Origin of the sequence: Streptococcus sp. VT 162 (assembly GCA_000688775.2) — a bacterium.
Taxonomy (GTDB): domain Bacteria; phylum Bacillota; class Bacilli; order Lactobacillales; family Streptococcaceae; genus Streptococcus.
On record CP007628.2, the window covers coordinates 1,038,089 to 1,268,774 of the forward strand.

The window sequence follows — 230,686 nt, forward strand, 5'->3', positions numbered from 1 at the left end:
GGCCACCTTCTGTCTTGGCAAGTTTGATACCAAGTTTGTCGGTTTCGGCCTTCATGTCTTCAAAGTTTGAAGCAACTTGAGGAGCAAGGATAACCAGATCAAACTCAGGCAACATTTCACGGTGAGCACCATAGCCACCAGCTGCTGCTTTAACAGGAACTTGGTACTCTGCAGCTGCCTTATTTAGAGCATTTGCAAGAAGACCACTTGTACCTCCTCCTGCACAGAGAACGAGAACATTAGTTTCTTCTGTGATTGTGTTTTGCGCTGTTTCTACACCAGCTTTTTCAAGAATAGCATCTGCTTTGGCAGTATTGAAGTTTGCTGCTACTTTTTCTTTCAATTCATCATTGGCTTTACCTGAACGCTCTTCTTCAAGAATTTGTTCATCATAAACCTTGAGGAATGGATAGTAAATGGCTACGTCTACAAGAATTAACAAAGCAGCAAGTACAAATGACAAGAATTGGAAGTTTGTACCGAGAACAATACCGAGAGGACCTGGTGTTGTCCAAGGAAGGTTGGCAGTAAATGAGTTCATGCCAAGCGTTTCAATAAAGAATTTAAAGATCCATACGTTAGCAATTGGCGCAAAGATAAATGGAATAAAGAAAATCGGGTTCAATACAAGCGGTGCACCAAACAAGATTGGTTCATTTACACCAAAGAAAGTTGGCACTACTGAAGCACGTCCGATTGCACGATTTCGTTTTGATTTAGTTAACCACATGAACATGAATGGAACAACCAGTGTTGCACCTGTACCACCCATGGTAACAATAAACATTTGTGTACCTGAAGTAAGGATCTTGTCTGCATGCATCCCTTGTTGGAGAAGGTTCAAGTTGACTTCGGCATTTGCATAGGTAATAGCTGCGATTGCTGGTTCAACGATAGATGGACCATGGATACCAACAAACCAGAAGAAGGCAAAGGCACCAAAGATAATCGTAATACCTAGATAACCATCAGCAGCAGAGAATAACGGTGCAAAGAATTTACCGATTGATTCAGCTACGCTTGCACCAACAAAATGACGAGCTAGTAAATCGAGAGCATAAAGAGAAACCACTGATAGAGTGAATGGAATCACATCTTTAAAGACTTGTGAGATATTTGGTGGAACTTCGTCAGGCATACGAATAGTGACGTTGTTCTTAACACAAACCTTATAGATGGTTACAGTAACAAAGGCAGCAAGGAATGCTGAAAGCAAACCTTTTGTTCCAAGGAAACCTGTCGCAAAGCCACCTTCAATCGGATCAGCTGCTAACATCAACAAACCAACAATCGCAGCTAAAAGTGTTGACATATAGTTGATTTGGTTCGTTTTCTCCATGCTACGGTTTACTGAGTCGGTCAATGACTTAGCTGTTGTACCAGCTACCAAGAGAGCTAGAATCCCCATTGAATAGCTATAAGGTTTCATAAGGAGATTTACAACATCATCAGACCATTTAAAGCCCCATGAGTTTGGTACAAAAGCAATCAAGATAAAGATACTTGAGAAGAGAATAACTGGCATACCAGCAATGAAACCATCACGAATAGCGCGAAGGTAGATATTACGAGACAGTTTTTCAAAGAAAGGCTTTCCTTTCTCGATAAAAGAAATTAGTTTGTTCATTACTTAACTCCTCTCTTGTAGAGTTCGATTAAATGGTGCATCAAATCTTTTAACAAAATGGTAGTCATCAAGTGATCCTGACCGTGCATCATGGTTACACTATAAGCCAAATCTTCACCAGCTGCCTCCTTAGTCAAAAGGCTTGTTTGCGCGTGGTGTGCCTCCGCGATGCAACCACCAGCTTCCTCTACGAGAGTATCAGCTTTCGCAAAATCGCCAGCTTCAGCAGCCTTTAAAGCTTCCAATAGTTTTGATCGAGCATCGCCAGCATAGGCAACAATTTCAAAACCTAACAATGTTACTTCTTCTCTATTCATGATAGAATTCTCCTTATGTATTTTTAATTAAATTTTTATGACAATAAACGTTGGATATGTAGAACTAGATAAACTCGTTCACTTTTATACAAATCAAGACCCGTATGTTGCGTAATCACATCATAGATTTTGGAACCGATCTCAAATGCTTTTGGATAGGATTGTTTAATATGATCTTCCATATCCAGAAGTGATTGGTTATCATCTCTAGATCTGTCTAAATAATCCAAGAAATAATTCAAATGAATCATAAAGCGATCATAGAAATGATTATTCTCTTTGGTTCGTTGAATTGCATAACCCTTTAGCACTTCTTCAACATTCCTGAGAATTTCTTTCCTCTTATCAATCGACTCCACAAGTTCCACTTCATTTTCACCTTCGGCATTAATGAAATGATAAGCGATCCGAATAATTTCATCCTCAGGGAAATGATCTGTCAACTTCTGACGATAGATTTCAAAGGCTTCCTTTGCGATTTGAAAAGCGACAGGATACTTAGTGGAAATATCTGGCAGATTACTATCCTTGTACCTTCCTTGTGCTAGAGCTTGGTAAGAGCAGTAAATATGATCTGTCAAGGTTACGTAGAGATACTCTTGAATCGGATAATGATATTTCTTTGATAGCTTATCAATGATTTCATAAGTCACTGTGATAAAATCAAGCGGAACATCTTTGAGGAGAGCCATAAAGTTTTCTCTTGACTCTTCGGTCTTCATCCGAAAGATTTTCTCAACCTTATTTTCAGCAATCAAATCCCCCTTCTTCTTTCCGAATGCAATCCCCTTACCAATTACAATCACCTCTTCTCCTTTGTCATTTCTGACAAGTGAAACATTGTGATTCATTGGATTTAGAATTCGATACATGTCAACCTCCTTTTATCTCTTAAAGGTATATGAGTACAAAAAATGACCACAAATGAACTAGAAAATCTATTGATTTCTAATCCACCTGTGATCATGCCTAATATTACTTAGTAACACTCACCTTGTATTAACTTGTGATTTAAGTATAGCACAAGTAAGTTTTTTTGTAAACCTTTACATTCAACTTTTTTTAAAATTTTTATTTAGATCAATGTTCCTAAGATTAGGGGGGAAAACTTATACACGTTCAGTCCATGAAGTCGCTGTGGTTTGGAGAACTTTGTTGAGTTCATCAATGTTCTCAAATCCAGTTGTGCGTAGCCATTCACGAGCTGCTACTTCACCGTCTTTGATGTAGGCTTCAACTGATCCAGCCCAAGTTGCACGGCCGCAAAGAACACCGTTGAAGTTTGCGCCTGATTCGTGAGCAAAGACAAGGGTTTCTTGGAAGAGTTTAGCTGATACACCTGCACTTAAGTAGATGTAAGGAAGATTTGTTGCTTCGTCTTGCGCTTTGAAGAAAGCTGCTGCTTCTTCTCGTGTATGCACGATTTCACCATCACCAAAGCCTTCAACGTATTTCACATTGACTGGAACTTCCACTTTCAAGACGTCGATGTTGAAGCGTGGGTCTGAGAAGACCTTCATGGCACCGATAACCTTCTGTGGTTTCACTTTTGCGTATTCTGCAGAACCTGCATCAGCGATTTTTTCATCGTAAGCGAGGATTTCAAGGAAGAATGGAATGTCTTCTGCCACGCATTCAGAACCAATGCGTTCGATGTAGGCTTGTTTTTGTTGATTGAGTTCGTCAGAGCTGTCTACATCATAGTAAAGCAAGAATTTGACAGCATCTGCACCTTGTTCTTTGATGCGTTTGGCAGACCAAACATCCAAGCAGTCTGGCAAGCGTTTGGTGCTTGTTGTGTCGTATCCTGTTTTTTCATAAGCAAGGAGAAGACCAGCATTTGGAGCAAGCGCTTTTGTAGCTGGGAGACCATACTCAGGGTCGAGAAGCATAGAGGATGCGTATTTTGTCAATTCATCTGCAACCAAAACCTTGAGTTCTTCCATTTGAGTCACTGTTGGTTCTTCTGTTTGGTATTGAGCCATAAGACGTTTCAAAGCACCACGTTGGTCAAAGGCAAGAGCTGAGATAATGCCATTTTCATCTGAAAGTTTTTCTAAGCGTGCACGTTTTTGTTCTGTTAAAGCCATTTTATACCTCTTTTACTATTAATTGATCATATAGGGCTTGATAGTTGGCCATATTGACATGACCTGTCATTTTTTCTTGAGCGTTGAGCATACCAAGGACATTTGCCTTGATGAGGAGTTCTTGATCCGATTCCTTATGAAGAAGTCCTGATGAAATCCCTGCCACAGTAGAATCACCAGATCCAACAGGGTTCACTACCTGAATTCTTGGAATATCTACCTTGTAGAAAGTGTCACCATGTTTTGCAAAAGCACCATTTGCACCAAGTGAAACAATTATCCACTCAATCCCTGCAAATAGAGGCTCTTGAAGTACTTCTTTTAATTCATCCAAATCCTCAGAAACTTCTCTTCCAAGAAGCTGAGACAATTCCTCATTATTTGGTTTGATGACTGTTGGTTTGTGTGGTGATTCAAGGACAGCCTGAAGAGCTGCACCTGAGCAGTCCAAAACTACAGGTTTACCAGCTTGATTAGCAAGTTCTACTAAGCTCGCATAGTAATCAACTGGAAGCCCGGCTGGCAGACTACCAGAGATAGCAACTACTTCCACAGTGTCAAGGAGATGCTCGAAATGAGCCAAGAAATCTTGCCCTTCTTGTTCAAGAACTTCGGGACCTTTTTCAAGGATTTCTGTTTGGTTTTCACCGTGTAGAATAGCGATACAGTTACGAGTCTCTCCTTGAATGGAGAAGAAACGTTTCGTTACTTTATCATCGATATGCTCTACTAAAAACTCACCAAGTTTACCACCGACCAAACCGGTAGCAACAACAGAATCACCAAATTCTGAAAGCACTCGTGTAACATTGAGCCCTTTACCACCAGCTGTCTTGGTCACGTCCACCACACGGTTGACAGTGTCAATTTTTAATTCATCCAAAGGATAAGAAATATCAATGGATGGATTCATTGTGACTGTTAAAATCATGCGTCACCTCTTAGTCGTGGTATTCACCGCGATCCCATTTTTCAAGGAATTCTGTAAAGAAGTTTGCATCTGCTTGATGAGCATTGTGAGTTTCAACGTGCTCAATTTTCGCAATCAATTTTTTGTTTTCTTCTGATGGTTTGTATTCAGCATTGATGAAAGCTTCAATGATGTCGCACATGAGCAATTCACCAGTGATTTTACCACCAAAACCAATAACATTGGCGTTCAATTGTTCTTTTGCATAAAGTGCTGTTGTCATATCACGAACCAAGGCAGAACGAACTCCTGGAACTTTATTTACAGCGTTGTTGATACCAACACCAGTACCACAGATACATACCCCAAGATCAGCTTGACCACTTGTAACGGCTTCACCAACTTTTTTACCAAAGATTGGGTAGTGAGTACGTGTGTGGTCATAGGTACCAAAGTCAATGACTTCATATCCTTTTGATTTCAAAAATTCTGAAACCGCCATTTTTTCATCTGTTACGATGTGGTCACATCCAATTGCAATTCTCATTAGTTATTCCCTCCGATTAATTATATAAATCTAATATCATTTATCCTTACTCAATAAAAATCAAGATTAGCTTAGGAAGCGAGCTGCAAGCATAACTGAGGTTAGCTAAAGTGAGCTGACAACAGATTATCTTGATTTTTGAAGAGTATTAGCACATTTTGTTCAACATATCGACCCTAATTTGGTGACGTCCACCGTCGTATTTACCGTTAACAAAACCTTTAGCAATATTTTTAGCCAATTCATCACCAACAAGTTGTGCACCCATAGTGATCATACGTGAGTTGTTGTGGCCACGAGTCATATAAGCTGAACGTTCGTCAGATACTTCTGCGGCAACCATTCCTTTGATCTTTGTTGCAACCATAAATGGACCAGCACCATAAGCATCAATCACGATACCAAGATTTTGTTCTTCTTTGTTTACTTCTGCAGCAACAGCAAGAGTCACATCAACAAAATCTTGACCTTCAGCTGTAACATCCACAACGTGGAAGTTTTCTTTTTCCAAGAAGTCTTTCACAACTTCTTTCAATCTCAAACCTGCAGCATCTGCACCGATAACAATAGACATATTGTATACTCCTTTTTATTTTTCTAGGCTAGTAAAGACTTTTATAGTTAGCAGTTTACCTACAAAAGATTTTCTAGCAGTTTATTGACAAATTTGATTGAATGAGATGAATATCACCTTATCCAAGTCCAGGAAATCAAGTTCCTAGAAACAAACTTTCTCCTCGAAAGAGAATATAACAAGTGATTGTTTGTTTGTTACAAACATCATTTGTTGCTTACAAACATAATATACTCCTATTTTTATAAAAAGTCAACAGTAAATGTTTGTTTTTGTGGTTTTTTATCTAAAATATTTCAATATCAAAGTCAATCTGATCTACTTGACCAGCTTCCAAGAGACGAACATTCTTCTTATCTTCTAAATGATCTCCTTCTTCAAGTGAAGTTGATAAGCCTGACCAGGGTTCAAAAGCGATGAAAGGTCCCTTATTCAAAGTTGACCAAATGATGAGATTTGAGAACTCCTGGAAGTGTACTTTTAATCCCTTCTCATGCTTACGAGAACGAAGGGCAATTGTTCTGGATTGTAACTCATCCAAAGTCACTGCATCTGTGCTAAACAAATCATAGCTAAGGTCTAATTCTTTTTGCCCATCCAACCATGGACTTCTATCTTGGAAGTCTAACATTCCTGTTTCTGGGAAAGGTCGTGGAACAGAGCAAGTCTCTTCTTTCTCAAACTCTAAATAGTAATCTTCATAAGTTTCGCCATCTAGTAGAGGACAATTAAATCCTGGATGTCCTCCTATAAAGAATGGCATTACTTTATTCGTTTCTTTATTATAGATTTTGTATTGAGTACGAACAATCTTGCTGGTCACTAGATAAGTGATTTCAAGGCGGAAGTGATAAGGATAGTTTTGATAAGTATTCTCATCATCTTCGATAGCAAAGGTTACGCTGTTTTCTGTTTGATCAACTAAGTCAAATTCTTTTTTACGGACCAAACCGTGACGAGGAATGTTTCCTTTCGTCTCCGTTCCATCTTCGTGACTGTAGAAGGCTGTATCTTCTCTTAAAGAGCCACAGATTGGAAAAAGAACTGGCGCTTGTCCACTCCAGTAAGTGGCATCTCCTTGCCACAAATACTCAATGCCTTCTCGATCCTTGATCGACGACAAGGCGCCACCTAAGGTTTTAAACTGGACCGTTAACTGGTCTGATTTTACTTCAATTACCATTGTATTCTCCAACTATTTTTAGATTTTTATATAAAAAACTAGGTTGCCACTCCCAATGTAGGAAATTAACAACCTAGTTTTCACAATTTACATTTTATAGGAGCGAATTATTTAGCATTTGCTGCGTATTCTTCGTTACGTTTGATCATTTGTTTTCTATACCAAGCAAAGATACCTACATAGAATACAAGGAAGACTGCTGCACCAAGGATTGCTTTGATATCACCTGTTGTAGCATTACCGATTGCCCAACCAAATAGTTTTTCAATTGGTCCTTCAAGAGTTGAGTGAGTAATCAATTGAGATTGGTTCACACCTTCTGGGAAGGCACCTACACCTTTAGCAAGTTCTGTTGCGAATGGTGCGATAAGAGTACCTGAAAGAAGGAAGAGAGGCAACAAGAGTGTTCCGAAGATAATCATACGGAGCAATTTACCACGTGTAACAACCAAGAGAGCTGGAGTCACACCCATAGCGATGATACCTGCAAGTGGCAAGATACCATTTCCGACATTAGAAAGAAGTACAGCTTCAATCAACATGATTGGTGCAAGTACGTTGGCACAAGCCCAGATTTCAGCACGACCAGCGATGAAAGGCCAGTCAAGACCGATGTTGAATTTACGTCCTTGAAGACGTTTAGTAGCAACGTTTGTAATACCTTGTGAAAGTGGTTCTACGGCTGCGATGAACCAAGATCCGATAAGTGAGAAGAGCTCCAAGCAGACACCAGCTGTCAAACCAAGGCTCAACCAACCTTTAATAACAAGTTCCCATGAAGATGCATCTTCTACTCCAGCAACTGGATGTGGAGTTCCCATCAAACCAATAACGATACCAAGAATGAAACCGATGAAGAATTTAGATCCCCAGAAACCGATTTTCTTGTTCAATTTTGCAGCGTCAAAGTCATATTTATCAAGACCTGGCAAAACTTTATCAAAGATCTTATCCAAGACCATGATAACTGGGTTCATCATATAGTTCATGTGTGTTGAAGTCATTGGTGATGAACTTGGTGCGTTAAGAAGGTCGTCGAAAGTTGGTTTCATCAAGTCAGAGTTAATGATCTTCAAAATACCTACAAGTACTACTGCTGCTGTCGCGATGAAGAGTGAAACCCCTTGGCTTACACCGTTGTTGTCTGCATACCATTTGATCAAAAGACCAGTAATTGACAAGTGCCAGATATCGAAGATATCGACGTCAAGTGTATCTGTTTTCTTCATTGCAAGCATCACAACGTTGACAATCAACATTACAAGCAAGAAGTAAAGTGTCCATGCAGATCCCCAAGTGATCGTAGCAAGCGGTGCCCAACCAACGTCAGTGATGTTCAATTGGATACCAGTATTTTCAACAAACTTCGCAAGGGATGCTGAGAAAGCTCCGTTGAGCATACCGATGATAGCACCGATACCAGTAAGAGCAATGGCAAGCTTGATACCACCTTCAAGCGCTTTGGAGAATTTCACTCCAAAAAGTAGGGCCAATACTGTCAAAATGATCAGCATGATGATAGGACCACCCATAGCCAAGATAGGTTTGAAGATATCGTTGGCCAGATTGATAATGACATCCATAATGGTTCCTCCCGTTTTTTTTAGTTATATGAATGTTAACAAGATAAAGAATAAATTAGCTTAGTCCGTGTTCTTTGATAGCTGCTTCAATATTGTCAAATACTGGAGCGCTCATCGCTGGAATACGGAACAAGATTGGTCCAGCTTCAATTACTGGAATACCAGGTTCAAAACCAAGGTCAGTTGCAGCGATTGGTGTAAAGATATCGTAGCCCTTGATAAGGTCTTCGTTTACATCTTTAACCATAACTGCATCACAGTGAACATCATAACCACGGTTTGAAAGTTCTTCTTCTAGAGCACTTTTAATTTGGTGACTTGAGTTAACACCTGCACCGCAGGCAGCAAGAATTTTAATCATTTGGATTTCCTCCGATTTTATATTTTAATAGACAAGATTAAGCGGTTGCTTCAGCAATGTAAGCATAAAGTTTTTCTGGTTCGGAAATTTTTGATAAATCTTCCAGATGTCCATTTCCTGTGAAAAAGTCCATCAACTGAGCCAGAATATTTGTTTGACTTGAACTTGAGTTGTTAATGATAAAGAAGAGTAGGGATACTTCTACTTCCTTATCAGGAGCTATCATATTGTGAAAAGTTACTGGTTTTTCTAATCGAACAACCACTACTTTCTCAGCTAGATTATGAACAATATCTGTATGAGGAATCGCTACATTTGGCAAGTCCTTACCTAGAAATTCCATATCTAAACCAGTTGGAAATGACTTTTCACGCGTGATCAAGGCTTCACGATAAGTTGGAGTGACAATTCCTCGTTCTTCCAACAAGCTTGCTACCTGATCAAAGAGTTGTTCTTGATTATCCGCTTCTAAGCAAAACACCAGGTTTTTGTCAAAGAAATGATCTAATCCCATAACATTTTCCCTTCTTTCAATTATCTTTTATGCTATAAGTATAACACTATATGAAATCGTTGTCAATAATTTTTGTTTTATTTTGTTCATTTTTTTGTAATTTTTGTTTCATTTAAAGAATACAATCAATATCAAACATTCTTGTTATAAAATCCACAAAAAAAGAAGGCCCAAGCCTTCTTCTCTTTCCTTACTTAATAGTAGATAAAATCTCTTCTAACTTATGGTAATCTTTTACACTATCAATTTCATAGATGCTATTTCCTTCTAATTCTTCGACATAGACATCCAATTCTTTGATATTATCCTTAACCATGTTGTCCCAGTAGAGATCAACAAATTCACCACTTTCGTAAGCTTTGTCAATAAAGCCAACAATCTTCTCAGCAGTTGGTGCATCCCAGAATGAAACTCCGCTCAGAATGCGACCAGCCTTGCTGTCAACAATAATGTCTTGAACCTTGTAGTCATCACCGTAAACCAAGAACCACTCGTTGGTACAGTCTTCGCGATAAACACTGAAATAGGTAGAACGTTTAAGATCGTTTCGAAACATATTTTTAAAAAGATAGTTATCTGCATCGATGACATAGCTGTTAGCTAAGTCTTCTTTTACTAGATAAAGTGAGTAAAAGTTATTGTAATCAGCATACTTGTCGTTAAAGACTAAACGAACACCATATTTTTCTTTTAGGTAGTCAAATTGTTCTTTGAGGTAACCGACAACGATGATAATCTCATCAATTCCTCGCTCTTTCAAAAACTCAATTTGGTATTCTATCAAGGGTTTTTGATTAACCTTAACCAAAGCTTTTGGGGTATTTTCAGTCATAGGACGTAGACGAGTTCCTAAGCCCGCTGCTAAAATAATCGCTTTCACACGAATCTCCTTTATTCTTTAATAATAATATAAACACCAGCCATAACAATAAGTGAAGTGATGATTGTCAGCATATCTAGCGGTGCACCCAAGAAAATAACTGCAAATAAGACAGTCCAGACTACATAGCTCACATTCAAACCTGTTGCTTTCGCAGGTTGCAAACGATTAATGGCGATATAATAAGCTAAGTAGGAAATCATATTAAAGGCCGCAAAGACAATCAAGAGGCCGAATAATTGCCCATCTGCCACTTCTGCAAATGAATGGTGAGAAAAGAGCACAATCACAAGATAGGACAAGAATGAGGTTACTTGTCGAATTAGCAAGGCCTCAATTTCACTTAAATCACTTTCCATAGCATAGGAGCTGAGAACACTTTCACTCCCCCAGGCAATGGCACAGATAAGGGCACAAAGAATCCCAATGTAAAACGAGTTTACTTGTTCAACCTTGTAGGTTTGAGCAATGATAGCTGCAATAATCAAGAAAACACCGAATACTGTATTCTTTGAAACCTTGTGTTTCAAAATGAAGAAGGCTAGTAAAACTGAAACTGCTGGGTAAATAGCCGATACAGATGAAGCTAGAGAACTACCAATATATTTAACCGCATAAAGATTGGCCTGCATACCAATAGGTCCTGCTAGTAAAGCTCCGATAATTACACTTACATTTCGAATATTTAAGAAAATCGAGAGACGAACTTTTCTTTCTTTTACCAAAAGAAAAGCTAACAAGATAAAGATACTCAAGAAATCATGAGCGGCAGCCACAACAAAAGGCGAAAGATTTGTAAAAATTGAAAAGATATAAGCACTAATCGTTAGACCTAATCCCCAGAAAATTCCAGAGAGCAGACCAAAGGAAACACCATTTTTATTCTTCATCCTAACCTCCATAATAAGTCAAACCTTCGACAGCTCTTTGGTAACGATTGACACCGTAATCTCCAAAATCAGCCCCTTGAGCTTCTTTGTACACTGTCCACAAACTCCATATAGTATCTTGCAAGATTTTATAGATACGAATCTTCTCACGTGATACAGGCGTTTTGTCACTTTCATAGTAGGAAAGGAAATCATCTTCCTCTTGCTTTGTAAATTCAGACTCTAAGAAAAGAGCTGCCAAATCCCACATTGGGTCATTCATAGAAGAGTATTCCCAGTCAATCAAATACAAACGACCTTGTGGTGACTCGATAAAGTTTTCTGGTACCAAATCGATGTGACAGGACTTTCTATCAACACCCAAATCAGCCAATCTCTTTTCTAGTGAAAATACATCTTTTCTTACAGCTTCATAGTTTTCATAAGGGATAGGTCCCTCAATCAAGGATTCATATTTGCTGATTTCCTCAAAAGGAGCAAATTCTCCTCTTAATTCTTTCCCTGAAGCATGGATGGTTTGTAAAATTGGTGCAATCTTTTCAAACTTGGACTTGATTGATGTTGAATCAAGAGTTACTGCTGATTCGATGTATTCATTTACTTTGATCCCTGACTCAATATCAAAGAGATAATTTTTAACATCTAAATCTAAATCCTCTAAAAGTTCAAGATTATACTTTTCATTTTGACGATTGATGAGTTTTTCAGTCCCTTTACCAAAAAATTTCACAATATACTGTTTGTTGGTTGTTTTAACCAAATAGTTCTGATTGGTCATGCCTCCCAGTTGTTCAACACTGAGTACTTCCTCTTCATCAGATAGTAAAGAAGAAATTTTTTCTTTGATGAGTTTCTCCACAATTAACCTCCATCTTCTACACTTCCCACTTAAATACTGTTTTGAAAGCAGTATTTAGGTCTGTAGCAAAGACACGGTGAATGTCCTTGATTTCTCTCACTGGTTCTTCAACATAAAGGATATTCTTCAGACGATTTGCAAACTTTTTAACTTCCATCATTTGAATGGCCTTCTCAAAATCGACGCGTCCTGAGCGAGATGATCCTACTAATAACAATCCTTTTTCCAAAGCATCTCGTGTATTGATATTAACCTTGTATTCACTCACTCCCATCATGAGAATCGTTCCCTGTGGACGAATATAGCGAATCAAGTCATTGATAGCTGGGCCTGTACCATCGCCACCGCAACACTCAAACCCATGATCAAAGGTCAAATCCTCTGGGATATTATCAGTAATATAGCACTCTTTTGCAAAAGAGAAGAGCTCTAGTTTTTCCCAATGGCGACCAAAGACGATAATCTCTGCTTCTGGCAAGGTATAATTGATAATATTTGCAACAACAAAGGCCAAACTACCATCTCCGATAACAGCAATGCGCTCTCGCTTACTATGACCAAGATGCAAGAAACGATCCATGGCATGCATACCAACACTCACAAACTCAGTAATGGCTGCAACTGTGTCCTCAATGTCATTATAAGACACAACACGATCTTTTGGAAGAGAGACAAATTCTCTCATAAAGCCATCATAACCACTTGATAGGAAGTAGGTTCCGGTCATGTAGTTCTCGTAGAACTCCTTGTCACTCTGCATAGGCGGTTGATTGGGAATCATAACTACCTTTTGACCGACTTCATAAGTCCCAGTCGGATCTGAAATAACAGTTCCACAAGACTCATGAATCATGGCCATAGGAAGTTTATTAGCCAATATCTTTGGATCACGCTTCCCTTGATAGTAACGTTGATCCGCATGACAAACCGCCATATAATTTGGACGAATCAGGATATGATTCTCCTGATCAATATCCTCTTCTTGATATTTTACATTGATAAACTTTGGTTTGGTCAGTTGATAAATTTGATTAATCATAGCCTTAGTCTTTCTCAATCATGCTTTTCGCGATTTTCAAGTCTGTCACCGTTGTGATTTTAAGGTTTGAATATTCCCCTTTAGCTAGAGCAACATCCTTTCCTTTGATAACAAAAATTTTACATGCATCCGTCAGGATTTCCTTTTCTTGATCAGATAGGGAACCATACAAATCCATGAAATCCTTGCAACGGAATGTCTGAGGTGTTTGACCTTGATAGAGGTGAGCACGATTTGGAATATCCGTGATAAACTGACCATTTGTACTTTCAACAATGGTATCAACCGCTTCTACTACTGTGTCAACCGCATCATGATCTTGAGCAAATTTGATATTGTCCTGAATCATGCGAAGTGTGATAAAAGGACGAACAGAGTCGTGGGTAACCACGATATCTTCTGGAGTGATTGGACGATAGGCATTAATGGCTTCTATAATCTTCTCGATACTGGTATTGCGATCAGCCCCACCTTTGGTAATGATGATGCGATCCTTGTGGAGAGAAAGATACTTGTCAACTAGGTCCTCAGCGTGTGACACCCAGTCTCCATGAACTCCAACTACAATTTTTTCAATACTTGGTTCTAAGACGAATTTTTCAATTGTGTGGATCAAAATAGGTCGATCACCCAACTCCAAGAATTGTTTTGGTAAATTACTGATTCCCATGCGTGTGCCAGTTCCCCCGGCTAGGATTCCTGCATAGATCATTTATATTCTCCTTTAGTTTATTCTAAAAAACTCATTACCATCTATTATATCACAATCTGTCTCCATCATGAAAAAAAGACAGAGCGTCATTTAGTCTAATCAACACACCATTAAAGGTAAAAAGTGAACAATGTGTTACTAAATCTGGAAAGACTATAACAAATTAAGAAATAAAATTAGGTTATCCTCTATATTTTCTGCTTAACGTTCGGTTAACATAGAGTTCTCTAGAATATAATAGAATCCTTAAAGAAAACTTAAATGAAATTTATTTGTTTCGCAAAGAATACCAGGTGTGCATAGTAAATTTCTTAAAAGTTGTTTAAGGGACTCATTATAAAAGTTCATATATCTAATGAATTAAACAAATAATAGACTTTTGCACCTAAAATTGATAAAATAAAAAGGAAAATAATAGAAAAAGGAAACTGTAAACCGCCATGATGAACATGCAAAACATGATGCGCCAAGCACAAAAACTTCAAAAACAAATGGAACAGAGCCAAGCAGAACTCGCTGCCATGGAATTTGTTGGAAAATCAGCTCAGGACCTTGTCCAAGCAACCCTAACTGGAGACAAAAAAGTTGTCAGCATTGACTTCAACCCAGCAGTTGTAGATCCAGAAGATCTCGAAACCCTTTCTGACATGACTGCGCAAGCAATTAACGCAGCACTTGAACAAATTGATGAAACGACTAAGAAGAAACTAGGAGCTTTCGCTGGAAAATTGCCTTTCTAATCCACAAAAAAAGAGAAACATCTGTTTCTCTTTTTTTATTAGAAATCAAAGAATTCCATTGCTTTCTTTAAGAGTAATTCCGTATATTCCGGATCGTCTTGAGCCGTTGTGACTTGTGACTGGACCATTTCAAGATCATCAGTAATCATGCCATCTGCGCCGAGACGAACTGCTTTATCAAATGCCTCCGAACCATTTACGGTCCAAACATAGAGTCTCTGATCAGTTGCCCAGAGTTTATTGACAAAGTATTCATCCAAAGTCGAGTACTCCATAGTGTAACCCGTTGCCTTGGTTCTTGGGAAGATACTGTTATAGGGGAGAATAAAGTAAACTGGAATTTCAGAATCATAAGTCAACACTTTATCAATCACATGATAGTCTAGTGATTGCATCTGATGCCCATATTTCTTGATAGTCGCTCCATACTTTTCGAGGAAATGGTCCATCATTTGCGGACTATCTTTTTTACTGGTTTTAATCTCAATCAGCAATTTTTGGTTTAAAGCATTTGCACGCTCTAAATAGGCATCAAAGCTTGAAATCTTTGTTTGATAACCATTCTCGTAAATATCTGTATTTGTTAATTCATCCAGAGTCAAATCTTGCGGCGTAGCATTAATACCTGTTAAATTTTTTAGGTTAGCATCGTGCATCATCACGAACTGACCGTCTTTCGTTTCCTGCACATCCATTTCGATAAGATCTGGTTTTAGTTGAGCTGTTTTTTCTAAAGACTGCACAGTATTTTGAACACCGTTTTTATTACTTACTCCTCTGTGCGAAATCACTAAAGGTGTATTGGTATCCGGAGATTCCAGATAAACGTAGCCTTCTATGGCAAAGATGATGCTTGCACACCCCATGACACCCCATCTCATCAGATGATCTTTCTTTCGCCTTGGCATGATCTCCAACTCCTCTCCTGTCAGGAAGGAAACAAACTTCACTAAGAAGTAAGTCAGGGTCATGTAATGGAAATTTTTAATCAAGACAAAATTAATCACACCGAGAATCAAGGATTCTTTTTGAGTGAGATTATCCATCACTGCTTGCGCAAAAAGCAAAGGAATTAATAAACCAAAGAAGAAAAGATAGGTTTTAATGATAATGAGTAAGAGATGCCAAGAGTAGAAAAGGACATTTTTCTTTGTCTTTTTGAGACTATATTTCACACTTTCTCTTACCGTCTTTCTTTCAAAGAGAATCTTAGGAAGGGCAAACATAAATCGGACAGAGATGTAGAGAAAGATCCAAGCGGATGCTATGATCATCAGACCTACCAGCCAATGCTTACCTTCCCAATAATTCACAATAAAATCAGGAATAATAATCTTGTTGAGGTAATAGATTTTTAAAATCTTACGGATGAACGGGAAAAGCATAGCAATGTAAAAAAAGACAAAGGCCATCTTACAAAAGCTCAATCGCTTAACAAATAAAAAGCTCTGGTGAAATACTTTTCTACTGTACTCAATTAAGGTTCTCTTTTCATGATAGAGAAGGTGACGAGCCCCGATAAACAAAAGACAAATCTGGAAATAGGCAACCAGGAGATTGATTGCAATTAAGATGAGAAAGGCTAAACTGATAAAAGGCGAGCCTTGTATAATCGCCCAAAAGTTATTGTAGGAGATAAACAAATAACCGGTTTGTCTCAGAAGGATGCCAGCAATCCATGAATTTAATGGTAGCCAGACAAACTCAACCATCATAAATATCAAGAAAAATAGAAATAAAATCTTATCTAGGTTATAGTATATCTTCCTAAAACCTAGCTTCTTAGGTTTTTCAGGTTTCATAGGCACTCCTAGTCTAAAAATTGGGATAAATCTAAGCCACCGAAAGGATTATTCATCGAAAAACTACTCTGGTCTTCTATTAATAGCTTTCCTTCATCCGATTCCAAAAAGGCTTCGTAAACACGCGCCGTCATGCGGGCATCCTCTAAACTGTTATGAGACTTCCCATGAAAGCCTAAAAAATTTGCAACAGTTTGTAATTTAAGATTGGCTATGCCGTGTAGGTCAGAACTACGGCGTTCAAAAGCCTCATCATATAGGTCGACCTTATACTGGTCACGATAATCAATACCATGCTCCAAAAGAATAGGCAAATCACTCTTAGCTGCATTGTATCCAACAATAGGTAAGTCGCCAACGAATGCTTGAAAGTCCTTTAAAACTTGTTCTACTTTTGGCGCACCTTTCAAGGTTTCAGCTGTAATTCCAGTCAAACCATTGATAAAACTCTTCAATGGTGCTGTAGTATGAACATAAGAATCAAAAGCAGCACTTTCTTGTCCATCTTGAAAGCGGACTGCCGATACTTGAATTAAATGAATAACCCCCTCGTGTTGATTGAATTCCAAATCAAAGGAGATATAATCTCTTAATTTTTCCATTATTTACCTCAATTACTACCCAAAATAAACTATAAATAATAAAAGAAGCCATTAGGTTAGTGAGTAACCCAAACAGCTTCTTTATTTTCCTCCAAAAAGGCGAGCAAAAAAGCCTTTTTTGGTTGCTTGGACTTCTTCTTTTGCTTGGTCCAACTCGAGTTTCAAGGTTTCTTGATCCTTCATCGCTTGAAGAGTTAACTGTTGCTGTTGGTCCAACTGTTTGTCCTTTTCAGCAATCTGTCGGTCTTTGATACGCATCTGTTCATCTTTTTCTGCTAACTGCTGGTCCTTGGCCTTGAGTTGCTCGTACAATCGAAGAATTTCAGCATTCTTCTCGTCGACCAAGATTTCCATCAGTTCACGTTGTTTGACATCATCACTGACTGGTTCATCTTCAAAAATCGTTTTTTTATAGATTTCTTCTAGCTTAATCAAGCCACTTCGAGTAACTACAGTTACACCTTTGTCATTTTTTTTCGTGTCCTCTTCTGGAAGTTCTTTGACACGATTGTTGATTGCTTGACGAGATAGTCCTAAGACCTCTGCAATCTCACTGACGGTCATTTCAATACTCATAATATCCTCTGAAACGTTTTCTAGCTTTTCTTTATTTAAATCTTATCATAAGCTAGATAAACTGTCAAATTTCCGCTTAATCTAAGGCTTTTAAAAAGGCTAGTAAGACTTGGGCAGAACGACGTCCAGCTTCGATAATAAATTCATCAAAAGAGATAGAGGCTTCGTGATTGGCATTGTCACTCATGGCACGAATGACTAGGAAAGGTAAACCAAGAGCCTGAGCCGCTTGTGCAATAGCAGCCCCTTCCATTTCAACTGCTAAAACATCCAGAAAGTGGGATTTGATACTAGCAATCTTATCATCTCCAGCTATAAAACTGTCTCCTGTAGCAATCAAGCCTAGGTGCCATGTCTGCTCTAACTGAAATAAGTTTTCTTTAATCCTAGCGATAAACTTCTTATCAGATTCAAAGTAAAGAGGTTGACCAGCCATTTGGCCATAAGCATAACCAAAAGCAGTCACATCCACATCATGGTAAGCTAGTCTATCTGCAATCACGACATCACCAACAGCAATCCCTTCGGCAAGAGCACCTGCTGATCCTGTATTGATGATAGCTTCTACCTGAAAATGGTCAGCTAGAATAGCTACACTCATAGCCGACATGACCTTTCCAATCCCACTCTGAACTAGAACGACTTCAGTATTGCCAACAGAGCCTGTGTAGTATGTATTTCCTAAGACTTGGACTTCTTGAGGTTTATCCAAATTCTGAGTCAAATATACGAGTTCTTCTGGCATGGCAGCAATGATTCCAATTTTCATTTCAAGTCCTTTCAATTACAAGAGTTTCATCGCTAAAATTAACAAAATCAAAAGTAGGATGACTGCAAACAAGATACGATTGAGTTTCGAATTAAAAACATTTCTCTTGGTATTCTCAATGCGGCGACTCTTATGAATTGTTGGTTCTACTTCGATTGTAAGTGTATCTTGACCAAAACCGTGGTCTCTAGAGCGTGAATAACTAAAATGTTGTGAAGACGTTGGTAGGATCTTTGTTTCCTCATCATCTTGAAGAGGTGGTCCTGATATTTTCTCACCACGGTTGGCACGTTCAATCATTTCGTCTGTTAATAAAGGTTTTCCCATGGGTTTCTCCTCTATTTCTTTTGTAGTTCCCAGTACTGGATCGCCATAATGGTCTTGGCATCACAGATATGACCTGACTGGATCAGGTTCTTGGCTTCCTCTAGGCTTACTTCTAAAACTTCCAAAGTTTCATCATCATCTTGTGGGCGAGGATTTTCCACCTTGACCAAATCGCTAGCGAGGTAGAGTTTTAGTTTTTCATTACAAAATCCAATCGCAGAATAGAAATCGTACAACAGTTCTAACTTACCAGTGTAGGCAACTTCTTCTTCCAATTCACGAAGGGCCGCCGCCATTGGATCAGCATTTTCACCAAGTTCAAGTTTACCAGCAGGAATCTCATAAGAAACCGCCTCGATAGCCTTTCGGTATTGCTTAACGAGAACGATTTTGTCTTCGGCTGTCACAGCTAGTACACAAACAGCTCCATTGTGAAAAATCAAGTCACGTTGGGCAGTCCCCTTTCCTTCTGGTAGTTCCACCTGGTCTTGTACTAGTTTGAAAATAGGACCTTGATAGATTTCCTTCCGACTTATCGTTTTTTCTTCAAATTCCATGACAAACTCCTACTGGTTCTTTGGATGATGAGGGAGGCGTGTTGCGTACTCATCTTTATTAACTTGTCTTCCACGGCCGATAGCAATGGCATCAGCAGGAACATTCTTGGTAATAGTTGAACCCGCTCCAACCAGAGAATTATCCCCAAGTTCTACAGGAGCAATAATAGTTGAGTTTGATCCAACAAAGACATTATTGCCAATGACAGTTTTGTATTTATTTTTGCCATCATAGTTGACTGTAATAGTTCCCGCACCAAAATTAACGTTGCTACCCACTTCACAGTTTCCGATATAGGTCAAATGACCTGCCTTGGTATTTTCACCGATTGAAGAACCTTTAACTTCTACGAAATTTCCAATGTGAACTTGAGAAGCAAGACTTGAACCTGGACGGATATGGGCATAAGGACCGACTGTCACACTGTCCGCAACACTACTTTCCTCAATCATGGAATTCGTAATCACGGCTCCAGCTCCAACGGTACTATCTACGATATAAGTTCCATTTGTTAAAATAGTCTCCGCACCAATCTTCGTTTGACCTTTCAAGGTAACGTTGGCTTCGATTTGTACCTCCGGAGCAATCTCAACATCAATGTCGATGTATGTTGCTTCAGGATTGACAAAGCTAACACCATTAACCATGTGCTTTTGATTGATACGACGACGCATCACTGCTTCCGCAGTCGCAAGAGCCACACGGTCATTTACCCCAAGACTTTCATCAAAATCTTTGAGAGTATAGGCGCCAACCTTCTCACCCGCATTACGGAAAATACCAATCACGTCAGTAATATAGTACTCACCTTGGGCATTGTTGGTGTTGATGTTTTTAAGAGCTTCAAAAAGACGTTCATTGTCAAATACATAAGTTCCTGTATTGATTTCCTTGATTTGCTTTTCAAAGTCAGAGGCATCTTTTTGCTCAACAATACGAAGAACTTCTGCGTTATCGTTGCGGACAATTCGACCATATCCAAAAGGATCAGCTGCTTCAGCTGTTAAAATAGTTGCCACATTTTTGTGGTTGATATGGAAATCCAAGAGGTTTTTCAAACTTTCACCTGTGATCAGAGGAGTATCCCCAGCGATAACCAAGGTGTGGCCAGTACGATTTTGGAGAATAGGCTCCGCCATCATGACAGCATGCCCAGTTCCTAGTTGTTCTGATTGGGTAACAAAGTCTGTCTGACCAGCCAATACTTGCTCAACTAGCTCAGCCTTGTGACCAACTACAGTAACTGTTTTTTCAGGTTGAATAGCACCAACACTACGAAAAACATGTTCCAACATCGAAATTCCTGCTACTTTATGAAGTACCTTTGGAAGATCTGATTTCATGCGAGTACCTTTACCCGCTGCTAAAATAATGGCATAATTTGACATAATCTTCTCTTTTCTCTAGAAATTCCCTTATATTATACCATAATTTAGTTTCTTAGGAGTAAACAAACAGAGAAATAGGGAAAAGACGCCCATTTATTCACTTTTTTCGATGTTTTCTTTGATTTTTTTATCTATTTACGTTAAACTATTTAGATATGAGAAAAAAGATTCATCCAGCTATTATTTTTACTTTATTTACTATATTTATAGCTATTTTGATCCTCAATAGACCAACTTATGAAGACCATCCTATCAAGTCAAAACCCAATGCAGTCCAGGTTGAAAATCAGGCCTTGCATAATCTTGACAAACCTATCATTGATGTCTCTGGTTGGCAAAGACCTGAGGAGATCAACTACGATACCTTATCTCAAAATATTTCTGGTGTTATTGTTCGCGTCCACAATGGGGGTCAGCATACTGAAACAAATGATGCCGCCTATGCCAATGGTGTCGATAAAGCCTATATAAATCATATTTCAGAATTTCAAAAACGGAATGTTCCAGTTGCTGTTTATGCCTATCTAGCAGGTACTAGTAAGGAAAAAATGGAAAAAGCTGCTGAGGCTTTCTACAACGCTGCTTCTCCATATAACCCTAGTTACTACTGGCTTGATGTTGAAGAAAAAACAATGTCTGATATGAACGAAGGTGTTGAAGCTTTTAGAGCTAAACTAGAAGCACTTGGCGCCAAAAATATCGGAATCTACATCGGTGTTTATTTCATGCAGGAGCATAGTATCAATACAGAGAAGTTCTCTGCTGTCTGGATTCCATCTTATGGAACGAATTCAGGTTACTTTGAAACCACGCCTAATACTGATTTAGACTATGACCTCCATCAATATACTTCAAAAGGAAGAATTGCTGGATTTGAACATCATTTAGATATTAATCTCATTTCTACCTTGAAGGAAAAAGAAGAAACCTTCAGAAAACTATTTTTAAGACCATAAAACAAGTGAAAATTGCTCTCTTTTTCACTTGTTTTTTCATTTTCTTCTCGTCTGTGTTATAATTGATAGAATAGAGAAAGAATTTTATGAAATTGAGGATTTTATGATGTTTTCATGGATTGCAAGAGTTATTAAGGGAATAGTCATCGCCTTAGGATTTATCCTACCTGGAATTTCAGGTGGTGTTTTAGCAGCTATTTTGGGGATCTACGAGCGAATGATTAGCTTTCTGGCTCATCCCTTTAAGGATTTTAAAGAGAATGTCCTATACTTTATCCCAGTAGCAATCGGGATGTTGCTAGGCATTGGTTTGTTTTCTTATCCAATCGAGTATCTGCTAGAAAATTACCAGGTCTATGTTTTATGGAGTTTTGCTGGAGCTATCATCGGTACGGTTCCTAGCCTCCTTAAAGAATCTACTCGAGAATCTGATCGTGATAAGATCGACCTAGTCTGGTTCTGGGCCACCTTTATCCTTTCGGGTGTCGGGCTATACGCACTAAATTTTATTGTTGGGTCTCTTAGTGCCAGTTTCGCTAGTTTCATCTTAGCGGGTGCTCTTTTAGCTCTAGGTGTCTTGGTGCCTGGTTTAAGTCCGTCAAATCTACTCTTGATTTTAGGACTGTACGCTCCAATGCTAACTGGTTTTAAGACCTTTGATTTATTCGGAACCTTCCTTCCTATCGGAATTGGTGCAGGAGCAACCCTCATCGTTTTTTCAAAATTAATGGACCACGCCTTGAACAACTACCACTCGCGTGTGTATCACTTTATCATTGGGATTGTACTATCAAGTACTCTCTTGATTTTGATTCCAAATGCTGGAAATGCTGAAAGTATCCAATACACTGGACTTTCTATTGTGAGTTATGTTCTCATCGCCTTCTTCTTTGCGCTTGGAATTTGGCTTGGTATCTGGATGAGTCAATTGGAGGATAAGTATAAATAATGGCAAAGAAAGTTAAGATAAAAAAAACCTTGGTCGAACAAATCTTGACCAAGGCAGGTATTGAGCATACAGGTATTCAAATCAATGCGCTTGAAGGAGAACTTCCTCCTGAATACGACAGAAGCCAAATCTTTAAAACATTGGCACTATTAGGGGACAAAACAGTTCCAATCATCGGAATCGTTCCCATAACAGAACACCTCGCTGAGAAAAAATTAGCAAAGGTTTCTGGCAATAAAAAAGTGAGCATGATTCCACAAAAAGACTTAGAAAAAACGACAGGTTATATTCACGGCGCTAATAACCCCGTCGGCATTCGCCAAAAACACAACTATCCTATTTTTATTGATCAAAAAGCCTTGGATTTGGAGCAAATGATTGTCTCTGCTGGGGAAGTCGGACATAGCATCATCATACGCCCTCAAGACTTGGCCAGCTTTGTAAAAGCGGATTTTGCTGATATCTTGGAGGAAAGTAAGTCATGAAACTCTATTTTGTTCGCCATGGGCGCACCCTCTGGAATCTTGAAGGACGTTTTCAAGGCGCTGGTGGTGACTCGCCCCTTCTTCCGGAATCCATTGACATCCTAAAACAACTGGGGCAGTATCTTAAGGAAATTCCTTTTGATACGATTTATTCTAGTGATTTACCCAGAGCAGTTAAGTCTGCTGAAATTATCCAAAGTCAACTCCAGGTCCCTTGTCCTCTAAAAAGCATTCCTGACCTACGTGAATGGCATCTTGGAAAACTTGAAGGTTTAAAAATCGCAACGCTCAATGCTATCTACCCGCAACAAATCAAGGCCTTTCGCTCTAATCTGGCCCAGTTTGATACGAGGATGTTTGAAGCAGAATCCCTTTACAGTACTACCAAGCGCACCATTCAGTTTATCAAATCTCTGAAAGAAAGTCCGGCTGAAAGAATTTTGATTGTCGGGCATGGGGCAAATCTCACTGCTAGCCTGCGTACACTCTTAGGCTATAAAGAGGCTCACCTTCGCAAAGATGGAGGCTTGGCCAATGCTAGTCTGACAATTTTAGAAACTGATGATTTTGAATCCTTCACTCTGGAAAGATGGAATGACACTTCCTATCAAGAAAAATAATGGAACTTGATCTTAATAGTCAAGTTCTTTTTAGTTTTCAAAGAATATCCGTGAATTTCTCTGCTATTTATGATAAAATGGGAGTATCGCAAAAAATGACTCATCGTATCAAATTTTGAGTAAAATTAGGAGGAACCCATGTCTACAGAACATATGGAAGAACTAAATGACCAGCAGATCGTTCGCCGTGAAAAAATGGCTGCGCTCCGTGAACAAGGAATCGATCCCTTCGGAAAACGTTTTGAACGTACTGCTAACTCTCAAGAACTAAAAGACAAATTTGCAGAACTTGATAAAGAACAATTACATGAACTAAATGAAACTGCTACTATCGCTGGACGCTTAGTAACTAAACGTGGTAAAGGGAAAGTTGGCTTTGCCCATCTCCAAGACCGTGAAGGTCAAATCCAAATCTACGTTCGTAAAGATGAAGTCGGTGAAGAAAACTACGAAATCTTCAAAAAGGCTGACCTCGGTGACTTCCTCGGTGTCGAAGGTGAAGTCATGCGTACGGATATGGGTGAACTCTCTATCAAGGCAACTCATATCACTCACTTGTCTAAAGCACTTCGCCCACTTCCTGAGAAATTCCACGGTTTGACAGACGTTGAAACCATCTATCGTAAACGTTACCTTGACTTGATTTCTAATCGTGAAAGCTTTGAACGTTTTGTCACTCGTTCAAAAATCATCTCTGAAATCCGTCGTTACCTTGACCAAAAAGGTTTCCTTGAAGTAGAAACACCTGTTCTCCACAACGAAGCTGGGGGCGCTGCTGCTCGTCCATTTATCACTCACCACAATGCACAAAATATCGATATGGTACTTCGTATCGCGACTGAGCTTCACTTAAAACGTCTTATCGTTGGTGGTATGGAACGTGTCTATGAAATTGGTCGTATCTTCCGTAACGAAGGAATGGACGCCACTCACAACCCTGAGTTCACTTCTATCGAAGTTTACCAAGCTTATGCGGACTTCCAAGATATCATGGACTTGACGGAAGGTATTATCCAACACGCTGCTAAGGCAGTTAAGGGTGATGGTCCAGTCAACTATCAAGGAACTGAAATCAAAATCAACGAACCATTTAAACGCGTTCACATGGTGGATGCCATCAAAGAAATTACTGGTGTAGATTTCTGGCAAGACATGACTTTCGAGGAAGCTAAAGCTATCGCTGCTGAGAAGAAAGTTCCAGTTGAGAAACACTACACTGAGGTTGGTCACATCATCAATGCCTTCTTTGAAGAGTTTGTTGAAGAAACCTTGATTCAACCAACCTTTGTCTATGGACATCCAGTAGCTGTATCTCCACTTGCTAAGAAAAATCCTGAAGACGAACGCTTTACTGACCGTTTCGAGCTCTTTATCATGACTAAGGAATACGGTAATGCCTTTACAGAGTTGAACGACCCAATCGATCAGCTTAGCCGTTTTGAAGCTCAAGCTAAAGCTAAAGAGCTTGGTGATGATGAAGCAACTGGTATTGACTACGACTACATTGAGGCTCTTGAATACGGTATGCCACCAACAGGTGGTTTGGGTATCGGTATCGACCGTCTCTGCATGCTCCTCACTGATACAACCACTATCCGTGATGTATTGCTCTTCCCAACAATGAAATAATACTCTTCGAAAATCTCTTCAAACCACGTCAGCGTTTCCTTGCCGTATGTATGGTTACTGACTTCGTCAGTTCTATCTACAACCTCAAAGCAGTGCTTTGAGCAACCTGCGGCTAGCTTCCTAGTTTGCTCTTTGATTTTCATTGAGTATAAGTTCATTTTAATACGAGGGAGGCAAAGCCTTATTCTAAGGCACTAGCCCCCGCTACGATTTCTGTAATTTCTTGTGTAATCGCCGCCTGTCTAGCACGGTTATACTGGATTGTCAAATCATTGATGACCTTTTTGGCATTATCGGTCGCCGTTTGCATGGCTGTCATACCTGCAGCATTTTCAGCTGTCTTGGCATCGATAATAGCCCCGTAAATCATACTTTCAGCATACTGTGGCAACAATTGCTCTAGAATCTCATCACGGCTCGTTTCCAACTCAAATGTCAAGCTATACTCTTCATCCGCTTCATTTGGATCCAAGTCAACAATCGGAAGCATTTGTTCCACACGCATTTGACTTGTGAGAGTATTGACATGATGGTTGTAGCAGACGTATAATTCATCAAAAAGTTCGTTTTGGTACATCTCAATCGTTTTTGAAATAATTTTACGAACTTCATCAAAACTAGGCTGATCTGCCAAGCCACGTAGTTCATAGATTGGCTGAATACCTCGAGCCTTAAAGAAATCAGCTCCCATACCACCGATACAGATTATCTCAAAATCTTTACCATCTGGATGGTATTCTTCTTTCAACTCCATAACGGCTTTAAGGATGGAAGCATTATAACCTCCAACCAAGCCACGGTCTGAAGTGATAACGATATAGCCTGTTTTCTTAACTGGGCGACTGATGAGCATCGGATTGGTTGAACCACCAGATCCGTTACCATGCAGAATATCCGTCAAAAGCTTACGGACCTTCTGAGCGTAAACTTGAAAGTTGCGCGCTGCTTCTTCAGAGCGACCTAACTTGGCAGCCGATACCATTTGCATGGCATTAGTGATTTGACTCGTATTTTTGGTTGAGGCGATTTTTGTTTTAATATCATTTAGAGATACTGCCATCTGACACCTCTATTCTTATTGGAAGCTGGATTGATTGAGAAACTCTGTAATCGCAGCATCCAAGACTGCTTCATCTGGCAAGTCTTTTGTTTCACGAATAGTTTCCAAAATCTCTGGATGTTGTGCATCAAAGAAAGTATGGAACTCTTCCTCAAAACGAACAATGTCATCTACTGGAATCGTATCCAAGAAACCATGTGTCAAAGCATAGAGAATGGTTACTTGTTTCTCAACAGGTAGTGGTTTATGAACAGGTTGTTTCAATACTTCCACAGTACGACGTCCACGGTTTAACTTAGCCTGTGTTGCTGCATCCAAGTCAGAACCAAACTTAGTGAAGGCTTCCAACTCACGGTATGAAGCAAGGTCGATACGAAGTGTACCAGCTACTTTCTTCATGGCTTTGATTTGTGCAGAACCACCTACACGGGATACAGATGAACCCGCATCGATGGCTGGACGAATACCCGCATTGAAGAGACCATCACCAAGGAAGATTTGTCCGTCAGTGATAGAAATCACGTTGGTTGCGATATAGGCAGAGATATCTCCCGCTTGTGTCTCGATAAATGGTAGGGCTGTAATAGATCCACCACCAAGTTCATCAGAAACTTTAGCTGAGCGCTCAAGCAAACGGCTGTGAAGATAGAAAACATCCCCTGGGAAGGCTTCACGACCTGGTGGACGACGAAGCAAGAGGGAAAGCTCACGATACGCGACCGCTTGTTTTGAAAGATCATCATATACGATCAAAACATGCTTGCCTTGGTACATAAACTCTTCTGCCATAGCAACCCCAGCATAAGGAGCTAGGAAGAGCAATGGAGATGGTTGTGAAGCAGAGGCAGTCACAACGATTGTGTAATCCAAGGCACCATACTGACGAAGTGTTTCTACTTGCGTACGAACTGTTGATTCTTTTTGTCCAATCGCTACATAGATACAGATCATATCTTGCCCTTTTTGGTTCAAGATTGTATCAATTGCAATGGTTGTTTTCCCTGTCTGACGGTCACCGATAATCAACTCACGTTGACCACGACCAATCGGTACAAGCGCGTCAATAGCTTTCAAACCTGTTTGCAATGGTTCTGATACAGACTTACGTTGCATAACGCCAGGAGCCGGCGCTTCTACTGGACGAGACTTATCAGTATGGATTTCTCCAAGACCGTCAACTGGACGACCAAGTGGATCCACAACACGTCCAATAAGGCTCTCACCAACAGGAACTTCCATGATTTTACCTGTACGGCGAATGGTATCGCCTTCACGAATATCTGTAAAGTCACCTAGGATGATAATCCCAACGTCTGTTGACTCCAAGTTCTGCGCCATCCCATAAGAGCCGTTTTCAAAAATCAACAGCTCCCCACTCATGGCATTTTCAAGGCCGTGAGCACGCGCAATTCCGTCCCCGATATAGGTTACAACACCTGTTTCAGATACATCAAAATTGGGTTTGAAATTTTCAATTTGTTGCTTAATTAAAGCGCTGATTTCTTGTGCGTTAATTGCCAAAAGAACACCACTTTCTATTTCAAATTTTCTTTAACAACTCGAAGTTGTTGTTTAATACTCACATCAATTGTCTTGTGATTAGCAAAAATGACAAAACCACCAATGAGTCCTTCATCAATTTGTTCTTTGACGCTCCGCACTTTCAGAGACATTTTTTTCTCTATCAATGGGAGCAGACGTTCCTTCTGTTCATCTGTTAAAGGATGAGCTGAAGAAATCGTGACTACAAAACGATTGGTCTCTTTTTCAAGGCGATTCAAACAATCTGCAATTACTTCATAAAAAAGATTTGCTCTGTGATTGTAAACCAGAACTTGAATAAAGTTTTGCATTAAAGGTGACACAGAGTCTTGAAAGAAACGAACTGTTTTTTCCTTATCTGACTCATCGACTGCCACCTGAGCTAAAAAAGAAGGTAAACCCGTTTCTTCTGCGACTTGCTTGATTTGATCCAAGTCTGAAAAAATCCGGTCCTCTTCTCCTTTTTCAATCACTAATTGGACAAAAGGCATGCTGTACTTTTCAATGACCTTTGCTGTTTTCTTGTCCATTAGGCTTCTCCTAGCTGATCGATATACTGATCAATGAGTTCCTTATGGGCATGACTGTCAAGGTTTTGTGAGATGATTTTCCCAGCTAGACTAACTGTCAAATCTGCCACCTCGCCCTTAACACTTTGTAAAGCTTCAGCTTTATTTTGCGCAATTTCTTGGTTGGCTTTTTCTTTTAAGCGCCCTGCTTCAAGTTTAGCTTCGGCTAAAATATCGGCTTTACTTTTCTCAGCAGTTCCCTTTGCATTCTCGATAATCGTTTTAGCTTCGGTACGGCTACCTGCTAACTCAGCTTCACGTTGGTTAGCTAGTTCCTCAGCCTTTTTACGGGCTTCCTCGGCACCATCAATATCTGAAGAAATCTTTTCAGCACGTTCATCCAAGATGCTGGAAATATTTCCCCAAGCATATTTTTTCACTAAAAAGATTAATAAAAGGAAGGAACCAGCGATAAGAATAAAGTCACCGATAATGGTACTAATAGTTAAATCCATCTTCTAATCCTCCTCTACTTACTCTTCCCCTTCATTTATTTTTTTACCAATGTACATAGATGACAACATGGTAAATACATAAGCCTGAATACATGAAATGAAAATTGAAAAGGCTGTCCATAACATGTTTGCGATAAAGGCAAAAGGATACCAATACAAAGCATTTTGTGACAAGGCTAATAGCAATCCAGCTAAGACCTCACCGGCAAAAATATTTCCGTAGATCCGAATCGCCAAGGAAGCAAAATTGGTGAACTCTTCTAAAATGTTCATCGGAGTCATAAAGCCAGGTGTAACAAATGCTCTCAAATATTCTTTAACGCCTCTACGACGAACTCCTTCTACATGGGCGATCAAAGTGATCAAGAATGATAGGGATAAATCGTATCCAAGGTTGGCTGTTGGAGAAGTCCACAAGTTATAACCGTTTGTTGTTTGTACTTTTGCCATTAAGCCGATATTATTGGCAACCAAGATAAACAGAAATAGAGAAAACAGAAATAAGGAATAATCCTTGATGTATGATTCTCCAATGTTTGGTTTGGTAAAACCAATCACAAAGTCGTAAATCATCTCAAGAGCATTTTGTTTGCCCTTTGGACGGATGGTCATTTTACGACTTGCCCAGTAGACAAAGGCAAAAACCATCAAAACAGTTACAAGAGACATGGCAAGCAGGGTCAAATCAAAGGATATTGGTCCAATATTAACGGTTGGATTCAAACTTTCTTCCATGGTTTGACACCTCCATTTCTAAATAGAGTTGTCTATTTAATGACAAATGACATCGCCAAGGTTACAAAGAATGTTCCTTCGATAAAGGCAATCCCCATGATCATCAAACTACGCAATTGTGGGATGATATCTGGTTGGCGTGCTGCAGACTTGAACAAACCGTTCATCAAAAATCCTTCTGCAAGGGATACACCCATACAGGCAAGACATAGACCGAAAAATGTTAAATTCATGATGAATTCTCCTTTTATTTAAAATTTACTTACTTAGTTTAGTCCTAAAATTTGTTTTTGTCAACTTTTTACTTACGTTGGAAGCGTTTCAGATGATTTATTTTTATTTTTGCTATTTTTATACCACTGTATAGATAAGTTTCTCATTTTATGATGAAATGTGTTTCCACTTTCTCTATATTTTCCGAAATAAATTGAAAAATCCAAGTTTAGAACTTGGATAGATTCATTTTATTTGAAATAGTGGGAATAGTGTTGTTTACACCCTGGATTAAATGGAGATTTGCAATAAGGGCAGGCTATCTGCTTTTGATATTCTTGAAATGTTATTGTCCTCATACAAGCCCCACATAAAATCGGTCGATCCTCAGAAAGCGCCAAAGGATAGGGCGAAAAAACATGCGTTTCTATAGCATTGTGGCACTGATAGCAAGCATAATATTTTTTACACTCATAGCACTGAAGAGAAACGATGTCCTTTTCGCCATGATAATGAACACATCTGCCTTCATCATCAACTAACAAACCTTGTGCTTGATTCATTCACTTTTCCTTCTCTAGGCACGAACTGTGACGCTGGTTCCATCTTCTTTATAGAGATTGATAAGACCTTCCTTGAGAGCGCGAACCATGTCCCCAGCTTGAACAGGTTGTGGGACTTTAATTGTCAAGAGTTCCATTGGATTTGGAGCACGGTCAATTTTATTACCCTTGGCATCATGAAGGTCTTCGATATAAGTCTCAAAATGACGGAAACCTGGTCCATAAAACTCGACTTGATCGCCTTCGTTGATGACATTCCGTTGACGAATGGTTGCCGTTTGAGTCGCATCATCGTACGCAACCACTTCAGCGACAAACTTGTATTCAGGAATTTTACGACGAGCGCCAAATAACTGTTCGTTTTCTGTAGGTGTACCATAGTAGAAACCTGTTGCCAGTTCACGCTGAGCAACCTTCCACATCTCGTCTACCAAGTCCTGTTTGATGGCTTCAAATTTCTCAGGACTTTCAAGATAAGCATCTACAGCCGCCTTGTAACAGTTAGTCACTGTTGAAACATAGTGGATAGATTTCATGCGGCCTTCAATCTTAAGACTGTCTACACCGTTTTCAATCATATCTGGAATATGGTCAATCATGGACATGTCAACGGCTGACATCGAAAATTCTTCTGGAATTTCACCTTTAAGACTCTTACGTTCTTGACCAAAAGGCATGTCGTAAAGATCGTATTTCCAACGGCAAGACTGTGAACAACCACCACGGTTGGCATCACGCATACTCATGTGGTTTGAGAGCGTACAGCGACCTGAGTAGGAAATACACATGGCTCCATGGACAAAGGCCTCAATCTCAACATCTGTACGTTTGCGAATCTCTGCCAATTCCTCCATTGAAACTTCACGGGCCAAAACCACGCGAGTTAGACCAAGTTCTTTCCAGAACTCAAGAGTTTCATAGTTGGTCGCACTGGCTTGAGTTGAAAGGTGGATTTCTAGACCTGGTGCTTCTGTTGCTGCAATCATAATCAAGGCTGGATCCGACACGATAACTGCGGCAATCCCGATATCACGCAACTTACGGAACCATTCTCCAGCACCAGCTTCGTTTCCTTCGTGCATAACCATGTTAGCAGCCACATATACCTTGGCACCGTACTTTGCAGCAAACTGGACTCCTTCTTCCATCTGTTCAAAGGTGAAGTTTCCTGCACGGCTACGAAGACCATAGGCCTGCCCACCGATGAAGACTGCGTCCGCACCATATTGAACAGCTACTTTCAGCTTCTCTAAAGTCCCTGCAGGTGATAAAACCTCAGGACGTTTTAATGTTTTTGTCATTTTTTCTCCTATTTGCAATATAAAAGTTTGACGTTTTTCCTTCTCATTTTATAGTAAATAATGGATAAAATCAAGCCTAGACAGATTGTTTTGACAATTCTAATCTTTTAAGAAAACAAAAAACTAGCCTTTCTAGACTAGTTATTTTCAAGATAAAATTCAAAGCGTTCGCCCACGTATTGACTCTTAACATACTCGAAAGCCGTCCCATCTTCAAGATAAGAGACCTGAGTCAAGGCTAAAATGGCATGCCCCTTTTCGACTTCTAGATAGTGAGCAATCTTTTCCTTAGCCAATCTCGCATAAATAGTCTGTTGGGATTTGCCAATCCGGTAGCCATGTTGCTGCAAGGTTTGGAAGAAATGACTGGTGATTTCTTCTTTTTTGAAATCCTTGATAAATTTCTCAGGAATGGATGCGACTTCATAGACTAGCGGAACTTGGTCAGCGTAACGCACCCGTTCCATACGGATAATATTCTCTGTCGGAGTAATCCCTAGCTTAGCGACCTCTTGCTCATTTGGAATGGTTCTTCTGTAAGAAATGAGTTGGCTGGAAGGTACTTTCCCCTGAGATTTGACAATCTCCGTAAAACTAGTCGTTCCCCGCATTTTTTCTTGGACACGAGTACTAGAGACAAAGGTTCCACTTCCTACACGACGCTCCAAAACTCCTTCCTCAACCAAGAGAGAGATAGCCTGACGTAATGTCATCCGGCTAACTTGAAACTGTTCCGCTAAATCTCGCTCACTTGGAAGTCTCTCTCCGATTTTCCAATGATGCTCATCTATATCCTTCTTAATCTGATCGTGGATTTTCATATAAGCTGGTAACATGATTCTCACTTCTTTTCTTTATTTTCTCCATTGTACCGTATTTGCTAAGAAAAAGTCAAACTTTGCCTTGTTTAGTTGGTAATTCGCCCCTATTTGTGATAGAATATTGAAAAAGATATTTCTTTTGAGAAAGGAAAAAGATGAGCAACATTTCAACTGACTTGCAAGATGTCGAAAAAATCATCGTGCTGGACTATGGTAGCCAATACAACCAGCTGATTTCACGCCGTATTCGTGAAATTGGTGTTTTTTCAGAGCTAAAAAGTCACAAAATCTCAGCCACAGAGGTTCGTGCGATTAACCCTGTAGGGATCATCCTCTCTGGTGGACCAAACTCTGTATACGAAGATGGTTCATTTGATATTGACCCAGAAATTTTTGAACTTGGCATTCCAATTTTGGGAATCTGCTATGGTATGCAACTTTTAACTCATAAACTTGGAGGAAAAGTTGTCCCTGCAGGTGATGCTGGTAACCGTGAGTATGGCCAATCACCACTTACCCATACCACTTCTGCCCTCTTTGAAGGAACTCCTGAAGAACAGATTGTTTTGATGAGCCATGGCGATGCTGTTACAGAGATTCCAGCTGATTTTGTTCGTACTGGAACTTCTGCTGACTGTCCTTATGCAGCTATTGAAAACCCAGAAAAGCACATCTATGGTATCCAATTCCACCCAGAAGTTCGCCATTCTGTATACGGAAATGATATCCTTCGCAACTTTGCCCTTAACATCTGTAAGGCTAAAGGCGACTGGTCAATGGACAACTTCATCGATATGCAGATCAAAAAAATCCGTGAAACTGTAGGTGACAAGCGTGTTCTTCTCGGTCTATCAGGTGGTGTTGACTCTTCTGTCGTTGGCGTTCTTCTCCAGAAAGCAATCGGCGATCAATTGATCTGTATTTTTGTAGACCACGGTCTTCTCCGTAAGGGAGAGGCTGACCAGGTTATGGACATGCTTGGTGGTAAGTTTGGTTTGAATATCGTCAAAGCAGATGCTGCAAAACGCTTCCTTGATAAACTTGCAGGTGTTTCTGATCCTGAACAAAAACGGAAGATTATCGGTAACGAGTTTGTTTATGTCTTCGATGACGAAGCAAGTAAGCTAAAAGATGTAAAATTCCTTGCTCAAGGAACACTATACACTGACGTGATTGAGTCTGGAACTGATACTGCTCAAACCATCAAATCACACCACAACGTGGGTGGTCTTCCAGAAGACATGCAGTTTGAACTGATTGAACCATTGAACACTCTTTATAAAGACGAAGTCCGTGCCCTCGGTACAGAGCTTGGTATGCCAGACCACATCGTATGGCGTCAACCATTCCCAGGACCAGGACTCGCTATCCGTGTCATGGGTGAAATCACTGAAGAAAAACTAGAAACTGTTCGTGAGTCTGATGCTATCCTACGTGAAGAAATCGCTAAAGCTGGTCTGGACCGCGATATCTGGCAATACTTTACTGTCAACACAGGCGTTCGTTCAGTCGGTGTTATGGGTGACGGTCGTACTTATGACTACACCATCGCCATTCGTGCCATTACTTCTATCGATGGTATGACAGCTGACTTTGCCAAAATTCCATGGGAAGTTCTTCAAAAGATTTCTGTACGTATCGTAAACGAAGTAGACCACGTTAACCGTATCGTCTACGACATTACAAGTAAACCACCTGCAACTGTTGAGTGGGAGTAGAGTTAATTAGTTAAAAAAAGCCTAAAAATCAATATTTCTAAGGCTTTGATAAAATATTTAGAAATATTGTAATACTAAACAAAAGAATATAATGGTAAATGAATTAATCACACAATTTTTAAAATCTCCAATTGGAAAGCTTAGCAATGATCTTTATTCTAAACTTGAAAAGTTCATTGAAAAACAGAGTCAAGATAGCACCTGGAATAAAGTTATTAACAATGTTATTTCTGCTACTGAGGGTTTTGATAAAGAAATTGCAGAAGTCATATTTACTAGACTACCTTTTTTGAATCTCAGAAAACGACTTTTCGATGGAACTGTTCAAGACATTCATAAAGACTTTATCTTAACTTTGGCAATGGAATTAAGCCAGTTTAATAAGGAAAAAGATTTTGCAATTCCTGTTGGTCTTACAATAGTTGATAATTGTTATAATTCAAAGAATATTCCATTAGAAAATGATAGTTACGACATCCAAGAGCTCTCAAATATCATTAATAATCGTGAAAAACTATATTATAACTATTTTAAATTGTTTGATGATAAAAATGGAGTTGATAAAATTCAAATTTTTTTTCCAAAAAATGGAGAAAATTGGATTCGCTATTCAGAAGAATATTCAGTAATTATAAACGTGAACTTATCAAAGGGAATTTTATATGGCTTTTGTAGAAAAGGCTTTGATTATTATAAAATAAATAATAACAGTAAAAAAACTCTTAAATGTGCGTATATTGAAAACCAAAGAGAAATATTACGTTTTGAGTCTACTCCATCAGATAAAGAAAGTGTTATAATCTGGTTAAGATGAATTATCGATAAAAAAGAGTATGAGACTAATGTCTCATACTCTTTTTTATTTGCGTTTTTTCTTCGCTTTTTTCATTTTGTTGGCCATGCGTTTCATAGACTGTTTCATGGCAAATTCGCCTATTTTACCTTTTAGTCCACCACCAAACATCTGGCTCATAACTGGCATTCCAGCTCCTCCAAGACCTGACATATCTGGCATGCCGCCTTGTCCCATCATGCCTTCAAGGGCAGACATATCCATTCCTCCCATATTTGGCATATTTTTAGGAAGGTTATTGGGATTGATTCCCATTTGCTTCATCATTTTGTTCATATCCCCAGACATGACACCTTGCATGAGCTGTTTGGCCTGGTTAAAGTCTTTGATAAATTTATTGACTTCGACAAAGGTATTTCCAGAACCGGCAGCGATACGACGGCGACGACTAGGATTTAACAAATCAGGATTTTCGCGCTCCTCAGGAGTCATGGAAGACACAATGGCACGTTTGCGCGCAATCTGGCGCTCATCCACCTTCATATTTTGAAGGGCTGGATTGTTAGCCATACCTGGAATCATCTTGAGCAAGTCTTCCATTGGCCCCATATTTTGCACCTGATCCAATTGATCGATGAAATCATTGAAATCAAAGGTGTTTTCGCGCATCTTCTCAGCCATTTCAAGGGCTTTTTGCTCATCGTATTCTTGAGAGGCTTTCTCGATCAAGGTCAGCATATCCCCCATACCAAGGATACGGCTTGACATACGATCTGGGTGGAAGGTTTCGATATCTGTTATCTTTTCACCCGTACCAGTGAACTTGATAGGTTTTCCAGTGATGTGACGAACAGACAAAGCTGCACCACCACGAGTATCCCCATCAATCTTGGTAAGAATAACCCCAGTCACTTCTAACTGAGCATTAAATTCACGAGCAACATTGGCCGCTTCCTGACCAATCATGGCATCAATGACGAGCAGGATTTCATTTGGCTGAGCCAGTGCTTTAACATCACGAAGCTCATTCATCAAAAGCTCATCAATCTGCAAACGCCCTGCCGTATCAATCAAGACATAGTCGTTGTGATTGGCTTGCGCTTGCTCCAAACCTTGGCGAACAATTTCAACAGCAGGCACTTCTGTTCCAAGTGCAAAGACAGGAACATCGATTTGTTGTCCAAGTGTTTTCAGCTGATCGATGGCTGCTGGACGATAAATATCTGCCGCAATCATCAAAGGACGAGCATTTTCTTCCTTCTTGAGTTTATTAGCCAGCTTACCAGCAAATGTTGTTTTACCAGCCCCCTGCAAACCAACCATCATGATAATGGTTGGAATTTTAGGTGACTTGATAATCTCTGCCGTATCAGAACCTAAAACAGCTGTCAATTCCTCATCAACGATTTTGATAATCTGTTGGGCTGGATTGAGGGTATCAATGACCTCGTGCCCGACTGCACGTTCACGAACCTTCTTGATAAAGTCCTTTACAACAGGCAAGGCAACGTCGGCTTCCAGCAAGGCCAAACGAATCTCTTTGGTCGCTTCCTGGACATCAGCTTCAGAAATTTTTCCTTTTTTACGTAGATTTTTAAAGACGTTCTGTAAACGTTCTGTTAAACTTTCAAATGCCATTTTTTTCTCCTATGTTTCATTAATTCGGTGGAAAACGTCCAAAATCTTGTAAACAAACAAGTTCTTCTGGAGTGACTTCTTTCATTATCTCATTTGGATATCCCCAACAGCTAAATCCCTCTTGAAGAGCTCGAGATATAGAGTCAGACGAGAGGATTTGTAGCCTTGTGGGAAAAGGAGTCTCAGCAGCTAATAGTTTACAGGGTATACCTTTGTAGATGACTATACTCCCCATACTTATTCTCTATTATCAATACTTGTTAAAATTTCTATCTGCTCCTGCAGAAAGTCATCCTTGGGATAACGCTCTAAGATCTGGTCAAAAATCTGACTGCGGACAATGTAGTCCGAATACATGTGCAATTTCATCTCATAATCTTCTAGAATCTTTTCCGTCCGCTTGATATTGTCGTAGACAGCCTGACGACTGACACCGAACTCTTCAGCAATCTCAGCAAGACTGTAATCATCAGCATAATAGAGTTCAATATAGTTCATCTGCTTGTCTGTCAAAAGCGCCGCATAAAATTCAAAAAGGGCGTTCATACGATTGGTTTTTTCGATTTCCATAACTTTTATTATACCAAAAAAACGATTATACTGCTAGAGTAGAAGCACTTCAAATAGAGTAAGAAGAAGAAAAAAGAACCTTGCAAAGCAAGATTCCTTTAGTGTCTGACTTAAATAATTGTTCTTCTGGGAACTTAATCGAATTAAGCTTCGATTTCTGTAACCATACCTGAACCAACAGTACGTCCACCCTCACGGATAGAGAATGTAGTACCTTGTTCTACGGCGATTGGGTGGATCAACTCAACGTCGATAGTCACGTTATCACCAGGCATTACCATTTCAGTACCTGCAGGAAGTTCGATTGAACCTGTAACGTCAGTAGTACGGAAGTAGAATTGTGGACGGTAGTTGTTGAAGAATGGAGTGTGACGTCCACCTTCTTCTTTAGTAAGGATGTAGACTTCACCTTTGAATTTAGTGTGTGGGTTGATTGAACCTGGTTTAGCGATAACTTGTCCACGTTCGATTTCGTCACGTTGAACACCACGAAGAAGGACACCTACGTTATCTCCAGCAAGACCTTCGTCAAGTTGTTTACGGAACATTTCAACACCAGTAACAACTGCTTTTTGAGTTTCTTCTTTGATACCAACGATTTCGATTTCGTCGTTGACACGAACAGTACCACGGTCGATACGTCCTGAAGCAACTGTACCACGTCCAGTGATTGAGAATACGTCTTCGACTGGAAGAAGCAATGGTTTTTCAGTATCACGTTCTGGTTCTGGGATGTACTCATCAACAGTGTTCATCAATTCCATGATGATGTCTTCGTATTTAGAGTCACCTTCAAGAGCTTTAAGAGCTGAACCTTGGATAACTGGAAGATCGTCACCTGGGAAGTCGTATTCTGACAAGAGGTCACGGATTTCCATTTCAACCAATTCAAGCAATTCTTCGTCGTCTACCAAGTCAATTTTGTTCATGAAGACGATAAGGTGTTTAACACCAACCTGACGTGAAAGAAGGATGTGCTCACGAGTTTGTGGCATTGGTCCGTCAGTTGAAGCTACTACAAGGATAGCTCCGTCCATTTGAGCGGCACCAGTGATCATGTTTTTAACGTAGTCCGCGTGTCCTGGAGCGTCGATGTGAGCGTAGTGACGTTTTTCAGTTTCGTACTCAACGTGCGCAGTGTTGATAGTGATACCGCGTTCGCGTTCTTCTGGAGCAGCATCGATAGACGCATAGTCTTTAGGTTGGTTAACTGCTGAAGGCAAGCGACGTGCCAATACAGTTGTGATAGCTGCAGTCAAAGTAGTTTTACCGTGGTCAACGTGTCCGATAGTACCAATGTTAACGTGTGGTTTACTACGATCGTATTTTTCTTTTGCCATTTGAGTAAAAGCCTCCAATAAAATATATTTTATAGATAGACAGTAGGCAATACAGTCTAACTTTCCTTACTATTTTATCAAATTTCTGCTAAATTGCAAGTGTTTTACACATATTTTGTGAATTAATCTAAATCTTATCAAATCCTGTTCTTCTGCTTCTTTATGGCAATATGAATTCAAACTTCTTTTCGTTTGGCGATAGTCTTTTCATCAAAAAAATCAGGTCTCCCTGATTTTAATTTGATTCTGTTTTTTCCAGTTCCTTAGCTTCTTTATGGTTTTCATATAATTTCGCTAGGAACTTAGTAATTTCTTTAAAAATAGAGTAAGTAGGTACTGCTACGACCATCCCTATGACACCGTAGATATTACTTGACAGTAAAAGGAGCACCAAAATCGTAATCGGATGCACTTTCATAACCCCTCCAACGATACGTGGATAGAGAACATTTCCGTCAATCTGCTGAATAATGAGCATATAAGCAACCGCAATCAACATACGATGAGGATCTGTGAACACATTGGCAATCACCATTGGAATCAAGCCAATACTTGGACCAACATAAGGAATCAAATTTGCGATTCCAGAAAAAATAGCAAAAACTAGGGCGTACTTTAATCCGATAACGCTATAGCCAATATAGGCTAAACATCCAATAATAACCGCATCAATCGCAATTCCACTGATATAGCGCGCTATGGTTGTATTGAGATTGGTTAAAAGGCTAGAAAGATTCAATTTGTCATGTTTTAAGATGGTACGTTCCAACATTGGTAGCAACTTATGACCATCCAACAAGAAATAAATCAAGAATACAGGGGTCATAATGAGGATTAGAACTGTACTAAACAAGGCTGAAAGAACGCTTCCTAAACTATTGCTGACGCTATTCAGGATATTCTGGAGGATATCCACATAGGAGAGATTAAGTTGTTGAATTGTTTGTTGAATATCAATATTTTGGAAGACTGGATTCATGGACAAATCGATGATCAAATCTTGTAGTCTACTATAGATGTTTTGACTAGAAATAATCAAGCTGGTCAACTGATTAATCAAAATCGGCAAGAGATAAACGACCCCTACAACGATAGCACCAATCAAGGCACAAAGAGTGACCAAGACACCAATTAGACGATTGATCTTACATCTCTTTTCTAAGAAAGTAACGACTGGATTTGTAATGTAGTAAAAAAATCCACCAAGCAAAAATGGAATCATGATGGTATTCACAACTGTCACGAAGGGAGTAATGATGGCTCCCATTTCTCTCCAAAGATAGAAAATCAGTGTTAATAATAAAATTTCAGCTGTCCAAAAAAATAATTTGTTTCTACGGAACATAGGTATCCTCCTTCTCTCTATTTTACCACATTTCTGAAAAAGATAAGATGGCTTTAGTAAAAAAGCGAGAATATTTTTTTTCTTTATGATAAAATAAAGCTAATATGAAAAAAATAATTTTATCTTTTATGACACTGTTAGTTTTTGGAACAGCTTCTACTGTTTCTGCTCAGGAGTTTGATGTTGCTGCTAAACATGCCATTGCTGTCGAGGCTACAACTGGAAAAATCCTCTATGAGAAAGATGCGAATCAGCCTGTAGAAATTGCTTCTATTACGAAACTGGTTACAGTTTATTTGGTCTATGAAGCTCTGGAACAAGGAACTATTAGCCTGTCAACACCTGTTGATATTTCGGACTATCCTTACAAACTTACAACTAATTCTGAGGCGAGTAACGTCCCTATGGAAGCTCGAAATTATACTGTTGAACAACTATTAGAGGCTACAATGGTATCCAGCGCGAACAGTGCTGCGATTGCACTAGCAGAAAAGATTGCTGGTTCTGAGAAAGACTTTGTAGACAAGATGAGGGCTAAACTTCTTGAATGGGGAATTCAAGATGCAACTATTGTAAACACAACTGGTTTAAATAATGAGACCCTTGGCGATAATATCTATCCTGGTTCAAAGAAAGACGATGAAAACAAGTTGAGTGCCTACGATGTTGCAATCGTCGCTCGTAACCTCATCCGAGATTATCCGCAGGTTTTGGAAATCACCAAAAAGCCTACTTCTACCTTTGCAGGACTTGAAATCCACTCAACTAACTCTATGTTGGAGGGAATGCCAGCCTACCGAGGAGGAATTGACGGTTTAAAGACAGGAACAACTGATAAGGCAGGAGCTTCTTTCGTTGGAACCACTGTCGAAAAAGGGATGCGTATCATTACAGTTGTTTTAAATGCAGATCAACAAGATACCAACCCTTATGCACGGTTTACTGCAACTTCTGCACTTTTAGATTATATTTCTGCAAACTTTGCCTTAAAAACTGTTGTTCAGAAAGGTGAAGCATACAATGATAGTAAAGTAACAGTTCTGGATGGTAAAGAAGATAATGTGAGAGCTGTCGCTAAGTCAGACATTTCCATCGTCCAACGCATCGGAAGCGGTACTACACCAACTCTCCAATTCACACCAAAATCAACATCAGAAATGGCTCCATTGGAAGAAGGCAAGGTTGTTGGTACTCTGACCTATGATGATCAGGATTTGGTCGGGCAGGGCTATCTCACTTCCGACAAACCATCTTTTGAAATGGTTTCTGAAAAGAAAGTTGAAAAAGCCTTCTTTTTGAAGGTTTGGTGGAATCAATTTATCCGCTTTATCAATGAAAAACTATAAAAAAATCGCGAACAATCGCGATTTTTTCTTTATTTCATTTCTTTAAAAGCCGCTTCTGCATCAGCGTTGCTAATAGCACCAAATTGGATTTTTCCGATTTTACCCTGACTGTCAATCAAGTATTCCGTTGGAATACTACGAATTTGGTAGGCTTGGAAGGTAGTTGCTTGCGTATCATATAGAACTGGAATATCCTTGTATCCTTGTTCTTGATACCATTTTGGAAAGTCTTGAACTGTTTTTTCACCTTGTAGACCAGGTGCAATGACACTCAAGATTTCAAAGTCTCGATCTTGTTTGGCAGCTAGTTCCATCAACTCAGGCATGCTTTTTTTGCATGGTCCACACCAAGAAGCCCAGAATTTCAAATAAACCTTTTTCCCTTTATAGTCTGATAACTTCACTTCTTTGCCATCCATAGACTGCAAGGTGAAGTCTGGAGCATCCTTACCGACTGCGATTTGTTGTACAGCAGGCTGTTTGGGACTGCTTGTCTGTTTGGTTTCTTTTTCACCACAAGCAATCAACAAGAATAGAGACATGAGGCTCAATCCAGCAAAAATAACTTTTTTCATTTTCTTCTCCTTTTATCCAAGAATTCCTGACAAGGCATTTAACTGCCCTAGCATTAATAATAATCCCATCAAAATAATCAAAGCTCCCCCGATTTTTTTTAGTAGGATCATATGGGGTTTTAATTTACTAAAATAGGGCATAATCCAGCCCGAAGCCAAGGCCAAAACAATGAAAGGAAGGGCCATTCCCAATGTGTATACTAATGTTAACACGGCTCCTTGCCAAGCACCATTGCCACCTGAAGCTGCTAGGGCCAAGACTGAGCTTAAAACGGGTCCGATACAAGGGGTCCAACCAAAACTAAAGGTTATCCCAAGTAAAAAGGCTGACAGATAGTGACTAGACTTGGATTGTTTGAAGGTGACTGTCTTTTGAACCTCCAGTTTATTGAAATGCAAGATTTCCATCTGGTGAAGTCCTAAAAGAATAATGACTATTCCCATAGCATAACGAAACCAGTCTGCATAGAGCATGTACCCTAGGAATCCAGCTCCAAATCCTAAAATAAAGAAAATGAGGGAGATTCCTGCAATAAAGCACAAGGTCCGAATTAAGCCCGACCATGCAACATCTCTTCCAAAAAAGCGAAAGCTTTTCGAATTTCCCTGATCATCCAGTAAAATACCAGCATAGACAGGTAGCAAAGGAAAGATGCAGGGTGAAAAGAAGGACAGGATACCTGCTAAAAAAACAGATACTAGAAATATAATCGACTCCAACGAATTACCTACTTTCTCAAAATTCTAATCCTATTTTACTACAAAAGGATAAATTTGTAAGAAGTCTGCTACGCTTATTTATTTTGACTAAAGTTGACACAAAAAAAGGAGCTAATCTCCTTTTTTTAATACGTTCCTTCTTCGCCTTGGCTAGTCAAGATAACTGGACCGTCTTTGGTAATCACGAACTGGTGTTCATATTGGCAAGACAGGCCGCCATCTATAGTCTTATGAGCCCAGCCAGTCTTCATATCTGTATCAATTTCCCAGTCACCAGTATTAATCATGGGTTCAATGGTTAGTACCATTCCTTCACGGAGACGGAGTCCACGGCCTGCAATACCGTAGTTAGGAACCATTGGCTCTTCATGCATTGTTGGACCAACACCATGACCAACCAAATCACGAACGACACCATAACCGCGACTTTCAGCGTATTCTTGAATGGCTGCACCGATATCACCGATACGATTGCCAACAACTGCTTGCTCAATTCCTTTATACATAGCTTCCTTGGTCACGTCCATCAGGTTTTTCACTTCTTCAGACGGTGTACCAACCGCATAAGCCCAACATGAGTCTGCTAAACCACCAGTATAACTTTGGGTGTATTTTTTCATTTGCTCAACATTGTTGAAGTTGAGTTTAGATACATTAAGGTCGGATTTGGCAATCGGACCACCCAGTACCATGTCAACCTTGAGCAAATCGCCATCTTTCAAGATGTAATGACGTGGAAAAGCATGAGCTACTTCGTCGTTGAGAGAGCAACAAGTGGCATAGGGGTAATCCATGACTGCACCATCTACTCCAATCTGTAAAGGAAGGAAATTCTCCTCTTTACAACGTCGACGAACGTACTCTTCAACTTCCCACATATCTACGCCCGGCTTAATCAAATCACGTAAGCCGATATGGATACTTGCTAGGAAATCACCAGCCTTGTCCATGGCTTCGATTTCACGTGCTGATTTTAAAGTTATCATTTTTTCTCCTAGATTCTAATTAATTTTAACCGTAACATTTGCTTTTGAAACAATCTGATGACCATGATAAATATCATAATCAATAATAGCTGAACGTCTCGTGTGGTGAATAATCCGAGCCTGAATCCGCAGAGTATCATCTATCTGCACAGCCTGCAAGAAATAAATCAGCATCTGCTCTATGATAAGATTGCGCCCGCTATTGACAACAAGGTCTTGGGTCATGTGATTGAGGATTTCAGCCAAGACTCCATTAGCAAGGACCCCATTTTTCTCCAACATGAAAGGCTCAACAGTAATGACGACCTCATCATGATGATAAGAGAGTTTTTGCCCGATTTGCTCGGAGAAAGTCGGCAAAGCTGAAACTTGGGAACGACTCATCTTTTCCATGACATCTCGTCGTGTTACGACACCGAGTAAGGTTTGGTTACTTCTGACAACGGGAACCATCTCAAAGTCTTCTGCAATCATCCGTTGACTGACATTGGCAATATTGGTCGCTAAACCTGTTACGAAGATACTTCGTGTCATCACCTTGTCAATCGTTGTACTGGGAGACTTGTCTCCTGCGTCACGCATGGTAACAACTCCAACAACCACTTGGTGTTGGTTAATGACTGGGAAACGACTACTTCTGTTCTTACGGACCAAGTCTAGATAATCTTTGACCGTATCCGTTTCTCTCAAAAAACCATACTCATGACTGGGACGATAGAGCTTTTCGACTGTCAGAATATCGGTTTTGATTTGAACATTTGAGAGGGCTTTGTTAATCATGGTCGCTACTGTAAAAGTGTCATGTTTACTTCTTAGAACTGGAATCCCTTTTTTATTAGCCAACTCAAGAACATCGTCCTGCACATGAAAACCACCTGTTACAAGGACTGCATTTTCATTTTCCAAGGCTAAAAGTTGAATGCGAGTGCGGTCTCCTACGATCAAAAGACCACCATCATGGAGATAGGACAGGATATTTTGCTCTGTCATAGCTCCAATGGAGAATTTGCTAAACTCTCTCTCCAACCCTTCCTGACCAGCTAGAACTTCAGATGAGGTGACCTCAGCGATTTCAGCATAGGTAAGCCGCTCAATAGCCACTTTCTGGGACTTGACTCGTATGGTTCCACTACGTGGCCGAGTTTCAACAATTCCACGATTTTCAGCTTCTTTGATAGCTCGGTAGGCTGTTCCGTCACTAACACCTAGGTGATTTGAAATACTACGAACACTAACTCTCTTCCCAATTGGTAACTCTTCCAGATAAGACAAAATTTCCTGGTGTTTACTCATTGAACTCTCCTTTTACGTAACGAAATTCAAGATAGTCCCTCATTTTTCGTGTATAGCGATCGCTCCCCTTAAACTGTCGTACGAGGCTAAAGCCCGATTTTAAGGCTACTTTTTGGCTAGCTTGATTCTCCAGATGAGTGATGATGGATAATTGTTTTAAACCAAATTCTTCAAAAGAAAGGTGACAGAGTTTGCTAACAGCCTCTGTCATAAAACCTTGCGACCAAGCATCTTTTTTTAAGAAATAACCAATTTCTGCTTCTTTTTTGATTTCATCGATTTTTTCAAATTTAATGGAGCCAATCATTTCCTGATTTCCTTGGAGACAAATTGCCCAAACACCTAGAGGAGCCTTCATAAAATAGTTAGCAAGTGCGTACTGACTTTCTTCCAAATTTGCTTGACTGGGAAAAATAAACTGCAAATTCTCAGGGTTTGAAGCAATCTCGAAAAACGCTTGACTGTCACTAAAAAAGAAAGGACGCAAATACAAGCGCTCCGTTTCAAAAAAAGAAAACATTGCTAATTTGGTCCAAATATTCATAATCACCTCAACGGCTTAGTCTTCAACGAGTGTAATATCCGCTCCAAGACTACGCAATTTTTCAATAATATCTGAGTAGCCACGAAGGATAAACTCAATATTCGTAATTTCAGTCTGGCCCTGAGCCATCAAACCAGCGATGACAAGTGCAGCACCAGCTCGCAAGTCTGTAGCTTTTACACTTGCCCCGTGTAACTTACGACCACCGTTGTAAATAATGTGATCGTTTGTAGTCGTAATATCCGCATCCATTTTTGCTAACTCAAAGACATGATTAACACGTTTCTCATAAATCGTATCAATAATAGTTCCACGACCTTGGGCAGTTAGTAAAAGTGGCGTGATAGGCTGTTGCAAATCGGTTGCGAACCCTGGATAGGGAGCTGTTTTGATATTGATGGCCTTCAAATCAGACTGTTCTTCAACGAAGATACTGTCTTCTGAGACCGTCATACGAACGCCCATTTCCTCTAGTTTGGCGATAAAGCCTTCTAAATGTTCATAGAGAACGTTGTTAATGCGAATTCCTTTTCCTACCGCCGCAGCAAGTGAAATATAGGTTCCAGCTTCGATACGGTCTGGAATAACCTGATGACGCGTTCCATGAAGTTTCTCGACACCATCAATAATGATAATATCAGTTCCTGCACCACGAATATGGGCCCCCATGTTGTTCAAAAGGGTAGCAACATCGATAATTTCCGGTTCACGAGCCGCATTTTCAATGACAGTACGCCCCTTAGCTTTAACCGCAGCAATCATCGTGTTAATCGTTGCTCCAACGCTGACGGTATCCATGTAAATACTTGCGCCATGAAGCCCCTTACCTTGGGCAGATAAATTCATATTATCTCCCTCATAGCTGACCTTAGCACCCATGGCTTCAAAGGCTTTTAAGTGAAGGTCAATCGGACGAGGTCCCAGATCACATCCACCAGGAAGTCCAACTGTAGCTTCACCAAAGCGACCTAAAAGACTTCCGTAGAAATAATAAGAAGCACGCAAGCTATTAATCTTGCCATAAGGCATAGGAATGTTTTGAACACCTCTTGGATCAATCTCCAAGACATCATCATAACGCTTAACAGTCGCCCCCATAATCTCCATAATTTCGACAAGACTAGCAACGTCTGAAATATCTGGAACACAATCTAAAGTGACAATATCATCTGATAAGATAATAGCTGGAATAAGCGCTACAACACTATTTTTAGCACCACTAATGGTGATCTCACCTTGCAATGGACGTCCACCATTGATGACAATTTTTCTCATGTTTTACTCTTTCAAAATTTACTAAAAAGGTCTTTTCGTTCTATTATACCATAATTTTCAGTTTTTTCCCATTCCTATTTACTAAATACCATCTCATTTTGATAAAAAAAGACCTATCACTCAAGCTTTTCAGCCTGAAATGATAGGTTTTTGTGTTAGATTAGCGTACAGTGCGGATGCGCATTGTGTTTGTACGAACAGCTTCGCCAAGTGGTACACCTGCAACGATAACAATATCATCACCAGATTCTACCAAACCTTGCTCAACTGCAATTCTTTCAGCGAGATCAAACATATCATCAGTGTTTGATGGGCGATCAGTGGTTACTGGAATAACTCCCCAGTTAAGCATCAAACCACGCTCAGTCAATTCATCGAAAGTGATTGCCAAGATATCAGCATCTGGACGGTATTTAGAAATCAAACGAGCAGTGTGACCTGTCTTAGTAAGAGTAACCACCAACTTGATATTCATAGAATTTGTCGCATCCTTAACAGCTGAAGCCATAACCTCAGTCTTAGAATTACGTGACAAGTTAACAGATGACAAGCGACCGTATTCTTTTAAAAGAGTTTGAGCATTCTTGTCAATTGTTGCCATTGTACGAACAGACTCAAGTGGATATTTACCATTTGCAGACTCACCTGAAAGCATTGTAGCGTCGGTTCCGTCGATAACAGCGTTAAACACATCTGATACTTCTGAACGCGTTGCACGTGGTTTTTCAGTCATAGTTTCAAGCATGTTTGTTGCTGTGATAGCGACTTTACCAGCTGCATTTACTTTTGTAATAATCATTTTTTGGTAAACTGGAACCATTTCGAATGGTACTTCAATACCCATGTCACCACGGGCGATCATGATACCGTCAGCAGCTTCAATGATTTCATCCAAGTTGTCAATACCTTGTTGGTTTTCGATTTTCGCAAACAATTGAACGTGACCATTACCAGTTTCTTCACAGATTGCACGAACTTCGTTAACGTCTTTCGCAGTACGTACAAATGAAATCGCGATGAAGTTGATACCTTGTTCCAAACCGAAACGGATATCATCGTTATCACGTTCAGCAAGAGCTGGGAAAGGAATTTTAGTGTTAGGGATGTTTACACCTTTTTGTTTAGCGATAATTCCGTCGTTTTCAACTTCAACTTCAAACTCACGAGTTGCATCGTCTTTTGCAACAACGCGAAGACCCAATTTACCATCGTCAACCAATACTTGACGACCAACTTCAACATCATCGTAGATATCAAGAGCACCAGCAACGTTCAAAGCAATCACTTCACGAGTTGATTTGATTCCTTGTTTAGTTGCAACACGGATTTTTTCACCAGTTTTGTAAGAGTACTCTTTTGCGTCACCTTCAAACAATTCTGTACGGATTTCAGGTCCTTTAGTATCAAGAAGGAAACCAACTTTTTTACCTGCAAGTTTTTCGGCAAGTTTAACAGTTGCCATACGCTCACCTTGTTCTTGGTGGTCACCGTGTGAGAAGTTGAAACGGAAAGTGTTTGCTCCTGCTTCAATCAGTTTAGCAATGTTTTTAGCTGAAGCTTCAACATCAAGTTTTTCACCCCAGTATCCGTCTTCACCGAATTTTTTACCACCACGGATTTCAACCGCAGGACCTAAAGTTGCAACGATTTTTACACGTTTGTTCATGATTTTTGTGACTCCTTTATATAATTCGACCTTTTATGGTCATGTTACCAAATTAATGAAAGTTGATTAGGACAAGCTCTTGTTCAAAGCAGAAAGTTCAAGATCAGCTTTATGAGGGTTGTTAACAATAATCTTACCTTCTGCAGTTAAGCTAAACAAAGCTCCTTCTTCTGCTGTACCAAGAATTGGATTTTCAACCATTTTTTCGTTACGGATACCAACAGCGACACCACCGATTCCTTGTTTAAGGAGTTTAACAGCGTGTGCCCCCATGCGTGATGCCAATACACGGTCACGCGCAGTTGGTGATCCACCACGTTGGATGTGACCAAGTTCTGTTACACGAAGGTCACTAGTGTCTCCTGCTTCTTTTAGTTTTTGACCAAATTCAGCTGCTGACATAACACCTTCTGCCAAAACGATAATGTTGTGTTTTTTACCGTGCTCATAACCAGCTTTGATACTAGCTACGATATCTTCCATCTTGAAGCCTTCTTCAGGGATGATAATTTCATCAGCACCAGTTGCGATACCAGCCCAAAGAGCGATATCACCAGCGTTACGTCCCATTACTTCAACAACGAAAGTACGACGGTGACTTGATGATGTATCACGAATCTTATCAATCGCATCCATTGCAGTCGTAACTGCAGTATCAAATCCGATTGTAAAGTCAGTACCTACGATATCGTTATCGATTGTACCTGGAAGTCCAATAGCAGGGAATCCATGCTCAGTCAAGCGCATAGCTCCATGATAAGAACCATCACCACCGATAACTACGACTCCTTCGATACCGTGTTTTTTCAATTGCTCAATCCCTTTAAGTTGGCCTTCAAGTTGTGCAAACTCAGGGTAACGAGCAGAATGAAGGAAAGTACCACCACGAGAAATGATGTCTCCTACTGAAGCAGCATCAAGCGGATAAATTTCACCGGCAACCATACCTGCGTATCCATCATAGATACCAAAAACTTCCATTCCTTCTGAGATTGCTTGGCGAACTACCGCACGGATGGCAGCATTCATACCAGGGGCGTCTCCACCACTGGTCAAAACAGCAATACGTTTCATTTGGTTTATGCTCCTTTTTCTTTTAACATTCTTACTGATTATACCACATTTAAATCGAAAATTCTTCTATTTTCCGTATTTTTAGCGATAAATCGTTTTCATAGCAATTCCCTCTAATTTTTCCTCTAGAGCAAAATCTTTTCTTACAAAATGTTGAGTAGAAACAACTGTTTTTTGTTCCTCTTCATACCTGATAATGACAGGTATTGGGCCTTTGTATTGTTCTAGGATATTTGAAATCTCTTTATCGTATTCATGATTTTTAACTTGAATCCAGAATCGTTCTGCCACTGCTTCTTTCAAATCTTGTGCAATCATTTGCAGACGACCATCTCGAGATTGAACTTTGCCATTGATGTAGTAGAATTTCCCTTCGGATAAAATGGAAGCATATTTTCTATATTGGTCTGAAAATACAGTTACATCCATCCGAGACTTACTATCATGAACCTGTAGAAAAGCCATACTCTCGCCTTTCTTGGTTCGAATCACTTTAATCTTTTGCACTTCAACTAAGAGAGTGGCTTGAGTTCCCTCGGTTAGATTAGCGATTGGCGTCGTCGGATATAGGGCTTGTTTGGCAAGAGTTTGGAGAGGATGGGCACTGATACCTACCCCGACTAGTTCCTGCTCCTTGTAAAATTTCTCTGCTTCCGTAAAATCATCCGCCTCAGTCCAGCTATAGCTTGCATCTGCAAAGAGACCACCCAACTCCTCAACAAAAACAAATAAGTTTGGTAGGTTGACTAAGATTTTCTGACGGTTCTTGTCAAATTCATCAAAAAGCCCCAGTTCAACCAAAGGCGTCAAAAGCGACAGTTTCTTGTAATTCTTGGGAAGACGTGTGACAAAATCTTCAATGCTTGAGAAAGGACGATTTTCAATAATCCAGTAAGACAAATCTCTCGGCATTCCCTTAATGGCTTTTAGACCAAGATAGATTTTCTTCTGAGCAATCTTATCATGATAGGGAATGCTGTTTATTGCTAAAGGAGCTACTTCAAAGCCCATCTGCAATGCATCTACAATGTAATCACTGCTAGAATAGTTCAACATAACTTGGAAGAAAATAGCAGGGTAGTGTGTCTTGAAATAAGCTAGTTGGAATGCCAGTGCTGAGTAGGCATAAGCGTGGGATCGGTTAAATCCATAGCCTGCAAACTTTTCCATCACTGCAAAAACTTGGTTGGCCTTTTCTTCTGTATGCCCCAATTTCATAGCTCCTGTGATAAAATCTTCCTTCATCAAATGCATCTCTTTAGCATTTTTCTTACCCATGGCTCGTCTGAGAATATCGGCTTTACCAAGACTGAAACCTCCAAAGCGTTGAGCTACCTGCATGACCTGCTCTTGATAGAGCATAATACCGTAGGTTGATGAAAGGATGTCTTCTAAGGCAGGGTCTAACACCGTCACCTTTTCTTTACCATGCTTACGAGCGACAAAATTATCAATATAATCACTTGCCCCCGGTCTATTGAGGGATGTCGTTGCTACTACCTCTTCAAAGACTTGCGGCTGAACTCGTTTCAAGAGCCGAATGGCGCCAGGTTGTTCAAATTGGAAAATCCCCTTGGTATTTCCAGCAGCAAAGAGGGCCAGAGTTTCTTTGTCTTCCAGATCAATATCCTCTATTCTCAGATGAATACCTTCTGACTCAGCCAATAATTCCTGCATTTTTTGGACAAAAGTTAGGTTACGCAGACCTAGGAAATCCATTTTTAAAAGGCCATTAGCTTCAACACCATGAGCATCATACTGGGTGATCAGCATATCCTCACCGTATTTGAGCGGGATATAGTCCGTCAGGTCTTGGTCACTCATAACGACCCCAGCTGCATGGATAGAGGTCTGACGAGGATACCCTTCAATCTTTCGAGCAATCTCAAAAGCTTTTTGATATTCCAATTTGCTATTGATGATCTGCCTAAACTGTAGATTCTTTTCATAGGCTGTCGTTAGCGTGTCTCGAAAACTGATTTTTTTCGTAATATTGGTTAATTCGTACTCTGGAACACCATAGCGTTTGAAAACATCACGAATTGCCTGTTTTGCTCCAAAGGTCGAATAAGTGACAATCTGTGCCACGTGTTGGCTGCCATAACGATCACGAACATAGCGAATGAACTCTGGTCTATAGAGGTCAGGGATGTCGATATCGATATCAGGCATGGTGTAGCGCTCACGATTTAAAAAGCGTTCGAAAATCAAGTTCTTTTCAACCGGATCAATTCCTGTAATATCCAGTGAGTAAGCCACCAGACTACCAACCGCAGAACCACGCCCCATTCCCATATAATATCCTTGGGAACGTCCAAAACGGAGCAAATCCCAAACTACAAGGAAATAATCGTCAAAGCCCATATCATGAATCACAGCTAATTCCTCATTCAGTCGCTCATGATAGATAGCTGAGGTTAGCCCCTTGTCACTCAAGCCTTGCTCAGCTCTCTCTCTAAGTTCTTCGACCGCTGGTCTTTCAGGATTAAAGCGAGGGAGTTTTAAACTTGGGTCGATTTGATAGCTTACATTCTCTATCAGACCTTGGAGATTGGCAAGCGCCTGAGGGAAGCGATTTTTAAACCGTGCTTCCAAGTCTGAGGCAGGTAAAAAAATCCCTTGTTGTGAATGCAGATCCACTTCTCTCAGACTGACATTGTCCTTGACTGCTGACAAGATTTGTAAAACTTGAATATCTTCTTTTTCAAAAGAGTTGACCTGATAGAGTGGAAGAATGGGGCTAGTAAAGACTTTTTGAGGAGTATCTGGACTAACACCGATAAAATAATCAACCCCCAAATCCAACTGTTCGACCCCATTAAAATAGGGAACAACAATGGCCACATCTTCGAGGTGGGAGGTGAAGTCAGACCAATTTTTCCGTCCAGTCATTTTTAAAGTGGATAACTTCATCAACTCTTGATAGCCTTTAGTGGATAGGGCTAGAAAACGAAGAGAAATATTCTCCTTATCTTTGATCAAGGTCATTTCAAGACCAATTAAAGGTTGGATTCCATATTTTCGAGTCACCTCTAAAAAATGATAAGCCCCATAGAGATTATCCACATCCATGATAGCAAGGTGAGAATAGCCGTATTCTTTAGCCATTTGTACATATTTTTCAATCGAAACCACACTTTCCATAAAACTATAAACAGTCTTGGTGTCGAGCTGTGCAATCATTTCTTCTCCTCCTTGCTTTCGTTTTACTACTATTATACCATTTTAAGCTGGATATTGAAGCAACTCTGCACTTTCTTTTCAATATCATCAGTTACAAACTTCTTCTCTTCTTACTGTTAAATTCTTCATTTTTCAAAGGAAGAAAATAAAAAATTAATATTATATAATAGTTTTTAATGTAAATTTAGATATATTTATACCAAACGAAGAATAATAAAGATAGGAGTTATATGCAGTTTTACATATAAAAATCTCTAGAAAAAGGCTTACTTCTATGGTATTTATTCAGCATTTTATAATAACTTACCAAATAGATATGCTGGTTTAAGAAATTTATTTCATTTAAGTTTATTTATTCCATTTTTCCCTCTTTTTTGATATAATAAATCCAGTCTGTTTTCAAAGGAGAGAAACATGCGTTTTAATCAATTCAGCTACCAACCAACCACTAGTTCTCAACGATTTGAGGAATTAGAAGGTCTTGGTCTAAAGCTGTCACCCCAACTGTCCTTAAAAAGACAGTTTGAAGACTTCATTCGTTGGAGTTTTTTCACTTATTCTAACACGGATTATGCCTTGTCGACTTTGGCTGCGGATAAAGAAACAGATTTAGTAACTTTTTTCCAGTCAGACCGTGAGTTAACTGCGGAGATTTTCTACACAGTAGTTTTTCAACTTTTAGGATTTAGCTATCTTGTTGACTTTGAGGATGCCGAACAGTTTCGTAAAGAAACTGGTTTTCCTATTGTTTATGGAGATCTCATTGAAAATCTTTATCAGTTACTCAATACGCGAACGAAAAAAGGAAATACGCTCATCGATCAGCTTGTTAGTGATGGACTCATTTCAGAAGACAATCACTACCACTACTTTAACGGTAAGAGCTTGGCAACCTTTTCTAGTCACGATGTCATTCGTGAAGTTGTTTATGTAGAGAGTCGTGTGGATACTGATAAAGATGATCTGCCTGATTTAGTTAAGGTCAGCATTATTCGTCCGCGTTATGATGGACAGATTCCTTCAGTCATGACTGCCAGCCCTTATCACCAAGGGACCAACGACAAAGCCAGTGACAAGGCTCTCTACAAAATGGAGGGAGAGCTTGAGGTCAAAACGCCCCACACCATTGAACTTGAGGAACCTAAGCTGAATTTAGTTGAACCTCATGGTCAAGCAGAAGTCGTCTCAGAAGCTGAAGAAAAGCTATCTCATATCAATAGCTCATACACACTCAATGACTACTTCCTCCCACGTGGATTTGCCAATCTCTATGTATCAGGTGTTGGAACCAAAGATTCTCAAGGTCTCATGACCAATGGTGACTACCAGCAGATTGAAGCTTATAAAAATGTCATTGATTGGCTCAATGGTCGTTGTCGTGCTTTCACGGATCACACGCGCAAACGCCAAGTCAAAGCTGACTGGTCAAACGGGAAAGTCGCAACAACAGGTATTTCCTATCTAGGTACCATGTCCAATGGTCTCGCCACCACTGGTGTTGATGGCTTAGAAGTCATCATCGCTGAAGCAGGTATTTCCTCTTGGTACAACTACTATCGGGAAAATGGTCTAGTGACCAGCCCAGGGGGCTATCCAGGTGAGGATTTTGACTCACTTGCTGAATTGACCTACTCTCGCAACCTCCAAGCCGGTGACTATATTCGTGGCAATGAAGCTCATCAAGCAGACTTAGAAAAGGTTAAAGAGAAACTCGATCGCAAGACTGGTGACTACAATCAGTTTTGGCATGACCGCAACTATCTGCTCAATGCTCACAAGGTTCAAGCTGAGGTCGTCTTTACGCATGGTTCCCAGGATTGGAACGTCAAACCTCTTCATGTTTACCAGATGTTTCATGCCCTTCCTAGCCATATCAATAAGCACCTCTTTTTCCATCATGGTGCCCATGTTTATATGAACAACTGGCAGTCGATCGACTTCCGCGAGTCCATGAATGCCTTGTTAAGTAAGAAACTGTTAGGACTTGACTCAGGATATCAACTTCCGACTGTCATCTGGCAGGACAATACCGAATCGAAAAGATGGCAAGGTCTTGATAACTTTGGCAAACAGGATGAACTGCATACCTTCTCTCTTGGTAATGAGGAAAAAGTGATTCAAAACCAGTATGATCAAAAAGATTTTGATCGTTATGGAAAGACTTACCAGACCTTCAACACCGAACTTTACCAAGGAAAAGCCAATCAGATTACTATTGACCTTCCAGTAAGTCAAGACATTCACTTAAATGGGCGAGTGGAGCTGAAACTTCGTGTCAAATCGAGTACGAACAAAGGCTTATTATCAGCCCAACTGTTAGAACTTGGACAAAAGAAATATCTGCAGCCTTATCCAGCCGTCTTAAGTGCTAGAACCATTGATAATGGTCGTTACCACATGTTAGAAAATCTCTGTGAACTGCCATTCAACCCAAGTGCCCAACGTGTCATCACCAAAGGCTACCTTAATCTTCAAAATCGAACCAATCTCTTGACGATTGAAGAAATCCAACCAAATGAATGGATGGACTTCAAGCTAGAGCTTCAACCAACTATCTACAAACTTAAAGAAGGAGATACTCTCCGTTTGGTTCTCTATACAACAGACTTTGAGATTACAATTCGAGACAATACAGACTATCAGTTGACTGTTGATTTAGCACAGTCTAGTCTTATCCTACCTTGTCAAAAGGTATAATCTACCAGACTTTCAATATGGAAGTATTCAAAGGAAAAGTCAATGAAATAGACCATTGAACTTCCTATAACCAAGGCTTTCCACTTGAACAGTCGAATCAAACATAAACTTCGTATCAAATCCAGTTCATCTGAAAGCATTTTAGAAGCCCCTAGATAGAACTTGGACAAAAGATACTCCCTCTAACCAACATGTGTAACCATTTATCATACACGCTACCAGACCACATGTTGGAAATCTCTGTGAATTACATTTAGAGTAAATTCACAAAACGCCGTGACAAAAAGCTACCCAAATTGAATGATTCACTGTCATTAAAGAACATCAATGTAGATGAACGGATTGCTACCCAGTTTATCTGCACGCAACTAGTGACAAGTTAAAAGAAGGAGATCTCTCCATCTAGTTCTTTATCCTACTGACTGTGAAATCATCATACATGACAATACCGCCTACCACCCGACTGACGTTATCGTTCAGTCCACGCTACTGTACCTTGTAAAAGGAGTACTTACTTTATGAACAAATCAGAACACAGACACCAACTTATCCGCGCACTCGTTTCAAAAAACAAAATCCATACTCAAGCTGAATTACAAGCCTTGTTAGCGGAAAATGATATCCAAGTTACTCAGGCTACCTTATCACGCGATATCAAAACCATGAACCTTTCAAAAGTGCGTGAAGAAGATAATTCCTACTATGTGCTAAATACAGGATCTATCTCCAAGTGGGAAAAACGTCTTGAAAACTATATGGAAGATGCTCTTGTTATGTTGCGTCCTGTGCAACACCAAGTTATTTTGAAAACTTTACCCGGTTTAGCCCAATCATTTGGATCTGTAATTGATTCCTTGGCCTTTCCAGATATCGTTGCAACCCTTTGTGGAGACGATGTCTGCATGATTATCTGTGAAGATGCTACAAAAGCGCAAGCATGTTTTGAAAGTCTTAAAAAATATGCACCACCATTTTTCTTCAGTGAATCATGACCACCCGTCTAACGGGTGGTTTGTCCCAGGGCACCTAACGGAGCGAGACGGACTAATAGTCACATAATAAAACAAATCCCGTGATTAAAAAGTCACGGGAATTTTTTATTTCTTTGACTATGTTTCTTCTTTCTTTGTACGCGCCAATCGAAGAGCACGTTTAGGATTGAGACGATTAAACAATTCTTCTAGTTTCTTTTCATTCCACACATCTGCTGCAGAAACAAAATTGCCATCTGCATCTCGGAATGATATCGGTTTATCTCCCATATCAATCTCCTAGTCTACAAATTCAAACTCAAATTTACCGATGCGGACCAAGTCGCCATCTTTGGCGCCACGTGCACGAAGGGCTTCGTCAACCCCCATACCACGAAGCTGACGGGCAAACTTCATGACCGATTCGTCACGGTCAAAGTTGGTCATGTTAAAGAGTTTCATTAGTTTTTCACCAGAAAGTACCCATGTCGCATCATCATCACGACTAATCTCAAAGGCTTTTTCTTCCTCGTCAAAGCCATAGTAAGCCTCTTCTTCCATATCTGATTCATCATAAATCGGGAATTCTGGAGTCTTGTCTAACAATTCAGCTGTCGCGTCTAAAAGAGTCGCCAACCCTTGCTTGGTCAACCCAGAAATTGGGAAGATGGCTGGAAGTTCCTCAAACTCGTCGTAGTTTGCTGCCAACTTTTCCTTGAAAGTTTTAAGATTTTCCTGACTTTCAGGCATATCCATCTTGTTAGCCACGATGATCTGCGGACGTTCCATGAGACGAAGGTTATAGGATTCTAATTCCTTATTGATAGCAAGGTAGTCCTCATAAGGATCACGTCCTTCACTAGCTGACATATCGATGACATGGAGGATAACTCGAGTGCGTTCGATATGACGAAGAAACTGGGTTCCAAGACCAACCCCTTGACTGGCCCCTTCAATCAAACCTGGAAGGTCTGCTACTGCAAAAGATTCACCTGACTGTGTACGAACCATACCCAAATTTGGGACAATCGTCGTAAAGTGGTAAGCACCGATTTTGGGCTTAGCTGAAGTGATGACACTAAGCAAAGTTGATTTTCCAACAGATGGGAAACCGACCAAGCCAACATCCGCTAAGATTTTCAATTCCAGTTGCAACTCGCGTTCTTGTCCTGGTTCTCCATTCTCAGAGATTTCAGGTGCAGGATTTTTTGGAGTGGCAAAACGGATATTTCCACGACCACCTCGACCACCATGAGCCACGATAAACTCTTGACCATGTTCAATCAAGTCTGTAATGACTTTTCCTGTTTCCGCATCACGTACAGTAGTCCCCTGTGGTACGCGAACACGAAGATCTTCTGCACCACGTCCGTGCATTCCTTTGGTCATCCCTTTTTCACCAGAATCAGCCTTGAAATGACGGTTATAGCGGAAATCCATCAAGGTACGTAAGCCTTCGTCTACCACGAAAACAACGTTTCCTCCACGTCCACCATCACCACCCCAAGGACCGCCATTAGGGACATACTTTTCACGGCGAAAGGCAACCATGCCATCGCCACCATTACCAGCCTTGACCTTAATCTTGGCTGTATCTAAAAACATACTCATATTTTCTTCTCACTTTAAAAAGGCTGGGGAGAACCCAGTCATTAGTTATTGTTTCTATCCCCGTAGCTTGCTTAGAATCTACTAAAAGCTCCAAGCGCAGTTGCAAAGATACCAGCAAGGGTTACAAACAACATGATGAGCACGACAACAAGTGTCACCTTTTCAAACAATGTTTTTTTACGTTTTCCGTTATCTCCAAAAGCCATAACTTCTCCTTTTTCTATATAATTCTAATTTAATATTCTGTTGAAACTGGTGCAATCAACCATAAAATGATATAAGCAAGGACTCCTGTCCCATAACAAAATGCAAGAACAGCCCAAATGACACGAACAATTGTTGGATCAATATCAAAATAATGAGCAACTCCTGCGCATACTCCACCAATTTTTTGATCTTTTCCGCTTCTCATTAATTTTTTCATTTTTTCTTCCTCTTATTCTATTATTTGAATTCGTCTCTCCAATAATCTCTGATGCTAGACAATTGTTTTCGAGACGCTCTTAAAATACGCTTGGATTCTTTTACTGGGCTTGTTACAGCCTGTTGAGGTAGATAGAGAATCGTTTTTAAGAAGCGCTGAGTGACAGGTTGTCCATCATGTAGCTCATGTTCAAAGTTATTTGAGATAATGGCATCAAGGTAAAACTCATGAACTCGTTTCCCAAAATTTTCAGCCGAAATCTCGTACAACTTATCCGCCAACTTTTGTTCAGACATATCAGGAGTAGCAATCAATGCTTCAAGGATAGCTCCTGCAAGCTCTCGTTCTCCATAGTAGAGGGTCCCAAACATTTTATCATTGATCAGATTTTCAAGATAGGGATTGCCATGAGCGATAACAGGCGTTCCACTGGCTAGACTTTCTAGATAGGTTAAACCCTGAGTTTCACTCGTAGATGCTGAAATAAAGAAATCAGCTGCTTTATAGTACAAGGCTGTCTCACTTGGAGCAATCATACCTGTAAAAATCACATGTTTTTGTATGTTTAATTTCCCTGCTTGTTCTTTCAGACTGTCCAGATAAGGTCCGTCTCCAGCAACAACTAACTTCACCTTGTCTTCTTCTTTCAAAACCTGCGCAAAGGCAGCTAAGACTGCTTGGATATTCTTTTCAAAGGAGATACGAGAAAGGCTCAGTAGCATTTTCTCGCCTTCCTGAATACCTAACTTCGAACGAAGTTCTTGCAAGTTTTCCTCTTTGATCTCAGGTCGTTCAAACTTAGCCAGCTCAATTCCAGTTGGGATGACACGCTTTTCAACCTTAACTTTGTATTTCGATAAAAGGTCACGAACAATCTCACTAGGGCAAATTACGCCATCTACATCATGAAGAAAGCCTCGCACCAAATATTTTACCATACTCGGACGAATTAGCATGCCCTTAGCAATGTAATGCACATAGTCTTCATACTGGGTATGGTAGGTATGAATAACTGGAATTTTCAATTCTCTCGCAATCCAAATCCCTAACAAACCAAGAGAAAATTCTGTCTGGGTATGAATGATATCGAGTTGATACTGCTTGGCAATTTCAAGCGCCTTTGTAAAACCTCGGTAGGCAAATCGTCGATCCTTAAATGCAAAGAAAGGGACACTTGGAATGCGAATAATTTGCCAATCCTCGTATCGATTCACATCTTTATCAGTTGTTGTAAAGATAAAAACTGCATGCCCCTGCTTCTCAAGCTCAGTTTTCAAAGTCCGAATACTAGTCGCGACCCCGGAAACCTGAGGGAAATAGGTATCTGTAAATAAACCAATTCGCATAAATTACCTCACTTTTTGCCCAAAGCAGCCTGTTCTCGATAAAATTTTAACCAGATTTCCAACAAATGCTCCTCAGAGTACTCTTTGGAGATCTCACGAGCTTTTTCTTTCAAGTCCTTTAAGGCTTCAGGGTCATTCTTGTATTCTAGGATTGCTTCTCTCATCTCGGAAACATCACTTGTAGCACGATAATTCCCATCAAGAATAACCTTATACAGATCCAAATCTCTTAACATAATAGGAGCCTCGCAACTAGCGGCCTCTAAGATAGTCATAGGGAATAATTCATTGTAACTTGGTAGCAAGAATAGATCCGCCATAGCGTAAAGTTCCCGCATCCGTTCCGGTGACACAATTCCAGGGAAAATAAGATTTTTGGGTGGATTGTCCATTATCTTCTTGTAGCGTTCATAACCATCTGTCATCCCACCAAATGAAAAACCACCTGCCCAGATAAAGGTAATTTCTGGCAATTCCTCAGCAAGACGGATAAAATCATCAATTCCTTTACGTTTCTGAACCTGACCCGCACCGATTACGACAAACTGATCTTCCGCGAGATCCATTTCCTTCCGGAGTTGAGCAACTTGTTCAGCTGGTAATGGATGCCATTTTTCTTTGTTTACAAAGTTTGGAATATAAGTTACTTTTTCACGCGGAATACCAGCAGCCACCAAATCCTCGATAAACATGGGATTGACCACCACCAAGTGTTCCATTCGGTTGTAAAAGGAAAAAACATAGCGTTTGACAATTCCTTTTAGGAAAAATGGAATCTTCAAACTCCCCTCAAGCGTATCAGGCAAAAAATGCACATAGCCAATTTTTCTCCCAGAGCGTTTCTTTTGAAAAGTAGATAAATAATAAGGGAAATCAATGGTGTGAAAATGAGTTATATCCGCTTCTACAGGGAGATTCTCTGTAACAATCAACTGGTCTTTGGCATCACGGTGAAGGAGACTAACCAATTCTCGATAAGCTCCTGACACTCCTTGACCAGCTACTTTTTCACTTGAACTCAGCATATTAATACGCAATTTTTCGTTTTCCATACCTTCCATTATACCATTTTATTTCCAGAAAATCAGCAAAAGAAAGAAGAGACGATTGGAAAAAGGATAAAATTACCTTATTTTCCAATCGTCTCTCTAATTTTTTTAGTCTTTATTTAATTCCTAGGGCGATACGCGCGTATCGGCTCATTTTTTCAACTGTCCAAGCTGGATACCAGACCAATTTGACCTCGGTATTAGTTACCTCAGGCACATCTGTCATCGCATCGTGTATCTGGTCTGTCAAAAGGTCAGCCAATGGGCAGCCCATAGTTGTCAAGGTCATATCAATTTCAGTGTGACCTGTTTCACCATCAAAACGAATTTCATAAATCAAACCTAGGTTGACAATATCAATCCCCAACTCAGGGTCGATGACTTCTTCCAAAGCATTTAAAATGCGTGTTTTGATCGTTTCAATTTGCTCTTCTGTATAAGCCATGTTATTCCTCACTCTTAGTCTTCAATAAAATCACGAAGGGGTTTGCTGCGACTTGGTTGGCGCAATTTTCTCAAAGCCTTGGCCTCGATCTGACGGATACGCTCACGAGTCACGTTAAAGACTTTACCAACATCTTCAAGAGTACGCATTTTCCCATCGTCCAAACCGAAGCGCAAGCGCAAGACGTTTTCTTCACGGTCTGTAAGAGTATCCAAAACCTCATCCAACTGCTCACGCAAAACGATACGAGTTGTGTAGTCTACTGGATTTTCAATCACTTCGTCTTCGATAAAGTCCCCAAGATGGCTATCGTCCTCTTCACCAATCGGTGTTTCAAGCGATACAGGTTCTTGGGCGATTTTTAGGATTTCACGGACCTTGTCAGGTGTCATATCCATACGCTCAGCGATTTGTTCAGGTGTCGGATCTTGACCCAATTCTTGAAGGAGGTTACGCTGTTCTCGGACAAGCTTGTTAATGGTTTCAACCATGTGGACAGGGATACGAATAGTGCGGGCCTGGTCAGCAATGGCACGAGTGATTGCCTGACGAATCCACCAAGTTGCATACGTAGAAAACTTAAATCCTTTTGAATAGTCAAACTTGTCAACAGCCTTCATCAAGCCCATGTTTCCTTCTTGGATCAAGTCAAGAAATTGCATACCACGTCCTACGTAGCGCTTAGCAATAGAAACCACCAAACGAAGGTTGGCTTCTGCAAGACGTTGTTTGGCTTCGATATCACCAGCCTCAACTGCTAGGGCCAATTCTTTTTCCTCTTCGTTGGTCAAGAGAGGAACGACCCCGATTTCCTTCAAATACATACGGACAGGGTCATTAACCTTGGCAGAAGTTGAGCCAATCAAGTCCTCATCACTGAGTTCTGGTTCTTCTTCTGCACTAAGCACACGCGCACTTGGATTTCCTTCATTATCTGTGATAGAAATTCCAGCATCCTGGATCCGTTGCAAAAGGTCTTCAATGCCGTCTGCATCGAGGGTGAAAGGAATAACCAGACTTGAATTGATTTCATCATCTGTTGCTGTTCCTGTTTTTTTGTGGTTACGGATAAAGTCTGCTACTTGCACATCAAATGTGGTTACTTCTTTTTGTTTTGTTGCCATTATTACTCCATTCTTCTCTTTTGGGAAATCAATCGTTGCAATTCTTCCAAGGCTGTGTCTGTATCTCCTACATGACTAGCTTCCTGCACTTTCTTTTTAATTCTTAAGTTATCCTTGCTAAGGAGGGCACGGTTTCGAGTCGCTTCGACCTCCGCTAGCTCTTGAGGCGACATCTCAGCTGGCAAATCCAAGCTAAGCACGTGGTACCAGGCATTTTCAACCTCAGGCGTCTGATGAGAAAGCTCCTCTGAGCCGATTTCTCCCTGCTCACTTAATAATTCGTAAAGAATCTGAAATTCTGGGGTATCAAAGAAAAAATCTTCTCTTAATCGGTAGTCATTTAACACAACTGGGTTCTCAGCCATCCTATAAAGGAGATGAGCCTCTGCTCTCATGACTGCTGTCAATTGTCGCGTTACAGGTATACTAATCGCTGCTGGAGGTTGCTCCTCTTTGACTCTTTCCTGCCTCTGAACAATCCGACTTTCATTTACAATCTGTTCCACCTGCTGGTAATCAAAGGAAGGGAGATTATCTGCTAGAATGTGGATATAAGAATTCTGGGCAGTGATAGACTTTTCTTTGGCGATTAGGGGCGCAATCTTTTCAATGAACTCAATTTGCGCCTGCAAGTTATCACTATTTTCCGGCTTGAGCTGGTGAATATAGAACTCTATAGGACTGATCCGAGTCTTGGTTAAAAGGTAAGCCAGGTCTTCAGCAGAATTCTTTTGCAAATACTCATCTGGGTCCATGGCATCAGGTACTCGAACAACCTCCACTGAAAAGTCTTTTAACTCCTCTAGTGCCTTGGCTGTTGCTGCCTGCCCTGCCTTGTCGCCATCATAGCTGAGAACAATTTTTTTGGTAAAGCGTTTGAGGTGATCAACATGCTCCTTGCTTAAGGCTGTTCCCATGGAAGCTACAGCATTTTCTATACCAGCACGGTAGGCTGCGATCACATCCATGAAGCCTTCCATCAGATAGAGTTCTGTAATCTTACCTGTTCCCTTTTTTGCCTTGTCCAAATGATACAATTCGTAACTCTTGTTAAAAATTGCAGTCGAGCGACTATTTTTATATTTGGCAGTCTGACTATCCGTTTCTTGCCAGATACGACCTGAAAATGCAATAACCTGCCCCTTGTCATTGGTCAAAGGAAAGATGATCCGTCCAAAAAAAGTATCATAAAATTGATTACCATCTGACAGATAAAACAAGCCCGAATCCAATAAATCCTTTTCCTCAAACTTGTCAGCCAAACGTTGATAGAGATAAGTTCTCTCTGCTGGAGCCAGTCCAATCTGGAAGTGCTTCAGAACATCGTCTGTCAATCCGCGTTTGTAGAGATAAGCCCTTGCTTCTTCTCCCATCTTGGTCGTCATGAGGATGGCATGGTAAAAGCGGGCCGCTTCTTCATGCATATCATATAGAGCTTGATAAGGGGAAGCCTGTTGAGGACGAGACTGTACAGGCATAGCCAGTTGAATACCGACGCGCTCTCCTAAGAGCTGAACGGCTTCCATGAAGGACACGCGTTGGTATTCTTCGATGAACTTAAAAACATCTCCTGAACGCCCACATCCAAAACAGTGATAAAACTGCTTGTCTTCCACAACGTTGAAAGAGGGGGTCTTTTCACCATGAAAAGGACAGAGCCCTAAATAGTTCCGTCCAGCCTTTTGTAAAGAAATCACATCACCTATGACTTCCACAATGTTGGCATTGTTTTTGATTTCTTCAATGACTTGCTTGTCAACCATACACAATACCTCCATTTTATCATAGTTTCACGTAAACTAGTATAGCTTATTTCTGAAAAAAAGTAAACCATTTCATACGCTTTCCGTAATTCTCTTTGCCTTATTCTTCTATATAGAAAGAGGGGATAAAAAACTCAGAAACACTTCCATGTTTCTGAGTTAATTTTCACTATTTTTTGATGATTACTTCACTCATCTATTCAAATAATTGATAGTAGTCTGAAATTTTCATCTGAGCTTTTTCTTCTTTATTGAGGTCTTGGATGATACGACCTTCCTTCATGACAATCAGACGATTTCCATACTTCAACGCATCCTCCATATGGTGGGTAATCATCAAGGCTGTTAGATGATCCTTGCTGACAAAGTCATCTGTTAATTCCATCAAGGCAACACTGGTCTTTGGGTCAAGAGCCGCTGTGTGTTCATCCAACAAGAGCAACTCTGGCCGCTTCAAGGTTGCCATCAAGAGACTCAAGGCCTGGCGTTGACCGCCTGATAGAAACTCAATCGAAGTGTCCAGATGTTTCTCAAGACCATTTCCCACTTTTTCAATAGTTGTCTGAAACTCTTCCCGATGGCTTGAAAGTCTTCTAGGAAGGAGTCCTCTCTTCTCACCACGAAACTTGGCAATCAAGAGATTTTCCGCCACCGTCATACGAGGAGCCGTACCCATTTTAGGATCCTGAAAGACACGAGACAAGTACTTAGCCCTCTTTTCAGGTGAAAAATGCGTCACGTCCTCGCCCATGATACGGATACTTCCACTTGTTAAAGGTAGGGTACCTGCAATGGTGTTAAAAAGAGTTGACTTTCCAGCTCCATTTCCACCTAGGATGGTAATGAAATCATGTTCGAAAATTTCAAGAGAAACATCATTTAGAATGATTTTTTCCTCGTCAAAGCCATTCGTAATGACTTTGGTAGCATTTTTTAATTCTACAATTGCTGTCATTTGCTAAACTTGACTCCTTTCAGGTATTTGCTTTTGAAGGTTGGAATCATAAGACAAACTGCCAAAATCAAGGCGCTGTACAAACGAAGATAACTTGTATTAAACCCAAGAGCAATCACTCCCCAGACGAGGAACTGATAAGCAATAGACCCTACAACGATGGTCATGAGTCGCTCTGCCAAGGTCAAACTCTTGAACAAAACCTCACCAATAATCAAGCTAGCAAGCCCTACGACAATCACGCCAATTCCTCGAGAAACATCCGCGTATCCTTCTTGTTGAGCAATTAAGGCTCCTGCAAGCGCGATAATCCCATTTGAGAGAACCAAGCCCATAAGTTCCATTCGTCCTGTATTGATACCAAAGCTACGAGACATATCGGGATTGTCACCTGTAGCGATGTAGGCCTGACCTAGTTTGGTATCTAGGAAAAAGAGCATAAGGCCAATAACAAGAGCTACAAAGATTAATCCAGTCAGGAGTTGGTTAAGGTCTGAATCAAAAGGTAAGACATCCTGGATTTGCTTAGTTCCAAGAAGCCCCAGATTGGCACGTCCCATAATCATCAGCATGATGGAATGGCAAGAAGTCATGACCAGAATCCCTGATAAGAGGGTTGGGATTTTTCCTTTGGTATATAAGAGACCTGTCGCCATTCCAGCTAGACAGCCCGCTCCTACTGCGGCTAATGTTGCTAAAAATGGGTTAACTCCCTGTGTTATCAAGGTTACAGCTACTGCTCCCCCAAGAGGAAAAGAACCTTCAGTAGTCATATCAGGGAAATTCAAAATTCGAAAAGTCATAAAGATTCCCAAACCTAAAATCGCCCAGACCATCCCCTGAGAAATAATGGATACTATCATAATCTTTCACTCATTTCTTTCTTTAGTAAAAATGGGAGGAGATGTGCCCAGCTCCTCCTTTATCTTTATTCAATCACTTGTCCTGCTTCTTTTAGAACGGACTCAGGAATGGCGATACCAAGTTCCTGCGCTAGTTTTTTGTTAATCACTGACTTACCAGTTGAAAAGACATTAACTGGCGTATCAGCTGGTTTTTCACCTTTCAATACTTTGGCAATCATTTTACCAGTAGCCACTCCAAGATCGTGTTGGTCAACTACTACAGATGCTAATCCACCTGCTTCTACCATGGCAGTGGCACTTGGGTAGATTGGCTTTTTAGCTGTTTGGTTGCTTGAAACAACTGTTGAGAAGGCTGATGCGATGGTGTTGTCAATTGGAACCCAAATTGCATCGACCTTGCTTGTCATAACATTGACTGTTGAAGCAATTTCATTTGTTGAAGGAACGGCAAATGTTTCGACTGTCAAACCTGCTTTTTCAGCATAAGCCTTGAATTCTTCTACCTGTGTTTTTGAGTTATCTTCGCTGCTTGAGTAGAGAGCGCCGATTGTTTTGACATTTGGTGTCAGGGTTTTAATCAACTCTACTTGTTGTTCAGCTGGGTTGTGGTCTGATACCCCCGTGATGTTTCCACCTGGTTTTTTCAAATCTTTGACCAAGTTAGCACCGATTGGATCTGTAATAGCAGCCATGATAACAGGTAGGTCTTTTGTAGCACTAGCGAGTCCTTGAGCTGCTGGTGTTGCAATCCCAACAACTACATCGTTTCCATTTGCCACCAATTGTTTACTCATGGTTGCAACCTTGCTCTGATCTCCTTCAGAGTTCATAAAGTCGATTTTTACCTGGCCATCCTTATAGCCTTCTTCAGCTAGTCCATCTTGAATCCCTTGGTAAATTAAGTCCAAGGATGGGTGACTAACAAATTGAAGGACACCAACCTTAGCGACCTTTTGCTCTTCCTTAGCTGCAGGCTTGTTCATAGATGAATAAATCAAGCTAGCCACTACCAATACTGCTAATCCAGCGACAATTCCAATCAAACGTTTATTTTTCATTTTTCTTTCTCCTTAATTCTTTTACCTTAACTTTTTAAATCACATCATCAAGCGATGCCATCGTTTAAATTCCAATATCTTTCCTCCCCATAGAAAAAGTCCTCACACAAAAAACTTGTGTGAGGACGTCGATGCGCGGTGCCACCTCAATTATAGGGAATATCCCTATCGCTCTTTCTCGCAATAACGAGTTGCACTGTAAGGTGTGCTCACCGAATTTTTATGATTTCAAATTCTAAAGTACATTCAGCCCAATTTCATCAATTTCATCTATCTGCTTTCACCAACCACAGACTCTCTAAAAAACTTCAATGATTACTTTCTGAATGTTTAAATTATATCATTTTTCAACTACTTGTCAAGGCTATTTTTAGAATTTTTTAAACAATTCAAAAACTTCCCCTTGAAAAAAGAGGAAGTTTGTAGAATATCAGCCTGAATTACGCAAACCGGTTGCAATTCCGTTGATAGTTGTATGGATCAGTTTTTCTTCGTCTGCCGACAATTCGCCGCGACGTTGACGTTTAATCAACTCCAACTGGATGTAGTTAAGGATATTAAAGTAAGGCATACGATAGTTTAGGCTGTCTTTTAGGTAAGAGTTTTCTGCTAAGAGTTCATCATAACCTTCGATAGCTAAAATAACATCCTTGGTCAACTGCCATTCATCTAAAATAGTGTAGTAGATAGCTTGCACTTCTTCATCTTCACAGAGTTTGGCATATTCAAAAGCAATGTTCATGTTAGACTTGGACAAGACCATGTCTACATTGGAAAGCAAAGATTGGAAGAAAGGCCAGTTTTGGTACATATCTCGAAGAAACTCGATATTCTTCGGATCTTGATCAATAAACTCTTTAAAGCTTGATCCTACACCATACCATCCAGGGAACATGACACGACTTTGTGACCATGAGAAGACCCAAGGGATAGCGCGCAAACCACCGATTTCTGTGATGGTCTTACGAGCTGCTGGACGCGAACCGATATTGAAACTTGAAATAGCCTTGATTGGGCTTGATTCAAAGAAATAGTCATAGAAATGTTCATTTCCAAAGACCAAGTCACGATAGATATCATAACTACGATCCACTACTTGGTCCATAATAGCTTCGTAACGATTTGACGTATTGGTATCACTCTTCTTCTTGGTAATCATACGGTTAATGGCTGCAGAAACCAACATTTCAAGGTTGTAATAAGCAGCGTCTTTGTTACCGTATTTGTTTCCAATGACTTCTCCCTGCTCAGTCAGACGGATACGGTCCTTGATAGACTTGAGTGGTTGAGATGTGATAGCTTCATAAGTTGGTCCACCACCACGACCCACAGTACCACCACGACCGTGGAAGAAAGTGACCTTAACGCCAAATTCATCTCCAATAGCAGTCAGTTGTTGTTGCGCTTTATAGAGAGTCCAACATGATGACAGGTATCCTCCGTCCTTGTTACTATCAGAATAGCCAAGCATGATTTCTTGGTAGTTGTCTTTTGAAGCAATCCATTTTTTAGCCAAAGGAAGAGAGAAATATCTTCTCATGGTTTCTTCTGAGTGATCCAAATCTTCAATCGTTTCAAAGAGAGGAACAATCTGAACGCGGGCTTTTTGGGCATCCACCAAGCCGACTTCCTTAAGCATAATGGCTAGCTCTAACATATCGGATACACTGGTTGCATGAGAAATGATGGTTTGACGAATAACATTTTCACCCAGTTTATCCTTCAACTTGCGCGCAGTTTTAAAGATAGAGAGTTCTTTTTCAAGCAGTTCTGACTTTTCAGCATGAGTCGCTGAGAGGATACGAGGATCTTCTTCCAACTCTTTTAAGAGGAGGGCACATTTTTCGTCTTCAGACAGATCGCTATAGTGGTCGTTGATTCCTGCGGATGCTAACAATTCAGCCACACAGGCTTCGTGAACGCTAGAATCCTGGCGCATGTCAATAGAGGCAAGGTAGAAGCCAAAGATTTCGACAGCTTGCATCAACTCGACAAATTCTCCAGAAATCAGGTATTCCCCTTTGTTTTCAAGGAGAGAGTCCCGAATGGCCAACAAATCTTGATAAAATTCATCTGCAGTGGCATATCTAGGCTGAAGTTCCTTGTCTTCAATGAGATAAGCCTTAGTTGCCTGCATCTTAGCTTGAATGTCAAAAAGAGCACGACGATAGAGTTCTTTTTCACGGTAAATGGAGTTATCTTGTGACTTCAGCGCCATCTCACGAACCTTGTCGCTGACATTCACGATGCTGGTTGACAGTGAAAATTCACGATAAAGATTATAAATCTTTTCATCATAGTAGTTCATGATGACTTCACACTGAGTCAAGGCTGATTTATTGAGAGTTTCCGCTGTTACAAAAGGATTTCCATCACGGTCTCCTCCGATCCACATCCCCATGGTAATCGGTTTTGGATGTTGGAGATCGATACCTTGTTCTTTTGCCATTTTTTTATACTCAGCTGTCAAACGTGGAACAGCATTCAGGAAAGAACTTTGGTAATACTCCATCACGTTGGTGATTTCGTTGGTTACTTTCAATTTTTTCTCACGAATCATGTCCGTTTGCATGATAATTTCAATATAACGACGGAGATCCGTGTGCCATTTTTCTTTATTAATCAAACCGAGTTTGACATCACGGTACTTGCGCAAAAGCGTATGGATATGGTTGGTCAAGTCCAGCATACTCTTGCGTTGTACTTGCGTTGGATGAGCGGTCAAGACAGGAACGACATTTAACTTTTCTAAAATTTCGGCTGCATTTTCTTTTTCAGCTACCATCTTAATCGTTGTAGATAGTTTTCCTAGATAGTCTTGGTCCACATTGTTTTGGTGATTGATTTCATAGGCCAAATCCACATCCTCAGAGATATTAATCAAAAGTGGAAGGATAGAGAAATAGCGTGAAATGTAAATCATTTCTTCATTCGAAAGACTGGTCACTAGGTCATTGAGCCCTTGATAATTCTCGCTAGTTGATAATTCCTTCAACTGGATAATCTTTTCAAAGGTTTCTGGCGCCAGCATATTTTTTGTGATATCTTCTAATAGCTCAGTCAGAATCAAGACTTCTTCTTGGACGACTGCTTTATTACTATAGTTTTCTAATTTTTGAAGAGACATATACTTTCCTTTCCATACAATCCTTACAGACTTTCATCGGTTTGATTCTCGTATTCTCTGATAAGCTTGGCACGTTTTTCACTGGCATCAATGTTCAGTACAAGCGCGATGGCTACGGATAATACCAGTAGACTGTTCCCACCTTGTGAAAGGAAGGGGAAGGTTACCCCTGTAGAAGGAATCAACCCTGAAATCCCACCGATATTGACAAAGACCTGAACAAGGATCATCCCTCCGACACCAATAGCAACCATGGAGTTAAAAGGATCCTTTGCTCGAATACCAACCAAGATGATTCGCAAAATCAAGAAGAAGAGTAGAGCCAAAATCATACTGGCTCCAACGAATCCAAACTCCTCTATAACGATTGAAAAGACGAAATCCGTATGGGCTTCTGGCAGATAACCACGCTTCTCGATAGAATTTCCCAGTCCCAGTCCGAACCAGCCTCCATTTACCATGGCATAGTAGGAATTTGCGAGCTGGTGTCCTGCCCCCGCCAAATCATTAAAGGGATTAAAGAAGGCACTAAAACGTTTAGCAACGTAACCAAATACAGGAATTTGAGAGAACTTTTCAACCCCAACAAAGCGAATGACAGACAAGACTAACATTGAGCTCCCTGCCAAGAGAGCCAGAATGGTCGAGAACCAACGATAGGCGATTCCACTAACCGTATACATGATGAGCGCCACCAAGACCAAGATGGTCGCATTTCCCAAGTCTGGGAAAATTCCCAGGCTACCAATCAGAACCAGCAGAACAAAACGCCAGTCATTAAAAGCTCGAGGTAGCCACTGATTCTGTGTCAAAACCTGGAAGTCATAAACCGCAATCTCATCTTGTTGTTTTGAAAATCGATGTGCCAGGTACCAGATGATGATAATCTTAAGGTATTCCGCAGGCTGAATCGTTACAGGTCCTACAGAGATCCATCCGTATGCTCCATTGACAGGTGTTCCGACCAGTCGCGCCAGAGCTAAAAGAACCATCTCCACAATCATTACGATAAAAATAAGACGTCCATTTCTTAGGAAACCTAATTTTAATTTATAGATTAAGGCAATCAGAATCAAACTAGCTATCCAGAAGATCCCCTGGTTACGCACCAATTGAAAGGCACTTTTTCCTTCTTCGATCAAGGTTGCACTCGTTGTTGAGTACACTACAATCAGCCCCAAAATCGATAAAAGGAAGTAAGGAATCAAAATGGAATAGTTTAGTAGGTGCCTTTTACTAATTTTCATATTTCACCACTCTAATAGGAACAGACGCTTCTGTTCCCAATTCCGTTTTATTTTCTAGTTTTGATTGCTATTATACCACTTTTTCAGAAAGAAAAAAACTCTTATCCTTTAATCCTTCGAATTTTACTCATTTTCTAGGATCAGGTATAAAAAAACAAATCTCTTTTGAGATTTGTTTTTTGCTTTCTTAGTTAGATGAAGAGCTGCTGCTTGAACTTGAGTCACCACCACCGATGTATTGGGTGAAGATGTTTTGGAAGGCTTGGTCTTTAACCTTGATGTTTGCTGCTTGCAATTCTTTACCAATTACTCCTTGAACAAAGGCTGAATCATTTTGTTTCTGAGTCAAGATGATGGTCTTCAATTTTTCTTTGTAATCCTCTATATTAGAAGATTTTTCTGTTTTCTTCGTTACTTTGATGATGTAGAACTGACTGCTGTAGGCTTGTGTTCCAGTAGCTGTAATCACATCAGAAACCCCGTTCACATCCAAGGCAAAGGCTGCTTTCTTGACTTGTTCTGGAAGTTCTGTAGAAGCAGAGTCAAAAGTGATTTCTCCACCATTTTCTTTTGTTTTGTCGTCGTTAGAGTTGTCTTTTGCCAACTGAGCAAAATCTGCACCTTCTGCTTTAGCTTTCTCAAGTACTTCTTTTGCCTTGTCTTCATTATCCAAACGGATGATTTGAGCTGTTACATCTGGTGTGTAAGACTCAAAAGCTTTTTGGTAAGCTTCGTCTGTCAACTCACTCTCAGCAGCCTTCTTAACTGCCAATTCAACCAATTTGCTAGTGCGGATTTGAGCTTTACGAGTCTCAGGTGTCATACCTGCACGTTGAAGCACGCTGTTGTAGCTATCGCCGTATTTCTTTTGTTCTTCAGCAACGGCATCATCCACATCTTTATCCGTTACCTCTGATCCATATTGTTGTTCAAATACTTTTTGGATGGTCATATTGAGCAAGACTTGTTGTGCAGTTGGATTGTTCTTTACTTCTTCAAAGAATTGATGCTCTGTAATCACATCGCCCTTCATGCTGATCAAATCTTTTCCTTCAGAACTGTTTGAACAAGCTGCAAGTGTTGCTACTGATAAAAGTGTGATGGCTCCTGCCATAAGTTTTTTCTTCATTTTTACTCCTTTTACGGTAAGTGTTACCTTATCTATTTTACTATAATTTCTTAAATTTTTCTGAAAATCATTCGCTCTCAGGAAGCTCTACTTCTGCTAGATTCTTTCGTAGCATGAGAATACCATCTCCAAGTGGAACTAGAGTTGCTGTTAAACCTGGATTGTCCAAAGTTGCGTCGAAAAGTCTTTGCAAACCACGGTAAATGGTTCGTTGACCACGGCGGACTTCCATGATGTCCTTGGCAACATCTCCTCCTTGGAAAATATCATCCAAGACCACTACTCCACCAACTTCCAAGTGCTTGAGGATTTCTGGTAGAAAGACGATGTACTTGGACTTGGCCGAATCCATAAAGACAAAATCATATGTTTCTGTCAAAGTAGATAAAACATCAACAGCATCACCTTCAAGTAAGGTGATTTGCTTACGACTGTCAAACTGGGCAAAGTTTTCCTTGGCAAAGCCTATCATCTCAAGATTACGGTCAATGGTTGTAATCTTGGCATCTGGCGCATGTTCCGCCATCAAGAGGGCTGAAAAACCAATTGCCGTCCCAATCTCCAAAATGTTCTTGGGCTGTATGGTCTCCATGAGAAATCGAAAATACGCGACCGTTTCATGGGGAATGATGGGAATGTTCTCCTTGCGAGCAAAGGTCTCCAATTCTTTCAAAGAACCTGTCACCTGCTTTTGACGCTGGCGCATGAGTTCAACGATTTCTTCCTTGACGACGGGCCGACGCATATTGTGATTGGCATTTTTACTATAAGACTCTACCATCTTAAGCTAGTCCCAATTTTTCAACAAGGGCTTCAAACTCGTTCAAGCGACGTTCAAAGACTGCAAAGGCATCGTTGAGATAGTCTTCCTTCTCCATATCCACTCCCGCTTTTCTCATGACATTGAGTGGATAGTCTGACTTACCTGCCTTGAGGTAGTCGATATAGCGGTCACGATCTTCTTGACTACCATGGACAATCTTTTCAGCTAAGGCTGAAGCAGCTGCAAAACCAGTTGAATACTGATAAACATAGTAGTTATAGTAGAAGTGAGGAATGCGTGCCCACTCGTATTGGATCTGAGGATTGTCTTCCTTGCTGAGTCCATAGTACTCTTGGTTCAAGTCAGCGTAGAGTTTATTGAGGAAATCACTTGTCAAGACTTCTCCATTTTGGTCTGCTTGGTGGATAGCATGTTCAAACTCAGCGAATTGAGTTTGACGGAAAACTGTTCCACGGAAACCATCTAGGAAGTTATTGAGAATTGCAAAACGAGTCGCATTGTCTTCTACTTCTTCCAACAATTTCTCTGTCAAGATATTTTCGTTAGTCGTTGAGGCAATCTCTGCTAAGAAGATAGAATAATCCCCGTAAACATAAGGCTGAGTTTCACGAGTATAGCTTGAGTGCATACTGTGACCTGTTTCATGGACAAGGGTAAAGAGATTGTCTAGATTGTCCTGCCAGTTGAGAAGCATAAAGGCATTGGTATCGTAAGAACCACCAGAGTAGGCACCAGAACGCTTGCCTTGATTTTCATAGACATCAATCCAACGCTCACTGAAGGCACGTTTGACACGGCTCAAGTAGTCGTCACCCAAGACCGCCAAGGCTTCTTCTGCCTTTTTCAAGGCTTCTTCGTAGGTAAAGCTATAATCTACTGAAGATAGCGGTGTGTAGACATCGTACATCTTGAGGTCGGAAATACCCAAGATTTTAGAACGAAGTTCTAGGTAACGATGCAAGAGTGGCAAATGCTTGCGAACTGCTGCTACTAGATTGTCATAGACACTTTCTGGAACAAAGTTTGCTGCGAGGGCTGCATGGCGAGCACTCTTATAGTTGCGAACTTTTGCTCGGTAGTTTTGCACCTTAACATTTGTCTGCAAAGTCTTAGCATAAGTGTGTTGGAATTGCTCATATGTCGCATAAAGGGCTTCATAGGCACCACGACGCACTTCACGGTTTTTAGACTCCATCAAACGGATGTAAGTACCGTGTGAGAGTTGCACTTCCTTGCCTTCGTCATCAAGCACGTATGGGAAGCTAATATCCGCATTGTCCAAAATAGCGAAGGTTTCACTAGCAGAACCAAAGATTTCTCCTGCTCCAGCAAGCAATTCTTCCTCACGTTGTGAAAGAACATGGTCTTTCTTTTGCAAGAGCTTGTCAAAAAAGTGCTTGTAAACTTGGAGTTTTGGTTGAGCTTCTAGGAAGGCCGCATACTCCTCTTCGCTAATATCCATAAACTCAGGTTCATAGAATGAAAAGGCTTGTTCTAACTGACTGTATAGGGTCATTGCCTTAGCATAGTACTCTTGATACTTGGCTTCACGCGTGTCCTGGTCATTTTTCATATGCGCATAGACATAAAGTTTTTCAACTTGGCGTTCCAAGTCGAGTGAGAATTCTGTGATCTCAAGCAAACTGTCTGCGCTATCCAAGAGATGCCCCTCATACTGGGACGCTGTTTGTACTTTTTCAGTTAAATCTTTCAAGGCTTCTTCCCAAGCCTGGTCTGTTGGGTAGATTGTTGAAAGATCCCATGTATCTTTTTCATTTATTTCATGTCGTTGTAAAACCATAAGATTCCTCCATCCTTTCTATTTTACCACATTTTTTGAGAAATATAAGTGATAAAAGGCTGGTGGATAGAGCTTTTGGAGATTATTTTTCTGATTTTTTTGATAGTAAGCCTGAAAATTTCTATAATAGCTAGCCAAATCCGTTTCAATCTGCAAAAAATCACCTGATGCTATCGGTCTGACCTGGGGATACCAGTCGTCAAGTTGACGGTTTAATAGATTGTCTCCTTGATAATAAGCTTCCTCCTGTTTTTTCATCCAGTAGGGCGTTTGATAGTACAACTGCTGGCGAATGTAGTGACAGATAGTTGAATCTTGCACAACTGCAAAACGAGGCAGTTTTTGTTTCTGATAAGGAAATCGTAGAATTTCCAAGAGATTTCCTTGACCATAGGGAAATTCTTTGACCTGAAAATGAAGCTTGCCACGTAGGTCCTGATGCAGAAGATATTTGAGTCTCAAAATTTTCCTTTTGAGATCCAGTTCCCAAACAAAGAAACCCATATTTTGACTAAAATAGAGAAATCCCCTTTGCAATTGTGTTAATCGCTCTTTTAACCAGAGTTTTTCTCCCAGTAGCCAGATAACCTGATAGCCCTGGCTGCGGTATCCTTGACTTCTATCGCCTAAAAGCTTTTGAGACAAGGGACTGCACTGAACTTCTAGTGCTAGTTTCCCATTGACGAGAACATCCGCAACCTGCTGAATCTCGGGCAGACTATATTCCAAGGCGACCTGATTGTCCTTCTTGGCCCAATGATAAAGGGCCTCTTTGTTGCCCATGTGTTCTGGACTTTCATTCTCGAAAATAGCGATGCAATCCCTTAACCTTTCATGGGCAAAGTGCGTTCGAATACTCTGTCCTTGGCGTAATCGTAGTCTGCCCCCACAGGCTGGACAAGTATAAGCTTGCTTGGTCACATCTTTTTCAAGGGCATTCACCAAATTCCCCTTGGCATCTCTGGCTACAAACATGGGCTACCTCCTTTTCTCATTTATTCGAAAAAGAAGAAAAAAAGACTGGAATTCCAGCCTTTCATGATATTATTTCTCATCTTTTTTGTCTCTTAGAATATTTTTTTATCATGGGAATGAGATTGGAAATCTGCTCACTTCTAATGACCAGCACGCCGTATTCCTGGCAGCGATTGGCATAAACAGGATTGATTTTCCCCGTACAGACAATTAGCTTGAGGCAACTCTCCCCAGCAAAATGATTAGCGTAAACTTCTAGTTCATTGATGGCTTCGACTGATAAATCTGTCATCTTGCAGGAGATAAAGGTAATCGAGCGTCCCTTTCTCAGAATGACATCAATCTCATTTTGAACATTGTCTGCCTCTGGAAAGATGCCATTCCAATCAATCTCACCACCTATCATGCACTCATCAAACAGCTGAGACTCAAGTGCCAAGAGATAGAGATATACCTCTAAAATATGTCCCTTGTTGCGGCAAAAGACTTGAGCTTCTTGACTTGGAAAGCTGTATGCTACTCGTTTCTTGCCTTCGCTTTCCATACAAAGCATCCCCGCTTCCACAAGTAAAGGGATAAGGGATTCTGGGTAGTGATAATACTTGCCGTTGTTTTCCAGTATCTTTTCGGTCTCAGCATGCAGGTCATTGGTCTTAGCTAGAGAGAAAAATTGGGTCACCTGATACCAGTGGGCAGGGTTGGCAATGGCAGAGCTGGCTAGTTTTTTGATGGCTGCAATTTGCTTAACTGAGTGGATAGGGCGTTTTGATTTGAGCATTTTTCCACCACGCAAGGCTATCAGCTGTTGGATGTTTAGGGTTGGAATGTCCAAATCTTCTTTTTCTAACTGACCGGCTACCCACTTGTATTGTTTTCCTCGCTCGACATCCATGGCAACGATGGGGAGGTGGCGATCCAAGCCGTATTGATAGAGAGATAAAGCTAGTAGCGAATCCCCACCAAAAACATCGAGAAGGACTTGGTCATAGCATGCTAGGCAATAATCTAACTGATCCGCTAGTTGTTCTAAGGATAACTGACGAAAGGTCACTCGTTGGATATGAGGCACCTCTTCCATGATGAACTGACGGAGAGAGAGTTTTTCATTATTGCTTATTTTCGTCAAAGAAAGGAAGAGAATCTCGTCACAATCACTGATAAAGGCCTGGTAGACATTCTTTTCCAATACATGCCGATCATACAATTCCACCAAAAGACTCGTCATTGGACCACCTCCATCATCTACACTTTCTCAAGCCGAGAGAAAAATAATACAGCTCTACTGCTCACATTTCCTACTTCTAGTATAGCATAAAATCCTGCTTCCCCACTCTACCATCGCAAATAAAAATGAATAGAAACCTTGTAAAGTGGTTTCTATTCGCTTGTAAAGATTTGATTTACTTGATTTTCTTGGCTAGCATAGTCGCAAAGCGTAGTTGAATGCGATTACCATTTTCATCACGACGGTGCAGATGTCCTGGGTTTTCATTGTACTTAATCAATTCCCAATCCTTGTAGTAGTCCGCCAACTCCCCTTCTTTAAAAGTGAATGGGAAGTTGATTGAGCAAGGATAATCCTCCGTGTCCATGGCACAGACGATGAGATTGTAGCCACCGACTGTGGTGTGCTCCTGCATATTTTGGATAATAGCTGGAATGCGGTCCGCTTGTAGGAACATCAGAACAACTGTCGATACGATGAAATCATAGTCTTGGCTAATGCTGGCTGAATTGATATCGTATAGTCCGACAGGCATGTCTAGATCCTCTTGCTCTACGATGCTTTGCAAGATTTCAAGGGACAATTCATTTTGATCAACAGCTGTCACATCAAAACCATTCTGTGCAAGAAAGAGAGAGTTACGGCCTTGACCACAACCCAAATCCAAGGCTCTTCCTGGTTTCACCGTCTGCATAGCTTCTAAGACTTCCGAATGGACTGGATTGGTCTGGTATTTCTTAGGGAAATAATCCTCAGGTTTACAATAAAATTCCAAGTACCATTCTACATCGTCTGTTGCAGCCTCTACTCGGTGCCAGGCTTGCGGTTGTGCCATAGGATTGTCAGCTCCTGCCTCAAAGCGGTGCTCAGCTAGAACCTCACCATCTTCAGTCAACTCAATAAACTTGAGTGCCCCCTTCAAGACAGTAATTTTTCCCCAAGTGCCGACTTTAGTATTGTGCTTTTGCTGAACAGCTTCAGGCATGGTCTGTTTATTCCACAAGGGCATCCGTTTATAGGCAATTAATTTTTCCATTTTACTTCCTCTTCTTAACGCTGGTTGACAGCTTTCATCACACGCGCGATGTCGCGGTTTTGTTCACGACGTTTGATAGACTCCCGTTTGTCATAGTCATGTTTCCCTTTAGCAAGTCCTAAAAGGAGTTTAGCATAACCATCTTTAATATAGACTTTGAGGGGAACTAGGGTCATTCCTGTTCCTTTGGTTTCCTGTTCCAGTTTTTGAATTTGCTTCTTATGGAGCAGGAGTTTGCGACGGCGTTCAGGTTCCTGGTTCCAGATATTCCCCTCTTCGTAAGGGGCGATATGAACATTGCTCAGCCAGACTTCCCCATTTTTTACTTGGGCAAAGCCGTCCTTGAGATTGATTCGAGCAGCTCGAACGCTCTTGATTTCAGTTCCGGTCAGGACCATTCCTGCCTCTAGCGTATCTACGATTGTATAGTCGTGGTGCGCCTTTTTATTTTGTGCGACGACCTTTCCCTCGCCCTTTGCCATGCTTGGCTCCTTTCTTAGCTACTTCTTTGTAAAAAGGTTTCTTGCCTTTTTTCTTTTTATCTTTTTGTGAATGCTTGTGCTTATCACTTGAACACCCTGATTTTCTCTTGTCTTCCTTCTTGTCTGAACGACGACTTGAACCACGACCTCTGTCTTTGCGCCCAGCTTGTTTCAAACCTTTTTCGATGACATCAAACTCACTTGGGATATAGGAGAAATCAATCTCACCTGTCATCTTATCCGCTCTTTCAACCCGAATGCGAATCTGCTGTCCAACACGGAAGGTTGTTCCTGATTTCTCCCCACGGAGAGTCAAATCACGCTCGTTGAAATGATAAAATTCAGGTAAATTGGTGATGTGAATCAAGCCTTCGACTGTATTTGGCAATTCAACAAAGAGACCAAATTTGACCATGCTGGATACAACTGCATCGTACTCTTCACCCACGTATTTTTCCATGTACTCAGCCTTTTTCATGGCTTCGACTTCACGCTCCGCCTCGATGGCACGACGCTCACGGTTGGAAGACTGGGTTGCAATCTCTGGAATCACTTGTTCAAAATGCTCTGCTATTTCCTTAGAACGGCTGTAATCCCGAATCATTCGATGAACAAGGAGGTCTGGATAACGGCGAATCGGACTGGTAAAATGAGTGTAATAGTCGGCAGCAAGACCATAGTGACCGTGATTGTGCTCAGAATAGCGAGCCTGCTGCATGGAACGAAGAAGCATCATGGACAATACATCCGCATAGGGTTCTCCCTCAACAGCACGCATGATGTCTTGAAGCGCCTCCTGACTCATCTCACTGGCAGTCCCATAAATCCGCAAACCAAAGCTCGAAGCATAATCAATAAACTTCTGAACTTTTTCAGCCTTGGGCTCCTCGTGAATCCGATAAATGAAAGGTAGGTCCAGTTTACTAAAGTGCTCGGCAACCGTTTCATTAGCAATCAACATGAAGGACTCAATCATCCGCTCAGCAACACCACGCTGACGAAGAACGATATCCACAGGCTTACCTTTTTTATCCACTAGAATCTTTGCTTCGCTGGTATCAAAGTTAAGGGCGCCACGCTTCTCACGCATGCTTTCTAGAGTTTCATGAAGCTTGGCCATGAGTTCGATACTAGGAACAATTTTCTTATACTCTTGTCTCTTTTCCTCGTCACCTGCTAGGATATCATTGACATCGCTATAGGTCATACGAAAGCTAGTCTTGATAACTGTTTGGGTAATGGTGTAATTAACCACACGACCGTGTTTATCAATTTCCATAATAGCAGACTGGGTCAAGCGATCTACTTGAGGATTGAGAGAGCAGATGCCGTTTGACAAACGCTCTGGAAGCATTGGCACCACTCGGTCTGTCACGTAGACAGAAGTCGCGCGGTTAAGGGCTTCCTTGTCAAGGGCAGAACCCTCGGTCACATAGTAGGAAACATCTGCGATGTGAACTCCGAGTTCTAGATTTCCATTTTTCAAAGGCTTAATGTGAACTGCGTCGTCCAAGTCCTTGGCATCCGCGCCGTCAATGGTAAAGGTGATTTCATCTCTCAGGTCCAGACGACCTTCCATATCCTTTTGAGACGGAGCTTCTGGTACACTTTCTGCCTCCTTGAGAACAGCTTCTGGAAATTCTGAAACAATATCCATGGATTCCAAGACTTCAAGAACGTCAATCCCAGCATCAGTCGAGTGCCCCACCACGTCTAGCACACTAGCGACAAAGAAATCATGTTTCTTACTTGGGTATTTGTCGATAAAGACCTTGAGAACTTCAGTACCTTCCAACTTGATAGCCGGTTTCTTCACATAAATCGGTTGGCTGATTTTCTGATTCTTTGAACGAATGTAGCCCGCATACTTGGGCTTTTCCTGATCCAGAACGATTTGCCCGACAACTGTCGTCAGGCTATGCTCTAGGATATCGATAATTTTGGCTTCTGCAGCTGTTCCCTTGTTGCGGTCAGCGACTTTCTTAATCACGACCTCAACGGTATCGCCATCAATAGCATAGTTGACATCGTTTTTTCCTACAAAAAGGTCGTCCTCTTCGCCTTCCAGAGTAACAAAGCCAAAGCCGTTTTTATGGGCATGAAAAATCCCTTTGAGGGTAATTTCATGTTTCTTCTTTTGGTCCAGACATAAGCTACCATCATCTTCAAAACGAATCTGGTGCTTTCTTTCCATCAGGGACAGGGTTTTAATCAACTCACGGAAATCCTTGGACCCATCCTTTCCGAGAGCCTGAGCTAGGTCATTTACCGTCACTCGCCCCTTCTCTTGCAAATATTCTTTAATTTTATCTTTCATGTTTTCTTTCTAGATTTTTAAAATTTTTTTGACTGATAACTTTCTAGGTGTCATTAAAAATAAAAATAGGCTAAGACCTAGTCTCGCCCATTTCTTATCTACTTGATAATACCGTCAATGCTAAGGCAATGGCTAGCCAGAAAAAGACTAAAATACCTGTCAAACGTTGCATCACAGCTTCAAAACCACGCGCTTTACTACGTTCAAACAAATCACCTGAGCTGGCATCAAATACATTGCTGGATTGGTTCTTAGTTGGTTGCATGAAAATCGCAATCACAATCACAACAGATAATACTAATAAAATGGTTAATAATAGGTTATACATATCAAACTCCTTAAAATCCCTATTATTTTACCATAAATTCTACTTAGATTCAAGATGTAAAGTTACTTTTCTTTCCTTTGGACAATATTTTAAAACCTCAATCTTGTCTGGATGGGTTTTGGAGTTCTTACTGGTTAGATAATTCATGCTGCCACAAGAGGAGCACTTGAGATTGATTTTTACTCGCACTAGATTTCCTTTACTTTTAATAATGATCTAAATTGCACTATGTTACATAAACAACTGAAAGCCACACAGGCTGCTGTCGCATAAAAGACAGCATGGTAGCCCAAATATCCTGCAACTGCGGATCCCGCCATAGGTCCAATCACTCCACCGAGATAAAAAAAGACTTGGTTGAAGGCGAAAATCCTTGAAATACCTGATTTCGGAGTCATTTTGCTAAGAAGGGCATTAACTCACGGTATGAGAGCACCTGTTCCCAAACCAAAGAGAAAACGATACAAGCCAAGTTGAAGGGGGCTGGTCGCATGGGCACAAAGAAGGTAAATGATGACGGAATAAATCTGCGCTGCGACCAACAATCTATGATTTCCTACCTTATCACCAAGTTTTCCTAGAACTCCAGCACTCATCATGCTAGAAAATCCCATGCTGGATACGATCAATCCTGATACAAAGAGAAGATTCTCAGTCTGCCCTAAGTCCCGCACATAGAGAGCTAGAATGGGACCAATTGATTGAGCTGAAAACTGAATGACGAAGCTCGTCAAAAATAGGTTCGCTAAAAGCCTAGGATACTTGAAAGAAGAAAATACTTCTTTCGTTGGGATAGCCTTCTCCTTAGCCACTGGCTGAAAATCTTCCTTGATAAAGAAAATAGTTAGGATTGCAGCTAAAAATAAGAAAGCGCCTACCAATAAAAAGACATTACGAATGCCAAAAATTTCAGCAATAAAGCCTCCAACAAAGGGGCCCGTCAGTGTTCCCGCAACTACACCTGTAGATAGAGTCCCTAGAGCCGCTCCAGACTTATCTTTCGGTACCTGACTAGCAATCAAGGCCGTTGCATTGGGGACAAAACCAGTAAATACACCATTGAGCAAGCGCAGAAAGAGTAGCCAATAGATATTTGGCACGAAGGCCAAACCTCCCATAGTGATGGTCATGGCAAGACCTGCTCGAATCATCATGGGTTTTCAACCATATTTGTCAGCAAGAATACCCCAGATAGGAGAAACTAGAGCTGCTGAAACAGCCGAAACTGAGATGGCTAATCCAGCATAAAAAGCAACTTGGTCCCCTTCAATTCCCAACTGTTCTACAAAGATAGGCATGAAAGGAACGACCAAGGAAATGCTGGCTCCCGTTAGAAAACTACCGAACCAGGCAACACGAAGATTCTCTTTCCAACTAATCTCTTGCACAGCTATCGCCTCCTTCAAGTAACTTCACTACTTGACTCACAAGCTGATCACGACTGCCATTATTGTCTAATATATGGCTCGCCAATTTTTTCTTTTCTTCTAAAGACCACTGAGTTGCCAGACGGGACTCTGCTACCTCCTTAGAAAGATGATCCCGTTTCATGAAACGTTCCACCTGAACATCACGGTCCACATAGACCAGCCACGTTTCATCAAACCAAGCACTGTAGTCCTGTTCAAAAAGCAGGGGAATATCCATGAAAAAAACCGTTTCTGTCTGAGCCAACTGGTCTCTCAGTGCAGCCAATTCCTCACGAATAATCTTTCCTTGGGTTTGCTTAGACCATTCCCGCTCCTCAGGATTTGAAAAGATGAGACTAGCCAGGAGAGGGCGATTGAGTTCTCCATTTTCAAGGATGATTTCCTGCCCAAAGTGCTGAACTAAGAGCTGATAAAGACGACCACCAGGTCTCTGTAGTTGGTGGACGACTGCGTCAGCATCCACCACTTGAAAACCTTGCTGTCTCAAAAAATTTGTCACAGTTGATTTACCCGAAGCAATTCCTCCTGTGATTCCGATGATTTTTCCCATCAGCCCCTCCTTTGACACTGAGGACAAAAATGAGTTCCCCGTCCACCGAGCTGGAATTTCTCAATCACTGTCCCACAGCGCGAACATGCTTGTCCAGTCTTATCATAGACCTGATGGAAGTCCTGCATGGTTCCGTCTTCCCCAAAGGCATTGGTATAGGTCCGAATGGTGGAACCGCCCTTTTCGACTGCCTGTCCCAAAACAGCAATGGTCTGGTCATGAATAGCTGACGCTTCTTCTGCCGTCATAGTTTGGGAAGGTCTAGCTGGATGAACCTGAGCTCGCCAGAGAACCTCATCCACATAGATATTGCCAAGGCCAGCTACCAAGGTCTGGTCTAGGAGATGGGATTTGATAGGCTTTTTAGACTTGGCTAGGGCAGATTGAAAGACCTGCAAATCAAAGTCCTGCTCTCTTGGCTCAGGACCTAGTTTCTTAGAAATAAAGTAGGCATCCAAAAGGTCGGGTGCCAATAGTTCCATAGTACCAAACTTGCGTACATCCTCATAAACAAGCGTACCTCCATCTTCGAACTCAATGAAAACATGGGCATGCTTGCGTTCTGGAACTTGGTCCGGATAGTAAAAATACTTGCCCTCCATCCGAAGATGGGAAATCAAGACCTTGTCTGTCAAGTAGAAAAGCAAATATTTTCCACGACGCCCCATGGACTCAATTACTTGACCAGGCAATTCCTTTCGAAACTCGTCCAAATCCGTCTTGATCATCTTAGGATAAGTAATCTCTATATTAGAAATCTTCTTTCCCAAGATCAATTTTTCTAAGCCACGACGAACCGTTTCAACCTCAGGTAATTCAGGCATAGTTCCTCCTTCTGTAAAAACAAGAAGCAGGCATGAGCCCACCTCTACTTAGTATTCTTTTTCGTTATAGCCAAAGTCAGCCAAATCTAGCTTTTTATCACGCCAGTTTTTCTTGACCTTGACCCAAGTTTCTAGGAAAACCTTGTCCCCTAGCATGAGTTCGATATCACGACGGGCCATGGTCCCTATTTTCTTGAGCATAGCGCCACCTTTTCCGATGATGATGCCCTTTTGGCTATCACGCTCGACCATGATGGTTGCACGGATATGAACCTTGTCTGTCTCTTCATCACGCTTCATGGAGTCAACTACCACTGCAACTGAGTGAGGAATCTCTTCTCGAGTTAGGTGCAAGACTTTCTCACGAATCATTTCAGAAACCAAGAAACGCTCAGGATGATCTGTGATTTGATCAGCTGGGAAATACTGGAAACCTTCCTCTAGATTTTCACTCAAAATATCGATTAGTCGAGAAACGTTATTTCCCTGAAGGGCTGAGATAGGAACAATTTCCTTGAAGTCCATCTGATTTCGGAAATCATCAATCTGAGCCAAAAGCTGGTCTGGGTGGACCTTGTCAATCTTATTGACCACCAGAATCACAGGAACCTTGGCAGCCTTGAGACGATCGATAATCATGTCGTCACCCTTACCACGTGGCTCATCAGCTGGTACCATGAATAGAACAGTATCCACTTCACGAAGGGTGCTGTAAGCTGATTCCACCATGAAATCTCCAAGAGCTGTTTTGGGCTTGTGAATCCCCGGTGTATCGATAAAGACGATTTGCTCCTTATCCGTGGTGTAAATCCCCATGATTTTATTGCGCGTTGTTTGCGCCTTGTCACTCATAATGGCAATCTTTTGCCCCATGACGTGATTCAAAAAGGTTGACTTCCCGACATTGGGACGTCCCAAAATAGCTACAAAGCCTGATTTAAATGTCATAATTTCCTCTTAGTGTTTAAAATAGTATATCCCAAATGCGTGGGAGAAAGATAAGTGCACCTGTCACTGCAGCAAAAAGAGAGACAACTAGCACGGCTCCTGCTGCCATGTCCTTGGCTTTCTTTGCCAACATAGAAAAGTGATAGTGACTGGCTAGATCCACCACATTTTCAATAGCAGAGTTAATAATCTCAAAGGCTACTACCAAGAAAATGCTCATTAGGAGAAAGAGCCATTCAATTCGTGACACCTGAAAAACAAAACCTGCAAGGATGACTACTAGAGCCGTCACTGCATGTTTTCGCATATTGCGTTCTTCCTTGAAAGCAGTCAGAATTCCTGTAAGGGCAAATTCTAAACTGGATACCAAGTCACGATTTTTCCATTTTCGTTTATTGTCTTGTGAGTCCATAGGCTGTCAAAATTTCTTCTTGTAAACCGAACATCTCCGCTTCTTCTTTCGGAGTGTAGTGATCGTAGCCGTTAATGTGTAAAAAGCCGTGTACTGCCAAGAAGCCCATCTCACGCTCAAAGCTGTGACCGTATTCCTCAGCCTGCTCATGCGCTTTATCGATAGAGATGAACAGTTCCCCAATATAGGCATCAAACTCAGACATCATCTCTGCTAATTCAGGATTTTCAAGCAAATCTTCTTCATCAAAGGCAATGTCCAACTCTGGTTTATACTCAAGGCTGATGACATCTGTCGAACGATCCGTATCACGGTACTCGAGGTTGAGTTCATGGCTACGCTCATTGGTCACAAAAGTGACTGCCATCTCCTTGTCTTCTTTTCCTATTTTTTTGGCTGCAAATTCCAAAATCTCTTGGGTTTGGTGCAAGATTTCTTGTGAAACTTGACCAGTTTCATCTACCATTTCAATATACATGTACTTCTCGATTCTCTTTACTTGGCTTTATTATACCATATTTCCATGATTTTATTCTACCTTTTTGATATAATACTATGGAATACAATCACAAGGAGAGAACGATGTCATTTGACGGATTTTTTTTACACCACATGATTGAGGAATTGCGAAGAGAGTTGGTCAATGGTCGCATCCAGAAAATCAATCAACCTTTTGAACAAGAGTTGGTCTTGCAAATCCGCAGCAATCGTCAAAGCCATCGCCTGCTCCTCTCTGCTCATCCCGTTTTTGGTCGCATCCAGCTGACCCAAACGACTTTTGAAAATCCAGCCCAACCTTCTACTTTTATCATGGTTTTGAGAAAGTATTTACAAGGCGCCCTGATTGAGTCGATCGAGCAAATCGAAAATGACCGTATTGTGGAAATTACCGTTTCCAATAAAAACGAGATTGGGGACCATATCCAGGCTACTTTGATTATCGAGATTATGGGGAAACACAGTAATATTCTCCTCGTGGATAAAAGCAGCCATAAAATCCTCGAAGTTATTAAACACGTTGGCTTTTCACAAAATAGCTACCGCACCTTGCTCCCCGGATCGACCTATCTCGCTCCACCAAGCACCGAGTCTCTCAATCCTTTTACTGTCAAGGATGAAAAACTCTTTGAAATTCTGCAAACCCAAGAACTAACTGCAAAAAATCTTCAAAGTCTCTTTCAAGGTCTGGGACGTGATACGGCAAATGAATTGGAAAACATTCTTGTCAGTGATAAACTGTCTACTTTCCGAAACTTTTTCAGTCAAGAAACCAAGCCATGCTTAACAGAGACTTCCTTCAGCCCAGTTCCTTTTGTAAATCAGGTGGGAGAGCCTTTTGCCAGCCTTTCTGACTTGCTGGACACCTACTATAAGGACAAGGCTGAACGCGACCGTGTCAAACAGCAAGCCAGCGAACTGATTCGACGTGTTGAAAATGAACTTCAGAAAAATCGACATAAGCTGAAAAAACAAGAAAAAGAATTACTGGCAACAGACAATGCTGAGGAATTTCGCCAAAAAGGGGAATTGTTGACAACCTTCCTCCACCAAGTGCCTAATGACCAAGATCAGGTTACCTTGGACAACTACTACACCAATCAACCTATCACCATTGCGCTTGATAAGGCCTTGACTCCCAGTCAGAATGCCCAACGCTATTTTAAACGTTACCAGAAACTCAAAGAAGCTGTCAAATACCTGACTGAACTGATTGAAGAAACCAAGGCAACCATTCTCTATCTGGAAAGTGTCGAGACTGTTCTTAACCAAGCTGGGCTGGAGGAAATCGCTGAAATCCGTGAAGAATTGATCCAAACTGGCTTTATTAGAAGACGCCAACGCGAGAAAATCCAGAAACGCAAAAAACCAGAACAGTATCTAGCGAGCGATGGCAAGACCATCATCTATGTCGGACGAAACAACCTGCAAAATGAGGAATTGACCTTTAAAATGGCCCGCAAGGAGGAACTTTGGTTCCATGCCAAGGACATTCCTGGAAGTCATGTCGTCATCTCAGGAAATCTTGACCCATCTGATGAAGTTAAAACAGATGCGGCCGAACTAGCTGCCTACTTCTCCAAAGGGCGTTTGTCAAATCTCGTGCAAGTGGATATGATTGAAGTGAAAAAGCTCAACAAACCAACAGGAGGAAAACCCGGTTTTGTAACCTATACAGGACAAAAGACCCTCCGTGTCACACCAGATCCAGAAAAAATCGCATCTATGAAAAAATCCTGATTCCACTTGAAATCAGGATTTTCGTTTACATTTTACTCTGCAATCAAGGTTTCCAATCCAACCTTCATCATATCGGTGAAGGTATTTTGATTTTCTCAGCCAGTTTTTAGTAACTCTTAAAGAGCGAGATTTTGGCCAATAAATGAGATAGTTTTCTCTTTCAAGTAACAAGATTTTGTTGCTATCTTCTAAAATTCTTTTATTGTCTCAATTTCGAAAAGACTTCCCCAATCTTGCCTTCAATGACCAATGTAGCTTGGCTGTCTTGTTGAATACTGGTTTTATTGATAAGGACCAGATTTGTTCCAGAAAAATAGTTTACTAGGCTAGCTGCAGGATAAACAACCAAGGAAGTCCCACCAATAATCAGCAAGTCTGCTTGCCGAATAGCTTGTGCAGCTTGACTAAAAACATCCATGTCAAGTGATTCTTCATACAAGGTCACGTCAGGCTTGACCACCTTGCCACAGTCTAAGCAGTGGGGAACAGGTCCCTCGAGGGCAAGAAAAGCAGTTAAGTCATAGAAACGTTGACAACCTAGGCAGTAATTCCGGTCCGCACTCCCATGCAATTTAAAGATCTTTTGGGAGCCAGCCATTTCATGAAGACTATCGATATTTTGTGTCACAACAGCCTTTAGCTTACCTGTCTTTTCCAAAGCAGCTAGATAAGTGTGAGCAGCATTAGGCTTGGCTTCTGGATAAATCAGGTATTTTTTATAGAAGTCAAAAAAATCTTCTGGATAGCGCTCAAACATGGTCCGAGAAACGAGTTGCTCTGCCGTAAAATGACGGCCTAACTGATGACTATAAACACCATCTGAACTACGAAAATCTGGGATATTAGACTCGGTTGACACTCCTGCCCCTCCAAAGAAAACAATCCGTTGGCTTTGATCTATCAAGTCTTGTAATTGTTCAATTTTATCCATCACATTTCTCCTTAAGCTGAGTTCTAAAAAAGTTGAAAATCAATAGTTGGATTTTCAACTCTTTCTTTATCATTGCTAAGATATTGAAAATAAATCACTTACAACAGTTCTTGTAACTAATGTAATTGAAAATCTATTCTCTGATTACTCTGCAATCAAGGTTTCCAAACCAACCTTCATCATATCGGTGAAGGTATTTTGGCGTTCTTCTGCAGTAGTATCTTCATCTGGATTGACCAAGCTATCAGAGATTGTCATGATAGCTAGCGCATCAACGTGGTGTTGGGCAGCAAGATAGTAAAGTGCTGCTGCTTCCATTTCTACAGCTTTAACTCCCCATTTACCAAGCTCAATGTTCTTTTCAAAGTAGTTTGAGTAAAAGACATCAGATGACAAGACGTTCCCAACGTGGGTTGTCATACCGAGTTCTTTAGCGATATGGTAGGCCTTGTCAAGCAAATCAAAGCTAGCGATTTGTGGGAAATCATACTGTGGCCAGTCATTGCGGATGATGTTTGAGTTGGTTGCAGCTGCTTGCGCCAAAACCAATTCACGGACATGAACATCTTCATTTAATGAACCCGCAGTTCCCACACGAATCAATTTCTTCACTCCGTAGTCTACAATCAACTCACGGGCATAGATAGAAATGGACGGCATTCCCATCCCAGTTCCCATGACCGATACACGGTGACCCTTGTACGTACCAGTGTAGCCAAACATGTTACGCACTTCGTTAAAACAAACAGCATCTTCAAGGAAATTCTCCGCAATAAACTTAGCACGAAGAGGATCCCCAGGAAGAAGAATTTTATCAGCAATTTCACCCTGCTGAGCAGCAATATGGATAGACATAATATAAGATACCAAACCCGTCAAAAAGCGAAGGGAAAATAGGAGTTGGGTGCAGTGAGCGATGCTCGCTAGACCAACTATCTTTTTCCCACTGCTTTTAGGGTGGGTTCAATTCCTTTCTTTCTTAATTTTTATGATATAGAAGAGAACAGTCCGAGTTCAATTCAAAACCGAACTCCCCTTCCTTTCTGAATTTCTAGAAAAGTTTCCGCTCGTGTTCAAATTTGAACACACGCTCTACCTTTCTTTATTGTATATTTAGGATAGCGACAGAGAACAAAGTAAAAATAGGAAACTGACGAAGCATCGCAGATGCTAGACAGTTTATCTTTTTCACGCAGTTCTCTGCCCGTATTCAGTTCAGCAAATACGGTTTACCCATCCTTTCTTTCTTGATTTTAAATTTAAATATTTCACAGAACAATTAGCCCGAGTTTGACTATAACTCAGATACTCTGCCTTTCTGTAGTTCCTAGTTTACCAATGAATCTAAAAATGCATACAGTTTTGCATTCATTTCAGAATAATCGTTTCCACGTAATTCTTCTGGTGTTTGAACAAAAGGCAACTTTTCACTTTGCTCTCTTAATTTCTCCTCACCATCCGCAGCAATCAATAATTCTACTGCGTCTGGATCAAATTCCAAATGAGCCTGAAAGGCATAATGTTTTGGACTGAAGCGAATAATTTGGCGTGGACAACCTTGACTGGTCGCCAAGACGACAGCTTCATCTGTCAGCCCTGGCATATCACCGTGCCAGTGGCCGGTTTCTATGGTTTCTCCGAACAAGCTGAAATGAGGATCTGTTAGACCTTGCATCGTCAATGTCACAGGATAAACACCGATCTCGCGCTCTGGACTATGTTCATACTTCGCACCATAGGCAACAGATAGGAGTTGCGCACCAAGACAGACACCAACAATATAAATATCTGTAGCAATCGCTTCTTTCATAAAAGCAAGCTCAGCCTTTGGATCATAGTATGGGAAGTTTTCTCTATCCTCATCAGGTGATTGAGGACCACCCATGACAATCAGAAAATCAATCCCGTCAATTGTTTCAGGAAGAGGTTCTTTTTCATAAACCTTTGTTGATGTAATTTGATGACCTCGTTCTATAGCCCATTTTAGATATGCGCCTGGAACCTCAAATGTCTCATGTAAAATAAAGTGAACTCTCATGACATTACAATTCAGCAAGAATCGCTTTAAGCAAGCCTTTGAAGTCGCCTTTGACACGTTCAGTCACTTCTACAACTTCCTCGTGGTTAAGTTCTTCTTGGAATCCTGCAGCATGGTTAGTAATACATGAAATACCGAGAACTTTCAAGCCTGAGTGAGCGGCCACAATAACTTCAGGAACCGTAGACATACCAACCGCATCTGCTCCCAGTGTCTTATAGGCACGAATCTCTGCAGGTGTTTCATATGTCGGACCAGTAACACCGATATAGACACCTTCATCAAGCTTGATACCAAGTTTTTTAGCCACTTCATGGGCAGTAGCACAGTATTCTGGTGTGTAGGCTTTAGACATATCTGGGAAACGTGGACCAAAGTCATCCAAGTTTTCACCCATCAATGGGTTTTGCCCCGTCATATTGATATGGTCTGAGATAGCCATCAAGGTACCAGGACCGAAACCAATACCGCCAGCTGCATTGGTTACAATGACACCTTCACATCCGAGAACTTTCATCACACGTACTGGGAAAGTCACGACTTCGAGAGGATTTCCTTCGTAGAAATGGAAACGACCTTGAAGAGCCAAGACCTTGCGACCTGAAAGTTCACCATATACCAATTTCCCAGCGTGTCCAACTACTGTAGAGCGACCCCAGTTTGGAATGTCTGCATAATCTACTACAACTGGATTTTCGATTTCTTCTGCCAATTCTCCAAGGCCTGATCCAAGGATTAGACCGAACTCAGGCACTTGGATTCCTTTTTCTTTCAGGAAAGCAGCTGTTTCCTTGATCTTATCTAAAAATGTCATTCTGTGTCTCCTTTATTATTTTTTAGCATTTGACCGATTTTGTCAAAGGTTTTTGCGTTGCGAATGGTGATGTTGCGATAGAAAGGCATCTTGAGCAAGTACTTGTGATAGGCAGTTGCATAGTAGGATTTTTCAGAGAATTTCCCCCAGAAAATCCCAAGTCTTCCAAAATGAACCACTTCATCTTTCAGTTCCAAACTTTCAACTTTCTCGATGACTTGATCCACATCCAAGCCCTCCGTGTAGAAGAGCACATCTTTTCGAGCTAGGTCTTTGGTCCACCAATCTGGCAGATTCTTCAGCTCTGCTTCATAGTCTTCATGACTCAGCAAAGAGAAGCTCTGAATAAATGGATAATGGATTTCAAAGAAAGCCTCTAACTTTTCAACCAATTGGGCTTTGTCATCTGTCGAAGTAAAGAAAATATTGCCACTGTTGATATAGGTTTCAACTTTTTCCAGTCCCAACTCTGTCAGTTCTTGACGAAGTTGCGCCATAGCAACCTTATTCTTCCCACCTACATTAATGCCCCTTACCAGTAAAGCATAGCGTTTCATCTTATACCAATTTATCTAAGAAACTTTCCCCAATCATGGCAGTTTCAACACCAAAGTTATCCGCAACTGTCGCTGAGATATCTGCAAAATGTCCGACTGGAATGACACCATTTCCCTTAAAGCTAGGGCTGTAAGCTAAAAGTGGAATATATTCACGAGTGTGGTCAGTTCCAGCATAGGTTGGGTCATTTCCGTGGTCCGCAGTAATCAAGAGAAGATCATTTTCTCTCATGGCAGCGATAATTTCAGGCAAGCGTTCATCAAACTCATGCAAGCAATCACGGTAACCATGAGCATTGCGGCGGTGGCCGTAAAGGGCATCAAAGTCAACTAAGTTTGTGAAGGAGAATCCTTTTTCAAACTCAGCAAGTCCCATAGTCTTCAATAATGTATCAATTCCGTGGCTGTTTGACTTGTTGTGGCCCATGTCATGATTGATACCAGCACCATTAAAGATATCGTTGATTTTACCAACAGCGTAAGTATCGATACCAGCCTCATTCAATTTATCCAAAACAGTTGGTGCAAATGGAGAAACGGCTAAGTCACGACGATTTGCTGTACGAGTGAAGTTACCTGGCTCACCAACATATGGACGGGCAATGATACGACCTAGAAGAGCAGGACGCTCAAGGGTAATTGAACGAGCGTATTCACAGATACGGTACAATTCATCCAAAGGAATAATGTCTTCATGGGCAGCAATTTGCAAAACAGGGTCAGCTGAAGTATAGATAATCAACTCTCCAGTTTCCATTTGACGTGGTCCGAAATCATCGATAACAGCCGTACCTGAGTAAGGTTTGTTGGCTTCACGAATGACCTTACGTCCTGAAAATTCTTCAATCTTTGTCAAGATTTCTTCTGGAAATCCGTTCCAGAAAGTATCGAAAGGCTCAGTAATATTGAGTCCCATGATTTCCCAGTGACCAGTCATGGTATCCTTACCAAGGGAAACTTCTTCCAATTTTGTTGCATATCCTGTTGGATTGCTTTCAGCTGGTACAGTCTTTAGAGGAGTTTCGCGAGGAATATTTCCTAGACCGATTTTAGCCATGTTTGGCACATTCAAACCAACTGTTTTGGAAATGTGTCCTAGTGTGTCAGAAGCTCCATCTGGAACCCCTGCATTGACAAAGTTATTGGCATCTGGTGCAGCACCGATTCCCACAGAATCCAGTACAACCAAGTGAATCCGATTAAATTTTGACATAGTCTGTCTCCTTATTTTTTTGATTAGTTTGCTTTTTTTGAAGTTAAAATCTGAACACCATCTCGTCCCGCTACGATGACCTTATCCACCATTTGGTTGAACAAGCCATGCTCTACGACACCAACGACATGGTCCAATTCTTGTCCGAAGGCAATCGGATCTTCAATGACATCCAAGGCTAGGTCAATGATAAAGTTCTGCATATCGGTCACAAAACGTTGGCCGTCTTTTTCACGGAAACTTGGTTTGTAGCCAGCTCGCTCAAACCGACGAAAGACCTGTTCTGCACCATACTGAACCACTTCTACAGGCAATTTAAAAGCACCTAGTTTCTCTACCAGTTTGCTTTCATCGACCACCCAAATGTATTCTTTTGAGGGCGTTGCGACAACCTTCTCCATCAGAAGGGCACCACCACCACCTTTGATCCCGTTGGACTGACTATCTACTTCATCCGCCCCGTCAACCGTCACATCGACAAAGTCTACTTGATCAATCGACTTGAGCGGGATGTTAAGACCTTCAGCCTGTTTACTGGTCACACTGGAAGTCGTTACAGCAGTAATCTGCAAACCTTCTTCCTTAATCCGACGACCGATTTCTTCTACGAAATAGTAAGCAGTTGATCCAGTACCGAGTCCAACAACCATACCATCCTTGACAAACTCAGCAGCCTTGATACCTGCTATCTTTTTCAGATTCTCCACTTAAACACCTCCATTAAAGAGCTATTTTTATTATAACATGTATCCGTTTTTATTTCATGGATACACTGGAAAAACCCGAACATTTTTATTTCGGGTTTTGGTGTCCTATTTAACCATATCAGGATCGTAATCATAGAATCCTGTATCGAGGAAACGGTTTTTAGGGTGTAACTTGCGCACTTCCTCATCTAACAAGAAGGCTTGGTCATGGCTAAAGTTGCCCTCTTGGATCAAGCCACGTGCTTGGATAAAGAGTTTAGCAATTTCTACAAAATTCTGACCAGGTGTGTAGAGCCCCTCTAGCTTCCAGTGAGTAAAACCATGCTCCACCAATTCTGTCAATTTGGTCATCAAATCAAGGTCGTTATTTGCAAAAATGTGGGTCCCATGATTGTCTTCAAAGATAGAGTAATGGCTCTCAGGGTCACTCGGTTCTGCTAAGAAGAGGTCACGTTTACGTGTCTTTTCATCATCGATGTGCGTGAAGTTATAGTAGTTTTGCAAGAGCGGACGCTTAGAATGATGAATGACACTAGCTCCATAAACCAATACTTCAGCAGGAATTTCCAAAATCTCTGGCATCTTGAAGAGTTCAGCAGATGGAATTTCACGCGCCAAAACAGCCTCAGAGGCGCCTGCCTTTTGACCCCAGAAGTTAATCTGACGACTGCTTGTCACCATGGTTGAAGCATCGTAGATGGTCTTAAAGGAATAGCCATCACGGTTGACCACGTAAAAGACACCTGCATCTCCTACTGTAATATAGTCTGTCTTGATTTCTTCCAAGAAGTCTAGGAAAGGCTTGATTCGGTCCATCATATCTTGGTGCATGAGGGCATTGACTGCGACGATCAATTCCTTGCCTGCTTCATGAACCAACTTAGCAATCTCACGCAATTGGTCATGACTAAAAGTCGTTGGCAGACGAAGGCCAAAATCTTTCTCACCAACATAGATACGATCTACGCCAGCTTCGAGTAGTTGTTCAACTTGTTCAATACTTTCAGCAGTTGCTGTAATGATAATCTTTTCCATAAGAAAAATTATACCACATTTCTCAAAAATCAGCTATGGGTACTGGGAGTTTCACAAAAAGTTAAACTTGTTTCTATCTTTTCCAATCAAAAAAGTGAACAGTAACTTGTACCATTCACTCTATTTTATGCATGTGTTTCTTCAACTAGGTGGCCATCATTCATGACATAAATACGGTCAACCTTATCAAGAAGGCGTGTATCATGAGTGATCATGACAACTCCTCTTCCTTGTTCATGGGCAATGGCAGCCAGCATCTCCGTTACTTGGTAAGCACGCTCGGTATCTAGACTGGCTGTCGGCTCATCTGCAAGCACAATGCTTGGATTGTTATAGAGCGCTCTAGCAATCGCGGCACGTTGACGTTCGCCACCCGATAGAGCTTTGGGATAATGATTTTGAACTTTTTCCAAATCCAACAAGTCAAAGAGTTCTTTTCGGTCACTTTTACTATTTTTTCCCTTATCTAGTTTGTCAATCAAATCCAGCTGTTCCTTGACTGTTAGAAACGGAATTAGGTTTGAAGCCTGGAGAATGAAACCAAACTCTCTAAAACGGAGATCTGTTTTTTCCTTCTCCGTCAAACTGCCTGTTTCCTTCCCCTTTACCAAAATTTTTCCACTCGATGCTTCCTGAAGTTGTCCTAGAGTCGTTAGAAAAGTCGTCTTTCCAGATCCAGAAGGCCCGACGATAGCTACGAACTCTCCCGCATTTAGCTGAAAATTCGTCTCATGCAGGGCTACGACTCTCATCTTTCCTTCCCCGTAGGTTTTTGTCACTTGATTCATTTCAATCAATGCTGTCATACTATTCTCCTTATCATTCTGCAATCGCAGTAATCGGGTCTACCTTTAGCAAGCGTGGAAGTGAAATGACACCACCTAGAAGGGCCATCAAGGAAATTACCAAGCTTAGGACAGAGTAGGCTATCCAACTTGGATAGAAAAAGAAGGTAGCTGGTAAGACTAAAATCACTCCTCCGATTGCCAGCAAGGCTAAAGCAATCCCCATACCAGCTAGGAGGAAGATTTGACAGAACAGAGACCATACAATGGTTTTGATCTGTATCCCCTGAGCCCGCATTATTCCATAAAGGCCTAGTTTTTGGATGGTAATGATATAAACAAAAATTCCCACAATCAAGCCTGTAATGACAATCATAGCAAGAATCATTCCTGAAAATACATTAACCTGAGGTGTGTAACCAGGAATTTTCGATATCATTTTTGGAATGGAAATCTGTTTTAGACCATCGCCAGTCACTTCTATGTCATTTTTCAATACTAAGGCAGAGATGGAACGATTGGCTTTCAAGGTTCCTTGTAAGGTCCAATAAGTTGTCAGACTCGTAAAGACAACAGGCTCTGTGAAAAATTTATTTCCTTGAGTCAGGCCTACAATCTTGTAACTTGTCTCGCTTCCATTGAGCTGAATGGCATCACCTAGCTTCATCCCATAGTTCTCAAAAGACTGATCCACGACAACCTCATCATCTCTTTCAGGATAACGACCCTCCGTCAAACTAGGAGAGATAAAAGAGTCCCAGTCTTGAGCAAAGATGGAAACGTTGATCTTTTCACTACCATCGACTAGATTGGTCACAGCGAACATATAGCCCAATGGAGCAGCCTCTTCAGAACTCTTTTCCTTGTAGTCCTTTTCAGGAATAAAGGATGCCGTCAAATTATCATTTGCGTAGTCGGATAAAACGACACCCGTCGCTTTCCAATTATCAATAGCTGCTCGGTTGTTTCGCACAAGACCAAGAGCTAGACTGGTCATAAAAAAGACCATAAAAGCGATAAGAAAAATGGTAGTTAGAATCAAACTATATCGAAGTTTGTTTCGTAATATCTCTTTGATAGCAAGATACATGCTTATCTCCTTTTACTTTTCCCAGAGGTAGCAAAAAGCCACCCAGTCCAATAGACAGAATCTCTGTCTTATCATCCATTCAAAACAACTCCTATCAATACTCTTCAAAAGTATCCAGGTAGCAACTCAACAAATCATCTTAGGAAAAGCCTCAGCTTGCTATCAATTTATATAAGTTATCCTTACCTTTCTCAGTATATTTATAATAGAGAAAGTTAGGTCATCTGTTTTAAGTGTAACATCCATGCTATCATTTTCCCTTGCAGGTGTCAAGAGAGCGACTTAGAAGTTGATAAGAGACTTTAGTAGTTTTGTAACAATTCTGTAATAATTCTCTCCATAAAAAATGATAAAATAGTTATGTACTGTTAAGGAGAGAATCATGTCCGCAAGAAAACTAGAAGCTTATGAGTTTGAACAAGCTCCCGAATCGAATCAAACTCCGCTTTACCAAGATTACACACCTGAAGCCCCAGTCGGCCCTAACCTAAAAGAGATTTTATTTTTTGTAAATATCGCTTGTTTCTGTATTTTTATGGCACTTTTTAGTTTTATCTTTTTAGCTATAAAATTAAATACAGCTTTGTCCTTTATCACTGCTATGGCAACAAGCTTCGCACTTTTACAACTTCAACGAAAGATAATGAAACGAAAATTTTCAAAATAAAGGTTGGTACTACTACCAGCCTCTTTTCTAGTTATCAAAAAAGACAGTTATATAACTGTCTTTTTTATTTATTCTTACGTTTTGAAGGCGATTGAATAGCGATCTTAACTTCAAATATTGTTCCTCTAGGTTTGCTATCTTTGACGCTAATCGTTCCTCGTAATGCATCTACGATCTGCTTGGCTAAAGATAGTCCAAGACCAAAGCCACCTTTCTGGCGGGTTCTCGCCTTGTCTACACGGTAAAATCGATCAAAGATTTTCTTCTTATCAGCAGCTGAGATTCCAATTCCATTATCCGTTACTGTAAGATAGAGGTGGCGATCTGTAGCATGAACTACAAACTCAATTTTCCCATCTTCTTCAGTATACTTGATGGCATTGTCAAATAAGATGGTCATGAGCTGTTTGAGGAGCAACTGATCGGTCATGAAAGGACGATAAATCCGATTTTCATACTCAAAAATACGATCATTTTCAGAAGCAATCAACTCATAGTTAGCAAAGGTTGTTTTAAAGAACTGTGGTGATACTTCTGCTATTTCTGGTTTAATTCCATCATCGCGACGTGCAAGGTTGAGAAGATTGGTCGTGAGGAAGCGCATGTTGCGAACTTCTTCAAGACTCGAAGCGATACTTTCGCTGGATTCCATAATCGTTGCCTCTGGTTTTCGAAAGAGATTTTCTAAACGATTTTGTAAAACGGCCAAAGGCGTTCTCAGTTCGTGACTGGCATTTTCAACAAAGGACTTCTGCTTTTGCATGCTTTCCAGCAAGGGTTTGACACTGACACGTGCCAAGTAAACACTGGCAATTAAAGACAGGAGCCAGAAACTAGCCATGACTACAACAATTAAATGCTCGTGGTTTTGGCTGATTTGCTCGAGCTGGCTGGTATTGATTAAAACCGCCGCATATTTGACGTTACTTGAGACGGAAGATGAGTTGGTTTCCATCAAAATCATCCGATAGGTTTCTTCCTGACCGTAGCTATTGACAACTTGGATTTGGCGAATGTGATTCAACTCCTTTTTGTCCAGCTTGATCTTGTCCAAACCTAAAAAACGATTGCCCAGTAAGAGCTGATTAAAATCCTTGTCAAAGAGCAAGACTTCCGTATTGGAGCTGACATTGGGCTTGATTTCAGCCTTGTTGGCATCCGCTGTTGCTGGTTGAATATCCTTGACTTCCTCAGTTGCCCGATTCAGGGCCAACTGGATAACCGCTTGGGGACTACTACTAAGGGCTTGGAGTTTTTCATCTACAGAAGTGTAGAGACTCGAGTGCATGACCTGGAGGATAATCAAGGTCATAGCAGAGAAGATCAGGGTGAACACTCCAAAGTTTCGAATGAAATAGCTGAAATCATCCGCATACCATGTTTTTTTTAGTTTATTGAACATCTTTTAAAATATACCCGACACTACGCAAGGTTTGAAGATTTTCAGCAAAGGCTGTTCCCTTCAATTTCTTACGAACTTTTGAGACATAGACTTCTACAACGGAAATCGTCGTATCGCTATCAAATCCCCATAGACGATCAAAAATTTGCGTCTTGGGAAGAATAACATTTTGATTTTGAAGGAAGTAAACCAATAACTCAAACTCTTTTCCGAGTAGTTCCACAGGAGTATCTTCCACCTTCACTTCATTCGTTGAAAGGTTGACGACAATATCTCCATAGGTCAAGGTGTTTTCGTTAAACTTACCTGAACGTTTGAGAAGGGCTTGGATCCGCATTTTGAGTTCTTCTAGGTAGAAAGGCTTGGTGAGGTAGTCATCCGCTCCCAACTCAAAACCATGTCCCTTGTCATCCAAACTTTCCTTAGCTGTCATGATAAGGACTGGTGTCGTAATTCCTTTTTCGCGCAGCTCTTTCAAGACTTGGAAGCCATTTTTTTCAGGCAACATCAAGTCAAGCAAAATCAAGTCATAAACGCCACTTTCAGCTTCGTAGAGACCTTCTTCTCCATCAAAAACCTGCATGACATCTGCAAAATCATCTAAAAAGTCAAATACTGAGTTTGACAGACCTAGGTCATCTTCTACTAATAAGATTTTTATCATCAGAAACTCCTCCTTGTTATGATTATTATACCAAAATTGCCTTAAAAAAAACTCAACTCTCTCTTGTTTTCAGATAGAAAGTTGAGTTTTTGTTTACATAAACGAATTAAGCTTTAGCATATTGAGCTACAACAGTTTCTACTGCTGCTTTCTCACGCTTAATCAAGTCAACACGCGCTGCAATTTCCTTGATTCCCATACCGATATTACGGCTCAGAGCGAGGTCAGAGAGTTGGGGCTCAAAGAATTCCTTGTATTCCGCCAAGCGTTGCTCAGTCTTAAATACATGGGCAGGTAGGATAACAAAGCTATCAAAGCTCATGTCTCCACCAAGAGCCGCCTTAATCCAATCCCAGTTTTCACGCGCCCATACCCAAACAGTTTCTTGAGTTGTTTGATGAGCTAGGAACTGGTAATACCAAGCAGACAAGTCTTGTGGTTTCACCACAAATTTATCCTTCCATGAACGAATCAAGGTTTGGATATTTTCTGCATCTGTGCTATATGCTAGAGCAGCTGCCAACTGGCGTTTGAAAACAGCATCTGTCGCTTGAGTGTAGAGGTCCAGATAAGTTGCGACCAAATCCTTGGTCTCATGGTGTTTCATTTCATTGATAAGAACTTGAGCACGAATTGCTGCTGGAAGGCCTGCAAGATTCTCCTTATGAGCTGCAAAGATTTGGCTAGCGACTTGACTAGCTTCTGCATCATTTGAGCGAATCATCATAGAAACGGCCAACTGACGAACCAATTCGTCTTCATCCGATTCTCCATCTTTGGCTTCAAAACCAAGACGGGCATAGTTGTGACGAGCCAATTTAGCAACCAGACTGTTAAAGGCTTTCTCAGCTTCTGTACCTTCATCAATAAAGCGTTCAAGGGCAGAAATTACTTGAGAAACAGCTGAAACAACAAGGTAAGACTCTTCCTTAGCAAGTTTATCAAGGACTGGGAGCAAGTCCGCATAAGAAATGTGCCCTGCTTCAGCAAGAAGACGACGTTCTTGAACGATTTGCAGTTTGCTTGTATTATCAAGTGTCTCTAGCTCAGCAAGAACAGCTTCTAACAAGTCTCCTTGATAGTCTGTAATGTAGTGGGCTGTATTTTCAGTGTTGAGACGAAGTGCTCCTTTATTTTCAGCAAGAAGAGCTGCGTAGCCAGGGATTTCGATACTTTCAGTTTCAAGTGTATCTGGTAATCCTTTCCAGTTGCTGTTCAGTGGCACCACCCAGAGACGGTTCTTGTCTTCGTGTTCACCGATAAAGAATTGTTTTTGTGAAATCTTCAAGACATCATTTTCAACTTTGACAGTGAGAACTGGATAACCAGGTTGTTCCAACCAAGAGTCCATGAAGGCTGCGACATCACGTCCTGATGCTTGTCCAAGGGCATTCCAAAGGTCACGACCAATGGTGTTGCTGTATTGGTGCTTTTCAAAGTAAGCATGCAAGCCTTTAGCGAAATCCGCATCACCGAGCCAACGACGAAGCATGTGCATGAGACGGCTTCCTTTGGCATAGACGATAGCACCATCAAAGAGGGTATTGATTTCGTCTGGGTGTTTAACTTCGACGTGGACAGACTGAACGCCATCCGTCGCATCACGTTTAAGTGCTCCCGGCACACCACCTGTTTGGAAGTCTTCAAAGATATTCCAACTTGGCTCGATGGCATCCACACAGACGTATTCCATCATGTTAGCGAAGCTTTCATTAAGCCAAAGGTCATCCCACCATTTCATAGTCACGAGGTTTCCAAACCATTGGTGGGCCAACTCATGTGCTACAACTAGGGCAACTTGTTGACGGCTAGCAAAGGTTGAGTTCTCATCCACAACCAAGTAAACTTCACGGTAGGTCACAAGACCCCAGTTTTCCATAGCACCTGCTGAGAAGTCAGGAAGGGCGATGTGGAGCGATTGAGGAATTGGATACTTAACTCCGTAGTAATCTTCGTAAAACTCAATTGAGCGAACGGCGATGTCCAGTGAGAAATCAAGGTTAGATAGCGGGTGGGCTTTGGTTGAGTAGACACCTACGAGGGTACCGTTTTTAGTTTTAGCTGTTACCCCTTGCAAATCACCAGCAACAAAAGCCAACAAGTAAGAAGACATACGAGGTGTTGTCTCAAACTTCCAGATACCCGTTTCCTTACGGTTTTCAACATCAATCTCAGGCATGTTTGACAAGGCCAATTCACCTTCTGCTTGGTCAAAACGTAGAGAAAGGTCAAAAGTTGCTTTGGCTTCAGGCTCGTCCACACATGGGAAGGCTTCACGCGCAAAATGGCTCTCGAACTGAGTAGACAAGACTTCCTTCTTGACACCATCCACTGTGTAGTAAGAAGGGTAAATACCTGTCATGTTGTCTGTAATTTTTCCTGAAAAAGCGATGACCATTTCAACTTGACCAGCCTCAGCCAGTTCGATATGAAGGGCTTCATTTTCATGATCAACTGTAAATGGACGAGCTTGACCCGCAACTTCTACAGAAGCGATTTCCAAATCTTTTTGGTGAAGGGAAATACGGTCACTCTGTGCTTGACCAGTAATAGTCACCTTTCCAGAAAAGGTCTTGGTCTCACGACTCAAGTCCAAAAATAAATCATAATGTTCAGGAACAAATTGCGTAATAAAATGTTCAACTGCTTGCATAGTTTTCTCCTATTCTAAGTTTAAGAGTTTTACTCTTATTCAAACAAACTTATTATATCATGTTTTGCTTAAGAAAAAAGGATTGGACGGTGATTTCCAAAACTTTCTTTCTACTAGCGGTCTACAGAGGGTAGACCTTGCGAAATTCTTCTAATACAACCTTGCTGTCAGGCGTAAAAGTCAAGCCCGCTTCCTCCAGCCACTCCGTGAAGAATTCCTCATGAACCTGACGCCAATAGGCTAGGGATTTGTCACCTTCCCCTTCCTTATAGGCATGGTCGGCTGACACTTGATGAAAAGGCTGAACGGAAACCTTTGTAATTTCGACAATGCAGACAGCCTGATCTTGACTGTCTAAAATAACATCGAAGGTCCCTTCTTGCGGAAGAGGTTCATCCTCTATTGCGTAGAGGTCGTAGGCCGAGGCAGTTGCTGTCTTTTCGCCTTTTAAAACCAAATCTGCCAAGAGATCTGCTTCCACTCCAAAAGCCCAGGCATCTATCTCATCTCCGATAGAGGGGTTGATTTGCTTGTATGCATTCCACATTTCTTGCGGTGTCATGGGTTGCTCCTTTGTAATTTTTTACTTACTTCTTTTATACGTTTGAGATGGTCTGGATGATCAATCTCTAAATTAAAAATCTCTGGAATAGAACTGTAGTGGATAATACACTTGATACCCGTCTGATTCATTTTTTGTATGAAAGAAGCATTCAGATAGCCTGCTACAGCAAAGTCAATCTTTTTCATCCTTGCTTTATCCTGCATATCTCTCAGCATATCTAACATTATTGGACTTTCCATATCATGCCATTGACTGTTTCTCACAGTCGCAAAAACAAAAGAAGTCAAATCATTCATTCCAACTATAATCTTTGAAATACCAGTTTCCAGTATCCTGTCCAAGTCAAAATAAGCTGACGGTAATTCAATCATTGTACCGACTTTTCCAGTAAAACCATGCTGACGTAATACCCTAATAACTTGCTTTAACTGCTCAGCATCATTGACAAAAGGAAAGATAACAGACAGATTGGGATTTGTTTGATAAACTTCTGTAACGACATGTGCTTCAGCCTGAAATTCATCAGGACACGCCAGCAAGCGCCTAGTTCCTCTATAACCAAACAAGGGATGATTTTCATCAAAATGCTCTTTAGTCCCCTCTAAACAATTAGCTTCTGTATTTGTTAACTCTGAAAAACGATACCAAACCTCTTCGTCTGAGTACAAGGAGCAAATGGTATCTAGATAATCTTTTACAAATTGCTGGCAACTTGCTAATAGGATGTTCTGATTAAGCTCTCTCAACAAATATTCTCCACGAATCATACCGACGTGGTGCAATAACTGAGGATAAACTTTTTCAACAATTTGTTCTCCACTAAGGACAAGTTGGTTTCTCATCTCTCACCTTCCAATTCATATACAAGGTCTTGTCCAGCTCTGCAAATCCTAATAATTCAGACTTAACCTTCAAGACTAATGGTGAAACATTTTCTTCTATGATTTTCTGAATATCCATCCAAACATATCCGAGTGAATCATTCGCACCATCAGACACAGCATCCGAAATCGTAACCTGAGGTTCCTTCTCGTTGACCTCAATATCATAAAATGCCATGATATGGTGAACCATAAAATTTTTTAACTCTTCCCTGACGAAAACATCGTAGATTCGAGGATTTGAGTAGCTTCTAACAGTAAATCCTGTCTCTTCCATAACTTCTCTAATCAGCGTTTCCGTCAATCCTTCACCAAGTTGCTGACTGCCTCCGGGTAGATCATAACGATGTTGATAATGGCCTCTCGTTTTTTCAATGCAGAGTAACTTCCCATTTTCAAAGCAAACAGCATAAACTCCAAAGTGTTTTTTGATTTCCATCCAACTCCTCCTACTTCAACGACCAACCACCATCAATGGTCAGGATTTGTCCCTGCATGGCGCTCGCCTTTCCACTTGCTAAGAAAAGACTAAGCTCTGCTATTTCCTCTGGCTCAATCCAGCGCTTGATTGGCGTTTCACTAGCCACCCAGTCAGCCAATCCACCTGGTTCAAAGTCGGCAGCGGTCATAGCTGTCTTGACTGCTCCTGGAGCAATCCCAAAGACCTGAATACCAGCCTCAGCATAGTCTAGAGCCAACTGCTTGGTAAAGCCAGCTAAGGCGTGCTTAGACGAGGTATAGGCGTGACCCCCTCCGCCAGCTAGGCTCGAAGCTATGGAGCACATATTGATGATGATTCCTTTTTTATTTTCCAACATTTGTGTCAAATAATGCCGAGTCAACTCAACAGGAGTCACGTAGTTGATTTCAAAAATCTCTTGAATTTCCTGCGCTGATTGTTCCAATAGGGGTTTGTAATCATCCAAAACTCCAGCAGTATTGCACAAAACATCCACATAAGGACACCAGTCAAAAATTGGCTCCAAGTCCAAGGTCAAATCTCTCTGTAAAAAGTGGAAATCACCCTGTAAGAGTGGATTTTCACCTTGGTCAACTCCATAAACTTGATAACCCTTCTCTAAAAAGAGTCGAGCTTGAGCCAGACCAATCCCTGAACTTACACCTGTAATCAATACACGTCTAGTCACGCACTTCTACCCAATCCGTCGCTAAAACATCACAAGGTGTCGGGCTCCACATGGAAAAGCCTTCGCCATCTCCAGACACGTTGATGAGAAAATAAGGCGTCACTTCAAGTGCAACCCCGTTTTGTTCGATAGTGTCAAAGAGTTGGACATAGTTTTCAGCCCCTCCCCAACCAGCGCGTACATATTTTTTCTTGGCCTTTAACCCAGGCAGGATTTCTTCAAATGTCATGTTGTTCTCCTTTAATTCTACATTCTTCAATTAATTATAACAAAAAAACCGTTTTCCAACGGCTTTTTGACTGTATCTTAGTTCAATAAAACAAATAGCTATCCAATTCTTTAATTATTTCAGTTCAATTAATTTATTGTAGATTTTCTCAGTCAGTTCTTTCTGTTGTGCTCCTGTTAAATGGTGCGAAGTGCGAATTAATATGGTTCCATAAACATAGTGGGATCCCGGATTTAAAGCAGTTCCATCAAAAGCACTAATATAAGTATTGCGCTTTTCTGCATCTTCTTTTGTCTTATACACCTCTATATTTCCTCCAACATCATTGCCTTTATGAACAATATCCGAGCCTTCTACAGATTCAGTCACTTGCTTGTCAACAAAATATACAGACGCTGTATATCCTCCTTGTTTATTTAATTTTTTATTAGGGTCATTATCCTCCGTAACAGATTGTACTCCAGTAATTGATTCTATTTCTTTAAGTCTTTCTTCAATAAAAGAACTAGAAGGATTTGTAATTTGTTTTAATTGAAGAATGCTATTTTGATAGTGAGTCAATTTTTCAGACAAATTCTTTTTTGTTTCACTATAATCTAATGGTTGACTTAATTCTTCAATTTGCTTCTCAATCTTAGCAGTCGCTTTCTCCATTTCTGGTTCTTTACGAAGTGAATCTTTGCTATCCTTTATAGTTGATTTCAATTCTTCCAATGTCTTAAAATCAAGAGGTTCTTCATTATTCTCAATAACCTTTTCAGCCTCAGCTATTTGATCTTCAACTTCTTTATTCTTTTCATTTAAATCCTTTACTACATCTTCAAACTTAGTTACAGCAGCTTGATGAGGCGCATAGGATAAGAAATAGTATCCTGTTGCCAAACCTAAAGCAATAAAAGTAATAAGCCCAACAATCATTGATTTCTTCATTTTAAACTCCTCAATTTATAAATAATCTCCTCTATATTTTAATATATTGTTTTAAATATTTCAAGTGTAAAAAGCTATAGAATCAACTTATTGCAAGATATACAAAAACGATAACCACTTTTCAGTAGTTACCGTTGATTTCTTTTGATTAGTCTTTCCAACCAAGTTTGCTATTGATAGTCATCATGATGCTGGCTATTTTCTCACCCCAGTAAGGATCGGAAGCATAGCGAACATTCATTCCGGTTGCCTTGTTTCCAAGGTGGTCTCTGCCGTAGTCGATGTAATTCTCACGAATCCACTTGGCAGCTCCTAGAATCCCTTTATCCACATTATCAAAGCTCTTGGCTGAGAGATATGGGCTCGTATCATAAGCGGCAATACCAAAGAAGTTGTTCTTATCTCTGGCAATTTGACTGCGACCCCAAGCACTTTCAAGGGCACTATGGGCCATCAAGTAAAGGGCATTGACGCCATAACGTTCTTCAGCCTCTTTGAAAGTCGCTCCTTTACCTGCGAGAGGACTATCCTGCAAGTTCATCATCGAATACAGTTTATCCAACTCAGCTGCACTATAATTACTTGGTTCTCTCAAGTTTTTATAGAGGAAAAGATTTTTAATGGTAAAGCCATCAAAGTGCTCTCCATCAGTTGAGTAGTACTTCTTACCAATAACCATAGCAGAAGTATGTGGAGCTACTTTGATACTCGTATAAGGAGAGAGTTCATGGTAGAGGAATTTCCCATCACTAGTATAATGAGGGATAAACTCGCTACCTTCATCTACTGCTGTTAAATCACTTTGGTTCATATAGCCAGACAAGCCAGAAATCGAAACTGCAAGTCGGCCGCCTTTTCGCGTCGAGCTATCCAGTGAAACAATGCTTCCTTGGTTAATGTAACTCAAGATTTCTCCAGATGCACTATAGACATAGGCAGTGATTGGTTTAACTTTGTAATATTTGGTTTTATCCGCAACATGCCATCTACCAGAAGCATCCAAGGTATGACCATCCACAGTCTCATTTTTTGCCATATAACCGCCGGATTTAAGGTAATACCATGATTGGTCGGATGAATCGTAGATTAATTCTTTTTCAGCCATCTTTCCATTCGACTTGAGGTAGAACCAATTGTTCTTGTACCATACCCACTCACTCGCAGCCATATAACCACCAGATTTGAGATAGTAGTAACCATTATCCCAGAGCCATTCTTTATTGGCATAATTTCCATCAGAGTTAATATAGAACCAAGAGTTATAATTCTTATCAAAGAGCCATCCTTTACCAGCTTTTGATCCACTACTTGTCACATAACTACGGTCAATCCAAGTTTCCGTAGAGAGGTAGCCACCAGATTTGAAATGGTAATCCTTGCCTTTGATGGTTTGCCAACCTTTTTCAGCATAGGTTCCGTCAGCTTTCAAGTAAAACCAAGAGTTATAATTCTTGTCAAAGAGCCATTCCGATTTCAGTTTGGCTCCACTTTTAGCAACATAGAAGCGGTCAATCCAGCGCTCGGTAGAAAGATAGCCGCCTGATTTGAAATGGTAATCTTTTTCTTTAATCGTTTCCCAGCCTTTTTCGGCATAGGTTCCGTCAGCTTTCAAGTAAAACCAAGCATCATAATTCTTATCAAAGAGCCATTCCGATTTCAATTTAGCTCCACTCTTGGCAACATAGAAGCGATCAATCCAACGTTCAGTAGAAAGATAACCGCCTGATTTAAAATGGTAGTCCTTCCCATCTATGGTTAACCAGCCATTTTCAGCATAGGTACCATCTTGTTGAAGGTAGAACCAACTACTATAGTTGTCATCATAAATCCAGGCTTGTTTAACCTTATTACCATTTTCTGATATATAGCTCTTACCAAGCCAAGCATTTTTCAGCATTTTACCTTGTGAATTGATGTAGTACTGGTTCTCACCTTGAGTGATCCACTCATCTTTGGCCATTTTCCCGTCTTCTTTAAGGTAATATTTTTCTTGACCTTGTTGAATCCATTCTTTTTGAGCTTTCTGACCATCAGTCTTAAGATAATACCAGGATTCTTGTTCCTGATTAAATACCCACTGTTCCTTGGCTTTAGCACCACTTTCAGTCACATAGTACTGGCCAATCCACGTTTTTGTAGCTAATTTTCCAGCTTCGTTAAAATAGTAATCCTTACCAGCAACAGTCAACCAGCCGTTCTCAGCACGATTTCCATCAGCTGTTAAATAAAACCAGGCCTGTTGCGTTTGGTCATAGATCCATTGGTTGGTTGCTGGTTTCCCGTCTGCTTTGAGGTAGGTCTTTCCTTGCCAAGTTCCCTCTTCTGCTTTTGCTGTCTCCACTACAGTAAAAAAACACCCCAATAAGCCAGCACTTACTAGGGCCACTTTCCATCGTTTCATTTAAATGCTCCAATAACGTTTTCTAAACCCTATTGTAACATAGTTAATCGACGGAAATATTACAAATTGATGAAGATTCTATTTCTTGTTGACGATAAGGAAGACCTAGCTTATCTCAGACTGGCTTTGACTTCCTTGCGTAGTTCTTCCAAACTGATAATGCCATACTTGTCCATGAATTTTGGCAGATTTTCGATGATGTCAGGACAGGCATATGGATTGGTAAAGTTAGCTGTTCCAACTCCGATGGCAGAGGCACCAGCCAGATACATTTCTAAAGCAGCTTCAGCCGAATCAACTCCTCCCATTCCAATGATGGGCAGGTCTGTTGTTTGGGCTACTTGTCGGATGAGTTTGAGGGCTACTGGAAAGACTGCTGGTCCAGACATTCCACCTGTTCCATTGGCTAGGATTGGTTTTCTTGTTTTGAGGTCAAAGCGCATACCGACTAGAGTATTGATCATGGTTAAGCCACTTGCTCCCGCATCTTCTGCGGCTTTGGCGATGGTGACAACATCCGTCACGCTAGGGGTTAACTTGACATAGACTGGCACATCAGAGGCTTCCACAGCCGCTTTTACCACTTCATAAGCCAGACCAGGGTCTTGCCCAATCAAAAGTCCATGATTGCCATGATCCACATTGGGGCATGAGATATTGAGCTCGATAGCTTTTACATTTGCAGCCTTGGAAATTCCTCGAGAAACGGCAGCGTACTCTTGTTTTGAAAAGCCTGCAACATTTGCGATAATGGGAAGATTTGGATATTCTCTTTCCAACCAAGGCAACTTTTCAGCTAAAACAGCTTCTAAACCAGGATTTTGCAAACCGATTGCATTGAGCATACCGGCAGGTGTCTCTGCAACCCTGGGAGTAGGATTCCCAAAACGGGGTTCAAGTGTCGTTGCCTTGATCATAATGGAGCCTAAAAGGTCTAAATCATAGTACTTGGCATACTCTTGGCCGAAACCAAAACAGCCTGATGCTGGAATGATGGGATTTTTCAAATCCAAGCCCGGTAGAGAAACTTGTAAACGTTTGTTAGTCATGACTTTCTCCTTATAATACAACTGTTCCTGTGCGAAAAACAGGGCCATCTTCACAGACGCGTTGGCTGACGGTCTCACTATCTGGCACTTTTAGAACGCAGGCATAGCAAGCTCCCATCCCACAAGCCATACGAGATTCTAGAGATAGATAGGCTCTTGGATGATCATAAAAGGTTTGATTGATATACCTCATCATTCCAGGAGCCCCACATGAGTAAACAGCATCAAATTGAATGTCTAAATCATTGATGACAACAGATACATTTCCCTTAATGCCATAAGAACCATCATCTGTCGTTACAAAGATCTGACCATACTCGGCCAATTCGGTTTCGAGAATCACAGCATCCTTATTCGCAAAACCGAGGACTGTCACTACTGTCACCCCACGCGCATGCAATTCCTTGGCCACCTCAAGCAAGGGTGGAACACCAATCCCCCCACCAACGAGGAGAACTTGGCTCTGATTGTCTAAATCAGACAAGTCAAACCCATTTCCCTGAGGCCCCATCACATCAAGACTATCTCCTTGACCTAATGTTGAAAAAATAGCTGTCCCAGCCCCCTCAATCCGATAAATAAGGTGACACTGCTTGTTTGCTTTGTCAATAGACGAAATTGAAATAGGGCGGCGCAAGAGATGGGCGTCATCAGGCACACGCAGATGAAGAAATTGGCCGGCTCGCATGGCTTCAACCATCTCCCCTTCTAGGACTAATTCAAAGATTGCTGGCGCAATTTCCTCTTGTGCGACCACCTTCATGGTTTCCAAACGAATGGCACCCAAACGCTTCTTACATGTGGGATTCATGACTTTTCCTCCTTAAATTTAAGGGGACCAGATAAAGAAAAGGCCTTGCTAATGCAAGGCCTCAGTTGGGTTAGGCTAGAACTCATGCGCACACTTAAAAAGTCTCCACAGAGAGTCCCCTTATCCCTTTTATCTGACACCTTGTGAGTCTCTCTGGACTCCCCTTAAAGGTTAAATTTGTATTAGTATACTCTTTCAAAGAAAAAAAGTCAAGTAGAAAACGAACATTCTACTTGACCTTACTGGATTATTTTTCACGAATGACTTCGACCTTGTACCCATCAGGATCCTTGACAAAGTAATAGTTTGGTTGAGTTCCTGGAAGTCCATTAGGGGCTGTCACCTCATAGCCTTTAGCGCTATGTTCTTGATGTAGGGCCTCAAGGTCAGGTGTACTTAGAGCGATGTGAGCAAAGCCGTCACCCACAACATAAGGTCCATGATCATAGTTGTAAGTCAACTCCAACTCATAGTCATCCCCCTCAAGTCCTAGATAGACAATGGTAAAAGCATGATCTGGAAAATCTCTGCGACGCAATTCTTTAAAACCAAAAGCATCTTGATAAAAAGCGATTGATTTTTCAAGGTTTTCTACTCGCAAGCAAGTGTGTAGCATTTTTGAAGCCATCTTCATTACCTCTTTCATTTTAATAGTTCCATTATACCTTTATTCAGGAAAATTTACTAGAAACTTGAACTAGAGTCCTCTTCTCTACGCTTTCATTCTAAGCAACACTTTTACGATTTTCCTTGCGTATATTGCGAATAAGGAAAAGCATGATCAGGACAAAAAGTCCCTCGAGGAAGTAGAAAGCAAATTCGCTATTCAAGATTAACAGGTCTTTTTCAAAATGAATTTTGCTAAAATCAGGTATAAGTGCGAATAGGATTCGGAACAGTCTTCTTAGGAAAATAAAGATCTGCAAGCCATAAATCATAAAGACCTTCTTCACACCAATCATGAAGCCCTGTTCCTTTGTAAAATAAGACAAGACAATTCCATTTAACAAGAGGATAACGGTTATGGCCAGCGTTTCATTTCGTAGAATAGTTGGATTAAAGAGGTTTAAGCGGCTGTGAACGAAAGGCAATAATTGAAAGAGTAGGATACCCAAGATTGCTGGAAGGAGAATTTTTTTCAATGATGTTGGAAATCCGGGACTAAATCGTGTAAAAGACAAGCAAATCACAAGGATTACAAAAATATGGAAGTACATCATTGCAACTCCGGAAATGATCTGGCTTCGATTTACCAAAGCAGATAAGAAGCCAGCAGAAAGAAAGATACCGACAGGAATCAGCTTATCCAAAGAATAATCCCACTTCAGCCCTTGACTCACCTGGAAACCATCGATGAGACAGAAAAATGTAATGAAAATAAGGGTCCCAATGAGACCAAACGGTAAGAATGGAGTGACGAGGAGCAATAACAAGATGAATAGGAACCATAGATGGGGACTGTGGTAGAATTTTCGTTTTGAACCCCTAGCTGTCACTCCTTCCTCAATCTGTGTTTGCCTTAATTTTAGCATATAGACGTAAAAGAGAGAAAATATACCAGCATGAACCCATGAATTATAACCAGGTCTCTCTATAATACTGAGCAGCAAACTCACAATCGTAAAGAGGCCAAAGAAAATCTGAAGAAACTTATTTTTAAAGACCTGTCTTTTTTTCCAATCCAAATAAGAGAGTCTGGCCTTTGGATGACTAAGTTCATAGGCATAAGTCGTCATCTCTTCTAGTTTCTGGTCTGTCTCCTCCGTCATCATTTGGGGAGCCATTTTAGAAGTAGGAAAAGGAGCTAAAATATATCTCAGGAGCTCGCCATCTGTAAATCGATGGTACTCCTTATAGATCTGTTGAAGTAAAATCGTTAGAATACGTGGTCTTCCTTTAAAGTAGCTTCTCCACTTCTCCCAATCATTGATATCTTCATCGCTCTTGGTGAGCTTATCCATATAAAGATAACCTTCATTGTACCAGTAATCAAAATTTTCTTTTTTATTTAGTGCGTACTCCTCTACCACTGAAGGATAGGAATGGATACTCTTCCAAAAATGAAGCTTTTTCAGATATGGATTTGATTCCTCATCTCTGTAACGCTCTACAAATTGGAGAACGAGGGCTAACACTTTCGCATTGGTTAAAGGATAGACGTCCACCTTTTCTAACAAATCAAGTAGGAGATTGTGATTTTTAACTGTTTCAAAAAGGTATTGCCAATCACGTAACAGTTTGTAGTCGTCTTCATAGCGAGCATGGAGCAACTCATAGAAGGCTGCCTCAACTTCATCTGGATTATCTAGAGAGTAGTGACTAAAGTCAACGTTTTCTCCCAGCTCCCCTTTTACTTCGTCTAAGTAATCAGCCAAGTCATTCAAGAGTGGATAATCCTCTTCAAATATGACTTGTCGGTTTTTTTCCAGGATATAGGTTAAAACTGGCACACTCTTGATTATTTGACGATTTTGATTTACTTGATCTAAGACCATAAAGCTCAGATAGGGGTGCTTGAAAAACTCTATCCAAGAGCTCAATTGATTTGCTTTGTTAGAATCTTGGAGAATTTCTTGGCAAAGTTGATAAGAATAATAGAATTCTTCAGTGGCTTCATGGGCGCTTTCAAGCGAACTGCCTTCCTCTTCTACTATATCTCTTTTAACTTTCCAATACTTCAGTTTATAGTAATAGCCCCAGTACTTAAAGTCAGGTATATAGTCTTCTAGCAAGGGAATGAGGATAGAGAATTGCTCCGGTTTGTTAAAAATATAAACATCCATTTCCTCTAAAACGGATTGAACAATGTCCATATCATACTGATACTGATGAAAGAACTGACGCCATAGATGCTCTTGTTCCTCTTGGTTATAACCGTCATTTCCAACAATACTTTCAATCGCATTTCGGATCAGATAAGTTTCTTCATTATAACCGCTAAAGTCAAGAGTAGACCTTGTTAATCCTTCTTGCCCTTGGTTCTCTTCATCACCAAACGTTTCAAAATTGAGGGTACTCGTAGCTCTTTCTTCAGAATCTCCATTTAGCTGAACTTCCTCATCATAGTCACTAAAGTTAAGGGGGGACTTTGGCTCATCCTCTTCTGCTTTAAAGGTTTCAAAGTTAAAGGAATCGCTGGTTTTATCAGTTGATTGCTGATAATCACTAAAATCAAGACTAGATCTTTCAGACTCTTCGTTCTCAGTCTTCGTTTCTTCAGTCAAGTTTTCAAAGTTGAGACTTGAGTTAGGCTTTCCATTCGCCTCTTCTTCAAGTTCACTAGCTTCTTGAGAGTCACTCGCTTTTCTTAGACTATTTTCTGGTCTTGTGTTTCTAGACCTCGCATAAGTCAAGGCTTTTTGGTAAGCTTCAACAATTTCTTGGTAAATTTCTGGTTGGTCTTCTGGGTGATAGAGCCTAACCAGTTCAGCATAATGCCTTCTAATAAGCTTGACGTCAGTCGTTGGCTCTATCCCTAAAGTTTCCCATATATTCATAAGGTCTCCTCTTTTATAGTCCTCGCTCTAGGAAGTCTAGATAGTTTGAAAATGATTGATAGAGTTTTGGCAAATGATACACAGATGCTTGACTGACCTCTTCTTCAAATCGTCTAGTTTCAGCCATTAGCTCATCTCTTCTTCTCCCCAAGAGCATACTGTACACGCGATTCGCTTTTTCAATCAAGAAACGATAAACCTCTGTTTCTTGAGCATTGATCTTATAGCGAGTCAACTCTGCTTGCTTAGCCTTGATTTCCTTTTCTGTCAGAGTAACACTATCTTGGAGAATAACATGACTAAAAACTTCCTGTGTGGAATCAATTTTCACTTCGACATCCAAAATTCCATTTAAATCATAGGTGAATCGAACTGTGAAACTTTCATTTACTCGAGTATTAACAGGGACGGGAACTTCTAATTCACCTAAGAATAGGTTTTGCGATGCCTTCATCATCTCACCTTGATAGACCTTTATCTTGACTTGGCTCTGTCCCAATTCAGCCGTATAGTACTGTTCGATGCGTGAAGCAGGTAGGGTAGAATTTCGCTCAATAATCGGCGAAAAACGGTCTCCAACTATCTCAATCCCCAGTGTAAAAGGGCAAATATCAGATAGTAATAAATCTCGTATCTCACCCTGCCGTTCTTTTATTCCTGCTAAAAGGGCACAACCTCTCGCAATCATCCGATCGGGATCATCCGATACCTGCACCATTTGATTGATACAGTAGGATAAAAAGTCTTGAACCAAGCGGAGTTTCGAAGTCCCCCCAACAAGAACAAAGTTATCAGATGATACATAGCTATAGCGCGCATCCATCAAGGCACGATCCAAAACGGCCTTAACACGGGCTAGCAGAGGTTGACAAAGCTCATAAAAGCGTTGGTAGCTCAAGTCTAAAGTGTATTCCTGTTCTTGGTCCAGAACCGTCATCTTCACTTCTTCTTTATCATTGAGTTCTAGCTTTGTCTTTTCAGCCTGTACCAGAATTTTGCTATAAAATTCTAGGGAAATCGTATCCTTGGTTAATTGATTGGAGACTAAAAATTCCTCAGCAATAGCCGCAGTAAAGTCTTCTCCTCCCAAACGATTGTCCCCTGCGATCGACACGATTTCGACGATATTATCAAAAAGCTCCACAACTGAAATGTCTAGAGTTCCACCACCAAAATCGACTACAATAAAAGATTGATCTTCTTGGTTTACCATAGATCTTTTAGCAAGAGCTGCTGCGGAAGGTTCATTGATAATCCGATCAATCTGAACACCTGCAAATTTCCCTGCTAGTTTGGTCGCATAACGTTGAGCATCATTGAAATAGGCTGGAACACTAACAATCACTTCCTCGACCTTTTCTCCAAGATAGGTCTCTGCATCGTCTACCAACTTTCGAATGATAAAAGAGCTTAATTCTTCAGCCTTATATGCTCGATTTCCTAGTGTCAATTCATGCTTAGTCCCCATAAAACGCTTGAACTGAGAAACCGTCTTATCTGGGTGGGTCACCAAGCGTTCCTTGGCAATTTTTCCAACTATAATCTCATCATTGTCATCTAAAGCCACAACAGAAGGAGTCAAATACTCACCAAAAGCATTGGGAATCAACTTGACCTGGCCATCTTGGTATACCCCTACTAAAGAATTAGTCGTTCCTAAATCAATACCTACTATCATCTTCTTCAAACTCCAAATCTTTTTTAGATATTCCTATTATACAAGAAATATCCTATTTTCTTTGAAAAAATCTGTCATTTACTCTCTAAAATAGAAAATCATTTATGGAAAATAAAAAAGTTTCACCCTACTCTTGCGGTAAAACCACGAGAGTAAGAATGAAACAGTTTGTCATTATTTACCAAGTTTTGCTTTAGCTGCATCTGCAAGAGCTGTGAAAGCTGCTGCGTCGTTAACAGCCAAGTCAGCAAGCATTTTACGGTTAACTTCGATTTCAGCCAATTTCAAACCATGCATCAATTGTGAGTATGAAAGTCCGTTCAAACGAGCTGCCGCATTGATACGAGTGATCCACAATTTACGGAAGTCACGTTTTTTCTGACGACGGTCACGGTATGCATAGTAGTAAGAGTTCATTACTTGTTCTTTTGCAGTACGGAACAAGATGTGTTTAGCTCCATAGTAACCTTTTGCTAGTTTAAGAATACGTTTACGACGTTTGCGTGATACAACGCCACCTTTAACACGTGCCATGTTTTATTTCCTCCAAATATTTCCTAGAATTGTTTACTTACTGTTAAGCTATTATTTCAAGCGAGTAAGCATTGCTTTGATACGTTTGAAATCTCCTGAATGCACCATAGATGCTTTACGAAGATGACGACGTTGTTTCTTAGTTTTTCCGTGGAAACGGTGAGAAGTGTAAGCACGGAAACGTTTAAGTCCACCAGAACCTGTACGTTTGAAACGTTTAGCTGATGCGCGGTGTGTTTTTTGTTTTGGCATGATTTTTTCTCCTTTATTTAACTTTCTGACAATTATTTTTTGTCAGTTGCTGGCGCCAACTGCATGAACATTTGGCGTCCATCCATCTTAGCTCGTTGTTCGATGATCGCAATATCTTGTGTTGCTTCAGCAAACTCGGCTAAAACTTTTGCACCAATCTCTTTATGGGTGATCATACGCCCTTTAAAGCGAATGGATACCTTAACTTTATTTCCTTTTTCAAGGAACTTGCGTGCATTGCGAAGTTTTGTGTCAAAGTCACCCTTGTCAATAGTTGGACTCAGACGAACTTCTTTCACAGTAACAACACTTTGTTTTTTACGTTGTTCTTTTTGCTTTTTCTGGTACTCAAATTTGAACTTACCGTAGTCCATAATTTTAGCAACAGGCGGTTTTGCTTGAGGTTGGATCAATACTAAGTCAACATTTGCACTATCAGCCAATGCTTGCGCTTCGCTGAGTGGCTTGATACCTAGCTGTTCTCCCTCAAGACCGATCAAGCGAACTTCACGTACACGAATTTCATCATTGATGAATAAGTCTTGCTTTGCTATGGTTTTCACCTCTTTTTTATTATTAGAGAAAAACAATAGCGGACTCGTAATAATACAAGCCCGCACGTTATGATAGCGTTTCTTAGAAACTTTTCATCCGTAGGGCCAGGCAACTTGATGTCACAAGGCGAGAAGCTCTCACTTCTGCTTTTCTCAACTTTTATATGATACCAAGTTTTCTATTCCTTGTCAAGATAAAAAGTTATTTTTTCAAAAAACTTTCTGTTTTCTTCTTGATGTCCGCATCAAAAAGAGAGAACCATTCCGGTTCCCTCTCTGTGTTAGTTTTTTCCTCATCCTCCGTATAGGAACGCTAAGACCTATTAAAAACTTCCTTTTTACGTGAACTTCCCCATCTTTCGATAAATAGAATCCCCACTAACAAAAGGATAATCAGGCAAGGAAGTAAGACCATCCCCATGCTCCAATTTAGATTGATATTATCAATTTGCTTAGGTAATCTTCCAGATAAAATCTCTACTGAACGCAAGTAAGTAAAGGGAATCAGATGTGCAATACTCTGAAGAGGCTGGATCGTTTGGATACCAAACAACAAGCCAACAATCCCAATGAGTGAAAGAAAGAGAACAGGCATTTTTTGCTTGAAAAAGTAAGCAATCAAGTAGACGACTTCCACAATGACGATAAAGGCTAAGAAAGCTAAGAGCAAGCTAGGAAATAACACATCTTGTATTTTTCCAATAGTTACCTCTTGATTGGTTAAGCTATAGAACGGGTATGGATAATCTAACTGTCCAAAACCACTTATCAGACTTCCCACTAGAAAAGAAAATCCACAGATTCCAATAAACAGCACGGTTACATAGCTCACCCCAACTCCAAGAGAGGACATGGCAAATGTCGCTTTTGAAAAAGGATATAACTGAGCTGTATCGAGATGATTTTGATATCTTTCTGCGAACAGTTGTGTAAGCATAAAAATAATACCAATCACAAACAAGCTTGGGATGATAGCCTCTAAAATCCAGACAATCTGATCAATCCCGTGGGTCGGATATTCTAAATTGTGGGCTTTTATATTCAAGGGATACAGGGCTTGGTAAATCTTCCGTTGGCGGTCGCTCGCCATTTTTAATTCAGAGCTAGAAGTCGGTTGATTTGACATAACTTCATAATTCTTCTCTTCATCTTGCCACTGCAAATAATAGGCTTCTTTCCAGCGTCCTTCTTTTAACAAAGCCAGAATTTCTTTCTTTTGAGTCAAAAGATTTTTTTGCGAGTCTAAATTACTTTTAACAATCTGGTATTCCTCCGAGCTGGTGTCAGACATTTGGGAAAGCTTCACTTCATTTTCATTGACGATTCTCTCATCTTTTACAAGACGGGTTTCCAACTCGCTCTCCAAGCTGTGTGAGTTTGCAGTCTGACTATTTAAATAAAAGGTAACACCGAGTACAGATGCAAATAAAAGTAAGATAATCCAGTTTAAACGACTTTTGAAAACTTTCTTTAATAAAAATAGGCTAATATCTTTCATAACGGAACCTCTTCTATCTGCCCCTGACGAATGGTTACGATGCTATCGCAAATCTCCATTAACTCCTCTTTGTAGTGGGAACTCAAAAGAACCAGCTGTTCTTTTCTATCGATTTGTGCCAGCCTATCAAAAAACTTCTGTCGATAATACTCATCTAAGCCATTTGTTATCTCATCCATGAGCCAGCATTTCGCCTGACTGAGGAAATACATAGCAATCACCAAGCGTTGCTTCATCCCTAAGGAATACTTGCGGATGGGAAGGTTGATATAGTCAGACATTTCCCAGTAATCAATTTCATCCCTCAAGTTTAGGTCTGACTTCCAGATGTTTTTTATGAGACGAAGGTAGTCCATCCCACTTAAGTTTCCATCCAGCCATTCAACGCTCTCATAATAAAACAAAGAAGGAGGAACTGCGATGTGTCCACTACTAAGGGGAAGCAACTTGCTCATAGCTCGGAATAGTGTCGTCTTTCCCGAGCCATTGATAGCAAGAAGGCCATAAATCCTACCCTTTTTAAAGGTGAAATCAACATCTTGCAAGATGACTTGTCGCGTTTTTAAGGTAACATGAGTAAGATTTATCATATACAGCCCTCCTTTTTCTCACTCTTTATCGATTAATAGCCTCCGCTGTAGTAGTTTATGACCTCATAACGATTGTAATTCCATCCTCCGCCAATTTTATACTCAGAATAGACCATAACGGGCTAGAAATGTATTGATGGTTGTGATAGTTAGTACTATATTCCCACATAGTATTCCAATCATACCAATATTTTTTAGTGACTGTTACAGCAGATGCAATGGATTGAAAAAGACCAACAGATAACAAACTAGCTAATAAAACGGGTTTTACTGATTTTTCATGTTTTCATTGCATTTATATCTTTACTATTGGAGACGCTTTCATTATATCGTTTTTCCCTATATTATGCAACAGATTATTTGTTTATTTTACTAATATATAACATCTTTTCTTTCTAACGAACCGTTTCAATTCTCCAACTATTCCATCCTGTAAAGCGGATAGCCCCTTGCTGGTCAGTTCGGTAAATCTTACTCTTGATACTTTCCATTCGTGTCAAGGTTTCCTGATGGGGGAGTTTCGTACGATTGCTCTTTCCGACTGAAATGAGAGTAATCGCTGGTTTGAGCTGTTCTAGGAAAACTGGATTTGATGAGGTTTTAGCACCATGTTGGCCTGCTTTCAAGACATCCACCTGCAAGTCAGGATACTGCTGAAGCAAGTCTTTCTCCCCCTTGTTTCCCAAATTCCCAGTAAAAAGGAAGTTCTTATCCAAGAGTTTTCCATAAAGAACCAAGGAATCATCACGATCCCCATATCCAACCTTCCTTGGAGATAGGACTTCTAAGTAACCGCCAAAAATTGGCAAGTTCTCCCCTGCTGTCACACTGCACACCTTGGTTTGAGTCGCTTGTAGTTCCGCTACAAATTCCTTTTGTGTCAGACTTCCTTTTGATACTAAAATCTCCCCGACATGGAAAGCCTTGGTTACCTCCAGCAAATCACCGACATGTTCCTTCTCTGTATTGGTCAAAATTAGCTGGTCAATCTTATCTACTCCTCGACTTTTAAGATAGGGAATCAAGGTTCTCTGGGCATTGTTGGTTGTCGCCTTTTCTTGCCAAGCTTGGATTTTCTTGTCAGATTCTGCCTTACCACCCACATCTATGAGAATGGTTTTACCAGTTACATCCCGTAGGAAAATACTTTCACCTTGCCCCACATCCAACATGATGATTTCATTTTCAAGTGGATGCTTGGTCAGGAAAAAGAGACCCACAATAAAGAGACTAAATCCTGCTAGTCTTTTGATGTTTTTCCTCATGTCATAGACCAAGGCTAATGAAACTAACAGTAGAATCAACAGCCATGCATTGGGTTGACCAAAGACCAGAGGCCTGCTTGCCAGCTGCGATACCAAGCGAATGATGTTCTCCAACCACTCAAAGACAAAGTTAAACTGAGTGACTGGGTAAACAAAAGACAGAATAAATAAGATGGACAAAAGTGGCAAAAAGACCACATCAAACAGAAAGGAAAATACAAAGGTCAAAAGGATAGACCAAGGCTGAAATTCTGCAAAATAGAAGGATAGAATAGGCAATATTCCCAAGGAAATGACCAGACTTTCTCTAGCAACAGCCTTGAGTCCCTCCCCTTCTTTACTAGTCATGGTCAAGATAAAAGCGTATGCGCAGGACAAGACTCCTCCTGCTGTCAAGAAAAAGTTGGGCATGATGATAAAGAGGACAAGGATCGTCAAGGCAAAATTATCCAAACCCTTAACACCATGTTGGGCCAGTAACTTTTGCAAGAGACTGCGAATAACAGATGCTGAAAATCCTGTCAGACCTGCATAGATAAGAGAAAAGGGATAAGTTAGCCACTTCAACTTTTCTTGAGTTAAGCCCAATCGCAAGAGGAGTTTCTTAAAGGCATCCATGAAAAAGCCTACCTGCATACCCGACAAGGCAAAGAGATGGATAATTCCAAGACTGGAATAGAGCTCATTCATCTCCTCAAAGTCCGTGTCCAAATGTCCTAAAAGAAGACCTGTCATATAATTGCGCATAGGATCTGGAAAGTGCATCTTGATCCAAACTACAGCCTTTCGACGTAAACTGGACAGATTTTCTCCTATATCCCAACTGCTAATCTTTCTCATTGACTGGATACTCTTGATAGTCAAAGTTTGGTAAATCCCCTGAGTTTTCAGATAGGCTTGGTAGTCAAAGCCACCAAAATTCCTCTGACCTTCAGGCTCTGAAAGTTTTCCTTCTATCTCTATCTCGTGAAGGTCTGTTAAGGCCTGAAAGAGCTCTTTCTCCTCCTCAGACTGGAGTTTATAGTAAACTTGGAAGGTGCGACCCTCAGCCTTGCCCCGAAAGGACAGACTGTCTCCATTGACTTTGATGGTATCTGGTAAAATCCGTACCCTTTCAACAGAATCCACTAGGTTTTGATTAGCTTGTGTCTGTTGCCAAGTTTGAAACAAAAACCAAAAACCAAAAACTCCACAAAACGCTAGAACTTTACCGGCCGATTTCCAAGGAAATTGGAAAAAGAGACAGACAAGCAAAAAAACAAAACCTAGCAGTGCGAGATAGGACACTCCAAAAATGGCATAGTAAAGCCAGAGCAACAGGAAACTCAGATAGATTAGGGGGATAGGGAAATTCTTAATCCACTGTAACATAGTCTTTTAGCTTTTCTATGGTCTTAGCGCCAATACCAGAAACCTTCTTTAATTCATCAACCGACTTGAACTTGCCATTTGCCTCACGATGATCGATAATATCCTGGGCTCGTTTTCCTCCCAAGCCTTTGACCTGCTTGAGTTCTTCCAGACTAGCTTTATTTAGGTTGACCTTCTTATCTTTACTTGTCGAAGCAGTCGTTCCAGAGGCAGTCTGCTGACTCACTGCTTCTTCTCCCTTAGTTGGAACATAGACAAGAGCCTCGTCACTGACTTTCTGTGCTAGATTAAGCGACTTACTATCTGCTTCCTCTGTCAATCCACCCGCCTTCTGAACGGCATCATGAACACGACTCCCTACTGGTAAATCATAAATCCCTGGCGATTTAACAGCACCTTTGACATCTACCGTAATCAAATCTTGTTCAGGAGACTCGTCCTTTTCTTCCTTTTTCACTTCTTTGTCAGACGATGAATCCTTTGAAACAGCTGCGACTTCAGCCTGCAAATTTGATTCTTTTACAGATGTTTGTGAAGTTGGCTTTAGTAGGAAAAATCCGCCCAAGGCCAAACCTAAACCAGCACAAATGACAAGGATTTTATACTCTTTGATTTTCTCGATAATTGCTTTCATATTTTCTCCTCTCTTAAATTATTCGTAAGTGAAAGAAAAAACAGTTGAAAATTTCTTTTCAACTGCTTATTTATTTGCAAAATAGTCTTCCTTAGTCAAGACATAATGAACCCTTGTGATCATTCGACCTGGTTCTTTATTATCCATTCTGGCATAGGGTTCTTCGTGGGAAAAACGCATCCCAGATTTCTCCATGACCTTGCCAGATGCGGGATTGTCTTTGTCATGAAGAGCGGTCAACTTGTTCATTCCAATCTTCTCAAAAGCCAGCTCAATCACGGCGCGATTGGCTTCTGTCGTCAATCCTTGATTCCAATACTTTTGGTTGATAATGTAACCAATAGCTGCTTTTTTGAGAATGGGATCAATCTTGTGCAAATCAATAGTTCCAATAAACTGATCATTGCTTTTTAGTTCGATTCCCCACCGTCCCAAGGGATTAGCCAAGTAGAACTGAGCGATGTTGTTCTTGGTTTCTTCTAAGCTTTGATTTGTTGGAAAAGTATAGCGTGTATTTTCTCTGTCTGAGGCATACTCAAACATAGCTTCTGCATCGTCCAAAGTTACAGGTCGGAGCAATAAACGCTCCGTTTCTATAGATGGATACTGGGCAAATTTCACAAATATTGATTCCATACTTTTCCCTCCATTAGAGCTTGATTCTCACTAGTCTAGCATAAATAAATTTGGATGACAAGTTTTTCTTGATTTTTGAAGCGGTTTCATATACAATAAAACCATCACATTTTTGATTTATGAACTAAAATGTGACAACTAAAACAAGACCGTCAATTGAAAGGTAGGTTATCTCTATGTTAATCGGAATCCCAAAAGAAATTAAAAATAACGAAAACCGCGTTGCCCTCACTCCTGCTGGCGTCCATAGTTTAGTCAGCCGTGGACATCGTGTCCTCATCGAAACAAATGCTGGTCTAGGTTCAGGATTTACTGATGCTGACTATCAAAAGCAAGGAGCTGAGATTGTCGCTACTGCTGCTGAAGCTTGGGCTGCCGAGTTGGTCGTGAAAGTAAAAGAACCACTAGCTTCTGAATATGGTTATTTGCGCGACGATCTTCTCCTCTTCACCTACTTGCACATGGCCGCTGCTCCAGAATTAGCAGATGCTATGCTAGCAGCAAAAACAACAGGAGTTGCCTATGAAACTGTTCGTGATAATCAAGGACAACTACCACTCCTCGTTCCTATGAGTGAGGTTGCTGGTCGTATGGCTGTTCAAATCGGAGCCCACTTCCTTACTAAGCAAGCTGGTGGTTCTGGTGTCCTACTAGGTGGTGTACCAGGCGTTCCAAAAGGAAAAGTAACTATCATCGGTGGTGGTGTCGTCGGTACACATGCTGCCCGCATTGCCCTTGGTCTTGGTGCTCAAGTGACTATTTTAGATATCAGCGCTAAGCGTCTCTCGGTTCTAGAAGAAGTCTTTGGAAACCAAATTCAAACTCTTATGTCTAATTCATTCAACATCGAAGCAAGTGTGAGAGATGCTGATGTGGTGATTGGTGCAGTTCTCATCCCTGGTGCCAAAGCACCGAAATTGGTGACAGATGAGATGGTCAAACAAATGCGTCCAGGCTCTGTCATCGTTGATGTTGCCGTTGACCAAGGTGGCGTTATCGAGACAGCTGACCGTGTGACAACGCACGATGAACCTGTCTATGAAAAATACGGTGTTCTCCACTATGCCGTTGCCAATATCCCTGGTGCAGTTGCTCGTACCTCTACTATCGCCCTAACCAATGTCACTCTTCCTTATATCGAAGCTCTGGCTGGCAAAGGATTCGCACAAGCAATTGCTGAAGATGAAGGCTTGCGTCAAGGTGTGACCACTTATAAAGGTTACTTAACCAGCCTCCCAGTTGCTCAAGGACTCGATAAAGATCATACTTCTATCAACGAACTTGTTTAAAGCTATACACTCATTAAAAAAGAGCAGTTCAAATTGAACTGCTCTTTTGCTATTCTGTTTCTTGGTTCTTTTCTTCAACCTTAACTGGAGCCGGTTCATAAGCTCGGATAATCTGAGCGACAACTGGATGGCGAACCACATCCTTGGCTGAAAAATGAACAAAGTCGATTTGGTGAATGTTCTTGAGCTTTTCTTGAGCATCAATCAAACCGGACTTAACATTACGTGGCAGGTCAATCTGGCTGATATCTCCATTGACAATCATCTTCGAATTAAAGCCTAAACGAGTCAAGAACATCTTCATCTGCATGATGGTCGTATTTTGTGCCTCATCGAGAATGACAAAGGCATCATCCAAAGTCCGGCCACGCATATAGGCAAGGGGCGCGATTTCGATAATCTCACGCTCCATGAGACGGGTCGTTTGGTCTTTCCCGAGAATCTGATACAAGGCATCATAAACTGGTCGAAGATAAGGATCGACCTTCTCCTTGAGATCACCCGGAAGAAATCCTAGACTCTCACCTGCTTCCACTGCTGGACGAGTAAGGATAATCCGCTTGACCTGCCCGCGTTTAAGGGCAGTCACTGCCAAGGTCACTGCAAGAAAGGTCTTCCCTGTCCCTGCAGGTCCGATTCCAAAGGTCACATCATGCTGTTTGACACTGTCCACATAAAGCTTTTGACCCAAGGTTTTGACACGAATTGGTTTCCCAGTATTGTCCTTGATAATTTCTTCTTCGTAAAGGGCGACAAACTTGTCGATTTCATCGTTTTTGACCATGCTAATCGCAGTCACCACATCTGGCGTGCCGACTGTCATTCCACGATTTACCAAGACCATCAAAGCCTGAATAACCTGACGGGCTTCCTCACAGGCAGACTCTTCTCCGATAACCTGCACAATCTCCGTACGAGCATGAATCACCACATCGAGCTCTTCTTCCATCAAACGAAGATGGCGCTCATTGGAACCAAAAAGATGGAACAAGTCATCTGGATGACTCAGTTGAATGTCTATTGAATGTTCCTTCAAATAAAGAACCTCTCTAATCCGTTTATTTCTTTTTATTATAGCAAAGAGAACAATAAAATACTAGCCTCATCTCATTGTCTCTAGTGTTCTAAGTATTCTTGCCAGATGGCGTCAAAGTCTCCTAGGTTAAAAGAGAAGCTGGCATGCTCCTCCAAAAAGCGACTCACCTCATCAAAATCATCCGTGTGTTTTGGAAAAGCTGACTCCTCAAAAGCGAGATCTGCCAAGATGGCTTTTGGGCTATTACTTTTAGGATTGCGCTCGGTCATGAGCCAAGTGTAAAATGATTTTCTCAATTCTTTCTCCTATCAAGAGTTTTTTGATGACACTTTTCTGATTCTTGAAAATTACTGGACTTAGCCTCTGAAACGTAGTGGTTTATAAAATCTGTTTTAGCATCTGTATAGGCGTCTCGATTGTGTTCAAATTTTTTCCACAAACTTAGTTTTAATTCCTGATACGCTTGGGCGATATCAGGATGCTGGCAGAGATAATCTCTAAAATAAATCTCGTCATGATCTCCCGTCATTCGCAAATGTAAATGAAAAACTTTCTCAGCAAATCCCTGATCTGTATATCCTTTATTTAGCGAAATCCTGTTAGGACTCTCTGACATCACTAGCCAACCATTCTTCACCAATAAATCCCTAACTCTTGCTAAATCCTCTATTCTACCTACTTCTAACAGAATATCAACGATATTTTTGGCCCAAATATTAGGGATAGCAGTGCTACCGATATGTTCTATTCTTTTAATAACATTTGTACCCAATATTTTTTTCAGATTTGCTTTTTCCGATTCATACCAGTCTTTCCACTCTGGCTTGTGCTCTACTAAAAAAATCGGAAAAAGTTGCCAGAGTTCCTCTAAACTCATTTCTTCAAGTTTCTTTATCATGTCTATAAGGCCTAAATCAACTCTGTCCCAAACTGGTCTTGCTTGATTTTGCCAGCCTTCATCAAGCCACCGAGTGCTTTCTTGAACTGACCTTTAGAGATACCAAAGGTTGCCTTGATATCGTCAGGAGATGACTTATCATTCAAGGTCATGAAACCGCCATTGCTTTCCAAGTAGGTCAAAATCATCTGGGCATCATTTTCCAACATTTCAAAAGAACGTGGTTTGAGGGAGAGGTTAAGAGTACGGTCCACTTCACGGAAACCGATGACACGCGCATCTAACACTTGCCCCAAACGTGGCTCTGCGTAGCGTTCACTTGGGTGAATGAAACCAAGCATGTTATTCTCTGGCAGGTAAACAAAAGTTCCCGATAGCTTGAGGCGGTAAACAATGGCTGGCCAGTTTTGGTTCTGCATGTTGTTGTAGGCAGGACGAGCCAAACGTTGGAAGTCTTCCTGATAAGCCAAAACTCCCCAGATACGATCTTTCTTGTCTACTTCTAGACGGATGTAGAGTTTGTCGCCCTTCTTGGGCCAGAGCTCTTTTAGTTCAGGTAGGATATCCAGTGACACTACGATTTCTTTATCAGGTAGACCGGTATCGACAAAGACACCCAAGTCCTTACGAACTTCTGTTACGGTTCCCCAACCAAATTGGTCCTGAGTGGCAGTCACTTCTAGAGTGGTCAGACGGAGTTTTTGCTTCATATCCGTGTAGGCAAAACCTTTGACCGAATCCCCTACCGTATGCTGACCTTCTTCCTTGGCAAGGGCGTAAGTCTGACCATCCTTTTGCACAAAGTAAAAACGGTCATTTTCATCGATGATGAGTCCAACGATAAAACTTGCAAGATTTGTATTCATATTTCCTTCTTTCGAATAAAACTCAGCCAGCAATGCCAACTGAGTTTTTCTGTTTATTTTTAGACTTCCAAGATTTCTTTTTCTTTATTGGCAGTCATGTCGTCGATGTGTTTCACAGCATCGTCTGTTACTTTTTGAATATCTTTTTCAAGAGTCTTCAATTCGTCTTCAGTGATTTCTTTTGCTTTTTCTTGTTTCTTAGCTTCATCCATAGCATCACGACGGATATTGCGGACAGCCACTTTAGCATTTTCACCGACCTTCTTCACTTCTTTGGCAAGGTCACGACGAGTTTCTTCTGTAAGAGCTGGGATAACCAAGCGGATCACAGAACCGTCATTAGCTGGTGTAATACCAAGATCAGAAGCGTTCAAGGCACGTTCGATGTCTTTCAATGAAGACTTGTCAAATGGTGTTACCAACAAGACACGCGCTTCTGGAATAGTAATTGAAGCGATTTGGTTAAGAGGAGTTTCGACTCCATAGTATTCTACATGGATACGGTCTAGCAAGCTTGCGTTGGCACGACCGGCACGGATACCACCAAATTCACGAGCAAGTGATTGATGAGACTGGGTCATTCTCTCTTTTGCTTTTTCTACAATTGCATTAGCCATAATTTTCTTATTCCTTTTCTTCGATATTGTTTGAAACTGTTGTTCCGATATTTTCACCAAATACGACACGTTTGATGTTGCCTGGTTGGTTCATATTGAAGACAACCAAGTCAATGTCGTTGTCCATAGAGAGGGTTGAAGCAGTTGAGTCCATGATACGAAGACCTTTATTGATAACATCACGGTGGGTCAATTCTTCAAACTTAACAGCTGTCTTGTCTTTCTTAGGATCGGCATTGTAAACACCGTCTACGCCATTTTTAGCCATAAGGATGGCATCCGCTTCGATTTCAGCTGCACGAAGGGCTGCTGTTGTATCTGTTGAGAAGTAAGGTGAACCAATTCCAGCACCAAAGATAACGATGCGGCCTTTTTCAAGGTGGCGAAGGGCACGTCCACGTACGTAAGGTTCTGCCACTTGTTGCATAGCAATGGCAGTTTGCACACGCGTATCGACACCAACTTGCTGCAATGAATCTGCCATCACAAGAGCATTCATCACGGTCCCAAGCATTCCAGTGTAATCTGCCTGAACACGGTCCATTCCTGCTTCTGCAGCAGGTTCTCCGCGCCAGAGATTTCCTCCACCAATAACAAGGGCAATTTCGATACCTAAGCTATGAACTTCTTGAATCTCTTTTGCGATTGTTTGAACTGTCTGGATATCAATCCCTACGCCACGTTCACCGGCAAGGGCTTCACCTGATAACTTGATTAAAATACGTTTATACTTGGGATTCGCCATTTTTACTCTCCTTTTTTTATCCTACCTATTTTATCACAATTTCTAAGATTTTTATAGTATCATGAGCAATTCTTTCAAAAAAATTAAACCGTTAAAAATTCCTCTAAGTCGGTAAGAGCACGCTCTGCAATTTTTTCATAACGAGCTTTTTTATCACGGATACGCTCGCCTTCCAATTCCTTGATAATCCCAAAATTGACATTCATTGGTTGGAAATGTTTGCTATCAGCGTGAGTGATGTAATGAGCCAGACTTCCAATCGCTGTGGTCTCTGGGAAGATAGCTTCACTTTCACCCTTAAAGAGACGAGCTGCGTTAATACCTGCAACCAAGCCTGAAGCTGCTGACTCAACATAGCCTTCTACACCCGTCATTTGACCAGCAAAGAAGAGGTTTGGTTGTTTCTTAGAACGGTAAGTCTGTTCAAGAAGATTTGGTGAATCCATATAAGAATTGCGATGCATGACCCCATAACGGACAAACTCAGCATTTTCAAGACCTGGAATCATTTGGAAGACACGCTTTTGTTCTCCCCATTTGAGGTGGGTCTGGAAACCGACGATATTGTAGAGGCTACCAGCCGCATTATCCTGACGAAGCTGGACAACTGCATAAGGGGTTTTGAATTCGCCATCACGAGGCCCCGTATAGTCGTCTGGGTACTCCAGACCGACTGGTTTCATGGGACCATAAAGCATGGTTTTAATGCCACGCTTAGCCATGACTTCGATTGGCATACAACCTTCAAAGTACTTTTCTTTTTCAAACGAATTGAGCTGTGCTTCTTCCGCATTGACCAAGGCTTCATGGAAATCCATAAACTCTTGCTTGGTCATTGGAGCATTGAGGTAGGCCGCCTCTCCCTTGTCATAACGAGACTTGAGATAGACCTTGCTCATATCAATGGTGTTGACATCGATAATCGGCGCCGCCGCATCGTAGAAATAGAATCCATCCCCATCATTAAGGGCATGAATCTTTTCAGCTAAGGCATCACTAGTCAAAGGACCAGTAGCGACAACTGTAATAACATCCGTTGGCAATTCTGTAATTTCATCACGAACCACCTCAATCAAGGGGTGGTTGGCTACTTTTTCGGTCACCATTTGGGAGAAGCCGTCACGGTCCACCGCAAGGGCACCGCCCGCAGGAACACGTGTAGCTTCAGCAGATTCCAAGATAACAGAACCCAAGCGACGCATTTCTTCCTTGAGAAGCCCAACGGCATTTGTCAAAGCATCCCCACGTAAGGAATTGGAACAAACCAATTCAGCAAAATTGTCTGTTTTGTGCTGAGGTGTTGACTTGACCCCACGCATTTCATAAAGTTTAACTGGAATACCACGTTCTGCGATTTGATAAGCAGCTTCAGACCCTGCCAAACCTGCTCCGATAACATTGATATAAGATTGAGACACGACACTAATACCTCTTTGGGTGGAAACCAAGTCCAAATAAAAACAAGCTACTAGACTATTTGACACCCACAAATCTTTCTAATTTTTCTTCTACTAGTATAACAAAAAAAGGGAAGAAGGAAAACTTCCCTGTTTAGTCATTTTCTTGATCTTCTTCCCAATCGTGGTAGGCAGCGTAGAGCTGACTCTTATTCCACTGGTAGAGTTTTGCAACTTCCTTTATGGCTTGATTTTTCTTCATGCCTTGCTGGATACGAGATTGGATTTCTGAAAACAAGTCCTCCTCGTCCTTTTCTTCCACATCCTGACTGGCGCCTTCAACGATGAGAAGGCATTCACCCTTGAGTGGCGTTTCAGCAATACTTTCTAGTAGCTCTGAAATCTTTCCTCGTTGGTATTCTTCATAGATTTTGGTTAATTCTCTAACCAAGACCACCGAGCGGTCGCCGTAGACTGCTAGCATATTTTCTAGCGTATCCGCTACACGATGGGGCGATTCATAGAAAATCTGAGTTTCTGGATAATCTTTTTTCAAGTCGAAAAATTGCTTTTGCTGGCCTGATTTTCTCGGTAAGAAACCGTAAAAGATATGTGGTTGTGGTGCTAGGCCACTGGCAATCAAGGCAGAAATTCCAGCAGAGGCACCCGGAACGGTAACAACTGCAATCTCTTCCCCGATAGCTGACTTAACTAAATCATGACCAGGATCTGAGATACTAGGCAGACCCGCATCTGATACCTGAGCAATACTTTGTCCAGCTTTCAAAAACTCAATCAAATCAGGAATTTTTTCCTTGGCGTTGTGCTCATGGAAACTGATCTGCTTGGTCGAAATGTCAAAATGCTTGAGCAAAAGACCCGTATTGCGAGTATCCTCAGCAGCAATCCAGTCCACCTCTTTCAAGGTCTGGATGGCACGAAAGGTAATATCGTCTAGATTGCCAATCGGCGTTGCCACTAGATAAAGTTTGCCATATGGAGACTGCCCCTTAAAACTTTTTTGAATCTGCATGCCTACTCCCTGTACAACAACTCGTCACAGAACATACATTCCTCGTCCTGTTCTCGGCGTTGTCCATAAAAATCATTACAAACGTGAAACCCGTCCTTATAGATTCGACGGACGCTTTCACGAACATGCTTGGCCTTAACGGGTGTATCTGCTTCTACCTCGCCCAAGCGTTCGCGCAACTTACTATTTTCCAAGCGAAGAGCTGTATTTTCCTCTACCAGGCTCTTGAGATTTTTCTTGATGGCTTCCACATCGGCCAAGGTCACCAGTAACTGTTGGGAAAAATCATCCAGCGCGTCAAATAATTCTTTTTTGTCCATAAACCAGCCCTTTCCTTTCTATATCGTTCATTTTTAATACTCAATGAAAATCAAAGAGCAAACTAGGAAACTAGGCGACGTTGACGTGGTTTGAATTTGATTTTCGAAGAGTATGAGTTTATATTTCTTTCAAGACCAGATATTCCATGACATTTTGAAAGCTGACATTAGCCTGCCACATTTTTCTAGCTTCCAGCAAATCTTGTAAAATCTGTCGAATTCTTGCTTGCAAGAGGTCCTGTCCACAGAGCACTTCGAGGATTCGCAAGACCTGATCTTGTTTTTCCTTGTCATCTGCTAAGCTGGCTAATTTAGCAACTTGCAGATAACTTTCTTTTCTCTTAGCTAATAACCAGGTCAGCAGGCGTTCACTCTCTTCCACCAAGGTCCAAAAACTTGCCTGATTTGCCAGTTTTTCTGCTTCAAAACGTGACTGACAAAAATGGGCTAAAAGAGTCGCTTTTTTCTTAACCAGTCCCATTTGTTCTAGGAGCAAGATGAGCTTTTCTTCTTGCTTTTTAAAGTGAAAAATCTGGGTCCGACTCCGGATAGTTGGCAACATCTTTTCCTCATCGCTGGTCAAGAAAAAAATATAAACTTCACTCTGGGGTTCTTCGATGACCTTGAGCAGAGAATTAGCCGCGTTAGGATGCATTTTCTCCGCCTGCTCGATAATAAAAACCTGTTGCTGACTTTCAATCCCTGCTTGGGAAAACTGACCCACTAATTCTCGAATCCGTTCTGTCTTGATGACCTGATTGACTGGCTTAATCAAGGTAACATCGGGAAATTCTTCCTGTTCAATCAGCTTACAGTTTCGGCATTTCTCACATGGTAGAACGCCTACTTTATCCGTACAAAAGAGGCTCTTAGCCAAAAACTGCGCCATTTCCAAGCTTCCAAAGAATCCCGAAAAGAGATAGGCGTGATTGAGCTGGTCTTGTTCTAGGATACGGACAAAGCGGTCAAACTGGTCTGGCTGCCAAGCCTTTAGTTGATCTTGTTTCATTTATCCAAGCCCATTCTATCAAACAAGACAGCCTTGGTCGTTTCCACAACTTGCTCCAAAGGAAGACTCGCATCAATCTTGACAATGCGATTTCCTTCTTTGTCCAGAAGAGAAAGGTAACCTTGACGAACTTTCTTGTGCAAGTCCAAGCCTTCCAAGTCCAAACGATTGACCTCGCGATCACTATTGGCAGCAATGCGAGCCAGTCCTTCTTCCACCTCAATGTCAAAATAGAGGGTCAAATCGGGTTTAAGGCCATCTGTCGCAAAGTGATTGAGCCAATCAATGGCAGCAATATCCAAGCCACGGCCAAATCCCTGATAAGCAACAGAACTATCGATGAAGCGGTCCATAATGACCAACTTGCCATCTTCAAGTGCTGGAAGAACTTTTTCTACCAAATGCTGTCTGCGACTGGCGATATAGAGAAGAAGCTCTGTTTTAGGATCCATCTGCGTATGACTTGGATCCAAAATCACTTCCCTAATCTTCTCCCCGATCAAGACTCCGCCAGGTTCACGGGTCGTCAACACTTCTACTCCTTTTTCCTCTAAAATTGGGAGTAGAGTCTCTAAAACACTGGTCTTTCCTGCTCCCTCTGGTCCCTCAAAAGAGACTAAAAATCCTTTTGACATGTCTAACTCATTTCTTTTTTACTATCTTCTATTCTATCAAAAAAATAGATTTTTGTGACAATCTTTTTGCGTCTTCTCCATTTAATCGACCATAAAAGAGGCTGGGAGTCACCCAACCTCTTATTTACCTAATTCTTGTGTTCGTTTGTAGGCTTGCTGAACTGCGTCCATGACTGTGCCTCTAAAGGCATGTTCTTCCAGACTTGCTACACCAGCGATAGTCGAACCACCTGGACTGCAAACTTGGTCTTTCAAGACCGCAGGATGTTGCTGACTTTCCAGAACCATTTGTCCAGCTCCAACTACTGTTTGGGCTGCCATTTTCAAAGCCGTTTCTCGTGGCAATCCTGACTGAACACCTGCATCTGCCAAAGCCTCGATAAAGAGGTAGACAAAGGCTGGCCCACAACCTGCAAGACCTGTCGCCGCATCAATTAAGTCATCCCCAAGCTCAACCAATAGACCCGCATTGGCTAAAAGCTGACAAAAGAGTTCACCGTCCTCAGCAAGACAGTTTGCTGACATGGCATAACTAATCACCCCTTGACCGATAGCCACTGGAGTATTGGGCATGATGCGAATGATACGATGTTGACTTGGGATAAGACTAGCTAGTTTTTCCAAAGTCAATCCAGCTGCCATGGAAATCAAAAGAAGACTCTCTCTTTTTTCAAGGATGGTCTGGTATTGAGAAAGCAAGTCTGAGAACTGAGCAGGCTTAACTCCTAGAAAAATCACATCTGCTTCTGCGAAGATTTCGTCATTGCTGGAAGCCTGACCACCAAAGTTAGCAATGAAAGCATCTACTTTTGCTTGACTACGATTGGCAAGGAGAATCTGAGCACCCGTCTTGGCCTGCAAGACAGCCTTGGCCAAACTAGCACCCATATTCCCCAAACCGACAAATCCAATCTTCATCTCTTACTCCCTTATCTGTCCGTCACCAGTAACCACATACTTGTAGCTGGTCAACTCTTTCAAGCCCATAGGCCCACGCGCATGCAGTTTCTGAGTAGAAATCCCCATCTCACATCCAAGGCCAAACTGGCCACCATCAGTGAAACGAGTCGAGGCATTGACATAAACCGCGGCAGAGTCCACTTGATCTGTAAAGTAGGCTGCAGCTTCAACATTTTCTGTCACAATGGCATCCGAATGATGGGTACTGTGAGCTTCAATATGCGCAACCGCTTCTTCTAAACTGCTCACAACCTTAACCGCTAGGATATAGTCTAAAAACTCGGTGTCAAAGTCTTGTGCCTCAGCTGCTCGACCTGAAACAAACTGACTTGCTTTGCTATCCAAACGAAATTGAATTGGTTCCAGTCCAGCTTCTTTCCGACTTGTAACCAGCACTTTCTCCAAGCGAGGAAGAAAACGTGCTGCCTTGTCTTCATGAACCAGCAAGACCTCCATAGCATTGCAGACAGAAGGACGACTGGTTTTAGCATTGTTGATAATCGATAGAGCCTTGTCTTCGTCTGCATCCTTATCCACATAGACATGGACAATCCCAGTTCCTGTCTCGATAACGGGTACGATAGCATTTTCAACCACGGCATTGATCAAGCCAGCACCTCCACGAGGAATAAGAAGGTCTAGATAACCCTTGGCCTTCATCATAGCATAGCTACTTTCACGACTAGTATCTTCCACCAGTTGAATCACCTCTGGATGGATGATCGTCGTCTCCAAGCCCTTCTTTAAGGCTGTGACAATAGCATGAGCTGTTTGGTAGGCGTCCTTACCACTACGAAGAACGACCGCATTGCCACTTTTGAGAGCCAAAGCAGCCGCATCAGACGTCACATTTGGACGGCTTTCATAGATAATACCAATAACCCCCATAGCCACACGTTTTTTGGTGATTACCAAGCCATTTTCAAGATGACTTGTCTCTAGGACCTCACCAATAGGATCTGGTAAAGCAACCACTTCACGAATCCCTCTTGCCATCGCTTCTATACGTCCCTCATCCAAATAAAGACGGTCTAGCATGACATCTGAGATTTTCCCCTTGGCCGCTGCCATATCGAGGGCATTGGCCTCTAAAATCTCCTCAGTAGCTGCCAATAAATAATCAGCCATAGCTAGCAAGGCTTGGTTTTTCACTGCTTCACTGGCAGTATTGATTGATTTCTTAACAGCCTGTACCTGTTCGAATTGTTCTTGTGTACTTACCATCGTTCACCTCTAAAATTCTGTAAAGAGCAGCTGGATTTCAGGAGTGATGGAAATCCAGTCATCACGGTGAATCAAGACTCCCTTAGCTTTTTGAGAACGGAGCATATCTTCTAGGGCTGAGACACCAAATTGGACACGTCCCTTTCCAAGAGATTGACCTGTTTCTTTATCTGCTACTGTTACAATATCGTGGTAAGAGAAGTTTCCTTCCACTTCTACCACACCCGATAAAAGGAGACTTTTCCCGTTTTTTGAAAGTGCCTCTGCAGCTCCACCATCTACCCAAATCGTTCCCTGACTTTGAGCATAGAAGGCCAGCCATTGTTTCTGGGTACGAAGTCCCTTCTCTTGCGCAACAAAGAAGGATCCATCCTTGGTCTCCTCTGCTGCTTCAATCAAGGCATCAGATTTCATGGAAGAGCAGATATAGACTGGCACACCTGACTCCGTCGCAATAGTTGCAGCTTTGATTTTTGTCAACATACCCCCAGTACCGTTTGACGAACCTGCTCCACCAGCCATATCAATAATCTCACGATTGATAGTCTCGATTTTCTCCAAACGTTTGGCTGTTGGATCTGAGTTGGGATTTCCGGTATAGAGACCGTCCACATCCGTCAAGAGAACTAAAAGGTCTGCTTGGACCATCGCCGCTACCTGGGCACTCAGAGTGTCATTATCACCCACCTTGAGCTCATCAATAACGACACTGTCATTCTCGTTGATGATGGGGATTGCACCACGATGAAGCAATACAGACAAGGCCTGGTGGGCATTCTTATAGCGACGCTTATCTACAAAATCATCCTGTGTCAGCAAGATTTGTGCAGAAACGATCTGGCGCATGAGGAGGTTGGTTGTGTATTCCTCCAACAAAAGTCCCTGACCAACTGCAGCCGAAGCTTGTTTATCTGCAATCTTGGTCGGACGTTTTTTAAAACCCAAAGCTCCAAATCCAGCGGCAACTGCCCCAGATGACACTAAAATCAACTCATGTCCAGCTTCATGTAGCATAGCCAATTGCTGGGTAATTGCCTTTACTTTACTCCTTGATAAACTCCCGTCTTCATTTGTCAAGGAGGAAGTCCCTACCTTAAAGACGATTCGTTTGTACTTCATATTCTCACTCCGATTCTTCATATTTATCCATTATAACATGAATACTTTAAAATGGAAAAGACTTGAAATGAAAAAGGTTGAGACAAGGCATCTCAACTCTTTTATCTATTCTCAGTTTTACGCAATCTTTCCAGCGTTTCTTTAAAAATCTCTGGAATATCTGCTGTGAACTCCAAGGTTTCACCTGTTCTCGGATGAGTAAAGCCTAGAGTCTTAGCATGGAGAAATTGCCCATGTCCCTTCAGTGTCTTACGAGGACCATAGACTTCATCACCAGCGACTGGATGGCCAATATAAGCCATATGAACACGGATTTGGTGAGTACGCCCTGTTTCCAGTTGCAACTCTAGCAAACTATAATCTCCAAAGCGTTCCAAGACTTGAAAACGAGTCACTGCTGGCTTCCCTTTAGCAGTCACTGCCTGTTTCTTACGATCTTTTTCACTACGACCAATCGGAGCTTCAATCACACCACGATCATTGGGAAGATTGCCATGAACAATCGCCCAGTATTTGCGGAGAGACTTCTTATCCTTGAGTTCTTGAGCGAGTGCTAAGTGGGCCTCATCATTCTTAGCAATCATAAGGAGACCAGACGTGTCCTTGTCTATGCGATGAACAATACCCGGTCGGAGAACCCCATTGATACCTGACAAGTCCTTGATATGGTACATGAGGGCATTGACCAAGGTTCCGCTAGTATGACCGGCGCTGGGATGAACCACCATCCCTTGAGGTTTGTTAACAACGGCTACATCCTCATCTTGGTAGACGATTTCTAGCGGAATATCCTCAGCCACATACTCTAAAACCTCCGGTTCTGGCACATGGTAGGTGACGATATCCCCCTCTTGGACAGTGTATTTGGCTTTCTTTACTTGCCCATTCACCAAAACTTGTCCAGCCTTGATTTGTTCATTCGCGAGACTGCGTGACAATTCTGTCAAGTCTGACAGAGCCTTGTCTAGACGTTGCCCACCAGTTTCAATTTTTATTTCCATTTACTTCCTCTTTAAGCATTGCAATCAATAAAACAATGACACCAACTGTCAAATAGCTGTCAGCAACATTGAAAATCGCAAAGTTGATAAAGTCTAGGTGAAACATATCCACCACAAAACCTTGACTCATTCTGTCGATAAAGTTGCCCAGACCTCCCGCGATTATCAAGGTCAGTCCAAAAACCAACCAGAGAGAATCCTCCATGTGTTTATGTAGATACCAAATGGCACCTACCATGACGACCAGTGTAATGACAGCAAATAACCACTGCTGATCTTGCAGCATGGAGAAGGCTGCCCCACGATTTTGCAGATAGGTCAAGCTAACGAGATTGGGGATCCACGAACGAACTTCACCCAGTGGAATCTGCTGGACAACATAATTTTTGACCAACTGATCCAGCCCAATCAAAAGCAGTACAATGACTGCTACTATTCCTCTTTTTTTCATGATTTCCTCTTTTGATCAAAATATTCTTGCATAACCTCAACGAAAAGAGTCCCAGCTTGGCTAAGCTCCACCTCTTCCCGTTTGACGTAGACCATGCGATTATCTAGATTATCCTTGAGACGAATGACTGTGATGCCATTAACACTGTCACTATCTAAAAATCCAGATCCAGTCGCATAGGCATCTGTCCGCTCCAAAATACCATTCAAAGTAGCACGGTCGGTCACATTGAACATCTGCGAGCTCGCGCTGGTGTCGACAAAGTTCTCTGAATAGTATAGATACTCATCCTTTTCCTGAGTAAACCGAACCGTTGGTAAATCCGCTAGGTCCTCCATGACCAATTCCTCTTTCTGTGCTAAAGGATGCCCTTCACGAAGATAAATGTGAGTCTGGAAAGGAATTAGTTCAATAACTTCTAAACCAAGCTTTTCAACCCGTTGCATGATGCCCTTTTTATTTTGATTGTTGAGGTAGATAATCCCAATCTCACTGTGTCCTTGGGCTACTTCGTCTAATATTTGAACTGTGGTAGACTCAAAAATACGAAAGTTCTTATAATCAGGATAACGCTCTGAAAAGGCCGTAATCGTTGGTGGCAAGAAGTCATAGTGCTGGCTGGCAATGGAAAATTCATCCTTTTCTTCCTCAGGATTGGCATACTGATTTTGAAAAACATCGAAGCCTTTGACCAATTCTTGCGCTTTCTCATAAAATTCCATACCACGACGAGTCAAAAACGTTCCCGAACTCGTCCGACGGAAAATCTTAAAACCAAGCTCTTTTTCCAAATCGCGAACAGAAATAGACAGACTCGGCTGACTAACATACATCTTTTCAGCAGCTTCACGGAAAGTACCACTATTGGCAATAGCCACAACATAGCGTAATTGTTGAATGTTCATCTTTTACCCCCAACTTCTCTATCTGTTCATTATACCATATTTTAGAAGTTTTCCACCTAGTAAAAATAATGTCGCTCACAAAATTCATCTACACTAGTAACAAAAAATTGTGGGTATCAAAACAAAAAAATAGGCTCTCCGAAAACTCGGAAAGCCTTATTTTATGCTACTTCTAGCTTCCTCACCTTTTCATTTTAAGGCTCGGGATAAAAAGGTTCACTGGACCTTTTTATTTTGCGATTGGGTAAACAGAAACTTGTTTCTTATCGCGACCTTTACGTTCAAAGCGTACTACGCCTTCAACTTTAGCGAACAAAGTATCGTCTCCACCACGTCCAACGTTTACACCTGGATAGATGTGTGTACCACGTTGACGGTAAAGGATTGATCCACCTGTTACAGTTTGTCCATCAGCTGCTTTAGCTCCAAGACGTTTCGCTTGTGAATCGCGTCCGTTTGATGTAGAACCTCCACCTTTTTTGTGGGCGAAAAGTTGCAAGTTGTTAAGAGTCATTTTTAACATAATGTTTTCCTCCGTGTTAGTTTTCTGTGATAACTCTGGTTTGGACGAACTCAGAAGAGTCCTCCGATAAGTTTGCCATACCTAAGAAAAATGATTCGAAGAATAACTGGGTCATTTCTCTCTGGTGTGAAGGAAGATCCGCTGGTATTTCAACCTTTAGATAACCACCTTCATCTTCGTTTAATTCTAAGATTGGTTCGTAGCCTGCAAATTTCTCAATGGAATTGACAAAGTTAATGGCAAGCGTAGAAACCGATGCACACACGACATCTAAGCCGTATTCGCCACTTTCGGCGTGTCCAGTAATTTCCGCACTCCTCAGCTCGCCATCTTCGGCTCTCTCAAAGACTGCTTGTATCATGTGTTCTCCTTAAAATTAAGCGTTGATCGCGTTGATGACAACTTTTGTATATGGTTGACGGTGACCTTGTTTACGGTGGCTACCTTTTTTAGGTTTGTACTTGTAAGTAACAACTTTCTTTTGTTTTCCTTGTTTTTCAACAGTTCCAACTACAGTAGCTCCAGCAACTAGTGGAGTTCCGACAACAGTGTTTTCACCACCAACAAGAACAACTTCGTTAAAAGTAACTTCTTGACCAGCTTCGACGTTCAATTTTTCAACGTAAACTGCTTGACCAACTTCAACTTTAACTTGTTTTCCGCCAGTTTTGATAATTGCGTATGTGCTCATTATGCACCTCCTATGATTTTTAGGGTTTCCCCGTATTTTTGTGAAGACTCGCCTAGCATCGTGGGACGAACCACTTTATACTCACTATGTGAGCAACGATGTTCGTGCGGTTGCACAGGACTGTGCATAGTCAACTCTTCAAGTATAGCATATCTTCTTTTTTCTTACAAGTAAAATCAATTAAAATTAAGCTTTTTCTTTCCCTTTTTTTCTCCAAGAAGCAAAAAGCATACTGAAGTAAAAGATACTCATCATAAGAGGAACACCTAGAATCGTCTTTTCATGATAAAAAACCGTCAAATAGGCTGAAAAAACAACTCCCAGAACAAAGCTGGTCAGTAGACTAACGAAAATCAAGCCTTCTCGTAGAAAAGGCGTATGCTTGGTCCGGAAATAATCCCCAAAAGCCAACATGGTTCGTTTAATATTCCCTGTCATAAAGGCATTATTATAGGCAATCCCCGACACTTCTCCAAAGGCTGTTGTCACCAAGCCCATACAGAAGGCCAACGGTGGAACGAGGTAGATATTGTCAACTGACAAGGGAACAAAGCCAATGATTATGGATAAGACTGCAAGTGGAATCAAGGACAAAATCGGCTTTTTAACAATTCGTAGTTTTTCCTTATACAATGTCAGAAAAAAGACACCCATCATAAAGAAAAGCAAGGTCATTACTTTAGCACTGGCATCCGATACATTTTGTTGAATGAGTCCTACAGAAAGAAAAACGACATTCCCAGTCTGTCCAGCGACAAGGGTGTTCCCTCGCACGATAAAGGTATAAGCATCGACATACCCTGCGCAAAAAGTCAAAAAAAGCGCTAGTCTCTTAGACTGACGTGATATTTTTCTTATTGGTAATAATCTCATTTCCTTCCCCTTCTCATTTCATCTACTTATCTAAATATTGTACCACTTTCTCCAAGAAATGCGTAGTCCATTTGAAATTTTTTACCATCTGTTGGATAGTCCTTCTTTTCTATGATATAATGAAGGAAGGATTTGAAGTCGGAAAAGGAGTATCTATGCTTAAACTAGGTGTCATCGGAACAAGCGCTATCAGCCATCATTTCATAGAGACAGCCCATGCCAGTGGCCAATACCAGTTGGTTGCTGTCTACTCTAGAAAACGAGAAACTGCCGCAACCTTTGCTTCTCGCTATGAAAATATCCAACTCTTTGATCAATTAGAAGACTTCTTTAAGTCTTCCTTTGATGTAGTCTATATCGCCAGTCCAAACTCCTTGCATTTTGTTCAAGCCAGGGCTGCCTTGTCTGCTGGTAAGCACGTCATTCTTGAAAAGCCAGCTGTCACTCAGCCACAAGAATGGCTGAATTTGAGACAGACAGCTAAGAAAAATCACTGTTTTATATTTGAGGCAGCTCGTAATTACCACGAGAAAGCTTTTACCACTATCAAAAACTTTTTAGCAGACAAGCAAGTGTTGGGAGCTGATTTCAATTATGCTAAGTATTCATCCAAGATGCCGAACTTGTTAGATGGGCAGACGCCAAATGTCTTTTCAGATTGTTTTGCTGGTGGAGCCCTTATGGACTTGGGGATTTATCCTCTCTATGCTGCCGTTCGCCTCTTTGGAAAGGCTCAAGACGCGATTTATCAAGCTCAACAGCTTGACAATAGCATTGACCTAAATGGAGACGGTATCCTCTTCTACCCTGACTTTCAAGTTCATATCAAAGCTGGGAAAAACATCACTTCCAATCTTCCTTGTGAGATTTACACAGCAGATGGAACCTTGACCCTTAACACGATTGAACATGTCCGCTCAGCTATTTTTAGCGACCACCAAGGAAATCAAGTTCAACTCCCTATCCAACAGGCTACTCATACGATGACTGAGGAAGTTGCTGCGTTTGCTCATATGATCCAGCAACCAGACCAGACGATCTACCAGACTTGGCTGGATGATGCAAGCTCTATTCATGAGCTACTATATACTATGCGCCAGACTGCTGGCATTAGATTTGAGGCAGAAAAATGAAAACCAAACTACCGACTGAATGGCAGGAATTGAGTGACCAACTCGGTTTCCAAGAATTTACCCCCATTCAAACTCAACTATTTGAGCCCCTTCTTGCTGGAGAAAACCTCCTAGGAGTGAGCCCAACAGGAACTGGTAAGACCCTAGCTTACCTCCTACCAAGCCTTCTCAGACTACAAAAGAAAAAAGCCCAGCAACTCTTGATTCTAGCACCAAATACGGAACTTGCTGGACAGATTTTTGATGTATGTAAAACGTGGTCAGAGGCTATCGGCTTAACTGCTCAGCTCTTCTTATCAGGTTCGAGTCAGAAACGCCAGATTGAACGACTCAAAAAAGGACCAGAAATTCTAATCGGTACTCCTGGCCGTATCTTTGAGTTGATTAAATTGAAAAAAATCAAGATGATGAATGTGGAAACCATCATCCTGGATGAATTTGACCAATTGCTAGATGATTCTCAGATTCACTTTGTCGAGAAAATCACTCACTACGCACCTCGTGACCACCAACTCATCTACATGAGTGCGACGACCAAGTTTGACCAAGAAAAGATTGCGCCCAACACACATACCATTGATCTCTCTGATCAAAAACTAGACAACATTCAACATTTCTATATGCAGGTAGACCAACGTCACCGCGTTGATATGCTGCGAAAACTAGCTCATGTTGAGGATTTCCGTGGTCTGGTCTTCTTTAACAGCTTATCAGACCTTGGAAGTGCTGAGGAAAAATTACAGTATCGAGATGTCTTGGCCGTTTCCCTCGCTAGTGATGTCAATGTTAAGTTTAGAAAAGTTATCTTAGAAAAGTTTAAGGACAAGCAGCTAACCCTGCTCCTTGCAACTGACCTTCTGGCTCGTGGAATTGACATTGATAGCCTAGAATGCGTCGTAAATTTTGATGTTCCTAGAGATATGGAAACCTATACCCACCGTGCTGGCCGTACAGGTCGCATGGGAAAAGAAGGCTATGTTGTTACTCTCGTAACCCATCCTGAAGAACTTAAAAAACTCAAGAAATTCGCAAGTGTGCGTGAAATTGTCCTGAAAAATCAAGAACTCTATATTAAATAAGGTTGGCATTCGCCAACCTTTTTCTTATCCCCAAGTAATTTCTAATTGATAGCTGGCAAAGTGGTGTCCCTCTTGGTTTTGCAGTTGATAGGCTAGCTCAATCTTTTGCCCATCCAGTTTGTAGTGACTCGTTTGAATGATAAACTCCTGCATCCCCATTGGAGTCGGAATATAGGCTAAACTATCACTCTCCTTTAGAAATTTCATAATGGTCTTCGGATTGGAAAAACGGGTCATCACCAGTTCTTCTTCATGAAACTTGAGAACCACTTTTTCTTTTTCCTCATTATAAAAAAGCAGATAGCTATAATCCCCTTTTTCATGCACTTCAACGTCATAAAGCTGGTCAATCACTTCCAACTGCTCATCAAACTGAATCGTATTTCGCATCCGAATCTTCACATCAGGTCCTCTTTCTTCTCTCTTGTCCTACTATTTTACCAAAAAGAGCAGGATTTTGCTATAATGGTCATATGAACGAAAAAGTATTCCGTGACCCAGTTCACAACTATATCCATGTCAATAATCAAGTCATCTATGACTTGATCAATACAAAAGAATTTCAACGTCTGCGTCGTATCAAACAGCTAGGAACTTCCAGCTATACCTTTCATGGTGGGGAGCACAGTCGCTTTTCCCACTGTTTGGGGGTCTATGAGATTGCACGACGTATCACAGAGATTTTTGAAGAAAAATATCCTGAAGAATGGGATCCTGCTGAGTCTCTCTTGACCATGACCGCTGCGCTCCTTCATGACCTTGGGCATGGTGCCTACTCCCATACTTTTGAACATCTCTTTGATACAGATCATGAAGCTATTACCCAGGAAATCATCCAAAGTCCTGAGACAGAGATTCACCAAGTCCTGCTACAAGTAGCACCAGATTTCCCAGAAAAGGTAGCCAGTGTCATCGACCATACCTATCCTAACAAGCAGGTGGTGCAACTCATTTCCAGTCAGATTGATGCGGACCGTATGGACTATCTCTTGCGCGACTCCTATTTTACAGGAGCATCTTATGGGGAATTTGACCTGACTCGCATTCTCCGAGTCATCCGTCCTGTCGAAAATGGGATCGCCTTTCAGCGCAATGGCATGCACGCCATCGAAGACTATGTTCTCAGTCGCTACCAGATGTATATGCAGGTTTATTTCCACCCAGCAACACGGGCCATGGAAGTTCTACTACAAAATCTCCTCAAACGCGCCAAGGAACTCTATTCTGAGGATAAGGATTTCTTTGCACGAACTTCTCCTCATTTGCTACCTTTTTTTGAAAAGAAAGTTACTCTATCTGACTATCTGGCACTTGATGACGGCGTGATGAATACCTACTTCCAACTCTGGATGACCAGTCCTGACAAGATACTAGCCGACTTGTCGCAACGTTTTGTCAACCGCAAGGTCTTTAAATCCATTACTTTTTCAGAAAAAGACCAAGACCAACTCGCAACCATGAGACAACTGGTTGAAGAAATCGGTTTTGATCCAGACTACTATACAGCCATTCATAAGAACTTTGACCTCCCTTATGATATCTATCGTCCCGAATCTGAAAATCCACGGACTCAGATTGAGATTCTACAAAAAAATGGAGAACTGGCAGAACTCTCTAGCCTGTCCCCTATCGTCCAATCCCTTGCTGGCAGCCGCCATGGGGACAATCGTTTCTATTTTCCTAAAGAAATGTTGGACCAAAACAGTATCTTCGCAAGCATTACCCAGCAATTTTTACACTTGATTGAGAACGATCATTTTACCCCAAATAAGAACTAGAAAAGGAAATATATGAGTATTAAACTAATCGCCGTCGATATCGACGGTACCCTAGTCAACAGTCAAAAGGAAATCACTCCGGAAGTCTTTTCCGCCATCCAAGATGCCAAACAAGCTGGTGTCAAAGTCGTGATTGCAACGGGTCGTCCCATCGCAGGTGTTGCCAAACTTCTGGATGACTTGCAGTTGAGAGACGAGGGTGACTATGTGGTAACCTTCAACGGCGCCCTTGTCCAAGAGACTGCTACTGGTCATGAGATTATCAGCGAATCCTTGACCTATGAGGACTATCTGGATATGGAATTTCTCAGTCGCAAACTTGGTGTCCACATGCACGCCATTACCAAGGACGGTATCTACACGGCCAATCGCAATATTGGAAAATACACGGTGCACGAATCAACCCTCGTCAGCATGCCTATCTTCTACCGCACCCCTGAAGAAATGGCTGGCAAGGAAATCGTCAAGTGTATGTTTATCGATGAACCTGAAATACTCGATGCGGCTATTGAAAAAATCCCAGCAGAATTTTACGAACTATACTCCATCAACAAATCTGCTCCCTTCTACCTCGAACTCCTTAAAAAGAATGTAGACAAGGGTTCAGCTATTACTCACCTAGCTGAAAAACTCGGATTGACCAAAGATGAAACCATGGCGATCGGGGACGAAGAAAATGACCGTGCCATGCTCGAAGTCGTTGGTAATCCCGTTGTTATGGAAAATGGAAATCCAGAACTCAAAAAAATCGCCAAATACATTACCAAAACAAATGATGAATCTGGCGTTGCCCATGCTATTCGTACCTGGGTATTGTACAATTCTTAAGGATAGAAAATAAACAACACCCCAAAAGGTAGAGATGACACTCTAACTTCTGGGGTGTTCTTTTTGATTTTTCGCCAAATCATCTATTCAAATCATCTAAGTAATCCTAGTCTATCTAGTTCTTTTAGGGCAGATTCTCTTGATGGGTATGGATTTTTATTGATGAAAATTTTTACTGTTTCGACTTGATGATAAAGATCCATGCTAATCTCTTTTAAATTATCAATAAAGACATCAAGTAGTTCCGGTTCAATGTTTTCCAAGGGAGAAGGAAGCTCCTTCTTATTTTCAAACTCAAAAGCTTCTTTAGCAGTCACACCTATTGCATAACTAATGTTGTCCCACAAGAGACCATTCGCTTCATTTTCATCTAACTGCATGTAGATAAATATTCCACTGAAGTCTGTCCCATCATCTAAAAGGCGATAAAGTTCCTCTCCCCTTTTATCTCTATTCTCCAAAAAACTCCAACATGCATCCAAGGCAGTTCGAATTTGAGAATTGTATCGTGTTTTCATACGGTTTACAATTGCCTCAGCAAAAATCAACATAAAATAACTCGTAAGCATATCCTCTCCTGATCTATACTTGAACGAATAGCCTATTCGTTCTCATCAGATAAAAATAGTGGTCCAAAGTAGTTTTTAACGAGCTCATCCTTTAAATATCCTTCTATTTCTGGCCCAGATATTTGTGAAATGAGTTCACTGTTTTCAGATAGGATTTGTTTGTAGCTTAAGGCAAGAACAGCCAGTGTGTCCTCGTCGACACTTTCTATCGTTTGTGGCAGGTAGATTTCTTCCGAAGCAATATATGAATAGTGACAAACTAGGACAAAGAAATTAGCGATACAGTTCCATACTAGTGGATTGGTTTTCTTATCCAACACCTGAAATGTCAAGATATCCTGCTCATCCATATTTTCCAATCGATTGTATAAATCATCTGGACAAAACCCACTCTCTTTATCAAGCTCCTGTTTTGAAAGTTTTAAGGAGTCAAAGACAAATTCCTTATATTCTTTCTCACTGATAAAATCTACAAGACCGTATATCAACTCCTGTAGAAAGAGCAACAAATTTTTATTATCTTTCATTGATTTTCCTTTTATTACTAAAAATTATCTTGGGAATGTATGATTCACTGGAAAAGGTGACAATCACTCTTCCTCCTCAAACATCAGAGCATCTAATTCTTCTCTTTCAGCCGCAATCTCTTCGAAGGTAGAAATAATATTATTTAAAAATTCTAAGGTGATAATACCAGTCGAATCTCTCATCGTAACCATAGTCCCAATAGCACTCAACTCATGGATGAGTGCTCTAACCTTTTTCAATTCATCCAAATCTAACATGTCTACTTCTATTACCGTGTCATGATCTTCTATTCTGGATTGAATTAAAGAGAAAGGCAAGGATGAATAATTTCTTAACAACTTATAGGTTCCTGACTTGTCACCTATAGAATCTATACAAATAGCTAGCATCATTTTTACTCCTTTATACTTGAAAACATCAGTATCCCATGTCTACAAGGAAAAGATATAAGCTTGAATCTCCTCTATCATGCATCGATTTGTCGTTCTTACTCTTATGGCTTGAAGCCATAAAGATAAAGCAAGCATAATAGCTTGCTTGAAAGTTAAGGAATTAAAAATTGATTTTCATAATCTTTTGGGAGTTCATAAGATATTTCTCCATTACTATTACCAAATCGACTTTGATTAAAAATTGGAAATAGCTTGGAGTCGTACACAGTTTTTATAACAAAACGTTCTCTTTCAAAACTAATAGTTGCAGCTACTGAGGGATCCTTAAAAACTGATTGTTCCCCTTGGGAATGCAAGCGAACGTTTATAGTAGCTACTTCTTCAGGATATTTCTCAAATCTAACATCAAAACTAATGTCGCTACCTGTCGAAGGAATGTACATTTGATATTCACTTACACTGATACTTTGAATCTTTCCTAATTTCTGTTCCAATTCTGGGTCGTTTCTATACAGGTCTGTTTGGATAGCTAGTTTGAAATTTTCCTCATGTTCTTGTAGCCATCTGTTAAGATTACGAATCATAATTTCTTTTTCAACTTGCCTGGAGGCATCCTTGCTCTTGCGATCAAGTTTATTCATAGTTTCAGTCAATTTATCTTGCTCTCGCTTCCAATCCCACGAGGGGTCACTTGATACCTCTACTACTGATAAGTACCATCTCCTCATAGTTTCAGGAGATTTATAAGGATTGGGTTTTATAAATGTAAAAGGACCTATACCAGCATCAGGAAAGTATAATTCTACTTTCATTGACTGCTTGCGATTATTATTAGCATAGGCTGTAAAGGAAATATGATAATTTCCACCTACATCTCCACCATTATCAAAGCCTCCCCTCGCAGAACCTGGTAAAAGCGTCACTGACTTTATATATTGCCCTTGACTGTCTATGTCTGCAATAATTTCGCTTTTGATAGAATCCGCATGATCATGAATAAACTTACCAGTGTTCCCAATCGGTATCCTAATTAACAAATATGACAAACCAATAATAATAAAGGGAACGGAAATTGCAAGGAATATCCACTTGTTCGATTTTAACATAATATCTCCTGATGCTCATTAAAAATCAGTTATAAAACAGCTTTTATAGTGCTTTACCTTTCAACCCGACGGTTCCTTTTTTCAATTTCATTCATTGATTATCCTCCCGTTGTTTAAATATAGTTAAATCTATTTGAACAGCCTCATCCCTAGATTCCATTAGTATTGAAATTCCATAGATTGTTCCACTAGAGTACCTTACTCTGATTCTACAGGTTGTATCCTCTGGCATATCGTACTTATTTTTAAGATATTTATAGAGGTCAGAATGATTTTCTGGTTCATAGATAATATCACGAAGCTCTGTTTCTGCACTCTTAAAGGTTTCTTTTATATTCAAGGAAGCGAAATAATCTCTTTGTACTACCAAATTAAGAATTTCTTCATCATATAAAGGAGTTACCTCCGACCCATAATTTAACTTCCCATTAGAGTAAGTAACAGGAACTGTTTCTTTATTATCCCCAATTTTTATTGTATAGTCACCCTTAATGTCAGATTGGCTAGTATCTAAGAATACTTTATAATCCTTTACTACGTTTCCACTCTCTATATAAATACTATTTTTGTAAAGCTTTAATCCATTAAACTCCTTCTTGTCTTGCTCTAAAAATTTAAATATAGGTTCAAACGTTTTTTCAAATTCGTACTGTTCCTTTGTTCTGTTTTTGGGAATGGTCTCACCACCCAAACTACATCCAGTCAGTGTATAAAGAGTCAGGACCATTAACATCACACTAACAACCCAAAATAAGCGTTTATTTTCCTTCATCTCTTTCTCCTAAACATTCTATGCCTATTATAACATAAAAAAGAGCGTTTCCGCTCCCTTTGTTACTCCGGTAATTCTACCTTTAAGCTCATATCAGTCGGTTGCAATACTTTCTGAACAGCTGCGAGAAAGGCTAAACCTTTATCAGCTGGAGAATACTGGAATGTGATATGGATGACTTTTTTGTCAAACTGATCACCGTATCGTGCTACATACTGCTTGCTTTCGAGGAAGTAGATATAGTTATTGAGTTTTTCTTGAAGTTTCAAGAGATGTTCCTCTTCGGTATCTGGAAGCCAAAGATTGCCATCTATTAATAAAAGTTCCAAGTCTGTGTCACTCGTTCCGATTGCATCAATTTCTGAAACATCTAACAGAATAGGGATACTTTTAATCCTACATCTAAACTTTACAATCTCATATAATTCTTCAATAGCATCCTTTTCTCTTTCAAAACTAGCTTTTTCATATAACTGTTGACGTTCAGTCACCTCATACACTATAAATCTATTTGCACTTAAATCCTGATAATACCCTATCGCAAACTGCTCTAAAACTTTTTTATTTAAGTATACAGTATAATATCTAAGTTTGTTACTATTAAATTTTAAAAAGTCTAATAATTCCTGTTTTGTCATTTAAAATTCTCCACAACTCTCACATTCACTATGGCGTTTGCTATAGCTCTACTACCTTAGGGGGATTGTAGTATTTTTCCTTAAATTCCTTAAGAATCTTCTCTACCTTTTCTTCGTCACACTGCCTGTATTCTGGATTACGTTCCAATACATTACACAACCCTCCATAGGTATAAGTACGTTTCTGCTCATCTGATAGGTAGGAAGTACTTTCTATAATATTTCTTACTAACTCATCTGTATCAATAACAAATGGAATATCATAATAATTCGTTACAAACCATTTTTGATTTGAAATATATTGAGTGACCTTCTTTAATTTCATTAGATCATTAGATAAGCTAAAATCTTTCAAGATGTCAAAGGCTCTACGCGCTATATCTCTATCTCCTTCCACATACAAAGGATATAAGCAATATTCCATTAATACTCCAATATCTGTACTATCAAGTTCATAAGAATCTCGTTGCCGAAAACGATACTTAGCTTCTGTTCCTAGAAATGCTTCTGCTTCTTTTCCTTCCTTCATCACCTCTAGATAATGTTTGACAAAATATCTATAATTCTCTTTATTTTTCAATTTATAAGTTTTCATTTATCTACTCCATTGATTTATTCTGAAAATTCCTTAATACTTGCCCATAAATCTCACTGTTTTTACCTATTTCTGTACAGGCTCTTTCGTCATTGTCAGGAAGTAAAATTCTGCCCCTTCAATATGGTAGTCATTTTTGGAAACTCCGGTAGTTGGTTTTCCTAAGAAAAAGGAGGCATGGGTCACGATTCCCATATGGCGCGGATGCAGATAAGCACTCCCATCAAACATACATAGGTCAGGTTTAATTTTCAACAGTTTAACTGCTGCTAAAATCAGAGGCAATTCCCTAAAGGCAAGAAAACCTGGAAGATAGAGAACTCTAATTTCATCATGAAAACTGACCTCTTCAACAACTTGGAGATTTTCCCAGTCAATAACCACAAGGCAAGCAAGACCGTATTCTTTGTCATTCTCTTCAATAGGTATTAATCCACCCCTGCGACATAACAAATCTCCTAGTCCTCAAAATGATTAGATAGATCTATCTGATTTTTGAATTGATTCTGTGCTACTTCAAATTCATGTCTAAAGTCGATAAATCAACACCCCACTTTTTTGCTCTCTTGAAATCATCTTCGGTAGGCTCTGTTTTTTCTTCAATAATTTTACCAGTCTCATCATATTTTTTATAGAGAATTTCTCCTCCGGCAATACAATAAGAAACCGACTCAATATCACCATTTTCAAAATATTCTTTTTGAATTCCTTCGGCCGCACCTCTGTCTTGATTATTAATACTTTTAATTTTTCCATTAGAATAAAAGTAGACAGCTAGACCATGCCTATATCCATTATCTATATACCCATAAGACTCTAATTGTCCATCTGGATATAAATCATAGGCTAAACCAGTATAAGGAACCTCTTCTCCTGATTCATTTTCAAAGACAATTTGTTCATAGTATTCTCCGCCCCAGTCTAGTTCATCCTCAAAACAAACACCGTCACGGAGAACTTCTTCTTTTGTTAAAATTTTATCTTCTGTCATTTTTCAACCTCTGAAATCATATTGAAACCATCCAGCATATCTGGGAGGCCTTTAATCTTACAAGGCAATTTCTCTGTTTTTGCACTTTTAAACATTTCACTGATATTTTTTGAATTCTGTGTTATTCATTTTAATAATCCTCTCATATTCACCTGAAACATTTACCTCATAAGTAATTAAATGATATCAATAATAACTTATCCCTCTTCTGTTGGAAGATGGTCTAGATTTATTGGTTTAGGATTTAAACGTTTCAATACTAATTCATAAAAAAAATTATTATTTAACCTATCCGGTGAACTTAAAGTAAAGTTATTCAAAATTAATAAGGGAATAAATTCTGAACCAATTGTATTATAACCTGTCAAATACTCTAACCCATAATTTAAGTTTTTCGGATTTTCAGTACCAACTGTCCAGTAGGCTCCTTTTGCTTGCAGGCGAAAAACCTCTCCAAGATAAACCCAGCTATTAAAGAAATCATCAATATTTTCAGGATCATTTTTGACATCATTCTCTCGAACGAATTGCGCCAAATTCTTCAAGCTTTCTAAACTCATATCTAGATGATAACCTTGCTTACTAGCTTTTTGTCTTATTTCATCCAAGGTTTCATCAATATAAAACATAAATTCCTCAAAATTTTCCTGAATTTTTTCTTTCTCTAATGCCATTTAAAACTCCTCAATTACTCCAGCATTCAGCTTGCGATTTTTTCAAAAAGATATTCTACTTTAGCTGACAAATTCTCTTACTCTAGATCATAAAGGCTTAGACGAGATACAAATGACACTCAATTAACAATTTCTTCGATTGTTGTTTCTCTATCTCTCACCAAATCATAAAATCCTACATGAACGCCTTCCTCATATAGCCAGCATAAGTCGGTGCCGTATGGGGCTTCAAAAATTTCCAGCATAACAGGAGCAATTTTTACAATGCTATTTGCTCCTAAAATTGTGAAATTTTTTGAATTAGCTAGGTAAGCTTCATCATCTTCGATTGATAACAGTGTCCAGCCATTTAATTGTGGAATAGCAGATTCCTCGCGATAAGAATAGCGAATAGCTTTTCCATCAAGAATATTGTTTGAAACGACAAAACCACCAAAATCATTGTTACTAATTTCTACCATCTTCATACTCCTTTATAATATCAAGCAGACTACTTCTCCATGAATATTCTTCCGCATAGTCTAGACACGATTTCCCAGATTTATTTTTTAACTTATAATCCGAACCGGCCTCCAGTAAAAGCTTATATAGAGGTTCTAACTCATCCGTTGCTAATTTTAATAACGTTACTGAGTAAGTCATCGGAATAGAACCAAATTTGTCAACTGCATTTACATCTATTCCTGCCCCAACAAGTAATTTCACCACCTCGTATGCATATGCTATTTTAGGCCGCCAATTGGCTTGGAAGAAATAATGAAGAGCATTTCTGTTTTCTTTTTTTGACAAAAAATTTACCTCTACTTTCTCAGAAAGCAGATATTTAATAATTTTCAATTTCTCTTCTGGTAAATCATCATTAAGCATGGCTATACATAACAAATTAAGTTTTGTATATTTATCAATTTGTTTTATGTCACCATTGTAATTTTCTATAAAATCATTATATGTCCCATTTTGAACAATATCGAAAATATCCATCTTGTCTCCTATTCAAACTTATGACTTCTATTAGCAGAAGGTGTTTCAATTCTAAAATTATTTGGATTAAAATGGAAGTCATTAATAAATCGTTTTCGTATATAAATCTTACCCCAGCAAAGTCATAGACGAGATAATCTATTTTAAATGCACGATGATTGGGTTCCTCAACTATATCATAAATTCCCAAACCATCTATTCTATCACCAAATACGTTTCGAATCATTCTACTTGTTTGTACTGCCATAGTACCTGTTTCATTTAATTGCATACCAAAATTCTCCTATCTTAACTGGCTCTGGGTATCCATATTGTTCATGCAAATAATCCCACTCCCACCGTAAGGCATATTTTTTATTGGAGTTATTTATAGAGAGTTATTACATATGCATCACTTAAACAAAAAGATTATACTGGTCTCACCTGATTTTGTATCAATATATGATATTATTTCCGCAAAAGAGGTGTTAAATTTAGTAGAGTATGTACTCTTTTCATAAAAGCTACCATATTGTTTTTCTAACCACCTATCCTGTATCTCTTTTATATCTTTTAGTTGATATTCAAACATATTCGAATAACTTATTGGTCCATTTGATTGGTATATACTTAACTTTAGAGATTCTAGAATGTTATTTTGAAAATTAAAATCTGCCCAAAATTCTAATCCTTCAATCATGACGGGCGATTTTAACATAAATAAATTAGAACTTTCATCTTGTCGAAGGTATTTTTTAAAATTATTATAGAATATTGCTTTTGTTAATTGTTTGTTGATAACAGTATTATTTATAATCATTACTTACTATCTCCTATTTTTACCTGTTTAACAAAAGTCTGCGTAACCTAGTCCAATTATACCACAAAAAGAGAGCGTTTCCGCTCCCTTTCTTACTCTGGTAATTCTACCTTCAGGCTCATATCTGTCGGTTGTAACACTTTCTGAACAGCAGCAAGAAAGGCTAGACCGTTGTCTGATGGAGAATATTGGAATGTGATATAGATGACTTTTTTGTCAAACTGATCACCGTATCGCGCCACATACTGTTTGCTTTCGAGGAAGTGAATATAATTGTTCAGTTTTTCTTGCAGAATTTCCAGATGGACTGCTTCTATCTCTTCCTCCCAGCCGACTGGATCCACCAGAAGAAGCTCTAAATGACTATCAACTATACCAATAGCGTCAAGTTCGCTAGGTTCCAGTTCTGAAACAATTGCTTTGGTGACGATTTGGGTAAATTCTTCAGGAGAAAATATTTTTTGGTTATCAGATAAATCATTGAAAATTAAGTCAGGATTATTTTGTATAAAAATTTTATTCGACTCTTCTTGTGTATACTGTTTTTTAGATTTCCAAAAACCATAATCTGCATAATTCATCAACTCTTTACCAGTATGTTCTCCAGACATATAACTATCTGCAGCTTCTTTGGGGATTTCTCTAACCACTTCTGGCATGGTAATATTAAAAGTTGGATAACGCAAGAAATACTTATCACCATCTTGACAAATTTCCAACATGTCTTTTTGACTTACATAAATTGATTCCATTTTTATCTCCTTTGTCTTTTACCAAATGTCTACTAATGTTACCTTATCTTTTGGAACTGGGTCGATTACTGCTTCAGGAACTCCTCCAGGGTATGTTTTTCCTCCTGGTCGCCACTGTGGATTGGCACGTGATCCTCCCTCATTTCCATCAGGAATTCTGTAATTATGTACTTCCTGCGGAAGAACCATTTTAGGAGAGTCTCCTAGACTTCCCTCATCAAGCCCCAATAAAGCCTCTAACTTCCTTGGATAGACTACCGATGTGTGAGTTAAACAGAACCTCGGATAATTGAATTTCTTTTAAGTAGTTATCCCAATCCTTTGTTCCCATATAACTACGCATTTTGCTTTCAAGCGACGCTCCGAATTCATCACCCAAATCAATAGAGAACCCACATAAATCATTGTCATAATTAAATTGAACCCAATAGTAATCATAGGCTCTAAATATGAGACGTAATATATAATGATTTGGGACATCGACCAACTCGCAAATGGTTATTTCAGTGACTCTATCTCCAAAAGAACGCTGAATCCGTTCAATTACTTCTTGTTTTATAGCTTCCATACTTTCTCGAACCATACCAAATCGCCAACCCTTGGCTTTTAGATATTTCTCTGGGATATACGACTCGATTTTTGTCATGATTTCTTTTAAATATGCATCCCAATCGCTTATTTCGCTATAACGACTGTTTGGCTTAGATAGCAATAAACCTTCCTCACCGTTTAAAAACAGATAAATCTCAAAGAAATCATTCTCGTAATTAAACTGTACCCAAGAATAATTATAAGCCGCAAAATTTAATTTAAACATTTGATGATCTGGTTCATCAACTATATCATAAATTCCCATATCATCAATCTTATCTTTAAATACTCTTTCAACTATATCGCTAAAATTCAGCGCTAGTTTCTTCGTTTTATTTAATCCCAACGCAATACCCCCAACTCTTTTATCTCCAACCTTTAGCTTTTAAATATTTCTCTGGGATATAGGACTCGATTTTTGCCATGATTTCTTTTAAATAACTATCCCAATCGCTTATTTCACTGTAACGACAATTTCCCTCAGACAGCAGTAAACCCTCATCACCATTGAAAAAAACATAAATCTCGAAGAAATCATTCTTGACCAGATCCTCCACCCGTTTGGCAAATCCAGTCGAAGTGGTTCCAGGCCCCCAGTCCTTTGTAAAAAGGCACTTAACTGAATATTAAGTGCCAATATCAAAAGCATTATAGCTGATTTTCTTTTACTTCCTCAAACCATTTTTCAAACTCTAGACTTGGAAGTAATTCTTCATCCTTGTCATAACGTCCTTCATAGCTATAGCGACTATCAAGACTGTTTTTCTTGGCATCATAAATTAACCACATTTCAGTTGGATGCTCGCGATTGTATTCTTGGCAAACATCAAGCATTGATTTTACATCCTTGACACCTTCTTTCAACAAGAGAGATTGCAAACTGGTATCAATATGTGATTTTGTAGGTAAAAAATCATTTACTAAGTGTTTGTGTACAATATTTCCTTTAATCTTATAAAATAGATTAAAACTATACAAACTGTCCGCTATCGCATAGATATATACTTTTTCTGCTTGATTTTGGACATATTCCATAGCTAATGAAATCATGCTAGCCTGAACTTCCATAAATTTATCTTCAAATTGTGTCATTTTATCCTCCCTTTATCTATTTATATTAGGAATTTCTTCAAAATACTCTATACCATCAATCTTATAATTGACTTCAAAGCTAGTAGGTCTCATTGAAGAACCCTCGTAGTTAATTTTAACGTCTACTTCAACTTTCTTGGGTGGTTTGGATTTTAAAGCATCTTCCCACCTACGTTCGATACGACGATATTCTTTTGGATTGACATCTTTAGCTTGTGAGATAACGTTATCCAACTCGGGTGAGCCACCAAATAAATCTCCGAATATATGCCCTGCATGATCCCCAATTTCTTTATCCAGAGTCTTGGAGTTATGACGCAATCTATTTTTATGGAGTTTTAGTTGTAAATCTTCGGCATACGCCCGATCAATACGCCCCACCTCATCAGTACGGTAAAGATAGTGGTGTTCTCCAGTCTCATATACAACATTAGGCTTAGGAACTTTTCCATCCATATGGCTTCCGTCTCTCAAAATCTCACTAGCATCTTCGAACCAATGTTTGGTATTCGAACCACCAAACCTACTGCCAGATTTCCCTCCTAGCTCCATCACATCATCTAGACTACCATCTAGATTTTTCGCAAAAGCACTGAGATTATCTGCTAGATGTGTTAGCTTTCCTCCACGTTCTTCTGGCTTCCATAGGCTAGACGGACATTCTCATCAAAAAGACCAGCCTCATAGCGCGCAACGGCTGATGGTCTGAGCTTACTGCCTAAGAATTTTCTTATAATACGTAAGAGACAGAGCAAGAACTCTGTCTCTTATATTCTTTAATATAGAGAATGATTACTTATCATCTGCTTCAGAAACTTCATGAGCTTTTTTCAACAATTCTTCAAATTCTTTTTCGGAGAAATAGTGTCTCTTTCTATCTGTATCAATAAGAAGAAATTCTGGATTATCTCTTAAAAATTGTATGTTAGCATCTTCTTGACTAATTTTTGATTTCCAAAATCCGAAATTAGCATAATTAATTAATTCTTCACCATCATGTTCTCCTGCTAAATAGCTATCCACTGCTTCTTTAGGGATTTCTTTAACAACCTCTGGCATGGTGATATTGAAAGTTGGATACTTTAAAATATACTTACCATTGGCTTCATAAATTTCTAACACATCACCTTTTTTTGTTGGTATTTCTTTCATTATTGTTCACTCCACAATTCTTTAATGTTCAATTTATCTTTAGGAACTCTGTCAATCACAGATTCTGGAACACCACCCGGATAGGTCTTACCACCCGGACGCCATTGAACATTCCCGCTTGCTCCGCCCTCATTGCCACTTGGAATCCTCAGATTTTCAACTTCCTTAGGTTCGATCATAATTGGATTATTTCCAAGACTACCTTTATCAAGTCCCAAAAGTTTTTCAAGTACACGGGGATCACCATCAGCTTCCTTGACCATAGCTTCAGCTACATCTTTTGGAAAGACAAATGCACCATCCGGTCGACCAAAATAACCTTCTTTTTGAATCCAATAATCATTTTTAGCAAAAGCTGCCACCCCTTCGTCAAATAAGGCATTATGTTCTTTAATATAATTAGAACTCAAATATTCCTCAGGATCTGGTCGTTTAATTGTTTCACTTGGTTTAATATTGACTATCTTTTCTGATTGTCGTTCTGATAATCCTGAATCCGGAAAACTTTTCTGCAAATTATGCCACTCTGAGGAGAACCGGTTAGCTTCCACAACATCATCCACACTGCCATCTAGATTCTTTGCGAAAGCACTGAGATTATCTGCCTGATGTGTTAACTTACCTCCTTCAAATGGAATAGAGCCTGTCACTGGTTGCAGTTGTTCTAGGGAGTTCAAACTAAATCTCTGAGCCGCGTCACTTAGATCATCTGCCGAATTCGATAGAATCTTACTTGGTCGGAGATTGTCAAGCTGTTTGCCATAGGTTTTAATTTGAGAAAAGATATTATCCCCCAGTCCCTTGGTCTTCTTCAAGAGCCCTTTAAAGGTATCGAAATATTTCGATACCTTTAAAGGGCTCTTGAAGAAGACCAAGGGGCTGGGGGATAATATTTACCACTCCTTGCCGACCTATCGAAAACAACTCGCCCGTCACTTACAAAATACAGTAGACGAAGGCCTCCTAAATCTAAGCAAGGCTGCCCAAGAAGGACTGGAGCGAGCCAAGCAGTTTACTTTGGAAGTACCGACTATCCGAACGAGGCAGGTAGCGCCTGTTGGTTCTGCCAATATACAAGCGTTCTCTACACTTGAGAAAACAACCGTGAAATTGGGAGATACAGGTCTAGGAAAGAGCTTGGACAATCTGGCTTCTAAAGCGAAGAATGTAGAAAATGCAAGTCTTTCTAGACTCCGTTCAAGAAATGCTTTATACGTAACTAAAGATGAGTGGGTGAAAGCGATGAAAGAGGGGGATGTCGTCTTTAACACGAACATCCACAGCATGGCTGAGGTCCTCAAGCAGATGAGCCGTGAGTGGATAGGCGATCGCTTGGAAGATGCGGTCGGAGAAGAACATTATGACTTAATTAGAAAAGCTTACAAAACTGGTGATGTTCAAGCACAGCTTGTTAAAATCCAAAAGAATGGCAATATTATGATTAATAATTTAGATGCCAAAGCGAATATCATTAAACCATAGTAGAAGGAAGAAGTTATGATAAGAGACAAACATAAAGATCATGCATATTTTGAAAAACGTTTGAATCGTGTACAAAAACGTTTAAGAGAAGATGTCGAGATGACAGATGAAATTTCGGAGAAGTATTTGTTGTTCCATTATCAAGATTTGGTTTTGGATAATGAAGAACTAGTGAAACTTTTCTATTCTATAGGGGCTTCGAAAGAGGAGATTTTCCCCTATTATCAAGGTATTCTGTCTCATCTCAAAGTTATTGCTTCGGAGGGAGTTCCCTTTTATCGTGCAGTTGATGTCTTTGCCCTGGGAGTTCTTTACAGTGAGCGCAAGGAAGAGTTTCTAGATGATTTGAAGGCTATTTATGATCAGATGGACCACACAGATGGCTTGATTGAATACTACATGGTTTATCTATTCCATGACAAGGTAGTTCCTTTTCATTCGATTTTAGAGTATCAAAATATGATTGAGGACACTTATGAGAGTGTAGCTAAGGCGCAGGGTTTCTGGTACTATAGCCACTCGGATGTTCCATGGTATAACAACCATACCAAAGATACCTATAAAGGTTACTGGAGTTTTGACACTGCCGCAACCTGCAAGATCAAAGGAATCTACGACGAACGCTTGAAAGACCTAGAGTACTTTCCGTATGACCTCCTAGTCCAAGAAAACTAAGAAAACTGGGTTTCCACCCAGTTTTTATCAAACAGGTAGTCCCCTTTTTCTTTACGTTAACACAGTTATTCTTAACACGGACACCCACAGCATGGCTGAGGTCCTCAAGCAGGGAGCTATAGTACTGGAACAACTTCGACTGGATTTGCCAAACGGGTGGAGGATCTGGTCAACCTCCTCAGCAGCCAGCAAGTTTAGTCTCAATAAGGTGAAAGTAGATGTCGAAGCACCGAAGTATAACCGAGAGCAGATTCTGAAGAATCTGGAAGAAAGCAGGCTTGCGAGGGAGAGTTCTGGGTTTAAAGACTTTGCAACTCGAGAAAGATATCTAGAAAAAGTCTTTGACAAATTAACTCCTGAAGAAAGGGAATTGATTTTTAATATTTCTAAGGACTCACCGAAGGTTAAGTATAAAAATGGAGTAACACAAAAATCAATACTTGAAATAAATAAAGGGGATAGACCAAATCCTGAAGATATTTATAATTCAACCTATTTAAAAATGCATAACCAACAATTTAAGAATGGAGCATCCAGATTCCAAAAATTTCAACCTAGCGAAAATTGGAATGGAGGTATTGTTGGGGGGCGTGATGGTACAAGTTTCTGGTTGAGTAAAGAACATGCAGATATCATTGAAAAGGTTGCCAATGGAGATAATCGTCTTTATGAAATTATATTAGGATTTGATGAAGGTTATTTAGGAGACGGTCCACTTTATCGTTTGGATGTCACTCCAGAAGTAGTAGCGAAAAAAGGGATTTCAATACCAAGTGGGAATGAAGTTGGAGCCAATGACTGGTGGAGACCAACCGGACGAACTTTCCCAGGAGATATTCCAGAAGGTGTTATGGAAGATATTAGCACCAAGAGAGGAGAACATACATGGAACATAGTAAATTAGGCTGGGAAGATGTTATCCAGTTCGAAGAAGTAAAAGGTTATGGTCAGCACATTTGGAGAGATGGCAATCATCTTTATTACGTTACTGAGGAGGGAGGAATTGCCCCTCAGCGAGTGGTTTATGAATTACCAAACGAGTTATTTGCCTTATTAGAAAGTGGGGAGAGAACGGAGTTAGAAGTATTAAGTAAACTTCAGACCGATCGTTGGCCACCGACGGAAGAAGAGAGAAAAGAGTCTAGAAGAAAATTTATAAGTAAATATCCAGCTTCTTTGATAGATGTCCCTAAAAATAGGAAGTTGTTTTCTAAGGAAGAACTTAAAGAATTGATTCCAATTGCTGAGAAACAGTGGATTGAATCTGAAGGCAAACTTCCAGATGATTATGTATCACCATTAAAATAGTTTGTAAGGAACTTGTCTATACACTGTTAGTTGAAGGCAAGTTCCTGTTTTTACATTAAGTGCAAATCTCCAAGGTCAGGCCATCTCGAGCATGCGCAACTACCTAGTAGAGGTGCATGGGACTCTCCTTCAGACTCTGGTCATAAAATGGAAGTCATTTTATTGTCAAATCTAATTATACCACACCATGGATATCTTATGAAGTTGTTCAAAATTTGGTCAAAAAAAAACACTGGTTATCCAGTGTTTTTGTGACTAGTACTGCCCCCTGCAGGAACTAAATCCCACCTCTAAAAGCCTATTAAATCAACATCTTTGTATATTCTAGGTCAATTTTTGGTCAATCTTTTTGTTTTCTTTTTTTATTCTTTATCAAGCAAAAATTGTCTAATCAATTCATATTCCTTATCAATCACCTCTTGCAATACGTGACCATAAGTTTTAATAATCTGCTGTATATCTTTATGCCCCAGCAATCTAGCAACAACCCAAATATCAATCCCTTTAGCTAAAAGATATGAACCGTATGTATGCCTTCCTGCTGTCGCTGTCATTTCCTGATTCCCAATTCCAAGTTCTGATAAACATACTCTTAAACTCTTATTCAAGCCTGAGTTAGTCGGTATTTTATACCTTCTATCATAGAATACTAAATCATATTTCTTCAATTCTTCACGATCAAACAAAATTTTCTCTTGCTCAACTCTTAATGCTTCCAAAACAGCCAACAAATCATCATCAATCGGAATTTCTCTTATAGAAGTTTTCGTTTTCGGAGGTACAAACTCTTGCCGATCTCCTACAAATCGCCTATATGTTTTAATTGTTTTATTGTCAAAATCAATATCAGACCAACACACTGCCATAGCCTCACCAACCCTAAATCCAGTCTTAAACAAGAAATATAGCAAATATGGAATCACAGATTCCCTATAATTAAACTTCCCTTGTAAGTGAGATAATAAATCTTTGTACTCTGAAATACTATGAATATACTTATCATCAACGTTACCAGCTTCCAAACCAAATATTTTAACATCTTCTGTTATATCTGTTATCTGCAATCCACTTCGCTGACTAAATTTTATAGCCGACCTTATATCTGCATTGATTCTACGCAAATGATCCTTCGTTACCTTTTCTCCAAACTCATTCAATCTCGACTGATATTCCTGATGATTAAGGCTCATTGCTGGTATATCAGAAAATATTTTCTCTAAAGATTGACCCCTTGCATAATAACCTTCCTTTGTCGCCTTCGCTTTTTCTGACGGAAGAATCACTAAGTTATACCAATCCTGCCACAACTCATATAAGGTAGCCTTACTGTCAAATCGTGCTGTATAGTTTGACTGAAATAGTTTCCTCTCTTTCTCTTGCGCTTCATTCATGGCTTCACGTTTCGTTTTAAATCCTGAATTTGTCGCAACAACTTTTCCTTTCTTATCAAAAATCCGATAGTCCCATAATTTATTTTTTCCACGTTGTCTGTAACTTGCCACTATAACTCCTTTCTGAATGGCAATCATCACCATTCTATTATAACATCAATAATATTTTTTGATAATTCTTATCAAAATATTCTCTTGTTTTTCTTGCAAGAAATCTATATGGTGAACCTTTACTTTTGGGATACAATACAAATCCTTCTTCATTCTGCTCAATATCCACCTCTTTTTTAATTGCAGGATTCAACAAAATATCATTTACAAGTTTTGTTTTGCTAATAGACAACAATTCCTCTACCTTGTCAATCGTCCACCATTGACCAACTTCTTCTTTTTGAATTAAATCTAAATACTCAGACCGACTAATCAACACCATATCAGATGGAATCGGAACTTCAATATTAAATACTTGTTTTTGTAATTCCATTTTCTTTTAAGCTCCTAAAATTATAATTTCCGAACAAAATCTTGATACCTGATTGAACTTTTTGAACTCAAATCCGAATCTTTGCTCATATCCTGGTTTCTTTATGTTCATTTTTATCCATAAAATGACAAAAAAACAGCAAGCCATTCCTGACTTGCCATTCTTTCTATGCTAGTTATTCAATTTCAACAATTCTACTTGATCCATTTTCTTCTCCTTAAATAACAAAAAAACAAGCCATTGCTGACTTGTACCTACTCATTATTTTAACTAGTAAAAGCTGTAAATGCAACAAAACTCCCAAAAATAACAATTATAGCCATTCTTAAAATAGGATTATTTATATCTATGATAATTAAGACTATAAACAAAATCAAAATAAGAATAAATAGTGCTAGTGTTATCATTGAATAACCACTAACCCTAGAAATTACCTGAACATGATACCACAACAACAAACCAGCAATAGCAGTCAGAATCAAGGCAAATGCTAATAACCACCATGCTTTCCCATCGTCTTTAAACATAACTGTAACCGGATTTGTTATATTCTTCACTGAATCATTAAATGTACCCAGTTCATGTAAATAGTACATTGTACCTACAACATAAATAAACTGAGCAATAACATTTAATAAAATCTCTTCAAAAATGGTATCAAAGTATTCTCTCATCTTACTACAATAACCCTCTTTCTTTCATAAGAACTTCGACAAAATAGAATTTCTTTTTCTTTTCAGAAACTCTAAACAAATAAAAGACAATGACGAATAAAACAATGACGAATATAACCACACTTAAAATAAACAAGCCATTTACCAGAACAGAAGATTCACTACTTTGTCCATAAACCTTAGTAACTTTATCAGTAAAATCTACAAAGACCTTATACAAGCCCCCTAAAAAAGCAAGAAACAATACTAAAATCAAAGAATTAGCTATTGTCCCCTTCCTTTCAGAAATAGATTTTAACTCACTATACTCTATCTTCAATTCTTCATCAGAAAAAGAATTGACTTTATTTCTATACGCTTCACTTAGTCCACTACGATTTTTAAGAATAGTCCTTAAAAAAAACTGTTTTATCTTATCATTGTTATTACTCATAGTTATTCTCCTATTTTACATTATTATATCACAAAAAACAAAAAAAGGCAGGGTGACCCCTACCTTATCATTCTTCTTCTAGTTAAATTTACGTTTACCCCAAATAGTCGCAACCAAACCTACAAAACCCCAAATCGTCGCAAAGATTGTACTTGCTGTTCCTGTATTCGGAAGAACTTTTAGCTGTCCTTCTTTATCTTTCAAAGCGATTGTACCGTCTTTCTGTTTCACAGCGCCAATTTCATAAGGTTCTTTTTCTTGATAATCACCTTCTTCTGTTTCTACCACTACTTTCCCTTGATTCGTAGATACAACTGTATGACCTGTATTTGTTTCAATAGGCTGCTCTTTGATTTCTTCTTTAGTAACATTCAATGGTTTAGGTTCGTCTGTTTCCTTTACACCAACATTTTCTTCTGCCTTCTGTTTCGCTTCCTTAACTTCAGGAGTATCTTCTACAGTAGGCTTCTTATCTTCTTTTGGCGTTTCTTCTTTCGGTTTTTCTTCCTTAGGTTTTTCTGATGGAGTTGTAGGCTCTACAACAACTCCTGTATTATCCTTTTCCTGCTCTTTCTCAGAATCTTTTCCAAGATTTTCAGAAGGCTTATCTTCTTTTGGCTTTTCTTCCTTAGATTTTTCTGACGGAGTTGTAGGCTCTACAACAACTCCTGTATTATCTTTATCTTGTACTTTATCAGCACTTCCACCTAAATCCAAATTTTCTGTTACTTTTGGCGCTAGTTTCTCAACAGGTGATTCTATTGGTTTTTCAGCAACCACTAACCCTGTATTATCTGATGAAGTTGGAGCATTTCCACCCAAACTAATTTCATCAGCATATACTCCACTAGTAACTGCGCTCAATACAGCTACAGACAACAATGTTACAAATTTCTTATTCATTTCTTTTTTCCTCTTTTTCTTTATTTTCCAATAACATAATAAAAATTTTTTGCTTCTTCAGCACCAAACACACGATAATTCGTGATTCCAGTACCTTGTCCACTTTGAACAAAGTTACATTCTGAAATCAAGATTGAACCATCATCTTTCACATCTTCTACGAATGCCACATGACCATAAAGACGGTGACCACCAGCTTGCGTTCCTTGAAAACTAACTGCTGAATGCTTCGTAGGAGTATTCGTTACTTCATAACCTGACTTATGCGCCCAATCTTGCCCATTTCCCATATATGGATCAAACTGTATTCCAAATTCTTTAGCACGATTGAAAACATACCACGTACATTCTCCATACGGATAAGATTGAGTGATATAGCCATCTTTGGTAATCTCCTTGTCAATCGAATAGCCACTAGGTATCTCCATAGCTACTTGACCAGCAGGAATATCTAAACTACCAGCTATTGCATTTCCACTTGATCCATCAGATTCAATCGTACCCTTAAAGACTTCATACCACTTCTTGCTATCCTTTTCCAGCTTCTCTAGTTTAGTCTGACCGTCTGAAAGCAATACACCTTCATAATATTCAGACCAATACTTAGCACTTTCAAAAGGATCAGAAGCCTTCTGCATATAGTCCTTGACTTTCTTATATCCATGATTCAATTCATAGGACATCAATTCCAGTTCCACCGTACTATCTAAAGTACGTGAACTTGCATTCGCCCATCTATCACCATTGATAGTGTTTCCGTCCCAACCAGACCACTGAAAATAACCAGCAACTCCACCTGACGGATTCGTTAGCTTTGGATCAAAGTCACTTTCTCTTTCTGCATTAGCAAGAGAACCACTAGCACCCTCTAAAGTGAACTTCTCTTTAGAGAGTTGCCAGTTTAGAATCTTAATCACATCTTCTGCACGTTCGACAGATATACTGGCTTTTTGAGCCACTTCTTGCGCTGTTAGTCTTGTTCTCTTTCCAGTCGTACTACCTGACGAACCACCAGCAGAAACAATCCCAATAACACTTGCAATCACTAAGATGATCACTAGGAGAATAGGTAAAAGACTTCCAATCAGTAAGCCTAATTGTTTAGCTATTTTTTTACCCATTAAATATCAACCTTTCTTCTTTTTGCTTTCAACCTCTTTTCTTTCTTACTTCTATATTGTTTAGAACTCTTCACATCATTTCTAGCACTATTAACATCTGATTTTCTTCTACCAACTGCCCTCGGATTGGTAGTCTTTGTAGTCTGCATTTTCTGTTTTGCAGAGCGTTGCTGTTCTTCTTTAAAACGTTGTTCTCGTTTTCTTGCTCGTTCTTCCTTCAAACGCCGAACTGCTTCACGAGAAGCATTTTTCTGACCAGCATATTTCTTAGCTTCTTCATCTCTTAATTTCTGTTTTCCTTTCAACAATTTTCTATCGTCACTACCTTCTCTAAAGGCATTGGCTCGCACTCCATAGAGTTTAGCTAAAGCCTTACTTCCTTTTTCTTTCAAAGCATTGACTGAACTATTCTTACGTTCTCTAATCGAATCCATTCGATTTTTAACCGCTTCTCCTTTTTCAGCAACCTTATCTACCAACGGACTGTCTTTTCGTAAAGTTTTGAGGTTTTCACTCAACTTATCTTTACCCAACTTCAAGCCACCTTTAGCAAACTGACCACCAACTTTCAAACCGTCTTTACCTGATTTCAAACCAAGTTTTCCAGTACCAGCAATTCTTTCTTTCAAGTTTTTGACTGCTTGAGAATTGCTGATTTCTCTACCAATCTTACCAACAGGACTATTCGTAACTCTTGAAAATGCTGTTAGAAGTGAGTGTCTATATTTCCACATCAAAAACAATAACAATGCTTTTAAAAATACCGTCACCAACAAATCTCCACCAACAGCAGTAGAAACAAAACTAGTCAACGTATTATAAAAGAAAGAAAATAATGTAGTTGCTAAAAGCATGATAGATGATAAAGCAAGCATTGAAATAGCTTTTTTATTAAATCCTATCAGCAAGTGTTCCATCTTAGGAAATAGACTTAACAGAAGTATAAATGGCAACAAAACGATAAGTAAGATAAACACAATTAAGAAGAAGAAACGTGACAATCCAAGCAATAGATAAATCGTTCCCATCACTATAATATCGACATCAGAAGCGAAGGCATACATGAATTTCAATCCCCACTCATTCTTCAACATTTTATTTTCAGGATCTTTATCTTTCGCAATATCCTTGATTTTCTTCTCACCAACTAAATGGTCTCCATCACCTTGTTTATAACCAGCTAAATCTTCAAATTCTTTTTCAGAAAGCACAAACTCCCCTTTATCATTTACAGGAGAATTCATGTACTTATATCCCTTCAACAAGGTTTCTGAAAAGTATGTTTCTACTCCATCTTTACTTTCGCCAGTTAAAGTTTTCGTGATTTCACCATTCAAGGTTATAGTGGTTGTCCTGAAAGCATCGTAAACATGAGTCAACAGATATTTATTTTGACCATTAACAGGAAACTGAATAAAGTACACTCCAATACAAGTATAAATCAACAACATTTTTATCAATGTTTTGAAGAAACTTCCTTTTCCAGTCGCAAATATATATAATAGATAGGCTGCCATACTAGCACCAACCATATAGATTATTTCTTGACTAAACAAGGAAGAAAATACCTTACTAGAGTTCTTTACAGCTTCATTCAATAATGAAGAAACATCACTCATTGATTCAACAGCGCTATACAATTCTGCAATCACATAGAAAACCAGTTTTCCAACCCAAAACACAGCCTGAACTAGCGAATTAAAAAAGTAGTTGATATTGGAATCAAATCCAAAAAACTTTTTGTCAAAGTATGCTTTACTTGTGAGATCAGACATTCTCGACTTATAATTCTCATAAGTTAGCTTACTTTTACTTTCATTCTGCTTTTTTATCTCAGCTTCTTTTTCTTTTGCTTTTTTCGCATTATCTAAGAGTTCTTTTGTCGATTCAGAACTTTCTTTCAGTTTTGGTTTATTGGTATTCTTATCAAATTCAATAATATTGAAATTATTGTTTGGAAGGTAATCTGAAACAGGATTCGCCTTAACCAATATAGGAAAAAGGAAGAATGAACAAATAAACACTAGTAAAATATTTTTTCTCATATTCCCCCCTTTAAACTGCAACCAATTCTGTTTCTACTGTTTCAAACAACTCCATCAATTCAGGATAGATTGTACCATCTACTGTAATTCGTTCCTTACGACCAAATGTATCATAGTAAATACATTGTCCCATTGTTTGATTTTCAAGCCAAGCACGTGACAATTCATCATCTTCCACCCGTAAGTGTTCCAAGATAGCCCCTGTTTCAGAATTTTCAGGGAAAGCAAATACCGTACCAAAACCAGTACCATCTTCGCTTGTTTTCAAATCCTTTACAGACTGAGTAACCAGCACTAGGAAGTTATTGAATGATCGACCCGTACGCTTAATACGATTCACTACTTGTCGTCCAGCAGGAGTTGACATAATTTGCCATGCTTCATCAAGGAATAACATTGTTTCCTTATCTTTTTCACGTTCACCAAAGATTGCACAGAAATAGGTCAAAGAATACATAACTGTCAAACTACGTAATTGTGTTTCAGTCATTTCATCTTTATCAGTTCCTTTTGGCATATCCAAACCTGTAATTTCAACGATTGTAATTTTATTATCAACCTTCAGAACATTTTGACTACCATCAGAAAAACAAAGTGACAACAAAGAATTTCTTGAAATCCGTTTAAGGAAATATCCAGCAGTCTCAACTTCTTCTTTTGAATTTTTCTCCAATTCATCAAAGACTTGTAACATACCGACTTTCTCACCAGCTTTTCTACGTTCAAGCACTTTATCAATCGAATCTAGCAGATAAGGTTGAACCTTGATATAAGTATCTTTATCCAATACAGAACCAACAAGTACAGTCGCTAACTCAGTCAACTCTGCTTCATCTTGTAAGAATGAGAAGGGATCAAGTACACCTTGATTCTTCTTATCTTTCATATCCAAAGTAACAAAGTTGATTGACTTAATATAGTCCTGCAATTCCTCAAATTTACCTTCTGCTTCTAATTTTGAAAGCACAGCTTGATATTGTCTTTTCATTTCTGCTTTTGGATCAATATACAACACTTTTGTTTTCAATAACGAATGATAGGTAAATAGTAACTTCGTCAAGAATGACTTCCCATTTCCAGTTGAACCAGTTATAGCTGTATGAGGATTGCTTGTTTCCTTCCCTTTAACTCCAATTTTGTTAGCCTGTAACAAGTTTGAAAATACAACATTGGTACTTGAATCAAGGGCCTTCTGAAAATCTCCATACCATGAGGAAATCTCGTTATCCACTCGACCAATAGGAAAACCAATTTCTGTTCCAACCTTCTTAGTAGTAAACATCAAATTCTCACACAATCCACGCAGGCTTCCATATTGAAGAAAAGATTCCCTTCCATTATCAAGAATTTCTGTCAACCTACTCTTATAGAATAGATAGATTCGATCAGCAACAGCCTTGACAACTTCTACTTCCAACTCTTTCAAACGTGCAAACAGAATATCAAATTTAAGATTCAATTCTTCTAAACTGTCTGCTGTAATCGTCAAGGTATGAAGATAGGTAATCATCAATTCTTTGTTATCATGTTTCTCCTGAAAATCTTCTAGCAACTGATGGCTTTCCAAGACTTCAATCTTTTGAACATCATCATTTTCTGCTGTTTCCTCTACCGTATTTCCAAGATTCTTACGCTTGTTTCTTGCCCTTGAAAATAAAGAGAAGAAACCTTTTTGAGTAGAAAATCGAATCTTATACACACTATCTACAGGAAATTCAAGATTTTGAAGTTCTTCTTGCAAATGAAGATAAGACACATTTTTAGGATAAGAAACAACAGGTATTGTCGCCACATAGCTTGTTTCCTGACCATTGGTCAACTTCAAAGCATTTCCGTCCACTACCTCAATAATCGTTTCATCGACATTCTCAATAGAATTTTCAAGAGCAATCAACTCACTTTCTTTATCATAGTATTGACCACCAAGAAAATGAAGTCGATTCAGTAATTCCAAGTCTGCTTTCGCAACTTCCTTCACATTCAAAACATGAAGTTTCGTCTGAACCATATCTTTCTGATTCTGCCATGTTTTCCACCAATCAATTTTTGGTAGTTCTTCAAAACCAGCCATCTTCAACACATTTTTACGATAGGTTGCAATCGTCTGCTCAATAGTCAGTTTGAAATCAGAGGTCACATTGACCGACTTCAAAGGAACTACAATATAATGCTTATATTCAAAAAGATAGCTTACTTCTTCTTCCAATCGTGACTTCATTGTCGAAATCACATAATTTCCCAAAGGACTTGTCCCTTGACCTTGTTCAATATCTTGCGACAATAAAGAAATCTTCTTAGCTAGTTCTAAATCAATATGTAAGCTATGAATACTTACATCATTGTACTCATGCAGACTAGCCAAACAATTATAAACTAAATCTTTGCTTGTCTCTTTCTTATTATCTTCAATCGTATTGACAATTTGTGATTCAACTTCAAATACGGACAGAACCGTTCCATCTTTCAGCAAAATCAAACCATCAGCGATTGACCAAATATTATTCGTTAATTCCACGCTTAATCATTCTCACTTTCTCATGTTTAATACCTTTACAAATATATATTTCCTTTCTTTGACTATCGTATTCCTTCCAAAAAATTAAATATTCATAGATGAATCGGAAAAGAGTTTTACCATCTAACTTATAATCAGCTAACAAATTCCCAAATCGCCAACCAGCAAATAGAGAACCCATAAATCGCCAACCCCAATCCAAGGAAGGAATAAAGCCTAGTAAAAACCACACAATGACTAAAATCACTAGGCAATAGACAATCGCTGACATCTTAACAGCAAAGGGCAAACTATAATCATCATTCAACTTATGAACCCATACAGGCTGTCTAAATGCTGTCGTATAGACATATAACTTTTTGTCTTTTCTTTCCATTCAAAATCCTACTTAAACACTTCTACAAGTTTAGACCAAAGCGAACCAGTAGCCTTCAAGACCGTTTCAGGATTGTCTAAAAAGTAAATAATAAAACCAGCAATCATAACTGTCACAAAAATAGTTCCCAATTTTTGATCCTTCCATGCCTTCAATGCTTTTGTACCAGCAAAAAATGCTACTGCTGGAATACCGAGTTTTGCTACTAAAAATTGAAATAATGCCATTTATTTTATTCTCCTTCATCATCTTTCTTGTTATAATCTAATGGAATTGTATGATCCATTTTTTCTACGAAAAAGCTATCTTTATCTTCTCGTAATTCAAAGCTAAAGTTCTCACTATGAGTTGTACCAGCAACTTCAAAGGTTACTTGCACATAGGCAAGAATCTTACCATCTTTTTCTTTAAAGTAGGAATAATCCAAACTCTTAAAGCTTGCACCCCCAATGGACTTAATATCTTTTGAAATCAAATCCAAGTTAGCTTGACTTGTCGTATAGTTCTTAAAGAATAGTTCCAAGAAAGAAATCAATTTCTTGCGTTTTCCTTCTTCTAAATCATCTTTAGCAATCAAAGAGACCATACTATCCTTTTCTACTCCGTCAGCTTTAAAATCACTCACAGGTGAGAACCAAGGCAAACCAGCTACATAATATTTACCATCTTTTTCACCGTACGGAATCGAAAATTCAATCCCTACACGCTGACTTTTATCATCTTTCTTCGTATCATAAATAACACGATATACAGCGATACCGTCTTTAGCTGTCAGCATTCTTGCACTAACTACTGACATTTCTTGTTTCAACTGACCTTGATTCTTAACATCAGGAACACTACCATAATAGTTATTCAGTTTTGAAACATCATCATCAGACGAACCAGCTTGTGAATTGTAAGTAAAATATCGACTTACATAACCATCTAAAAACTGTTCCAACTTACGGTCAGTTTCTTTCTTTGTTTCAACAACTGCTGTATTCGATAATCTTTCACTTACCTTAACAGCGCTTTTAATTGAAACAAACATTGTTAAAACACAGAGAAAAAAGAAAAAAGTTAAGCCAAATAAAAAAATCTGATTCGATCTCTTTTGACTTACCTTCTTCATTTTGACTTGCTTTTGTTTTTCTTTTCGTGGTTTCTTCAACTCAAAATTTCTCAATATATTTCCTTCCTTTTTTAAAAATTTAAAGAACAACCTTTCTATAAAATCCAACAGGAGTATTTAAAACTTCTCCCTGATCTATGAATCCCTGAAATACCGTCACCCAGCTTCCACATCTAAAAAAGTAATTGATAACTGATTCATAATCTAACTCTTTTGTCAACTCAACCATTGTCTTAACTTCATCTTTAGAACAGAATCTATAATATGTAGTTACAATTTGAGTTACAGGCACATAACGCTGTAACTGAAATTTCACAATGAATTCGTCACCATCATACAATTCCAGTACAGCTTTTTTCAGCAAGTAAACCTCTTCAAGCGACATGATTTTATCAACTTCCCAATCTGTAATACCACAAATAAGAAAGTTACCTTTATCAATCCCTCTTTCATTCATTCTTTCAAGAATCTGCTCTTGAGTAAATTTCATGATATCCAGTTCACAGAGAAATTCAAAATTTCCTTCTCTCAAAACTCTTATATTCGCTATCATCTTGATACAAAGTAACCTTTATCTACAAAACTACCACCTTCTTCCAAACGAACATCACGACCAAACATTTCATAATCGAAATAGTTTTGTAGTGTTTCCTTTGACAATTCAAAACCCATATCTTCTACAATATATAAGCCTAACTCTTCATCCGTAGAAATATCAGGATATAAGTTACAATCATCAAATTCAGCACTTGCCAAATACTTTGGATCAGAACTGTTTGATTCAATAAATGATAGAACAATATCTTCATCTACATCTTCCAAATTTTCAGCAAGTTCATTCGCTAAATCTAAGGTCAAGCGTTCACAATTCAAATCAGGCAATTCTTCAATCGAATCAATAGTGACCGTAATTTCTTCACCTTCTTCATAACCAAATCGATAAGCTACTTCCTCACTATCACATGGAAGCAAAACTTGTCTAACAAATTTTCCGTATCTAACTAAAGCTGTTAATTCCATTTTTTTCTCCTTCCTTATCGAATTTTATAATCTGTTTGCTTTAGGCAAGAAGTAACCTTTATCAGTAAAGCTACCACCTTCTTCTAAGCGAACATCTCGACCATATTTTTCATAGTCTAAATATTTCAATATCAATCCAAGATCAAAGCCATTATTTGCTACCATATATGCTCCCAACTCATGATCTGTAGTAATATCAGAATATAAACTACAATCATGAAAGTTAAATTTTAACAAATCTGATACGTTAGAACTTTGTGATTCAATATAGGATAGAACCAAATCTTTGTCTACATCTTTTAGATTTTCAGCAAGTTCATTAAGATCATATAGAAGATTTCTTTCTACATTCAAAGTCGGTAATTCTTCAACAGATAAAATACTTATGGATACATCTTCTATATCAAATCCAAACTCAGAAGCAACATATTCAAGAGTTACAGGTAAAGAAAAACGTTTCACTTTTTTAAGTATATCATCCCTAACTACGGCTGTTAATTCCATCTTTCTCCTTCCTTAATCAACCTTCTACTTGTCTATTTAACTGTTCCAAATCAGCAACACTAAATAGACCATAACCAATAAATGCTGAACCCTCATAATCAACAATTTGAATTTCTTCATCATAAGAGCCAGTCAAACCAATATGAGATAACCTTCCAAAATACAAAGGCAACACAAACCAAGCCTGCCTTCGATTCTTTGGATTCCTAATCAATACTTTTGAAGCCATATTCAGCACCAACCATTCTTTATTGCAAAAAGTACCAGCTACCGTCTTCATGACCAAGAAACACATAGGATTCTTCTAAACGACTAATTATTTCCTCTTCGTGTTCTTCCACATAAGCAAACAAACGATCTTCATTGACTAACTGCTCATATTCTCCATGATCCAAAATACCTGCAAAATCAATCAATGCTTCCTGCGTATCAACTTCTGTAAACGAATTGACATACACATTATCAGGATTGCACCCATCAAATTCTCCAAACTCCACACCGTCAAAATGTTCATCTAAGCGATCAATGATTTTCTGAGGTTCATCAAGAATTTTTTTCCCAAAAGCGTAATGTTCACATACATCAGAAAATTTATTATATACAACCTTAATACTCATTTTTCTCCTTCCATAAAAAAGGAAGCCAAGATTGACTTCCTTCATCATTTCAATTAAATTGAAGCTGAACGCTCAAAGCTACTACCAATCGCAAAAGCACGAGTTGTTACCTTATTCAATTCCTTATTCATTGCATAGTAACTAGAAAGGTCTTTCTTGATACACTCAATAACCTGATACGGTAATTGCAATTCTTCATCATTTTTAAGAAGAGAACTCAATTCACCAGCATGTTTCCACGCTAAATCAAATTCTTTTGACTTCAATTTTTTAGCAAGTTCATTCGACAATTCGATAACTTGTTTATCTTTTCCATTTAACGTCATTTTTTTTTACCTCATTTTTTCTATATTTTTTTTCATTATCCAGCAACTAAGCTGGTGAACGTTTTTTAACTTTCATTCAAAAACTAACCCTCCAATAAAAAACACCATAAATATCATAATAGAAAATTTCACACTCCCTAGCAGTACATAAAAAAGAACAGATATAACCAATCCTAAAATAGAGTTTAAAATCAAATATTTTATGATTTTAAAAATCATCTTAACAATTTTACCCATTTTCAAACCCATCTTTCTAAATGATATTTCTTAACCAGCAACAAATACATACTTTGTCTTTCTTTCTGATCACGTTTCATCAACGCAAACAGAAGCAACTTTCGCTTAATATCTACTTCGTTTGCTAGAAAATCCTCATACTCTTTAGTAAGTCTTTTTACCTCTTGCCAATCTTTACGACTTTTAGTTTTTCTATAAGTTTGACATTGAAAGTCTATATAATCTTGATAATTTCTAGCTTTATCACTTGTCACAACCCCTTCATAGAAATAACGAGCAGGAATTAAAAAAACTAACTTTCTCAATTTTTCATCAGTGATTTTTTTCTTACTCATAAACTACTCCTACATTAACCAGTCAAAAGGAGTTCGTTTTGTTATAAGCATAGTAAAAAGTAGTATAACTAAAATCAAACACAGTAACAAAATCAAACACCCTTCAAGAATCCCTACTGATTCATTATCTTCAACTCCTAAGACATTCTTCGTTAATAAACTACCAACAGGCTCTTTCTCCTTATCTTTCATATACTGACCTCTCAATCTGCCTTTTTCTTAATATCAAGAATCGCATTCACTTCATCAGGAATCCTTGACCAATCCAATATATACTCCTTAAAGTAAGTCCGATAGATTTTAGAAGGCATAACAGGAATAACCACTAAACTTTCATTCCCTTCAAAAGTAGGGAAATAACTACTAATAGACCTTAACCCACTATCAGTTGATACAACTAAGTTACTATTATTCACTACTACTGAATCAGAACCTATCAGCTTGTAAATTTTTCTCATAATCAACCCTCGCTTGCTCTAATTTTTTCCAATTTTTTTCGGATATATTTCCTTCAAACAATATTCTTTTCAATTTATGCTCACCTGTTATGTTTTCCCAAGTTTTAAGAACAGTCGTAACACCTGAAACATTCTCATTGATCCATTTATACTGTTTTTCAAAGAAACCAACCTCAACAGGAGCAGTTGAAAAACCAATACGATCAACTTCACCCAGCAATGAATACCACTCTTTATTCAAGACTTTTTTTCCATTATCTTTTTCAAAAACTTTAATCTTGCTATTGATCACTTTTACAGCCAACTTTGCCATATCCAATCTTTCATTCAAGGCTTTTTTAACAAAATCCAAAGCGACTTCATCACACATTCGAACTTCATAACGATTCTTGAATTGTAAAGCCGAATGAATAAAATCTAAATCAAAGCCAAGTTTTTTCGCCTGCTCAATATCTTTCTGATAGAAACAAAAATGATATGCAGATTGCCTTGAACCAAAGTAAATTGTTTTAGCTTTTCCATACTCACCATTATCTTCAATTTGCTTCAATCTCAATCGACTATCAATCAATCCTTTATCCCAAAGTTCTACCAACTTACCAAGTTCAAAATTGCCTTCTTCGTTATATTTTTCGTCAAGCGCAATATCTAACCGAGGTATATTCATATACTTTCCATCACCTTCAGCAATTTCACGCTCATACTCAAAGCACCGAATAAAGAAATCACGCCAGCTTGCCTTCTGTTCTTCTTCTAGGTAATATTCAAATTGCCTGCAAGCCTGACCTTTTAATTCAATCATACAACCCATATCTTCCCTTTTTTTCGATATGAAAACATTGATAAACTGAAATGTATATTTTGTATCATAGCCTGAACCACCTTTTTCTTCTTCTAAGAAAGGTTTATTTTTCAAACCTAAGACCTTATCAATCACTTCAATATAATCTCTTGTCTTAAATGTTACCTTCACATAGTCAACTTTACCTTCTAAGGAAAAACCACTATCTCTTACCCCTTCTTTAAAAGCCATTAATTCTTGAATTTGTGAATCATACGAATCAGGAATTTTTCCAGCTTCTTTCCAATGATAAAAAGAACCAGCATTAATTCCTAGATAATCTGCTATTTCATTTACAGAGAAATTATACATTCTCATAACCTTTTCTAAATAACCAAACTCCATAATTCCTCACTTTTTCATTTTTTCAAATTTTTAGCTATCAAAAAGTCAGTAATATCAACACTTTTGACCACTTTTGAATACTTCTACCCCCCTATTAGTCATAGGGGGTAATTCGCACAATCCAGCCTGCTAGTACACGCTAGTACACGCAGTCGCTCGTCGCACTCGCTTCCTCGCTCCTGCTACTAGCTACTAGCAAGCTGGATTGCACCAACTAGCACAGTAACCAAAAAAAGAGGGGGAAATCCCCTCAAAACTAACTAAAAACCATATTCATCAAAAGGAAAATCTTCCAAAATCTCACTCCAATTTTGACTTGTATTCTGTTTCAATTCAAACAAATCCTTTATAATATTTCTTTGAATCTCATTCAGGTACACTACATTATCTTCCTTTTCAAATTCTAAAATACCATCTAACTTATCTACCAAATTCTTCATTGAACCAGCAGACACACCAATTTCTTTAGAAAACGCAAACGTTTTTACTAAATCATTTCCACTTTCTTTTTGTTTACTAGACATCAACTCCTGGATCAATTCAGGACTTGCCTTTTTGACTTCCCCTTTTTGCAATTCCTCTTGTGCTTCCATTTCAGCTTGAAGATTTTCTTTTTCTTCTTCAGATAATTGAGCATCAGGATTTTCCAAAGGATTGAAAGGATTTTCTCGTCGTTCAATCTTCTCATATTCATCAGTAAAAGAGAATCCCTTTTCTAACAAAGGAGAATAAAATTCTCTTGCGACTTCTCCATATACACTAGCATACCCACGACCATATACTCGTTTACCACCAAGATATTTCACATACTTAAATTCTTTATTCCTATTGACTTCTCCAAAGGCCAAATCATATCCAACCTCATCCAATCGACCAACAGAAATTCGGAAATTGATATTCGCTTGTAGTTTTGAGCCTAAATCTTCTCTTGAAGGCTTCTGCATAGCTATAACTGCAAAGCAGCCAGCTTGCCTTCCAAGTAATAAGAATTGGCCCATAGCATTATCCAAGCGCTGTCTCGTTTGAAAATCAAGCATAGCACACAAAGCATTGTATTCATCGCAAACCAAGAAATAAGGTTCAAGACCATACTCATAGAATTTCTTCAAATCCTTATCGCCATTTTCTTCACGTTTTTGTCGCATATAAGCATAGCGAGCAAACATGATACCAACAGCCCTTTCAATCATTTCAACAATATCATTGACCTGATAAGAAATACGACCTTCAAAGGCTTTCTGTTCTGCCATAGTCACAAAGTCTGCTTGTTTTGGATCACAAATATCCGTCACTCCAACTTTAGCCATGGCACGAATCAATGTTCTCAGTAATACCGTTTTACCACCACCAGTACCACCACAAACAAGTAAATGAGGATCATCAATAGGATTCCAATACAGATTTTTCATCAGTTGAATACCCTTATCAGAATACTCCACATCAGTTACCTTGATTCGATTTTGAAAAGCCGAATACGCCAGTTTAAATGTTTTAAACTTTATATCATCTTGAACTTCCATAAAATCCATAAAGAACGTTGTTTCAAGTTCACTACCAATCTTTTTAAACTTATCTTGAAACTTATTCCCAGCCATTTTAAAAGCAATTTCCAAATCATAACGATTTTGCTTCATGTAAACAACAGGAAAAACAATTTTATCTCTAGTTCCTGAATCCGTCTTAACTTTTTTAGTATAAGTATAGCCATTTTCCCTCAAAAAGAAAGCAAGAGTAGATTCCCTTCCCCTCTTTTGAAAATAGAATACTCGCTCTTGAGAAAGCCAGGTCAAATAAATACTTAAAGCGATTATCAAAATCAGTATAACTACCGAAACAACAATAGAAAAAATATCTACATTCTTGACTTTCTCAAAATTTGAATAGACAAATAAAGCTAGTATTGGACTAAACAACAAAAAGAAAAAAGAAAAGATAAAATATCTTAATTTTTCCATAAAAGGAAAAATCCTAACTCCTCTATAAGTAGGAAATAAACTCATATCTTTTCTCCTTTAAAAATTATCCCTTATGTTCCTGTTTTTGTTCTTGCTTCTGTTCCTGCTTCTGCTCTTGTTTAGGTTGACCACCACCTACACGTTTAACATTTTCAGCACGTAAAGCAAAAGCATGTCCTTTGACCTCAGAAACATTGTTATTTCCACGTGAAATTGTATATGAATCATCATAAATCCAAATAGTGGCATCACCAACAAGTTCAACTTCAGACATCATAGGAATATCTTCTACAGAGATACCTTCTTCCAATTTAATTGGAATAATTTCTTGCATTTTATCTGAGAAAACTTCTGCATGCGTTGGATAATCAACAGGCGAACCATCTACCATTTTAAAGTTTTCAATAAAACTGATAAATACCAGTTTACCAAGCAATTCTTTTGCATTTACAGGGATTTCTGCATTATTAAATTTACGAATACTAAAAGCCATTATTTTTTTCTCCTATTTTCTATAATTTATTTCTCAAAACGCAATTCAGTTGCTTCAAATTGAATCTCTTCTTTTGTACCAACCAAACGTGTCACCATATTAAGCCCTGAAACAGACTTAACAAATGTAAGACCTCTTGTTTTTGGAATATCAGAATTAGCCAATCCGTATACACGAATAGTTACCGTACTTTGATTTTCCCCTGAAATCTCAAATTCTCGGAAAGGTACAAAATCATCATACGAACCATTTACTACTTCACGAAATTTTGGACTAACAACAACTTTAGTACCAATCACATTCAATCCCACAGGGAGTTTTTTAATTTTTGCCATTTTTTTCAATTTCCTTTTCTATTTACATTTTTTCTTTTTTTTAAAAAAAACAAAAGGACGATAATTCCTGTTTATTTACCGTCCTATAAACAACATTCTTAATCTTTCTTACGCTTCATACCAACTAGACCTAGCATTGACAAGATACCAGTACCAACAAACCCAAGCATACTAGAAGCTGTACCAGTATTCGGTAATGATGGTTTTTTCGGTTCTTGTGGTTTAGGTTGCTCAGGTGTATGAGTTACAACCTTAGCTCCCATTGCCTGACTGTTGACAATATTAACAAACGTATTCTCAACATCACCACTTGCGATACGTTCAACTTCGATATAAAAATCAGCGTCAAACGTACCTTTAACACCTAGAGAGTTCAAGAACTCTTTGTCAATAGTATATGACCACTTGCCATCTTTTTCATTCCAGGAAACTTTAACAATCTTCCTGATGAACTCAGAATTTGTACTTTGGTCAAACTCAAATTGGAAGGCATAGACAGAACCTTTAGAAATCTTGTCTCCTGCCTTAACCACTTTACCGTCAGCCAAGACTACATCATAAGGAAGAACCATGTCTTTTTCAGCAAAATATTCTGTACCACGAATGATACCCTTCCAGTTGCCAGTATAGCGATCATGCTTCACATCTAGCTTATCAATACCATCATACTGATAAAGTGTGTCATGTTTTGTAGGAACAGTGACGCCATCAAGAAGATATTGAATGAACTCTCCTACCAGCACCTCTTTGCCATCGAGAACATTTTTACCTGTTTTATCAAGTGCATGTTTTTCAGGCTTCAAATCAGGAACTTGAACAGTTACCAAGTTAGAAATATAGCTATTTCCATAATCAACTTGATAAAAGTCATTTTTGACCAACTCAGCCTTCTTAACAAGCAAACGAGCAGGAAGATCAATCGTGATATTCTTAGCTTGTTTTACATAGTTCTTATAGAATGAAGCAGAATCTTTAGCTACAAACATATAGAACTCACCTTTTGGATTCAAACCAGCTCCCTTCAAAATGTTTTGAATTTCTTCTGTTCGCTCTTTATCCGACAAAACATGGTACATCTTGAACAAATCCTTAACATTTTTACCTGCAGAATCCTTCATAGTGATTTTACTTTCATCTACTTGATATGCACCATCTTGAACATCATCTACCATAGCCCATGTTTTACCATAAGTTTTAGAATCAGCAGTAAATGTTGAATATGGTTTGTAGTCAGTTGTCAAACTGAATTTTACATTCTTATCGAATGTGTTAGCACCATCAATATTATGTCCGTATGCATCAACAATAGCCTTCTCAGGTTTTGGAGTTGATGGTTTCACACGCAAACGTGAATAGTTCACTTTTACTGTAGGCACTTTTGGAAGTTCAGGCAACTCTTTTGGTTTTTCCAATTTTGGTTTTGGAATTTCCTTAGTGTCCTTTTCTTTCAATACAGGCTTAACAGGTGGCTTTTTCAAAACATTAATTGGTACAGAAGCACTTGCCTTACCAAAAATTCCTACAGCCCATCCATTGCCACTAAAAATTTCTTCATCAGTAGGTAAATCTTTCCCTGCTGACCTTGCCTTATCATAAGCCCATTTCCGTTCCAATTCAACTTTTTTAGCAGAATGAACTCCTTCACCATTATGGTAAACAAAATTCAAAGTAGAACCATATCCAACAGATAAAATAGAACCACGAGGAATATCAGCTTCATCTTTTACATTATCATATCCAAGATCTCCAGCCTTTACTCCCAATTCAGGTACATCAGAAGTCCAAGGAGTTTTATATTCACCCTTATAAAAATCCTTGCCATCACGCTTAACCTTCTTCACATCAGAACCATCAGGATTCAAAACAATACCTTCTGTACCATCTTCATAAGTCAAATTCAACTCTTGTCCGTAATCAACATCATTGAACATAGATACAACAGCAACAGTAACTTTCTTATTATCTTTTTCAAGATAAAACTCAATCTTAGTATTAAATTGAACTAAATTCCCATAAACAAAATTAATAGAACCACTATTATCTTCCTTATGAATCGTGATTTTAGTAATTGACAATGGCTTTCCATTTTCCTGCCACTCAGCCTCAACATCATTAAATGTGAACCGAGCAGAGATTTTCTCACCTTTTTCATTTTCAGCGACATTATGTAATGTAAATGAATCACCCTTCTTAGGGTTATAAATTTGACCAAAATAACCAGAAGGTTTTTTAATTAAATCAGCACGACTACCAGTAATAGTTGTATCACTATGTAAACCAATATAATCTTTAACCTTCAACAAACCTTCAACTCCTTCAAATGAAGCAGTCAATTTCTTATAATAGTTTACACTACCACGTTGGCTTTCGTCATAGTCACCATAAATCTTCACATTAGGTTTTTCAGCTTTTAACCCTTTCTTAGCAAGTTCTTCTTTTTGCTTGTTGTACTTAGCAAGTTCACTTTCATAGGTTGCTTGTTTCTTGTCAAAGTCAGATTTTAGAGCATTATTTTCCTTTTCAATCTTTTGATTAAACGTTTTTTGGTCTGCTACGTTTTTGTTATAAGTAGCTTCTTTTTCAGCGTTTTCCTTAGCGATACGCTCATTTTCTGCTTGAACTGCTTTTCGTTCAGCTTCATTGTTGACTTTAGCAGCCTTATAGTCTTCAGTTGTTTTCTTAACAACTGCTTCTTGCTTCGCATAATCAGCTTCAATTTCTTTTTGCTTTTCTGCGACTGTTTCAGAGGTTGCAACACCTTTATCCTGAACAGCGCCAACTTCTACCTTGACACCAGCTTCTTTCGCTTCTTTTACAGATTTATCAAGAGAATCATGAGAAATAGGAACATTTACCTCACTTTTCTTCTCAACAGCAACAGTCTTATCAGATGCGACTTCATCAGCAGAAACCGAACCTGTAGAAACTACCATACCCAACATTGCAAGTGCAAGGATAACTCCACAAGCACCACCAACTTTCATTTTACGGATTGAACCATAAGCCTTATATTCTTGTCCTTTTGACATTTAATTATTTATCTCCTTTTCTAAAACATTTATAACAAATTAAAACTCTCAATCACTTGATGGCGACCGAGAGCGTTTATAAACAACTACAATCATATTTTCTCCTTTTCTACAAACAAAAAAAGCCAGTTTCAAACTGACTTTTTACCTAAATCAAACCCATTTCCCTGAATAGTCAACACGATATTTGCCTTGAACAATTTCATTGCGAGCATAAGAGCCATCAGATTTTAAATAATACCACGAACCATAATATGAATCATAAACCCATTCATTCACAGCCATAGCCCCACTAGATTTAAGATAATAGCTACCTTGCCAAGCATTGCTTACCATATAGCCACCACTCTTAAAATAATACCATACACCATCAATCTTCAACCATTGATGATTAACATAATCGCCACCACTCTTCAAATAGAACCATGAACCATAATATGAATCATAAACCCATTCTTTATCTGCCATCTTTCCATCTGACTTCAAATAATATGAACCATGCCATGTATTTTTAACATAAATACCGTTCTCATTCAAATAGTACCATGCTTTATACGACGAATCATATACCCACTCACTCTCAGCCATTCTACCATCTGACTTCAAATAATATGAACCTTGCCATGTATTAGTCAAACGTTTGCCAGCATTATAAAAATACCATGAACCATTCTCTTTTAACCAACCATTCTTACTAACAGTTGAATTTCCCTGTTTCGGTGGTGAAACATTCGTTTTTGGTTTTTCCTGTTTTTGTGTCGATTGAGAAGGTTTCGTAGTAGCAGAATTCTTCTTATCCTGTTCCTCTTTTCTTATTTTCTCCTTTTCTTTCTCTTCCTCTTCATTTAACTTATCTATTTCTTTAGAAATTCTTTCATACTCTTTATAAGAAACTTGCAATTTTTCTAGCTTGCTTTTTTCAGTTTCCAATTCTTTTTCTTTCTTTCCAAGAATTGACTTTCTGTTACTTTCTGTAGTATTCGCAGGAGTTTTTGTACTAAAATTCTTCTTAGTTGATTTTGAAAGTTGATCATCAGAAACCGTAATAAAACTCATTTCTGTACCATCTTTCAATAAATTCATTGAAAATCCAAAATATTCAGCCTTACTAGGTTCACCCCAATTTAAACCTGAAATAGAATTTGCATGAAGAAATTCGTCACCATCATACAAAAATCTTAAAATTCCATCATAGATAGCACGTTTTAATTCAGCTTTAGTAGATTGTTTTGAAACCGAAGAATACCCTACACTATTTTCATAATATTGATAACCATACTCTTTTTCTTCATCTTCCTTACTAGAAGTAGGCAATCCGTATTCTCTAGCAACCTCATTGATTCCCTTCACATAGTGCCAATCCGAAATTCCTCTATTAGCTTCCTTTACTTTAGCAGAAAGTTTACTAGCAAAATCAATAGACGATTGAGCAAGAGTTAATTCAGGAGTTCCCATTTGCCTTCTTACTTGATTTATCATATCAAAGGCAAAATAATTCAACTCGATCACTACATCTTTAGGAAGATTATCCACATCATAAACTTCTACTTCATCAGAAGTAACCGTTACAAAGTTATTCTTCTGCAATACTAACTTTGCACTTTCAGATTTTAGTATTTCTTCTGCTCGTTCTCGTTCACCTTCACTTTTCTTTAAATTAAAATTATCTTTCAAAGCCTTAGCATACTCCGAGCTTACCTTAATAGTATTCTTTTCACTATATGGCACTTTCAAGGATTCAACTTGTTTCTTCAAGGTATCAACCTTATTCTCAGATTCAACAAGTGAATACCAACGACCATCAGCTAAATAACCAGTAACACCGTTCTTCTTAGCAAGTTCACTTCTTTGACTATCCAATTCTTTAATCTTAGATTGTCTTGCAGAATCAGCATGAACAGCACTACTAAATGCCAACAAAATAGCAGTTGATAAAAAAGCTATTGACTTTTTATATTTCATTCAAATATCCCCTTTTTAAAATGTTATATACATTATATCATATATAGTTAAGAATAAATCTTCTTATTTTAAAATTCAATAATCACTCCATCTTCTCTGAAACGATTATAGGTTCTTTCAATCTTAGACATAATTTTGCTGTAATAACTTCGTGTAAGTTGACCTACAGCATACAGCTGATAATACAAATCATCACAACATTTTTTTGAAGATACATAAACATCAGCACCATTTTTTACATGAGCATAGATTTTCAAATTCCAACAGAATCTACTATAAATTCGGTTATACTCTTTTATGATCCATTCTTCGGAATAAGTTCTTAAACCTTGACCCTCTTTATAACCATATTCTCCGATTTTAACACACCTCTTTCCTACTACTCCATCTTCTCTGCTAGGTCAAGTAAGAATCGCTTCACTTCACTCTTATAAACATATTTTGTCTTATCATCATCAGAAAAGCGAATTGTTTCTTCATAACTCTTTCCTTTAGTCAACATTGCTACCAATCCATGAGAAAACTGATGGTGACAACCTAGATTATCTAAATCCTTCGTTGATAAAACTTCCTCACGTTTCACAGTGAATTTTTCATCAACATTGATAAAATCATCAATCGTACAATTATAATACTTTGCTAGCTTGTAAAGTTTATCAATACTAGGCTCTCGATCTCCACTTTCATAGCGTTTATATGCTTTCTTTTGAATACCTAGAAAGTTTGCTAGATCATCTTCTGACTTATTGTTTCTTTCTCTATACAAAACCAATGCTTTTGATACGTTAATCATTCTTACATATTACCCCCGAAATCTAACACAGAATCCGTAACAATCATAACCAAATACAACATTAAAGAAGCATAAACAGAACCTACAATCATATAGAAAATCATAGGCGGAACAGCGTTCCAAATCAGCACTCTTACAAGTAAAGAAACTTCCTTAAATATCTTGTTTGTCATCTTTTCTCCTCTTCAATTCTTTCTACTCATATTGTTAGTTTACATAAAGGAACGCAATAGATTCCCTTGTGAAAACTAACAATACTTTCAATTCTTATCAGGACAAAACCTGTTTTATAAAAATCTAGTTATTGTTAATTTTTGCAAAAATAAAAAGGCTTATTTTCAAAGCCTTTTTACGTTTTTTCAATAGAATATAGCATAATAAAATGTATGCTCTTATCTTCGCATACTTTCAGCTTCTCAGCCTACTACCTTCGCCAAGGTCACGAATTCAAAGATAACTCAATATCCCCTCTTTCTTACCCAAAGGCATTAGCAAGAATTTACTCTCACACACCGACCATACAACACATAGACCTCACTATCTCACTCTAGCTACCTTCTAAGAAGTATCATTGACTGTTCTCAGCCGTCAGTTCCCTTTTCTTATCTACTAAGGCAAAAGGACGAAACACCCAACATGAACTTTACAAACTCTAAACTCTTTGCCAACTCCATTTACTTATGGTATAATAATACCAATTCAACAAAAAACAAAATATCGTAAACAGCTTAGTAAGATGGAAACACACTTTGCTGGATTTTTGTTTTCAAAAAATATTAGAAAAGAGAAAATTATGACTGAAATCATTATCAAAACAATATCTATCATTTACAACATTTTGAAGTTGCTTATTCATCTTTACATTAAATCTTTTGACTCAAATCCATATTTGACAACTTTTGCTACAATATTCATCATTGTACGTTATCTATGGTTTCCTTAACGTCAGCAAAGAGTTTAGAATCTATAAAGTTTTGTAGACAAATATCTACAATCAGACTCAACTTGACATTTTCCTAAAATTCACGTATAATTAAATTGCTAAATTTTTATATGCGTGTTTAGTCAATGCTTGTCGTTGTCTGACACGTTTTTTATTAAATTTTCAAAGTTCAACTCTTTTTAGTTTTAATGTAATCAACTGATTACATTATCTATTATACAATCAGTTGATTACTTTGTCAATACTTTTTTTAATTTTTTTTAAAATTTTTTTACTTTATTTCAAAAAGGTACAAATTATGGAATTTAAAGACAGACTAAAAGAAACTCGACTGAACAAAAAACTAACTCAAAAGGAAATAGCAAGTTACTTTAACACATCTCCTCAAAGCTATGCACAGTGGGAAAAAGGACTAAGAAAACCATCAGCAGAAAATTTACAAAAACTAGCAGACTTCTTCAATGTTTCCACAGACTATCTTTTAGGTAAAACGGATATTCCTGAACCTGACTTAGAGGTTGACATAGACAACGCTATTGATAACTCAGTTGCCTATGATGGCACACCCATCACAGATAACGACAGAGAAATCATCAAGAACTTTCTAAAGAACTACTTCTCTAATAAAAAATAAGTATGAATCTAAACAAAGTTATAAAAGAGATTGAACAATTAAATTGTCAAGTTATCACTCTTAACAACTTATCAAGTAAAGGTAGATATGTTCTTGCAAATAATAAGCACTTTATCTTCCTACGATCTGACACAACAGAGATTGAAAAAATCAACATACTCCTACATGAAAAACATCATCTAATCAATGACGACTGCAACAACTCACTTTCTCAGATAGATACCTATAAGAATCATATAGAGAATGATAGTGAAAAAGCAAGAATCCTAGACTTTATGAGTTTAGTCAACAATGAATATCCTATAGACGATAGTTTCAATTATCAAGACTATCTCAAAAACGCTGATATTCCTTCTAAATACGAAAACTACGTTAAAGAAATAGCTACACAATTTTACAATGAGAACAAAAAAAATAACATTATCTAAGATAGTGTTATTTTTTTATTTTATTCTAGAATAACATTTCCCCAAAATTCATTATTACAAGTCACAAACAATTCATTTTCTAAATAACCTGTAAAGAATCCTCCACCTTTTTTATTAAAGACAAATTCAACAAAATAAACTTCCAAATCTGCTTCATATTCTTTTTTAATACTCATATCTGAGCCAGCTTCCATTTCATCTAGCTGATCCGAATATTCCTTTAAAAAATCTTTTACAAAATAATTAAACTTTGAAATCATGTTTTTTGGAACTCTATCCTGATAACTTATTTCTTTAATTTCCATATTCTATCTCCTTAAGCATCAATAAATATTCTTAAAATCAAACTTGCAACTTCTTCTCTAGCGCTTGCGCCAGCACTTCTGAATAGTTAATTTTTTCTCGATCAGCAAGACGAACTAACCATTCAGGAACGGTCACATTCTTCCTAATCGCCTTGTTACTTCTCACAAAAGGCGCAGGATCGACTTGAATCATTGATACAAAACCATCTGAAACCTCAATCTTTAAAATATCACTTGGTGTAGGCAAGGCCATCCCTTCATCGATATAAGAAGCTAAAACATTTTCAAGCATTTCTCGAGCATTTTTCATCGCTTCTTCGATATTTTTTCCTTCTGTACCACCACCAAATTCTGGAAATTCTACCCAATATCCTGTTCCTTCTTTATGAAAAATAGCTGGATACGTTTTTAACATTCTACTACCTCCGATATGAAAAGACTTAGGAAAGTAAACATTACAATCCTAAATCTTTGAGAATCTTTCTTTCCAATCCTCTTCCTAAATCTTCATTTCCATGAACTGGAATCGTGACAAGATAAGAAAAACCCTCTTTCTTAAAATGATGATGACTTCCCCTTTGACGAACTTCAACCCATCCATTCTCAAGAGCTAGTTTCACCATTTCTTTACCTGTAAGTGGCATATATCATTGTTACCTCCTTACACTTACTATTGTACGCATTATGTGTATATTTGTCAAACTAAAACATACTACTTTTCTCAATAAATACAAAATAAAATAGACCAGTTTCCTGATCCACTTTATTCTATATTCATTGACTTCTTGGTCAAATTTTGGTCACACTTTGGTCAAAAATTCCAAAAATACTAACCTATTTTAAAAAGCTAACTTGTGATGATTGCCTTTAAACTAACACTTTAAATATTCTTTGCTTTTCTTTACACTTCCCAAAATGCCCCCTGCAGGAATCGAACCTGCAACTACTCCTTAGGAGGGAGTTGTTATATCCATTGAACTAAGGGAGCTAGAGAAAAACCCTGCTGGGTAAGCAGAGTTTTTTAGTCGAATTAACGACGGATTTCTTTGATACGAGCTGCCTTACCTTGAAGTGCACGCAAGTAGTACAATTTCGCACGACGTACTTTACCGTAACGAACAACTTCGATCTTTTCAACACGTGGAGTGTGGATTGGGAAGATACGCTCAACACCTACACCGTTAGAGATTTTACGAACTGTGTAGTTTTCTGAGATGCCTGCACCTTTACGTGCGATAACAACACCTTCAAAAATCTGGATACGTTCACGGTTACCTTCGACAACTTTCGCGTGTACACGAACTGTGTCACCAGGACGGAATGATGGGATATCTGTACGAAGTTGACCTTCAGTCAAGCTTTGGATTAATGGATTCATTTTATTCTCCTATCTTTGTCAATCTTGAGGAACCTTCCTCAGCGGATAAACTGTATTTTTGTGCGTCCATTACACACAAGATACAGTTTACCAAATTTCCACCTAAAAGTAAAGAAATTTATAGCAGAATTCCTAAAAAAATCGCTAGAAAACCGCCTATGTATGTTGAGGCTAAATAGCTATAAAATACCTTCTTGTCACTGATTAGTCTTTGCAGCTCATCATTCAAGGTTGAAAAGGTCGTTAACCCTCCACAAAAACCTGTCGCTAGGATGGCATAGACTTCCTTGGACTCCACATGATTGTAGAGTAGGCCAATCAAAAAACATCCTAGAAGATTGGCAATGAGAGTACCCAGTGGCAATTTAGAAGCTTGATTATAGCGGGAAAAGAAATAACGCACCAGGGCTCCGAACCCGCAGGCGATTGCAAGATAAACGATTACCATTTCTTCCTCCCTAGAACATAAGCCAATAGCAGACCTCCTCCAATACTCAAAAGCAGATAGATGATTAAGCTAAGATAACGCCCGGTATCGAGCAATTTCACAGCATCCAAGAGTAGACTAGAAAAGGTTGTTAAACCTCCGCAAAAACCCGTCCCCAGCGCCAAAACCAAGCCTTTACTAGTTCCCCTATAGACCAGATAGCCTTTCACCAGATAGACCAGGCAGAAAATGCCCAGATAATTGACAAGAAGGGTTCCCCATGGAAAGTCAGGACTGACTGGCAACTGACTAGATAAAAAATAGCGGACAAGGCCACCCGACATAGCAGCTAAAAAAATCCCTAGCGGATAGAATTGTTCTTTTTTCATTTGATGTTTTGATCCTGATAATCACGCGAACGTTTGAGAATGTCTGAAAAAGTCGCGACAATAGTCTCCTGATAACGCTTATCTTCTACTCGATTTCTGACTTTATCAAAAATAACTTCTTCTCTCTTAGTATCTAAAATAGATTTTCCTGATGCTTTCTTATAGGCAACTACACCCTCAACCAACTGCATCCGTTCTTCTAGGAGCTTGACAATTTGATCGTCAATTTGATCAATTTCTTGCCGAATAATATCTAAGTTCATACAGTCTCCTCCTTTATTTGAATTATTGTATCAAAAAGCCTCTAAATAGGCTAGTAAAATCCCAAAATAACTAATAAAAAAAGCACTGACTTCTTCCAGCCAGTGCAGTTTGATTCTTATCCTACTTTTGCAGCCAATTCTTCTGCGAATTGTTCCAAACGTTCGATGTCTTCTTCTTCGGCAGAAAGGTCTACTTTAACACACTCTGAACCTTTTTCAGCTCCTGTCGCTACAAATACACGATCAAAGTCATCAACAGCCTTACAGAATTCGTCGTAGAAGGTATCTCCTGAACCGACTACTCCGTAGATTTTGCCATTCAAGTTGAGATCAGCTAGGTCTTCGTAGAAGTCCATCATCTCATCTGGCAATTCTCCATCGCCATAAGTGTAAGTCGCAACGATCGCGATATCCGCTTCCAAGAAGTCTGAAGCGTCAACAGTCGTACATTCATCAACATCGACATCCAAGCCCAAGTCACGCAATTTATCTGCTACAATATCTGCAATTTCTTCGGTATTACCGGTCATACTGGCAAATACAATTTTTGCTAATGCCATATCGTCCTCCTCAATTTATCTTTCTCCATTATATCATATCTTTTTCATTTTAAAAATAAAAATTCTTGTGCTACAATGAAATGAGAAAGAATTGAGGTTATTTATGGAAATTTGCCAGCAAATATTAGAGAAAATCAAAGAATACGATACCATTATCATTCACCGTCATATGAAACCAGATCCAGATGCCTTAGGGAGTCAGGTAGGTTTGAAAGCTCTTCTCACACACCATTTTCCAGAAAAGACTATCAAAGCGGTCGGTTATAACGAACCAACTCTAACCTGGATGGCGGAAATGGATACTGTCCAAGACAGTGACTACCAAGGAGCTCTTGCTATTATTTGTGATACAGCGAATCGTCCTCGTATCGATGATAAACGCTACGAACAAGCTGCTTTCACCATCAAAATCGATCACCATCCAAATGATGATATCTATGGTGACCTATCTTGGGTGGATACAAGTTCAAGCAGTGCCAGTGAGATGATTGCTTTATTTGCTCAAGAAAATCAGCTAGCTTTGTCTGGTGAAGCGGCACGACTTCTCTATGCAGGAATTGTCGGGGACACAGGGCGTTTTCTCTACCCGTCAACTAGTGCTCGTACCTTTAGAATAGCTGGCCAGCTCCGAGAAATTGATTTTGACTTTGCTGGATTGTCTCGTCAAATGGATACCATGAGCTTCAAGATTGCAAAATTGCAAGGCTTTGTCTATGATCATTTGGAAGTTGATGAGAATGGAGCTGCACGCGTTCTGCTTACTCAAGACATCTTGGAAAAATATAAGGTTACGGATGCTGAAACAGCAGCGATTGTTGGGGCACCTGGCCGAATCGATACTGTTAAGGCTTGGGCTATCTTTGTTGAGCAAGCTGACGGCCACTTCCGTGTGCGAATGCGCAGTAAAATCACCCCTATCAATGAAATTGCCAAACGACACGACGGAGGAGGGCATCCATTAGCCAGTGGCGCCAATTCCTATAGTCTAGAAGAAAACGAACAAATATATAAAGAACTGAAAGAGGTTCTACAGATTCACCAAGGCTAAGAAAAAATTTTCTTGGCCTTTTATATGCTAGATTCTTAAAATATACGGTTTCTTTGTACCTCAGTTTATGGTATAATAAATCAAACTGAATAAAAGGAGACTTAATAATGGAAAAAAATCGTTTGTTTATCCTCATTTCTGCTGGAGTAGCCATCCTTGGTTCACTCTTGCCATGGGCTAGTTTAAATGCAGGTTCTTTTGGATCCTATAGCGTGAATGGTTACCAAGGTGATGGTTGGTTTGTCATTATCGCGGCTATTGTGTCTATTGTTCTTGCGTGCTTGAATAATATGAATAAAGCAATGCCTAAAGGGTTCTCAATTGGTGTCATTGTTGCGGGTGCAATTGCAACTCTCGTTACACTAAATAGTCTCTTTAATGTAAATAAGTACATGTCTAACTTTGGTGGATATGGCATTTCAATCGGCTTTGGTTTGATTTTAGCCATTCTTGCTAGCATTGCACTAGTTGTAACTGGTCTCTTGGCAATGTCAGGTGGTAAAATTACAAAAGAGTCATTTACTGAATTAGCTGAATCTGGTAAAGATTTTGCTCAAACTGTCGGACGTGTAACAAGCTCTACCGTTAAAACTGCAGTCGAAGAAATCAAAAAAGAATCCCAAGAACGTAAAAAAGAAGAAACTACAGCTGATAAAACAGAGACAGCTAAAGAGGAAACCGAGCAAAAAGAAGAAGCTAAGGAACCAGCTAATGTGGAAGCTGAATCAGCAGCAGAAAACGCAGAACCAGTAAAAGAAGAAACTACTGAATCTGAATCTGAAACAAAAACAGAAGCTGAGCCAGTAGCCGAACCAACAGAAACAGAGGCTGAAGCTGAAACTGTAACAGAATCAACAGAAACAGAACCTACTAAAACTGAAAAAGAGGCTAAATCAGCAGAAGAAAACGCAGAACCAGTAAAAGAAACAGAAGTAAAAAATCAACAAGAAGAAAAAGCTCCAAATCAAGAGAACTAATCATTCTTCTACCCTCACTCCAGTAAACACTGGAGTGATTTTTTATCAAGATTTTTAATAAAATCAGGGAAAAGACTTGCCAAACTTATCAGAATCTGATAGACTAGTAAGGTAACAATCTATGGCTCGCAAAGAGACCATGGCAGAAAGGAAATATTGCAAAATGAAAAAAGATATCCATCCAGAATATCGCCCAGTTGTCTTCATGGACACAACTACTGGTTACAAATTCCTTAGCGGTTCAACAAAACGCTCTAACGAAACTGTTGAGTTCGAAGGCGAAACTTACCCATTGATCCGTGTGGAAATTTCATCAGACTCACACCCATTCTACACTGGACGTCAAAAGTTCACTCAAGCAGATGGACGCGTGGATCGTTTCAACAAAAAATACGGTCTCAAATAATGATAAAAAAGAACAGTTACCACTGTTCTTTTTTTGTACTTCTTTTTATGAACCAATCACTACTACTTTCTATGTTGTCAACCTTCACGCTGACACTATAATTGATTTCAAACGAGTTTAAAAAATATCGAAAAGAAGCTTGATATTGAGAATGGTCAAGATGATTGAAACTGCGTAACCTAGGATTGTATTCCACTTGGCATTGGTGAATTCTCCCATCAGTGACTTCTTAGAGGTCAGATAAATTAAGGGGAAGATTGAAAACGGAAGAGCGATTGACAGAAAAACCTGTGAATAGACCAATAACTGATCCAAGGTTTTTTCTTGATGTCCAAACAAGACGGCGACTATAATCACAGGTAGCAAGGCAAAAATACGGGTACCGATACGAATAATCCACTGAGGCAATTTCAGATGCAAGAAACCTTCCATGACAATCTGTCCTGTTAAAGTACCTGTAATGGTCGAATTTTGTCCACTTGCTAAGAGGGCTAGGGCAAATAAAGTTGACAGAGTTGAGCTGGCTATCGCTCCTGCTATTGTCGAATCCTGTAAAGCATTGTACATTTGGGAGAATGCCGAAATTTCAGATGCATGACCAAAAAAGAGAGATGCCCCTAAAATAAGAAGCAAGGAATTGACAATAAAGGCTAGGGACAACTGAAGATTTGAATCCCAGGTCATAAAACGCACAGCTTTTCGAACATCCTTCTTATCTTTGTGATTGATTTTCCTTGTTTGGGATAGGGATGAATGAAGATAGAGATTATGGGGCATGACTGTCGCTCCCACAATTCCTAGAGCCAAGGTTAATTGGCTTTCATGACCTGGTAACGGTGTTTCAAATAAAGTTGAAGTCGGTAAATAACCACCAAAGATACCCTGAATACTTGGATTGGATAAAGCTACCAGATAGGTAAAGATGGCTAATATGGTTAAAATAAGGGTCGTAACAATGGCTTCAATTTTTTTGAAGCCAAATTTCATCAACAACAACAAAAGAAATACATCTAAAACGGTTAAGAGGATAGCGACCATAATTGGTATTTTAAATAAAAGATTTAAGGCAATCGCTGAGCCTAGAACCTCGGCTAAGTCGGTCGCCATTAAAGCTAATTCTAAAATCACCCATAAACTATAGCGAAGCCATTTGGGAGCATGATGAGCTGTTGCCTGTGCTAGGTCCATCCTAGTCACGATACCGAGCTTTCCAGCCATCTGTTGTAACTGCATAGCAATGATGGATGAAATCAAAATAACAAATAAGAGACTATATTTGTAGGAAGCACCACCAACCACACTGGTAATCCAGTTTCCAGGATCCATATAACCAACTGCTACAAGAGCGCCAGGTCCTAAAAATGCTTTTAGATTTTGCCAAAAATGATTGTTATTGGGAGTTTCAATAGATTGGTTGATCTCAGAAAGAGAGACTTTTTTGTAAGAAGACATCGGAATTTTACACTTTCTAATCTGTCTTTACTTATTTTCTTAATGGGATTTTTGAAAATATCATGAAAATAGTTTCCTATTTCCAATTCTCCCTTATTATATCACAATTTAGAATGATTCTTAAGGAAAGAATGATAGTTCAAATAAGCAATATCTGTATTGCAAAAGCCAGCGTTTTCTGACGCTGGCTTTAAAACTGCGAATATTCTTTCTCAACTAGATCGCTTCTGTGACAAAACTACGGCTTTCTAGCACCTTGAGCATGGCATTAGCTGTATCTAGAGCTGTAAAGAGTGGTACACCGTGTTCAATGGCTGAACGACGGATTTGCTCACCATCTTCGTCAGCAGTTCGTTTGGTTCCGACAGTATTAATGATCGCTTGAATTTTCCCTTTGCGGACAAAGCTTGGGATATCTTGTTCATCGTCACCAATCTTACCAACAGGTTGAGCTTGAAGTCCATGACTAGCAAAGAAGGCTGCTGTCCCTTCTGTCGCAAGGATACCATAACCGATATTTTGGAAACGACGAGCCAAGTCCAAGGCTTCATCTTTGGCATCATCAGCGATGGTAAAGACCACATTCCCAAAGGTTGGCAAGTGTAGGTAAGAAGCTTCAAAAGCCTTGTAGAGAGCTTTTTCCAAAGTAGTATCAGAACCCATAACTTCCCCTGTTGACTTCATTTCAGGACCGAGCAAGCTATCTACCTTAGCTAGTTTCGTAAAGGAGAAGACTGGTGCTTTGATATGAACGCGAGTACTTTCAGGATAAAGTCCATCTTGGTAGCCAAGTTCTTCAAGACTTTGCCCAAGAATGAGCTTAGTCGCTACCTGAGCCATAGGGATATTGGTTACTTTTGAAAGGAATGGAACTGTACGGCTGGCACGTGGATTAACCTCAATAACGTAGACTTTTTCATTCTTGATAACAAACTGGATGTTCATCATGCCAAGGCAGTTAAGACCGATTGCTAGGCGTTTGGTGTAGTCTGCGATGGTTTCCTGAACCTTTTGCGACAAGGTTTGTGGTGGGTAAACGGCCATTGAGTCACCTGAGTGGACACCAGCACGTTCGATGTGCTCCATGATACCAGGGATGAGAACATTTTCTCCGTCTGAAATGGCATCAACTTCACACTCTTGCCCAACGATGTAAGAGTCCACAAGAACTGGGTGGTCTGGACTAGCCTTAACAGCAGTACGCATGTAAGAACGGAGGTCCTCTTCGTTTTCAACGATTTCCATGGCACGTCCACCCAAGACATAAGATGGGCGAACGAGGACTGGAAAACCAATCTTACGAGCAGCAAGCACTGCTTCTTCTTCATTGGTTGCTGTTTGACCTGGTGGTTGCGGAATATCCAAGTCTTTGAGGGCTTGTTCGAAGAGGTCACGGTCTTCGGCACGGTCTAGGTCAGCAACCTGTGTGCCAAGGATGGTCACACCTGCTTTTGCCAAAGGTTCCGCAAGGTTAATGGCTGTTTGACCACCGAACTGAACGATGACTCCTTTTGGTTGTTCCAAATCAATGACATTCATCACATCTTCAAATGTCAATGGTTCAAAGTAGAGTTTATCAGATACAGAGAAGTCGGTTGAAACTGTCTCTGGGTTTGAGTTCATGATGATGGCTTCGTAGCCAGCAGCCTGAATCGCCTTAACAGAGTGAACAGTTGCATAGTCGAATTCAACCCCTTGACCGATACGGATTGGACCTGAACCTAGGACAAGGACAGATTCCTTATCAGACTTGATAGACTCATTTTCCCATCCATATGTTGAATAGAAGTATGGTGTTTCAGAGTCAAACTCCGCTGCACAGGTATCGACCATCTTATAGACTGGAACAATCTTGTTTTCCAAACGTAGTTGGCGAACTTGGTCAGCTGTCGTTTTCCAGAGTTCCGCAATCTTACGGTCTGAAAATCCATTGAGTTTAGCAGTTTTCAAGACTTCTAGATCTTGTGGATGGGCACCCAATTCTTGCTCAATTTCAAAGATGTGCAAAAGTTTATCCAGATAGAAGATATCAATCTTAGTCAATTCAGCAATTTCTTCTGGAGTGTAACCACGGCGAATTGCCTCTGATACGTAGAAGAGACGATCATCTTGAGCCTTGACAACTTTTTCAATCAAGGCATCATCAGAAACAGATGCAAGTTCAGGCATTTCATTGTGGTGAACGCCAATTTCAAGAGAGCGACATGCCTTGAGAAGTGATTCCTCGATGTTCCGACCGATGGCCATGACTTCTCCAGTCGCCTTCATCTGAGTACCAAGACGACGCTCACCTTTTTCAAACTTGTCAAATGGGAAACGTGGAATTTTCGCAACCACGTAGTCAAGGGCTGGCTCAAACATGGCATAGGTTGAACCTGTAACTGGGTTGATAACCTCATCCAAGGTCAAACCAACGGCAATCTTGGCAGCCAATTTGGCAATCGGATAACCCGTCGCCTTAGAAGCAAGGGCTGACGAACGCGATACACGAGGGTTTACTTCGATAACATAGTACTTGAAGCTATGTGGATCAAGGGCCAGCTGAACGTTACAGCCACCTTCAATCTTGAGGGCACGAATAATGCTCAAGCTCGCGTCACGTAGCATTTGGTTTTCATAGTCGGACATGGTTTGAGCAGGTGCAAATACAATGGAATCCCCTGTGTGAATTCCAACTGGGTCAAAGTTTTCCATGTTACAAACAACCAAAGCATTATCAGCTGAATCGCGCATGACTTCGTACTCGATTTCCTTGAAACCTGCGATTGAACGTTCAATCAAACATTGGGTAACAGGTGACAGTTTCAACCCATTTTCAGCTATTTCACGAAGTTCTTCCTCGTTGGCACACATACCACCACCAGTACCACCTAGGGTAAAGGCTGGACGAACGATAACAGGGTAGCCGATTGATGCCGCAAAGGCAACTGCTTCTTCAACTGTATTGACAATTTCAGATTCTGGAATTGGTTGCTCAAGCTCTTCCATCAATTGTTTAAAGAGGTCACGGTCCTCTGCTTGGTCAATGGCAGACAATTTAGTTCCCAGTAGTTCGACACCCAATTCATCTAGAATGCCATTTTTAGACAATTCCATGGCCATATTGAGCCCTGTTTGACCACCAAGAGTTGGAAGCAAAGCATCTGGACGTTCCTTACGGAGAATACGAGTTACAAACTCAAGTGTGATTGGCTCGATGTAGACCTTGTCCGCAATCTCCTTGTCCGTCATGATGGTGGCAGGGTTTGAGTTCACCAAGACAACTTCATAACCTTCCTCTTTCAAAGACAAGCAGGCCTGGGTCCCCGCATAGTCAAACTCAGCAGCCTGACCAATAATAATCGGACCAGAACCAATCACCATAATTTTTTGAATATCAGTACGTTTAGGCATTTATAAGATATTAAGGGCGTCAAGCGGACAAAGCTAAAATAGGAGTTATGACGAAGAACTGTCAGTTCTAGGAATAACTATCTTTTTAGCACCGTCCGTAGCCCGTATTCAGTTCAGCAAATACGGACCACCCTTCTCCTTTCTATTTGGCAACTCTCGGGTTGCCATTAAATAAATTCTCCGACGATTTTTTAGAGAAACGATATTTTTCGATAAAAAATCTAGTGCAGGGAGTTTTTAGTTCGCCCAATAGCGACTAAAAGAAACGACCTGCCTTTCTATTCGGCAACTCTCAGGTTGCCATTAAATAAGATGCAAAGGACGAATAGAAAGCGATTGAATTTTAGGAAACCAAGGAAGGATTGACAATCCAGGTTGGTTTCTCTAAATTCCGAGCTTTCCGTTCGTGTTCAGTTACATAAATTCTCTAACGAGCTTTTACTCGTTCTTAGTTTGTTTGTTTAAAAGCTTCCATCATCTCGATAAACTCGTCAAATAGGTAGCTTGCGTCGTGTGGACCAGGGGCTGCATCTGGGTGGAATTGCACGGAAAAACCTGGTTGGTATCTGTGACGTACACCTTCAACTGATTTGTCATTGATTTCTTCGTGGGTGATGATCAAATGCTCTGGCAAGTCCTCACGACTGACTGCATAACCATGGTTTTGGCTGGTAAAGTCTACACGTCCTGTTGCAATCTCACGTACCGCGTGGTTAAATCCACGGTGACCAAACTTCATCTTGTAGGTCTTAGCCCCGTTTGCCATAGCAAAGAGTTGGTGTCCCATACAAATTCCGAAGATTGGAATTTTTCCTTGCACACCACGAATCATGTCCAGTGCTTCTGGAACGTCTTCTGGGTTACCTGGACCATTTGACAACATAACTCCATCAGGATTTAGGTGGAGAATTTCTTCTGCCGTTGTTGAATAAGGAACAACCGTCACGTTACAGTTACGCTTAGAAAGTTCACGTAAGATTGAGTGCTTGAGACCAAAGTCTACTAAGACCACACTCAAACCAACTCCAGGAGCCGGATAGGAAGTTTTAGTAGAAACCTGCTTGATATTGTCTGTCGGCAAGACTGTTGCTTGCAGCTGGTCCGTCACATGGTCCATACTGTCTCCAACATGGGTCAAGGTTGCACGCATAGTGCCATGCTTACGGATAATCTTAGTGAGGGCACGCGTATCAATCCCTGAAATACCCGGAATTTTCTTGGCTTTCAAAAACTCATCCAGCGTCATTTGGTTGCGCCAGTTGCTAGCTCGACGTGCCTCTTCGAAAACGACCACTCCCTTACAAGTTGGAATGATGGATTCATAATCATCACGGTTAATTCCATAGTTTCCCACCAAAGGATAAGTAAAGGTTAAGATTTGTCCATTATAAGACTGGTCTGTAATGGATTCTTGATAGCCGGTCATCCCTGTGTTAAAGACGATTTCGCCTGTTACATCAATATCTGCTCCGAAGGCCTTGCCTTCAAAAACTGTGCCATCTTCTAATACTAGAAGTCTTTTTGTCATATTTTCACCTCTCGTGGACGCTCACTGGCGTCTTTTAACGTCTTGTGTTTTCATTGGCGTTTCTACTCGCCAATACGGATTCTAAGATTGCCATTCGAACAAAGACACCGTTGGTCATTTGTTGGACAATGCGTGATTTTGGCGCTTCAACCAAGTGGTCAGCAATTTCCACATCTCGATTAACTGGAGCAGGATGCATAATAATGGCTTCTTCTTTTAAGCGATTATAGCGCTCTTGGTTCAAACCGTGTTGAGCATGGTAGTCTTCTTTTGAAAAGACCGCTCCACTTCCATGGCGTTCATGTTGAACTCGGAGTAACATCAGAACATCCACCTGATCAACAATCTCATCAATAGTTACAAACTGTCCATAGTCCGCAAATTCTTGACTTCTCCATTCCTCAGGTCCTGCAAAGTATAGTTCAGCTCCCAAGCGTTTCAAAATCTGCATATTGGACTTGGCAACACGTGAGTGGTCCAAGTCGCCTGCAATAGCAACCTTGAGACCCTCAAAGTGCCCAAATTCCTCATAAATGGTCATCAAATCAAGCAAGCTCTGGCTAGGATGTTGACCTGAGCCATCACCACCATTGATAATGGAAGTCGTAATCGACGGACTCGCAATCAACTCTCTGTAATAGTCAACCTCTGGGTGGCGAATCACACAGACATCCACTCCTAGAGCAGATAGGGTCAAGATGGTATCATACAGTGTCTCACCCTTATTGACCGAACTAGTCTTCACATCAAAGTCCAGTCGCTCCAATCCTAGCTTAATCTCTGCCACTTCAAAGGACTTATGTGTTCGTGTAGAATCCTCAAAGAAGAGATTCGATACGATAGGTTTGTTCTCGTAGGGAAGTTGGGCTCCATTTTTAAACTCAATCCCTCGTTTGATCAATTTCATCACTTGATCAACTGTAAGATCTTCCATGGACACCACATGGTTCAATACTTGTTGATTTTCTGACATGGCTACTCCTTCAGCTTTCTAAGCTTCTTCAGTAATCAGAACTCTGTCTTGGCCATCAAGTTCTGTCATCTCTACGATGATTTCTTCAGAACGACTGGTTGGGATATTTTTCCCAACGTAATCTGGACGGATAGGCAATTCTCTATGTCCACGGTCAACTAGCACCGCAAGACTCACGCGCGCAGGACGACCATGGCCGACAATGTTATCAATAGCGGCGCGGATGGTACGGCCTGTATAGAGTACATCATCCACCAAGATAACTTCACGGTCTGTCACATCAACAGAAATCAAAGAAGTATCTTCTCCGCTTTTAACATCATCACGGAAAGGTTTGGTGTCCAATTCCACAACAGGAACAGTGATGTTTTCCAACTGCTCCAAGCGTTCTTTGATACGATGAGCGATGAAAACACCACGCGTTTTTATCCCAGCTAGGATAATTTTATTCAAATCTTTATTGCGCTCGATAATCTCATAAGTAATTCGCGTAATCGCTCGTTTGACAGTCAATTCGTCTACAACTTCTTTTGTCTTCATGACAAACCTCCAAAAAGAAAAGTCTCCTTCTACAAGGAGACTTGAAATGTATAGCCAAGCGAGCCCTACTGTAAACAGTATAGACTTCACCCTTCTACTTTATCGCGCTCCTTGCCTGCCTCACGGGACAGGTTTAAAGGACTATTTAGTTATCATTTACTATAGCACAAAGCACCCTTAAAATCAAGCAAAAACTTTTTCAGAGTCCACTTAAACATTGCTAAAATCATATAACTGGGGATAGTGGTCACATTCTGGATTTTTAGGATGACAGATAGCTCGTCCAAAGTAAATCATGGCCTGGTGGGCTGCTAACCATTCTTCTGGTGGTAGGACGTCCATGACACGTTTTTCTACTTCAAGTGGCGTAGCTGATTTTTTAACGATATCGTGATGCTTACAGATACGCTCCACATGAGTGTCCACTGCAAAAGCAGGAATTCCAAACCCCACACTCAATACTACATTTGCTGTTTTACGACCAACACCCGCTAGACTTTCTAATTCCTCTCGAGTCTGAGGGACTTGACCATCAAAATCGTCTAATAGTTGTTGGGCACATTTTTTAAGGAATTTAGCCTTATTTCGATACAGTCCCAGACGAGAAATGTGTGAAGCAATTTCACTTTCAGTCGCGACAGACATGGCTTGTGGTGTCGGAAAGGCAGCGAAGAGACCTGGTGTGGCCTTATTTACCGCTGCATCTGTCGTCTGAGCTGACAACATCACCGCAACCAAGAGTTCAAAATGATTGGTAAAATCAAGACTAGGCTTAGCATCTGGAAAAAGGGCAATAATTTCCTCTATGACATGACGGGCACGTTTCTTGGATAAAACCATCTACTCGTCTCCATCAAATAGTCCTTGCAAGCCAGCAAATGGACTGTTTTCTTCTTTCTTGACTGCTTGTTGGGCTTGATATTCGTCTTCAGTCATGATTTGCCAGTCATTTCCTGACACAAAAACTTGGCCCGCCTCTTCTTCTGCCGTCAAGACTTTGATAGGAATATTGAGCAGAATATTATCTGCTACGCTCTCAGCAAGGTCAATTTCCCCATTTTCGATAGGCAAGACTAAGTCATCGTCTAGAACTTCCTGGTCCAGTTGGTTGGTCGCTCCTTCCATGAAAACTTCTGTGACTGGATAAGACTCAGCTAACTCAACCGGCTCCATACTGCGGCTGGAAGCAAGGACAATTGTATATGACAACTGATAGTCTAAGAAATACAGACGGTCTTCATACTGTACCTTCCCCACTGCAAGGATATTTTTGACATCTAAAATCTCTTGATTTCGTTTACACAATTCTGCTGCCAGGTCTAAAGCTTGTTCAAAATGCAGGCCTTCAGGTTGCTTACGAATTTCTTGAATATTTAATTTCATATTTCCTCCATAAAGATGTACTCACTTGATTATACCATGAAAAGGCTACAAATCAGCCCATCAAACTTTGTAATTAAAATCTCATTTTTTAACATATTTACTATGACAAACTTTCCTATTAGTGCTATACTATAGGCAAGAATAGATCAGAGCAAGGAGGATGCTCATATGGAAGACAAAGCACTCATCACTGAAGCTTACCAACTCCTTTCCGAGTTAAATAAAAGCTACCAAAGCTGTAAACAAGGAACAGCTGATGATCTTCGACTGCAAGAACTGCTGAATAGCACTCTCAAGGAACTTAAAAAAGCGGAAAAGCTAGACAACAGTATCTTAATCGACCTTGAGAAATTTTACCAACATACCAGTCTTCTGATTGGACTAGGGAGCCTAAAACTAAACGATCAAGCTCGTGCTGCTTGGCGCAACTATGACAAGTTCCACTACGAACATGTCAAACACGTGCTAACTCTCTATGGGCCTGTTTTCGGATTTTAGAGTTTATAATTTTAGATTTACTATTGACAAAATTTCCTGAAAGGTATAGGATAGAGGTACTAATACTCGGAGGTAAGGGAGACATGAACAACTAAGTCTATCAAATAAAGAATCTTTATTTAGTAGATCTTGTTTTTGTCTCTTTTTGTGTGCTCTTTTCATACTAGATTTTCTAGTATCTTGTCCCCATTGAAAATCAAAAAACTAGAAAATTATGCTCCTCTTGGGTTGGGTTAGACAACTCCAAGCTAGTTTGACGAGTTTTTCAACGAGGATAATAGAGTTTTGACAGTGACTTTGGGCTCTACTAGATAAAGTAGAGCTTTTTGTTATGCACTATCGACATTCTAGAAAGGGCAACAATATGATAAAAATCAATCATCTAACTATCACGCAAAACAAAGATCTACGAGACCTTGTATCTGACCTAACCATGACTATCCAAGACGGGGAAAAGGTTGCTATTATTGGTGAAGAAGGAAATGGTAAATCGACTTTACTACGAGCTTTAATGGGAGAAGCATTATCTGATTTTACTATCAGGGGCGACATCCAGTCTGACCTTCAATCACTGGCCTACATTCCTCAAAAGTTACCTGAGGAGCTAAAAAATAGGACTCTACACGATTACTTCTTTTTAGATTCCGCTGATTTAGACTACAGTATTCTCTATCGCTTGGCGGAGGAGTTGCACTTTGATAGCGACCGTTTTGCTAGCGACCAAGAAATTGGCAGTCTATCAGGGGGCGAAGCTTTGAAAATTCAGCTCATTCACGAGTTAGCAAAACCTTTTGAGATTCTATTTTTAGATGAACCTTCAAATGACCTTGACCTTGAGACGGTTGATTGGCTAAAAAGGCAGATTCGAAAGATTAGTCAAACTGTTATTTTCATTTCCCATGATGAAGACTTTCTTTCTCATACGGCAGATACTATTGTCCACTTGCGGCTGGTCAAGCATCGGAAAGAAGCGGAAACGCTAGTCGAGCATTTAGACTATGATCGCTATAGTGAGCAGAGAAAGGCTAGTTTTGCAAGGCAAAGTCAGCAAGCTGCTAACGACCAGAGAGCCTATGACAAAACCATGGAAAAGCATCGTCGCGTCAAGCAAAATGTAGAAACTGTACTTCGAGCTACCAAAGACAGTACTGCCGGTCGCCTATTGGCTAAAAAGATGAAAACTGTTCTCTCTCAAGAAAAACGCTTTGAAAAGGAAGCTCAGTCCATGACCCAAAAACCACTTGAAGAGGAACAAATCCAACTTTTCTTTTCAGACATCCAACCATTACCGGCTTCTAAAGTCTTAATCCAACTGGAAAAAGAAAATTTATCCATTGGCGAGCGCATTTTAGTTCAGGGGATACAACTCACTGTCCGTGGCCAAGATAAAATCGGTATCATCGGGCCAAATGGTGTTGGGAAATCAACTCTGTTAGCCAAGTTGCAGCAACTACTAAGCGCCAAAAGAGAAATATCGCTTGGTTTTATGCCACAAGATTACCATAAAAAACTACAATTGGATCTATCTCCAGTAGCCTATCTCAGCCACACTGGACAAAAAGAGGAACTACAGAAAATCCAATCTCACCTAGCCAGTCTCAATTTCAGCTATCCAGAGATGCACCACCAAATTCGCTCCCTATCTGGTGGGCAACAAGGTAAACTCCTACTTTTAGATTTAGTGTTGCGCAAACCAAACTTTCTCCTTCTGGATGAGCCTACACGAAACTTTTCTCCCACTTCTCAACCTGAAATCAGAAAACTCTTTACCTCCTATCCCGGCGGTCTGATCACTGTTTCGCATGACAGACGCTTCTTAAAAGAGGTCTGTACGAGTATCTATCGTTTAACAGAAAATGGTTTAGAAGTCGTCGATTTACAAGATTTTTAGATTTTAAACATAGCAAAAATCCAGAGAAATCTCTCTGGATTTTTTACATGTGTTTCAAACGTTCGATTCGTTCTGAGATAGGTGGGTGGGTATAAAAGAGTTTTTGAAGTCCGCCACTTTTCTTAGGATCATTGATATAAAGAGCGCTGCTGGCATCGTCAACATGGTGATGCATCGGCTCGCTATCCTCCAACTTACGCAAGGCATTGATCATCCCTTGAGGATTGCGAGTCAGCTCCACACTGGATGCATCCGCCAAAAATTCCCTCTGACGGGAAATGGCTAGTTGCACCAAGGTTGCTGCCAAGGGAGCCAAAACAATTGCTAGGAGAGAGATGACAAGCATGATAATCTCTAGACCATTTCCATCGCGATCATTATCACTCCGTCTGCGACCTGCGCCACCCCACCACATCATCCGTCCTGCCATACTAGACAGAAGGGTAATGGCACTGGCAAGGGCGACAGCAATGGTCGAAATGCGGATATCGTAGTTTCGGATATGACTGACCTCATGCCCCATAACGGCTTCCAGTTCCTCGCGATTCATGATAGCTAGAAGGCCCGAAGTGGCTGCGACAGCTGCATTCTGCGGATTCGAACCTGTTGCAAAGGCATTTAAAGATGAATCCTCAATAATGAAAACACGCGGCATGGGAATCTGAGCGACCATGGCCATATCTTCCACTACATGGTAGAGGTCTGGTGCTGTTTGTTCATCAACCTCACGCGCCCCATTCATAGACATGACAATCTCTGTAGATTGAAAGATCATGGTCAGAGCGTAGATAAGACCAATAATCAAGGCAATAATCATGCCACCAAGACCTGAACGCATAAAGAGATAGCCAACAGCATAACCAACCAAGGCCAAGAGTAGGAAGAAAACCAGCAACAAAATCCAGGTTTTTCGTTTATTGCTCGCAATTTGATCAAACAACATCTTAGTCACCTAATCCGCTAAAGTCAACTTTAGGAACTGCCTTTTCCTCTTCAGGTGTTTGAAGGAAGTCTGCAGCTTTAAAGCCAAATAGTCCTGCGATGATGTTACTTGGGAAGCTTTCAAGTTTTACATTGTAGTTGCTGACAACACTGTTGTAGAGTTGGCGAGAGTAAGAAATTTTATTTTCTGTATTGGTCAACTCTTCTTGCAATTTGATAAAGTTAGCACTAGCTTTCAAGTCTGGGTAATTCTCTGCTACTGCAAAGATACCAGAAATCTGGCGGGTAAGGGCATCACTGGCCTTCATCGCTTCAGCTGGTGAAGTTGCTGCGGCTACTTGTCTTCGAAGTTCTGTCACTTTTTCCAAGGTAGATCCTTCATATTTGGCATAGCCTTTGACTGTTTCAATCAAGTTTGGGAGGAGATCATTACGACGCTTCAACTGAACATCGATCTGGCTCCAAGCCTCCTTGGTTTGCATACGATTTTTCACCAAACCGTTATAGCTAACAATCACAAAAATAACAATCAGAGCCAAAACTCCAAGAATAATCCAAGTCATAATCTTATTCCTTTCTGCTTTTAGATTAATACTAGTATATCAAATTTTTAATGAATATGGTAAAATAAGATGATACTAGAGAAGGAAACTACTATGAAACCAGAAACATTTTACAGCCTACTAGCGGAGCAAAACCTTTCACTTTCAGACCAGCAAAAGAATCAATTTGAACGCTATTTTGAACTCTTGGTCGAGTGGAATGAGAAGATTAATTTGACCGCTATTACGGATAAAGAAGAAGTCTACCTTAAGCACTTTTATGATTCGATTGCACCTATTCTGCAAGGCTTGATCCAAAATGAGAATATCAAACTTCTTGATATCGGGGCTGGGGCAGGATTTCCTAGTCTTCCTATGAAAATCCTCTATCCTCAGTTAGATGTGACTATCATTGATTCGCTCAATAAGCGCATCAACTTCCTTCAGCTTTTGGCTCAGGAGTTGGATTTGGATGGTGTTCACTTCTACCATGGCCGTGCAGAAGACTTTGCCCAAGACAAGAACTTCCGTGCTCAATATGATTTTGTAACGGCTCGTGCGGTTGCACGCATGCAAGTCTTGTCTGAGTTGACCATTCCCTATCTTAAAGTTGGTGGAAAACTATTGGCACTCAAGGCCAGCAATGCCCCCGAGGAATTGCTAGAAGCCAAGAATGCCCTCAATCTGCTCTTTAGCAAGGTTGAGGATAATCTCAGCTACGCCCTACCAAATGGAGATCCGCGTTATATCACTGTGGTCGAAAAGAAAAAGGAAACACCTAACAAGTACCCAAGAAAGGCTGGCATGCCCAATAAACGCCCGCTTTAAACAATTTACAAAATCAACCTCGCTCTCTTATTTCTTGACTCGGGAAAAAATGATTTACAAAATCATACCTCGCTCTCGTATTTCTAGGCTCGGGAAAAATTCGTTTACAAAACGAATTTTTTCTGCTATACTATCCTAAGCAAAGGTTTTTAATGTCATCCTGTGAGGTGACGAAGGCGCAGATTTATATAAATTTTTAAAAGATAGCTATTTTTTAAAAAGTCTTACTCTGAGGGCCTATTGCTGCAAAATAATGGGCTCTTTTTTGGTGCCCAAAAGTGAGGTTTTTATGAAACAGGAATCAACTGTTGACTTGTTACTAGACGTTGATCAACGTCCTTCTGCTGGTAAAGGTATTCTTCTAAGTTTCCAGCACGTATTTGCCATGTTTGGTGCGACCATCTTGGTACCCTTGATTTTGGGAATGCCTGTATCTGTTGCCCTTTTTGCATCCGGTGTTGGTACACTGATTTACATGATTTCTACTGGTTTTAAGGTTCCAGTTTATCTTGGTTCTTCATTCGCCTTTATCACAGCGATGTCTCTAGCCATGAAAGAAATGGGAGGGGATGTATCAGCTGCACAAACGGGGGTTATCCTTACAGGGTTTATCTATGTCCTTGTGGCTGCAAGTGTTCGTTTTGCGGGTACGAAATGGATTGACAAACTCTTGCCACCAATCATCATCGGACCTATGATCATCGTTATCGGTCTTGGACTTGCAGGTTCAGCCGTGACCAATGCTGGTCTTGTAGCTGATGGAAATTGGAAAAATGCTCTTGTAGCAGTTGTTACTTTCTTGATTGCTGCCTTTATCAATACCAAAGGAAAAGGCTTCCTACGAATCATTCCTTTCCTCTTTGCCATTATCGGTGGTTATATCTTCGCTATGATGCTTGGTTTGGTTGACTTTACCCCAGTCCTTCAAGCCAACTGGTTTGAAATTCCTGGTTTCTACTTGCCATTTAGTACAGGTGGAGCCTTCAAGCAATATGACCTATACTTTGGACCTGAAACAATCGCTATCTTGCCAATCGCTATCGTAACCATCTCTGAACACATTGGAGACCACACAGTCTTGAGCCAAATCTGTGGCCGTCAATTCTTGAAAGAACCAGGTCTTCACCGTACTCTTCTTGGTGACGGTATCGCAACCTCTGTTTCTGCCTTCCTAGGTGGACCAGCTAATACGACCTACGGAGAAAATACTGGAGTTATCGGTATGACTCGTATCGCTTCTGTCTCTGTTATCCGTAACGCAGCCTTCATCGCGATTGCTCTTAGCTTCCTAGGTAAATTCACTGCCTTGATTTCAACCATTCCAAATGCTGTGCTTGGTGGCATGTCCATCCTTCTCTACGGAGTTATCGCCAGCAACGGTCTAAAAGTTTTGATTAAAGAACGCGTTGACTTCAGTCAAATGCGTAACCTCATCATCGCAAGTGCCATGTTGGTACTTGGACTTGGTGGGGCTATCCTCAAACTTGGCCCAGTTACACTTTCAGGTACTGCTCTATCAGCCATGACAGGAATCATCTTGAACTTGATTTTGCCACACGAAAATAAAGACTAATCATTTAGATACATAAAATCCACTCAGTTGAGTGGATTTTTTATTTATGCTTACTTTCCAGCAGTAAATCTTTCAAAGAAATGATAGTCACTGCAAGCAAAATCATGGCCATACCGACAAAATCAATCGCATAGAATTGCTCCTTCATAATTAGAAAGGCAAAGAAAACAGCTGATATGGGCTCTATGGAAGCCAATAAACTGGACTTAACTGGCCCTAATAGACTAGCTCCTTTTAAGAAGGCTGTATAGGAAAAGACTGTCCCAATAAGGATAATGCCCGCAAACGCAAGGAGGAAATCCAAACTTGTTGGGATAGCAGTCTGTAGAACACCTGTAAAAGGAAGGGCGACCAAACCTGCTATGACCATTCCCGCACCAATCACCAACATGCTTCCCCACTTCTTAATCAAAGCAATAGGGAGGATAATATAGAGGGCATAGGTCAAGGCTGAAAAGAGGCCCCAGAAAAGACCAGCAGGTGTGACCGACAACTGGTCAAGTTCCCCATGCGTTGCAATAAGAAAAGTTCCTCCAATTGCTAAACCAATTGAAATAATCTCTGCCAGAGTCGGCGCCACCTTATCCTTGATGCAGCTATAAATCAAAACCCCGACAGGACAAACATACTGAAGCACCGTCGCCGTTCCTGCATTGGTCTCCTGAATAGCAGACAGATAGGCAAATTGGTTGAGAAAAAGACCAATCAGAGCAAAAATAAGAAGAGACAGCAGACTCTTTCTATCCTTTAAAAAGGCCAGCGTTTTATCCTTTCCAGTAGAATAAGCCAAGACCATGAGTACCCCCCCGGCGATTAAAAGACGCAAGTCGGTCAAGACCAGAGCCGAAATCCCGTGTGCCATTAGGTATTGGCCACTGGTTCCAGACAAGCCCCAAGCAATCCCTGCCACTACTGTATACAGAGTTCCTTTTACGGTTTTTGACATACTTCTTCCTACTCCTCTTGACGAATCATTTCCATCACTTGGTTTCGATCGACTATCCACTGGGCACGCTCATCCTTCTCATACGTTCGATTGGATAGAAAGATAGCCGCTTCCTGCTTCTCCCGATTCCACATAATGAAGGTACCTGTATAACCCGTATGGTCGAGCCAAGCTCCTTCCAGATTCCATGATAGAGACCGCTCCTTATCATCTAAAGGAGAAAAATTTCGGCTCAATTCTGCAGCAAAATCATCTTTCAAGTAATGTTCCAGAAAGATCTGCAAATCCTTAACAGTCGAAAACAAACCAGCACTTCCAGCGTGTTTCCCTAATAGACGAGCTTTGGGATCATGAATGATTCCGGCCTCCACCCCTCTCACTGTTGGGACAGCTTGCTCAACGGGGCCAAACTTGGTTCCCGTCATTCCCCATGGTTCCAAAACTTGTTCTTCTATAATCTGATCCAAGTCTTGGTTAAAGATTTTTTCCAAAAGAAAGCCCAAGAGTAAAAAGTGAACGTCCGAGTATAGGAAGGCTGGCTGATTTCGTCTATTGAGGTGAAACATGGCTTCTTTTAATTCAGGGGCAGTCAAGAGGTCCCGATTTGGAATAAAGGGGTCCAAGTCTGTGGCATGGGTCAGAAGCTGCCGTATAGTGATATCAGGATAATCACACTCCGGTAAAAAATCCGTTACCGGTCGCTCAATATCGAATGTGCCCTGCTGCCACAAGAAGGTCAAAACCGTCCCCACTCCCACGACCTTACTCACACTAGCCAGATCATAAACCAAGCCGGCCTCTGTCTTCAAGCCCCGTTCTGGATCACTCAATCCCAGATAAGACTCTTTCCATTCACCATCCTTATAATACGCAAAAGAGGCCCCGGGATAAATCCCTGCCTCGATTTGATTTTCTATTTTTCTTAGAATTTTTTCCCACTTCATGCTTCTTCAAACCACAATTCAATGTTATTGGTATCTTTACCAAGGAAGAATTTTTCAGACTTTGGAATAAAATAGTCTGTGCCTTCAAATTTCTGACGAAGACTAGTCAACTCTAGATCCTTTACCAAAAATTTCAGCATAGACAAGTCCCAGGTAACATTGTTTTCAACAGCCAAATCTGGTCCTTGCCCTTTAGTAAAGGTAATTGCTGGCGCTACTCCTTCAGGATCAAGTAAACTCTCTGTCCCTTCAGGGAAACGCAACTCCATAGAAACCTCAAATTGACTCACGTATTTTATACTTGTATTTGAATAAAATTCAGGAACAGTTTCCAGTGGAACCAGATCTCTTACATCATTTTCCGCATGAACAAGGATCACATCCTCTTCAGGAGAAACAATCTCAAAAGCATACCCACGTTTTCCTTTAAATAGACGAGGAAGAGACTTCATTTGAGAAAGAAGGGCCTCGATTTCAGAAGGATTTTCAACCTTTATCAAGAGTCTAGCTAGCTTCTTAAGTCCTTCAACTCTGCGTGTTCGCATGCTTGGAGACTCTTCTAAAATCAATCTCTCCGTAGCTGTCTGATCACCTAGAGAAATAAAGGCAGACTCTTCCAGCAAAGGTTTCATCCCCAGGGTTTCAATGTAAAATTTTTCATTTAATTTTCGATTATTAACTTTCAAAGTCGGAACGATCCGAACAATCTCATTCACATTCATAAATTCCTCCAACTCTTTTATTTTAAAGGATTTTCGAATATTTTACAAGCCATATCTATTTTATTTAAAAATTTTATAACAAAAAAACTGGGATACCCCAGTTTCGTTTCTTATAGGTAAAGTAGTTTGAATAGTGCTACTGCTGCAATACCCGCTGCAATTGGAGCTACAACTGGAACCCATGCATACCACCATTTTGAATCACCCTTGTGTTGACCAAGAACTGATTTTGGAAGGAGTTCGTGAAGAAGACGTGGTCCAAAGTCACGAGCTGGGTTCAAACCAGGACCAGTAGGTCCACCGAGTGAAGTTACCAAGGCCATTACTAGGAAACCAAGTGCCAAGTGCGCAACTGAGATCCCAGCAGCTGTATGTGGAGCCACTTGAGCTTTCACTGCCAATTCACTTAAATCAACAGTTTGTCCAGCTTGAGTAGCCATTTGTTTCATGTATTGAAGAACCTCAGCACCAAAGAAGTTTTTAGTCATTCCTAGGGCTGCAAAGAAAAGAACAAATGAACCTACAAACTCATTGAGGAAGCCGTTAACAGTAGCTGCAAAACGTGATTCTTTTGTACCGTGGTCGATGCTTGAAATTGTTGAGAAGGTACCCAAGATATTGTTTGGATTTTCTGTCTTCAAGTAGTAAGGACGGTGAGTCGCTACAACCAAAGCTTGACCAAAGATTGCTCCCAAAACTTGTGCTAGGATGTAATATGGTACTTGCTCCCAAGAGAAAAGTCCACTAACAGCAAGTCCAAGAGTGAAAGCTGGGTTGATGTGGTTACCAGATACATTACCAAACATCAAGGCTGGGATCATAACCCCCATACCATAACCAACCGCGATAACGAGCCAGCCACTTTGGTGACCTTTCGTACCTTTAAGTTCAACGTTAGCAACTGCACCATTACCAAGAATGATCAAAATAGCAGTTCCCAAGAATTCTGTGGCATATTTAATAGCCCATGTAAAATCCATTTGATAGATTCTCCTTAAATTTTTTTAGACAATCCTTATTCTATCAATTTTTAGGCCTTTTAGCAATATCTTTTCTAAAAGAATCTATGGAAAACGCTTTATTTAACTTATCTTTAAGAAAAGGACAAAAGGAGCCAAACTCCTTTTGTCCTAATCATTATTCTTGACGCTTACCAAAGTCTACAATCATCTGCTCCATCTCTTGGCGACTCGGAGTGGTCAGCATATAAAGGTAGTCCCCTTGTAGCTCTGCAAAGGCTGCTGGCATGATTTTTTTGACCTTGAATTGCTGGCTGTACTTAGCAAGCAAGTCTTCTTCTGAATAGACATAGTTTGCATTGGCACGACGTGATGTAGCTAAACAGTATTGTGGTTCAAACTCTGATGCTGGGAACTCTTCTCCTGCGACAATAGCTGCATAGCCACGATAGAGGTCCAAAGAGTGAGCAAAGTTATAAACATCAATGGTAAAGCCACCTGCAGGACGGTTATTGTACTCAATGGCAATGTAGTCGTCCCCGTCACGGAAAAACTCGATATGGAAAAAGCGTTCTCTCATTCCAAATTCTTTGACGATGGCCTCGCCATACTTGCGCAGCTTAGGATCCATATCCTTAAGCACATAGTAAGAATTGTCCATCTTATAAATCATGAGATCAAGTGGTGTATGGGCATAATCGAAAGTCGTTGAAAAGACGATATTGCCATCCTTGTCCACAAGCCCGTCAAAGGTACAGATTTCACTAGAAGTGACAAATTTCTCAAAGAAATAAACGGTAGAATGGTCCCACTCTTCCTTGAAGTGATTTACATCTTCTTCTGTCTCAAGCTTAAAGGTTGCTGCCGCTCCCACTCCGTTATCAGGTTTGGCAATCATTGGTAGGCCAATCGTCTCGACTGCTTGGTCTACATCTGCTTCTGTCTGGATAACAGCCCCAGGTACAACTGGTACGCCTGCCTTCTGGAAGAGTTTCTTCATCTCAGACTTAAACTTGGTTTTTTTAAGATCTTCGGGTTTGGCACCAAAGACATTGAATTGTTCTCTGAGTGTTGCGTCTAGTTCAAGCCAGTATTCATTGTGCGACTCGATGCGGTCGATAGGACCATGCTTGTAGAAAAGAAAGGCAACAGCACGCTTAACTTCGTCTATGTTCTCAAGATTGTCTACACGGAAATACTCGGTCAGGCTATTGCGCAAAGGCTCATCCAGTTGCTCGTAGGGTTCTTGACCAATTCCCAATACTGTGATGCCTTTACTAGCTAGTTCAATAGTAAACTGTTGAAAGTTTTGTGGATAATAGGGAGAAATAACAAGGTAATTCATAGGCAACTCCTTTTATAGATACAGGTGTCCAAGAAAATAAGGCATTTGTTTACGCCACCATTCCCAGTCATGGGCTACATCGTGTCCCCATTCAGCAAACCAGGCTGGAATTTGTTTCTGGTCAAAGGCTTCTTTGAGCTTGTAGAAAGATGGCAGACCATCTTGTTCCCAGGCACCAAGTCCCGTACAAACGACGATTTCTGCCTGACGGTAACGATCAATAAACCAGCCGTCGTTTTGATTCCAGATATAATCTACTGGCGAGTTTTGGTAAATAGCATCGTCATTGTAGTAATCGCCAACAAAGAAACGTGCGTCGTAAACACCACTGAGGGCAATCACCTTGGTAAAGACATCTGGATGCTGGAGAAAGAAATTAAGTGCATGGTAAGCCCCCATTGAGCATCCTGTCGTCATCATGCCATCAAACCAACCTGTCTTATGCTTGATAAAAGGAATGGCCTCCTCAATTACATAGCGTTCGTAGGCGCGGTGCATCTCCGCCTGGTCATGAGCATTTTTCCAAGTAGCCAGCCAGCTCTCACTGTCCACACTGGATAGCGTAAAGAACTGGACGCGGCCCTCCTCGATAAAGGAAGCACAGGCATCAATCATGCCAAAATCATAGTATTCATTGTGACTGCCACCAGATGAAGCAAAAACAACAACTGGAATCCCAGCATGTCCATAACGGTTGAGATACATTTCACGGTTGAGATGGCCACTCCAGTGGCTAAGGTTTTCAATATGCATTGGCTTTCTCCTTTCCTAACTTACCATTTCTCTGCAAAAAATCGGAGACAGTCTGGTAAATTTTCCGACCATGGAATCTCACTATGGATAGCACCAGACTGAACTTTCAAAACAAGATTATCCAAGTGTACTCCACCTGCAATCAAATCACGGTAATAGCGAAGCGACGAATCGATATAGGCTTGCTTGATATTGCCAGCCATCAAGGTCTTGTCCGTATCGTCTGCTTCTTCTGTTCCTACATAGATGAAAATGCGCTGTTCAGGCGACAATTTCTTGCGCTCGATATAGCGGTTAAAGGCTTCTTGGTGAAGCCAGTTAGCAGATGAGAAGACACCTAGACAACCAATTCGGTCTTGGTACTCTAGTCCGATAAACTGAGTAATATTGCCTCCTAGTGACGAACCAATCATAGCCGTATGCTGGCGATCAGCTTTGGTACGATAGGTTTCATCGATAAAAGGCTTGACCACTTCCATGACAAACTCGGCATACTCCACACCCTTACCGCCAAACTGTTGACCTGGGATAGGAGATTCTTGGAACTTCCAAGCAGCGTACTCATGCATCCTCCCCAAGCCATCATTGTCAATAGCAACAACAATCATGCGACTGATGTCAGGATTTCGCTTAATAGCTGGAATAATCTTCCAAGAGTGACCGATATAGGACTCCTTGCTGTAAAAGACATTTTGCCCATCATGAAAGTAAACAACAGGGTAAAAACGGTCTGTGTCTTTCTCGTAGTCCTTTGGCAGGAGCACACGCACACGACGCTCCTTTCCTGTATAAGGAACTTTGAGTTTGTGTTCTTTCATTTTTAAGTAAAAGTAGGAATGATTCATTGTCAGAAAACTCTCTATATTCAAAATTTTATCTCATTATACCATAAAAATAGAAAAAAAGTCAGTAATTGTCCATTTTAAGGGATAAATAACTAACTTTTCTCACTTAATATTCTAAATTCTTCTGGTTTTTCTGATTAGAGGAGATTATCAATTAACTCATCGACAGCATCTTTTTCAGCTTGTGGTGTAATCTTCGTGATCATAATCCCTGCCACTGCACGCTCAACCAAACCTTCAACATCCATCCTTTTTTCATACTGCTCAGCATTCTCTATCTTAGGATTAGTCTTAGGACGATCAGGCGCAAAAATAGTACAGCAGTCCTCAAAAGGCTGAATTGAAATTTCAAAGGTATCGATTTCCTGCGCGATGTCAATGATTTCCAACTTGTCCATCGTAACCACGGGACGAATAATTGGAGTGCTAGTCACAGCGTTGATAGTCTGCATGCTTTCCAAAGTTTGGCTCGCTACTTGACCAAGACTTTCCCCATTGATGATAACTAAACCATTTCGTACCTCACGGATACGGTCGGTAATGCGCATCATAAAACGACGCGTCAAGGTCATAAGGTAGGCTTCTGGCGCCTTAGCCTTGATTTCCTCTTGAATCTCAGTGAAAGGCACCTCAATAAACTGGATATTGCCACCAAACTTGGTCAATTTCCGAGTCAAATCGTGGGCTTTCTTGAGGGCACCAGGACTAGTATATGGCGGGCTAGCAAAGTGAACCGCCTCAATATCTACCCCTCGTTTAAGAGCTAGATAACCTGCTACAGGTGAGTCAATCCCTCCTGACAACATGAGCATGCCTTTACCAGAACTTCCCACAGGTAATCCTCCTGCTCCACGAAAGGTTTCATAGGAAAGATAGGCAGCCTCCTCACGAATCTCAACCTGAAGATTAATATCTGGATTTTTCATCTGAGCTTGCACGTTTGGAATAGCCTCGAAAACAGCACCACCAAGAGTTTGATTAAGTTCACGACTATCCAATTCGAAGTTGTGGTCGCTACGCTTACTAGTGATTTTAAAGGTCATCCCTTCCTTATAGATTTCCTTCATAATCTCTTGGACAGCTGATTTAAGGACTTCTACAGACTTTTCAACTTTATAAACGGGAGAAAAGTTTTGGATCCCAAAGACTTGTTTGAGAGATTCTGCTACTGCTGTATAATCAGCTCCATTCAGGTAAGCGTGGGCACGGTCGCGGTCTGCGGTTACCTTAACTTGAGGATAGATGGACAAAACGTCCGAAATATTATTACGAAGTTTATTGATGAAACGCATACGATTTTTGTGTTTGGTTGACAATTCTCCATAGCGAATCATAATTTCTGAATATTGCATAAATGCTCCTATCTTACTTTTCTAGTTTGATTGTAAATTAATTTTAGCTTGGTCAAAAACTGCTCAACCTGACTCATATCATTTTCAAGGTCTAGGCTAAGACGCACAGCTGACTGGGCCTTATCCTTGTCCACTCCCATGGCAATCAAGGTCCCCGCAGGTTTCCCAGCCTTGGACGAACAAGCAGAGGTTGTGGAAATGAAAATATCATAGTCTTCAAATGCATGAACGATGACTTCTCCACGAACCCCCTTAATCCCAAAAGTCAGGATATGAGGGGCAAAGTCTTCCTCATCCGAAAAGACAAAAATATCTGGATAATCCAGAAGGGCTTGACGAATGACTGCCTTCATCTGCCCTGTCTTGCTAGCAAAGATAGCTAATTTTTCCATAGACAAACGGAGGGCCTTGGCTGTTGCTGCAATCCCTGCTACATTCTCAGTTGTCGAACGATAGTCTCCCTCTTGACCACCACCTGTTAAAAGAGGCATGATCCTCTTACCAGACTTGATGTAGACAAAGCCAACACCTCTGACACCATGAAACTTATGGCTCGAAAAGGTCGCAAAATCCACTCGATCCGTCAGATAGTTTTCAGTCGGAATCTTAGCAAGTGCCTGAACTGCATCAACGTGGAAAGAAATGGTCGGCTTATCTGCTAACAGTTTCGAAATAGCCTCAATAGGCTGGATAGAGCCGATTTCATTGTTAACTGCCATGATGGAAACGAGGATCGTATCAGGTCGTATCAAATTCGCTAGAGCCTCAACATCCACAAATCCTCTGCTATCAACTGGGGCAATATCCACCTCAAAACCTTGACTTTTAAGCCAAAGGGCTGATTCCTTGACTGCTGGATGTTCAATAGCTGACACAATAATGTGCTTGCCAAACTGGGCTTTTTCAAAGGCCACACCCTTGATGACCCAGTTATCTCCTTCTGTACCACCTGAGGTAAAGAAGATTTCATCACTTTTCTTGCCAATCAAATCTGCAATTTGCTGCCGGGAAGCATCTAAAATTCGTGTTGCCTGATCTCCCAAACGATGGAGACTAGATGGATTTCCTACAATTTTTGAAGCGACCTGCATGTAGGTTTCAAGTGCTTCAGGATAAGGCTTGGTTGTCGCCGAATTATCAAAGTAGATCATGTTTTCTCACGCTTTCTAAAATCACTCCTTCTATTGTATCACGAAAAGAGACCTGCGACAAGAAAGGGAGGTTTCTCTTTTTTTAAGATTTTTTTAAAGAAATGAGGTATAATAAATCATAATTAAAGGAGAGTATCATGTCTAACTATCGTAGAACTTCAAAACCAAAAACAGAACACATCAAAAAGGGATTTACTGTCTTTCAAAAAACGATTGCTACCATCGGTAGTATCCTTGGTCTCATCACCGCTACTATCACCATCATGAACGCCATGGATAATAACAAAAACAACAAAAAAGAACCGACGACAACCCAAACAACTGTTGTCAAAGAAATTCAAAAGGAATCCCCTCAGGAAAATACTACACCTAACAGGGACAACACTTCTACTAAAGAAAATACCACGCAAGAAGAAACTTCTCAATCCAATAAAAAAGAGGAGAAAAAAGAAGATCAGAAAACAACAACTCAGGACTCTTCTACACCAGCTACAAATAAAGAAACAAGCGATAATGGAACACAGTCAAATACGACGAGTTCTGAAACTAAAACGAATCAGTAATCAAAAAAATAGCTTCTTTCCAAACTTGGAAAGAAGCTATTTTTTTATTGTTGCAATACTTTTCGTGGTTTGGTTCCTTCAGCTGGACCGATAACACCTGCCATTTCGAGTTCTTCCATCAGGCGGGTCGCACGATTAAATCCAACTGACAAACGACGCTGAATCATCGAAGCACTAGCTTTCTGGGTTTCGATAACCAAAGCCTTGGCTTCTTCAAAAAGCGGATCGCCACCAGCTTCACCATCAGAAAAATCTCCTTCATTTTCAGGAACATCTCCTGGGTCAAAGCTTTCATCGTAGTCCGCATCTGCCTGAGCCTTGATGAAGTTTACGATACGTTCAACATCATCATCCGAGATAAAGGAGCCTTGCAGACGGACTGGATGATTTTCATCAATTGGTTTAAAGAGCATATCTCCTCGACCAAGCAGTTTTTCTGCTCCATTCTCATCCAAGATGGTTCGTGAATCTGTACCTGATGAAACTGCAAAAGCCACACGAGATGGGACATTGGCTTTAATGAGACCAGAGATGACATCAACCGATGGGCGCTGTGTTGCGAGAATCATGTGAATCCCTGCAGCACGCGCCTTCTGTCCGAGACGAATGATGGCATCTTCTACTTCCTTGCTAGCCACCATCATGAGGTCTGCCAACTCATCCACAATGACAACAATCAAAGGAAGCGGTACTTGTTTGTACTCAGATTGGCTATTAAATTCCTCGACCTTGGCATTGTAGCCAGCGATATTTCGCACACCAACCTTAGCGAAGAGTTCGTAACGGTTTTCCATCTCATCCACAACCTTTTGCAGAGCCTTGCTGGCCTTGCGTGGATTGGTCACAACTGGAATCAAGAGGTGAGGAATGTCATTGTAAACAGATAACTCAACCATCTTTGGATCCACCATCATAAACTTGACCTGGTCGGGTCTTGCTTTCATCAGAATGCTCGCGATAATACCGTTAACTGCGACTGACTTCCCTGATCCCGTCGAACCTGCAACCAGTAGGTGGGGCATCTTGGAAAGGTCAAAGGTGCGAGCCGTTCCATTGACCGCCTTCCCTAGAGGAATTTCGAGGAGATTTTCTGGTTTAGTCTGAGACTGTTCCCAGAGTTCACGGAAGGAAACAGTCGCAATCTCAGAGTTAGGAACCTCAATTCCGACTAAGGATTTACCAGGGATTGGAGCCTCTATCCGAACATCCTTAGCTGCTAGAGCTAGCGCTAAGTCGTCTGCCAGATTGGAAATACGGTTAACCCGTACACCAACTGCTGGCTTGACTTCATACTTGGTAACTGATGGCCCAATTTCAGCCCGTTCCACCGTCACCTTGATACCAAAGCTGGCAAAGGTTTCTTCTAGGATTTTGATATTTTCTCGAACAATCTTCTTTTCCTTGGACTGATCTTTGGGTTTATCTGGCGCAAAGAGTTGCAAGCTTGGCAGTTTGTATTCAAGGGCTTCTTTGGCAGAAAAATCAACCTGCACCTCTTCATCCTCAAAGTCTTCTTCCACATCTGGAACTTCAAGGTCAGCTTGAGGAAGGATAATCTCTGGTTCAATCCATTCTTCCTCAGGAATTGGGTGGAAATCGTAGTCTGGTACCTCTGATAAGATTTCTCCCGTTTCAGGATCTACAGGAGGAAGCGGCAGCGCATCCTGCTCTTCTAGTTCTCTCTGAATTCTTGCTGCTTCTTCAGCTTCTTGACGAGTCTTCTCTTCTTCTCTCTTGATGAAGCGTTCCTGTTTTCTCTGTTCCTGTTTTGCCATGAAGGATCTGAACTGAGCGCCAATAAAGGCTGCAACATCGTAAATAGACCAAGGACTAACTAAGAGTGCCCCAACTAGAATCAAAAGAACTCCAATAAAGTACGACCCGATATTGGAGAAAAGAAAGGCTATGGGGATATAAAGTCCGACACCAAGCAGGCCTCCACCAGCGAAGCTAGTCACCCGCATACCAGTCAGGTCCGTCATAACTTGAGACAAGGTCCCTTTTAGAACTGCCTGCTCCAAGCCAAATTTCCAGACAAGGTAAGCCTCAAAAATTAAGAGTAAGCCAGCGAAGATACAGAGAAAGCCTGACAGAAGTCCCTCCTGCTTGCGGATCCATTTAAAAAGAAAAAGATAGATGAGGAGGCCACCTATGGCCACATAGGCCAAACTTCCAACCAACAGTCGAATGAGATTATAAAGGGTGATACCCGCCGCACCGAGCTTGAGGGCTGCAATAATCAACAATAAGGCAATCCCTAAGGAAATCAACATCCTCTGAATAGCTTGTTTTCTTTCGAGTTCTGCTTTAGACGGTCTCCGTCTTGTTTTACTAGTATTCTTATTTGCCATTCTTCTATTATACCATATTTCACAGCCATTTCGAATAGAGAAAAAGATTGTACTAAATGGTAACAATCTTTCTACTCTAATCCATTTTATGCTTGTGGCTTGCGAAGGTAACCAAAGAGGATTCCACTGACTACCGCTCCAATCAATACATATACCAAGTAAAGAATTGGATTGTTTGTCAAAGCGATAACGAAGATTCCTCCGTGAGGAGCCATGAGTTTAAGACCAGATAAACCTACAAGTGCACCTGTTAGTGCAGAACCTACGATAAAGCTTGGGATAGCGCGAGCTGGATCAGCAGCACCAAATGGAATCGCTCCTTCTGTGATGAAGGAAAGCCCCATGACAATGTTTGTAATTCCAGAGTCACGCTCTTCTTGCGTAAATTTGTTCTTGTAAAGAATAGTTGCTACAAATACTGCTAAAGGAGGAACCATACCAGCAGCCATAACCGCTGCCATAACAGTTGAACCACCACTTGTCAATGAATCAGCTAAAGAAAGCGTACCTACAGTATAGGCGGCTTTATTGACTGGTCCGCCCATATCAACAGCCATCATACCTCCAACCAAGAGACCGAGAAAGACTGCTGAGGTGCCTTCCAAGCTCGTAAGGAAGTTATTAAGAGATGTATTAATAGCTGACATTGGAATATTAACCGCCAACATAGCAAATCCTGTAAGAGCAACACCTAGCAAAGGAAGAAGAAGGATTGACTTCACTCCTTCAAGTGAACGAGGAACCTTAATATATTTTTTTAGCAAGAGCACGATACCACCAGCTAAGAAACCACCTACTAGAGCTCCGAGGAATCCAGATGATACTTGAGAGTTAGCCAGAGATTGCAAGATTTCTTGAACTTCTTTTGGAGTTTTATCCGCAAGATCTTTATATATAGGGATATTTCCATATGCAATACCTGCTTTAGCAATTGCACCTGCCACAAAACCAGCCACCAATCCTGGTTTTTCAGCAATAGAGTAAGCAATATAAGCGGCTAATACAGGAACCATGAAACCGAAGGCTGCTCCGCCAATCTGATTGAATAGAGCGGACAAACCATTATAACTCCCCAAGTGACTCAATTGGTCTTTAGGAACTCCTTGGTCGAGCAAGAATGAGATGGCAATCATAATCCCGCCACCAATAACGAATGGCAACATTTGAGAAACACCACTCATTAGGTGTTTATAGAAAGCAGCACCAAGGCTTAGCTTCTCATTGTTTTCTTCTACTGCTCCACCATTAGCGGCCTTGTAAACTTCAGCATTCCCTGAAAGAGCCAGATTGATAAGTTCTTCCGTCTTACGAATACCATCTGCAACGGGTCGTTTAATTAACGGTTTGCCGTCAAAACGATTCATCTCAACTGCCTTGTCTGCTGCGATAATCACGGCTTTAGCCTTGCGGATATCTTCTGCTGTCAATTTGTTGCCAACACCGCTAGCACCGTTGGTTTCAACCTTGATGCCAACACCCATTTCAGCAGCCACTTTTTGAAGGGCTTCTTGGGCCATGTAAGTATGGGCAATACCTGTTGTACAAGCCGTAACAGCAACGATAAAGTCAGCAGATTCATTTACAGGTGCTTGAACAGGTTCCTCAGCTTTTTCTGAAGCTTGGTCAAAGAGTTCAATGACTTGGTCAGCAGATGTTACTTGACGAAGTTTGTCAGCGAAACCGTCTTTCATCAAGTATTGAGACAATTCTGCCAAGGCTGCTAAGTGAGTATCATTGGCACCTTCTGGAGCCGCAATCATGAAGAAGAGATCAGTTGGTTGCCCATCCAAACTCTCATAGTCAACACCCTTGTTTGACTTAGCAAAAAGAACTGTCGCTTCTTTTACAGCAGAGTTCTTGCTGTGTGGCATAGCAATTCCGTCACCCAAACCAGTGGAAGTGAGAGCTTCACGCGCCATAATTCCTTCTTTAAAGGTTTCAAAATCTGTCACATAACCGTGATCTACCAAGCTTTTAATCATCTCTTCAATGACAGCATTTTTTTCAGTTGCCTGCAAATCCAGCAACATAACATCTTTTCTCAATAAGTCTTGAATTTTCATCGTTTTTCTACCTCAACTTTTTCATATGTTTCTTTAATAAATTCCACTGTTGCCAAGTCATCCGAGAAGGTCGTTGCTGTTCCACAAGCTACTCCCCATTTGAAGGCTTCTACTGCGTCTTTTGATTTGACAAATTCACCTGTAAACCCAGCAACCATTGAGTCGCCAGCTCCGACAGAGTTTTTCACTGTTCCCTTGATGGGTTTAGCGAAGTAAGCTCCCTCAGATGTGACAAGAAGGGCCCCGTCCCCAGCCATAGAGATAATGACGTTTTGAGCACCTTTAGCCAGTAACTCTCGCGCGTAGTTCTCGATTTCATCTAAACTTTCGAGTTTCACTCCAAAGATAGCTCCAAGTTCGTGATTATTTGGTTTAACCAAAAGTGGCTGGTAGTCCAAACTATCAATCAAGGTCTGTCCTTCAAAGTCACAAACCACTTGCGCACCAGTCTGGCGTGTCAAGGCAATCAAATCTTTGTAGATAACATTACCTAGATTCTTAGCACTTGAACCTGCAAACACCACCGTATCTTCTGCAGTCAAACTAGACAAAATAGCTTTCAACTCTTCTAGCTGAGCCGGTTCCACATTTGGACCAGTCCCGTTGATTTCTGTTTCTTGGTCTGCTTTAATCTTGACATTGATGCGAGTATCTTCTGCTACTTGGACAAAACGAGTTTCGATTTCTTCCTCTGAAAGGGTATCTGTGATAAATTTACCAGTAAATCCTCCGATAAATCCAGTCGCTGTATTGGGAATACCCAAGCGTTTCAAGACACGACTGACATTGATTCCTTTCCCACCAGCAAACTTATCATCACTATCCATACGATTGACACTACCAACTTTTACTTTATCCAAGCGCACGATATAGTCAATGGATGGATTGAGTGTGACTGTATAAATCATACTTCTATTACCTCCGTTTTCTTCTTAATAGCCTGCAAGAGCTCATGCCCTTGACTTGTGACGACAATAGCGCGTTTGAGAGGTGCTACCTTGGCAAAGCAAGTTTGTCCAATCTTAGACGAATCGACTAAGACATAGGTTTGTTTGGCATTCTCTAAAATAGCACGCTTAACGGCTCCCTCCTCCATATCAGGAGTCGTATAATAACCATCGTCTACACCATTCATCCCAATAAAGGCACGGTCAAAGTGCAATTGATTGATTTGGTTAAGAGCAACACCACCGATACATGCATCTGTTGCCATTTTGACACTTCCTCCAACCATGACAGTTGGAATCTGTTTTTCAACCAACTGAACCGCATGGTGAATGGAGTTGGTCACAACTGTGATATTCTTATTAACCAATTCCTTGATTAAAAAAGCAGTTGTCGTTCCAGCATCGATAAAAATAACATCTTTTTCCTTAATAAGAGAGGCTGCTTTCTGAGCCAGTAGCTTCTTCTCTTGAAGGTTTTTGACAGATTTTTCTTGAATGGTTTCTTCTTCCTGCAAGGAGTGGGGCAATTCTGCTCCACCATGCACCCGGCGAAGCTTATTTTCTGCTTCCAACTCATCCAAATCCCTTCGAACCGTTGATTCTGATGTTTCTAATAGACTAACCAATTTTTCTAAGGAAACTACATGATGTTGATTTAACTCCTCTAAAATCAGTTGCTTCCGCTCAGTTTTTAACACCAAATCACCTCCTGTTATCGTTTACACTATTCATTCTAGCACAATTTCTGGCAAAGTCAAGCAATTTTTATCATTTTCTTTCAAATTCTATCATTTTTCTTATTTCCAAAATTTTTATTGCAAGATAAGTGGCTTTATGGTAGACTATTTGAGTAAGTATTGGAAGATTACTCAAGAGGCTTAAGAGGCCGTGTTGGAAACGCGGTAGGCGTGTAACAGCGTGCGTGGGTTCGAATCCCATGTCTTCCGTAGAAAAAAGAAAAACTGCACCTCAATGCAGTTTTTTTATCGTTCTAAGAACAATATCTAGAAATGAAAGGCTGAGTTACTCTAACTATCACATCACATTTTTCTGTATCCTTCCCTATCCTAATTCATAAAAAAACAAGTAGTCTTAATAGACTACTTGTTTTTTTATGAATTAGGATTAGATATTGCTTTTATCTTTTTTATCTGAAGATTTGTCTGTTGATTTATCAGTAGATTTGTCTGTTGATTTGCTCTTAGATTTTGTAGAGTTCTTACGATCAACCTTATCATATCCCTCAGTAGTATCCATTAACTCAGTTGATAAAGTACGATAATCTTCTTGAGAAATCAGCCAGTTTCCATCCTTATCCTTGGTTAGTTTGATTTCTGTATCAAAATCTCCAGTAGTAAGAGGTGTAAGAGCAGCTTCAGCATCTACATCACTGTAGGTAGCAAAATCTTTTCTGAAGAGGTGTTCGTAAATCCAATATGTCACCAATGTTTGGTAACGCTTGATGTCGACGTTTGAACCAGCTTGGTTGTACTTACCTAAGTTATCGATACCACCAATAAGAATTGTTAGAACTTCTCGAATTGATGAAGTCAACCCTTTAGAATGCAACTTCTTAGAGTTAAAAGTAACAGTCGCAGTATTGCCTGATTCATCAACCTTCACATCTTTAACAGTGTAAGAACCGATATCTTGGAATAACTTGCGTTTCATCTTCAAGAAACCTGAAATGGTTTCTTCTGGAGTTTCTACAGGGAAATCTTTGTGCCATTGTACTGAGTAGGTAGATGCAGGTGAAAGACCTTCTTCTTTGATTTTTTCACTTGTTTGCACTGCAAAAATGGCCTCAGTCCATTTTTCATAGGTTTCGCCATAAATCTTCTTAAATCGACTAGAGTCGCTAGTGAGAACTGAGTCTAAGAGAATTTCAGCATCTTTTGTAACTTTTTCCTTAACTTCTTCTGCTTCATCTTTCTTCTCAACTTGTTCCGTATTCTCCTTGTTATCAGAAGATGCTTCAGATGACTGATTAGAAAATACAGAACATGCACCCAAGACAACTGTTGAAAGTGCTAAGATACTTAGTAACTTGATCTTTTTCATGTTTCACCTCATTATGAAAATTTACTCTTGGAGACCACCTCCAAGGATAGTTGCTTAGAAAAACACTGGGTTTATCTAACGGAGAATGGGGGATTCGAACCCCCGCGCCAGTTACCCGACCTAACGATTTAGCAAACCGTCCTCTTCAGCTTTAGCAAACCGTCCTCTTCAGCCTCTTGAGTAATTCTCCACTAACACACTAGAATAAATAGGATACTACAAAGGATACAATTTGGAAAAAATCTACTGTATACCTGTTCATAATGGAGCCGGTGGGAGTCGAACCCACGTCCAAACACCTGCTAACATATTTGTCTACAACCATAGGTTATGTATTGTTTTAACAGTCCCTCGACACATAACTCAAGCCTAGGAACTGCGAGTCTATTAATCTCTTATCAAACCACTAGACAAGGCTTGATCGTATCTCGCTAATCATAAGACCTGTTATTGAACACGAGCAATCCAAATCAGGTCACGCCTGCTGGTTTTTAGGCAGCTAGAGCGTAAGAAGTGTTATTTTTTGCAGTTATATTTAACTGAGCGTTTACGTCGCTACACGGGTTGCAAAATATGCCTCATAATGCCTGTCGAATCCGTAACGACCCCAGGATGTTAGAACTATTATAACCTATCTTCAAAAAAAATGCAAAATCAAGCCGTTTCTTTAGAAAAGAACCCCTTTTAAGGCTTCTGATAAGGCTTGATAACCGGCTACACTTAGATGGAGGCCATCCGTTGTATAGGCTGATTGAAGTTGCCCTTCTGAATCTGTCAAACTATCATAAATCGGCACAAAATCTACCTGCATATAGGCGGATGCTAGAGCCTCATAGGCTTGATTCCATTCTCTAATCTTTTCATTGGTTCGGATATAAACAGTCTGCTTGTATTTCTCTCCCTCATTGACTGGCAAAATGGAAAGGAGCTTTATTTGTGACAGCGGATAATCTCGGGCAATCGATTGGATTACACGCTCAAGATTATCCAAAGCATCATTCATGGGAATATCTTTTCCAATATCATTTGTCCCTATTAGGAGAACAATTTGATCCACAGCATCACCATACAGATGGGAATCAAGATTGTCTAGTAGAAACCCCGTCTGGTAACCTCGGATGCCTCGATTAACAATCGTCTTGGCAGTCCCAAACAACTCTTGAAGAGGGTAATATTCCACTATCGAATCACCAATAAAGATGATATCTGGCTCTAGAACAGATACTTGATTCAATTCACGATACTTGGTTTGAATCTTTGCCTGCTCCTTTAAGAGCCAATTCTCTAATAACTGTACTGCCACCCTATCCCTCTTTCTCTAACCAATTCTCTAGAACTTGATACACACCCGCCTTGCTGTTGGCTGGTGCTAGGGCAGTCGCAACTGCCTTGACATTATCATCTGCATTTTCCATCGCATAGGCAATTCCAGCCAGCTCTAACATTTCGACATCGTTTTCACTATCACCAAAGGCCATGATTTGTTCCGATTTCAAATTCCAGCGCTTGAGTAATTCTTCTAATCCCCAGGCCTTGTGAACACCAGCCTGTAGGATATCAATACAACCATAACCGCTGGAAACAGCTCTTACGCGTCCATTAAATAGGTCATTAATTTCCTGCAAAACAGAACTAGAGCGTTCTTTACCAACAACCATGCTCATCTTTAACACTCCACCGAAGAGGGCAGCTTGCAAGTCTTCCACAAAATTCATTCGTTGATAGAATTTTTCGATCATCTCTGGTGTCATAAATTTTTCTAGGTCTGTAAAAACAGTCCCTTTCTTGACAAAACCACCCTTCATACCTGTTACGACAAACTGATCTCGGCACTCTCTCCCTTTAAAATGAAATAAAGCCTTGTCAACCATAGCATCATCCCAGGTCTGCGCTTGAATCAGTCTATTGTTTTCAAAAATACGCGCCCCATTGGCAACGACTAGAACTACTCTACTCGCCAAGTGCTCCAGTAATTGCCTCATACGGTGAACTTCATTCCCCGTTGCAATGACAAAACGGATATCCCTTTGATCCAGCTGATCTAAAATCTTTTCCAAGCGGGGCAAATCTAGCTGCCCCCTCTGGTCTAACAAGGTTCCATCCATGTCTGTTGCAATTAATTTAATCGTCATCATATCTCCTTTAGGGTGAGCACCTACCACTTCAACCCTACATGTTCATTCATTTCTTTATAGGCCGTGTCAATTCGTTCTTTGGTCGCCTCGTCCAACTTGTCACGGTGACTGCCTCCCTCAATGAAGTCCTCTAGGATATAGGTCTGATAGAGGAAGAGCGGATAGCCTTCTGGAGAGTAAGTTCCTTTGGGTGTTCGATTGACCCAAGTAGGATGCGCTTTGGCAGTTTCAATCCTAGTCTTGCCATCTTTTTTCTTAATGGTCACATCCATGAGAACACCGCGCTCCGTCCACTTGGCATTTTCCTCATCTTGCATGGTTTCAATGCGCTGGTTTGAGAGGAAATTTCCCATGGAATAGATAATCAGTTTTTTGTCACCATCTTTTTCAACTGTTTCAGCGGGTTCAACGACGTGAGGATGCCCTCCAAAGATAATATCAGCTCCCCAGTCAATCATCTTATGGTACAGTGTTTTCTGTTCTTCCGTTGGTTCTAGCTGGTACTCAATTCCCATCTGAGGCATGATGACAGTAATATCCGCCTCCTTCTCAGCACGCTCGATTTCTGCCTTCATCTTATCTTCATTCAAATCAGAAAGATAGCGATTATAGTCCTCTTGAGAGATATACTGCTCAATGCCATTAAAACCGTAGGAATAGGCCAGGAGAGCTACCTTGATACCATTGACTTCCTTGATGACTATAGGGGCTTGGTCACGGGATTCATGTGTGTAGACACCGATGGGTGTCATTCCAGCCTTTTCAATAGCTTGAGCCGTTGAAACCACTCCCTCAATTTGAGAATCCAAAATATGATTATGAGCCAAATCTAGAACTTGGTAACCTGCATCCTTGATCGCATCCATGACTTCTCCTGGTGCATTAAAGAGAGGATAACCTGCCAAATAGTGGTCCTTGTTCACTGTTCCTTCAAAGTCACCAATTACCAAATCCGCTTGCTTGAGCCAGGGTTTTACATACTCAAAATTTTCATGGAAATCATAGGTTCCATCTTCTTTAAGAGCTGTTCGGTAGATAGGGATATGGTAGAGAAGGTCGCCATTTGCCATGATACGCGCCGTCGTTTCGCCAGACTGATTTTCCTTGGATTGACCAGATGTACTAGCAGAATCAAGAGTTTGACTACTAGGACTCGTTCCCTTACTACCTTGTACTGCTCGAACTAATAAGTTTCCCCCCATGGATAAGGCAACTGCAAGCAATAACACAATAATAAACTGGGCATTGGTCCAGGATTTATAATTCCGAAAGAAATCAACACTAGTTCTCCACACCCCATAAAGAGAGTCATGAGACCGTCTATCTTGTCGCTTTTCCATCTTTATTCCCCCCTTGCTTTTACTGCAAGTTTTTTCTTTTATTATACCACAGACAAAAGAGGAATACCGTTTATTATATTATTTTTTAGGAACTTCTGCGACTTTCTTTCTCGCCTATTTTGTGTTATCATGTAGAGGTAATGAAAGGAGAGAAAATGTCTGCAATAGAACGTATTACAAAAGCTGCTCACTTAATTGATATGAACGATATTATCCGCGAGGGGAATCCTACTCTTCGCGCAGTTGCTGAGGAGGTTACTTTTCCACTGTCTGACCAGGAAATCATCCTTGGTGAAAAGATGATGCAATTCCTCAAACATTCCCAAGATCCTGTTATGGCTGAAAAGATGGGGCTCCGCGGTGGTGTTGGACTTGCTGCTCCCCAACTCGATATCTCAAAACGCGTTATTGCTGTTTTAGTGCCCAATATTGTGGAAGAAGGTGAAACTCCACAGGAAGCCTACGACCTGCAAGCTGTTATGTACAATCCAAAAATCGTCTCTCACTCTGTTCAAGATGCTGCTCTTGGCGAAGGAGAAGGTTGCCTATCTGTTGACCGTAACGTGCCAGGCTATGTTGTTCGTCATGCTCGTGTCACTGTTGATTATTTTGACAAGGACGGCGAAAAACACCGTATCAAGCTCAAAGGCTACAACTCTATCGTTGTCCAACACGAAATTGATCATCTAAACGGAATCATGTTTTACGATCGTATCAATGAAAAAGACCCATTTGCTGTCAAAGATGGACTCCTCATCCTCGAATAAAGAAAATCCCGTTGCAAGACGGGGTTTTGTGTTATAATAGAGGCATGAAAACAAATGATATTGTCTATGGCGTCCACGCCGTTACCGAAGCCCTCCTGGCAAATACTGGAAACAAACTCTACCTCCAAGAAGATCTTCGAGGTAAGAATGTTGAGAAAGTCAAGGAACTGGCTACAGAAAAGAAGGTCTCCATTTCTTGGACTTCAAAAAAATCCCTCTCTGAAATGACCGAAGGCGCTGTTCACCAAGGTTTTGTTCTACGAGTGTCCGAATTTGCCTATAGCGAGTTGGAACACATCCTTGCAAAAACACGTCAAGAGGAAAATCCACTTCTGTTGATTCTGGATGGTCTAACTGACCCCCATAATCTAGGTTCTATCTTAAGGACTGCTGATGCGACCAATGTTTCAGGCGTCATCATTCCCAAGCACCGTGCTGTCGGTGTAACTCCTGTCGTTGCCAAAACAGCCACAGGTGCTATTGAACACGTACCGATTGCGCGAGTGACCAACCTCAGTCAAACCCTAGACAAACTCAAGGATGAGGGATTCTGGACCTTTGGAACGGATATGAACGGTACTCCTTGCCACAAGTGGAATACAAAAGGGAAAATTGCCCTCATCATCGGAAATGAAGGAAAAGGCATCTCCAGCAACATCAAAAAACAGGTTGATGAAATGATTACCATTCCGATGAATGGGCATGTTCAAAGCCTTAATGCCAGTGTCGCTGCAGCCATTCTCATGTACGAAGTTTTCCGAAACAGACTATAAAAAAGTTTCCAGTCATCTGATTGGAAACTTTTTTATGATTATACTCAATGAAAATCAAAGAGCAAACTAGGAAGATAGCTGTAGACAGCTCAAAGCACTGCTTTGAGGTTGTGGATAGAACTGACGAAGTCAGTACCCATACCTACGGCAAGGTGAAGCTGACGTGGTTTGAAGAGGGCAAGGTGAAGCTGACGTGGTTTGAAGAGATTTTCGAAGTGTATTAACTATGTTCTGTAATAAATTTGTATGCTTCTTGACCAGCGATAGCACCATCTCCAACTGCTGTTGTCACTTGGCGAAGGTCTTTATGGCGAACATCCCCAACCGCAAAGATACCGTCAACAGCCGTCTTCATGTGATTATCTGTCACAATCCAGCCTGCCTGATCTTGAATATTCAAATCTTTAGCAAAATCACTAACAGGGTCCAAACCGACATAAATAAAGACACCTCCGAAGGCTTGCTCTGTTACTTGACCTGTTTTCACATTTTCAAATACGAC

The 230,686-nt window shown here is 40.1% G+C and carries 243 protein-coding genes, 3 tRNA genes, 8 pseudogenes and 3 other annotated features (2 of these 257 cut by a window edge); of the genes and pseudogenes, 37 read left to right on the forward strand and 217 right to left on the reverse strand.

What is annotated here, in order from left to right:
- The 16 genes from V470_05045 to V470_05120 all read right to left on the reverse strand — a co-directional run.
- Window positions 1-1,627, reverse strand: partial view of a PTS system lactose-specific transporter subunits IICB gene (locus V470_05045; GenBank protein ID AHZ47792.1) — the 5' portion only. It extends 68 nt beyond the left edge of the window; the window shows 1,627 of its 1,695 coding nt (coding positions 1-1,627); the start codon lies at window positions 1,625-1,627; the stop codon falls past the left edge of the window.
- Entirely contained in the window at window positions 1,627-1,944 is a 318-nt protein-coding gene (locus V470_05050) for a PTS system lactose-specific transporter subunit IIA (protein AHZ47793.1), read from the reverse strand. Before V470_05050 ends, V470_05045 begins: the two co-directional genes overlap by 1 nt.
- A gap of 35 nt (window positions 1,945-1,979) precedes the next feature.
- On the reverse strand, window positions 1,980-2,816 hold the full coding sequence (locus tag V470_05055; GenBank protein AHZ47794.1) for a transcription antiterminator lact: 837 nt from the start codon (window positions 2,814-2,816) through the stop codon (window positions 1,980-1,982).
- Between the two features lie 237 nt (window positions 2,817-3,053).
- Window positions 3,054-4,034, reverse strand: coding sequence for a tagatose-bisphosphate aldolase (locus V470_05060; GenBank protein ID AHZ47795.1), 981 nt, complete (start codon window positions 4,032-4,034; stop codon window positions 3,054-3,056).
- A 1-nt stretch (window position 4,035) separates the two neighbouring features.
- Window positions 4,036-4,965: a tagatose-6-phosphate kinase gene (locus V470_05065; protein AHZ47796.1), complete on the reverse strand. Its 930-nt coding sequence runs from the start codon at window positions 4,963-4,965 to the stop codon at window positions 4,036-4,038.
- A 10-nt stretch (window positions 4,966-4,975) separates the two neighbouring features.
- On the reverse strand, window positions 4,976-5,491 hold the full coding sequence (locus V470_05070) for a galactose-6-phosphate isomerase (GenBank protein ID AHZ47797.1): 516 nt from the start codon (window positions 5,489-5,491) through the stop codon (window positions 4,976-4,978).
- Between the two features lie 148 nt (window positions 5,492-5,639).
- Window positions 5,640-6,065, reverse strand: coding sequence for a galactose-6-phosphate isomerase (locus V470_05075; GenBank protein AHZ47798.1), 426 nt, complete (start codon window positions 6,063-6,065; stop codon window positions 5,640-5,642).
- A gap of 286 nt (window positions 6,066-6,351) precedes the next feature.
- On the reverse strand, window positions 6,352-7,248 hold the full coding sequence (locus tag V470_05080; protein AHZ47799.1) for a protein lacX: 897 nt from the start codon (window positions 7,246-7,248) through the stop codon (window positions 6,352-6,354).
- 107 nt (window positions 7,249-7,355) lie between these two features.
- Window positions 7,356-8,831, reverse strand: coding sequence for a PTS galactitol transporter subunit IIC (locus tag V470_05085; GenBank protein ID AHZ47800.1), 1,476 nt, complete (start codon window positions 8,829-8,831; stop codon window positions 7,356-7,358).
- 55 nt (window positions 8,832-8,886) lie between these two features.
- The gene (locus V470_05090; GenBank protein AHZ47801.1) at window positions 8,887-9,192 is read right to left on the reverse strand and encodes a PTS fructose transporter subunit IIB; all 306 of its coding nucleotides are present in this window, start codon (window positions 9,190-9,192) and stop codon (window positions 8,887-8,889) included.
- A gap of 37 nt (window positions 9,193-9,229) precedes the next feature.
- Window positions 9,230-9,706: a PTS fructose transporter subunit IIA gene (locus V470_05095; protein AHZ47802.1), complete on the reverse strand. Its 477-nt coding sequence runs from the start codon at window positions 9,704-9,706 to the stop codon at window positions 9,230-9,232.
- A 190-nt stretch (window positions 9,707-9,896) separates the two neighbouring features.
- Window positions 9,897-10,586 (reverse strand): CTP:phosphocholine cytidylyltransferase, encoded by a 690-nt coding sequence (locus V470_05100; protein AHZ47803.1) that lies wholly within the window; start codon window positions 10,584-10,586, stop codon window positions 9,897-9,899.
- A gap of 11 nt (window positions 10,587-10,597) precedes the next feature.
- On the reverse strand, window positions 10,598-11,476 hold the full coding sequence (locus V470_05105) for a membrane protein (protein ID AHZ47804.1): 879 nt from the start codon (window positions 11,474-11,476) through the stop codon (window positions 10,598-10,600).
- Window position 11,477: 1 nt separating this feature from the next.
- Window positions 11,478-12,335, reverse strand: a complete 858-nt coding sequence (locus V470_05110) for a choline kinase (GenBank protein AHZ47805.1) — start codon at window positions 12,333-12,335, stop codon at window positions 11,478-11,480.
- Between the two features lie 16 nt (window positions 12,336-12,351).
- Entirely contained in the window at window positions 12,352-13,374 is a 1,023-nt protein-coding gene (locus tag V470_05115) for a ribitol-5-phosphate dehydrogenase (protein ID AHZ47806.1), read from the reverse strand.
- Window positions 13,375-13,378: 4 nt separating this feature from the next.
- Entirely contained in the window at window positions 13,379-14,086 is a 708-nt protein-coding gene (locus V470_05120; protein AHZ47807.1) for a 2-C-methyl-D-erythritol 4-phosphate cytidylyltransferase, read from the reverse strand.
- Window positions 14,087-14,526: 440 nt separating this feature from the next.
- Here V470_05120 and V470_05125 point away from each other — a divergent pair, with 440 nt between their 5' ends.
- The gene (locus tag V470_05125; GenBank protein AHZ47808.1) at window positions 14,527-14,826 is read left to right on the forward strand and encodes a nucleoid-associated protein; all 300 of its coding nucleotides are present in this window, start codon (window positions 14,527-14,529) and stop codon (window positions 14,824-14,826) included.
- Between the two features lie 38 nt (window positions 14,827-14,864).
- Here V470_05125 and V470_05130 read toward each other — a convergent pair whose 3' ends face one another.
- The 7 genes from V470_05130 to glmU form a co-directional block, all read right to left on the reverse strand.
- Complete coding sequence (locus V470_05130; protein AHZ47809.1) at window positions 14,865-16,628, reverse strand: glycerophosphodiester phosphodiesterase; 1,764 nt, start codon at window positions 16,626-16,628, stop codon at window positions 14,865-14,867.
- 8 nt (window positions 16,629-16,636) lie between these two features.
- Window positions 16,637-17,230, reverse strand: coding sequence for a DNA polymerase III subunit epsilon (locus tag V470_05135; protein AHZ47810.1), 594 nt, complete (start codon window positions 17,228-17,230; stop codon window positions 16,637-16,639).
- Between the two features lie 81 nt (window positions 17,231-17,311).
- A complete protein-coding gene (locus V470_05140) occupies window positions 17,312-17,806 on the reverse strand; it encodes a hypothetical protein (protein AHZ47811.1) in 495 nt (164 codons plus the stop codon).
- Between the two features lie 76 nt (window positions 17,807-17,882).
- The gene (locus V470_05145) at window positions 17,883-18,575 is read right to left on the reverse strand and encodes a 5'-methylthioadenosine nucleosidase (protein AHZ47812.1); all 693 of its coding nucleotides are present in this window, start codon (window positions 18,573-18,575) and stop codon (window positions 17,883-17,885) included.
- Between the two features lie 15 nt (window positions 18,576-18,590).
- Window positions 18,591-18,902: a foldase gene (locus V470_05150; GenBank protein ID AHZ47813.1), complete on the reverse strand. Its 312-nt coding sequence runs from the start codon at window positions 18,900-18,902 to the stop codon at window positions 18,591-18,593.
- An 11-nt stretch (window positions 18,903-18,913) separates the two neighbouring features.
- Window positions 18,914-19,459 (reverse strand): ADP-ribose pyrophosphatase, encoded by a 546-nt coding sequence (locus V470_05155; GenBank protein ID AHZ47814.1) that lies wholly within the window; start codon window positions 19,457-19,459, stop codon window positions 18,914-18,916.
- A gap of 9 nt (window positions 19,460-19,468) precedes the next feature.
- Window positions 19,469-20,848, reverse strand: a complete 1,380-nt coding sequence (glmU, locus tag V470_05160) for a bifunctional N-acetylglucosamine-1-phosphate uridyltransferase/glucosamine-1-phosphate acetyltransferase (protein AHZ47815.1) — start codon at window positions 20,846-20,848, stop codon at window positions 19,469-19,471.
- 155 nt (window positions 20,849-21,003) lie between these two features.
- Between glmU and V470_05165 the strand changes: the two genes are divergently transcribed.
- From V470_05165 to V470_05190, 5 genes are all read left to right on the forward strand, one after another.
- Window positions 21,004-21,804 carry a glycosyl hydrolase family 25 gene (locus V470_05165; GenBank protein ID AHZ47816.1) on the forward strand — a complete coding sequence of 267 codons (801 nt, stop codon included), beginning with the start codon at window positions 21,004-21,006 and terminating at the stop codon, window positions 21,802-21,804.
- A 106-nt stretch (window positions 21,805-21,910) separates the two neighbouring features.
- Window positions 21,911-22,753 (forward strand): membrane protein, encoded by an 843-nt coding sequence (locus tag V470_05170; protein ID AHZ47817.1) that lies wholly within the window; start codon window positions 21,911-21,913, stop codon window positions 22,751-22,753.
- A complete protein-coding gene (locus tag V470_05175) occupies window positions 22,753-23,238 on the forward strand; it encodes a prolyl-tRNA synthetase (protein ID AHZ47818.1) in 486 nt (161 codons plus the stop codon). Before V470_05170 ends, V470_05175 begins: the two co-directional genes overlap by 1 nt.
- Window positions 23,235-23,858 carry a phosphoglycerate mutase gene (locus V470_05180; protein ID AHZ47819.1) on the forward strand — a complete coding sequence of 208 codons (624 nt, stop codon included), beginning with the start codon at window positions 23,235-23,237 and terminating at the stop codon, window positions 23,856-23,858. The genes V470_05175 and V470_05180 overlap by 4 nt, the downstream gene beginning before the upstream one ends.
- A 138-nt stretch (window positions 23,859-23,996) precedes the next feature.
- Window positions 23,997-25,487 carry a lysyl-tRNA synthetase gene (locus V470_05190; GenBank protein ID AHZ47820.1) on the forward strand — a complete coding sequence of 497 codons (1,491 nt, stop codon included), beginning with the start codon at window positions 23,997-23,999 and terminating at the stop codon, window positions 25,485-25,487.
- 181 nt (window positions 25,488-25,668) lie between these two features.
- On the opposite strand, the gene V470_05240 is transcribed toward V470_05190, so the two are convergent.
- The 8 genes from V470_05240 to V470_05280 form a co-directional block, all read right to left on the reverse strand.
- The gene (locus V470_05240) at window positions 25,669-26,547 is read right to left on the reverse strand and encodes an ATP synthase F0F1 subunit gamma (protein ID AHZ47830.1); all 879 of its coding nucleotides are present in this window, start codon (window positions 26,545-26,547) and stop codon (window positions 25,669-25,671) included.
- 15 nt (window positions 26,548-26,562) lie between these two features.
- The gene (locus V470_05245; protein ID AHZ47831.1) at window positions 26,563-28,068 is read right to left on the reverse strand and encodes an ATP F0F1 synthase subunit alpha; all 1,506 of its coding nucleotides are present in this window, start codon (window positions 28,066-28,068) and stop codon (window positions 26,563-26,565) included.
- Between the two features lie 14 nt (window positions 28,069-28,082).
- Complete coding sequence (locus tag V470_05250; GenBank protein ID AHZ47832.1) at window positions 28,083-28,619, reverse strand: ATP synthase F0F1 subunit delta; 537 nt, start codon at window positions 28,617-28,619, stop codon at window positions 28,083-28,085.
- Window positions 28,619-29,113 (reverse strand): ATP synthase F0F1 subunit B, encoded by a 495-nt coding sequence (locus V470_05255; GenBank protein AHZ47833.1) that lies wholly within the window; start codon window positions 29,111-29,113, stop codon window positions 28,619-28,621. The genes V470_05250 and V470_05255 overlap by 1 nt, the downstream gene beginning before the upstream one ends.
- Before the next feature lie 18 nt (window positions 29,114-29,131).
- Entirely contained in the window at window positions 29,132-29,848 is a 717-nt protein-coding gene (locus tag V470_05260) for an ATP synthase F0F1 subunit A (protein AHZ47834.1), read from the reverse strand.
- 32 nt (window positions 29,849-29,880) lie between these two features.
- The gene (locus V470_05265; GenBank protein AHZ47835.1) at window positions 29,881-30,081 is read right to left on the reverse strand and encodes an ATP F0F1 synthase subunit C; all 201 of its coding nucleotides are present in this window, start codon (window positions 30,079-30,081) and stop codon (window positions 29,881-29,883) included.
- Between the two features lie 557 nt (window positions 30,082-30,638).
- A complete protein-coding gene (locus V470_05275; protein ID AHZ47836.1) occupies window positions 30,639-31,925 on the reverse strand; it encodes a protease in 1,287 nt (428 codons plus the stop codon).
- Window positions 31,926-32,062: 137 nt separating this feature from the next.
- Entirely contained in the window at window positions 32,063-32,761 is a 699-nt protein-coding gene (locus tag V470_05280) for a GntR family transcriptional regulator (GenBank protein AHZ47837.1), read from the reverse strand.
- Between the two features lie 140 nt (window positions 32,762-32,901).
- Here V470_05280 and V470_05285 point away from each other — a divergent pair, with 140 nt between their 5' ends.
- Window positions 32,902-34,464, forward strand: coding sequence for a GMP synthase (locus tag V470_05285; GenBank protein ID AHZ47838.1), 1,563 nt, complete (start codon window positions 32,902-32,904; stop codon window positions 34,462-34,464).
- Window positions 34,465-34,540: 76 nt separating this feature from the next.
- Window positions 34,541-35,278: pseudogene (locus V470_05290) on the forward strand (hypothetical protein).
- A 45-nt stretch (window positions 35,279-35,323) separates the two neighbouring features.
- On the opposite strand, the gene V470_05295 reads toward V470_05290, so the two are convergent.
- The 5 genes from V470_05295 to V470_05315 all read right to left on the reverse strand — a co-directional run bounded on the left by V470_05295 (window position 35,324) and on the right by V470_05315 (window position 40,150).
- Window positions 35,324-36,895: a signal recognition particle gene (locus V470_05295; GenBank protein ID AHZ47840.1), complete on the reverse strand. Its 1,572-nt coding sequence runs from the start codon at window positions 36,893-36,895 to the stop codon at window positions 35,324-35,326.
- A 19-nt stretch (window positions 36,896-36,914) separates the two neighbouring features.
- Window positions 36,915-37,130, reverse strand: coding sequence for a 2-oxoglutarate:acceptor oxidoreductase (locus V470_05300; GenBank protein ID AHZ47841.1), 216 nt, complete (start codon window positions 37,128-37,130; stop codon window positions 36,915-36,917).
- 2 nt (window positions 37,131-37,132) lie between these two features.
- On the reverse strand, window positions 37,133-37,465 hold the full coding sequence (locus V470_05305) for a DNA-binding protein (protein ID AHZ47842.2): 333 nt from the start codon (window positions 37,463-37,465) through the stop codon (window positions 37,133-37,135).
- 143 nt (window positions 37,466-37,608) lie between these two features.
- On the reverse strand, window positions 37,609-38,805 hold the full coding sequence (gene tuf / locus V470_05310; protein AHZ47843.1) for an elongation factor Tu: 1,197 nt from the start codon (window positions 38,803-38,805) through the stop codon (window positions 37,609-37,611).
- A 235-nt stretch (window positions 38,806-39,040) separates the two neighbouring features.
- A complete protein-coding gene (locus V470_05315; GenBank protein ID AHZ47844.1) occupies window positions 39,041-40,150 on the reverse strand; it encodes a membrane protein in 1,110 nt (369 codons plus the stop codon).
- A gap of 104 nt (window positions 40,151-40,254) precedes the next feature.
- Between V470_05315 and V470_05320 the strand changes: the two genes are divergently transcribed.
- Window positions 40,255-41,496, forward strand: coding sequence for a D-alanyl-D-alanine carboxypeptidase (locus V470_05320; protein ID AHZ47845.1), 1,242 nt, complete (start codon window positions 40,255-40,257; stop codon window positions 41,494-41,496).
- A 29-nt stretch (window positions 41,497-41,525) separates the two neighbouring features.
- Here V470_05320 and V470_05325 read toward each other — a convergent pair whose 3' ends face one another.
- The 9 genes from V470_05325 to dnaE all read right to left on the reverse strand — a co-directional run bounded on the left by V470_05325 (window position 41,526) and on the right by dnaE (window position 52,812).
- Window positions 41,526-42,071, reverse strand: a complete 546-nt coding sequence (locus V470_05325) for a thioredoxin (protein ID AHZ47846.1) — start codon at window positions 42,069-42,071, stop codon at window positions 41,526-41,528.
- A gap of 12 nt (window positions 42,072-42,083) precedes the next feature.
- Window positions 42,084-42,791: a cytochrome C biogenesis protein gene (locus V470_05330; protein AHZ47847.1), complete on the reverse strand. Its 708-nt coding sequence runs from the start codon at window positions 42,789-42,791 to the stop codon at window positions 42,084-42,086.
- 125 nt (window positions 42,792-42,916) lie between these two features.
- Window positions 42,917-43,777, reverse strand: coding sequence for a methionine aminopeptidase (locus V470_05335; GenBank protein AHZ47848.1), 861 nt, complete (start codon window positions 43,775-43,777; stop codon window positions 42,917-42,919).
- A 15-nt stretch (window positions 43,778-43,792) separates the two neighbouring features.
- Window positions 43,793-45,070 carry a CBS domain containing protein gene (locus tag V470_05340; protein AHZ47849.1) on the reverse strand — a complete coding sequence of 426 codons (1,278 nt, stop codon included), beginning with the start codon at window positions 45,068-45,070 and terminating at the stop codon, window positions 43,793-43,795.
- A complete protein-coding gene (locus tag V470_05345) occupies window positions 45,063-45,614 on the reverse strand; it encodes a GNAT family acetyltransferase (protein ID AHZ47850.1) in 552 nt (183 codons plus the stop codon). Before V470_05345 ends, V470_05340 begins: the two co-directional genes overlap by 8 nt.
- A 15-nt stretch (window positions 45,615-45,629) precedes the next feature.
- On the reverse strand, window positions 45,630-46,889 hold the full coding sequence (locus tag V470_05350) for a UDP-N-acetylglucosamine 1-carboxyvinyltransferase (GenBank protein AHZ47851.1): 1,260 nt from the start codon (window positions 46,887-46,889) through the stop codon (window positions 45,630-45,632).
- Window positions 46,890-47,049: 160 nt separating this feature from the next.
- Complete coding sequence (locus V470_05355) at window positions 47,050-48,555, reverse strand: pyruvate kinase (GenBank protein AHZ47852.1); 1,506 nt, start codon at window positions 48,553-48,555, stop codon at window positions 47,050-47,052.
- 66 nt (window positions 48,556-48,621) lie between these two features.
- A complete protein-coding gene (locus V470_05360) occupies window positions 48,622-49,629 on the reverse strand; it encodes a 6-phosphofructokinase (GenBank protein ID AHZ47853.1) in 1,008 nt (335 codons plus the stop codon).
- Between the two features lie 81 nt (window positions 49,630-49,710).
- Window positions 49,711-52,812 (reverse strand): DNA polymerase III DnaE, encoded by a 3,102-nt coding sequence (gene dnaE / locus V470_05365; GenBank protein ID AHZ47854.1) that lies wholly within the window; start codon window positions 52,810-52,812, stop codon window positions 49,711-49,713.
- Between the two features lie 414 nt (window positions 52,813-53,226).
- On the opposite strand from dnaE, the gene V470_05370 reads away from it, so the two are divergent.
- Window positions 53,227-55,509: a x-prolyl-dipeptidyl aminopeptidase gene (locus V470_05370; GenBank protein AHZ47855.1), complete on the forward strand. Its 2,283-nt coding sequence runs from the start codon at window positions 53,227-53,229 to the stop codon at window positions 55,507-55,509.
- A 518-nt stretch (window positions 55,510-56,027) separates the two neighbouring features.
- Window positions 56,028-56,501, forward strand: a complete 474-nt coding sequence (locus tag V470_05380) for an arginine repressor (protein AHZ47856.1) — start codon at window positions 56,028-56,030, stop codon at window positions 56,499-56,501.
- A gap of 117 nt (window positions 56,502-56,618) precedes the next feature.
- Here V470_05380 and V470_10645 read toward each other — a convergent pair whose 3' ends face one another.
- The 30 genes and pseudogenes from V470_10645 to V470_05530 form a co-directional block, all read right to left on the reverse strand.
- Window positions 56,619-56,771, reverse strand: a complete 153-nt coding sequence (locus V470_10645; GenBank protein AJZ74453.1) for a UDP-N-acetylglucosamine 1-carboxyvinyltransferase — start codon at window positions 56,769-56,771, stop codon at window positions 56,619-56,621.
- Between the two features lie 9 nt (window positions 56,772-56,780).
- Window positions 56,781-58,091 carry a GTPase CgtA gene (obgE, locus tag V470_05390; protein ID AHZ47857.2) on the reverse strand — a complete coding sequence of 437 codons (1,311 nt, stop codon included), beginning with the start codon at window positions 58,089-58,091 and terminating at the stop codon, window positions 56,781-56,783.
- Between the two features lie 71 nt (window positions 58,092-58,162).
- On the reverse strand, window positions 58,163-58,297 hold the full coding sequence (locus V470_05395; GenBank protein ID AHZ47858.1) for a membrane protein: 135 nt from the start codon (window positions 58,295-58,297) through the stop codon (window positions 58,163-58,165).
- A 29-nt stretch (window positions 58,298-58,326) separates the two neighbouring features.
- Window positions 58,327-58,503 (reverse strand): PspC family transcriptional regulator, encoded by a 177-nt coding sequence (locus V470_05400; GenBank protein AHZ47859.2) that lies wholly within the window; start codon window positions 58,501-58,503, stop codon window positions 58,327-58,329.
- A 32-nt stretch (window positions 58,504-58,535) separates the two neighbouring features.
- On the reverse strand, window positions 58,536-59,861 hold the full coding sequence (locus V470_05405; protein AHZ47860.1) for a 1,2-diacylglycerol 3-glucosyltransferase: 1,326 nt from the start codon (window positions 59,859-59,861) through the stop codon (window positions 58,536-58,538).
- A gap of 8 nt (window positions 59,862-59,869) precedes the next feature.
- Window positions 59,870-60,922, reverse strand: coding sequence for a glycosyltransferase (locus tag V470_05410; protein ID AHZ47861.2), 1,053 nt, complete (start codon window positions 60,920-60,922; stop codon window positions 59,870-59,872).
- 103 nt (window positions 60,923-61,025) lie between these two features.
- Complete coding sequence (locus V470_05415; protein AHZ47862.1) at window positions 61,026-61,355, reverse strand: aromatic ring hydroxylase; 330 nt, start codon at window positions 61,353-61,355, stop codon at window positions 61,026-61,028.
- A gap of 14 nt (window positions 61,356-61,369) precedes the next feature.
- Window positions 61,370-62,479 (reverse strand): RNA polymerase sigma factor RpoD, encoded by a 1,110-nt coding sequence (locus tag V470_05420; GenBank protein AHZ47863.1) that lies wholly within the window; start codon window positions 62,477-62,479, stop codon window positions 61,370-61,372.
- Window positions 62,480-62,481: 2 nt separating this feature from the next.
- A complete protein-coding gene (locus V470_05425) occupies window positions 62,482-64,242 on the reverse strand; it encodes a DNA primase (GenBank protein ID AHZ47864.1) in 1,761 nt (586 codons plus the stop codon).
- A 196-nt stretch (window positions 64,243-64,438) separates the two neighbouring features.
- Window positions 64,439-65,197, reverse strand: coding sequence for a phosphonate ABC transporter ATP-binding protein (locus V470_05430; GenBank protein AHZ47865.1), 759 nt, complete (start codon window positions 65,195-65,197; stop codon window positions 64,439-64,441).
- A complete protein-coding gene (locus V470_05435; protein ID AHZ47866.1) occupies window positions 65,194-66,060 on the reverse strand; it encodes a branched-chain amino acid ABC transporter permease in 867 nt (288 codons plus the stop codon). The genes V470_05430 and V470_05435 overlap by 4 nt, the downstream gene beginning before the upstream one ends.
- Window positions 66,061-66,125: 65 nt before the next feature.
- Complete coding sequence (locus V470_05440) at window positions 66,126-67,121, reverse strand: peptide ABC transporter substrate-binding protein (protein ID AHZ47867.1); 996 nt, start codon at window positions 67,119-67,121, stop codon at window positions 66,126-66,128.
- 118 nt (window positions 67,122-67,239) lie between these two features.
- Window positions 67,240-67,455 (reverse strand) — a sequence feature (T-box leader).
- 96 nt (window positions 67,456-67,551) lie between these two features.
- Entirely contained in the window at window positions 67,552-70,248 is a 2,697-nt protein-coding gene (locus V470_05445) for a phosphoenolpyruvate carboxylase (protein AHZ47868.1), read from the reverse strand.
- A 23-nt stretch (window positions 70,249-70,271) separates the two neighbouring features.
- Entirely contained in the window at window positions 70,272-71,495 is a 1,224-nt protein-coding gene (locus V470_05450; GenBank protein AHZ47869.1) for a cell division protein FtsW, read from the reverse strand.
- Between the two features lie 187 nt (window positions 71,496-71,682).
- Window positions 71,683-72,624, reverse strand: a complete 942-nt coding sequence (locus V470_05455; GenBank protein AHZ47870.1) for a foldase — start codon at window positions 72,622-72,624, stop codon at window positions 71,683-71,685.
- Window positions 72,625-72,691: 67 nt separating this feature from the next.
- Window positions 72,692-73,405, reverse strand: a complete 714-nt coding sequence (locus tag V470_05460) for a methyltransferase (protein AHZ47871.1) — start codon at window positions 73,403-73,405, stop codon at window positions 72,692-72,694.
- Between the two features lies 1 nt (window position 73,406).
- Window positions 73,407-75,209: an oligopeptidase PepB gene (locus tag V470_05465; GenBank protein ID AHZ47872.1), complete on the reverse strand. Its 1,803-nt coding sequence runs from the start codon at window positions 75,207-75,209 to the stop codon at window positions 73,407-73,409.
- An 18-nt stretch (window positions 75,210-75,227) separates the two neighbouring features.
- Entirely contained in the window at window positions 75,228-76,184 is a 957-nt protein-coding gene (locus V470_05470) for a competence protein CoiA (protein ID AHZ47873.1), read from the reverse strand.
- Window positions 76,185-76,260: 76 nt separating this feature from the next.
- A complete protein-coding gene (locus V470_05475; protein ID AHZ47874.1) occupies window positions 76,261-77,409 on the reverse strand; it encodes a hypothetical protein in 1,149 nt (382 codons plus the stop codon).
- Window positions 77,410-77,584: 175 nt separating this feature from the next.
- Complete coding sequence (locus V470_05480) at window positions 77,585-78,445, reverse strand: tellurite resistance protein TehB (GenBank protein ID AHZ47875.1); 861 nt, start codon at window positions 78,443-78,445, stop codon at window positions 77,585-77,587.
- A gap of 14 nt (window positions 78,446-78,459) precedes the next feature.
- On the reverse strand, window positions 78,460-78,927 hold the full coding sequence (locus V470_05485) for a single-stranded DNA-binding protein (GenBank protein AHZ47876.1): 468 nt from the start codon (window positions 78,925-78,927) through the stop codon (window positions 78,460-78,462).
- Entirely contained in the window at window positions 78,890-81,244 is a 2,355-nt protein-coding gene (locus V470_05490) for a ribonuclease R (GenBank protein ID AHZ47877.1), read from the reverse strand. Before V470_05490 ends, V470_05485 begins: the two co-directional genes overlap by 38 nt.
- A 94-nt stretch (window positions 81,245-81,338) precedes the next feature.
- Window positions 81,339-81,572 carry a preprotein translocase subunit SecG gene (locus V470_05495; GenBank protein AHZ47878.1) on the reverse strand — a complete coding sequence of 78 codons (234 nt, stop codon included), beginning with the start codon at window positions 81,570-81,572 and terminating at the stop codon, window positions 81,339-81,341.
- A 188-nt stretch (window positions 81,573-81,760) separates the two neighbouring features.
- Window positions 81,761-82,723 (reverse strand): annotated as a pseudogene (locus V470_10650) (multidrug transporter).
- A 9-nt stretch (window positions 82,724-82,732) separates the two neighbouring features.
- On the reverse strand, window positions 82,733-82,960 hold the full coding sequence (locus V470_05505; protein ID AHZ47879.1) for a hypothetical protein: 228 nt from the start codon (window positions 82,958-82,960) through the stop codon (window positions 82,733-82,735).
- Window positions 82,947-83,552: a dephospho-CoA kinase gene (locus V470_05510; protein AHZ47880.1), complete on the reverse strand. Its 606-nt coding sequence runs from the start codon at window positions 83,550-83,552 to the stop codon at window positions 82,947-82,949. Before V470_05510 ends, V470_05505 begins: the two co-directional genes overlap by 14 nt.
- Window positions 83,552-84,376, reverse strand: a complete 825-nt coding sequence (locus V470_05515) for a 5-hydroxymethyluracil DNA glycosylase (protein AHZ47881.1) — start codon at window positions 84,374-84,376, stop codon at window positions 83,552-83,554. The genes V470_05510 and V470_05515 overlap by 1 nt, the downstream gene beginning before the upstream one ends.
- 48 nt (window positions 84,377-84,424) lie before the next feature.
- Window positions 84,425-85,324 carry a GTPase Era gene (gene era, locus V470_05520; protein AHZ47882.1) on the reverse strand — a complete coding sequence of 300 codons (900 nt, stop codon included), beginning with the start codon at window positions 85,322-85,324 and terminating at the stop codon, window positions 84,425-84,427.
- Window positions 85,325-85,340: 16 nt separating this feature from the next.
- Window positions 85,341-85,736: a UDP kinase gene (locus tag V470_05525; protein ID AHZ47883.1), complete on the reverse strand. Its 396-nt coding sequence runs from the start codon at window positions 85,734-85,736 to the stop codon at window positions 85,341-85,343.
- A complete protein-coding gene (locus tag V470_05530; GenBank protein AHZ47884.1) occupies window positions 85,717-86,214 on the reverse strand; it encodes a metalloprotease in 498 nt (165 codons plus the stop codon). The genes V470_05525 and V470_05530 overlap by 20 nt, the downstream gene beginning before the upstream one ends.
- Window positions 86,215-86,318: 104 nt before the next feature.
- Here V470_05530 and V470_05535 point away from each other — a divergent pair, with 104 nt between their 5' ends.
- Window positions 86,319-87,974, forward strand: coding sequence for a dihydroorotate dehydrogenase (locus V470_05535; GenBank protein AHZ47885.1), 1,656 nt, complete (start codon window positions 86,319-86,321; stop codon window positions 87,972-87,974).
- Between the two features lie 199 nt (window positions 87,975-88,173).
- Here V470_05535 and V470_05540 read toward each other — a convergent pair whose 3' ends face one another.
- From V470_05540 to V470_05585, 10 genes are all read right to left on the reverse strand, one after another.
- Window positions 88,174-88,905 (reverse strand): NAD-dependent deacetylase, encoded by a 732-nt coding sequence (locus V470_05540; protein ID AHZ47886.1) that lies wholly within the window; start codon window positions 88,903-88,905, stop codon window positions 88,174-88,176.
- 144 nt (window positions 88,906-89,049) lie between these two features.
- Window positions 89,050-89,760 (reverse strand): purine nucleoside phosphorylase, encoded by a 711-nt coding sequence (locus V470_05545; protein AHZ47887.1) that lies wholly within the window; start codon window positions 89,758-89,760, stop codon window positions 89,050-89,052.
- A 472-nt stretch (window positions 89,761-90,232) separates the two neighbouring features.
- The gene (locus V470_05550; protein ID AHZ47888.1) at window positions 90,233-90,943 is read right to left on the reverse strand and encodes a glutamine amidotransferase; all 711 of its coding nucleotides are present in this window, start codon (window positions 90,941-90,943) and stop codon (window positions 90,233-90,235) included.
- 4 nt (window positions 90,944-90,947) lie between these two features.
- Window positions 90,948-91,757, reverse strand: a complete 810-nt coding sequence (locus tag V470_05555; GenBank protein AHZ47889.1) for a purine nucleoside phosphorylase — start codon at window positions 91,755-91,757, stop codon at window positions 90,948-90,950.
- On the reverse strand, window positions 91,754-92,314 hold the full coding sequence (locus tag V470_05560) for a phosphopentomutase (GenBank protein AHZ47890.1): 561 nt from the start codon (window positions 92,312-92,314) through the stop codon (window positions 91,754-91,756). Before V470_05560 ends, V470_05555 begins: the two co-directional genes overlap by 4 nt.
- Window position 92,315: 1 nt before the next feature.
- Window positions 92,316-93,527 (reverse strand): phosphopentomutase, encoded by a 1,212-nt coding sequence (locus V470_05565; protein AHZ47891.1) that lies wholly within the window; start codon window positions 93,525-93,527, stop codon window positions 92,316-92,318.
- A 23-nt stretch (window positions 93,528-93,550) separates the two neighbouring features.
- Complete coding sequence (locus tag V470_05570) at window positions 93,551-94,234, reverse strand: ribose 5-phosphate isomerase (GenBank protein ID AHZ47892.1); 684 nt, start codon at window positions 94,232-94,234, stop codon at window positions 93,551-93,553.
- A gap of 105 nt (window positions 94,235-94,339) precedes the next feature.
- The gene (locus V470_05575; GenBank protein ID AHZ47893.1) at window positions 94,340-95,269 is read right to left on the reverse strand and encodes a peptidase U32; all 930 of its coding nucleotides are present in this window, start codon (window positions 95,267-95,269) and stop codon (window positions 94,340-94,342) included.
- Window positions 95,270-95,394: 125 nt separating this feature from the next.
- Window positions 95,395-96,075 (reverse strand): hemin ABC transporter ATP-binding protein, encoded by a 681-nt coding sequence (locus V470_05580; GenBank protein AHZ47894.1) that lies wholly within the window; start codon window positions 96,073-96,075, stop codon window positions 95,395-95,397.
- Window positions 96,076-96,088: 13 nt separating this feature from the next.
- Window positions 96,089-97,144 (reverse strand): permease, encoded by a 1,056-nt coding sequence (locus V470_05585; protein AHZ47895.1) that lies wholly within the window; start codon window positions 97,142-97,144, stop codon window positions 96,089-96,091.
- Window positions 97,145-97,526: 382 nt separating this feature from the next.
- On the opposite strand from V470_05585, the gene V470_05590 reads away from it, so the two are divergent.
- The gene (locus V470_05590) at window positions 97,527-97,811 is read left to right on the forward strand and encodes a membrane protein (protein AHZ47896.1); all 285 of its coding nucleotides are present in this window, start codon (window positions 97,527-97,529) and stop codon (window positions 97,809-97,811) included.
- Between the two features lie 64 nt (window positions 97,812-97,875).
- Here the strand turns inward: V470_05590 and V470_05595 are convergent, their stop codons facing one another.
- From V470_05595 to V470_05705, 23 genes are all read right to left on the reverse strand, one after another.
- Entirely contained in the window at window positions 97,876-99,213 is a 1,338-nt protein-coding gene (locus tag V470_05595) for a histidine kinase (protein ID AHZ47897.1), read from the reverse strand.
- The gene (locus tag V470_05600; protein AHZ47898.1) at window positions 99,203-99,877 is read right to left on the reverse strand and encodes a transcriptional regulator; all 675 of its coding nucleotides are present in this window, start codon (window positions 99,875-99,877) and stop codon (window positions 99,203-99,205) included. Before V470_05600 ends, V470_05595 begins: the two co-directional genes overlap by 11 nt.
- A 106-nt stretch (window positions 99,878-99,983) precedes the next feature.
- Window positions 99,984-102,530: an aminopeptidase N gene (locus tag V470_05605; protein ID AHZ47899.1), complete on the reverse strand. Its 2,547-nt coding sequence runs from the start codon at window positions 102,528-102,530 to the stop codon at window positions 99,984-99,986.
- 121 nt (window positions 102,531-102,651) lie between these two features.
- Window positions 102,652-103,092 carry an RNA-binding protein gene (locus V470_05610; protein AHZ47900.1) on the reverse strand — a complete coding sequence of 147 codons (441 nt, stop codon included), beginning with the start codon at window positions 103,090-103,092 and terminating at the stop codon, window positions 102,652-102,654.
- A complete protein-coding gene (locus V470_05615) occupies window positions 103,089-103,937 on the reverse strand; it encodes a PEP-utilizing enzyme, TIM barrel domain protein (GenBank protein AHZ47901.1) in 849 nt (282 codons plus the stop codon). Before V470_05615 ends, V470_05610 begins: the two co-directional genes overlap by 4 nt.
- On the reverse strand, window positions 103,915-104,415 hold the full coding sequence (locus V470_05620) for an NUDIX hydrolase (protein ID AHZ47902.1): 501 nt from the start codon (window positions 104,413-104,415) through the stop codon (window positions 103,915-103,917). The genes V470_05615 and V470_05620 overlap by 23 nt, the downstream gene beginning before the upstream one ends.
- Before the next feature lie 10 nt (window positions 104,416-104,425).
- On the reverse strand, window positions 104,426-105,124 hold the full coding sequence (gene fabG / locus V470_05625) for a 3-ketoacyl-ACP reductase (protein ID AHZ47903.1): 699 nt from the start codon (window positions 105,122-105,124) through the stop codon (window positions 104,426-104,428).
- Window positions 105,117-105,353: a methionyl-tRNA synthetase gene (locus V470_05630; protein AHZ47904.1), complete on the reverse strand. Its 237-nt coding sequence runs from the start codon at window positions 105,351-105,353 to the stop codon at window positions 105,117-105,119. The genes fabG and V470_05630 overlap by 8 nt, the downstream gene beginning before the upstream one ends.
- Window positions 105,354-105,467: 114 nt before the next feature.
- Complete coding sequence (locus tag V470_05635; protein AHZ47905.1) at window positions 105,468-106,283, reverse strand: EbhA; 816 nt, start codon at window positions 106,281-106,283, stop codon at window positions 105,468-105,470.
- Window positions 106,284-106,431: 148 nt separating this feature from the next.
- Window positions 106,432-108,684 carry an endo-beta-N-acetylglucosaminidase gene (locus V470_05640; protein ID AHZ47906.1) on the reverse strand — a complete coding sequence of 751 codons (2,253 nt, stop codon included), beginning with the start codon at window positions 108,682-108,684 and terminating at the stop codon, window positions 106,432-106,434.
- A gap of 110 nt (window positions 108,685-108,794) precedes the next feature.
- Window positions 108,795-109,733 (reverse strand): dihydroorotate dehydrogenase, encoded by a 939-nt coding sequence (locus tag V470_05645; GenBank protein AHZ47907.1) that lies wholly within the window; start codon window positions 109,731-109,733, stop codon window positions 108,795-108,797.
- A gap of 10 nt (window positions 109,734-109,743) precedes the next feature.
- On the reverse strand, window positions 109,744-110,544 hold the full coding sequence (locus V470_05650; protein AHZ47908.1) for a dihydroorotate dehydrogenase: 801 nt from the start codon (window positions 110,542-110,544) through the stop codon (window positions 109,744-109,746).
- A 247-nt stretch (window positions 110,545-110,791) separates the two neighbouring features.
- Window positions 110,792-111,172 (reverse strand): lactoylglutathione lyase, encoded by a 381-nt coding sequence (locus V470_05655; GenBank protein ID AHZ47909.1) that lies wholly within the window; start codon window positions 111,170-111,172, stop codon window positions 110,792-110,794.
- 97 nt (window positions 111,173-111,269) lie between these two features.
- A complete protein-coding gene (locus tag V470_05660; protein AHZ47910.1) occupies window positions 111,270-114,041 on the reverse strand; it encodes a molecular chaperone DnaJ in 2,772 nt (923 codons plus the stop codon).
- A 13-nt stretch (window positions 114,042-114,054) separates the two neighbouring features.
- Window positions 114,055-115,719, reverse strand: coding sequence for a chaperone HscC (locus V470_05665; protein ID AHZ47911.1), 1,665 nt, complete (start codon window positions 115,717-115,719; stop codon window positions 114,055-114,057).
- Between the two features lie 174 nt (window positions 115,720-115,893).
- A complete protein-coding gene (locus tag V470_05670; protein ID AHZ47912.1) occupies window positions 115,894-116,253 on the reverse strand; it encodes a 50S ribosomal protein L20 in 360 nt (119 codons plus the stop codon).
- A 51-nt stretch (window positions 116,254-116,304) separates the two neighbouring features.
- The gene (gene rpmI, locus V470_05675; GenBank protein AHZ47913.1) at window positions 116,305-116,505 is read right to left on the reverse strand and encodes a 50S ribosomal protein L35; all 201 of its coding nucleotides are present in this window, start codon (window positions 116,503-116,505) and stop codon (window positions 116,305-116,307) included.
- A 32-nt stretch (window positions 116,506-116,537) separates the two neighbouring features.
- Complete coding sequence (locus V470_05680; protein AHZ47914.1) at window positions 116,538-117,068, reverse strand: translation initiation factor IF-3; 531 nt, start codon at window positions 117,066-117,068, stop codon at window positions 116,538-116,540.
- Between the two features lie 15 nt (window positions 117,069-117,083).
- Window positions 117,084-117,215 (reverse strand) — a sequence feature (ribosomal protein L20 leader).
- 157 nt (window positions 117,216-117,372) lie between these two features.
- Window positions 117,373-118,557, reverse strand: coding sequence for a membrane protein (locus tag V470_05685; GenBank protein AHZ47915.1), 1,185 nt, complete (start codon window positions 118,555-118,557; stop codon window positions 117,373-117,375).
- The gene (locus V470_05690; GenBank protein ID AHZ47916.1) at window positions 118,554-119,147 is read right to left on the reverse strand and encodes a peptide ABC transporter ATP-binding protein; all 594 of its coding nucleotides are present in this window, start codon (window positions 119,145-119,147) and stop codon (window positions 118,554-118,556) included. Before V470_05690 ends, V470_05685 begins: the two co-directional genes overlap by 4 nt.
- Before the next feature lie 395 nt (window positions 119,148-119,542).
- Window positions 119,543-121,783, reverse strand: coding sequence for a competence protein ComEC (locus tag V470_05695; protein ID AHZ47917.1), 2,241 nt, complete (start codon window positions 121,781-121,783; stop codon window positions 119,543-119,545).
- Window positions 121,767-122,417, reverse strand: a complete 651-nt coding sequence (locus tag V470_05700; GenBank protein AHZ47918.1) for a competence protein CelA — start codon at window positions 122,415-122,417, stop codon at window positions 121,767-121,769. Before V470_05700 ends, V470_05695 begins: the two co-directional genes overlap by 17 nt.
- A 66-nt stretch (window positions 122,418-122,483) precedes the next feature.
- Complete coding sequence (locus V470_05705) at window positions 122,484-123,053, reverse strand: GNAT family acetyltransferase (GenBank protein AHZ47919.1); 570 nt, start codon at window positions 123,051-123,053, stop codon at window positions 122,484-122,486.
- 176 nt (window positions 123,054-123,229) lie between these two features.
- On the opposite strand from V470_05705, the gene V470_05710 reads away from it, so the two are divergent.
- A complete protein-coding gene (locus V470_05710; protein ID AHZ47920.1) occupies window positions 123,230-124,342 on the forward strand; it encodes an alanine dehydrogenase in 1,113 nt (370 codons plus the stop codon).
- A gap of 49 nt (window positions 124,343-124,391) precedes the next feature.
- Here V470_05710 and V470_05715 read toward each other — a convergent pair whose 3' ends face one another.
- The 21 genes from V470_05715 to V470_05815 all read right to left on the reverse strand — a co-directional run bounded on the left by V470_05715 (window position 124,392) and on the right by V470_05815 (window position 140,645).
- Window positions 124,392-125,378: a phosphate starvation-inducible protein PhoH gene (locus V470_05715; protein ID AHZ47921.1), complete on the reverse strand. Its 987-nt coding sequence runs from the start codon at window positions 125,376-125,378 to the stop codon at window positions 124,392-124,394.
- Window positions 125,379-125,458: 80 nt separating this feature from the next.
- Window positions 125,459-125,674 (reverse strand): hypothetical protein, encoded by a 216-nt coding sequence (locus V470_05720; GenBank protein ID AHZ47922.1) that lies wholly within the window; start codon window positions 125,672-125,674, stop codon window positions 125,459-125,461.
- Window positions 125,671-126,276 (reverse strand): nucleotidyltransferase, encoded by a 606-nt coding sequence (locus tag V470_05725; GenBank protein AHZ47923.1) that lies wholly within the window; start codon window positions 126,274-126,276, stop codon window positions 125,671-125,673. Before V470_05725 ends, V470_05720 begins: the two co-directional genes overlap by 4 nt.
- Window positions 126,277-126,287: 11 nt before the next feature.
- The gene (locus V470_05730; protein ID AHZ47924.1) at window positions 126,288-127,142 is read right to left on the reverse strand and encodes a S1 RNA-binding protein; all 855 of its coding nucleotides are present in this window, start codon (window positions 127,140-127,142) and stop codon (window positions 126,288-126,290) included.
- Between the two features lie 59 nt (window positions 127,143-127,201).
- The gene (locus tag V470_05735; protein ID AHZ47925.1) at window positions 127,202-127,759 is read right to left on the reverse strand and encodes a ribosome-recycling factor; all 558 of its coding nucleotides are present in this window, start codon (window positions 127,757-127,759) and stop codon (window positions 127,202-127,204) included.
- 7 nt (window positions 127,760-127,766) lie between these two features.
- Window positions 127,767-128,504 carry a uridylate kinase gene (gene pyrH / locus V470_05740; GenBank protein AHZ47926.1) on the reverse strand — a complete coding sequence of 246 codons (738 nt, stop codon included), beginning with the start codon at window positions 128,502-128,504 and terminating at the stop codon, window positions 127,767-127,769.
- An 83-nt stretch (window positions 128,505-128,587) separates the two neighbouring features.
- Window positions 128,588-129,922, reverse strand: coding sequence for a tRNA (uracil-5-)-methyltransferase (locus tag V470_05745; GenBank protein AHZ47927.1), 1,335 nt, complete (start codon window positions 129,920-129,922; stop codon window positions 128,588-128,590).
- Between the two features lie 133 nt (window positions 129,923-130,055).
- Entirely contained in the window at window positions 130,056-130,934 is an 879-nt protein-coding gene (locus V470_05750; GenBank protein AHZ47928.1) for a 16S rRNA methyltransferase, read from the reverse strand.
- A 2-nt stretch (window positions 130,935-130,936) separates the two neighbouring features.
- The gene (locus V470_05755; protein ID AHZ47929.1) at window positions 130,937-131,254 is read right to left on the reverse strand and encodes a DNA replication initiation control protein YabA; all 318 of its coding nucleotides are present in this window, start codon (window positions 131,252-131,254) and stop codon (window positions 130,937-130,939) included.
- A 118-nt stretch (window positions 131,255-131,372) separates the two neighbouring features.
- Window positions 131,373-132,263, reverse strand: coding sequence for a DNA polymerase III subunit delta' (locus tag V470_05760; protein AHZ47930.1), 891 nt, complete (start codon window positions 132,261-132,263; stop codon window positions 131,373-131,375).
- Window positions 132,260-132,898 (reverse strand): thymidylate kinase, encoded by a 639-nt coding sequence (locus tag V470_05765; GenBank protein ID AHZ47931.1) that lies wholly within the window; start codon window positions 132,896-132,898, stop codon window positions 132,260-132,262. The genes V470_05760 and V470_05765 overlap by 4 nt, the downstream gene beginning before the upstream one ends.
- 120 nt (window positions 132,899-133,018) lie before the next feature.
- Window positions 133,019-133,816, reverse strand: a complete 798-nt coding sequence (locus V470_05770) for a pyrroline-5-carboxylate reductase (GenBank protein ID AHZ47932.1) — start codon at window positions 133,814-133,816, stop codon at window positions 133,019-133,021.
- Window positions 133,817-133,819: 3 nt separating this feature from the next.
- Window positions 133,820-135,082: a gamma-glutamyl phosphate reductase gene (locus tag V470_05775; GenBank protein ID AHZ47933.1), complete on the reverse strand. Its 1,263-nt coding sequence runs from the start codon at window positions 135,080-135,082 to the stop codon at window positions 133,820-133,822.
- Window positions 135,083-135,091: 9 nt separating this feature from the next.
- Complete coding sequence (locus V470_05780) at window positions 135,092-136,201, reverse strand: gamma-glutamyl kinase (GenBank protein ID AHZ47934.1); 1,110 nt, start codon at window positions 136,199-136,201, stop codon at window positions 135,092-135,094.
- A gap of 101 nt (window positions 136,202-136,302) precedes the next feature.
- Window positions 136,303-137,202: a pseudouridine synthase gene (locus tag V470_05785; GenBank protein AHZ47935.1), complete on the reverse strand. Its 900-nt coding sequence runs from the start codon at window positions 137,200-137,202 to the stop codon at window positions 136,303-136,305.
- Window positions 137,186-137,653, reverse strand: coding sequence for a peptidase (locus V470_05790; GenBank protein ID AHZ47936.1), 468 nt, complete (start codon window positions 137,651-137,653; stop codon window positions 137,186-137,188). Before V470_05790 ends, V470_05785 begins: the two co-directional genes overlap by 17 nt.
- Window positions 137,650-138,558: a LysR family transcriptional regulator gene (locus tag V470_05795; GenBank protein ID AHZ47937.1), complete on the reverse strand. Its 909-nt coding sequence runs from the start codon at window positions 138,556-138,558 to the stop codon at window positions 137,650-137,652. The genes V470_05790 and V470_05795 overlap by 4 nt, the downstream gene beginning before the upstream one ends.
- A 229-nt stretch (window positions 138,559-138,787) precedes the next feature.
- Window positions 138,788-139,081: a 50S ribosomal protein L27 gene (locus V470_05800; GenBank protein AHZ47938.1), complete on the reverse strand. Its 294-nt coding sequence runs from the start codon at window positions 139,079-139,081 to the stop codon at window positions 138,788-138,790.
- Window positions 139,082-139,097: 16 nt separating this feature from the next.
- Window positions 139,098-139,442, reverse strand: a complete 345-nt coding sequence (locus V470_05805) for a hypothetical protein (protein AHZ47939.1) — start codon at window positions 139,440-139,442, stop codon at window positions 139,098-139,100.
- A gap of 15 nt (window positions 139,443-139,457) precedes the next feature.
- Window positions 139,458-139,772 carry a 50S ribosomal protein L21 gene (locus tag V470_05810; protein ID AHZ47940.1) on the reverse strand — a complete coding sequence of 105 codons (315 nt, stop codon included), beginning with the start codon at window positions 139,770-139,772 and terminating at the stop codon, window positions 139,458-139,460.
- A 34-nt stretch (window positions 139,773-139,806) separates the two neighbouring features.
- Window positions 139,807-139,894 (reverse strand) — a sequence feature (ribosomal protein L21 leader).
- A 64-nt stretch (window positions 139,895-139,958) separates the two neighbouring features.
- Window positions 139,959-140,645 (reverse strand): membrane protein, encoded by a 687-nt coding sequence (locus tag V470_05815; protein AHZ47941.1) that lies wholly within the window; start codon window positions 140,643-140,645, stop codon window positions 139,959-139,961.
- A gap of 155 nt (window positions 140,646-140,800) precedes the next feature.
- Here V470_05815 and V470_05820 point away from each other — a divergent pair, with 155 nt between their 5' ends.
- On the forward strand, window positions 140,801-141,778 hold the full coding sequence (locus V470_05820) for a dehydrogenase (protein ID AHZ47942.1): 978 nt from the start codon (window positions 140,801-140,803) through the stop codon (window positions 141,776-141,778).
- Window positions 141,775-142,857: an RNA helicase gene (locus V470_05825; GenBank protein AHZ47943.1), complete on the forward strand. Its 1,083-nt coding sequence runs from the start codon at window positions 141,775-141,777 to the stop codon at window positions 142,855-142,857. The genes V470_05820 and V470_05825 overlap by 4 nt, the downstream gene beginning before the upstream one ends.
- Before the next feature lie 24 nt (window positions 142,858-142,881).
- Here V470_05825 and V470_05830 read toward each other — a convergent pair whose 3' ends face one another.
- Complete coding sequence (locus V470_05830) at window positions 142,882-143,247, reverse strand: 50S ribosomal protein L19 (GenBank protein ID AHZ47944.2); 366 nt, start codon at window positions 143,245-143,247, stop codon at window positions 142,882-142,884.
- 83 nt (window positions 143,248-143,330) lie between these two features.
- Here V470_05830 and V470_05835 point away from each other — a divergent pair, with 83 nt between their 5' ends.
- Both V470_05835 and V470_05840 read left to right on the forward strand, forming a co-directional pair.
- Window positions 143,331-144,635: a phosphohydrolase gene (locus V470_05835; protein ID AHZ47945.1), complete on the forward strand. Its 1,305-nt coding sequence runs from the start codon at window positions 143,331-143,333 to the stop codon at window positions 144,633-144,635.
- Window positions 144,636-144,647: 12 nt separating this feature from the next.
- On the forward strand, window positions 144,648-145,463 hold the full coding sequence (locus V470_05840) for a sugar phosphatase (GenBank protein ID AHZ47946.1): 816 nt from the start codon (window positions 144,648-144,650) through the stop codon (window positions 145,461-145,463).
- Window positions 145,464-145,555: 92 nt separating this feature from the next.
- Here V470_05840 and V470_05845 read toward each other — a convergent pair whose 3' ends face one another.
- From V470_05845 to V470_10675, 22 genes and pseudogenes are all read right to left on the reverse strand, one after another.
- Window positions 145,556-146,032 (reverse strand): hypothetical protein, encoded by a 477-nt coding sequence (locus V470_05845; GenBank protein AHZ47947.1) that lies wholly within the window; start codon window positions 146,030-146,032, stop codon window positions 145,556-145,558.
- Between the two features lie 32 nt (window positions 146,033-146,064).
- Complete coding sequence (locus V470_05850) at window positions 146,065-146,559, reverse strand: hypothetical protein (GenBank protein ID AHZ47948.1); 495 nt, start codon at window positions 146,557-146,559, stop codon at window positions 146,065-146,067.
- Between the two features lie 63 nt (window positions 146,560-146,622).
- Window positions 146,623-146,949, reverse strand: a complete 327-nt coding sequence (locus V470_05855) for a 50S ribosomal protein L7/L12 (protein ID AHZ47949.1) — start codon at window positions 146,947-146,949, stop codon at window positions 146,623-146,625.
- A gap of 155 nt (window positions 146,950-147,104) precedes the next feature.
- Entirely contained in the window at window positions 147,105-148,058 is a 954-nt protein-coding gene (locus V470_05860; protein ID AHZ47950.1) for a hypothetical protein, read from the reverse strand.
- 91 nt (window positions 148,059-148,149) lie between these two features.
- The gene (locus tag V470_05865) at window positions 148,150-148,830 is read right to left on the reverse strand and encodes a lipoprotein (protein ID AHZ47951.1); all 681 of its coding nucleotides are present in this window, start codon (window positions 148,828-148,830) and stop codon (window positions 148,150-148,152) included.
- 62 nt (window positions 148,831-148,892) lie between these two features.
- Window positions 148,893-149,468: a hypothetical protein gene (locus V470_05870; protein AHZ47952.1), complete on the reverse strand. Its 576-nt coding sequence runs from the start codon at window positions 149,466-149,468 to the stop codon at window positions 148,893-148,895.
- Window positions 149,469-149,508: 40 nt separating this feature from the next.
- Window positions 149,509-150,063 carry a hypothetical protein gene (locus tag V470_05875; protein ID AHZ47953.1) on the reverse strand — a complete coding sequence of 185 codons (555 nt, stop codon included), beginning with the start codon at window positions 150,061-150,063 and terminating at the stop codon, window positions 149,509-149,511.
- Between the two features lie 19 nt (window positions 150,064-150,082).
- A pseudogene (locus tag V470_10655) lies at window positions 150,083-150,602 on the reverse strand (endonuclease V).
- Window positions 150,575-151,054 (reverse strand): hypothetical protein, encoded by a 480-nt coding sequence (locus V470_05885; protein ID AHZ47954.1) that lies wholly within the window; start codon window positions 151,052-151,054, stop codon window positions 150,575-150,577. Before V470_05885 ends, V470_10655 begins: the two are co-directional and overlap by 28 nt.
- A gap of 197 nt (window positions 151,055-151,251) precedes the next feature.
- Entirely contained in the window at window positions 151,252-151,728 is a 477-nt protein-coding gene (locus V470_05895; protein ID AHZ47955.1) for a hypothetical protein, read from the reverse strand.
- Window positions 151,729-151,847: 119 nt separating this feature from the next.
- The gene (locus V470_05900) at window positions 151,848-152,189 is read right to left on the reverse strand and encodes a hypothetical protein (GenBank protein ID AHZ47956.1); all 342 of its coding nucleotides are present in this window, start codon (window positions 152,187-152,189) and stop codon (window positions 151,848-151,850) included.
- Window positions 152,176-152,709 carry an ankyrin gene (locus V470_05905; protein ID AHZ47957.1) on the reverse strand — a complete coding sequence of 178 codons (534 nt, stop codon included), beginning with the start codon at window positions 152,707-152,709 and terminating at the stop codon, window positions 152,176-152,178. Before V470_05905 ends, V470_05900 begins: the two co-directional genes overlap by 14 nt.
- Before the next feature lie 85 nt (window positions 152,710-152,794).
- Window positions 152,795-152,980 (reverse strand): annotated as a pseudogene (locus tag V470_10660) (hypothetical protein).
- A gap of 120 nt (window positions 152,981-153,100) precedes the next feature.
- Entirely contained in the window at window positions 153,101-153,508 is a 408-nt protein-coding gene (locus V470_05915; protein AHZ47959.1) for a hypothetical protein, read from the reverse strand.
- 92 nt (window positions 153,509-153,600) lie between these two features.
- Window positions 153,601-154,260: a hypothetical protein gene (locus V470_05920; protein AHZ47960.1), complete on the reverse strand. Its 660-nt coding sequence runs from the start codon at window positions 154,258-154,260 to the stop codon at window positions 153,601-153,603.
- An 18-nt stretch (window positions 154,261-154,278) separates the two neighbouring features.
- Window positions 154,279-154,509, reverse strand: a pseudogene (locus tag V470_10665) (hypothetical protein).
- 343 nt (window positions 154,510-154,852) lie between these two features.
- Window positions 154,853-155,197: pseudogene (locus tag V470_05935) on the reverse strand (hypothetical protein).
- A 19-nt stretch (window positions 155,198-155,216) separates the two neighbouring features.
- Window positions 155,217-155,420: pseudogene (locus tag V470_10670) on the reverse strand (hypothetical protein).
- 79 nt (window positions 155,421-155,499) lie between these two features.
- Entirely contained in the window at window positions 155,500-155,943 is a 444-nt protein-coding gene (locus V470_05950; protein AHZ47964.1) for a hypothetical protein, read from the reverse strand.
- A 12-nt stretch (window positions 155,944-155,955) separates the two neighbouring features.
- Complete coding sequence (locus V470_05955; GenBank protein AHZ47965.2) at window positions 155,956-156,399, reverse strand: hypothetical protein; 444 nt, start codon at window positions 156,397-156,399, stop codon at window positions 155,956-155,958.
- Between the two features lie 336 nt (window positions 156,400-156,735).
- Window positions 156,736-157,095, reverse strand: coding sequence for a hypothetical protein (locus V470_05960; GenBank protein ID AHZ47966.1), 360 nt, complete (start codon window positions 157,093-157,095; stop codon window positions 156,736-156,738).
- Window positions 157,095-157,457: a hypothetical protein gene (locus tag V470_10675; GenBank protein AJZ74510.1), complete on the reverse strand. Its 363-nt coding sequence runs from the start codon at window positions 157,455-157,457 to the stop codon at window positions 157,095-157,097. The genes V470_05960 and V470_10675 overlap by 1 nt, the downstream gene beginning before the upstream one ends.
- Before the next feature lie 937 nt (window positions 157,458-158,394).
- On the opposite strand from V470_10675, the pseudogene V470_10680 reads away from it, so the two are divergent.
- From V470_10680 to V470_05980, 4 genes and pseudogenes are all read left to right on the forward strand, one after another.
- Window positions 158,395-158,577 (forward strand): annotated as a pseudogene (locus tag V470_10680) (hypothetical protein).
- A 15-nt stretch (window positions 158,578-158,592) separates the two neighbouring features.
- On the forward strand, window positions 158,593-159,252 hold the full coding sequence (locus tag V470_05975; protein AHZ47969.1) for a hypothetical protein: 660 nt from the start codon (window positions 158,593-158,595) through the stop codon (window positions 159,250-159,252).
- A 262-nt stretch (window positions 159,253-159,514) separates the two neighbouring features.
- Window positions 159,515-160,156, forward strand: coding sequence for a hypothetical protein (locus tag V470_05985; protein ID AHZ47971.2), 642 nt, complete (start codon window positions 159,515-159,517; stop codon window positions 160,154-160,156).
- Window positions 160,138-160,560 (forward strand): hypothetical protein, encoded by a 423-nt coding sequence (locus tag V470_05980; protein ID AHZ47970.1) that lies wholly within the window; start codon window positions 160,138-160,140, stop codon window positions 160,558-160,560. The genes V470_05985 and V470_05980 overlap by 19 nt, the downstream gene beginning before the upstream one ends.
- A 362-nt stretch (window positions 160,561-160,922) precedes the next feature.
- Here V470_05980 and V470_05990 read toward each other — a convergent pair whose 3' ends face one another.
- From V470_05990 to V470_06130, 28 genes are all read right to left on the reverse strand, one after another.
- A complete protein-coding gene (locus V470_05990) occupies window positions 160,923-162,062 on the reverse strand; it encodes an integrase (protein AHZ47972.1) in 1,140 nt (379 codons plus the stop codon).
- Window positions 162,063-162,099: 37 nt separating this feature from the next.
- Window positions 162,100-162,435, reverse strand: a complete 336-nt coding sequence (locus V470_05995; GenBank protein ID AHZ47973.1) for a hypothetical protein — start codon at window positions 162,433-162,435, stop codon at window positions 162,100-162,102.
- A 266-nt stretch (window positions 162,436-162,701) separates the two neighbouring features.
- On the reverse strand, window positions 162,702-163,109 hold the full coding sequence (locus V470_06000) for a hypothetical protein (protein ID AHZ47974.1): 408 nt from the start codon (window positions 163,107-163,109) through the stop codon (window positions 162,702-162,704).
- Between the two features lie 4 nt (window positions 163,110-163,113).
- Window positions 163,114-163,542 carry a hypothetical protein gene (locus V470_06005; protein ID AHZ47975.1) on the reverse strand — a complete coding sequence of 143 codons (429 nt, stop codon included), beginning with the start codon at window positions 163,540-163,542 and terminating at the stop codon, window positions 163,114-163,116.
- Window positions 163,543-163,620: 78 nt separating this feature from the next.
- Entirely contained in the window at window positions 163,621-164,445 is an 825-nt protein-coding gene (locus tag V470_06010) for a cell wall anchor protein (protein AHZ47976.1), read from the reverse strand.
- A 20-nt stretch (window positions 164,446-164,465) separates the two neighbouring features.
- On the reverse strand, window positions 164,466-165,566 hold the full coding sequence (locus V470_06015) for a transfer protein (GenBank protein ID AHZ47977.1): 1,101 nt from the start codon (window positions 165,564-165,566) through the stop codon (window positions 164,466-164,468).
- Window positions 165,566-167,611, reverse strand: coding sequence for a membrane protein (locus V470_06020; protein ID AHZ47978.1), 2,046 nt, complete (start codon window positions 167,609-167,611; stop codon window positions 165,566-165,568). Before V470_06020 ends, V470_06015 begins: the two co-directional genes overlap by 1 nt.
- Before the next feature lie 10 nt (window positions 167,612-167,621).
- A complete protein-coding gene (locus tag V470_06025) occupies window positions 167,622-170,126 on the reverse strand; it encodes a conjugal transfer protein (protein AHZ47979.1) in 2,505 nt (834 codons plus the stop codon).
- A complete protein-coding gene (locus tag V470_06030) occupies window positions 170,110-170,502 on the reverse strand; it encodes a hypothetical protein (protein ID AHZ47980.1) in 393 nt (130 codons plus the stop codon). The genes V470_06025 and V470_06030 overlap by 17 nt, the downstream gene beginning before the upstream one ends.
- An 8-nt stretch (window positions 170,503-170,510) precedes the next feature.
- A complete protein-coding gene (locus V470_06035; GenBank protein AHZ47981.1) occupies window positions 170,511-170,729 on the reverse strand; it encodes a hypothetical protein in 219 nt (72 codons plus the stop codon).
- A gap of 5 nt (window positions 170,730-170,734) precedes the next feature.
- A complete protein-coding gene (locus tag V470_06040; protein AHZ47982.2) occupies window positions 170,735-171,616 on the reverse strand; it encodes a transposase in 882 nt (293 codons plus the stop codon).
- A 79-nt stretch (window positions 171,617-171,695) separates the two neighbouring features.
- Window positions 171,696-172,169, reverse strand: a complete 474-nt coding sequence (locus V470_06045; GenBank protein AHZ47983.1) for a hypothetical protein — start codon at window positions 172,167-172,169, stop codon at window positions 171,696-171,698.
- Entirely contained in the window at window positions 172,166-172,636 is a 471-nt protein-coding gene (locus tag V470_06050; GenBank protein AHZ47984.1) for an antirestriction protein ArdA, read from the reverse strand. The genes V470_06045 and V470_06050 overlap by 4 nt, the downstream gene beginning before the upstream one ends.
- A 24-nt stretch (window positions 172,637-172,660) precedes the next feature.
- Window positions 172,661-173,140: an antirestriction protein ArdA gene (locus V470_06055; GenBank protein ID AHZ47985.1), complete on the reverse strand. Its 480-nt coding sequence runs from the start codon at window positions 173,138-173,140 to the stop codon at window positions 172,661-172,663.
- A gap of 16 nt (window positions 173,141-173,156) precedes the next feature.
- A complete protein-coding gene (locus V470_06060) occupies window positions 173,157-173,369 on the reverse strand; it encodes a hypothetical protein (GenBank protein ID AHZ47986.1) in 213 nt (70 codons plus the stop codon).
- 19 nt (window positions 173,370-173,388) lie between these two features.
- A complete protein-coding gene (locus tag V470_06065; protein AHZ47987.1) occupies window positions 173,389-173,757 on the reverse strand; it encodes a hypothetical protein in 369 nt (122 codons plus the stop codon).
- A gap of 53 nt (window positions 173,758-173,810) precedes the next feature.
- Complete coding sequence (locus V470_06070; GenBank protein ID AHZ47988.1) at window positions 173,811-174,083, reverse strand: transfer protein; 273 nt, start codon at window positions 174,081-174,083, stop codon at window positions 173,811-173,813.
- A 239-nt stretch (window positions 174,084-174,322) separates the two neighbouring features.
- Window positions 174,323-174,655, reverse strand: coding sequence for a hypothetical protein (locus V470_06080; GenBank protein ID AHZ47989.1), 333 nt, complete (start codon window positions 174,653-174,655; stop codon window positions 174,323-174,325).
- A 9-nt stretch (window positions 174,656-174,664) separates the two neighbouring features.
- On the reverse strand, window positions 174,665-174,847 hold the full coding sequence (locus V470_06085; GenBank protein AHZ47990.2) for a hypothetical protein: 183 nt from the start codon (window positions 174,845-174,847) through the stop codon (window positions 174,665-174,667).
- Window positions 174,848-174,858: 11 nt separating this feature from the next.
- On the reverse strand, window positions 174,859-175,113 hold the full coding sequence (locus V470_06090) for a hypothetical protein (GenBank protein ID AHZ47991.1): 255 nt from the start codon (window positions 175,111-175,113) through the stop codon (window positions 174,859-174,861).
- On the reverse strand, window positions 175,082-176,299 hold the full coding sequence (locus V470_06095) for a Cro/Cl family transcriptional regulator (GenBank protein ID AHZ47992.1): 1,218 nt from the start codon (window positions 176,297-176,299) through the stop codon (window positions 175,082-175,084). Before V470_06095 ends, V470_06090 begins: the two co-directional genes overlap by 32 nt.
- A gap of 260 nt (window positions 176,300-176,559) precedes the next feature.
- Window positions 176,560-178,299, reverse strand: coding sequence for a cell division protein FtsK (locus V470_06100; protein ID AHZ47993.1), 1,740 nt, complete (start codon window positions 178,297-178,299; stop codon window positions 176,560-176,562).
- A gap of 19 nt (window positions 178,300-178,318) precedes the next feature.
- Window positions 178,319-178,747, reverse strand: a complete 429-nt coding sequence (locus tag V470_06105; protein AHZ47994.1) for a hypothetical protein — start codon at window positions 178,745-178,747, stop codon at window positions 178,319-178,321.
- A gap of 26 nt (window positions 178,748-178,773) precedes the next feature.
- Window positions 178,774-179,082, reverse strand: coding sequence for a hypothetical protein (locus V470_06110; protein AHZ47995.1), 309 nt, complete (start codon window positions 179,080-179,082; stop codon window positions 178,774-178,776).
- 98 nt (window positions 179,083-179,180) lie between these two features.
- Complete coding sequence (locus tag V470_06115; GenBank protein AHZ47996.1) at window positions 179,181-182,111, reverse strand: cell wall anchor protein; 2,931 nt, start codon at window positions 182,109-182,111, stop codon at window positions 179,181-179,183.
- A 153-nt stretch (window positions 182,112-182,264) separates the two neighbouring features.
- Window positions 182,265-184,073 (reverse strand): cell wall-binding protein, encoded by a 1,809-nt coding sequence (locus tag V470_06120; GenBank protein AHZ47997.1) that lies wholly within the window; start codon window positions 184,071-184,073, stop codon window positions 182,265-182,267.
- A 68-nt stretch (window positions 184,074-184,141) separates the two neighbouring features.
- On the reverse strand, window positions 184,142-184,330 hold the full coding sequence (locus V470_06125) for a hypothetical protein (GenBank protein ID AHZ47998.1): 189 nt from the start codon (window positions 184,328-184,330) through the stop codon (window positions 184,142-184,144).
- 122 nt (window positions 184,331-184,452) lie between these two features.
- Complete coding sequence (locus V470_06130) at window positions 184,453-184,866, reverse strand: transcriptional regulator (protein AHZ47999.1); 414 nt, start codon at window positions 184,864-184,866, stop codon at window positions 184,453-184,455.
- 736 nt (window positions 184,867-185,602) lie between these two features.
- Between V470_06130 and V470_10685 the strand changes: the two genes are divergently transcribed.
- From V470_10685 to V470_06150, 3 genes are all read left to right on the forward strand, one after another.
- Window positions 185,603-185,809: a hypothetical protein gene (locus V470_10685; GenBank protein AJZ74454.1), complete on the forward strand. Its 207-nt coding sequence runs from the start codon at window positions 185,603-185,605 to the stop codon at window positions 185,807-185,809.
- Between the two features lie 298 nt (window positions 185,810-186,107).
- Window positions 186,108-186,443, forward strand: a complete 336-nt coding sequence (locus V470_06145; protein AHZ48000.1) for a transcriptional regulator — start codon at window positions 186,108-186,110, stop codon at window positions 186,441-186,443.
- A gap of 2 nt (window positions 186,444-186,445) precedes the next feature.
- Window positions 186,446-186,871 (forward strand): toxin, encoded by a 426-nt coding sequence (locus V470_06150; GenBank protein ID AHZ48001.1) that lies wholly within the window; start codon window positions 186,446-186,448, stop codon window positions 186,869-186,871.
- A 20-nt stretch (window positions 186,872-186,891) separates the two neighbouring features.
- Here the strand turns inward: V470_06150 and V470_06155 are convergent, their stop codons facing one another.
- The 9 genes from V470_06155 to V470_06195 all read right to left on the reverse strand — a co-directional run bounded on the left by V470_06155 (window position 186,892) and on the right by V470_06195 (window position 190,193).
- Window positions 186,892-187,176 carry a hypothetical protein gene (locus V470_06155; protein AHZ48002.1) on the reverse strand — a complete coding sequence of 95 codons (285 nt, stop codon included), beginning with the start codon at window positions 187,174-187,176 and terminating at the stop codon, window positions 186,892-186,894.
- A 37-nt stretch (window positions 187,177-187,213) separates the two neighbouring features.
- The gene (locus V470_06160; GenBank protein AHZ48003.1) at window positions 187,214-187,591 is read right to left on the reverse strand and encodes an antitoxin HicB; all 378 of its coding nucleotides are present in this window, start codon (window positions 187,589-187,591) and stop codon (window positions 187,214-187,216) included.
- Between the two features lie 40 nt (window positions 187,592-187,631).
- Window positions 187,632-187,820: a toxin HicA gene (locus V470_06165; GenBank protein AHZ48004.1), complete on the reverse strand. Its 189-nt coding sequence runs from the start codon at window positions 187,818-187,820 to the stop codon at window positions 187,632-187,634.
- Between the two features lie 272 nt (window positions 187,821-188,092).
- A tRNA-Arg gene (locus V470_06170) sits at window positions 188,093-188,164 on the reverse strand.
- A gap of 42 nt (window positions 188,165-188,206) precedes the next feature.
- A complete protein-coding gene (rplS, locus tag V470_06175) occupies window positions 188,207-188,554 on the reverse strand; it encodes a 50S ribosomal protein L19 (protein ID AHZ48005.1) in 348 nt (115 codons plus the stop codon).
- Window positions 188,555-188,672: 118 nt separating this feature from the next.
- On the reverse strand, window positions 188,673-189,002 hold the full coding sequence (locus tag V470_06180; protein AHZ48006.1) for a camphor resistance protein CrcB: 330 nt from the start codon (window positions 189,000-189,002) through the stop codon (window positions 188,673-188,675).
- Window positions 188,996-189,370, reverse strand: a complete 375-nt coding sequence (locus V470_06185; protein ID AHZ48007.1) for a camphor resistance protein CrcB — start codon at window positions 189,368-189,370, stop codon at window positions 188,996-188,998. Before V470_06185 ends, V470_06180 begins: the two co-directional genes overlap by 7 nt.
- The gene (locus tag V470_06190) at window positions 189,367-189,633 is read right to left on the reverse strand and encodes a hypothetical protein (protein AHZ48008.1); all 267 of its coding nucleotides are present in this window, start codon (window positions 189,631-189,633) and stop codon (window positions 189,367-189,369) included. Before V470_06190 ends, V470_06185 begins: the two co-directional genes overlap by 4 nt.
- Before the next feature lie 116 nt (window positions 189,634-189,749).
- Entirely contained in the window at window positions 189,750-190,193 is a 444-nt protein-coding gene (locus tag V470_06195; protein ID AHZ48009.1) for a flavodoxin, read from the reverse strand.
- 103 nt (window positions 190,194-190,296) lie between these two features.
- On the opposite strand from V470_06195, the gene V470_06200 reads away from it, so the two are divergent.
- The 3 genes from V470_06200 (at window position 190,297) to rpmE2 (ending at window position 192,624) form a co-directional block, all read left to right on the forward strand.
- A complete protein-coding gene (locus tag V470_06200; GenBank protein AHZ48010.1) occupies window positions 190,297-191,241 on the forward strand; it encodes a phosphoesterase in 945 nt (314 codons plus the stop codon).
- A gap of 107 nt (window positions 191,242-191,348) precedes the next feature.
- Entirely contained in the window at window positions 191,349-192,218 is an 870-nt protein-coding gene (locus tag V470_06205) for a lantibiotic ABC transporter permease (GenBank protein AHZ48011.1), read from the forward strand.
- A 121-nt stretch (window positions 192,219-192,339) separates the two neighbouring features.
- Entirely contained in the window at window positions 192,340-192,624 is a 285-nt protein-coding gene (gene rpmE2 / locus V470_06210; protein AHZ48012.1) for a 50S ribosomal protein L31 type B, read from the forward strand.
- A 117-nt stretch (window positions 192,625-192,741) separates the two neighbouring features.
- On the opposite strand, the gene V470_06215 is transcribed toward rpmE2, so the two are convergent.
- The 7 genes from V470_06215 to V470_06245 all read right to left on the reverse strand — a co-directional run bounded on the left by V470_06215 (window position 192,742) and on the right by V470_06245 (window position 201,893).
- A complete protein-coding gene (locus tag V470_06215) occupies window positions 192,742-194,076 on the reverse strand; it encodes a manganese transporter (protein AHZ48013.1) in 1,335 nt (444 codons plus the stop codon).
- Between the two features lie 216 nt (window positions 194,077-194,292).
- Window positions 194,293-197,469, reverse strand: coding sequence for a carbamoyl phosphate synthase large subunit (locus V470_06220; protein AHZ48014.1), 3,177 nt, complete (start codon window positions 197,467-197,469; stop codon window positions 194,293-194,295).
- Window positions 197,470-197,917: 448 nt separating this feature from the next.
- Window positions 197,918-198,997, reverse strand: a complete 1,080-nt coding sequence (locus V470_06225; GenBank protein ID AHZ48015.1) for a carbamoyl phosphate synthase small subunit — start codon at window positions 198,995-198,997, stop codon at window positions 197,918-197,920.
- Between the two features lie 34 nt (window positions 198,998-199,031).
- Window positions 199,032-199,970, reverse strand: a complete 939-nt coding sequence (locus tag V470_06230) for an aspartate carbamoyltransferase catalytic subunit (protein AHZ48016.1) — start codon at window positions 199,968-199,970, stop codon at window positions 199,032-199,034.
- Between the two features lie 18 nt (window positions 199,971-199,988).
- Window positions 199,989-200,510 (reverse strand): phosphoribosyl transferase, encoded by a 522-nt coding sequence (locus tag V470_06235; GenBank protein AHZ48017.1) that lies wholly within the window; start codon window positions 200,508-200,510, stop codon window positions 199,989-199,991.
- Between the two features lie 210 nt (window positions 200,511-200,720).
- The gene (locus tag V470_06240) at window positions 200,721-201,350 is read right to left on the reverse strand and encodes an endonuclease III (GenBank protein AHZ48018.1); all 630 of its coding nucleotides are present in this window, start codon (window positions 201,348-201,350) and stop codon (window positions 200,721-200,723) included.
- The gene (locus V470_06245) at window positions 201,351-201,893 is read right to left on the reverse strand and encodes a DNA-binding protein (GenBank protein ID AHZ48019.1); all 543 of its coding nucleotides are present in this window, start codon (window positions 201,891-201,893) and stop codon (window positions 201,351-201,353) included.
- A 168-nt stretch (window positions 201,894-202,061) separates the two neighbouring features.
- Here V470_06245 and V470_06250 point away from each other — a divergent pair, with 168 nt between their 5' ends.
- Both V470_06250 and V470_06255 read left to right on the forward strand, forming a co-directional pair.
- A complete protein-coding gene (locus tag V470_06250) occupies window positions 202,062-202,391 on the forward strand; it encodes a helicase BlpT (GenBank protein AHZ48020.1) in 330 nt (109 codons plus the stop codon).
- 331 nt (window positions 202,392-202,722) lie between these two features.
- On the forward strand, window positions 202,723-204,282 hold the full coding sequence (locus V470_06255; GenBank protein ID AHZ48021.1) for a multidrug ABC transporter ATP-binding protein: 1,560 nt from the start codon (window positions 202,723-202,725) through the stop codon (window positions 204,280-204,282).
- A 43-nt stretch (window positions 204,283-204,325) separates the two neighbouring features.
- Here the strand turns inward: V470_06255 and V470_06260 are convergent, their stop codons facing one another.
- A complete protein-coding gene (locus V470_06260; GenBank protein ID AHZ48022.1) occupies window positions 204,326-205,225 on the reverse strand; it encodes a heat shock protein HtpX in 900 nt (299 codons plus the stop codon).
- Between the two features lies 1 nt (window position 205,226).
- On the reverse strand, window positions 205,227-205,787 hold the full coding sequence (locus tag V470_06265; protein AHZ48023.1) for a membrane protein: 561 nt from the start codon (window positions 205,785-205,787) through the stop codon (window positions 205,227-205,229).
- A 93-nt stretch (window positions 205,788-205,880) separates the two neighbouring features.
- Here V470_06265 and V470_06270 point away from each other — a divergent pair, with 93 nt between their 5' ends.
- Window positions 205,881-206,594 carry a 16S rRNA methyltransferase gene (locus tag V470_06270; protein ID AHZ48024.1) on the forward strand — a complete coding sequence of 238 codons (714 nt, stop codon included), beginning with the start codon at window positions 205,881-205,883 and terminating at the stop codon, window positions 206,592-206,594.
- A 289-nt stretch (window positions 206,595-206,883) separates the two neighbouring features.
- Window positions 206,884-208,167 (forward strand): uracil permease, encoded by a 1,284-nt coding sequence (locus V470_06275; GenBank protein AHZ48025.1) that lies wholly within the window; start codon window positions 206,884-206,886, stop codon window positions 208,165-208,167.
- 40 nt (window positions 208,168-208,207) lie between these two features.
- On the opposite strand, the gene V470_06280 is transcribed toward V470_06275, so the two are convergent.
- The 9 genes from V470_06280 to V470_06320 form a co-directional block, all read right to left on the reverse strand.
- Window positions 208,208-209,113, reverse strand: a complete 906-nt coding sequence (locus V470_06280; protein AHZ48026.1) for a multidrug DMT transporter — start codon at window positions 209,111-209,113, stop codon at window positions 208,208-208,210.
- Between the two features lie 8 nt (window positions 209,114-209,121).
- On the reverse strand, window positions 209,122-210,057 hold the full coding sequence (locus tag V470_06285; GenBank protein AHZ48027.1) for a beta-lactamase: 936 nt from the start codon (window positions 210,055-210,057) through the stop codon (window positions 209,122-209,124).
- Entirely contained in the window at window positions 210,054-210,779 is a 726-nt protein-coding gene (locus tag V470_06290; protein AHZ48028.1) for a proteinase, read from the reverse strand. Before V470_06290 ends, V470_06285 begins: the two co-directional genes overlap by 4 nt.
- Window positions 210,780-210,889: 110 nt before the next feature.
- Window positions 210,890-211,759: a glycerol ABC transporter permease gene (locus V470_06295; protein AHZ48029.1), complete on the reverse strand. Its 870-nt coding sequence runs from the start codon at window positions 211,757-211,759 to the stop codon at window positions 210,890-210,892.
- Window positions 211,760-211,916: 157 nt separating this feature from the next.
- Window positions 211,917-213,083 (reverse strand): carbamoyl phosphate synthase large subunit, encoded by a 1,167-nt coding sequence (locus V470_06300; protein AHZ48030.1) that lies wholly within the window; start codon window positions 213,081-213,083, stop codon window positions 211,917-211,919.
- 12 nt (window positions 213,084-213,095) lie between these two features.
- Entirely contained in the window at window positions 213,096-213,836 is a 741-nt protein-coding gene (locus tag V470_06305; protein ID AHZ48031.1) for an esterase, read from the reverse strand.
- Window positions 213,837-213,856: 20 nt separating this feature from the next.
- Complete coding sequence (locus V470_06310) at window positions 213,857-214,681, reverse strand: esterase (protein ID AHZ48032.1); 825 nt, start codon at window positions 214,679-214,681, stop codon at window positions 213,857-213,859.
- A 137-nt stretch (window positions 214,682-214,818) separates the two neighbouring features.
- Complete coding sequence (locus V470_06315) at window positions 214,819-216,033, reverse strand: thiamine biosynthesis protein ThiI (protein AHZ48033.1); 1,215 nt, start codon at window positions 216,031-216,033, stop codon at window positions 214,819-214,821.
- Window positions 216,034-216,041: 8 nt separating this feature from the next.
- The gene (locus V470_06320) at window positions 216,042-217,184 is read right to left on the reverse strand and encodes an aminotransferase V (GenBank protein ID AHZ48034.1); all 1,143 of its coding nucleotides are present in this window, start codon (window positions 217,182-217,184) and stop codon (window positions 216,042-216,044) included.
- Window positions 217,185-217,321: 137 nt separating this feature from the next.
- On the opposite strand from V470_06320, the gene V470_06325 reads away from it, so the two are divergent.
- Complete coding sequence (locus V470_06325; protein AHZ48035.1) at window positions 217,322-217,747, forward strand: hypothetical protein; 426 nt, start codon at window positions 217,322-217,324, stop codon at window positions 217,745-217,747.
- 44 nt (window positions 217,748-217,791) lie between these two features.
- Here the strand turns inward: V470_06325 and V470_06330 are convergent, their stop codons facing one another.
- From V470_06330 to V470_06345, 4 genes are all read right to left on the reverse strand, one after another.
- The gene (locus V470_06330) at window positions 217,792-220,098 is read right to left on the reverse strand and encodes a cell division protein FtsK (GenBank protein ID AHZ48036.1); all 2,307 of its coding nucleotides are present in this window, start codon (window positions 220,096-220,098) and stop codon (window positions 217,792-217,794) included.
- 86 nt (window positions 220,099-220,184) lie between these two features.
- The gene (locus V470_06335) at window positions 220,185-222,161 is read right to left on the reverse strand and encodes a PTS fructose transporter subunit IIC (GenBank protein AHZ48037.1); all 1,977 of its coding nucleotides are present in this window, start codon (window positions 222,159-222,161) and stop codon (window positions 220,185-220,187) included.
- Window positions 222,158-223,069, reverse strand: a complete 912-nt coding sequence (locus V470_06340) for a phosphofructokinase (GenBank protein AHZ48038.1) — start codon at window positions 223,067-223,069, stop codon at window positions 222,158-222,160. The genes V470_06335 and V470_06340 overlap by 4 nt, the downstream gene beginning before the upstream one ends.
- The gene (locus tag V470_06345; protein ID AHZ48039.1) at window positions 223,066-223,806 is read right to left on the reverse strand and encodes a DeoR faimly transcriptional regulator; all 741 of its coding nucleotides are present in this window, start codon (window positions 223,804-223,806) and stop codon (window positions 223,066-223,068) included. Before V470_06345 ends, V470_06340 begins: the two co-directional genes overlap by 4 nt.
- A gap of 161 nt (window positions 223,807-223,967) precedes the next feature.
- On the opposite strand from V470_06345, the gene V470_06350 reads away from it, so the two are divergent.
- Window positions 223,968-224,055, forward strand: a tRNA-Ser gene (locus V470_06350).
- Between the two features lie 178 nt (window positions 224,056-224,233).
- Here V470_06350 and V470_06355 read toward each other — a convergent pair.
- The 5 genes from V470_06355 to V470_06370 all read right to left on the reverse strand — a co-directional run bounded on the left by V470_06355 (window position 224,234) and on the right by V470_06370 (window position 228,644).
- Window positions 224,234-225,169 (reverse strand): hypothetical protein, encoded by a 936-nt coding sequence (locus V470_06355; protein ID AHZ48040.1) that lies wholly within the window; start codon window positions 225,167-225,169, stop codon window positions 224,234-224,236.
- Window positions 225,170-225,248: 79 nt separating this feature from the next.
- Window positions 225,249-225,334 (reverse strand) — tRNA-Ser (locus V470_10690).
- 502 nt (window positions 225,335-225,836) lie between these two features.
- Window positions 225,837-226,472: a 1-alkyl-2-acetylglycerophosphocholine esterase gene (locus V470_06360; protein AHZ48041.1), complete on the reverse strand. Its 636-nt coding sequence runs from the start codon at window positions 226,470-226,472 to the stop codon at window positions 225,837-225,839.
- 1 nt (window position 226,473) lies between these two features.
- Window positions 226,474-227,301, reverse strand: coding sequence for a haloacid dehalogenase (locus V470_06365; protein AHZ48042.1), 828 nt, complete (start codon window positions 227,299-227,301; stop codon window positions 226,474-226,476).
- A gap of 23 nt (window positions 227,302-227,324) precedes the next feature.
- Window positions 227,325-228,644, reverse strand: coding sequence for a metallophosphatase (locus V470_06370; protein AHZ48043.1), 1,320 nt, complete (start codon window positions 228,642-228,644; stop codon window positions 227,325-227,327).
- 155 nt (window positions 228,645-228,799) lie between these two features.
- Between V470_06370 and V470_06375 the strand changes: the two genes are divergently transcribed.
- The 3 genes from V470_06375 to V470_06385 are packed head-to-tail and all read left to right on the forward strand — an operon-like array spanning window position 228,800 to window position 230,408.
- Window positions 228,800-229,411, forward strand: a complete 612-nt coding sequence (locus tag V470_06375; protein ID AHZ48044.1) for a peptide deformylase — start codon at window positions 228,800-228,802, stop codon at window positions 229,409-229,411.
- Window positions 229,412-229,455: 44 nt separating this feature from the next.
- Window positions 229,456-230,184, forward strand: a complete 729-nt coding sequence (locus V470_06380; protein ID AHZ48045.1) for an rRNA methyltransferase — start codon at window positions 229,456-229,458, stop codon at window positions 230,182-230,184.
- A gap of 47 nt (window positions 230,185-230,231) precedes the next feature.
- Window positions 230,232-230,408, forward strand: coding sequence for a chlorohydrolase (locus V470_06385; protein AHZ48046.2), 177 nt, complete (start codon window positions 230,232-230,234; stop codon window positions 230,406-230,408).
- Here V470_06385 and V470_06390 read toward each other — a convergent pair.
- A protein-coding gene (locus tag V470_06390) for a thioredoxin reductase (protein AHZ48047.1) crosses the window boundary here: on the reverse strand, window positions 230,405-230,686 show its final stretch. Its footprint extends 630 nt past the window's final position; only the last 282 of its 912 coding nucleotides appear in the window; its start codon lies beyond the right edge, outside the window — the gene reads right to left on this strand; the stop codon is at window positions 230,405-230,407. The two genes, V470_06385 and V470_06390, sit on opposite strands and share 4 nt — an antisense overlap.

Excerpts from the sequence above, each read along its gene's own strand:
- V470_05050 (AHZ47793.1), bottom strand. The coding sequence starts at position 1,944 with ATGAATAGAGAAGAAGTAACATTGTTAGGTTTTGAAATTGTTGCCTAT.
- V470_05055 (AHZ47794.1), bottom strand. The coding sequence starts at position 2,816 with ATGTATCGAATTCTAAATCCAATGAATCACAATGTTTCACTTGTCAGA.
- V470_05060 (AHZ47795.1), bottom strand. The coding sequence starts at position 4,034 with ATGGCTTTAACAGAACAAAAACGTGCACGCTTAGAAAAACTTTCAGAT.
- V470_05065 (AHZ47796.1), bottom strand. The coding sequence starts at position 4,965 with ATGATTTTAACAGTCACAATGAATCCATCCATTGATATTTCTTATCCT.
- V470_05070 (AHZ47797.1), bottom strand. The coding sequence starts at position 5,491 with ATGAGAATTGCAATTGGATGTGACCACATCGTAACAGATGAAAAAATG.
- V470_05075 (AHZ47798.1), bottom strand. The coding sequence starts at position 6,065 with ATGTCTATTGTTATCGGTGCAGATGCTGCAGGTTTGAGATTGAAAGAA.
- V470_05080 (AHZ47799.1), bottom strand. The coding sequence starts at position 7,248 with ATGGTAATTGAAGTAAAATCAGACCAGTTAACGGTCCAGTTTAAAACC.
- V470_05085 (AHZ47800.1), bottom strand. The coding sequence starts at position 8,831 with ATGGATGTCATTATCAATCTGGCCAACGATATCTTCAAACCTATCTTG.
- V470_05090 (AHZ47801.1), bottom strand. The coding sequence starts at position 9,192 with ATGATTAAAATTCTTGCTGCCTGCGGTGCAGGTGTTAACTCAAGTCAC.
- V470_05095 (AHZ47802.1), bottom strand. The coding sequence starts at position 9,706 with ATGGGATTAGATCATTTCTTTGACAAAAACCTGGTGTTTTGCTTAGAA.
- V470_05105 (AHZ47804.1), bottom strand. The coding sequence starts at position 11,476 with ATGAAGAATAAAAATGGTGTTTCCTTTGGTCTGCTCTCTGGAATTTTC.
- V470_05115 (AHZ47806.1), bottom strand. The coding sequence starts at position 13,374 with ATGATTAATCAAATTTATCAACTGACCAAACCAAAGTTTATCAATGTA.
- V470_05120 (AHZ47807.1), bottom strand. The coding sequence starts at position 14,086 with ATGATCTATGCAGGAATCCTAGCCGGGGGAACTGGCACACGCATGGGA.
- V470_05125 (AHZ47808.1), top strand. The coding sequence starts at position 14,527 with ATGATGAACATGCAAAACATGATGCGCCAAGCACAAAAACTTCAAAAA.
- V470_05130 (AHZ47809.1), bottom strand. The coding sequence starts at position 16,628 with ATGAAACCTGAAAAACCTAAGAAGCTAGGTTTTAGGAAGATATACTAT.
- V470_05135 (AHZ47810.1), bottom strand. The coding sequence starts at position 17,230 with ATGGAAAAATTAAGAGATTATATCTCCTTTGATTTGGAATTCAATCAA.
- V470_05140 (AHZ47811.1), bottom strand. The coding sequence starts at position 17,806 with ATGAGTATTGAAATGACCGTCAGTGAGATTGCAGAGGTCTTAGGACTA.
- V470_05145 (AHZ47812.1), bottom strand. The coding sequence starts at position 18,575 with ATGAAAATTGGAATCATTGCTGCCATGCCAGAAGAACTCGTATATTTG.
- V470_05150 (AHZ47813.1), bottom strand. The coding sequence starts at position 18,902 with ATGGGAAAACCTTTATTAACAGACGAAATGATTGAACGTGCCAACCGT.
- V470_05155 (AHZ47814.1), bottom strand. The coding sequence starts at position 19,459 with ATGGAATTTGAAGAAAAAACGATAAGTCGGAAGGAAATCTATCAAGGT.
- glmU (AHZ47815.1), bottom strand. The coding sequence starts at position 20,848 with ATGTCAAATTATGCCATTATTTTAGCAGCGGGTAAAGGTACTCGCATG.
- V470_05165 (AHZ47816.1), top strand. The coding sequence starts at position 21,004 with ATGAGAAAAAAGATTCATCCAGCTATTATTTTTACTTTATTTACTATA.
- V470_05170 (AHZ47817.1), top strand. The coding sequence starts at position 21,911 with ATGTTTTCATGGATTGCAAGAGTTATTAAGGGAATAGTCATCGCCTTA.
- V470_05175 (AHZ47818.1), top strand. The coding sequence starts at position 22,753 with ATGGCAAAGAAAGTTAAGATAAAAAAAACCTTGGTCGAACAAATCTTG.
- V470_05180 (AHZ47819.1), top strand. The coding sequence starts at position 23,235 with ATGAAACTCTATTTTGTTCGCCATGGGCGCACCCTCTGGAATCTTGAA.
- V470_05190 (AHZ47820.1), top strand. The coding sequence starts at position 23,997 with ATGTCTACAGAACATATGGAAGAACTAAATGACCAGCAGATCGTTCGC.
- V470_05240 (AHZ47830.1), bottom strand. The coding sequence starts at position 26,547 with ATGGCAGTATCTCTAAATGATATTAAAACAAAAATCGCCTCAACCAAA.
- V470_05250 (AHZ47832.1), bottom strand. The coding sequence starts at position 28,619 with ATGGACAAGAAAACAGCAAAGGTCATTGAAAAGTACAGCATGCCTTTT.
- V470_05255 (AHZ47833.1), bottom strand. The coding sequence starts at position 29,113 with ATGGATTTAACTATTAGTACCATTATCGGTGACTTTATTCTTATCGCT.
- V470_05260 (AHZ47834.1), bottom strand. The coding sequence starts at position 29,848 with ATGGAAGAAAGTTTGAATCCAACCGTTAATATTGGACCAATATCCTTT.
- V470_05265 (AHZ47835.1), bottom strand. The coding sequence starts at position 30,081 with ATGAATTTAACATTTTTCGGTCTATGTCTTGCCTGTATGGGTGTATCC.
- V470_05275 (AHZ47836.1), bottom strand. The coding sequence starts at position 31,925 with ATGACAAAAACATTAAAACGTCCTGAGGTTTTATCACCTGCAGGGACT.
- V470_05280 (AHZ47837.1), bottom strand. The coding sequence starts at position 32,761 with ATGTTACCAGCTTATATGAAAATCCACGATCAGATTAAGAAGGATATA.
- V470_05285 (AHZ47838.1), top strand. The coding sequence starts at position 32,902 with ATGAGCAACATTTCAACTGACTTGCAAGATGTCGAAAAAATCATCGTG.
- V470_05295 (AHZ47840.1), bottom strand. The coding sequence starts at position 36,895 with ATGGCATTTGAAAGTTTAACAGAACGTTTACAGAACGTCTTTAAAAAT.
- V470_05300 (AHZ47841.1), bottom strand. The coding sequence starts at position 37,130 with ATGGGGAGTATAGTCATCTACAAAGGTATACCCTGTAAACTATTAGCT.
- V470_05305 (AHZ47842.2), bottom strand. The coding sequence starts at position 37,465 with ATGGAAATCGAAAAAACCAATCGTATGAACGCCCTTTTTGAATTTTAT.
- tuf (AHZ47843.1), bottom strand. The coding sequence starts at position 38,805 with ATGGCAAAAGAAAAATACGATCGTAGTAAACCACACGTTAACATTGGT.
- V470_05315 (AHZ47844.1), bottom strand. The coding sequence starts at position 40,150 with ATGTTCCGTAGAAACAAATTATTTTTTTGGACAGCTGAAATTTTATTA.
- V470_05320 (AHZ47845.1), top strand. The coding sequence starts at position 40,255 with ATGAAAAAAATAATTTTATCTTTTATGACACTGTTAGTTTTTGGAACA.
- V470_05325 (AHZ47846.1), bottom strand. The coding sequence starts at position 42,071 with ATGAAAAAAGTTATTTTTGCTGGATTGAGCCTCATGTCTCTATTCTTG.
- V470_05335 (AHZ47848.1), bottom strand. The coding sequence starts at position 43,777 with ATGATAACTTTAAAATCAGCACGTGAAATCGAAGCCATGGACAAGGCT.
- V470_05340 (AHZ47849.1), bottom strand. The coding sequence starts at position 45,070 with ATGAGTAAACACCAGGAAATTTTGTCTTATCTGGAAGAGTTACCAATT.
- V470_05345 (AHZ47850.1), bottom strand. The coding sequence starts at position 45,614 with ATGAATATTTGGACCAAATTAGCAATGTTTTCTTTTTTTGAAACGGAG.
- V470_05350 (AHZ47851.1), bottom strand. The coding sequence starts at position 46,889 with ATGAGAAAAATTGTCATCAATGGTGGACGTCCATTGCAAGGTGAGATC.
- V470_05355 (AHZ47852.1), bottom strand. The coding sequence starts at position 48,555 with ATGAACAAACGTGTAAAAATCGTTGCAACTTTAGGTCCTGCGGTTGAA.
- V470_05360 (AHZ47853.1), bottom strand. The coding sequence starts at position 49,629 with ATGAAACGTATTGCTGTTTTGACCAGTGGTGGAGACGCCCCTGGTATG.
- dnaE (AHZ47854.1), bottom strand. The coding sequence starts at position 52,812 with ATGATTGCACAGCTCGACACCAAGACTGTTTATAGTTTTATGGAAAGT.
- V470_05370 (AHZ47855.1), top strand. The coding sequence starts at position 53,227 with ATGCGTTTTAATCAATTCAGCTACCAACCAACCACTAGTTCTCAACGA.
- V470_05380 (AHZ47856.1), top strand. The coding sequence starts at position 56,028 with ATGAACAAATCAGAACACAGACACCAACTTATCCGCGCACTCGTTTCA.
- V470_10645 (AJZ74453.1), bottom strand. The coding sequence starts at position 56,771 with ATGGGAGATAAACCGATATCATTCCGAGATGCAGATGGCAATTTTGTT.
- obgE (AHZ47857.2), bottom strand. The coding sequence starts at position 58,091 with ATGAGTATGTTTTTAGATACAGCCAAGATTAAGGTCAAGGCTGGTAAT.
- V470_05395 (AHZ47858.1), bottom strand. The coding sequence starts at position 58,297 with ATGGCTTTTGGAGATAACGGAAAACGTAAAAAAACATTGTTTGAAAAG.
- V470_05400 (AHZ47859.2), bottom strand. The coding sequence starts at position 58,503 with ATGAGAAGCGGAAAAGATCAAAAAATTGGTGGAGTATGCGCAGGAGTT.
- V470_05405 (AHZ47860.1), bottom strand. The coding sequence starts at position 59,861 with ATGCGAATTGGTTTATTTACAGATACCTATTTCCCTCAGGTTTCCGGG.
- V470_05410 (AHZ47861.2), bottom strand. The coding sequence starts at position 60,922 with ATGGAAGGTATGGAAAACGAAAAATTGCGTATTAATATGCTGAGTTCA.
- V470_05415 (AHZ47862.1), bottom strand. The coding sequence starts at position 61,355 with ATGGCTTATACAGAAGAGCAAATTGAAACGATCAAAACACGCATTTTA.
- V470_05420 (AHZ47863.1), bottom strand. The coding sequence starts at position 62,479 with ATGGCAACAAAACAAAAAGAAGTAACCACATTTGATGTGCAAGTAGCA.
- V470_05425 (AHZ47864.1), bottom strand. The coding sequence starts at position 64,242 with ATGGTTGACAAGCAAGTCATTGAAGAAATCAAAAACAATGCCAACATT.
- V470_05430 (AHZ47865.1), bottom strand. The coding sequence starts at position 65,197 with ATGACAGCAATTGTAGAATTAAAAAATGCTACCAAAGTCATTACGAAT.
- V470_05435 (AHZ47866.1), bottom strand. The coding sequence starts at position 66,060 with ATGATAGTATCCATTATTTCTCAGGGGATGGTCTGGGCGATTTTAGGT.
- V470_05440 (AHZ47867.1), bottom strand. The coding sequence starts at position 67,121 with ATGAAAAATAAACGTTTGATTGGAATTGTCGCTGGATTAGCAGTATTG.
- V470_05445 (AHZ47868.1), bottom strand. The coding sequence starts at position 70,248 with ATGTCTCTTCAAAAATTAGAAAACTATAGTAATAAAGCAGTCGTCCAA.
- V470_05450 (AHZ47869.1), bottom strand. The coding sequence starts at position 71,495 with ATGAAAATTAGTAAAAGGCACCTACTAAACTATTCCATTTTGATTCCT.
- V470_05455 (AHZ47870.1), bottom strand. The coding sequence starts at position 72,624 with ATGAAGAAAAAACTTATGGCAGGAGCCATCACACTTTTATCAGTAGCA.
- V470_05460 (AHZ47871.1), bottom strand. The coding sequence starts at position 73,405 with ATGGTAGAGTCTTATAGTAAAAATGCCAATCACAATATGCGTCGGCCC.
- V470_05465 (AHZ47872.1), bottom strand. The coding sequence starts at position 75,209 with ATGGTTTTACAACGACATGAAATAAATGAAAAAGATACATGGGATCTT.
- V470_05470 (AHZ47873.1), bottom strand. The coding sequence starts at position 76,184 with ATGTTTGTAGCCAGAGATGCCAAGGGGAATTTGGTGAATGCCCTTGAA.
- V470_05475 (AHZ47874.1), bottom strand. The coding sequence starts at position 77,409 with ATGACGAGTCTTTTGGTGGAATTGTATGATCGGCATGTATTGGAAAAG.
- V470_05480 (AHZ47875.1), bottom strand. The coding sequence starts at position 78,445 with ATGGAAAAATTAATTGCCTATAAACGGATGCCCTTGTGGAATAAACAG.
- V470_05485 (AHZ47876.1), bottom strand. The coding sequence starts at position 78,927 with ATGGCAAAGGGCGAGGGAAAGGTCGTCGCACAAAATAAAAAGGCGCAC.
- V470_05490 (AHZ47877.1), bottom strand. The coding sequence starts at position 81,244 with ATGAAAGATAAAATTAAAGAATATTTGCAAGAGAAGGGGCGAGTGACG.
- V470_05495 (AHZ47878.1), bottom strand. The coding sequence starts at position 81,572 with ATGTATAACCTATTATTAACCATTTTATTAGTATTATCTGTTGTGATT.
- V470_05510 (AHZ47880.1), bottom strand. The coding sequence starts at position 83,552 with ATGGGAAAAATCATCGGAATCACAGGAGGAATTGCTTCGGGTAAATCA.
- V470_05515 (AHZ47881.1), bottom strand. The coding sequence starts at position 84,376 with ATGCCTGAATTACCTGAGGTTGAAACGGTTCGTCGTGGCTTAGAAAAA.
- era (AHZ47882.1), bottom strand. The coding sequence starts at position 85,324 with ATGACATTTAAATCAGGCTTTGTAGCTATTTTGGGACGTCCCAATGTC.
- V470_05525 (AHZ47883.1), bottom strand. The coding sequence starts at position 85,736 with ATGGACTCACAAGACAATAAACGAAAATGGAAAAATCGTGACTTGGTA.
- V470_05530 (AHZ47884.1), bottom strand. The coding sequence starts at position 86,214 with ATGTATATTGAAATGGTAGATGAAACTGGTCAAGTTTCACAAGAAATC.
- V470_05535 (AHZ47885.1), top strand. The coding sequence starts at position 86,319 with ATGTCATTTGACGGATTTTTTTTACACCACATGATTGAGGAATTGCGA.
- V470_05540 (AHZ47886.1), bottom strand. The coding sequence starts at position 88,905 with ATGGATAAAATTGAACAATTACAAGACTTGATAGATCAAAGCCAACGG.
- V470_05545 (AHZ47887.1), bottom strand. The coding sequence starts at position 89,760 with ATGTCTATCCATATTGCTGCTCAGCAGGGTGAAATTGCTGATAAAATT.
- V470_05550 (AHZ47888.1), bottom strand. The coding sequence starts at position 90,943 with ATGAGAGTTCACTTTATTTTACATGAGACATTTGAGGTTCCAGGCGCA.
- V470_05555 (AHZ47889.1), bottom strand. The coding sequence starts at position 91,757 with ATGACATTTTTAGATAAGATCAAGGAAACAGCTGCTTTCCTGAAAGAA.
- V470_05560 (AHZ47890.1), bottom strand. The coding sequence starts at position 92,314 with ATGAAACGCTATGCTTTACTGGTAAGGGGCATTAATGTAGGTGGGAAG.
- V470_05565 (AHZ47891.1), bottom strand. The coding sequence starts at position 93,527 with ATGTCAAAATTTAATCGGATTCACTTGGTTGTACTGGATTCTGTGGGA.
- V470_05575 (AHZ47893.1), bottom strand. The coding sequence starts at position 95,269 with ATGGAAAAGATTATCATTACAGCAACTGCTGAAAGTATTGAACAAGTT.
- V470_05580 (AHZ47894.1), bottom strand. The coding sequence starts at position 96,075 with ATGACAGCATTGATTGAAATGAATCAAGTGACAAAAACCTACGGGGAA.
- V470_05585 (AHZ47895.1), bottom strand. The coding sequence starts at position 97,144 with ATGTATCTTGCTATCAAAGAGATATTACGAAACAAACTTCGATATAGT.
- V470_05590 (AHZ47896.1), top strand. The coding sequence starts at position 97,527 with ATGTCCGCAAGAAAACTAGAAGCTTATGAGTTTGAACAAGCTCCCGAA.
- V470_05595 (AHZ47897.1), bottom strand. The coding sequence starts at position 99,213 with ATGTTCAATAAACTAAAAAAAACATGGTATGCGGATGATTTCAGCTAT.
- V470_05600 (AHZ47898.1), bottom strand. The coding sequence starts at position 99,877 with ATGATAAAAATCTTATTAGTAGAAGATGACCTAGGTCTGTCAAACTCA.
- V470_05605 (AHZ47899.1), bottom strand. The coding sequence starts at position 102,530 with ATGCAAGCAGTTGAACATTTTATTACGCAATTTGTTCCTGAACATTAT.
- V470_05610 (AHZ47900.1), bottom strand. The coding sequence starts at position 103,092 with ATGACACCGCAAGAAATGTGGAATGCATACAAGCAAATCAACCCCTCT.
- V470_05615 (AHZ47901.1), bottom strand. The coding sequence starts at position 103,937 with ATGAGAAACCAACTTGTCCTTAGTGGAGAACAAATTGTTGAAAAAGTT.
- V470_05620 (AHZ47902.1), bottom strand. The coding sequence starts at position 104,415 with ATGGAAATCAAAAAACACTTTGGAGTTTATGCTGTTTGCTTTGAAAAT.
- V470_05630 (AHZ47904.1), bottom strand. The coding sequence starts at position 105,353 with ATGACATTTGAAGAAATCCTGCCTGGGTTAAAGGCCAAGAAAAAATAT.
- V470_05635 (AHZ47905.1), bottom strand. The coding sequence starts at position 106,283 with ATGAAGAAATCAATGATTGTTGGGCTTATTACTTTTATTGCTTTAGGT.
- V470_05640 (AHZ47906.1), bottom strand. The coding sequence starts at position 108,684 with ATGAAACGATGGAAAGTGGCCCTAGTAAGTGCTGGCTTATTGGGGTGT.
- V470_05645 (AHZ47907.1), bottom strand. The coding sequence starts at position 109,733 with ATGACTAACAAACGTTTACAAGTTTCTCTACCGGGCTTGGATTTGAAA.
- V470_05650 (AHZ47908.1), bottom strand. The coding sequence starts at position 110,544 with ATGAATCCCACATGTAAGAAGCGTTTGGGTGCCATTCGTTTGGAAACC.
- V470_05655 (AHZ47909.1), bottom strand. The coding sequence starts at position 111,172 with ATGGCTTCAAAAATGCTACACACTTGCTTGCGAGTAGAAAACCTTGAA.
- V470_05660 (AHZ47910.1), bottom strand. The coding sequence starts at position 114,041 with ATGAATATATGGGAAACTTTAGGGATAGAGCCAACGACTGACGTCAAG.
- V470_05665 (AHZ47911.1), bottom strand. The coding sequence starts at position 115,719 with ATGATAGTAGGTATTGATTTAGGAACGACTAATTCTTTAGTAGGGGTA.
- V470_05670 (AHZ47912.1), bottom strand. The coding sequence starts at position 116,253 with ATGGCACGTGTTAAAGGTGGCGTTGTATCACGCAAACGTCGTAAACGT.
- rpmI (AHZ47913.1), bottom strand. The coding sequence starts at position 116,505 with ATGCCAAAACAAAAAACACACCGCGCATCAGCTAAACGTTTCAAACGT.
- V470_05685 (AHZ47915.1), bottom strand. The coding sequence starts at position 118,557 with ATGAAAGATATTAGCCTATTTTTATTAAAGAAAGTTTTCAAAAGTCGT.
- V470_05690 (AHZ47916.1), bottom strand. The coding sequence starts at position 119,147 with ATGATAAATCTTACTCATGTTACCTTAAAAACGCGACAAGTCATCTTG.
- V470_05695 (AHZ47917.1), bottom strand. The coding sequence starts at position 121,783 with ATGTTACAGTGGATTAAGAATTTCCCTATCCCCCTAATCTATCTGAGT.
- V470_05700 (AHZ47918.1), bottom strand. The coding sequence starts at position 122,417 with ATGAAAGCAATTATCGAGAAAATCAAAGAGTATAAAATCCTTGTCATT.
- V470_05705 (AHZ47919.1), bottom strand. The coding sequence starts at position 123,053 with ATGGAATCAATATTTGTGAAATTTGCCCAGTATCCATCTATAGAAACG.
- V470_05710 (AHZ47920.1), top strand. The coding sequence starts at position 123,230 with ATGTTAATCGGAATCCCAAAAGAAATTAAAAATAACGAAAACCGCGTT.
- V470_05725 (AHZ47923.1), bottom strand. The coding sequence starts at position 126,276 with ATGATAAAGAAACTTGAAGAAATGAGTTTAGAGGAACTCTGGCAACTT.
- V470_05730 (AHZ47924.1), bottom strand. The coding sequence starts at position 127,142 with ATGAATACAAATCTTGCAAGTTTTATCGTTGGACTCATCATCGATGAA.
- V470_05735 (AHZ47925.1), bottom strand. The coding sequence starts at position 127,759 with ATGGCTAATGCAATTGTAGAAAAAGCAAAAGAGAGAATGACCCAGTCT.
- pyrH (AHZ47926.1), bottom strand. The coding sequence starts at position 128,504 with ATGGCGAATCCCAAGTATAAACGTATTTTAATCAAGTTATCAGGTGAA.
- V470_05750 (AHZ47928.1), bottom strand. The coding sequence starts at position 130,934 with ATGCAGATTCAAAAAAGTTTTAAGGGGCAGTCTCCATATGGCAAACTT.
- V470_05755 (AHZ47929.1), bottom strand. The coding sequence starts at position 131,254 with ATGGACAAAAAAGAATTATTTGACGCGCTGGATGATTTTTCCCAACAG.
- V470_05760 (AHZ47930.1), bottom strand. The coding sequence starts at position 132,263 with ATGAAACAAGATCAACTAAAGGCTTGGCAGCCAGACCAGTTTGACCGC.
- V470_05765 (AHZ47931.1), bottom strand. The coding sequence starts at position 132,898 with ATGTCAAAAGGATTTTTAGTCTCTTTTGAGGGACCAGAGGGAGCAGGA.
- V470_05770 (AHZ47932.1), bottom strand. The coding sequence starts at position 133,816 with ATGAAGATTGGATTTGTCGGTTTGGGGAATATGGGTGCTAGTTTGGCC.
- V470_05775 (AHZ47933.1), bottom strand. The coding sequence starts at position 135,082 with ATGGTAAGTACACAAGAACAATTCGAACAGGTACAGGCTGTTAAGAAA.
- V470_05780 (AHZ47934.1), bottom strand. The coding sequence starts at position 136,201 with ATGAAGTACAAACGAATCGTCTTTAAGGTAGGGACTTCCTCCTTGACA.
- V470_05785 (AHZ47935.1), bottom strand. The coding sequence starts at position 137,202 with ATGGAAATAAAAATTGAAACTGGTGGGCAACGTCTAGACAAGGCTCTG.
- V470_05790 (AHZ47936.1), bottom strand. The coding sequence starts at position 137,653 with ATGAAAAAAAGAGGAATAGTAGCAGTCATTGTACTGCTTTTGATTGGG.
- V470_05795 (AHZ47937.1), bottom strand. The coding sequence starts at position 138,558 with ATGAACATTCAACAATTACGCTATGTTGTGGCTATTGCCAATAGTGGT.
- V470_05800 (AHZ47938.1), bottom strand. The coding sequence starts at position 139,081 with ATGTTAAAAATGACTCTTAACAACTTGCAACTTTTCGCCCACAAAAAA.
- V470_05805 (AHZ47939.1), bottom strand. The coding sequence starts at position 139,442 with ATGATACAAGCAGTCTTTGAGAGAGCCGAAGATGGCGAGCTGAGGAGT.
- V470_05810 (AHZ47940.1), bottom strand. The coding sequence starts at position 139,772 with ATGAGCACATACGCAATTATCAAAACTGGCGGAAAACAAGTTAAAGTT.
- V470_05815 (AHZ47941.1), bottom strand. The coding sequence starts at position 140,645 with ATGAGATTATTACCAATAAGAAAAATATCACGTCAGTCTAAGAGACTA.
- V470_05820 (AHZ47942.1), top strand. The coding sequence starts at position 140,801 with ATGCTTAAACTAGGTGTCATCGGAACAAGCGCTATCAGCCATCATTTC.
- V470_05825 (AHZ47943.1), top strand. The coding sequence starts at position 141,775 with ATGAAAACCAAACTACCGACTGAATGGCAGGAATTGAGTGACCAACTC.
- V470_05830 (AHZ47944.2), bottom strand. The coding sequence starts at position 143,247 with ATGCGAAATACGATTCAGTTTGATGAGCAGTTGGAAGTGATTGACCAG.
- V470_05835 (AHZ47945.1), top strand. The coding sequence starts at position 143,331 with ATGAACGAAAAAGTATTCCGTGACCCAGTTCACAACTATATCCATGTC.
- V470_05840 (AHZ47946.1), top strand. The coding sequence starts at position 144,648 with ATGAGTATTAAACTAATCGCCGTCGATATCGACGGTACCCTAGTCAAC.
- V470_05845 (AHZ47947.1), bottom strand. The coding sequence starts at position 146,032 with ATGCTTACGAGTTATTTTATGTTGATTTTTGCTGAGGCAATTGTAAAC.
- V470_05850 (AHZ47948.1), bottom strand. The coding sequence starts at position 146,559 with ATGAAAGATAATAAAAATTTGTTGCTCTTTCTACAGGAGTTGATATAC.
- V470_05855 (AHZ47949.1), bottom strand. The coding sequence starts at position 146,949 with ATGCTAGCTATTTGTATAGATTCTATAGGTGACAAGTCAGGAACCTAT.
- V470_05860 (AHZ47950.1), bottom strand. The coding sequence starts at position 148,058 with ATGTTAAAATCGAACAAGTGGATATTCCTTGCAATTTCCGTTCCCTTT.
- V470_05865 (AHZ47951.1), bottom strand. The coding sequence starts at position 148,830 with ATGAAGGAAAATAAACGCTTATTTTGGGTTGTTAGTGTGATGTTAATG.
- V470_05870 (AHZ47952.1), bottom strand. The coding sequence starts at position 149,468 with ATGACAAAACAGGAATTATTAGACTTTTTAAAATTTAATAGTAACAAA.
- V470_05875 (AHZ47953.1), bottom strand. The coding sequence starts at position 150,063 with ATGAAAACTTATAAATTGAAAAATAAAGAGAATTATAGATATTTTGTC.
- V470_05885 (AHZ47954.1), bottom strand. The coding sequence starts at position 151,054 with ATGACAGAAGATAAAATTTTAACAAAAGAAGAAGTTCTCCGTGACGGT.
- V470_05895 (AHZ47955.1), bottom strand. The coding sequence starts at position 151,728 with ATGGCATTAGAGAAAGAAAAAATTCAGGAAAATTTTGAGGAATTTATG.
- V470_05900 (AHZ47956.1), bottom strand. The coding sequence starts at position 152,189 with ATGGTAGAAATTAGTAACAATGATTTTGGTGGTTTTGTCGTTTCAAAC.
- V470_05905 (AHZ47957.1), bottom strand. The coding sequence starts at position 152,709 with ATGGATATTTTCGATATTGTTCAAAATGGGACATATAATGATTTTATA.
- V470_05915 (AHZ47959.1), bottom strand. The coding sequence starts at position 153,508 with ATGATTATAAATAATACTGTTATCAACAAACAATTAACAAAAGCAATA.
- V470_05920 (AHZ47960.1), bottom strand. The coding sequence starts at position 154,260 with ATGGAATCAATTTATGTAAGTCAAAAAGACATGTTGGAAATTTGTCAA.
- V470_05950 (AHZ47964.1), bottom strand. The coding sequence starts at position 155,943 with ATGACACAATTTGAAGATAAATTTATGGAAGTTCAGGCTAGCATGATT.
- V470_05955 (AHZ47965.2), bottom strand. The coding sequence starts at position 156,399 with ATGGATGGAAAAGTTCCTAAGCCTAATGTTGTATATGAGACTGGAGAA.
- V470_05960 (AHZ47966.1), bottom strand. The coding sequence starts at position 157,095 with ATGAAAGAAATACCAACAAAAAAAGGTGATGTGTTAGAAATTTATGAA.
- V470_05975 (AHZ47969.1), top strand. The coding sequence starts at position 158,593 with ATGATAAGAGACAAACATAAAGATCATGCATATTTTGAAAAACGTTTG.
- V470_05980 (AHZ47970.1), top strand. The coding sequence starts at position 160,138 with ATGGAACATAGTAAATTAGGCTGGGAAGATGTTATCCAGTTCGAAGAA.
- V470_05995 (AHZ47973.1), bottom strand. The coding sequence starts at position 162,435 with ATGGAATTACAAAAACAAGTATTTAATATTGAAGTTCCGATTCCATCT.
- V470_06000 (AHZ47974.1), bottom strand. The coding sequence starts at position 163,109 with ATGAGAGAATACTTTGATACCATTTTTGAAGAGATTTTATTAAATGTT.
- V470_06005 (AHZ47975.1), bottom strand. The coding sequence starts at position 163,542 with ATGAGTAATAACAATGATAAGATAAAACAGTTTTTTTTAAGGACTATT.
- V470_06010 (AHZ47976.1), bottom strand. The coding sequence starts at position 164,445 with ATGAATAAGAAATTTGTAACATTGTTGTCTGTAGCTGTATTGAGCGCA.
- V470_06015 (AHZ47977.1), bottom strand. The coding sequence starts at position 165,566 with ATGGGTAAAAAAATAGCTAAACAATTAGGCTTACTGATTGGAAGTCTT.
- V470_06020 (AHZ47978.1), bottom strand. The coding sequence starts at position 167,611 with ATGAGAAAAAATATTTTACTAGTGTTTATTTGTTCATTCTTCCTTTTT.
- V470_06030 (AHZ47980.1), bottom strand. The coding sequence starts at position 170,502 with ATGGAAAGAAAAGACAAAAAGTTATATGTCTATACGACAGCATTTAGA.
- V470_06035 (AHZ47981.1), bottom strand. The coding sequence starts at position 170,729 with ATGGCATTATTTCAATTTTTAGTAGCAAAACTCGGTATTCCAGCAGTA.
- V470_06040 (AHZ47982.2), bottom strand. The coding sequence starts at position 171,616 with ATGAAGAAGGTAAGTCAAAAGAGATCGAATCAGATTTTTTTATTTGGC.
- V470_06045 (AHZ47983.1), bottom strand. The coding sequence starts at position 172,169 with ATGATAGCGAATATAAGAGTTTTGAGAGAAGGAAATTTTGAATTTCTC.
- V470_06050 (AHZ47984.1), bottom strand. The coding sequence starts at position 172,636 with ATGGAATTAACAGCTTTAGTTAGATACGGAAAATTTGTTAGACAAGTT.
- V470_06055 (AHZ47985.1), bottom strand. The coding sequence starts at position 173,140 with ATGGAATTAACAGCCGTAGTTAGGGATGATATACTTAAAAAAGTGAAA.
- V470_06060 (AHZ47986.1), bottom strand. The coding sequence starts at position 173,369 with ATGGCTTCAAAAGTATTGATTAGGAATCCAAAGAATCGAAGGCAGGCT.
- V470_06065 (AHZ47987.1), bottom strand. The coding sequence starts at position 173,757 with ATGAGTATTAAGGTTGTATATAATAAATTTTCTGATGTATGTGAACAT.
- V470_06070 (AHZ47988.1), bottom strand. The coding sequence starts at position 174,083 with ATGACGTTAAATGGAAAAGATAAACAAGTTATCGAATTGTCGAATGAA.
- V470_06080 (AHZ47989.1), bottom strand. The coding sequence starts at position 174,655 with ATGAGTAAGAAAAAAATCACTGATGAAAAATTGAGAAAGTTAGTTTTT.
- V470_06085 (AHZ47990.2), bottom strand. The coding sequence starts at position 174,847 with ATGAAAGATAAGGAGAAAGAGCCTGTTGGTAGTTTATTAACGAAGAAT.
- V470_06090 (AHZ47991.1), bottom strand. The coding sequence starts at position 175,113 with ATGAGAAAAATTTACAAGCTGATAGGTTCTGATTCAGTAGTAGTGAAT.
- V470_06095 (AHZ47992.1), bottom strand. The coding sequence starts at position 176,299 with ATGGAGTTTGGTTATTTAGAAAAGGTTATGAGAATGTATAATTTCTCT.
- V470_06100 (AHZ47993.1), bottom strand. The coding sequence starts at position 178,299 with ATGAGTTTATTTCCTACTTATAGAGGAGTTAGGATTTTTCCTTTTATG.
- V470_06105 (AHZ47994.1), bottom strand. The coding sequence starts at position 178,747 with ATGGCTTTTAGTATTCGTAAATTTAATAATGCAGAAATCCCTGTAAAT.
- V470_06110 (AHZ47995.1), bottom strand. The coding sequence starts at position 179,082 with ATGGCAAAAATTAAAAAACTCCCTGTGGGATTGAATGTGATTGGTACT.
- V470_06115 (AHZ47996.1), bottom strand. The coding sequence starts at position 182,111 with ATGTCAAAAGGACAAGAATATAAGGCTTATGGTTCAATCCGTAAAATG.
- V470_06120 (AHZ47997.1), bottom strand. The coding sequence starts at position 184,073 with ATGAAATATAAAAAGTCAATAGCTTTTTTATCAACTGCTATTTTGTTG.
- V470_06130 (AHZ47999.1), bottom strand. The coding sequence starts at position 184,866 with ATGATTAACGTATCAAAAGCATTGGTTTTGTATAGAGAAAGAAACAAT.
- V470_10685 (AJZ74454.1), top strand. The coding sequence starts at position 185,603 with ATGGAAACACACTTTGCTGGATTTTTGTTTTCAAAAAATATTAGAAAA.
- V470_06145 (AHZ48000.1), top strand. The coding sequence starts at position 186,108 with ATGGAATTTAAAGACAGACTAAAAGAAACTCGACTGAACAAAAAACTA.
- V470_06150 (AHZ48001.1), top strand. The coding sequence starts at position 186,446 with ATGAATCTAAACAAAGTTATAAAAGAGATTGAACAATTAAATTGTCAA.
- V470_06155 (AHZ48002.1), bottom strand. The coding sequence starts at position 187,176 with ATGGAAATTAAAGAAATAAGTTATCAGGATAGAGTTCCAAAAAACATG.
- V470_06160 (AHZ48003.1), bottom strand. The coding sequence starts at position 187,591 with ATGTTAAAAACGTATCCAGCTATTTTTCATAAAGAAGGAACAGGATAT.
- V470_06165 (AHZ48004.1), bottom strand. The coding sequence starts at position 187,820 with ATGCCACTTACAGGTAAAGAAATGGTGAAACTAGCTCTTGAGAATGGA.
- rplS (AHZ48005.1), bottom strand. The coding sequence starts at position 188,554 with ATGAATCCATTAATCCAAAGCTTGACTGAAGGTCAACTTCGTACAGAT.
- V470_06180 (AHZ48006.1), bottom strand. The coding sequence starts at position 189,002 with ATGGTAATCGTTTATCTTGCAATCGCCTGCGGGTTCGGAGCCCTGGTG.
- V470_06185 (AHZ48007.1), bottom strand. The coding sequence starts at position 189,370 with ATGAAAAAAGAACAATTCTATCCGCTAGGGATTTTTTTAGCTGCTATG.
- V470_06190 (AHZ48008.1), bottom strand. The coding sequence starts at position 189,633 with ATGAACTTAGATATTATTCGGCAAGAAATTGATCAAATTGACGATCAA.
- V470_06195 (AHZ48009.1), bottom strand. The coding sequence starts at position 190,193 with ATGGCATTAGCAAAAATTGTATTTGCCAGTATGACCGGTAATACCGAA.
- V470_06200 (AHZ48010.1), top strand. The coding sequence starts at position 190,297 with ATGGAAATTTGCCAGCAAATATTAGAGAAAATCAAAGAATACGATACC.
- V470_06205 (AHZ48011.1), top strand. The coding sequence starts at position 191,349 with ATGGAAAAAAATCGTTTGTTTATCCTCATTTCTGCTGGAGTAGCCATC.
- rpmE2 (AHZ48012.1), top strand. The coding sequence starts at position 192,340 with ATGGCTCGCAAAGAGACCATGGCAGAAAGGAAATATTGCAAAATGAAA.
- V470_06215 (AHZ48013.1), bottom strand. The coding sequence starts at position 194,076 with ATGTCTTCTTACAAAAAAGTCTCTCTTTCTGAGATCAACCAATCTATT.
- V470_06220 (AHZ48014.1), bottom strand. The coding sequence starts at position 197,469 with ATGCCTAAACGTACTGATATTCAAAAAATTATGGTGATTGGTTCTGGT.
- V470_06225 (AHZ48015.1), bottom strand. The coding sequence starts at position 198,997 with ATGACAAAAAGACTTCTAGTATTAGAAGATGGCACAGTTTTTGAAGGC.
- V470_06230 (AHZ48016.1), bottom strand. The coding sequence starts at position 199,970 with ATGTCAGAAAATCAACAAGTATTGAACCATGTGGTGTCCATGGAAGAT.
- V470_06235 (AHZ48017.1), bottom strand. The coding sequence starts at position 200,510 with ATGAAGACAAAAGAAGTTGTAGACGAATTGACTGTCAAACGAGCGATT.
- V470_06240 (AHZ48018.1), bottom strand. The coding sequence starts at position 201,350 with ATGGTTTTATCCAAGAAACGTGCCCGTCATGTCATAGAGGAAATTATT.
- V470_06245 (AHZ48019.1), bottom strand. The coding sequence starts at position 201,893 with ATGAAATTAAATATTCAAGAAATTCGTAAGCAACCTGAAGGCCTGCAT.
- V470_06250 (AHZ48020.1), top strand. The coding sequence starts at position 202,062 with ATGGAAGACAAAGCACTCATCACTGAAGCTTACCAACTCCTTTCCGAG.
- V470_06255 (AHZ48021.1), top strand. The coding sequence starts at position 202,723 with ATGCACTATCGACATTCTAGAAAGGGCAACAATATGATAAAAATCAAT.
- V470_06260 (AHZ48022.1), bottom strand. The coding sequence starts at position 205,225 with ATGTTGTTTGATCAAATTGCGAGCAATAAACGAAAAACCTGGATTTTG.
- V470_06265 (AHZ48023.1), bottom strand. The coding sequence starts at position 205,787 with ATGACTTGGATTATTCTTGGAGTTTTGGCTCTGATTGTTATTTTTGTG.
- V470_06270 (AHZ48024.1), top strand. The coding sequence starts at position 205,881 with ATGAAACCAGAAACATTTTACAGCCTACTAGCGGAGCAAAACCTTTCA.
- V470_06275 (AHZ48025.1), top strand. The coding sequence starts at position 206,884 with ATGAAACAGGAATCAACTGTTGACTTGTTACTAGACGTTGATCAACGT.
- V470_06280 (AHZ48026.1), bottom strand. The coding sequence starts at position 209,113 with ATGTCAAAAACCGTAAAAGGAACTCTGTATACAGTAGTGGCAGGGATT.
- V470_06285 (AHZ48027.1), bottom strand. The coding sequence starts at position 210,057 with ATGAAGTGGGAAAAAATTCTAAGAAAAATAGAAAATCAAATCGAGGCA.
- V470_06290 (AHZ48028.1), bottom strand. The coding sequence starts at position 210,779 with ATGAATGTGAATGAGATTGTTCGGATCGTTCCGACTTTGAAAGTTAAT.
- V470_06295 (AHZ48029.1), bottom strand. The coding sequence starts at position 211,759 with ATGGATTTTACATGGGCTATTAAATATGCCACAGAATTCTTGGGAACT.
- V470_06300 (AHZ48030.1), bottom strand. The coding sequence starts at position 213,083 with ATGAATTACCTTGTTATTTCTCCCTATTATCCACAAAACTTTCAACAG.
- V470_06305 (AHZ48031.1), bottom strand. The coding sequence starts at position 213,836 with ATGCATATTGAAAACCTTAGCCACTGGAGTGGCCATCTCAACCGTGAA.
- V470_06310 (AHZ48032.1), bottom strand. The coding sequence starts at position 214,681 with ATGAATCATTCCTACTTTTACTTAAAAATGAAAGAACACAAACTCAAA.
- V470_06315 (AHZ48033.1), bottom strand. The coding sequence starts at position 216,033 with ATGCAATATTCAGAAATTATGATTCGCTATGGAGAATTGTCAACCAAA.
- V470_06320 (AHZ48034.1), bottom strand. The coding sequence starts at position 217,184 with ATGATCTACTTTGATAATTCGGCGACAACCAAGCCTTATCCTGAAGCA.
- V470_06325 (AHZ48035.1), top strand. The coding sequence starts at position 217,322 with ATGTCTAACTATCGTAGAACTTCAAAACCAAAAACAGAACACATCAAA.
- V470_06330 (AHZ48036.1), bottom strand. The coding sequence starts at position 220,098 with ATGGCAAATAAGAATACTAGTAAAACAAGACGGAGACCGTCTAAAGCA.
- V470_06335 (AHZ48037.1), bottom strand. The coding sequence starts at position 222,161 with ATGAAAATTCAAGACTTATTGAGAAAAGATGTTATGTTGCTGGATTTG.
- V470_06340 (AHZ48038.1), bottom strand. The coding sequence starts at position 223,069 with ATGATTTATACAGTCACACTCAATCCATCCATTGACTATATCGTGCGC.
- V470_06355 (AHZ48040.1), bottom strand. The coding sequence starts at position 225,169 with ATGAAAAAGATCAAGTTACTAAGTATCTTAGCACTTTCAACAGTTGTC.
- V470_06365 (AHZ48042.1), bottom strand. The coding sequence starts at position 227,301 with ATGACGATTAAATTAATTGCAACAGACATGGATGGAACCTTGTTAGAC.
- V470_06370 (AHZ48043.1), bottom strand. The coding sequence starts at position 228,644 with ATGGAAAAGCGACAAGATAGACGGTCTCATGACTCTCTTTATGGGGTG.
- V470_06375 (AHZ48044.1), top strand. The coding sequence starts at position 228,800 with ATGTCTGCAATAGAACGTATTACAAAAGCTGCTCACTTAATTGATATG.
- V470_06380 (AHZ48045.1), top strand. The coding sequence starts at position 229,456 with ATGAAAACAAATGATATTGTCTATGGCGTCCACGCCGTTACCGAAGCC.
- V470_06385 (AHZ48046.2), top strand. The coding sequence starts at position 230,232 with ATGAAAATCAAAGAGCAAACTAGGAAGATAGCTGTAGACAGCTCAAAG.